General features: G+C 36.5%; 250 protein-coding genes, 10 pseudogenes, 2 riboswitches and 2 other annotated features (1 of these 264 only partly in view). Of the genes and pseudogenes, 159 read left to right on the top strand and 101 right to left on the bottom strand.

What is annotated here, in order from left to right; genetic code table 11:
* The 9 genes and pseudogenes from ACLBWW_RS05825 to ACLBWW_RS05785 form a co-directional block, all read left to right on the top strand.
* Positions 1 to 675: the 3' portion of a response regulator transcription factor gene (locus tag ACLBWW_RS05825; protein ID WP_048541099.1), read on the top strand. Its footprint begins 27 nt before the window's first position; only the last 675 of its 702 coding nucleotides appear in the window; the start codon falls outside the window, past its left edge; the stop codon is at positions 673 to 675.
* A complete protein-coding gene (locus ACLBWW_RS05820) occupies positions 659 to 2,167 on the top strand; it encodes a sensor histidine kinase (RefSeq protein ID WP_048541097.1) in 1,509 nt (502 codons plus the stop codon). The genes ACLBWW_RS05825 and ACLBWW_RS05820 overlap by 17 nt, the downstream gene beginning before the upstream one ends.
* Positions 2,168 to 2,279: 112 nt before the next feature.
* On the top strand, positions 2,280 to 2,645 hold the full coding sequence (locus tag ACLBWW_RS05815; RefSeq protein ID WP_048541174.1) for a YxeA family protein: 366 nt from the start codon (positions 2,280 to 2,282) through the stop codon (positions 2,643 to 2,645).
* A gap of 183 nt (positions 2,646 to 2,828) precedes the next feature.
* Entirely contained in the window at positions 2,829 to 3,590 is a 762-nt protein-coding gene (gene mreC, locus ACLBWW_RS05810) for a rod shape-determining protein MreC (protein ID WP_176374057.1), read from the top strand.
* A gap of 542 nt (positions 3,591 to 4,132) precedes the next feature.
* The gene (locus ACLBWW_RS05805; RefSeq protein WP_255256183.1) at positions 4,133 to 4,255 is read left to right on the top strand and encodes a hypothetical protein; all 123 of its coding nucleotides are present in this window, start codon (positions 4,133 to 4,135) and stop codon (positions 4,253 to 4,255) included.
* Positions 4,230 to 6,092, top strand: coding sequence for an FtsX-like permease family protein (locus tag ACLBWW_RS05800; RefSeq protein ID WP_098047235.1), 1,863 nt, complete (start codon positions 4,230 to 4,232; stop codon positions 6,090 to 6,092). Before ACLBWW_RS05805 ends, ACLBWW_RS05800 begins: the two co-directional genes overlap by 26 nt.
* An 80-nt stretch (positions 6,093 to 6,172) precedes the next feature.
* Positions 6,173 to 6,994, top strand: a complete 822-nt coding sequence (locus ACLBWW_RS05795; protein WP_048541094.1) for a peptidoglycan-N-acetylglucosamine deacetylase — start codon at positions 6,173 to 6,175, stop codon at positions 6,992 to 6,994.
* Positions 6,995 to 7,011: 17 nt separating this feature from the next.
* Positions 7,012 to 7,668, top strand: coding sequence for a YkyA family protein (locus tag ACLBWW_RS05790; protein WP_048541092.1), 657 nt, complete (start codon positions 7,012 to 7,014; stop codon positions 7,666 to 7,668).
* A 145-nt stretch (positions 7,669 to 7,813) separates the two neighbouring features.
* Positions 7,814 to 7,927: pseudogene (locus ACLBWW_RS05785) on the top strand (LPXTG cell wall anchor domain-containing protein); the annotation flags it as partial.
* Between the two features lie 537 nt (positions 7,928 to 8,464).
* On the opposite strand, the gene ACLBWW_RS05780 reads toward ACLBWW_RS05785, so the two are convergent.
* From ACLBWW_RS05780 to ACLBWW_RS05770, 3 genes and pseudogenes are all read right to left on the bottom strand, one after another.
* Entirely contained in the window at positions 8,465 to 8,644 is a 180-nt protein-coding gene (locus ACLBWW_RS05780) for a cold-inducible protein YdjO-related protein (RefSeq protein WP_048541090.1), read from the bottom strand.
* A gap of 229 nt (positions 8,645 to 8,873) precedes the next feature.
* Positions 8,874 to 9,089: pseudogene (locus tag ACLBWW_RS05775) on the bottom strand (Rpn family recombination-promoting nuclease/putative transposase); the annotation flags it as partial.
* Between the two features lie 44 nt (positions 9,090 to 9,133).
* Positions 9,134 to 9,592 carry a helix-turn-helix transcriptional regulator gene (locus ACLBWW_RS05770; RefSeq protein ID WP_048541088.1) on the bottom strand — a complete coding sequence of 153 codons (459 nt, stop codon included), beginning with the start codon at positions 9,590 to 9,592 and terminating at the stop codon, positions 9,134 to 9,136.
* 216 nt (positions 9,593 to 9,808) lie between these two features.
* On the opposite strand from ACLBWW_RS05770, the pseudogene ACLBWW_RS05765 reads away from it, so the two are divergent.
* From ACLBWW_RS05765 to ACLBWW_RS05755, 3 genes and pseudogenes are all read left to right on the top strand, one after another.
* Positions 9,809 to 10,160: pseudogene (locus ACLBWW_RS05765) on the top strand (YxeA family protein).
* Positions 10,161 to 10,234: 74 nt separating this feature from the next.
* Positions 10,235 to 10,414, top strand: coding sequence for a hypothetical protein (locus ACLBWW_RS05760; RefSeq protein ID WP_002096244.1), 180 nt, complete (start codon positions 10,235 to 10,237; stop codon positions 10,412 to 10,414).
* Between the two features lie 43 nt (positions 10,415 to 10,457).
* Positions 10,458 to 10,676 (top strand): hypothetical protein, encoded by a 219-nt coding sequence (locus ACLBWW_RS05755; protein WP_048541171.1) that lies wholly within the window; start codon positions 10,458 to 10,460, stop codon positions 10,674 to 10,676.
* 39 nt (positions 10,677 to 10,715) lie between these two features.
* Here the strand turns inward: ACLBWW_RS05755 and ACLBWW_RS05750 are convergent, their stop codons facing one another.
* Entirely contained in the window at positions 10,716 to 11,699 is a 984-nt protein-coding gene (locus tag ACLBWW_RS05750) for an Rpn family recombination-promoting nuclease/putative transposase (protein ID WP_098203655.1), read from the bottom strand.
* A gap of 151 nt (positions 11,700 to 11,850) precedes the next feature.
* Between ACLBWW_RS05750 and ACLBWW_RS05745 the strand changes: the two are divergent.
* A pseudogene (locus ACLBWW_RS05745) lies at positions 11,851 to 11,970 on the top strand (DUF7003 family protein); the annotation flags it as partial.
* A gap of 69 nt (positions 11,971 to 12,039) precedes the next feature.
* On the opposite strand, the gene ACLBWW_RS05740 reads toward ACLBWW_RS05745, so the two are convergent.
* A complete protein-coding gene (locus ACLBWW_RS05740) occupies positions 12,040 to 12,942 on the bottom strand; it encodes a diacylglycerol/lipid kinase family protein (protein ID WP_048541084.1) in 903 nt (300 codons plus the stop codon).
* A gap of 86 nt (positions 12,943 to 13,028) precedes the next feature.
* A complete protein-coding gene (gene hpt, locus ACLBWW_RS05735; RefSeq protein ID WP_001047287.1) occupies positions 13,029 to 13,556 on the bottom strand; it encodes a hypoxanthine phosphoribosyltransferase in 528 nt (175 codons plus the stop codon).
* A 161-nt stretch (positions 13,557 to 13,717) separates the two neighbouring features.
* Between hpt and ACLBWW_RS05730 the strand changes: the two genes are divergently transcribed.
* The 6 genes from ACLBWW_RS05730 (at position 13,718) to ACLBWW_RS05705 (ending at position 18,397) form a co-directional block, all read left to right on the top strand.
* The gene (locus ACLBWW_RS05730) at positions 13,718 to 13,933 is read left to right on the top strand and encodes a hypothetical protein (RefSeq protein WP_048541082.1); all 216 of its coding nucleotides are present in this window, start codon (positions 13,718 to 13,720) and stop codon (positions 13,931 to 13,933) included.
* A gap of 183 nt (positions 13,934 to 14,116) precedes the next feature.
* On the top strand, positions 14,117 to 14,446 hold the full coding sequence (locus tag ACLBWW_RS05725) for a hypothetical protein (RefSeq protein WP_048541080.1): 330 nt from the start codon (positions 14,117 to 14,119) through the stop codon (positions 14,444 to 14,446).
* Between the two features lie 176 nt (positions 14,447 to 14,622).
* On the top strand, positions 14,623 to 15,111 hold the full coding sequence (locus tag ACLBWW_RS05720; protein ID WP_048541079.1) for an LPXTG cell wall anchor domain-containing protein: 489 nt from the start codon (positions 14,623 to 14,625) through the stop codon (positions 15,109 to 15,111).
* 89 nt (positions 15,112 to 15,200) lie between these two features.
* Positions 15,201 to 15,821 carry a class D sortase gene (locus ACLBWW_RS05715; protein ID WP_048541077.1) on the top strand — a complete coding sequence of 207 codons (621 nt, stop codon included), beginning with the start codon at positions 15,201 to 15,203 and terminating at the stop codon, positions 15,819 to 15,821.
* 39 nt (positions 15,822 to 15,860) lie between these two features.
* On the top strand, positions 15,861 to 16,550 hold the full coding sequence (locus ACLBWW_RS05710; protein ID WP_048541075.1) for a response regulator transcription factor: 690 nt from the start codon (positions 15,861 to 15,863) through the stop codon (positions 16,548 to 16,550).
* Positions 16,547 to 18,397: a sensor histidine kinase gene (locus tag ACLBWW_RS05705; RefSeq protein ID WP_048541073.1), complete on the top strand. Its 1,851-nt coding sequence runs from the start codon at positions 16,547 to 16,549 to the stop codon at positions 18,395 to 18,397. Before ACLBWW_RS05710 ends, ACLBWW_RS05705 begins: the two co-directional genes overlap by 4 nt.
* A gap of 205 nt (positions 18,398 to 18,602) precedes the next feature.
* On the opposite strand, the gene ACLBWW_RS05700 is transcribed toward ACLBWW_RS05705, so the two are convergent.
* Positions 18,603 to 19,277 carry an energy-coupled thiamine transporter ThiT gene (locus tag ACLBWW_RS05700; RefSeq protein WP_048541017.1) on the bottom strand — a complete coding sequence of 225 codons (675 nt, stop codon included), beginning with the start codon at positions 19,275 to 19,277 and terminating at the stop codon, positions 18,603 to 18,605.
* An 85-nt stretch (positions 19,278 to 19,362) separates the two neighbouring features.
* Positions 19,363 to 19,464, bottom strand: a riboswitch (TPP riboswitch).
* A gap of 194 nt (positions 19,465 to 19,658) precedes the next feature.
* On the opposite strand from ACLBWW_RS05700, the gene ACLBWW_RS05695 reads away from it, so the two are divergent.
* From ACLBWW_RS05695 to ACLBWW_RS05685, 3 genes are read left to right on the top strand one after another with little or no spacing between them, the layout of a single operon-like run.
* Positions 19,659 to 19,886 carry a FeoA family protein gene (locus ACLBWW_RS05695; protein WP_000060518.1) on the top strand — a complete coding sequence of 76 codons (228 nt, stop codon included), beginning with the start codon at positions 19,659 to 19,661 and terminating at the stop codon, positions 19,884 to 19,886.
* Positions 19,883 to 21,871, top strand: coding sequence for a ferrous iron transport protein B (gene feoB / locus ACLBWW_RS05690; protein ID WP_048541019.1), 1,989 nt, complete (start codon positions 19,883 to 19,885; stop codon positions 21,869 to 21,871). The genes ACLBWW_RS05695 and feoB overlap by 4 nt, the downstream gene beginning before the upstream one ends.
* Positions 21,872 to 21,887: 16 nt before the next feature.
* Positions 21,888 to 22,055 carry a FeoB-associated Cys-rich membrane protein gene (locus ACLBWW_RS05685; RefSeq protein ID WP_000989599.1) on the top strand — a complete coding sequence of 56 codons (168 nt, stop codon included), beginning with the start codon at positions 21,888 to 21,890 and terminating at the stop codon, positions 22,053 to 22,055.
* Between the two features lie 35 nt (positions 22,056 to 22,090).
* On the opposite strand, the gene ACLBWW_RS05680 is transcribed toward ACLBWW_RS05685, so the two are convergent.
* Positions 22,091 to 22,669, bottom strand: coding sequence for a lipoprotein BA_5634 family protein (locus tag ACLBWW_RS05680; protein WP_048541022.1), 579 nt, complete (start codon positions 22,667 to 22,669; stop codon positions 22,091 to 22,093).
* A 402-nt stretch (positions 22,670 to 23,071) separates the two neighbouring features.
* Between ACLBWW_RS05680 and ACLBWW_RS05675 the strand changes: the two genes are divergently transcribed.
* From ACLBWW_RS05675 to ACLBWW_RS05655, 5 genes are all read left to right on the top strand, one after another.
* Positions 23,072 to 23,737 (top strand): PspA/IM30 family protein, encoded by a 666-nt coding sequence (locus ACLBWW_RS05675; RefSeq protein ID WP_000110287.1) that lies wholly within the window; start codon positions 23,072 to 23,074, stop codon positions 23,735 to 23,737.
* A gap of 79 nt (positions 23,738 to 23,816) precedes the next feature.
* Positions 23,817 to 24,221: a DUF350 domain-containing protein gene (locus tag ACLBWW_RS05670; RefSeq protein ID WP_000220323.1), complete on the top strand. Its 405-nt coding sequence runs from the start codon at positions 23,817 to 23,819 to the stop codon at positions 24,219 to 24,221.
* A 21-nt stretch (positions 24,222 to 24,242) separates the two neighbouring features.
* Positions 24,243 to 24,749, top strand: a complete 507-nt coding sequence (locus tag ACLBWW_RS05665) for a DUF4178 domain-containing protein (RefSeq protein ID WP_000051749.1) — start codon at positions 24,243 to 24,245, stop codon at positions 24,747 to 24,749.
* Positions 24,750 to 24,761: 12 nt separating this feature from the next.
* A complete protein-coding gene (locus tag ACLBWW_RS05660; RefSeq protein ID WP_000071201.1) occupies positions 24,762 to 25,577 on the top strand; it encodes a DUF4247 domain-containing protein in 816 nt (271 codons plus the stop codon).
* Positions 25,578 to 25,675: 98 nt separating this feature from the next.
* Positions 25,676 to 25,894, top strand: coding sequence for a hypothetical protein (locus ACLBWW_RS05655; RefSeq protein ID WP_048541026.1), 219 nt, complete (start codon positions 25,676 to 25,678; stop codon positions 25,892 to 25,894).
* A 109-nt stretch (positions 25,895 to 26,003) separates the two neighbouring features.
* On the opposite strand, the gene ACLBWW_RS05650 is transcribed toward ACLBWW_RS05655, so the two are convergent.
* Together ACLBWW_RS05650 and ACLBWW_RS05645 are read right to left on the bottom strand one after the other, a co-directional pair.
* Positions 26,004 to 26,876 carry a YitT family protein gene (locus ACLBWW_RS05650; protein ID WP_000411242.1) on the bottom strand — a complete coding sequence of 291 codons (873 nt, stop codon included), beginning with the start codon at positions 26,874 to 26,876 and terminating at the stop codon, positions 26,004 to 26,006.
* A 187-nt stretch (positions 26,877 to 27,063) separates the two neighbouring features.
* Positions 27,064 to 28,101 carry a YdcF family protein gene (locus tag ACLBWW_RS05645; RefSeq protein WP_048541028.1) on the bottom strand — a complete coding sequence of 346 codons (1,038 nt, stop codon included), beginning with the start codon at positions 28,099 to 28,101 and terminating at the stop codon, positions 27,064 to 27,066.
* Between the two features lie 676 nt (positions 28,102 to 28,777).
* On the opposite strand from ACLBWW_RS05645, the gene ACLBWW_RS05640 reads away from it, so the two are divergent.
* The gene (locus ACLBWW_RS05640; protein ID WP_002062565.1) at positions 28,778 to 29,011 is read left to right on the top strand and encodes a spore germination protein; all 234 of its coding nucleotides are present in this window, start codon (positions 28,778 to 28,780) and stop codon (positions 29,009 to 29,011) included.
* Between the two features lie 168 nt (positions 29,012 to 29,179).
* Here ACLBWW_RS05640 and cydB read toward each other — a convergent pair whose 3' ends face one another.
* Both cydB and cydA read right to left on the bottom strand, forming a co-directional pair.
* Positions 29,180 to 30,208, bottom strand: coding sequence for a cytochrome d ubiquinol oxidase subunit II (cydB, locus tag ACLBWW_RS05635; RefSeq protein ID WP_098047242.1), 1,029 nt, complete (start codon positions 30,206 to 30,208; stop codon positions 29,180 to 29,182).
* Positions 30,198 to 31,547, bottom strand: coding sequence for a cytochrome ubiquinol oxidase subunit I (cydA, locus tag ACLBWW_RS05630; RefSeq protein WP_048541033.1), 1,350 nt, complete (start codon positions 31,545 to 31,547; stop codon positions 30,198 to 30,200). The genes cydB and cydA overlap by 11 nt, the downstream gene beginning before the upstream one ends.
* 224 nt (positions 31,548 to 31,771) lie before the next feature.
* Between cydA and ACLBWW_RS05625 the strand changes: the two genes are divergently transcribed.
* The gene (locus ACLBWW_RS05625) at positions 31,772 to 32,335 is read left to right on the top strand and encodes a beta-class carbonic anhydrase (RefSeq protein WP_048541035.1); all 564 of its coding nucleotides are present in this window, start codon (positions 31,772 to 31,774) and stop codon (positions 32,333 to 32,335) included.
* Here the strand turns inward: ACLBWW_RS05625 and yidD are convergent.
* Entirely contained in the window at positions 32,332 to 32,568 is a 237-nt protein-coding gene (gene yidD, locus ACLBWW_RS05620; protein WP_000809334.1) for a membrane protein insertion efficiency factor YidD, read from the bottom strand. The genes ACLBWW_RS05625 and yidD overlap by 4 nt on opposite strands.
* A 128-nt stretch (positions 32,569 to 32,696) precedes the next feature.
* On the opposite strand from yidD, the gene luxS reads away from it, so the two are divergent.
* Positions 32,697 to 33,170 carry an S-ribosylhomocysteine lyase LuxS gene (luxS, locus tag ACLBWW_RS05615; RefSeq protein WP_001141371.1) on the top strand — a complete coding sequence of 158 codons (474 nt, stop codon included), beginning with the start codon at positions 32,697 to 32,699 and terminating at the stop codon, positions 33,168 to 33,170.
* A 229-nt stretch (positions 33,171 to 33,399) separates the two neighbouring features.
* On the opposite strand, the gene ACLBWW_RS05610 is transcribed toward luxS, so the two are convergent.
* From ACLBWW_RS05610 to ytzI, 6 genes are read right to left on the bottom strand one after another with little or no spacing between them, the layout of a single operon-like run.
* Positions 33,400 to 33,630 (bottom strand): YczI family protein, encoded by a 231-nt coding sequence (locus ACLBWW_RS05610; protein WP_048541037.1) that lies wholly within the window; start codon positions 33,628 to 33,630, stop codon positions 33,400 to 33,402.
* An 11-nt stretch (positions 33,631 to 33,641) separates the two neighbouring features.
* Complete coding sequence (locus ACLBWW_RS05605) at positions 33,642 to 33,881, bottom strand: hypothetical protein (RefSeq protein WP_000548108.1); 240 nt, start codon at positions 33,879 to 33,881, stop codon at positions 33,642 to 33,644.
* Positions 33,882 to 33,908: 27 nt separating this feature from the next.
* Entirely contained in the window at positions 33,909 to 34,142 is a 234-nt protein-coding gene (locus ACLBWW_RS05600) for a DUF3953 domain-containing protein (RefSeq protein ID WP_048541038.1), read from the bottom strand.
* Positions 34,143 to 34,170: 28 nt separating this feature from the next.
* Positions 34,171 to 34,401 (bottom strand): YczI family protein, encoded by a 231-nt coding sequence (locus ACLBWW_RS05595; protein WP_098131959.1) that lies wholly within the window; start codon positions 34,399 to 34,401, stop codon positions 34,171 to 34,173.
* A gap of 43 nt (positions 34,402 to 34,444) precedes the next feature.
* Positions 34,445 to 34,642, bottom strand: a complete 198-nt coding sequence (locus ACLBWW_RS05590) for a DUF3953 domain-containing protein (RefSeq protein WP_048541071.1) — start codon at positions 34,640 to 34,642, stop codon at positions 34,445 to 34,447.
* Positions 34,635 to 34,784 (bottom strand): YtzI protein, encoded by a 150-nt coding sequence (gene ytzI / locus ACLBWW_RS05585; RefSeq protein ID WP_000472802.1) that lies wholly within the window; start codon positions 34,782 to 34,784, stop codon positions 34,635 to 34,637. The genes ACLBWW_RS05590 and ytzI overlap by 8 nt, the downstream gene beginning before the upstream one ends.
* A gap of 83 nt (positions 34,785 to 34,867) precedes the next feature.
* Between ytzI and ACLBWW_RS05580 the strand changes: the two genes are divergently transcribed.
* The 3 genes from ACLBWW_RS05580 (at position 34,868) to ACLBWW_RS05570 (ending at position 36,400) form a co-directional block, all read left to right on the top strand.
* Positions 34,868 to 35,185 (top strand): hypothetical protein, encoded by a 318-nt coding sequence (locus ACLBWW_RS05580; protein ID WP_000448410.1) that lies wholly within the window; start codon positions 34,868 to 34,870, stop codon positions 35,183 to 35,185.
* Between the two features lie 84 nt (positions 35,186 to 35,269).
* The gene (mutTA, locus tag ACLBWW_RS05575) at positions 35,270 to 35,749 is read left to right on the top strand and encodes an antimutator 8-oxo-(dGTP/GTP)ase (protein WP_000276386.1); all 480 of its coding nucleotides are present in this window, start codon (positions 35,270 to 35,272) and stop codon (positions 35,747 to 35,749) included.
* A gap of 114 nt (positions 35,750 to 35,863) precedes the next feature.
* Complete coding sequence (locus tag ACLBWW_RS05570) at positions 35,864 to 36,400, top strand: DUF3267 domain-containing protein (protein WP_098221191.1); 537 nt, start codon at positions 35,864 to 35,866, stop codon at positions 36,398 to 36,400.
* A gap of 105 nt (positions 36,401 to 36,505) precedes the next feature.
* On the opposite strand, the pseudogene ACLBWW_RS05565 reads toward ACLBWW_RS05570, so the two are convergent.
* Positions 36,506 to 37,176, bottom strand: a pseudogene (locus ACLBWW_RS05565) (HAD family hydrolase).
* Between the two features lie 81 nt (positions 37,177 to 37,257).
* Here ACLBWW_RS05565 and ACLBWW_RS05560 point away from each other — a divergent pair.
* Positions 37,258 to 38,382, top strand: a complete 1,125-nt coding sequence (locus ACLBWW_RS05560) for a recombinase family protein (protein WP_262720657.1) — start codon at positions 37,258 to 37,260, stop codon at positions 38,380 to 38,382.
* 214 nt (positions 38,383 to 38,596) lie between these two features.
* Positions 38,597 to 38,824 carry a hypothetical protein gene (locus ACLBWW_RS05555; protein WP_000849118.1) on the top strand — a complete coding sequence of 76 codons (228 nt, stop codon included), beginning with the start codon at positions 38,597 to 38,599 and terminating at the stop codon, positions 38,822 to 38,824.
* Between the two features lie 33 nt (positions 38,825 to 38,857).
* Here ACLBWW_RS05555 and ACLBWW_RS05550 read toward each other — a convergent pair whose 3' ends face one another.
* Genes ACLBWW_RS05550 through ACLBWW_RS05540 form a run of 3 tightly spaced genes read right to left on the bottom strand, consistent with a single transcriptional unit; the run spans position 38,858 to position 41,440 of the window.
* A complete protein-coding gene (locus tag ACLBWW_RS05550) occupies positions 38,858 to 39,664 on the bottom strand; it encodes an ABC transporter permease (RefSeq protein ID WP_048541051.1) in 807 nt (268 codons plus the stop codon).
* Positions 39,657 to 40,421, bottom strand: coding sequence for an ABC transporter ATP-binding protein (locus ACLBWW_RS05545; RefSeq protein WP_098047246.1), 765 nt, complete (start codon positions 40,419 to 40,421; stop codon positions 39,657 to 39,659). Before ACLBWW_RS05545 ends, ACLBWW_RS05550 begins: the two co-directional genes overlap by 8 nt.
* A gap of 11 nt (positions 40,422 to 40,432) precedes the next feature.
* Positions 40,433 to 41,440 carry an ABC transporter substrate-binding protein gene (locus ACLBWW_RS05540; protein WP_048541055.1) on the bottom strand — a complete coding sequence of 336 codons (1,008 nt, stop codon included), beginning with the start codon at positions 41,438 to 41,440 and terminating at the stop codon, positions 40,433 to 40,435.
* 120 nt (positions 41,441 to 41,560) lie between these two features.
* Between ACLBWW_RS05540 and ACLBWW_RS05535 the strand changes: the two genes are divergently transcribed.
* The 3 genes from ACLBWW_RS05535 (at position 41,561) to ACLBWW_RS05525 (ending at position 44,471) form a co-directional block, all read left to right on the top strand.
* Complete coding sequence (locus ACLBWW_RS05535) at positions 41,561 to 41,857, top strand: DUF3986 family protein (RefSeq protein ID WP_048541057.1); 297 nt, start codon at positions 41,561 to 41,563, stop codon at positions 41,855 to 41,857.
* 11 nt (positions 41,858 to 41,868) lie between these two features.
* Positions 41,869 to 42,099, top strand: a complete 231-nt coding sequence (locus ACLBWW_RS05530) for a hypothetical protein (protein ID WP_048541060.1) — start codon at positions 41,869 to 41,871, stop codon at positions 42,097 to 42,099.
* Between the two features lie 227 nt (positions 42,100 to 42,326).
* Complete coding sequence (locus tag ACLBWW_RS05525; protein ID WP_447613939.1) at positions 42,327 to 44,471, top strand: LTA synthase family protein; 2,145 nt, start codon at positions 42,327 to 42,329, stop codon at positions 44,469 to 44,471.
* A gap of 208 nt (positions 44,472 to 44,679) precedes the next feature.
* On the opposite strand, the gene ACLBWW_RS05520 is transcribed toward ACLBWW_RS05525, so the two are convergent.
* Together ACLBWW_RS05520 and ACLBWW_RS05515 are read right to left on the bottom strand one after the other, a co-directional pair.
* On the bottom strand, positions 44,680 to 45,489 hold the full coding sequence (locus ACLBWW_RS05520) for an alpha/beta fold hydrolase (protein WP_000498291.1): 810 nt from the start codon (positions 45,487 to 45,489) through the stop codon (positions 44,680 to 44,682).
* Positions 45,490 to 45,505: 16 nt separating this feature from the next.
* Positions 45,506 to 47,536, bottom strand: a complete 2,031-nt coding sequence (locus tag ACLBWW_RS05515; protein WP_048541063.1) for a catalase — start codon at positions 47,534 to 47,536, stop codon at positions 45,506 to 45,508.
* A gap of 182 nt (positions 47,537 to 47,718) precedes the next feature.
* On the opposite strand from ACLBWW_RS05515, the gene ACLBWW_RS05510 reads away from it, so the two are divergent.
* Both ACLBWW_RS05510 and ACLBWW_RS05505 read left to right on the top strand, forming a co-directional pair.
* Complete coding sequence (locus tag ACLBWW_RS05510) at positions 47,719 to 48,975, top strand: ATP-binding protein (RefSeq protein ID WP_048541065.1); 1,257 nt, start codon at positions 47,719 to 47,721, stop codon at positions 48,973 to 48,975.
* Complete coding sequence (locus ACLBWW_RS05505; RefSeq protein WP_048541068.1) at positions 48,972 to 50,189, top strand: ATP-binding protein; 1,218 nt, start codon at positions 48,972 to 48,974, stop codon at positions 50,187 to 50,189. Before ACLBWW_RS05510 ends, ACLBWW_RS05505 begins: the two co-directional genes overlap by 4 nt.
* Positions 50,190 to 50,452: 263 nt before the next feature.
* On the opposite strand, the gene ACLBWW_RS05500 is transcribed toward ACLBWW_RS05505, so the two are convergent.
* Together ACLBWW_RS05500 and ACLBWW_RS05495 are read right to left on the bottom strand one after the other, a co-directional pair.
* The gene (locus ACLBWW_RS05500) at positions 50,453 to 51,739 is read right to left on the bottom strand and encodes a collagen-like protein (protein WP_447613929.1); all 1,287 of its coding nucleotides are present in this window, start codon (positions 51,737 to 51,739) and stop codon (positions 50,453 to 50,455) included.
* Between the two features lie 215 nt (positions 51,740 to 51,954).
* Positions 51,955 to 52,119 carry a hypothetical protein gene (locus ACLBWW_RS05495; protein ID WP_048540847.1) on the bottom strand — a complete coding sequence of 55 codons (165 nt, stop codon included), beginning with the start codon at positions 52,117 to 52,119 and terminating at the stop codon, positions 51,955 to 51,957.
* A 123-nt stretch (positions 52,120 to 52,242) separates the two neighbouring features.
* On the opposite strand from ACLBWW_RS05495, the gene ACLBWW_RS05490 reads away from it, so the two are divergent.
* A complete protein-coding gene (locus ACLBWW_RS05490) occupies positions 52,243 to 52,566 on the top strand; it encodes an iron-sulfur cluster biosynthesis family protein (protein WP_048540845.1) in 324 nt (107 codons plus the stop codon).
* A gap of 195 nt (positions 52,567 to 52,761) precedes the next feature.
* Positions 52,762 to 53,667: a DMT family transporter gene (locus tag ACLBWW_RS05485; RefSeq protein ID WP_048540844.1), complete on the top strand. Its 906-nt coding sequence runs from the start codon at positions 52,762 to 52,764 to the stop codon at positions 53,665 to 53,667.
* A 28-nt stretch (positions 53,668 to 53,695) separates the two neighbouring features.
* Here the strand turns inward: ACLBWW_RS05485 and ACLBWW_RS05480 are convergent, their stop codons facing one another.
* Positions 53,696 to 53,917 carry a hypothetical protein gene (locus tag ACLBWW_RS05480; RefSeq protein ID WP_000639043.1) on the bottom strand — a complete coding sequence of 74 codons (222 nt, stop codon included), beginning with the start codon at positions 53,915 to 53,917 and terminating at the stop codon, positions 53,696 to 53,698.
* A gap of 291 nt (positions 53,918 to 54,208) precedes the next feature.
* On the opposite strand from ACLBWW_RS05480, the gene ACLBWW_RS05475 reads away from it, so the two are divergent.
* Positions 54,209 to 54,592: an ATP synthase subunit I gene (locus ACLBWW_RS05475; RefSeq protein ID WP_048540841.1), complete on the top strand. Its 384-nt coding sequence runs from the start codon at positions 54,209 to 54,211 to the stop codon at positions 54,590 to 54,592.
* Positions 54,593 to 54,707: 115 nt separating this feature from the next.
* Here the strand turns inward: ACLBWW_RS05475 and ACLBWW_RS05470 are convergent, their stop codons facing one another.
* Positions 54,708 to 54,905, bottom strand: a complete 198-nt coding sequence (locus ACLBWW_RS05470; protein WP_048540839.1) for a hypothetical protein — start codon at positions 54,903 to 54,905, stop codon at positions 54,708 to 54,710.
* 294 nt (positions 54,906 to 55,199) lie between these two features.
* Positions 55,200 to 56,786: a phosphoenolpyruvate carboxykinase (ATP) gene (gene pckA / locus ACLBWW_RS05465; RefSeq protein WP_048540837.1), complete on the bottom strand. Its 1,587-nt coding sequence runs from the start codon at positions 56,784 to 56,786 to the stop codon at positions 55,200 to 55,202.
* A 228-nt stretch (positions 56,787 to 57,014) separates the two neighbouring features.
* A riboswitch (SAM riboswitch) is annotated at positions 57,015 to 57,136 on the top strand.
* A gap of 169 nt (positions 57,137 to 57,305) precedes the next feature.
* Here pckA and metK point away from each other — a divergent pair.
* The gene (gene metK / locus ACLBWW_RS05460; protein ID WP_000163113.1) at positions 57,306 to 58,505 is read left to right on the top strand and encodes a methionine adenosyltransferase; all 1,200 of its coding nucleotides are present in this window, start codon (positions 57,306 to 57,308) and stop codon (positions 58,503 to 58,505) included.
* A gap of 41 nt (positions 58,506 to 58,546) precedes the next feature.
* On the opposite strand, the gene ACLBWW_RS05455 is transcribed toward metK, so the two are convergent.
* From ACLBWW_RS05455 to ACLBWW_RS05445, 3 genes are read right to left on the bottom strand one after another with little or no spacing between them, the layout of a single operon-like run.
* Positions 58,547 to 58,726: a hypothetical protein gene (locus tag ACLBWW_RS05455; RefSeq protein ID WP_048540834.1), complete on the bottom strand. Its 180-nt coding sequence runs from the start codon at positions 58,724 to 58,726 to the stop codon at positions 58,547 to 58,549.
* Positions 58,727 to 58,732: 6 nt separating this feature from the next.
* Positions 58,733 to 58,912, bottom strand: coding sequence for a hypothetical protein (locus tag ACLBWW_RS05450; RefSeq protein ID WP_048540832.1), 180 nt, complete (start codon positions 58,910 to 58,912; stop codon positions 58,733 to 58,735).
* A gap of 54 nt (positions 58,913 to 58,966) precedes the next feature.
* The gene (locus tag ACLBWW_RS05445) at positions 58,967 to 59,143 is read right to left on the bottom strand and encodes a hypothetical protein (protein WP_176374056.1); all 177 of its coding nucleotides are present in this window, start codon (positions 59,141 to 59,143) and stop codon (positions 58,967 to 58,969) included.
* A gap of 99 nt (positions 59,144 to 59,242) precedes the next feature.
* Between ACLBWW_RS05445 and ACLBWW_RS05440 the strand changes: the two genes are divergently transcribed.
* Both ACLBWW_RS05440 and ACLBWW_RS05435 read left to right on the top strand, forming a co-directional pair.
* Positions 59,243 to 59,752 carry a MogA/MoaB family molybdenum cofactor biosynthesis protein gene (locus ACLBWW_RS05440; protein ID WP_048540830.1) on the top strand — a complete coding sequence of 170 codons (510 nt, stop codon included), beginning with the start codon at positions 59,243 to 59,245 and terminating at the stop codon, positions 59,750 to 59,752.
* Positions 59,749 to 60,351 (top strand): molybdenum cofactor guanylyltransferase, encoded by a 603-nt coding sequence (locus tag ACLBWW_RS05435; RefSeq protein ID WP_048540827.1) that lies wholly within the window; start codon positions 59,749 to 59,751, stop codon positions 60,349 to 60,351. The genes ACLBWW_RS05440 and ACLBWW_RS05435 overlap by 4 nt, the downstream gene beginning before the upstream one ends.
* 285 nt (positions 60,352 to 60,636) lie before the next feature.
* Here ACLBWW_RS05435 and ACLBWW_RS05430 read toward each other — a convergent pair whose 3' ends face one another.
* The 3 genes from ACLBWW_RS05430 to ACLBWW_RS05420 all read right to left on the bottom strand — a co-directional run bounded on the left by ACLBWW_RS05430 (position 60,637) and on the right by ACLBWW_RS05420 (position 63,134).
* The gene (locus ACLBWW_RS05430; RefSeq protein WP_048540825.1) at positions 60,637 to 61,779 is read right to left on the bottom strand and encodes a glycosyltransferase family 4 protein; all 1,143 of its coding nucleotides are present in this window, start codon (positions 61,777 to 61,779) and stop codon (positions 60,637 to 60,639) included.
* Positions 61,780 to 61,791: 12 nt separating this feature from the next.
* The gene (locus tag ACLBWW_RS05425) at positions 61,792 to 62,325 is read right to left on the bottom strand and encodes a phosphatase PAP2 family protein (protein WP_000868583.1); all 534 of its coding nucleotides are present in this window, start codon (positions 62,323 to 62,325) and stop codon (positions 61,792 to 61,794) included.
* Positions 62,326 to 62,621: 296 nt separating this feature from the next.
* Positions 62,622 to 63,134 carry a gamma carbonic anhydrase gene (locus ACLBWW_RS05420; RefSeq protein WP_000640203.1) on the bottom strand — a complete coding sequence of 171 codons (513 nt, stop codon included), beginning with the start codon at positions 63,132 to 63,134 and terminating at the stop codon, positions 62,622 to 62,624.
* Positions 63,135 to 63,208: 74 nt separating this feature from the next.
* Here ACLBWW_RS05420 and ACLBWW_RS05415 point away from each other — a divergent pair, with 74 nt between their 5' ends.
* From ACLBWW_RS05415 to ACLBWW_RS05405, 3 genes are all read left to right on the top strand, one after another.
* Positions 63,209 to 64,012, top strand: coding sequence for an alpha/beta hydrolase (locus tag ACLBWW_RS05415; RefSeq protein ID WP_048540823.1), 804 nt, complete (start codon positions 63,209 to 63,211; stop codon positions 64,010 to 64,012).
* Positions 64,013 to 64,049: 37 nt separating this feature from the next.
* The gene (locus ACLBWW_RS05410; protein ID WP_048540822.1) at positions 64,050 to 65,114 is read left to right on the top strand and encodes a tetraprenyl-beta-curcumene synthase family protein; all 1,065 of its coding nucleotides are present in this window, start codon (positions 64,050 to 64,052) and stop codon (positions 65,112 to 65,114) included.
* A 61-nt stretch (positions 65,115 to 65,175) separates the two neighbouring features.
* Positions 65,176 to 65,391, top strand: coding sequence for a hypothetical protein (locus ACLBWW_RS05405; RefSeq protein WP_048540820.1), 216 nt, complete (start codon positions 65,176 to 65,178; stop codon positions 65,389 to 65,391).
* 38 nt (positions 65,392 to 65,429) lie between these two features.
* On the opposite strand, the gene ACLBWW_RS05400 is transcribed toward ACLBWW_RS05405, so the two are convergent.
* From ACLBWW_RS05400 to ACLBWW_RS05370, 7 genes are all read right to left on the bottom strand, one after another.
* On the bottom strand, positions 65,430 to 66,731 hold the full coding sequence (locus ACLBWW_RS05400; protein WP_048540818.1) for a PepSY-associated TM helix domain-containing protein: 1,302 nt from the start codon (positions 66,729 to 66,731) through the stop codon (positions 65,430 to 65,432).
* A gap of 115 nt (positions 66,732 to 66,846) precedes the next feature.
* Complete coding sequence (locus tag ACLBWW_RS05395) at positions 66,847 to 67,371, bottom strand: hypothetical protein (RefSeq protein ID WP_048540816.1); 525 nt, start codon at positions 67,369 to 67,371, stop codon at positions 66,847 to 66,849.
* Complete coding sequence (locus ACLBWW_RS05390; protein WP_048540814.1) at positions 67,368 to 68,042, bottom strand: aspartate/glutamate racemase family protein; 675 nt, start codon at positions 68,040 to 68,042, stop codon at positions 67,368 to 67,370. The genes ACLBWW_RS05395 and ACLBWW_RS05390 overlap by 4 nt, the downstream gene beginning before the upstream one ends.
* 24 nt (positions 68,043 to 68,066) lie before the next feature.
* Entirely contained in the window at positions 68,067 to 68,747 is a 681-nt protein-coding gene (locus ACLBWW_RS05385; RefSeq protein WP_098047260.1) for an ABC transporter permease, read from the bottom strand.
* 18 nt (positions 68,748 to 68,765) lie between these two features.
* On the bottom strand, positions 68,766 to 69,599 hold the full coding sequence (locus tag ACLBWW_RS05380; RefSeq protein WP_098122816.1) for an ABC transporter ATP-binding protein: 834 nt from the start codon (positions 69,597 to 69,599) through the stop codon (positions 68,766 to 68,768).
* Between the two features lie 197 nt (positions 69,600 to 69,796).
* Positions 69,797 to 70,369 (bottom strand): class I SAM-dependent methyltransferase, encoded by a 573-nt coding sequence (locus tag ACLBWW_RS05375; protein ID WP_087984867.1) that lies wholly within the window; start codon positions 70,367 to 70,369, stop codon positions 69,797 to 69,799.
* Positions 70,366 to 71,325, bottom strand: a complete 960-nt coding sequence (locus ACLBWW_RS05370) for a TIGR01212 family radical SAM protein (RefSeq protein WP_098633404.1) — start codon at positions 71,323 to 71,325, stop codon at positions 70,366 to 70,368. Before ACLBWW_RS05370 ends, ACLBWW_RS05375 begins: the two co-directional genes overlap by 4 nt.
* Before the next feature lie 111 nt (positions 71,326 to 71,436).
* Here ACLBWW_RS05370 and ACLBWW_RS05365 point away from each other — a divergent pair, with 111 nt between their 5' ends.
* The 10 genes from ACLBWW_RS05365 to leuS all read left to right on the top strand — a co-directional run bounded on the left by ACLBWW_RS05365 (position 71,437) and on the right by leuS (position 82,926).
* Positions 71,437 to 71,700, top strand: a complete 264-nt coding sequence (locus ACLBWW_RS05365) for a YtzC family protein (protein WP_000840869.1) — start codon at positions 71,437 to 71,439, stop codon at positions 71,698 to 71,700.
* A gap of 15 nt (positions 71,701 to 71,715) precedes the next feature.
* Positions 71,716 to 71,865, top strand: coding sequence for a hypothetical protein (locus ACLBWW_RS05360; RefSeq protein ID WP_001129345.1), 150 nt, complete (start codon positions 71,716 to 71,718; stop codon positions 71,863 to 71,865).
* 168 nt (positions 71,866 to 72,033) lie between these two features.
* Positions 72,034 to 73,056, top strand: coding sequence for a DUF418 domain-containing protein (locus tag ACLBWW_RS05355; protein ID WP_048540806.1), 1,023 nt, complete (start codon positions 72,034 to 72,036; stop codon positions 73,054 to 73,056).
* Positions 73,057 to 73,287: 231 nt separating this feature from the next.
* On the top strand, positions 73,288 to 74,049 hold the full coding sequence (locus ACLBWW_RS05350) for an ABC transporter ATP-binding protein (protein ID WP_048540804.1): 762 nt from the start codon (positions 73,288 to 73,290) through the stop codon (positions 74,047 to 74,049).
* Between the two features lie 16 nt (positions 74,050 to 74,065).
* Positions 74,066 to 75,925, top strand: a complete 1,860-nt coding sequence (locus ACLBWW_RS05345) for an FtsX-like permease family protein (protein WP_048540802.1) — start codon at positions 74,066 to 74,068, stop codon at positions 75,923 to 75,925.
* Positions 75,926 to 76,268: 343 nt separating this feature from the next.
* Positions 76,269 to 76,835 (top strand): tyrosine-type recombinase/integrase, encoded by a 567-nt coding sequence (locus tag ACLBWW_RS05340; protein ID WP_098047266.1) that lies wholly within the window; start codon positions 76,269 to 76,271, stop codon positions 76,833 to 76,835.
* A 33-nt stretch (positions 76,836 to 76,868) separates the two neighbouring features.
* The gene (locus ACLBWW_RS05335) at positions 76,869 to 77,366 is read left to right on the top strand and encodes a cation:proton antiporter regulatory subunit (RefSeq protein ID WP_001026048.1); all 498 of its coding nucleotides are present in this window, start codon (positions 76,869 to 76,871) and stop codon (positions 77,364 to 77,366) included.
* A gap of 3 nt (positions 77,367 to 77,369) precedes the next feature.
* Entirely contained in the window at positions 77,370 to 78,593 is a 1,224-nt protein-coding gene (locus ACLBWW_RS05330) for a cation:proton antiporter (protein ID WP_431123806.1), read from the top strand.
* Between the two features lie 257 nt (positions 78,594 to 78,850).
* Positions 78,851 to 80,044 (top strand): MDR family MFS transporter, encoded by a 1,194-nt coding sequence (locus ACLBWW_RS05325; protein ID WP_048540795.1) that lies wholly within the window; start codon positions 78,851 to 78,853, stop codon positions 80,042 to 80,044.
* 188 nt (positions 80,045 to 80,232) lie between these two features.
* Positions 80,233 to 80,452, top strand: a binding site (T-box leader).
* A 65-nt stretch (positions 80,453 to 80,517) separates the two neighbouring features.
* Positions 80,518 to 82,926, top strand: a complete 2,409-nt coding sequence (gene leuS, locus ACLBWW_RS05320; protein ID WP_447613928.1) for a leucine--tRNA ligase — start codon at positions 80,518 to 80,520, stop codon at positions 82,924 to 82,926.
* 27 nt (positions 82,927 to 82,953) lie between these two features.
* Here leuS and ACLBWW_RS05315 read toward each other — a convergent pair.
* Positions 82,954 to 83,034, bottom strand: a pseudogene (locus ACLBWW_RS05315) (GNAT family N-acetyltransferase); the annotation flags it as partial.
* A 95-nt stretch (positions 83,035 to 83,129) separates the two neighbouring features.
* Here ACLBWW_RS05315 and ACLBWW_RS05310 point away from each other — a divergent pair.
* The gene (locus ACLBWW_RS05310; protein ID WP_447613927.1) at positions 83,130 to 84,182 is read left to right on the top strand and encodes a hypothetical protein; all 1,053 of its coding nucleotides are present in this window, start codon (positions 83,130 to 83,132) and stop codon (positions 84,180 to 84,182) included.
* A gap of 44 nt (positions 84,183 to 84,226) precedes the next feature.
* On the opposite strand, the gene ACLBWW_RS05305 is transcribed toward ACLBWW_RS05310, so the two are convergent.
* The 5 genes from ACLBWW_RS05305 to ACLBWW_RS05285 form a co-directional block, all read right to left on the bottom strand.
* Positions 84,227 to 84,649: a pyrophosphohydrolase domain-containing protein gene (locus ACLBWW_RS05305; RefSeq protein WP_048540789.1), complete on the bottom strand. Its 423-nt coding sequence runs from the start codon at positions 84,647 to 84,649 to the stop codon at positions 84,227 to 84,229.
* A gap of 188 nt (positions 84,650 to 84,837) precedes the next feature.
* Complete coding sequence (locus ACLBWW_RS05300) at positions 84,838 to 85,023, bottom strand: hypothetical protein (RefSeq protein ID WP_000038782.1); 186 nt, start codon at positions 85,021 to 85,023, stop codon at positions 84,838 to 84,840.
* A gap of 90 nt (positions 85,024 to 85,113) precedes the next feature.
* Positions 85,114 to 86,193 (bottom strand): Ger(x)C family spore germination protein, encoded by a 1,080-nt coding sequence (locus ACLBWW_RS05295; protein WP_048540787.1) that lies wholly within the window; start codon positions 86,191 to 86,193, stop codon positions 85,114 to 85,116.
* Entirely contained in the window at positions 86,169 to 87,263 is a 1,095-nt protein-coding gene (locus ACLBWW_RS05290) for a spore germination protein (RefSeq protein WP_098633401.1), read from the bottom strand. The genes ACLBWW_RS05295 and ACLBWW_RS05290 overlap by 25 nt, the downstream gene beginning before the upstream one ends.
* A 16-nt stretch (positions 87,264 to 87,279) precedes the next feature.
* Positions 87,280 to 89,442 (bottom strand): spore germination protein, encoded by a 2,163-nt coding sequence (locus ACLBWW_RS05285; RefSeq protein ID WP_447613926.1) that lies wholly within the window; start codon positions 89,440 to 89,442, stop codon positions 87,280 to 87,282.
* A 155-nt stretch (positions 89,443 to 89,597) separates the two neighbouring features.
* Between ACLBWW_RS05285 and ACLBWW_RS05280 the strand changes: the two genes are divergently transcribed.
* On the top strand, positions 89,598 to 90,722 hold the full coding sequence (locus ACLBWW_RS05280; RefSeq protein ID WP_048540783.1) for a homoserine O-acetyltransferase family protein: 1,125 nt from the start codon (positions 89,598 to 89,600) through the stop codon (positions 90,720 to 90,722).
* Between the two features lie 49 nt (positions 90,723 to 90,771).
* Here the strand turns inward: ACLBWW_RS05280 and ACLBWW_RS05275 are convergent, their stop codons facing one another.
* The gene (locus tag ACLBWW_RS05275) at positions 90,772 to 90,954 is read right to left on the bottom strand and encodes a hypothetical protein (protein ID WP_000171896.1); all 183 of its coding nucleotides are present in this window, start codon (positions 90,952 to 90,954) and stop codon (positions 90,772 to 90,774) included.
* Positions 90,955 to 91,153: 199 nt separating this feature from the next.
* Between ACLBWW_RS05275 and ACLBWW_RS05270 the strand changes: the two genes are divergently transcribed.
* The 6 genes from ACLBWW_RS05270 (at position 91,154) to ACLBWW_RS05245 (ending at position 98,355) form a co-directional block, all read left to right on the top strand.
* Positions 91,154 to 91,459: a rhodanese-like domain-containing protein gene (locus ACLBWW_RS05270; protein WP_000141210.1), complete on the top strand. Its 306-nt coding sequence runs from the start codon at positions 91,154 to 91,156 to the stop codon at positions 91,457 to 91,459.
* Positions 91,460 to 91,536: 77 nt separating this feature from the next.
* Positions 91,537 to 91,761: a spore germination protein gene (locus ACLBWW_RS05265; protein WP_000512462.1), complete on the top strand. Its 225-nt coding sequence runs from the start codon at positions 91,537 to 91,539 to the stop codon at positions 91,759 to 91,761.
* Between the two features lie 20 nt (positions 91,762 to 91,781).
* Positions 91,782 to 92,105, top strand: a complete 324-nt coding sequence (locus ACLBWW_RS05260) for a hypothetical protein (protein WP_001110863.1) — start codon at positions 91,782 to 91,784, stop codon at positions 92,103 to 92,105.
* Positions 92,106 to 92,226: 121 nt separating this feature from the next.
* Positions 92,227 to 96,138 (top strand): BclA-related collagen-like exosporium protein, encoded by a 3,912-nt coding sequence (locus tag ACLBWW_RS05255; protein WP_447613925.1) that lies wholly within the window; start codon positions 92,227 to 92,229, stop codon positions 96,136 to 96,138.
* Between the two features lie 173 nt (positions 96,139 to 96,311).
* The gene (gene moaA / locus ACLBWW_RS05250) at positions 96,312 to 97,325 is read left to right on the top strand and encodes a GTP 3',8-cyclase MoaA (protein WP_048540778.1); all 1,014 of its coding nucleotides are present in this window, start codon (positions 96,312 to 96,314) and stop codon (positions 97,323 to 97,325) included.
* 16 nt (positions 97,326 to 97,341) lie between these two features.
* Positions 97,342 to 98,355, top strand: a complete 1,014-nt coding sequence (locus tag ACLBWW_RS05245) for a molybdopterin-synthase adenylyltransferase MoeB (RefSeq protein ID WP_048540776.1) — start codon at positions 97,342 to 97,344, stop codon at positions 98,353 to 98,355.
* 37 nt (positions 98,356 to 98,392) lie between these two features.
* On the opposite strand, the gene moaC is transcribed toward ACLBWW_RS05245, so the two are convergent.
* Positions 98,393 to 98,878: a cyclic pyranopterin monophosphate synthase MoaC gene (moaC, locus tag ACLBWW_RS05240; RefSeq protein ID WP_048540774.1), complete on the bottom strand. Its 486-nt coding sequence runs from the start codon at positions 98,876 to 98,878 to the stop codon at positions 98,393 to 98,395.
* A gap of 83 nt (positions 98,879 to 98,961) precedes the next feature.
* On the opposite strand from moaC, the gene moeA reads away from it, so the two are divergent.
* The 7 genes from moeA (at position 98,962) to ACLBWW_RS05205 (ending at position 103,638) form a co-directional block, all read left to right on the top strand.
* The gene (gene moeA, locus ACLBWW_RS05235; protein WP_098221178.1) at positions 98,962 to 100,251 is read left to right on the top strand and encodes a molybdopterin molybdotransferase MoeA; all 1,290 of its coding nucleotides are present in this window, start codon (positions 98,962 to 98,964) and stop codon (positions 100,249 to 100,251) included.
* Positions 100,221 to 100,736: a molybdopterin-guanine dinucleotide biosynthesis protein B gene (gene mobB, locus ACLBWW_RS05230; protein WP_048540769.1), complete on the top strand. Its 516-nt coding sequence runs from the start codon at positions 100,221 to 100,223 to the stop codon at positions 100,734 to 100,736. Before moeA ends, mobB begins: the two co-directional genes overlap by 31 nt.
* Positions 100,733 to 101,197, top strand: coding sequence for a molybdopterin synthase catalytic subunit MoaE (gene moaE, locus ACLBWW_RS05225; RefSeq protein WP_000185929.1), 465 nt, complete (start codon positions 100,733 to 100,735; stop codon positions 101,195 to 101,197). Before mobB ends, moaE begins: the two co-directional genes overlap by 4 nt.
* A gap of 2 nt (positions 101,198 to 101,199) precedes the next feature.
* Positions 101,200 to 101,433, top strand: a complete 234-nt coding sequence (moaD, locus tag ACLBWW_RS05220) for a molybdopterin converting factor subunit 1 (RefSeq protein ID WP_048540766.1) — start codon at positions 101,200 to 101,202, stop codon at positions 101,431 to 101,433.
* Positions 101,434 to 101,525: 92 nt separating this feature from the next.
* On the top strand, positions 101,526 to 101,945 hold the full coding sequence (locus tag ACLBWW_RS05215) for a DUF3888 domain-containing protein (RefSeq protein WP_048540764.1): 420 nt from the start codon (positions 101,526 to 101,528) through the stop codon (positions 101,943 to 101,945).
* Positions 101,946 to 101,981: 36 nt separating this feature from the next.
* Positions 101,982 to 102,839, top strand: coding sequence for a glucose uptake protein GlcU (gene glcU, locus ACLBWW_RS05210; RefSeq protein WP_048540762.1), 858 nt, complete (start codon positions 101,982 to 101,984; stop codon positions 102,837 to 102,839).
* A gap of 13 nt (positions 102,840 to 102,852) precedes the next feature.
* On the top strand, positions 102,853 to 103,638 hold the full coding sequence (locus ACLBWW_RS05205) for a glucose 1-dehydrogenase (protein ID WP_048540760.1): 786 nt from the start codon (positions 102,853 to 102,855) through the stop codon (positions 103,636 to 103,638).
* 72 nt (positions 103,639 to 103,710) lie between these two features.
* Here ACLBWW_RS05205 and ACLBWW_RS05200 read toward each other — a convergent pair whose 3' ends face one another.
* A complete protein-coding gene (locus ACLBWW_RS05200; RefSeq protein ID WP_000451450.1) occupies positions 103,711 to 104,205 on the bottom strand; it encodes a CarD family transcriptional regulator in 495 nt (164 codons plus the stop codon).
* A gap of 253 nt (positions 104,206 to 104,458) precedes the next feature.
* On the opposite strand from ACLBWW_RS05200, the gene ACLBWW_RS05195 reads away from it, so the two are divergent.
* Positions 104,459 to 104,695 carry a DUF2553 family protein gene (locus ACLBWW_RS05195; protein ID WP_000533808.1) on the top strand — a complete coding sequence of 79 codons (237 nt, stop codon included), beginning with the start codon at positions 104,459 to 104,461 and terminating at the stop codon, positions 104,693 to 104,695.
* 1 nt (position 104,696) lies between these two features.
* Complete coding sequence (locus ACLBWW_RS05190) at positions 104,697 to 104,879, top strand: sporulation protein Cse60 (RefSeq protein WP_000621751.1); 183 nt, start codon at positions 104,697 to 104,699, stop codon at positions 104,877 to 104,879.
* Positions 104,880 to 104,913: 34 nt separating this feature from the next.
* Here ACLBWW_RS05190 and ACLBWW_RS05185 read toward each other — a convergent pair whose 3' ends face one another.
* Complete coding sequence (locus ACLBWW_RS05185; protein WP_000498995.1) at positions 104,914 to 105,141, bottom strand: DUF3973 domain-containing protein; 228 nt, start codon at positions 105,139 to 105,141, stop codon at positions 104,914 to 104,916.
* Positions 105,142 to 105,565: 424 nt separating this feature from the next.
* Here ACLBWW_RS05185 and ACLBWW_RS05180 point away from each other — a divergent pair, with 424 nt between their 5' ends.
* Positions 105,566 to 105,997, top strand: coding sequence for an SRPBCC family protein (locus ACLBWW_RS05180; RefSeq protein WP_048540758.1), 432 nt, complete (start codon positions 105,566 to 105,568; stop codon positions 105,995 to 105,997).
* A complete protein-coding gene (locus ACLBWW_RS05175) occupies positions 105,998 to 106,321 on the top strand; it encodes an ArsR/SmtB family transcription factor (protein ID WP_000098837.1) in 324 nt (107 codons plus the stop codon).
* Between the two features lie 32 nt (positions 106,322 to 106,353).
* On the opposite strand, the gene ACLBWW_RS05170 is transcribed toward ACLBWW_RS05175, so the two are convergent.
* Entirely contained in the window at positions 106,354 to 107,793 is a 1,440-nt protein-coding gene (locus ACLBWW_RS05170; RefSeq protein WP_447613924.1) for an MDR family MFS transporter, read from the bottom strand.
* A 202-nt stretch (positions 107,794 to 107,995) separates the two neighbouring features.
* Positions 107,996 to 109,267: a BaiN/RdsA family NAD(P)/FAD-dependent oxidoreductase gene (locus ACLBWW_RS05165; RefSeq protein ID WP_000558876.1), complete on the bottom strand. Its 1,272-nt coding sequence runs from the start codon at positions 109,265 to 109,267 to the stop codon at positions 107,996 to 107,998.
* A gap of 294 nt (positions 109,268 to 109,561) precedes the next feature.
* Between ACLBWW_RS05165 and ACLBWW_RS05160 the strand changes: the two genes are divergently transcribed.
* On the top strand, positions 109,562 to 111,214 hold the full coding sequence (locus tag ACLBWW_RS05160; protein WP_048540754.1) for a putative polysaccharide biosynthesis protein: 1,653 nt from the start codon (positions 109,562 to 109,564) through the stop codon (positions 111,212 to 111,214).
* Positions 111,215 to 111,255: 41 nt separating this feature from the next.
* Positions 111,256 to 111,984 (top strand): pseudouridine synthase, encoded by a 729-nt coding sequence (locus ACLBWW_RS05155; protein ID WP_048540752.1) that lies wholly within the window; start codon positions 111,256 to 111,258, stop codon positions 111,982 to 111,984.
* An 80-nt stretch (positions 111,985 to 112,064) separates the two neighbouring features.
* Here ACLBWW_RS05155 and ACLBWW_RS05150 read toward each other — a convergent pair whose 3' ends face one another.
* Positions 112,065 to 112,286 (bottom strand): DeoR family transcriptional regulator, encoded by a 222-nt coding sequence (locus tag ACLBWW_RS05150; protein ID WP_000805512.1) that lies wholly within the window; start codon positions 112,284 to 112,286, stop codon positions 112,065 to 112,067.
* A gap of 358 nt (positions 112,287 to 112,644) precedes the next feature.
* Here ACLBWW_RS05150 and pepV point away from each other — a divergent pair, with 358 nt between their 5' ends.
* The 4 genes from pepV to ACLBWW_RS05130 all read left to right on the top strand — a co-directional run bounded on the left by pepV (position 112,645) and on the right by ACLBWW_RS05130 (position 118,393).
* On the top strand, positions 112,645 to 114,051 hold the full coding sequence (gene pepV / locus ACLBWW_RS05145; RefSeq protein WP_048540750.1) for a dipeptidase PepV: 1,407 nt from the start codon (positions 112,645 to 112,647) through the stop codon (positions 114,049 to 114,051).
* A 341-nt stretch (positions 114,052 to 114,392) separates the two neighbouring features.
* The gene (gene thpR, locus ACLBWW_RS05140; RefSeq protein WP_048540749.1) at positions 114,393 to 114,938 is read left to right on the top strand and encodes an RNA 2',3'-cyclic phosphodiesterase; all 546 of its coding nucleotides are present in this window, start codon (positions 114,393 to 114,395) and stop codon (positions 114,936 to 114,938) included.
* A 288-nt stretch (positions 114,939 to 115,226) separates the two neighbouring features.
* Positions 115,227 to 117,368, top strand: a complete 2,142-nt coding sequence (gene pulA, locus ACLBWW_RS05135; RefSeq protein WP_048540850.1) for a type I pullulanase — start codon at positions 115,227 to 115,229, stop codon at positions 117,366 to 117,368.
* A gap of 227 nt (positions 117,369 to 117,595) precedes the next feature.
* Positions 117,596 to 118,393, top strand: a complete 798-nt coding sequence (locus ACLBWW_RS05130; RefSeq protein ID WP_002096266.1) for a phosphotransferase family protein — start codon at positions 117,596 to 117,598, stop codon at positions 118,391 to 118,393.
* A 3-nt stretch (positions 118,394 to 118,396) separates the two neighbouring features.
* On the opposite strand, the gene ACLBWW_RS05125 is transcribed toward ACLBWW_RS05130, so the two are convergent.
* Positions 118,397 to 118,675: a YtzH-like family protein gene (locus tag ACLBWW_RS05125; RefSeq protein WP_001122236.1), complete on the bottom strand. Its 279-nt coding sequence runs from the start codon at positions 118,673 to 118,675 to the stop codon at positions 118,397 to 118,399.
* Positions 118,676 to 118,903: 228 nt separating this feature from the next.
* Here ACLBWW_RS05125 and trmB point away from each other — a divergent pair, with 228 nt between their 5' ends.
* Complete coding sequence (gene trmB, locus ACLBWW_RS05120; RefSeq protein ID WP_001239384.1) at positions 118,904 to 119,557, top strand: tRNA (guanosine(46)-N7)-methyltransferase TrmB; 654 nt, start codon at positions 118,904 to 118,906, stop codon at positions 119,555 to 119,557.
* A 70-nt stretch (positions 119,558 to 119,627) separates the two neighbouring features.
* A complete protein-coding gene (locus ACLBWW_RS05115) occupies positions 119,628 to 120,482 on the top strand; it encodes a YtnP family quorum-quenching lactonase (RefSeq protein WP_048540746.1) in 855 nt (284 codons plus the stop codon).
* Positions 120,483 to 120,522: 40 nt separating this feature from the next.
* On the opposite strand, the gene ACLBWW_RS05110 is transcribed toward ACLBWW_RS05115, so the two are convergent.
* Both ACLBWW_RS05110 and ACLBWW_RS05105 read right to left on the bottom strand, forming a co-directional pair.
* A complete protein-coding gene (locus ACLBWW_RS05110) occupies positions 120,523 to 121,032 on the bottom strand; it encodes a GNAT family N-acetyltransferase (RefSeq protein ID WP_048540744.1) in 510 nt (169 codons plus the stop codon).
* 72 nt (positions 121,033 to 121,104) lie between these two features.
* Positions 121,105 to 121,416: a PepSY domain-containing protein gene (locus ACLBWW_RS05105; protein WP_048540743.1), complete on the bottom strand. Its 312-nt coding sequence runs from the start codon at positions 121,414 to 121,416 to the stop codon at positions 121,105 to 121,107.
* 148 nt (positions 121,417 to 121,564) lie between these two features.
* Here ACLBWW_RS05105 and ACLBWW_RS05100 point away from each other — a divergent pair, with 148 nt between their 5' ends.
* The 10 genes from ACLBWW_RS05100 to murC all read left to right on the top strand — a co-directional run bounded on the left by ACLBWW_RS05100 (position 121,565) and on the right by murC (position 133,538).
* The gene (locus ACLBWW_RS05100; protein ID WP_001031515.1) at positions 121,565 to 122,638 is read left to right on the top strand and encodes a M42 family metallopeptidase; all 1,074 of its coding nucleotides are present in this window, start codon (positions 121,565 to 121,567) and stop codon (positions 122,636 to 122,638) included.
* A gap of 292 nt (positions 122,639 to 122,930) precedes the next feature.
* Positions 122,931 to 123,440 (top strand): DUF84 family protein, encoded by a 510-nt coding sequence (locus ACLBWW_RS05095; RefSeq protein WP_098068374.1) that lies wholly within the window; start codon positions 122,931 to 122,933, stop codon positions 123,438 to 123,440.
* A gap of 83 nt (positions 123,441 to 123,523) precedes the next feature.
* Positions 123,524 to 123,838: a thioredoxin family protein gene (locus ACLBWW_RS05090; protein WP_000838193.1), complete on the top strand. Its 315-nt coding sequence runs from the start codon at positions 123,524 to 123,526 to the stop codon at positions 123,836 to 123,838.
* Between the two features lie 78 nt (positions 123,839 to 123,916).
* Positions 123,917 to 124,729 (top strand): DUF1444 domain-containing protein, encoded by an 813-nt coding sequence (locus ACLBWW_RS05085; RefSeq protein WP_000784602.1) that lies wholly within the window; start codon positions 123,917 to 123,919, stop codon positions 124,727 to 124,729.
* Complete coding sequence (gene ytpR, locus ACLBWW_RS05080) at positions 124,726 to 125,340, top strand: YtpR family tRNA-binding protein (RefSeq protein ID WP_447613923.1); 615 nt, start codon at positions 124,726 to 124,728, stop codon at positions 125,338 to 125,340. The genes ACLBWW_RS05085 and ytpR overlap by 4 nt, the downstream gene beginning before the upstream one ends.
* Before the next feature lie 194 nt (positions 125,341 to 125,534).
* Positions 125,535 to 125,879: a hypothetical protein gene (locus tag ACLBWW_RS05075; RefSeq protein WP_048540734.1), complete on the top strand. Its 345-nt coding sequence runs from the start codon at positions 125,535 to 125,537 to the stop codon at positions 125,877 to 125,879.
* 38 nt (positions 125,880 to 125,917) lie between these two features.
* The gene (locus ACLBWW_RS05070) at positions 125,918 to 126,862 is read left to right on the top strand and encodes an N-acetylmuramoyl-L-alanine amidase (protein WP_048540732.1); all 945 of its coding nucleotides are present in this window, start codon (positions 125,918 to 125,920) and stop codon (positions 126,860 to 126,862) included.
* A 155-nt stretch (positions 126,863 to 127,017) separates the two neighbouring features.
* Positions 127,018 to 130,794: a DNA translocase FtsK gene (locus tag ACLBWW_RS05065; RefSeq protein WP_447613921.1), complete on the top strand. Its 3,777-nt coding sequence runs from the start codon at positions 127,018 to 127,020 to the stop codon at positions 130,792 to 130,794.
* A 61-nt stretch (positions 130,795 to 130,855) separates the two neighbouring features.
* Complete coding sequence (locus ACLBWW_RS05060; protein ID WP_000658380.1) at positions 130,856 to 131,974, top strand: nicotinate phosphoribosyltransferase; 1,119 nt, start codon at positions 130,856 to 130,858, stop codon at positions 131,972 to 131,974.
* Positions 131,975 to 132,227: 253 nt separating this feature from the next.
* Positions 132,228 to 133,538, top strand: a complete 1,311-nt coding sequence (gene murC / locus ACLBWW_RS05055) for a UDP-N-acetylmuramate--L-alanine ligase (RefSeq protein WP_046956163.1) — start codon at positions 132,228 to 132,230, stop codon at positions 133,536 to 133,538.
* A 54-nt stretch (positions 133,539 to 133,592) separates the two neighbouring features.
* Here murC and ACLBWW_RS05050 read toward each other — a convergent pair whose 3' ends face one another.
* Positions 133,593 to 134,255, bottom strand: coding sequence for a hypothetical protein (locus ACLBWW_RS05050; protein WP_048544506.1), 663 nt, complete (start codon positions 134,253 to 134,255; stop codon positions 133,593 to 133,595).
* Positions 134,252 to 134,596: a PadR family transcriptional regulator gene (locus ACLBWW_RS05045; protein ID WP_048544504.1), complete on the bottom strand. Its 345-nt coding sequence runs from the start codon at positions 134,594 to 134,596 to the stop codon at positions 134,252 to 134,254. Before ACLBWW_RS05045 ends, ACLBWW_RS05050 begins: the two co-directional genes overlap by 4 nt.
* Positions 134,597 to 134,738: 142 nt before the next feature.
* Here ACLBWW_RS05045 and ACLBWW_RS05040 point away from each other — a divergent pair, with 142 nt between their 5' ends.
* The 5 genes from ACLBWW_RS05040 (at position 134,739) to ACLBWW_RS05020 (ending at position 136,886) form a co-directional block, all read left to right on the top strand.
* Positions 134,739 to 135,287: a GNAT family N-acetyltransferase gene (locus ACLBWW_RS05040; protein ID WP_048544503.1), complete on the top strand. Its 549-nt coding sequence runs from the start codon at positions 134,739 to 134,741 to the stop codon at positions 135,285 to 135,287.
* A complete protein-coding gene (locus ACLBWW_RS05035; RefSeq protein WP_447613920.1) occupies positions 135,284 to 135,775 on the top strand; it encodes a GNAT family N-acetyltransferase in 492 nt (163 codons plus the stop codon). The genes ACLBWW_RS05040 and ACLBWW_RS05035 overlap by 4 nt, the downstream gene beginning before the upstream one ends.
* 77 nt (positions 135,776 to 135,852) lie before the next feature.
* Positions 135,853 to 136,257, top strand: a complete 405-nt coding sequence (locus tag ACLBWW_RS05030; protein WP_048544500.1) for a PH domain-containing protein — start codon at positions 135,853 to 135,855, stop codon at positions 136,255 to 136,257.
* Positions 136,254 to 136,436: a hypothetical protein gene (locus ACLBWW_RS05025; RefSeq protein WP_048544498.1), complete on the top strand. Its 183-nt coding sequence runs from the start codon at positions 136,254 to 136,256 to the stop codon at positions 136,434 to 136,436. The genes ACLBWW_RS05030 and ACLBWW_RS05025 overlap by 4 nt, the downstream gene beginning before the upstream one ends.
* Before the next feature lie 15 nt (positions 136,437 to 136,451).
* Positions 136,452 to 136,886, top strand: coding sequence for a hypothetical protein (locus ACLBWW_RS05020; RefSeq protein ID WP_098221861.1), 435 nt, complete (start codon positions 136,452 to 136,454; stop codon positions 136,884 to 136,886).
* Between the two features lie 36 nt (positions 136,887 to 136,922).
* On the opposite strand, the gene ACLBWW_RS05015 is transcribed toward ACLBWW_RS05020, so the two are convergent.
* Entirely contained in the window at positions 136,923 to 138,038 is a 1,116-nt protein-coding gene (locus ACLBWW_RS05015) for an aminopeptidase (RefSeq protein ID WP_000654737.1), read from the bottom strand.
* Positions 138,039 to 138,225: 187 nt separating this feature from the next.
* Between ACLBWW_RS05015 and ACLBWW_RS05010 the strand changes: the two genes are divergently transcribed.
* The 5 genes and pseudogenes from ACLBWW_RS05010 (at position 138,226) to ccpA (ending at position 141,743) form a co-directional block, all read left to right on the top strand.
* On the top strand, positions 138,226 to 138,738 hold the full coding sequence (locus tag ACLBWW_RS05010) for a DUF948 domain-containing protein (protein ID WP_001197725.1): 513 nt from the start codon (positions 138,226 to 138,228) through the stop codon (positions 138,736 to 138,738).
* Positions 138,738 to 139,064 carry a bacillithiol system redox-active protein YtxJ gene (ytxJ, locus tag ACLBWW_RS05005; protein WP_046956174.1) on the top strand — a complete coding sequence of 109 codons (327 nt, stop codon included), beginning with the start codon at positions 138,738 to 138,740 and terminating at the stop codon, positions 139,062 to 139,064. The genes ACLBWW_RS05010 and ytxJ overlap by 1 nt, the downstream gene beginning before the upstream one ends.
* Positions 139,065 to 139,181: 117 nt before the next feature.
* Positions 139,182 to 140,198, top strand: coding sequence for a CamS family sex pheromone protein (locus tag ACLBWW_RS05000; RefSeq protein ID WP_098048118.1), 1,017 nt, complete (start codon positions 139,182 to 139,184; stop codon positions 140,196 to 140,198).
* 54 nt (positions 140,199 to 140,252) lie between these two features.
* Positions 140,253 to 140,351: pseudogene (locus tag ACLBWW_RS04995) on the top strand (hypothetical protein); the annotation flags it as partial.
* A 393-nt stretch (positions 140,352 to 140,744) separates the two neighbouring features.
* Complete coding sequence (gene ccpA, locus ACLBWW_RS04990) at positions 140,745 to 141,743, top strand: catabolite control protein A (protein WP_001103309.1); 999 nt, start codon at positions 140,745 to 140,747, stop codon at positions 141,741 to 141,743.
* Positions 141,744 to 141,777: 34 nt separating this feature from the next.
* Here the strand turns inward: ccpA and ACLBWW_RS04985 are convergent, their stop codons facing one another.
* From ACLBWW_RS04985 to dhp61, 3 genes are all read right to left on the bottom strand, one after another.
* Entirely contained in the window at positions 141,778 to 142,140 is a 363-nt protein-coding gene (locus ACLBWW_RS04985; protein WP_048544521.1) for a DUF4288 domain-containing protein, read from the bottom strand.
* A 1-nt stretch (position 142,141) separates the two neighbouring features.
* Complete coding sequence (locus tag ACLBWW_RS04980; RefSeq protein WP_098068776.1) at positions 142,142 to 142,378, bottom strand: DUF3949 domain-containing protein; 237 nt, start codon at positions 142,376 to 142,378, stop codon at positions 142,142 to 142,144.
* A gap of 79 nt (positions 142,379 to 142,457) precedes the next feature.
* Positions 142,458 to 142,763, bottom strand: coding sequence for a protein Dhp61 (gene dhp61, locus ACLBWW_RS04975; protein WP_048544485.1), 306 nt, complete (start codon positions 142,761 to 142,763; stop codon positions 142,458 to 142,460).
* 143 nt (positions 142,764 to 142,906) lie between these two features.
* Between dhp61 and ACLBWW_RS04970 the strand changes: the two genes are divergently transcribed.
* A complete protein-coding gene (locus ACLBWW_RS04970) occupies positions 142,907 to 143,179 on the top strand; it encodes a DUF3917 domain-containing protein (protein ID WP_000636592.1) in 273 nt (90 codons plus the stop codon).
* Positions 143,180 to 143,227: 48 nt separating this feature from the next.
* Here ACLBWW_RS04970 and mscL read toward each other — a convergent pair whose 3' ends face one another.
* The 3 genes from mscL to ACLBWW_RS04955 form a co-directional block, all read right to left on the bottom strand.
* The gene (mscL, locus tag ACLBWW_RS04965) at positions 143,228 to 143,626 is read right to left on the bottom strand and encodes a large conductance mechanosensitive channel protein MscL (protein ID WP_048544484.1); all 399 of its coding nucleotides are present in this window, start codon (positions 143,624 to 143,626) and stop codon (positions 143,228 to 143,230) included.
* 128 nt (positions 143,627 to 143,754) lie between these two features.
* Positions 143,755 to 144,681: a Gfo/Idh/MocA family protein gene (locus ACLBWW_RS04960; RefSeq protein ID WP_048544482.1), complete on the bottom strand. Its 927-nt coding sequence runs from the start codon at positions 144,679 to 144,681 to the stop codon at positions 143,755 to 143,757.
* A gap of 135 nt (positions 144,682 to 144,816) precedes the next feature.
* Positions 144,817 to 145,497, bottom strand: a complete 681-nt coding sequence (locus ACLBWW_RS04955) for an ankyrin repeat domain-containing protein (RefSeq protein WP_048544480.1) — start codon at positions 145,495 to 145,497, stop codon at positions 144,817 to 144,819.
* A gap of 294 nt (positions 145,498 to 145,791) precedes the next feature.
* Here ACLBWW_RS04955 and ACLBWW_RS04950 point away from each other — a divergent pair, with 294 nt between their 5' ends.
* The 3 genes from ACLBWW_RS04950 (at position 145,792) to ACLBWW_RS04940 (ending at position 148,330) form a co-directional block, all read left to right on the top strand.
* Positions 145,792 to 147,246 carry a sensor histidine kinase gene (locus ACLBWW_RS04950; protein ID WP_098221858.1) on the top strand — a complete coding sequence of 485 codons (1,455 nt, stop codon included), beginning with the start codon at positions 145,792 to 145,794 and terminating at the stop codon, positions 147,244 to 147,246.
* Position 147,247: 1 nt separating this feature from the next.
* The gene (locus tag ACLBWW_RS04945; RefSeq protein WP_048544476.1) at positions 147,248 to 147,937 is read left to right on the top strand and encodes a response regulator transcription factor; all 690 of its coding nucleotides are present in this window, start codon (positions 147,248 to 147,250) and stop codon (positions 147,935 to 147,937) included.
* 123 nt (positions 147,938 to 148,060) lie between these two features.
* Complete coding sequence (locus ACLBWW_RS04940; protein ID WP_048544474.1) at positions 148,061 to 148,330, top strand: hypothetical protein; 270 nt, start codon at positions 148,061 to 148,063, stop codon at positions 148,328 to 148,330.
* Between the two features lie 65 nt (positions 148,331 to 148,395).
* Here the strand turns inward: ACLBWW_RS04940 and ACLBWW_RS04935 are convergent, their stop codons facing one another.
* The 4 genes from ACLBWW_RS04935 to acuA form a co-directional block, all read right to left on the bottom strand.
* Complete coding sequence (locus tag ACLBWW_RS04935) at positions 148,396 to 149,256, bottom strand: alpha/beta fold hydrolase (RefSeq protein ID WP_095205710.1); 861 nt, start codon at positions 149,254 to 149,256, stop codon at positions 148,396 to 148,398.
* 154 nt (positions 149,257 to 149,410) lie between these two features.
* Complete coding sequence (gene acuC, locus ACLBWW_RS04930) at positions 149,411 to 150,577, bottom strand: acetoin utilization protein AcuC (RefSeq protein WP_098048111.1); 1,167 nt, start codon at positions 150,575 to 150,577, stop codon at positions 149,411 to 149,413.
* Positions 150,574 to 151,218 carry an acetoin utilization AcuB family protein gene (locus tag ACLBWW_RS04925; RefSeq protein ID WP_000634566.1) on the bottom strand — a complete coding sequence of 215 codons (645 nt, stop codon included), beginning with the start codon at positions 151,216 to 151,218 and terminating at the stop codon, positions 150,574 to 150,576. The genes acuC and ACLBWW_RS04925 overlap by 4 nt, the downstream gene beginning before the upstream one ends.
* Before the next feature lie 17 nt (positions 151,219 to 151,235).
* Positions 151,236 to 151,868: an acetoin utilization protein acetyltransferase AcuA gene (gene acuA / locus ACLBWW_RS04920; protein WP_048544470.1), complete on the bottom strand. Its 633-nt coding sequence runs from the start codon at positions 151,866 to 151,868 to the stop codon at positions 151,236 to 151,238.
* A gap of 176 nt (positions 151,869 to 152,044) precedes the next feature.
* Here acuA and acsA point away from each other — a divergent pair, with 176 nt between their 5' ends.
* From acsA to tyrS, 3 genes are all read left to right on the top strand, one after another.
* Positions 152,045 to 153,763, top strand: coding sequence for an acetate--CoA ligase (acsA, locus tag ACLBWW_RS04915; protein ID WP_046956190.1), 1,719 nt, complete (start codon positions 152,045 to 152,047; stop codon positions 153,761 to 153,763).
* 89 nt (positions 153,764 to 153,852) lie between these two features.
* The gene (locus ACLBWW_RS04910) at positions 153,853 to 154,410 is read left to right on the top strand and encodes a maltose acetyltransferase domain-containing protein (RefSeq protein ID WP_048544469.1); all 558 of its coding nucleotides are present in this window, start codon (positions 153,853 to 153,855) and stop codon (positions 154,408 to 154,410) included.
* 175 nt (positions 154,411 to 154,585) lie between these two features.
* Positions 154,586 to 154,814 (top strand) — a binding site (T-box leader).
* A gap of 70 nt (positions 154,815 to 154,884) precedes the next feature.
* Positions 154,885 to 156,141, top strand: coding sequence for a tyrosine--tRNA ligase (gene tyrS / locus ACLBWW_RS04905; RefSeq protein ID WP_000512075.1), 1,257 nt, complete (start codon positions 154,885 to 154,887; stop codon positions 156,139 to 156,141).
* 78 nt (positions 156,142 to 156,219) lie between these two features.
* On the opposite strand, the gene ACLBWW_RS04900 is transcribed toward tyrS, so the two are convergent.
* Positions 156,220 to 156,609, bottom strand: coding sequence for a YjdJ family protein (locus ACLBWW_RS04900; RefSeq protein ID WP_081114006.1), 390 nt, complete (start codon positions 156,607 to 156,609; stop codon positions 156,220 to 156,222).
* Between the two features lie 63 nt (positions 156,610 to 156,672).
* Between ACLBWW_RS04900 and ACLBWW_RS04895 the strand changes: the two genes are divergently transcribed.
* The gene (locus ACLBWW_RS04895) at positions 156,673 to 156,801 is read left to right on the top strand and encodes a hypothetical protein (RefSeq protein WP_000050944.1); all 129 of its coding nucleotides are present in this window, start codon (positions 156,673 to 156,675) and stop codon (positions 156,799 to 156,801) included.
* Between the two features lie 66 nt (positions 156,802 to 156,867).
* Here ACLBWW_RS04895 and ACLBWW_RS04890 read toward each other — a convergent pair whose 3' ends face one another.
* The 10 genes and pseudogenes from ACLBWW_RS04890 to rpsD all read right to left on the bottom strand — a co-directional run bounded on the left by ACLBWW_RS04890 (position 156,868) and on the right by rpsD (position 164,792).
* The gene (locus tag ACLBWW_RS04890) at positions 156,868 to 157,341 is read right to left on the bottom strand and encodes a hypothetical protein (RefSeq protein ID WP_098641762.1); all 474 of its coding nucleotides are present in this window, start codon (positions 157,339 to 157,341) and stop codon (positions 156,868 to 156,870) included.
* Positions 157,342 to 157,412: 71 nt separating this feature from the next.
* Positions 157,413 to 157,877, bottom strand: a complete 465-nt coding sequence (locus tag ACLBWW_RS04885; RefSeq protein WP_098721430.1) for a hypothetical protein — start codon at positions 157,875 to 157,877, stop codon at positions 157,413 to 157,415.
* A 256-nt stretch (positions 157,878 to 158,133) separates the two neighbouring features.
* Positions 158,134 to 158,679, bottom strand: coding sequence for a hypothetical protein (locus tag ACLBWW_RS04880; protein ID WP_098137033.1), 546 nt, complete (start codon positions 158,677 to 158,679; stop codon positions 158,134 to 158,136).
* Between the two features lie 135 nt (positions 158,680 to 158,814).
* Positions 158,815 to 159,030, bottom strand: a pseudogene (locus tag ACLBWW_RS04875) (hypothetical protein); the annotation flags it as partial.
* Between the two features lie 164 nt (positions 159,031 to 159,194).
* On the bottom strand, positions 159,195 to 159,875 hold the full coding sequence (locus tag ACLBWW_RS04870) for a hypothetical protein (RefSeq protein ID WP_098048104.1): 681 nt from the start codon (positions 159,873 to 159,875) through the stop codon (positions 159,195 to 159,197).
* A 15-nt stretch (positions 159,876 to 159,890) separates the two neighbouring features.
* Positions 159,891 to 160,292 carry an HNH/endonuclease VII fold putative polymorphic toxin gene (locus ACLBWW_RS04865; protein ID WP_098830549.1) on the bottom strand — a complete coding sequence of 134 codons (402 nt, stop codon included), beginning with the start codon at positions 160,290 to 160,292 and terminating at the stop codon, positions 159,891 to 159,893.
* Positions 160,293 to 160,304: 12 nt separating this feature from the next.
* A protein-coding gene (locus tag ACLBWW_RS04860) for an IS3 family transposase (protein WP_262720636.1) occupies positions 160,305 to 161,452 on the bottom strand; the annotation gives its coding sequence in 2 pieces (ribosomal slippage) (positions 160,305 to 161,200 and positions 161,200 to 161,452; 1,149 coding nt in all).
* Positions 161,453 to 161,576: 124 nt separating this feature from the next.
* A complete protein-coding gene (locus tag ACLBWW_RS04855) occupies positions 161,577 to 162,107 on the bottom strand; it encodes an SMI1/KNR4 family protein (protein WP_098076523.1) in 531 nt (176 codons plus the stop codon).
* Positions 162,108 to 162,121: 14 nt separating this feature from the next.
* Positions 162,122 to 163,717 (bottom strand): T7SS effector LXG polymorphic toxin, encoded by a 1,596-nt coding sequence (locus ACLBWW_RS04850; RefSeq protein ID WP_262720635.1) that lies wholly within the window; start codon positions 163,715 to 163,717, stop codon positions 162,122 to 162,124.
* 472 nt (positions 163,718 to 164,189) lie between these two features.
* Positions 164,190 to 164,792: a 30S ribosomal protein S4 gene (gene rpsD, locus ACLBWW_RS04845; protein WP_000135322.1), complete on the bottom strand. Its 603-nt coding sequence runs from the start codon at positions 164,790 to 164,792 to the stop codon at positions 164,190 to 164,192.
* A 400-nt stretch (positions 164,793 to 165,192) separates the two neighbouring features.
* Here rpsD and megL point away from each other — a divergent pair, with 400 nt between their 5' ends.
* Positions 165,193 to 166,371, top strand: coding sequence for a methionine gamma-lyase (gene megL / locus ACLBWW_RS04840; RefSeq protein ID WP_048544450.1), 1,179 nt, complete (start codon positions 165,193 to 165,195; stop codon positions 166,369 to 166,371).
* Between the two features lie 62 nt (positions 166,372 to 166,433).
* Here megL and ACLBWW_RS04835 read toward each other — a convergent pair whose 3' ends face one another.
* Positions 166,434 to 166,913: a GAF domain-containing protein gene (locus tag ACLBWW_RS04835; RefSeq protein ID WP_048544449.1), complete on the bottom strand. Its 480-nt coding sequence runs from the start codon at positions 166,911 to 166,913 to the stop codon at positions 166,434 to 166,436.
* A gap of 147 nt (positions 166,914 to 167,060) precedes the next feature.
* On the opposite strand from ACLBWW_RS04835, the gene refZ reads away from it, so the two are divergent.
* Complete coding sequence (refZ, locus tag ACLBWW_RS04830; RefSeq protein ID WP_048544445.1) at positions 167,061 to 167,699, top strand: forespore capture DNA-binding protein RefZ; 639 nt, start codon at positions 167,061 to 167,063, stop codon at positions 167,697 to 167,699.
* Between the two features lie 11 nt (positions 167,700 to 167,710).
* Here refZ and ACLBWW_RS04825 read toward each other — a convergent pair.
* Positions 167,711 to 168,655: pseudogene (locus ACLBWW_RS04825) on the bottom strand (DMT family transporter).
* A gap of 124 nt (positions 168,656 to 168,779) precedes the next feature.
* Here ACLBWW_RS04825 and ACLBWW_RS04820 point away from each other — a divergent pair.
* From ACLBWW_RS04820 to ACLBWW_RS04785, 8 genes are all read left to right on the top strand, one after another.
* The gene (locus ACLBWW_RS04820) at positions 168,780 to 169,622 is read left to right on the top strand and encodes a LysR family transcriptional regulator (RefSeq protein WP_048544441.1); all 843 of its coding nucleotides are present in this window, start codon (positions 168,780 to 168,782) and stop codon (positions 169,620 to 169,622) included.
* Positions 169,623 to 169,829: 207 nt separating this feature from the next.
* Positions 169,830 to 171,542, top strand: a complete 1,713-nt coding sequence (gene ezrA / locus ACLBWW_RS04815) for a septation ring formation regulator EzrA (RefSeq protein ID WP_048544438.1) — start codon at positions 169,830 to 169,832, stop codon at positions 171,540 to 171,542.
* Between the two features lie 228 nt (positions 171,543 to 171,770).
* The gene (locus ACLBWW_RS04810) at positions 171,771 to 172,913 is read left to right on the top strand and encodes a cysteine desulfurase family protein (RefSeq protein WP_098069298.1); all 1,143 of its coding nucleotides are present in this window, start codon (positions 171,771 to 171,773) and stop codon (positions 172,911 to 172,913) included.
* 6 nt (positions 172,914 to 172,919) lie between these two features.
* Entirely contained in the window at positions 172,920 to 174,134 is a 1,215-nt protein-coding gene (gene thiI / locus ACLBWW_RS04805) for a tRNA uracil 4-sulfurtransferase ThiI (RefSeq protein ID WP_048544434.1), read from the top strand.
* A gap of 80 nt (positions 174,135 to 174,214) precedes the next feature.
* On the top strand, positions 174,215 to 174,412 hold the full coding sequence (locus ACLBWW_RS04800; RefSeq protein ID WP_000091640.1) for an alpha/beta-type small acid-soluble spore protein: 198 nt from the start codon (positions 174,215 to 174,217) through the stop codon (positions 174,410 to 174,412).
* A gap of 176 nt (positions 174,413 to 174,588) precedes the next feature.
* Positions 174,589 to 176,175: an acyl-CoA synthetase MbcS gene (gene mbcS / locus ACLBWW_RS04795; RefSeq protein ID WP_048544432.1), complete on the top strand. Its 1,587-nt coding sequence runs from the start codon at positions 174,589 to 174,591 to the stop codon at positions 176,173 to 176,175.
* 103 nt (positions 176,176 to 176,278) lie between these two features.
* Positions 176,279 to 176,710 (top strand): VOC family protein, encoded by a 432-nt coding sequence (locus ACLBWW_RS04790; protein ID WP_048544430.1) that lies wholly within the window; start codon positions 176,279 to 176,281, stop codon positions 176,708 to 176,710.
* 87 nt (positions 176,711 to 176,797) lie between these two features.
* Entirely contained in the window at positions 176,798 to 178,366 is a 1,569-nt protein-coding gene (locus ACLBWW_RS04785; RefSeq protein WP_048544428.1) for an amidohydrolase, read from the top strand.
* 107 nt (positions 178,367 to 178,473) lie between these two features.
* Here the strand turns inward: ACLBWW_RS04785 and ACLBWW_RS04780 are convergent, their stop codons facing one another.
* Positions 178,474 to 179,277, bottom strand: a complete 804-nt coding sequence (locus ACLBWW_RS04780; RefSeq protein ID WP_048544426.1) for an NAD kinase — start codon at positions 179,275 to 179,277, stop codon at positions 178,474 to 178,476.
* Between the two features lie 205 nt (positions 179,278 to 179,482).
* On the opposite strand from ACLBWW_RS04780, the gene ACLBWW_RS04775 reads away from it, so the two are divergent.
* From ACLBWW_RS04775 to ackA, 6 genes are all read left to right on the top strand, one after another.
* Positions 179,483 to 180,121, top strand: coding sequence for a DUF2953 domain-containing protein (locus ACLBWW_RS04775; protein ID WP_048544424.1), 639 nt, complete (start codon positions 179,483 to 179,485; stop codon positions 180,119 to 180,121).
* 12 nt (positions 180,122 to 180,133) lie between these two features.
* Entirely contained in the window at positions 180,134 to 180,529 is a 396-nt protein-coding gene (gene ytfJ, locus ACLBWW_RS04770; protein WP_048544422.1) for a GerW family sporulation protein, read from the top strand.
* Positions 180,530 to 180,665: 136 nt separating this feature from the next.
* Entirely contained in the window at positions 180,666 to 184,778 is a 4,113-nt protein-coding gene (locus ACLBWW_RS04765) for a right-handed parallel beta-helix repeat-containing protein (protein WP_048544420.1), read from the top strand.
* Positions 184,779 to 184,893: 115 nt separating this feature from the next.
* The gene (gene tpx, locus ACLBWW_RS04760; RefSeq protein ID WP_000024522.1) at positions 184,894 to 185,394 is read left to right on the top strand and encodes a thiol peroxidase; all 501 of its coding nucleotides are present in this window, start codon (positions 184,894 to 184,896) and stop codon (positions 185,392 to 185,394) included.
* A 199-nt stretch (positions 185,395 to 185,593) separates the two neighbouring features.
* Positions 185,594 to 186,580 (top strand): class I SAM-dependent methyltransferase, encoded by a 987-nt coding sequence (locus tag ACLBWW_RS04755; RefSeq protein ID WP_000084362.1) that lies wholly within the window; start codon positions 185,594 to 185,596, stop codon positions 186,578 to 186,580.
* A 299-nt stretch (positions 186,581 to 186,879) separates the two neighbouring features.
* Complete coding sequence (gene ackA / locus ACLBWW_RS04750) at positions 186,880 to 188,073, top strand: acetate kinase (RefSeq protein ID WP_000034572.1); 1,194 nt, start codon at positions 186,880 to 186,882, stop codon at positions 188,071 to 188,073.
* 27 nt (positions 188,074 to 188,100) lie between these two features.
* On the opposite strand, the gene ACLBWW_RS04745 is transcribed toward ackA, so the two are convergent.
* Complete coding sequence (locus ACLBWW_RS04745) at positions 188,101 to 188,535, bottom strand: NUDIX hydrolase (protein ID WP_098122642.1); 435 nt, start codon at positions 188,533 to 188,535, stop codon at positions 188,101 to 188,103.
* Positions 188,536 to 188,606: 71 nt separating this feature from the next.
* Positions 188,607 to 189,242, bottom strand: a complete 636-nt coding sequence (locus ACLBWW_RS04740; protein WP_098641767.1) for a DUF1796 family putative cysteine peptidase — start codon at positions 189,240 to 189,242, stop codon at positions 188,607 to 188,609.
* 137 nt (positions 189,243 to 189,379) lie between these two features.
* Between ACLBWW_RS04740 and ACLBWW_RS04735 the strand changes: the two genes are divergently transcribed.
* Entirely contained in the window at positions 189,380 to 190,213 is an 834-nt protein-coding gene (locus tag ACLBWW_RS04735) for an EcsC family protein (protein WP_001256871.1), read from the top strand.
* A 32-nt stretch (positions 190,214 to 190,245) separates the two neighbouring features.
* Here ACLBWW_RS04735 and ACLBWW_RS04730 read toward each other — a convergent pair whose 3' ends face one another.
* Entirely contained in the window at positions 190,246 to 190,908 is a 663-nt protein-coding gene (locus ACLBWW_RS04730; protein WP_048544413.1) for a YitT family protein, read from the bottom strand.
* Between the two features lie 855 nt (positions 190,909 to 191,763).
* Between ACLBWW_RS04730 and ACLBWW_RS04725 the strand changes: the two genes are divergently transcribed.
* Positions 191,764 to 191,958: a hypothetical protein gene (locus tag ACLBWW_RS04725; RefSeq protein ID WP_098200045.1), complete on the top strand. Its 195-nt coding sequence runs from the start codon at positions 191,764 to 191,766 to the stop codon at positions 191,956 to 191,958.
* Between the two features lie 28 nt (positions 191,959 to 191,986).
* On the opposite strand, the gene ACLBWW_RS04720 is transcribed toward ACLBWW_RS04725, so the two are convergent.
* The gene (locus ACLBWW_RS04720; RefSeq protein ID WP_088064564.1) at positions 191,987 to 192,304 is read right to left on the bottom strand and encodes a radical SAM protein; all 318 of its coding nucleotides are present in this window, start codon (positions 192,302 to 192,304) and stop codon (positions 191,987 to 191,989) included.
* 166 nt (positions 192,305 to 192,470) lie between these two features.
* On the opposite strand from ACLBWW_RS04720, the gene ACLBWW_RS04715 reads away from it, so the two are divergent.
* Positions 192,471 to 193,676 (top strand): argininosuccinate synthase, encoded by a 1,206-nt coding sequence (locus ACLBWW_RS04715; protein ID WP_447613919.1) that lies wholly within the window; start codon positions 192,471 to 192,473, stop codon positions 193,674 to 193,676.
* Positions 193,673 to 195,064 (top strand): argininosuccinate lyase, encoded by a 1,392-nt coding sequence (argH, locus tag ACLBWW_RS04710; RefSeq protein WP_048544406.1) that lies wholly within the window; start codon positions 193,673 to 193,675, stop codon positions 195,062 to 195,064. The genes ACLBWW_RS04715 and argH overlap by 4 nt, the downstream gene beginning before the upstream one ends.
* A gap of 54 nt (positions 195,065 to 195,118) precedes the next feature.
* On the opposite strand, the gene ACLBWW_RS04705 is transcribed toward argH, so the two are convergent.
* Together ACLBWW_RS04705 and ACLBWW_RS04700 are read right to left on the bottom strand one after the other, a co-directional pair.
* Entirely contained in the window at positions 195,119 to 195,685 is a 567-nt protein-coding gene (locus ACLBWW_RS04705; RefSeq protein WP_048544405.1) for a DinB family protein, read from the bottom strand.
* Positions 195,686 to 195,777: 92 nt separating this feature from the next.
* Positions 195,778 to 195,957: a hypothetical protein gene (locus tag ACLBWW_RS04700; RefSeq protein WP_000999985.1), complete on the bottom strand. Its 180-nt coding sequence runs from the start codon at positions 195,955 to 195,957 to the stop codon at positions 195,778 to 195,780.
* A gap of 223 nt (positions 195,958 to 196,180) precedes the next feature.
* On the opposite strand from ACLBWW_RS04700, the gene ACLBWW_RS04695 reads away from it, so the two are divergent.
* Positions 196,181 to 196,900, top strand: coding sequence for a hypothetical protein (locus tag ACLBWW_RS04695; protein WP_262753349.1), 720 nt, complete (start codon positions 196,181 to 196,183; stop codon positions 196,898 to 196,900).
* Between the two features lie 41 nt (positions 196,901 to 196,941).
* Here ACLBWW_RS04695 and ACLBWW_RS04690 read toward each other — a convergent pair whose 3' ends face one another.
* Positions 196,942 to 197,400 (bottom strand): universal stress protein, encoded by a 459-nt coding sequence (locus ACLBWW_RS04690; protein WP_001066680.1) that lies wholly within the window; start codon positions 197,398 to 197,400, stop codon positions 196,942 to 196,944.
* 147 nt (positions 197,401 to 197,547) lie between these two features.
* Between ACLBWW_RS04690 and ACLBWW_RS04685 the strand changes: the two genes are divergently transcribed.
* The gene (locus tag ACLBWW_RS04685) at positions 197,548 to 198,339 is read left to right on the top strand and encodes an SDR family oxidoreductase (RefSeq protein ID WP_048544518.1); all 792 of its coding nucleotides are present in this window, start codon (positions 197,548 to 197,550) and stop codon (positions 198,337 to 198,339) included.
* Between the two features lie 213 nt (positions 198,340 to 198,552).
* Positions 198,553 to 199,686, top strand: coding sequence for an alanine dehydrogenase (gene ald, locus ACLBWW_RS04680; protein WP_001219390.1), 1,134 nt, complete (start codon positions 198,553 to 198,555; stop codon positions 199,684 to 199,686).
* A 51-nt stretch (positions 199,687 to 199,737) separates the two neighbouring features.
* Here the strand turns inward: ald and ACLBWW_RS04675 are convergent, their stop codons facing one another.
* The gene (locus ACLBWW_RS04675) at positions 199,738 to 200,163 is read right to left on the bottom strand and encodes a hypothetical protein (RefSeq protein ID WP_098078755.1); all 426 of its coding nucleotides are present in this window, start codon (positions 200,161 to 200,163) and stop codon (positions 199,738 to 199,740) included.
* Positions 200,160 to 200,375 (bottom strand): helix-turn-helix transcriptional regulator, encoded by a 216-nt coding sequence (locus ACLBWW_RS04670; protein ID WP_000594567.1) that lies wholly within the window; start codon positions 200,373 to 200,375, stop codon positions 200,160 to 200,162. The genes ACLBWW_RS04675 and ACLBWW_RS04670 overlap by 4 nt, the downstream gene beginning before the upstream one ends.
* A 178-nt stretch (positions 200,376 to 200,553) precedes the next feature.
* Here ACLBWW_RS04670 and ACLBWW_RS04665 point away from each other — a divergent pair, with 178 nt between their 5' ends.
* From ACLBWW_RS04665 to ACLBWW_RS04625, 9 genes are all read left to right on the top strand, one after another.
* Positions 200,554 to 200,976, top strand: coding sequence for a hypothetical protein (locus ACLBWW_RS04665; protein ID WP_447613918.1), 423 nt, complete (start codon positions 200,554 to 200,556; stop codon positions 200,974 to 200,976).
* A gap of 44 nt (positions 200,977 to 201,020) precedes the next feature.
* On the top strand, positions 201,021 to 201,353 hold the full coding sequence (locus tag ACLBWW_RS04660) for a cupin domain-containing protein (protein ID WP_000450941.1): 333 nt from the start codon (positions 201,021 to 201,023) through the stop codon (positions 201,351 to 201,353).
* Entirely contained in the window at positions 201,350 to 202,138 is a 789-nt protein-coding gene (locus ACLBWW_RS04655; protein ID WP_447613917.1) for a GNAT family N-acetyltransferase, read from the top strand. The genes ACLBWW_RS04660 and ACLBWW_RS04655 overlap by 4 nt, the downstream gene beginning before the upstream one ends.
* A gap of 2 nt (positions 202,139 to 202,140) precedes the next feature.
* On the top strand, positions 202,141 to 202,485 hold the full coding sequence (locus ACLBWW_RS04650) for a DUF6176 family protein (RefSeq protein WP_048544394.1): 345 nt from the start codon (positions 202,141 to 202,143) through the stop codon (positions 202,483 to 202,485).
* Positions 202,486 to 202,607: 122 nt separating this feature from the next.
* On the top strand, positions 202,608 to 203,117 hold the full coding sequence (locus ACLBWW_RS04645) for an RNA polymerase sigma factor (protein WP_048544391.1): 510 nt from the start codon (positions 202,608 to 202,610) through the stop codon (positions 203,115 to 203,117).
* A complete protein-coding gene (locus ACLBWW_RS04640; protein ID WP_048544390.1) occupies positions 203,098 to 204,096 on the top strand; it encodes an anti sigma factor C-terminal domain-containing protein in 999 nt (332 codons plus the stop codon). The genes ACLBWW_RS04645 and ACLBWW_RS04640 overlap by 20 nt, the downstream gene beginning before the upstream one ends.
* Before the next feature lie 104 nt (positions 204,097 to 204,200).
* Positions 204,201 to 204,464: a MerR family transcriptional regulator gene (locus ACLBWW_RS04635; RefSeq protein WP_000816200.1), complete on the top strand. Its 264-nt coding sequence runs from the start codon at positions 204,201 to 204,203 to the stop codon at positions 204,462 to 204,464.
* Positions 204,461 to 205,618: an RNA-guided endonuclease InsQ/TnpB family protein gene (locus tag ACLBWW_RS04630; protein WP_447613916.1), complete on the top strand. Its 1,158-nt coding sequence runs from the start codon at positions 204,461 to 204,463 to the stop codon at positions 205,616 to 205,618. The genes ACLBWW_RS04635 and ACLBWW_RS04630 overlap by 4 nt, the downstream gene beginning before the upstream one ends.
* 155 nt (positions 205,619 to 205,773) lie before the next feature.
* The gene (locus ACLBWW_RS04625; protein WP_048544386.1) at positions 205,774 to 205,980 is read left to right on the top strand and encodes a hypothetical protein; all 207 of its coding nucleotides are present in this window, start codon (positions 205,774 to 205,776) and stop codon (positions 205,978 to 205,980) included.
* Between the two features lie 14 nt (positions 205,981 to 205,994).
* Here ACLBWW_RS04625 and ACLBWW_RS04620 read toward each other — a convergent pair.
* A pseudogene (locus ACLBWW_RS04620) lies at positions 205,995 to 206,820 on the bottom strand (DUF2785 domain-containing protein).
* A 92-nt stretch (positions 206,821 to 206,912) separates the two neighbouring features.
* On the opposite strand from ACLBWW_RS04620, the gene ACLBWW_RS04615 reads away from it, so the two are divergent.
* Together ACLBWW_RS04615 and ACLBWW_RS04610 are read left to right on the top strand one after the other, a co-directional pair.
* Positions 206,913 to 207,287, top strand: coding sequence for a hypothetical protein (locus tag ACLBWW_RS04615; protein ID WP_048544383.1), 375 nt, complete (start codon positions 206,913 to 206,915; stop codon positions 207,285 to 207,287).
* A gap of 20 nt (positions 207,288 to 207,307) precedes the next feature.
* Positions 207,308 to 207,712, top strand: a complete 405-nt coding sequence (locus ACLBWW_RS04610) for a DUF3221 domain-containing protein (RefSeq protein ID WP_447613915.1) — start codon at positions 207,308 to 207,310, stop codon at positions 207,710 to 207,712.
* Here the strand turns inward: ACLBWW_RS04610 and pepQ are convergent.
* On the bottom strand, positions 207,695 to 208,792 hold the full coding sequence (pepQ, locus tag ACLBWW_RS04605; protein WP_000994030.1) for a Xaa-Pro dipeptidase: 1,098 nt from the start codon (positions 208,790 to 208,792) through the stop codon (positions 207,695 to 207,697). The two genes, ACLBWW_RS04610 and pepQ, sit on opposite strands and share 18 nt — an antisense overlap.
* Before the next feature lie 149 nt (positions 208,793 to 208,941).
* On the opposite strand from pepQ, the gene ACLBWW_RS04600 reads away from it, so the two are divergent.
* Positions 208,942 to 209,625: a metal-dependent hydrolase gene (locus tag ACLBWW_RS04600; RefSeq protein WP_048544378.1), complete on the top strand. Its 684-nt coding sequence runs from the start codon at positions 208,942 to 208,944 to the stop codon at positions 209,623 to 209,625.
* Positions 209,626 to 209,665: 40 nt separating this feature from the next.
* On the opposite strand, the gene ACLBWW_RS04595 is transcribed toward ACLBWW_RS04600, so the two are convergent.
* Positions 209,666 to 209,827 carry a hypothetical protein gene (locus ACLBWW_RS04595; protein ID WP_048544377.1) on the bottom strand — a complete coding sequence of 54 codons (162 nt, stop codon included), beginning with the start codon at positions 209,825 to 209,827 and terminating at the stop codon, positions 209,666 to 209,668.
* Between the two features lie 244 nt (positions 209,828 to 210,071).
* Between ACLBWW_RS04595 and ACLBWW_RS04590 the strand changes: the two genes are divergently transcribed.
* From ACLBWW_RS04590 to ACLBWW_RS04580, 3 genes are all read left to right on the top strand, one after another.
* Positions 210,072 to 211,385 carry a CBS domain-containing protein gene (locus ACLBWW_RS04590; RefSeq protein WP_000201566.1) on the top strand — a complete coding sequence of 438 codons (1,314 nt, stop codon included), beginning with the start codon at positions 210,072 to 210,074 and terminating at the stop codon, positions 211,383 to 211,385.
* 147 nt (positions 211,386 to 211,532) lie between these two features.
* Positions 211,533 to 211,856 carry a hypothetical protein gene (locus tag ACLBWW_RS04585; protein WP_048544374.1) on the top strand — a complete coding sequence of 108 codons (324 nt, stop codon included), beginning with the start codon at positions 211,533 to 211,535 and terminating at the stop codon, positions 211,854 to 211,856.
* 121 nt (positions 211,857 to 211,977) lie between these two features.
* Positions 211,978 to 212,241 carry a DUF3949 domain-containing protein gene (locus ACLBWW_RS04580; RefSeq protein WP_048544372.1) on the top strand — a complete coding sequence of 88 codons (264 nt, stop codon included), beginning with the start codon at positions 211,978 to 211,980 and terminating at the stop codon, positions 212,239 to 212,241.
* A 17-nt stretch (positions 212,242 to 212,258) separates the two neighbouring features.
* Here the strand turns inward: ACLBWW_RS04580 and ACLBWW_RS04575 are convergent, their stop codons facing one another.
* A complete protein-coding gene (locus ACLBWW_RS04575; protein ID WP_001144784.1) occupies positions 212,259 to 212,555 on the bottom strand; it encodes a YtpI family protein in 297 nt (98 codons plus the stop codon).
* A gap of 240 nt (positions 212,556 to 212,795) precedes the next feature.
* Here ACLBWW_RS04575 and ACLBWW_RS04570 point away from each other — a divergent pair, with 240 nt between their 5' ends.
* Positions 212,796 to 213,728 (top strand): DHH family phosphoesterase, encoded by a 933-nt coding sequence (locus ACLBWW_RS04570; RefSeq protein WP_217993627.1) that lies wholly within the window; start codon positions 212,796 to 212,798, stop codon positions 213,726 to 213,728.
* A gap of 51 nt (positions 213,729 to 213,779) precedes the next feature.
* Here the strand turns inward: ACLBWW_RS04570 and ytrI are convergent, their stop codons facing one another.
* Both ytrI and ACLBWW_RS04560 read right to left on the bottom strand, forming a co-directional pair.
* Positions 213,780 to 214,283: a sporulation membrane protein YtrI gene (gene ytrI / locus ACLBWW_RS04565; RefSeq protein ID WP_046958744.1), complete on the bottom strand. Its 504-nt coding sequence runs from the start codon at positions 214,281 to 214,283 to the stop codon at positions 213,780 to 213,782.
* Positions 214,280 to 214,693, bottom strand: a complete 414-nt coding sequence (locus ACLBWW_RS04560) for a YtrH family sporulation protein (protein WP_073516695.1) — start codon at positions 214,691 to 214,693, stop codon at positions 214,280 to 214,282. The genes ytrI and ACLBWW_RS04560 overlap by 4 nt, the downstream gene beginning before the upstream one ends.
* A gap of 42 nt (positions 214,694 to 214,735) precedes the next feature.
* Here ACLBWW_RS04560 and dnaE point away from each other — a divergent pair, with 42 nt between their 5' ends.
* From dnaE to pfkA, 6 genes are all read left to right on the top strand, one after another.
* Positions 214,736 to 218,062: a DNA polymerase III subunit alpha gene (gene dnaE / locus ACLBWW_RS04555; RefSeq protein ID WP_048544366.1), complete on the top strand. Its 3,327-nt coding sequence runs from the start codon at positions 214,736 to 214,738 to the stop codon at positions 218,060 to 218,062.
* A gap of 133 nt (positions 218,063 to 218,195) precedes the next feature.
* The gene (locus ACLBWW_RS04550) at positions 218,196 to 219,404 is read left to right on the top strand and encodes an NAD(P)-dependent malic enzyme (protein ID WP_165775580.1); all 1,209 of its coding nucleotides are present in this window, start codon (positions 218,196 to 218,198) and stop codon (positions 219,402 to 219,404) included.
* Between the two features lie 14 nt (positions 219,405 to 219,418).
* On the top strand, positions 219,419 to 220,063 hold the full coding sequence (locus ACLBWW_RS04545) for a FadR/GntR family transcriptional regulator (protein WP_048544362.1): 645 nt from the start codon (positions 219,419 to 219,421) through the stop codon (positions 220,061 to 220,063).
* 185 nt (positions 220,064 to 220,248) lie between these two features.
* On the top strand, positions 220,249 to 221,118 hold the full coding sequence (accD, locus tag ACLBWW_RS04540) for an acetyl-CoA carboxylase, carboxyltransferase subunit beta (protein ID WP_000942865.1): 870 nt from the start codon (positions 220,249 to 220,251) through the stop codon (positions 221,116 to 221,118).
* Positions 221,106 to 222,080, top strand: coding sequence for an acetyl-CoA carboxylase carboxyl transferase subunit alpha (gene accA, locus ACLBWW_RS04535; protein ID WP_000818786.1), 975 nt, complete (start codon positions 221,106 to 221,108; stop codon positions 222,078 to 222,080). The genes accD and accA overlap by 13 nt, the downstream gene beginning before the upstream one ends.
* Positions 222,081 to 222,208: 128 nt before the next feature.
* A complete protein-coding gene (pfkA, locus tag ACLBWW_RS04530) occupies positions 222,209 to 223,168 on the top strand; it encodes a 6-phosphofructokinase (protein WP_000821162.1) in 960 nt (319 codons plus the stop codon).
* Positions 223,169 to 223,220: the final 52 nt, after the last annotated feature.

The raw sequence follows: 223,220 nt of genomic DNA, 5'->3' as shown, positions 1-223,220 counted from the left end.
GACGATGAGAAGGAAATTAGAAAACTTATCACTATCTATTTGAAGAATGAAGGTTACGAAGTATTACAAGCTGGAGATGGTGAAGAGGGTTTAGAAATAGTAAAGAGAAGAGACGTGCATCTAATCGTCCTTGATATTATGATGCCGAAAATAGATGGTATTCATATGTGTATGAAAGTGAGAGAAATAGCGGAAATGCCTATTATTATGCTTTCGGCAAAAACGCAAGATATGGACAAGATTTTAGGATTAACAACTGGCGCAGATGATTACGTAGCCAAACCATTTAATCCACTGGAACTCATTGCTCGTATTAAATCACAACTTCGGAGATATATGAAAATGAGCGGGACAAGTGTACAGGATGAAAATGAAATAGAAATTGGAGATATGAAAATTAATATAGTAACACGGCAGGTCATTATTGCAAATAAAGAGGCGAAATTGACACCGAGAGAGTTTGAGGTATTAGAATTGCTTGCACGAAATCAAGGAATGGTATTAAATGCAGCACAAATTTATGAAAGAGTATGGAAAGAGCAAGCTTTCCAATCCGATAATACTGTGATGGTACATATTCGGAAAATACGTGAAAAGATAGAGGCGATTCCAAGGAAGCCTCGGTACATTAAAACGGTATGGGGAGTTGGCTATAAGATTGAGAAAGATATTTGAACCGATAATATGGATGAATCAAGTTTTTAAAAAAATGATAGGTAAAATAGTGAGTTATTTGGAAAAGAGCATACGGATACAGCTAATGGCTACATTTACTTTTTGTACGTTACTCGGGGTATTAGTAGGATGGTCTTCATCTTCTTTTTTCGAGGATGCGAATAAAATTTCTATCATTGATTATGCATCAGGTATGGAAGCCATTGATGGACAGACACAAAGGCTTGTTGAAAGTATAACCGAGGAAGGTAAGGAAATTAATATACAAGAATTGCTTGATCAATTGAATCACCAAAATCAACTGAAGATTTTAATAATAGATGAGAATGGGAAAGTCGTTTATAAAACAAAGGGAGCGCCGGAAGAACAAATCAATCTTCATGAGACGATGCGTAATGTGATGGATTTTAAAATGGATCAAGTACGATATGTAGAGGCGCAAAGTTTAATTCAAGATGGAACTGAACAAAAGCGTAAGGAGTTTACAACTTTTTATCCGGTTACTGTTAATACGGAAAATATGTATATCATTGCAAGTGGTATACCACAAGGAAATGTGAAGTATATAGTGAATGATAGCAGCCCATTTCCATCTTTACTAGGTTTTATCACTTTTATACTATCTTTCTTTTTTATAACGAAAAGGAAGATGAATCAGATTGAAGCGATGGCAGAAGGAGTAAGGGAGTTTTCGAAAGGTAATTTACAATATAAAATCAAACAGGCAGGTCAAGATGAAATAGGTTTATTAACTTCTAATATTAATCAAATGGCAGAAAAGCTTTTGGCTAATATAGAAAAGGAAAAACAAATAGAGAAGCAAAAAAGTGAATTGATTACAAATGTATCACATGATTTAAGAACACCACTTACTTCTATTATGGGGTATTTACGTTTACTAGGTGATGCGAAATATGAAAATAAAGAACAGCATGATGAGTATATAAAAATTGCCTTTTCAAAATCAGAGCAGTTGAAGATGTTAATAGAAGATTTGTTTGAGTATACAAAACTAACAGATGAAAATATGGCGTTAGATTCGCAAGAAGTGTGTATAAATGAACTACTTGATCAATTAATAGAAGAGCTAGTACCACAAGCGGAGGAGCATAATCTTTCTTTTGTAAAAGAATTTCAGGAAGATCGTATATATGCTGTGGTGGACTCAGAAAAAATGGTACGTGTGTTTGAAAATCTTTTAATAAATGCAATTAAATACAGTATAGATAAAGCAGAAATTCGGGTTTTACTTCAAAAAGAAGAACAGCATATCAAAATTTCTATAGCGAATCATAGTGAAGAATTCACAAAAAAAGAATTAGAGAATTTGTTTGAGCGTTTTTATAAAAAAGATCAATCGAGAAGTAGAGCTGTAGAAGGTTCAGGATTGGGGCTTGCAATTGCAAAAAGCATCGTTGAATTGCACAAAGGAGAAATTCGAGCAGAATATGAAAATGGGGTTATTCAATTTATTATATTATTGCCAGTTTAATTAGAAGAGCATTAGGGAATTTGGTTACATTTTAATACGTAATAGTGCCGTAATTGATTTAGAGGAAGTCCTTTAAGTGGAAGTATCTGAGAAGAGGAGAATAGAAAGTTTCATGAAAAAAATAAGTGCGTTTATCGTATTGATTATAGTTGGAGTTACATTGCTTATAGTGAAGGGGGGGCCGATTGTAGATCAACTCAATCCATTTATTAAAGAAGATATTTATTATGCTGTTGTTGATAATGATGGTAAATATGGAGCTGAAAATAAAGGTTTTGCTAGATGGGAATATAAATTCAAAGGATATAATGAATCTGGTCAAGAGCAAAAGATTGCGATGACTGCTTCGAAACATTTAAGAATAGGAGCATATTTAAAGATTAGATCGAAAGGAAGTTATGGTATGAAATGGGAAGAAGTGCAGGGTGATGAAATACCAGCTAAAGCGAAAGAAAAAGTAACAATAAAACATATTTAGTTATAGAAATGATAAGTTGAACGATCAAGGTTCGAATGCAGTGGCAGTATATGATAGTTTCTAAATTTTTTATAAAGAAAATAAAGTTTATCTGAACTTTATCTAAACTCCATTTCTTCTGTATACAATCACTAGTATTCTATAGTGTGTGGATAAAAAGTGGTAAGGAGTAGCAGGATAATTATGCAAGTTTCTAAGAAGAAAATATTATTATTCCTTTCAATTGTTCTATTTGCTTTATTGATGATGTATGTATGTACGAATAATAGACATGTACAAAATATTATTCACAATATAGAAGACATCTATAAAGTATATAGAGAGAATCAGGTATTGAAAGGGAAAATTGAACATCAAGAATCGTTAAAGAGTAAAGTGCAAATATTAAGTGAGGAGAAAGAAAACCTTACTAAACTTATCAACAAAACGAAAGAATTAAAGGAACAAGGAAAATACAATTTAATTCAAGCTACAGTAGTAACTCGTGTAGCAGAAGAGTGGTATGGAGAAGTCACTATTGATAGAGGAGCACAACATGGTGTAAAGGTTGATATGGCTGTTATTACAGTGGACGGTTTTATCGGAAAGGTAGGGAGTATAGATCAATATACATCTGTTGTGAAATTAATTACGAATGATGAACGAACGAATCGTTTAGCAATCACCCTTCAAAATAATTCATCCATTTTAGGATTTGTTACAGGGTATGATAAGAAAAAACAGGCTCTTCGAATTGATAATATTCCATCAGATAAAGCGAAAGAAATAAAAATAGGTGATAGTATTATTACCTCTGAATTGAGTCAGAAAATACCACCTGGCCTTGAAGTAGCAGAGGTGATAGAGCAAGAACCGGATCAATATGGTCTTGCTTATATTATTTATGCAAAACCAAAGGCGAATTTATATGATTTAGAAGATGTAATTTTAATAGAACCTAAATAATAGTTTTATGTAGTGCCTTTGAGAGGTGAATTAGAAACGAAGAGAAGGAACGTAAAATAAAGAGTAAGAGGGATAAGGAAAAGTAAAACGGTACCAAATTTAATAATATATGGTTATATATTTATAATTTTTTTATTTTATCTTTATCTTATCTTTATCTCGGACAATTATAATGAAGAGGTAAACTGATGATAAGTGCAAAGTTATTAAGTATTACAGTGGGGCTTTTTTTTTGTACATTTTTAATATTAATTATTTATATAACCTCTTAAATAGGCTAGAAAACCTATTTAATATCCTTCGACTTTATATGTGTAAATATATTATTTGAGCGTGAGAATATTGATGTCAAAAGGTATATGAATCGGATTATAAAATGTTTGATTTGCATATTGTAATGTTTTTTCGGGAGTGTACATTACAAAAATGTAAGGATAATGTAAGAGGAATCAATATTGCTGTTTGTAGGGAAAAGATAAAATGATAGTTAGTGGCTATGAAAATAGCATGATCGCAGCACTAGTCAAATGACAGGAGGCAATATGAAAACTTTAATATTTGAAGAGAACGTTGTACAAAGAGGGTATAGTAAAAAGATGAATGTAGTACACCACACTGTAGAGAAGGTGGGTGTAGAGTGTGTTATTAAAACTTTCTATTTCTAGTATGAAAAAAATGATTAAGGATTATATCGTTTTATTAATAGGTCTTGTCATCTCAATTTCTATTTTTTATATGTTTCAAACGCTTGCGTTAAATAAAGAGTTTACAATGAATAACAGTATTATTGGTTCAATCGTATTTGTATTTCAAATAGGATCGATTTTGGTGGCGTTTATTACATTCTTTTATATTTTTTATGCAAACTCGTTTCTTCTCTCACTCCGGCGGAAAGAACTCGGCATGTATCTTGTTTTAGGGGCCAAAAAGAGTAAAATCAGCCAACTTTTATTTTTTGAGACATTGTCTATGGGAATGATTTCACTAGCATTAGGGAGTGTATTCGGAGCTATTCTTTCAAATTTCGTTAGCAAATTTCTAACGAAACAATTGGAAATTTCAGCGGAAGGTTATCAAGCATTTTATGGTCCTGCATTCAAAATAACATTTATATTCTTTAGTGCGTTATTTCTACTTACATCCGTTGTGAATGCCATTCGTATAGCACTTAAAACAGAACTAGATTTAATTCGTACAGAGCAGCAAACGGAGCGCATACGAATAAAAGGACCAGCCACAATATTGTTACTCTTATGTAGTTTGCTAGGACTAGGTGTAGGATATTATTTTGTAATCTTCGTAGGAATAAAAGATGCTGGTGCCATTATGCTTCCATTATTCACGATTACAATTGGAACATACCTTATATTTATTTCACTCTTACCTATGATTGTTAATAGGCTAAAGAAAACGCGCTATTTAAATGAGAAGAAATTAAATGCATTTACATTTGCACAATTGCAGTTCAGGGTAAGTAGTTTGGCGAAAATATTAGGAACGGTAACGATGCTAATTGGACTAGGTGTGGGGGCAATGGCTGGTGGCATGTCTTTACAGAAAAATGTAATCCTTTCAGCAGAAAAAATGTCAGGGTATGATATTACAATTCATGATCCAGAAGCAGCGGATTATAAAGCTATGGAAAAAATGAAAATTGTAGATAAAAAACAATATAAATATAAAGTTGATAATGAGGCTGTTTACTATTTAAAAGAGGAATTATTAGCGAATCCTCCACTGTTGTTCGGAAAGAAAGAGACAACACATATTTTTGAACAACTTCCATCTTCGAGCTATAGGATGTTTAAGGGAGAGGAAGTTGATCCATCTAGTTCTACGTTACCGCTGAATTGGGATAAGAGTATGGATAGTGATTTTAGATCGAATATTTCTGTATATGATCGAAAAACTGTCTATATCGTCGACGAAAACCGGTATGAAGCAATTCAAGGTAATGAGCATATGTTTTTTATTGCTAAAATCGATAATATTTTACGGTATAAGACAGAGTTGAAAGAGATAGATAGTCGTCAAATCGAAAAAATAGCCGCTGCTATTAATAAGCCTAAGGAAGACGTATATTTACCAACAAACTATGGTGATTATGAATCTATGCTCGTCTTCTCAAAAGGAACTTCCTTTATGGGATTCTTTTTAGGTCTTGCTTTTTTAGCTATGATGGCAAGTTGTTTAATGTTTAAGATTCTTTCTGGAGCTACGAAAGATATAGGGCGGTATGAGATGCTCCGGAAAATTGGGGTACGTAAAGAATTACTTATACAATCTATGTATAAAGAATTAGGCATTGTATTTTTATTTCCAGCTATATTGGGTCTTATACACGTTTTGGTAGGAATGAATATATTTACATTTGTTAAGTTTTTTGTAAATCCATATGTGAATATTGGACTTCCGATTTGTATATTTTTAATCATTTACGGTGTCTACTATTTGATCACTGTTCAATTATATAAGAGGATTGTGCTTCCAAAGGAAAAATAGAATGGATGCCGGGGAAAGGGGTAAAAAACTAGAGTAATATTTTTATAAGTAAGTAATGGACGTAGAAAGGAATTAATAGAATGGGGAAACTGTTAAAGGTAAAGAATATAGTTGTAATGATGGTAGCTATAGTTGTAGTGGGAGGGACTTTTTTTGCATTTCAAGCGATAACTTCACCTGCAAAAGCGATAGCAAATCAAGAGAATCCAGTTCAAAATGCAAATGAACAAATAAAAGTGGAGATGAATAAGGTTGCACCAACGCAATTTAATGGTCAAACTAGGAAAATTGCCTATCTTACTTTTGATGACGGACCAGGAAAATATACGGCACAGTTACTAGACATATTAAAGGAAAATGATGCAAAAGCAACATTTTTTCTAATTGGTCAAAATGTAAAATCATACCCTGATTTAGTAAAACGAGAAGAAGCGGAAGGACACTACGTTGGTATGCATAGTATGACGCATAATAATAGAAAATTATATGCCCAAGGTGGCTACGTAGATGAAATGAAAGAGGATCAAGGCTTAATTGCTAGTATTCTCGGACATGCCCCAAAACTAACACGCCCACCATATGGTTCAAAGCCAGGATTACACGAAGAACTTCGTAATAAAGTTGTAGAAAATGGTCTTAGAGTATGGGATTGGACAATTGATTCATTAGATTGGGAATATAATAGTATATCAATTGATACTGCGAAAGCGAAAATTGTTCAAAATGTACTTGCTAGTGCGACAAATCCGAAAGAAGTTATTTTAATGCACGATATTCATCCGCAATCTATCGCTGCAGTACCGGCTATTATTAAAGGTTTAAAAGAAAAAGGGTATGAATTTGAAGCATATCATGAAGATGATCATTTCCCCTTGAACTTTATGCATGATAAACGAATGTAACATAGGAGGAATTGACATTGACTTATAAAGCGTTAACGATTACCGGAATTATATCTATAAGCTTATTGACAGGGTGTTTTGGCGCAAAGCCAGAAGCAGAATTGTACGTCGCATTTGAAAATGCAACGAAGCAAGAAAAGGCGGTTTCTGCAGATGCGAAAAAACTAGAGGGTTTAGAAAAACAAGGTCAAGAGTTATACAATCAAATTATAAATGATGGTAAAGATAGTAACCAAGCAATTATGCCGAAGATAGAGCAAGCTACAAAAAGCATGGACGAACGTGAAAAAGTATGGAACAAAGAAAAAGAAGCTTTTGAAAAAGCACAGGAAGTAATAAAATCAGTTCATAAAACTATAGATAAAATGGAAGATCCTGCTCTTCAAAAACAAGCAAAAAATATACAGGATATTTATAAAAAGCGCTATGCATCTTTTAATAAGATAAATGATTCGTATCAAAAGTTAATGGAATTTGAAAGAGAAGTATATAAAAGCTTAGGCGAAAAAGAAACGAACTTAAAAAAGATTAGTGAAAAAATTAAAGGTGTAAATCAAATGAATGAGAACATTCAACGAGAAAAAGAGAAATTTAATGGATTGACAAAAGAATATAACAAAGAGAAATTAGATTTTTATAAACAAGCGAAAATTAAAATTAAAGATGAGAAGTAAATACTTTATTCTTATATCATTTAATCTTATTTATTAAGTACAAAAGGAAAAAATCAAAAATAAAAGTTTGTTTCTTACTCAAAAATAGAATATAGAATTCAAGGGTCTCAAACTATTATAGTTTGGGGCTTTTTAATAGTCTTAAGGAGAAAAACTACCAAATACAGTATCAAATAGCGTAATAATGATGATGCTAAGTGCATGTCTTGTAGCGTTAGGATCTGTATTTGGATTTACTCGTCGTAAGATTCAAGCATAAAATTTTGTATGAGCCTATAAAAAATTGTCCTTCCGAAAGAGGTGTAGTATGTAATCCTAGATATAAATCTAGTAAAAGGTTATATTAGAGTGTTTTGAAACCATATAGAAATGATTGTAGCGAATTGATCTAATGAATATAGGCGTATAAAATATGATGTAAGATTTTCCGATATTTTACTTTTGTAAGAGAGGATACGTTATGTTATTGATTCTTAGCATCATTTTGATAGGAATTATGACCGGGATGAAAGTAGTAATTTCTTTGATAGTAGAGGTACAGAGAAAAAAGGTTTTTATGTATATTGTCTTAAGGGGAATGAGAGAACTCGAAATGGGAATTCTGCTCCTTTTTATTCAAAATGTAATTTATTTTTTAGTAAAGAATGATAGTTGGAATGAGTTTGAGATATTGAAAAAGCTTTGCGAGGATACGCAAAACTTTTTGTATAGTTTATTTGCTTTCGATGCACATTGTAAATAAGGAGAAAGAGAATCCTCTATGTTTCAGTTTATAGAAGGTGAAGAAGGGAATTTATTATATCTTTTGTAATAAGCGTTCGCTGCTTTCCATATCGCTTTTACATAACGGACATTTCGGTTCTGCTTCTAATGCAAAGTTTTTACGCATCCATCCACGGCAGTTTTCTTCTAGGCATTCCCATACAGCAATTGCTTCTGGTTCTACTACAGGTTTATCATTTTTTCTCCAATACATGTGATCGCTCCCTTAAATTGAAAAGTTTTTCAGAAAAACAAAAAAGGTTGTTAACGATTTTGTTAACAACCTTTTTTATATTAGTTCATTATACTTTATTTTTTGAAAAAATGCGAAGGTTAGTAATTGTTAAAGTATAGCAAAATAAGGATTATATAAGCTGAGGATTATAAATCATCGTTGAAAGCTTTGGTAATCATTCAATTTGATACAGTGTATACCGGCAACCTTCTCGGTGTTTTTCTACATCTTCTTCATGCCATTGTTTTGTTAACTTTGGAATTTCTATGTCATCACTTAGGCGTTTTTGCTGTTGTGTCTTCCATAGTATGCTTGTTGCATGGAAGACTTTTTGTTTTGAAAACATTATGAAGTTTAATAAATTTATCCGGCATAAATGGGTAAGTAGGGATCCCACCTCAAAATTTGGTTGGAGCGAAGAAGTTAGGTGGGAGTCGGGCTGCCCGGAAAAGCCCGATTAGTTGAACTTTATTGAGATGTTTTTGCCATTTCCATAAATCGCTTTTCAATTTCATCCAATTCGAATGAATGGCATATTCTGCGGTCTTCTTTATCTAAAATTCTATAATGTTGAGATAAAATATTTTGTTGTATTTGGTAACCATTTAATTCTTTTATTTGTCGCCACCACATTTTTCCTCCTAACGTCTTCGGGAAGGTCGTATTGTAATGTGTAAAAGCGATTGTTTTTATAATTTCATTCACATCATCCCCAAATGTCATCTGGACTGTATCGCTCTGTTCGAAGAGTGTTACGACGCAAACTGCACCTGACCATGTTAGCGTGCGTCTTCCTTTTTCAATTTCTACTAATGTTTTCTTCGATAAACCAATAACTTCTGACATTTTTTCTTGTGACAAATCGTTCTCAACACGAATGAGTTTTAATTTTGAATTAACGAGTTCAATAAATTCTTGTTTATCCATAATGCAGCTCCTTTTTTCTTGTGGTGTAAAATTACACCATGGATGTGATTTTGTCAATGGTAGTGTGAAAAGTTACTTTTTGCTGTTTGGATCTTTCTAATTAATATTTCACTTTTAGTTTAAGGAGATGTTAAGAAACCGTATGAGTTTTTATTAAGAAATACGCTCTATACTTAGAAACATCTTAAAGAAAACATAATGAAAGGCGGAATATAGATGAAAAGGTTTATTTTTGGAGCATTACTTGTTATCGTCGCAGGAGCGGCATATTTATTAAACGGGAGTGCTGCGATTGATAGAATGAATCCATCCATTCCTTGATTTAGAATATCGTTACGCAATTATTGATACAGATGAAAAAGAGTTAGGTGGAAATAAAGGGTTTGAATATACAGTTACAGCTTATGATGAGAATGGAGATAAGAAAGAAGTAACAATTGATGGAGTAGATAAATTACAAAAAGGCTCATACTGGCATGTCATTACGAGAGGTAAGTTTTTACATGATAAAGTAGAAATAGAGGTAGATAAAATTGCTGATGGCGCGAAGGCGAAGTTAGGATTATAAAGATAAAACCGATTCTCAATAAGGAAATTGGTTTTGTTATTTTATGGTAAAATATAAAGAGGGGAGTGAGGGTTATGCTACTCATCGTTAGCCTTATATTAATTGGGATTATGTGTAGTATGAGAGTCGTATCTTTACAGATGATAGAACGACAAAGGATAGAAGAGCGATATGTATATTGTCCAAAATGTGATGCGAAAATTCGGAGAGGAAATTCTGCTCCTTTTTGTTCGAAATGTAATTTAATATTTTAACTATAGGAAATCCGAAATCATTTTGTATGGTTTCGGATTTTTTATGTTGAAAATAGAAGAAATAAAGAGCGGAAAAAAATTTGAAAAAGGAATTGAGTATACGAATATTATTGAAGGATATCCCATTATTATGAAGTATTTCGTAGAGATAGATCGAGAAGTTTTGAGGGTGTTATTACCTGATGAAAGAGGGATTCTTTCTACTATGCTAGAGTGTAATGAATGTTATAAGACTAAATTGGATGATATCGAGAAAAGTTAATAAAAAAGAGCTTGAAACAACTCAAGCCCTTTTTTATTACTATTTATGTCCTAAGATGTGTTCAACCTCATGCACACTTAATTTACTTGCTTTAGCAATCGTTTCAAGTGGTATACCAAGATCATACATATTTTTAATCATTTGAATTTTCCCCTGTTGGACTCCTTCTTTTCGACCTTTTTCAATGCCCTGTTCAATGCCTTTTTCAATGCCTTTTTCAATGCCTTTTTCAATGCCTTGTTTCATCCCTTGTTCCATTCCTCTTTTTATTCCTTCTGTCTCTGCATGGGCGAATTTTGCTGCTTCATCCATTAAAACTTTCTCCCTTGCATCATAGGCTTGTCGGAAAGAAGAATCTTGACTCATACGTTCCCATTTATTTATCGCTTTTTGTAAAATAGGGTCTTGGTTCATAGCAATATCCTCCAATAGTTTAGTTAAGTGCTCATCCTCATTGGCTGAAAGCAATAAGAGCCAACGAACAAATGGATCTTTCCACGGATTTACTTTTTCTTCATGCCATTGTTCAGTTAACTTTGGAATTTCTATAATGTGGATTTCTATGTCGTCACTCAGGAGTTTTTGTTGTTGTGTATTCCATAATATGCTCGTTGTATGGAAGGCTGGGTGTTCCGAAAACATTACGAAGTTTAGTAAGTTTATGGTGATGGTTTTGTGAAGTGCACTGTAGGGCATCCCTTTTTGTAGTTGAGATGTGTATAGTCTTCCCCAATAATATAAACTGCGTTTAACCATATCGTGATTATTATTGAGTTGTATTTCTACATTGACTTTTGTTCCTGTGTCTAATGTCGCTGAAATGTCTAAAATAGATAACTTATCTTCTTCATATTCCCTGTGTAAATGTGGATCTTCTAGTTGTAGAGAAGCAATGGGCGACTCTAAAGACTCTTGTAACATAGCGTTTAAAAATGCAATTAGAATATCTTCACTACCATTCGTACCAAACAATTGTTTAAATGCAAAATCAATGCGTAAATTAACTAACTGTTGGTTGAACAAAGTTTGTCCTCTCCCTTATATGAAGGTGCTTCTTTCCTTCATTGTATCTAAAAAGAACTAGGGCATGCAAACAGGAAAGTTTGCTATTTTTTTAGCAATATTATTAGAATGTCGCAAACAAATATGTCTATGTTATACTCTACTGAAAATTGAATTCTTCCAATCAGTAGCGGCTGCTATAGAGAAGAAAGATCCAAGTGTTATTGTGAATAAGGATTCTAATACGCACTGGAAAAATTGGGTGGAGTTTGATTACGAAAACTCATATTAAAAATGAAAGAGTAGACTAAAACCTTTCTAAGGAAAAAGACGAGCTAACATATCAGCTCGTCTTTTTGTATTACACAACCGCAGGATTATAAATCATCGTAAAGTGTCCTGGTAATAATTCAATGTGACAAGGTGTATGAAGCGAACTTTCTCCATCTGTATCTACTTCTTTTTCTTCTTCTGTTTCGATATGAATGGATTTCGCTTTTACGTGGAAGATGTCATTTTCATTTGAGTCTTCAAATAGTTTCTTTCCGATGTAATCTTTAAATGCTTGAATACCTGTTGATTTGACTACGAAAATATCAAGTGTTCCGTCATCACATTTTACGTTTGGAATAAAGGACGGGATACCGCCAAGATATTCACCGTTTCCAACTATAACAAGGACGGCTTCGTCTTCATATACTTGTCCATCGTACGTAATTTTTACGGGGAATGTTTCAGCATTTTTGACAGTTCGAATGGTGCTTAAATAGTAACCAATTTTCCCAAGCTTTGCTTTCTCTTCCGCATCGATATTGTTTGATACTTCAGAGACAAGTCCAATGCCCCAGAAGTTTAAGAAGTGTAGGTCATTTGCTTTTGCGACGTCAACTGGTTTTACATGTCCTTGTGTAATAAGTTTTGCTGCTTCTGCAATGTTTTGCGGAACGCCTAGAGTACGAGAGAAGTCATTGCAAGTTCCGCCTGGAATGATTGCAAGTGTAGGTCTAGTTTCAAGAGGTGCTAAGCCATTTGTGCATTCAAATACAGTGCCGTCACCACCAAAGACGATAATTAAATCTACTTTACTAGCAAACTCTTGGCAATATTTTGTTGCATCACCTTGTTTTTTCGTATGAAGGATATGTAGATCAGGAAAAGCTGCGGCAAGAGGTGGTACAATTTTCGTTAAATTTGTATGTAAGTCACCTTGACCAGCTTTCGGATTTACGATGAGGAGTACTTTTTCAAATTTTGTCTTTGTCATTTTTATTCTCTCCCTTTGTCTTTTACGAATCGTGATAGAAAATAAACTTCCACCAGTAATTGATGGTGGAAGTTTATTCTATTATATTATTCCGTTACAACTGAAGCGATAAATGGTAAGTTACGATATTTTTCTGCGCAGTCGATACCGTAGCCAACGATAAATTCGTCTGGAATTTGGAAGCCAACATATTCAGCTTTTAAGTCCACTTTACGACGCTCAGGTTTATCAAGTAACGTACAGAATTTCAATGCTTTCGGTTTATGCATAAAGAAGTGATCTTTTAAGAAATGAAGTGTTAAACCAGAATCGATAATATCTTCTACGACAATTACGTTTTTTCCAGTAATGTTTACATCAATATCTTTTAATAGTTTTACTTTTCCAGTTGTTTCTGTTTGATTTCCGTAGCTAGATGCAGAAATAAAGTCGATTGTTACATCGTTTTTAATGTGACGAATTAAATCGGCAGCGAATACGAAAGATCCTTTTAATACAGCGATTACTACGATTTCTTCTCCTTCAAAGTCACGTTCGATTTGAAGTGCTAGTTCTTTTACTTTTTCTTGTAATTGTTCTTCAGAAATTAAAGTATCTTTTATTTCAAGATTCATTGGAGTCCTCCTACAGTGTAAAACTTGTGAACATTTCGACTGTAAAGGAAAGAAGGGGAAAAGTCAAAGAAGATATAAGTTTTTTACAGAAATCCCCACAAAATAGTCAGATGATATGATATACTGATCATATAAAGAAAACGCTTCCAAAAAGGGTGATTATGATGAGAAAGAAAGAGTATACAAGTGCAACATTTATAAAAGCATTACTTTTAACAATTGTTCTTGGTAGTTTGGCTTACATAATTGATGTACCAGCGATTCGAATTTCACTAATTGGAATGACTTTAGTATTAGGCGCAATTTCCCACGGTATGATGTCACAGCTACAAGAAGCTGGAGTGGATCATATGAAAGATCATATAGATAAGAAATGAGAAACCTTCACGTATAGAGAGTGAAGGTTTTTTGTTTCTTACAAAAATGTAAGGTAGTTGTAAGGCAAATCGATAGTTGCATAGTAGTGTTTTGGATAAACTATAAGTGTAAGGTAAAAGGCAAGCATATTTTAGGTAAATTAAGTTTTAGGCACTCTATATGTGAAAAAGGAGTAGGAGGGCATGGAGAAACGTTGGACGACCTTTTCTTTTTTAGCAACTAGCAACACCGTAATGCTAGCTGGCGAAATGGATTTTTTGCACTTGTTTGATCGAGAAGACGATCATTCTTCTAAATTTACAATGAAATGGAATAAATGGAGCGAAAGTTGTAGGTTGGAAGAAGAGGCCCCTAACGAAGAGCAAAAGATTATTTTGACAAACCCTATTAAAGCGTGGGTTGTTCAACGTCGTAAGTGTAACGTCAAAAATCACTTAAAGAAAACTGAGCCGAGACAATTAGTTATCGCTCCGGCCCGTTCTACTTCTAAATCACGCGAAAGTAACATGTAAATATTGAGACACACACCCGAAAAAACATCGCATATATTGCGATGTTTTTTATTTTTCTACAATGAAATCTTTAAATGAAATATATTTCATCTGCATCTTATATTTATATCTCTTGTTTATTCTAGTGATACATCCGATGCGAGTTGATGTGAATAAAATATAAGGAGAGAATGAAGATGAAAAAGAGACTATTACCAATTTGTGCAATGGCACTTTTAACAGTAGGATATTCTTCAGTAGCGAGTGCGGATACTGGAACAGTAACAAAGGAAGAACAGGCGCAACTGCAGCAAGATAAAGCGAAAAAAGAAGCAGTGATTAAAGAACAGCAAAAAAGTGAAGAAGAGAAAAAGCGAATAGCGCAAGAGCAGTTGAAAAACGATAAGGCGAAAAAAGAAGCATTGATTAAGGAACAACAAAAAAGTGAAGAAGAGAAAAAGAGAATAGCACAAGAACAGTTGAAAAATGATATGGCAAAAAAAGAAGCAGCACAAGTACAACAAAAAAATGGTGCGGTAAAAAAAGAAGTAGCGAAGCCAGCTGTACAAGGTGAAAAATTACCAAACACAGCATCTAATAATGTAGCAATGATGGCACTAAGCGCATGTCTTGTAGGGATAGGGACATTATTTGGCTTGAAACGTCGCAATAAAGTTAAGGCGTAAATAAAATATTGTCCTATAAAGAATGGAATAATTTCATATATTAAAAATGGTAGGTTATTCCTACCATTTTTGGCATGGAGGGATGAAACATGAAGTTACTCAATTATATCGGTATCATATTGATGGCTATAGGACTATTTATGGGATCATATTATGCTATGGAATGGTATAAAGGAAAAAGCTCTGCTCAGCAACTAACGAAGGAAGAAATAAAGAGTCTTAACAATATACAACATGATCAACTTTTACATGAAACCCCCGTAACTTCTCAAGTGCCTTCTTCTCAAACAGAGCATAAAGAAGGAGAAAAGGTAGCACTGTTACATATACCGAAAATAAAGAAGAAGTTTTCTGTATATTGGGGAGCGGATGATGCAACGCTGAAAAAAGGGGTTGGAATGTTCGTTAGTGATGTAACGACAACGCCATCTGGAGGGGGCCATACTGTACTAAGTGGGCACCGGGATACTGTCTTTACAGATTTAGGAGAGTTAAAAGAAAAAGACACTCTTGTTTTAGAGTATGATAATAAAACGTACACATATGAAATTCAAAAGACGTGGATTACCCATGCGGATGATCGCACTGTTATTATAAAAAAAGAAGAATCGATATTAACACTAACGACTTGCTATCCATTTGATTATATAGGGGATGCACCAGATAGATATATTATCGAGGCGAAGTTAACAGCTAGTTATTCAAAATGAAGTGATAGTTTCTGAAAGCGGAAGGGGGATACATAAGTTATGTCAAAAAACATTTTAATTGTGGAAGATGAAGATATTTTGCGTGAAATATTAAAAGATTATTTTCTGAGCGAGCAATATGTGGTGTTTGAAGCAAGAGACGGGAAAGAGGCTTTAGTTGTATTTGAGGAAGAAGAGGTTGATTTAGTTATTTTAGATATTATGTTGCCAGAACTTGATGGATGGTCTGTTTGCCGAAGGATCCGTAAAACATCCGAGGTTCCTATCATTATGCTGACGGCACGTGTCGATGAAGATGATACGTTACTTGGATTTGAACTTGGGGCGGATGACTATGTGACGAAGCCGTATAGCCCACCAATTTTATTAGCAAGAGCGAAAAGGCTGTTAGAAAGTAGAAAAGTAACGAAGCAACTTCTAGAGAATGAAGATGATATATTATCCATCCATGGTATTCACGTCCACTTCCCATCGCGCACTGTTACGGTAGATAGGACAGACATTAATTTAACACATACTGAATTTGAAATATTAGCGTATTTCATGAAAAATCAAGGGATTGTTTTAACGCGAGAGCAACTCATTTCAAGAATTTGGGGATATGAATTTGCTGGTGACGATCGAACGGTTAATAGTCATATTCGTAATTTAAGAAATAAATTAGGAGAGAAAGCAAAGTGCATTACAACTGTAGTACGAACAGGTTATAAATTTGAGGGGAATGTATGAGAAAGGGGATTGTACTAAAATTATTTGCCCTCACAACAGCATTATGTATGTTAATTTTAGCGACGATATTTATTGGACAAACGATATTTTTTAAACAATATTATGCGAATCGAAAAGTAGAAGATATTAAAGTGAATTTAAATTCCTTTGAGAAGAATTATTTGAATTATGCAGGAAGTGCAGAAGGAATTCAGAAGCTGGAGCAAGATTTTTTAAGAGAAAATAATACGTGGATTACAACGTTAGATCAGAATGGGAATTTAAAACATGCGGATGATTTTTATTTTGAAGTAACGATAGATCGTAGGCAACAAAAGAGCTTTGGACAACAAATATTCAAAATTCCTTTATATAATCTCATCAATATAGAGGAGATTGATAACAAATCATCAGAGCATTTTTTAGGACAAGAGATTTATTTTTCTGGAGTGAAAAAAGAAGATAGTTTTATTCCATTCTCTTTCTCATTAGGTAAGCAAAATTTAAGTGGATCTAATAAACCGTTAGAAAAAGCATTTAAGGAGAAAATGAAATTAGATGAGGAGAAAAGGAGAGCTGCTGGGGAGCAACTTGCTAAGGAAAAGAAACCAGCTGTCCAGGAAGAATCTGCTCAAGAATTAGATGCTTACATAAGTGGGCGTGTTACGAAAGTTCAGCTTCCTGATGTAACAGGTCCTATAAATCCAATTTATAAAAATAGTATCTTCTTAGATAACATAAAAGAATTTCAAACTAATTTATTATTAAAAGAGAGCAAGCACATACAATATGCAATACAAACAATGGACTATGAAAAAAATGATATTAAATATAAATTATTAATCAAGCCAACAAAAGAAAAAGATGGATCAGTAACTTATATATATGCGATGGCTTCTTTACAGCCTGTAGATGAAGCTGTACAAATGGTGCAAGATTACTACATTTACATCATTGCATTTGTAGTTGTTCTTATTTTTCTAGCGTCATTCTATTATTCAAAACAAATTGCAAAGCCGTTATTAAAAATAAATGATACGACGAAGAAAATAGCGCATTTAGATTTCACAGAACAAATACCAATTACTTCAAAAGATGAAATTGGTGATTTATCGAAAAATATTAATGTATTATCCAATAAACTCCATTCCCATATTGGACAGCTAGAACAAGATATTGAAAAGGAAAGAAAATTAGAAAAGACGCGGAAAGAATTCATTTCTGGTGTTTCGCATGAACTAAAAACACCGCTGAGTATTATGAAAAGCTGTATTTCTATTTTAAAAGATGGAGTAGCTGAGCATAAAAAGGAGTATTATTTTCAAGCGATGGAACGGGAAGTAGATAAAATGGATACATTAATTTTGGATATGCTGGAGTTAGCTAAATTTGAGTCAGGCACATATAAAATGAAAATGGATTCATTTTATATCGATACAGTAATGGAAGATATATGTGAACACCTTTCTGTAGAAATAGAGAAAAAAGAACTTCGTGTTCATAAAAATATAGGTCCATTTGAAGTAGTCGCAAATCAAGGACGGATTGAACAAGTGATCGTGAACTTCATTACGAATGCCATACGTTATACACCAAATAAAGAAGATATTATCATTTCTACAATAGATGAGAAGGATCGTATAAAAGTGTGTATTGAAAATAAAGGCACTCACATTGAAGAAGAGCAATTAGATAAAATTTGGGATCGTTTTTATCGCGTGGATGCAGCTCGCCAGCGTTCACAAGGTGGAACTGGGCTTGGTCTAGCTATTTCTAAAAATATTTTAGAATTACACGAAGCTGAATATGGGGCAGAAAATACAAAAGATGGTGTATTATTTTACTTCTATTTACCGAAAAAAGCGTAGACAATGTAATCTACGCTTTTTTAATTTATTTTCATATTATCTTTACCTAATCTTTATTTTTAAGCGATATAATCTGGTTAGAAAATGAGGTTATGTAAGGAGTCGATGAACCGTGCATAGCAATTGGCTAAGTATAATGGTATTTATTTTCTTTTGTGTATTTATTGTATTTTTAATTGATATTACGATATGAAAAAAAGAGCGCTCATGAAGCGCTCTTTTTCTTCGAATTCAGTTGATAAGCATTGATGCTTTTGAATAAACGTGGTGAAGTGATAAATAAAAAGATAAGTAAAACGGTACATAGAATATAGGAACCAATCATTGTGCTACCGTTAAATATTAAAGAATATAGAACTGCTGATTGGCCTTTCGGTGCATATTGTCCCCAGAAAATAATACCGGCAATAAAGTGACAGAAGTAGCGAGCAAAGCTACCAACAAATGTGGCAACAATAATGTAACCAATAACTTTCTTTCCTTCGTTTTGTTTTTGTGAAGGTTTGTCTTTACGGCTACTTAAATTGGATTGTTCTAAGCTATTTACATTGGATGTTAAAAGTGCTTTTTGAATTGGTCGATAGAATAAACCAGCAAATCCAATGAATGCGAAAGCAACGAAGTATTCAATTAGTACTTGAATTGGTGTGACGATAATGGCATCGCCTACGACAATTTGTAATAATCCCCAAATTAAGCCTCCTAAGAAAGCCATTTTGAAGCCCCAGCGATATGCGATAATAAAAATAGGAATCATAGCGAATGAGATGGAACCACCTGTTGCTGATATTTTGATTGAAAGTGGTAAAATGTCGATGACCAGGGCGAAGGCTGCAAGAATTGCAGATTCGATCATCGCTTGTAAATTGGTGTTACGCATGTTGTCTCCCCCTAAATCCAAGTTGTACAAAAAAGAATAGATATCATAGGAGGATACGAAATACGTAAATAAAAAGAGGTATGTATTTCGGACGTTTGCACAATCCCTGCGTTAGCATTAACTAACAGGTTCGAAGGGTCGGAACGAAGTGTTCCCTCTCAGCGGCATGGCTCCCCCAGTGATAACGAGATTCTTTATTTGCTATTGTTTATTGTAAGCGAAATGGATGAGAATGGCAAACGAATACAGTATGACAATGATTGAAATAGAATTGTAGCGAAATATTAATAAATGTGAAGCAAAAGGGTATAGTACAAGAGAAATAGAGTGTGCTATAATTTTTTTGAAAATAATTATCATTCTCTTCTGAGGGGGAAGGTTATGAGCTTAGTAGATATTAAAATCGGTGAGAAAGTGTTAGTAAAAAGCGTTCAGTCTTTAGATCATTTACTAAAGAGAAGATTGGCTGCTTTCGGTCTTTCTGAAGGAAGTGAACTTCGCATGAAGCAGAAAGCGATGTTCAAAGGTCCTTGTACATTGGAGTGTCGTGGACAGTTAATTAGTATTCGTCATTGTGACGCGAAAATGATAAAGGTGGAATTAGCGTGAATAAGGTAGCTTTGCTAGGGAATCCGAATACAGGGAAGACATCATTATTTAATGCACTTACTGGTTCTTATGAATACGTAGGAAACTGGAGCGGTGTAACAGTAGAAAAGAAGGTTGGTAAATTAAAAGATAAGCAAGGGACATTAATTGATTTACCAGGTGTTTATGATTTGAATCCAGTTTCGCGTGATGAAGGTGTCGTTACAAATTTTCTACTAACAGACGAATTTCATCATATGTTAAATATAGTGGATTCTTCGCAATTCGAGAGAAATATGCATTTAACGTTGCAATTACTTGAGTTTGGAAAGCCGGTTTCAATCGGATTAAATATGGTCGATGTGGCAAAGCAACGAGGCATTGTAATTAATGTAAAACGATTATCACAGTTATTAGGTGTAACAGTCGTTCCTGTCGTTGCAAGAAGCGGAAAAGGTTGTGAAGAACTACTTGCGACTCTTAAAGAAAATGACAAAAACGAGAAAAAGCCATTCATAATTTCATATGGTGTACAGATGGATGAAGGAATTGGACAGGTAATTTCTCTTTTAGAGAAAGCGAATTACAAGCATCCAAGATGGTTAGCTCTTCAATTTTTAAGCAATAACGAAGTAGTAGAAAAAGAAATGAAAGCATTACCAATTTATAAGGAACTTGCAGCCATTCGATCTCGCTTAGAAGGAAAACTTGATTGTACGTTGGAGGAGCACATTTACAAAACTCGTGAAGCGTATATTGAAAAGTTAAAAACAAATGTTATGCGGCATGAGAAAGAAGGGAAAATTCCTTTTTCGGAAAAAATTGATAGATTAATTACACATAAAATTTTAGGACTTCCAATCTTTTTAGCAGTTATGTTTTTTATTTTTCAGGTTACGTTTACGTGGATTGGTACACCTTTATCCGATATGTTAGATGAGTTTTTTGGTGGCCAGCTTACGGATTGGGTGACGGCTGGACTTACAAGTATTGGAGCTTCTCATTTTATTCAAGCACTCGTTACAGAAGGTATTATTGCCGGTGTTGGTGCTGTATTAGTATTCGTTCCACAAATCTTTGCACTATTCTTTTTCATTTCATTATTAGAAGATTCAGGGTATATGGCGCGAATTGCAGTTGTTATGGATAGAATTATGGAGTTCTTCGGTTTAAACGGAAAAGCGTTCATTCCGATGATTATCGGTTTTGGATGTAATGTTCCAGGTATTATGGCAGCGAGAACGATTGAACAAGAAAAAGAACGTTTACTTACAGTTCTTGTAACACCGTTTATGTCTTGTTCGGCACGTTTACCTGTATATGCATTATTTGCGGGAGTATTCTTCCCTCAAAGTCAGGCAACTGTTGTGTTTTCTTTATATGTTGCAGGTATTGTTCTTGCGTTATTAGTTACAAAAATTATGTCTCTTACCATTTTAAAAGCGGAAAAATCTATTTTCGTTATTGAACTACCTCCTTACCGTGTACCACAAGCGAAAACGTTATGGTTAAGTACGTGGGAGAAAGGGAAAGGATTTGTTCGTAAAGCAGGTACATTTATCTTCGGTGGTTCTGTTGTCATTTGGTTATTAAACTACGCAGGTCCATCAGGATTTGGTGTTGATATGGGAGACAGTTACTTAGCGATGATTGGTGGATTTATCGCACCACTATTTGCACCACTTGGATTTGGAACGTGGCAAGCTGCGGCATCCCTTTTAACAGGATTTTTAGCAAAAGAAGTTGTCGTTTCTACAATGGCAATTATTTATGCGGTGAAAGAAGATGTGCTAGGAAATGTAATGGGAGCGCATTATACGGCGCTATCAGCATATGCATTTATGTTCTTTATTTTATTATATGTTCCGTGTTTAGCGACAGTAGCTGTTATTAAACGTGAAACAGGATCAGCGAAGTGGACGATTTTCTCTGTCGTGTATCCACTCGTTGTTGCTTATGTATTAACGCTTATTATATACCAAGTTGGATCCTTACTCGGATTCTAGAAGGAGATGTATTAGGGTGATGGTCAATATTATAATTGGAGCTATCATTTTTGGTTATGCAGCATATACGTTAGTGAATTTTGTAAAGAGAAGTAAAAAGGGAAAATGCGCAGCATGTTCTTTAAATAAGTCATGTCAGTCGCAAACTTGTAGTCCGGATATGGAGCAAGTTGCTCATAAATAGAAAAAAGCTTTGCGAATTCGCAAAGCTTTTTTGTTTTACTTTTTAATTTTTACAAGTTGAGAAGCTTCTACGCCGTTGTAGCCAGGGAATTCTTTACTTGGGTCTTTATCGAATTTTAATACCCCAACAGATTTTTCATCACCTTTTACATTGCTGTAAGTTGCGTCATCAACAATTGCATACATATCTGTATATGCACGGCCACTTCCGATAATTGTATTGCCTTCGTATTTTAATTTTGCACCATCAAGTGTAGCATTTTCTACTTTTTCTTTAGCAAATAATATACCTTGCTCTGCTGTTACAGCTGGCAATTTATCAAGTGGTTTCGTGTCGTCTTTTTCATCAACTTTGCTAAGTAACTCTTTCTTCACCAGTTCTTCACCAGTTTTCTTATCCATAACAAGAACTTTTTTACCTTCTAATGTAGTCATTTTCATTTTATAGAAGTCTTTTTCTTTCACTTCTTTTTTGTTTTTATCTGTAATTTGTTGAACTTGTTCTTCTGATCCGTACAGTACAAAACCGTTTGCTTTCTCTCCTAATAAAGAACAACCTGATAATGCTCCAAGTGAAATTGCTGCCGCTAATCCGATTCCTACTAATTTTTTCATGATGATTTCTCCTTTTATATGTTTTATAGTCAATACATTTTTGTATTAGTTCCGAAATGATGAGAAGCTTGTTTGTTGCTTCTAGTATTAGTGTATAAGAAATATTGCAACGTAACTATCGAGTTAGCTTACAGTAACATTACACTTATGTAATTTAGTGAAAGTGCACAAAAGTAAGTTAATTTTAAAGAGAAATAATGAGGATATATTAGAAATACAATATTGTATCAAGAATGTCATATTATATTGGCTGTATTTTGGAAATAACATGTAAGGACATATTAGTTTTGTTATAATAAACACATAGGCTGTAAAAATGAATATTCTTTACTGTTAAGGGAGATTTTTCAGTTTTCCAAGTAGTGAATTTGAAATATGAGGTAAGTCATAGGAGGAATTAGAATGTCTGTATTTAAACGATTACGAGATTTAACAATGTCGAATGTATATTCATTAATTGAAAAAGCGGAAGATCCAGTTAAGATGACGGATCAATATTTACGCGATATGCAAGCGGATGTACAAGAAGCTGAGAAAAGTGTAGCGGCTCAAATTGCACTTGAGAAGAAATTCAAAATATTATTTGAAGAGCAAGAAGCACTTGTGAAAAAACGTGAAGAGCAAGCTCATATGGCTGTTCAAGCAAGTAATCTTGACCTTGCGCGTCGTGCTCTTGAAGAAAAACAAAATGCAGAGCAAAAGATGAATGAATATAAAGCAAGCTATGAGCAAAATAAAGCTGCTGCTGATAATCTTCGCCTGAAGCTAGAAGAAATGCGTAAGCAATTAACAGAGCTGAAAAATAAACGTGAAACACTTGTAGCACGTGTAAATGCAGCGAAAGCACAAAAGAATATTAATCAGGCGATGTCTGGATTTGATTCAAACTCAGCAAAAGCTGGCTTAAGCCGTATGGAAGAGAAAGCTCTTCAATTAGAGGCTGAAGCAGAAGCAAGTGGCGAAGTTTATAAAAAAGAAAAGTCATTAGATGATGAATTCGCAAGCTTAAATAAAAATTCTGCTGTTGACGATGAATTAGCTCGTATTATGAAGCAGTATGAGAAATAATATAGAATAGACAAAGAAACCGACATGTCTGAAGAGAATTCATGTCGGTTTTCTATTACTTTTTAGAGGAGGTTTTGCAATGACATGGACAAATGTGTTAGCCATGCTTGTATGGACTGGAGCAAGTGCAGTACTTTTATTTGCAATTATGTGGGTTGATTCAATTTTTACTAAATACAATGATTTAAAAGAAATAAAGAATGGGAATACAGCTGTAACAACTCGTTTCGTTATGAAATTATTCGCGCAAGGGTACATTTTATCTCAATCCATAACGAAAGCAAACGACTTATGGCAAGCACTACTTGCATCAGCAGTTTCTTTCGTTATTTTATTAGTGGTAGAAATGTTTATCGAATTTGTGTTAAAGAAAATGTCCGGTTTAGATTTAGAAGAAGGTACGAAAGAAGGCAGTGTTGCGCATGCGATGTTGGCCGGATCATTACATATCGTTGGTGCACTTATTTTAGGTGCTTGTTTATAAAGAGAGAAGGAGGGGTAAATCATGAGTTTATTTAAACGAATTAAAAATATAATGAAGAGCCCAGAACCGCCGAAACCGGAGAAGAGTTTGTTAACGTTAGCTCCTGGCGATATGATTGAAGTTTCATTAGTCATGTACGAATTAACTGGAAAAACGAGTATGCATTCTCGTAAAGAAATTGTTTTAACACTGCAAGACGGGAAAGATATTCGTTATTTAAAAATTGAAGACCGTGAAAATACGTATTACAAATTATATACACCAATTGATGGTCGTTTAGATTCGATTGATGAAATTCCGACAACAATTGAAATGGATGATACGGAGTACCATATGGAAGAGCAATATAACGGACGTGTTGTTGTGATGGGAAAAACACCATTCTCTGCTTCAGAAGAACAGCACGTATGGGAATTCCAATCAGATAATCGAAAATTATTACGTATTGAATGGCAAAATGGTCGCACAATGATGTATGAGGGAGAAGCAATTATTCCTGCTGATGTACAAATTATAAGAGCAACGTAAGGGGGCGTAATCATGTCAAACCGATTGTTTACCATGATTAAATCGTTCGTAATCCCTATACTTGCTATCGTTCTATTACTTGTTGTTGCTGGATATGCCTTATCAGGTTGTCAAGGCGGACAGACAAAGTCGATTCAAGACCGTTATCCACTAGAATCTGTCGCAAAAGAAGGTAAACAAGAATCTTACGTGTATAGGGCCGCCAATCGGTCAGTTCCTGAAGTCGCAAAGGAACTCATTAATGAAAGAGAACCGAAGCAAGCATCTAAAGAAGACGAAAATCAAATGTTCCTCGTTTATTCTGATAAGATTTATAACCTGCAAAAGGATAAAGAGAAACCTTCTGATACGTTAATTGAAATAAGTAATAAAGAATTTGTCCGTCAAAATTACCAACCATCCTTCCTGCAAGGATATATTATGGGAAGTATTTTAAACGATATATTCGGTTCACGAAAATCATCATACGGTGATTATCGCGGATATAATGACAGACAAAATCATAAACCGGTTATTCCAGAGAGACCGCCTACGAAAGAAGAAAAGAAAACCCCGCCTCCAATTACGAAGGAAGGGAAAGGATCTATCATTAAGCGAGGCGATAATGTAGATTCGAAACCTTCCGTAGGAGATACAGGAAGTATTACGAAAAAAGGAAGTAGTACGCCTCCGCCTTCTACTGGAAGCAAAGGAAAAATTACAAAAACACCAGGTGGCTCGAGCGGATCAGATGTGAAGCCGAAATCATCTATTAAAACGCCGCCAAGGAATACATCTCCTCCGAAAACGAGGGTCGGTGGTTCAGGAAAAATTACGAAGAGAAGATAGTTATAGAGACCGGAAAGTAGCATGTGCTTTTCGGTCTTTTTATTATGGAAATTAATTCCTTGTAGCTGGTACAATTAAGTTATAAGGAGGAGATTAGTATGACTATATATAAAAGGTTTAGTTTGATTATGTTCCTCGTCTTATTCCTCAGTTTGCTTATTAGCACAACGATGAAATTTCACTTTGTAGTAGGTATTCTATGGATACTATGTACATGTACTCTTTTTCTATATGTTCCGCTGCGCTTTCAACATGAAGTGACTGCCTTTCAAAAATATGTAGCATGGATTAAGAGAGGAAGAAGATGGGGAGAGTAAAATTATATCAGCGATTATTGAAATATATCGACTTATCGACAAAGACTGCAACTTAATAATAAGAAGAGGGTGTGCCAAATTGTTGGCACACCCTCTTTATTCATAATGATTAATGAATATCACGTTTCTTAAAGTTACCGCCTTTTACTTCTGCTACGTCATAAACTGTAATAAAGGCATTTGGATCGATTTCATTAATCAAGTCTTTCATTTTACTTTCTTCTAAACGGTTAATTACACAAGAAATTTCTTTGAATTTCTCTCTTGAATAACCACCATAAACTTCATTGTATGTTGCGCTTCGGCCTAAACGATCGCGAATTGTTTCTACCATTAATTCAGGTTCTTTCGTAATGATTTTAAATGTTTTCGAACCACTTAAACCAACTTCAACGATATGAATCACTTTAGAAGCGATAAAGTAAGCAATTGCCGAAAGGATAGCTCCTTGAAGACCGAATACTGTTGATACGAAAATAAATACGAACATGTTTAAGAATAAAATAAGGTCACTTGTTCCAAAAGGTAACTTACGAGAAAGTAATACAGCTAGCATATCGATTCCATCTAATGCGCCGCCGTTACGTAATGCTAGTCCCATACCGAAACCGATAATAATACCACCAACAACTGTAACGAGTAGTGTATCGCCTTCAATAATAGTAGGGATTCCGTGCATAACAACGGTACCTATTGCTAATGAAGCAATCCCGATAATAGAATAAATTGCAAAGCTTTTACCTATTTGTTTATATCCTAACCAAACGAAAGGAATGTTAATAACTGCGATTAGAGCTCCTAATGGCAATCCAAATAATCTTGAACTAACGATACTTAAACCAGTCACACCACCGTCTGATACGTTATTTGGAATTAATACAGCTTCTAATCCGTATGCTGTAATAAATGCCCCAATAATAATCATCAAAGCTTTTGAAGCGATTTTTAGCTTATTGGGCTTGTTTTTGATAATTTTCTCCATGTAATTTCCTCGTTTCAAACTAGTTTCTTATTTGTTACGTAATTCACACCTAAATTTCATTTTAACATTTAATTTGAAAAATTTCTCCTTTAATGGATGTATGCAGGGAATATTATCACCATATTATCTTTAAAATATTTTTGAAATGAGTATAAGAAATCCCATCCTTTCAAAGGATGGGAGGTTATTAAGAAATGATAAAACTAAGCACGGATAGGAATAAAGAAAATCCTAAAATAGCTCCGCAAACTTTCATATGACGTTTACGTCCCATCACAACGATTGCGACATACTCACGAATCATTGCATTAGGCCAGTAATAAAATGCAGTTTTTGATCCGATTCCTTGGCTATTAAGCCCCGCTTGTCTTGCATATATACCAGCGCGGAAAAGATGGAAATTATTCGTTGTAAAAATACTTCTATACTTACCTTCAGGTTTTAAAGAATCCATAATTTCTTTAGAGAACGACATATTTTGATATGTGTTTACAGAGCGATTTTCTTGCACTGTATGTTCAAGCGGAATACCTTTTTCAACAGCATACTTTTGCATCGCTTCTGCTTCAGGAAGACCTTCATCTGGACCCTGTCCACCAGAGAATATAATTGTTGGTGGTGTATTCACAGCGGTCTGTTTCCAGTAAAAGTCGATTGCTTTATGAATACGACTTGCAAGTAAAGGTGGTACTTTATCATTAATTAAGCCACTACCAAGAACGATGATGAAATCTTGATTACGTCTTGGTCTGTTGAATTGGTATAGAAAATAAGCACTTAAAAAGTTAGATAAGTGTATAAAGAAATATACGGTTATAAGGGAAATACCTGCAAAAATAGGCTCTAAATGTGATGAGACCAAACTTGCTGGATTTATGATAGGAAGTAACATAAAGAATAATATCCCTAAAGCAGCAAGGAGTGTTAAACAGTTAGTGAAACGTCGTCCTTCTCGCTTCATTAAAATTCTAGCATTAAGAAATAACCCAAACATTAAGGCAATAATACCGAAAGGAAGCATAATGAGAAGTGCTAAAATAGGTAAAATTATAATATAGCGTAAGACATCACTACTTGAATTCACAGATATAATTACACAAAAAAGAAGGAAAAAACAGATAAAGGTATTAAATAAAAAGCCGTTTATTATTTTTCGTGGATCTTTTAAATAGGAGATAAGAAAAATAATAAACAATATAAGAGGAATAATTCCGAAATACAGCATAAATATAGTACACCTCGACTTGTATAAGAATTTGACATACCTTTTATATTACATGATTTTATAAGTGAAAATGAAAGAAAAAGGATTTTGAATTTTCTCAATAAAATGTATGGATACATATGTTAAAATGTATGTAAGGCGATATATTAAAAGTAAAATGGTTGAAAAGGCACTCTATGGAGTGTCTTTTCTTTTTTTCATGTAATTATGCATATTATATTTATTTTCAAGTGAAGAGGATTAAAATATAAGTGGTAGGCAGACTATATAAAGCAGAATTTCTTACAAACATTTCCCTCTACTTTTTGTATCTAACAATCGTATAATAATAAATAATTCTGTTTTATAGCGTCTGTTTATGAAAGGTGCCCTCTTTGAAGGCACCTTTTTATTGTTTCATGTAGATACTTTTCACTGTTGATATAGTGGAAAGTATCTATACTAAACATTAGCAATCTTCCGTATAAATATTATCAATTTACTATATATTCCAGTGATGTTAACCTACATATGAAAGGCTTTCTTTTTCAAAATATTACCCCTAATAAAATTTTGAAGAAGTCAACTGTCTCCAAACTTGTCTTTATGCTTAAAGAAAAAGCACTCAAATTGAGTGCTTTTTCTTATTGAAACATGCTATTTTTCTAGGCGATTTTCATAAAATAAAAGTAAAGAAATGAAAGTGGGTGACAAAATGCCGGCAGTTGTGGAAGGTGTTATTATTGAAAACTGCAATGGAACAATTAATGTAGGGGATAAATATAACGTACAGCCGATTGAAAAGACGAAAGCTTATAATGGATCGGGATCATCAAATACAGGAATGAAAGTACAAACGTTTAGCGGGATTAGTACGGCGGATGTAAGGGATAATGATGCGTATGATCAAGTTATTCAATCAACGTTATAATTTTAAAATGCAAAATTGCATAAAGTAACATGTTTGTTGTATGTTACACTCTAGCTGTGAGCTGTTAATGATTCTTCTGTATTATAGTTGTTAGATTAGAAATATAACATCTTATCGAAAATCATACGTACAAAAAGAGACACTTCAAACGAAGTGTCTTTTTTTACCTTAGTGATACCCTTTAGCAGAGTCTTTATGAATTTTATTTTTAAAAATACTGTAGCTCCAAAGCTGATATCCAATAACGATTGGTACCATAACCATTGCAACGAAGAACATAATTTTTAAGTTTAATTGACTACCAGCTGCGTTGTATAACGTTGTACTATAAGCATCATTAATACGAGATGGTAACATTCTTGGGAACATACCTGCAAATCCAGTTGTCATAAACATTGCGATTGTTAAGCAAACGAATGTGAATGCGAGACCTATTTTATATTTGTACACCATAATAAGTGCGAGTACACTCATTAACATGGCAAGTACCGGAAGAATAAATAGTACCGGATATTCTGTGAAGTTTTGGAATAAATTTGTACGATTTGCAGTTGCTACATAGAAAATAGCTAAAATGATAGCAGCTGCCATTGAAAATGGTCTTGCGATTTTATAAGCACGATCAGATACTTCACCAGTTGTTTTAATCATAACCCAAAGGGCGCCAGATACGACGAATATAGCAGTGAAGAACAGACCACCTAAAATACCATAATGATTTAGTAAGCTTAGTAAATTTCCTTCATAGCCATTTTTTCCGATTTGTAGTCCGTAATAAAGGTTAGCGAACGTAACACCGAATAAGAAGGCGATTAGGAAACTACCAATTGTAAATGCCCATTTACAAGTTTTTTGCCAAATTGGTGAATCGTCTTTATGCATAAATTCAAGTCCGGCAGCACGAGCAAACAGTGCGAGTAATACTAAAAATAGTGGTGTATATAGGTAACTAAACATATTTGCATATGTGACTGGGAAGGCAGCAAATGTTGCGCCACCAGCTGTAATTAACCATACTTCATTACCACCCCAGAATGGGCCGATTGCTTCTTGTAATTGATTTCGTTCTTGTCGGTCTTTCGCAACGAAAGGAAAAATCATTCCGTTACCAAGTGCATATCCATCAAGAATGAAGTAAACTGTCCAAATCACGCCCCATAAACCAAACCAGATAATTGCAAGCATATCATGAGACATGAGCTGCACCTCCCTCAGTAGCAGGTTCTTCTAATGCTGCTGGTCCTTTTTTCGCGAACTTTAGCATTAAGTATACGTCTGCGATTAAAAGTAATGTGTAGAACAAGATTAAACTAATTAATGAGAACCAAATTTGCGGAACAGATATAGGTGATACAGATTCTGCTGTACGCATTAGTTTATAAACTGTCCATGGTTGACGACCTACTTCGGCAACAATCCAACCAGCGTTAATTGCGATATATGGTAGTAAAACAGACCATATTGTAATTTTTAAATAACGTTTTGAGTTTTCTAGTTTTCCTTTTCGGTTTAAGTAGAAACCGTACCAAGTTAATGCCATAAAGAACATACCAAGTGCAACCATTAAGCGGAAGCTATAGTACACGAGGTTAACATTTGGACGTTCATCTTTCGGGATATCTTTTAAACCAACAATTTCGCCATTAAATGAGTTTGTATAAAAGAAACTCCCTAGTTTCGGAATAGTAAGGAATTCAAAGTTCTTTTCGTTTTTTACATCAGGAATTTGAACAATCGAAAAGCCTTGTCCTTTTCCAGTTTCCCAAACTGCTTCCATCGCAGCTCCTTTAGCTGGTTGATATTTAGCTGCTGATACACCAGACTGATGACCCATAAACGGTGTAACAGTTGCAGCGAATAAACCTAACATTAAACCAAATTTAAATGATTTTTTGAAGAATTCCACTTCATTTTTACGTAATAAATGATAGGCGCTAATTGCCATAACGAAGAAAGCACCAACGATATAACAACCAATTACAGTATGGAAGAACATGTTCCAAGCATATGGATTTGTCACAAGTGCCCAGAAATCATTTAATTCAGCGCGGCCGTTACGTACGACGTAGCCAACAGGATTTTGCATAAAACCGTTTGCTGTAATAATCCAAAGGGCGGAAATATTTGTTCCAAGTGCAACCATCCACATACAGAAGGCACGGAACTTTGGTGAAATTTTGTCTTTACCGAATAACCATATTCCCATGAAAGTAGATTCTAAGAAGAAGGCAACGAGTGCTTCGATTGCGAGAGGTGATCCGAAAATATCTCCCATATATTTGGAGTACTCAGACCAGTTTGTTCCAAATTGGAATTCCATCGTAATCCCAGTTATAATCCCCATTACGAAGTTAATTGTAAATAATTTACCCCAGAAATTTGCCATTTTACGGTATGTTGGATTCAATGTGCGGGCGTATTGAGTTTCCATACATGCTACTAAAATAACAAGTCCGATTGTCAAAGGTACAAATAAAAAGTGATAAAAAATAGTAATTGCAAATTGAAAACGACTCAGTAACAGAACGTCGGACATAATGAATATTCACTCCTTTTTTACATTATCTACAATCAGTTTATAGTGAAAATACGTTTTAAATAGGAGGGACTTGTTACAAAGGTGTGTGTATATTTTGAAAGAATTATGTCGGTTATCTGAAAATATCTTATTTTCACTATAAAGTAATATCCTTTTTGAGGTTTTTAAATTTTGGTACACTATATAAGTAATGTAAATGAGAGAAAAGAGGGTTCTTTACTATGAAGTCATTAGAAGAGATTTTACAATACAATGAAAAATTCGTTGAAGAAAAAAAATACGAAGAGTACGAAACAGGTAAATTTCCAAACAAAAAGATGGTAATTATCTCTTGTATGGATACTCGTCTTGTTGAATTATTACCGAAAGCGATGAATATGCGTAACGGTGATGTGAAAATTATTAAAGTAGCAGGCGCTGTTATTTCACATCCGTTTGGGAGTATTATGCGTAGCATTTTAGTTGCTGTATATGAACTTGGTGCTGATGAAGTTTGTGTAGTTGGTCACCACGATTGTGGTATGGCAAAAATTGAAGCAAGCAGTACAATTGAGAAGATGAAAGAACGCGGTATAACAGAAGAGAAATTAGATACACTTCGTTATTCTGGAATCGATTTAGAAAGATTCCTACAAGGATTCTCTAGTGTAGAAGAAAGTGTAGAACATAGCGTATCAATACTTCGCAACCATCCATTACTTCCTGAAGAAGTACCTGTTCACGGTCTTGTTATAGATCCTGACACAGGAAAATTAGATTTAGTTGTGAATGGTTACGACAATTAAGAATTTACTTTGTCATCCTTTTTATCTGGGACAGGATCAAATCCTCCCGGGTGGAAAGGGTGACATTTTAATATACGCTTACATGTAAGCCAAAATCCTTTCAGAGCACCATGTTTTTGAAATGCTTCTAATCCATAATGAGAGCAAGTTGGGTAAAAGCGGCACGTTGGTGGTGTCATTGGAGAAATGAATTTTTGATAAAACCGTATAATGCCAATAAAAATCTGTTTCATAATGGTCTCCTTTTCAGCATAGTCTTAAAGTATTATAGCACGACTGTACATAATACTTTACTAATGTTGATTTCCGTTATATCATATTGGATATAACGGAATTAAATTAAAAGCGGGAGAGATGTTGTATGCCATCAGTAGAAAGCTTTGAATTAGATCATACGATTGTAAAGGCGCCTTATGTAAGACATTGCGGAGTTCACAACGTAGGTAGTGACGGTATTGTAAATAAATTTGATATTCGTTTTTGCCAACCGAATAAACAAGCAATGAAACCAGATGTTATTCATACGTTAGAACATTTATTAGCATTTAATTTACGTAAATATATTGATCGTTATCCGCATTTTGATATTATCGATATTTCACCAATGGGCTGCCAAACAGGATATTATCTTGTAGTAAGCGGAACACCAACGGTTCGAGAAATTATTGATTTATTAGAACTGACATTAAAAGATGCGGTTCAAATTACAGAAATTCCAGCTGCAAATGAAACGCAATGTGGCCAAGCGAAGCTTCACGACTTAGAAGGAGCACAACGCTTAATGAACTTCTGGTTAAGCCAAGATAAAGATGAACTTGAGAAAGTATTTGGATAAGAAGGGAAAACTGCCTGTGAAAGGGCAGTTTTTTTTTGTAGCACGATAATAAATAAAATTATATCGACGATTTTTCGAATATATCGAACGCAACTTGAAATATATCAACGATTTTTTTAATATATCGACGTTTCGACACTGGATATCAACTTGCCGACAAAAACTGACAATATTATGAATCAAATAAAAAGAAGAGGTCGTCTAACATATGTGTTGGACGACCTCTTTTTTATGAAAGTATACTAGACACCCCAACATATAAAACAAAGGCAGAACCGAGAAAATAAACAAATGCTTTTGCTTTTTGCCGCGCTTTTATTTCATCGATTCCAAAAAGGATAAACATAATACTCAAAAGGATAAAAACGTATGGTAAAAGCATAGAGAGGTTTGCGAAGAAGCTGAATAGGGCGAGAATAAGAGCGATAGTAGCTATTATAATTCGAATGTTTTTAAACATATAATTCTCCTTTAAAAGAACATTATAAATGGAATAACAAAAACAATCGTAAAAAGACTTAAACCGATGCTAATAGTTCCAATTTGTTTTTGCTGTTTTTGAATCGTCTCAATTCCTACTAAAATACCATATAAACTAAAGAGGAACAAAATGATAGGTGAAAAGATTTGAAAGTTCATTGTAAAGGTGCTGTATAAGCATAAGATTAAAGTAATAAAAACAATGATGAGTTGTATTTGTCTAATATGCATTTTAGCCCTCCTTAGTAGAAAGAGAAGTTACCGAGAGAAAATAATAACAATAGCAACGATTAAAGTGAATACGCCAGAAAAGAAGGAGAGTGTACTATGTACTTTCTTTTGTTTCTGTTTTTCTTCTGCGCTCATGATGAAGGTCATAACAGATAAGGCGATGAACATATAAGGCATTGTAACAAGTGCGTTTGTCAACATTCCGGATAAAGCGAGAGCGATGACGATAAGAGCCGATACAATTCGTAATGTTTTTAGCATACAAATCTCCACCTTTTAAATAGATTATTTACCGGAATATTTCTGAGAAGCCAAGCAGTAAAGCACCAGCTCCAACCATGAAAGCAAGTATGCTGCTAGATTGTTTCTGTTTTTTTATTTCCTCTAAACCTATAGTGAAAGCCATAGCCCCTAAGAAAATGAACATGTAAGGCATAATGTCTCTGTTACCGCTAATAAATCCATAGATTGCTATAGATAAGGCGATAAATGCAAAAGTAATTCGAACGCCTTTTAACATAAAAGCCCTCCTTCTAGTTTATGTAGGTAATGATGAGAACAATCTAAATGAAAGCACCTGCAACAATACAAATAAATCTAGTTCCTGAATCCTTTTTCCTTATTTGTTCAATGGTAATAAGAAACAGTAAAACTCCTAATAGAGATTGTGAAAGTGGTAGAAAGTTATGTTGACCTGCCAGTAAACGAATACTGAATATGATGTGGGCTAAAATAAGTAGTATATGAAGCGTATTATGAATTCTTCTTGCTGTTTTTTGTATAAGGGTTATCTTCTGGCTTATCAACAGAATGTTTATAAGCGTAGCCTTTATTAATCGTCATGACGGAGAGTACTAGTATGACTAGGACGATTATAATACCGATAATTAATATTTTGAACATGGAATCCCTCCTTTTCTTTATTTTACATAATTTTGTAATTGATGAAAACAATAGAAATTAAAAGGATGAAAGAAGGGTGTTACATGGAGACGAAAAAAACATATTATATATCAATAGGAAACGGTCAAATTTCACAAGTGAAGACGGCGGATACGTATAATTTTGAGATTTCCGCAAGTGATGAGGAAATTACGGAGTTAAGAGAGTATTTTGATCAAGCATATGTAGAGGATTTAGGTTCATTTGTACGTTCTCACGTTCCATTTGTTGAGTATCATCACGATTCGAATAATGACCGATATGATGAACAACTACAAAAAGCATATAAAATGATTTACGATTTAGGTAATCATGAGACGAAAGAATTAGTCGCGCAAATGGGAATAATCAATGGATTGTAATTGGATAATATTATGCAGAAAAGCGAGAATATGCTACAATTTGTGGTAGGAAAAACTTGTAACCATCAATAGGGGAGTAATGGCATGTACAAATTTAAAGATTATTACCACAATACTGTACAATTATCGTTTGAACGTTATCCATTTTCTCCTGAGCCAAAGCATGTTTGGGTTGTATGCCGGTACGGGGATCAATGGTTATTAACGCATCATTTACGTCGCGGTCTTGAATTTCCAGGTGGTAAAGTAGAATTAGGGGAAACACCGGAAGAAGCGGCAGTTCGAGAGGTTCATGAAGAAACCGGCGGCATAGTTTCTGATTTAACTTACTTAGGACAATATAAAGTATCTGGAAAAGACAAAATAATCATTAAAAACATTTATTTTGCAACAATTAGTGCGGTAGAAGAACATACGCATTACGAAGAAACGAAAGGATCTGTTTTATTAACAGACATTCCTGATAACATTAAAACGGATAGAAAATTTAGCTTTATAATGCGTGACGATGTACTAGCGCGCACGATGAAACATATAGAAGAAATCGGCTGTTTTACGAAGTAAAGTGGCCGGTTTCTTTTTTTTGTGTGTAAGAATAAATGTAAATATATCTTTACATTTTTTTGGGGTATATTATACAATTTTGTAAAGATATATTTACATTTTAGGAGGGGGAAGATGGATAAAAGAAAAGAAACGACTGTTACTGTTTCGATGGGGAAATTAAATTTCTATTCATGTTGTATAGCATTTGCTCTGGCGATTGGAGTTAGTTTTTTACATTCACTTCTTTCAGGTGAGTTTCAAATTGAAATTACGTTACCAACCTTGTTTCTTTTTATTATCGCAATGATTGTTCTTGTTTGTATTCATGAAGCGATACATTTAATAGGGTTTCGCTATATCGGTGGTGTTCCGTGGAGTGAACTGAAATGGGGTGTTAATTGGAAATTAGGTGTTGCATATGCTCATTCTAAACAGGCGATTACAGTAAAGCAAATGAAGAAAGTGTTAATGCTGCCGTTTTTACCAACTGGAATTTTGCCAATTGTAATTGGGTTAATTACGAATGTGCAATCCATCTCATTTTTAGGGATTTTACTAACAGCAGGTTGTATCGGTGACATTGCCCTATATCAAAAAGTTTCAAAGTTTCCAGATGGTGCGCAAGTTAAAGATCATCCGAGTAAACCGCAGTTTACAGTATATGAATAATAAAGGAAGGGGAGGCGTTTTTGAAAAACGGCCTCTTTTTTGTTTGTCAGCTTTTGTCGGTAAGTCGATATATTGTAAAAAATCGCCGATGTAATTTATTTACTATTATTTTGTTTTCATTTCTACCTCTAAAAACGAAAGCACCTCCAACAAATCGTTCACCATGCGTGAATGTTCAAAGTCACCCCAAAACGAATCTCTCTTCCACACACCAAGAATCCCTACTTGTTCAGAACCAAGCACGTCGTTTTCTGGATGATCTCCAACGTAAAGACATTCTGTGGCCTTAACATCTAGCTTTTTTAAAGCCCGTTCGAAAATCTCAGGATGTGGTTTTTTAATTCCTTCCGCTTCTGAAACGAGAATTGTATTTGTATACGTATGTATGTTTAGTGCGCGAAGATTATTCATTTGAAAGGCAGTAAAGCCATTTGTAATAATACCAATTTTAATATTTTGTTCTGTTAAACGCTGAAGTAATTCATGCATATTTTGGAAAGGAATACAATGATGTTGAAAGTTTGTAATGTAGTCGTACAGCAGTTCTTCTGGTGTTAAAGTGGTAATGTTGTATTCGCAAAGGAGAGTAGCATATACTTTATCTTTCCACGTATAGCCATTATTATCGAGTTCAAGAAACCGAGAACAATACCCTGTTTTTTTATACTCATTAAGTGAGAGGCAAAGCGATTATATTGATCATGAATAAATTGTTCTAGAGATTGTCGCCGATCTAATAGTGTTCCATCTAAGTCGAATAAGACTGATCGAATCATGAGAAACCTCCTTACAGTTTGTATAATTAATTATCGTATATTCGTTAAAAAATGATTATGATATTTTTGTAGAATGGAATAATGGAGGATTGTATGAAGAGACTGTGTGGCAAGTTAGTAGGGTTGATCGTCGCAATTGGTTTAATAGCAGGATGCGATAGTTCTATGAAGAGTGTGAAGGAAAAAGAAATTTGTAAAACAGAAGAAGAATGTGTGGAAATAGGAGACAAGAAACTACAAAAAGTATATGAAAAAATAGATGGATTATCTGAACTTGAAGCAGTAGAAGATTATGATATAGAAGAGCATGAAAGTGCGAATATGAAAGAGGCAGAGCAGAAAAAAGAGGATGACGAAAATTATTTCTTTTTAGCCTCTTATTATATTGAAGGTGATGAAATTGTAGATCCTTATTTTGAAAAAATAGAACGGAAACGTTTAAATAAAGTATTCGCTGAAGATAAAGAAGCGAAAGAAGAGGTACTACAACAGCGTCAAGATAGAGGGTATCATGAAGACTTATGGGATATGTACCGTACTCTCATTCCAGCTAAATATCGCGGGAATATAACAGAATTTGATTTAATAACGGACGGTTATGACGGTGTTGTTGCTCACGTTATGCCTAGCATGGAGAATCCGAAAGATTGGATTCTTAGCTTAGATACGCTTGATTCCGCGATAAATATCGATGAAGTGATGAAAACATTAATTCATGAGACGGCTCACGTGTTGACACTCGGGCATAAGCAAATACCAGTAGATGAAAAGTATGTAAAGGATTTTGAAGAAGATAAAGATATTTCAACATACCGAAATGACTGTGAAACTCTTTTCTTACAAGAGGGGTGTGCGAAGGGAAAATCTTATATTAATCAATTTTATAACTCTTTCTGGAAGGACATTGAGCAGGAGTGGACAGAAAAGAAAGTGGAAGAAAGTGAAGAAACTCAAATTGAATTTTTTAAAGAAAAGCATGAGGAGTTTGTATCACAGTATGGAACAACAAACGTAGCGGAAGATATTGCAGATACGTTTACAGCATTTATTTTGCAAGATTCAAAAAAGGTGAAAGAAGGATCGGAGTTAAAGTATAAAAAAATTGCGTTCTTCTATCAGTTCCCTGAGCTTGTAAAAATGAGAGCAGAAGTGTTGTCGGGATTAGATGATATCTCAAAAACGATAGAACAACAAAGCGGACAATAATGAGAGGTATATATTTTAGCCAATAAAACGTAAAGAATTTTAGTTCTTTGCGTTTTTTTATGTTTATAAAATTGAAAATTCTGTCTTTTTTAAAAAAGAAGAAGGAACTGAAGCTTTAAAAGAGAATTAGTATAAAAATGTCACAAATTAGACACAATTATAATGCGCATATTGTAGGGACTATAAGTTTACTCTCAAGGAGGTAATGAAACGTATGAAAACGATTCTTGCGGTTGCTGGTCTCATTTGGGTAATGTCTCACGGTTTTCCGATTTTTGAAGGAGAGCAAATTCGTAGTGCATTAAATAAAAAGTATGATGATTATCATGTAATAGATCGAAAAGAAAATGTCGTTACAGTACGTGTGAAAGATTGTTTCCATACAGTTACGGTTGCGGATGGAAACGTTACAAATGAAACAAAGATGTGCGATAAAAGGTAAAGAAAGAAGCTGACTATAGTCTATCGCTCTAAGTCAGCTTCTTTTTCGTTTTCCAATTAAAAGTTTTTCAAATGCCTCAACAAACACATACATAAGTGTTGCGAGGACGCAGGTGAGTAGTACGCTCAGTAAGACGAGCGTGAAATTAAATACTTGGAATCCGTAGCTAATTAAGTAGCCAAGACCTTGTTTAGAGACGAGAAGTTCGCCGAATATAACACCGACCCATGATAAACCAACGTTCACTTTTAACGTTGAAATAATTGCTGGGAAGGATGCAGGGAGAACGACTTGCTTATAACATTGCCATTTATTTGCGCCAAATGTGTCCATCACTTTTATATAGTTAGAATCGACTTCTTGAAATGCGCTGTAAATAACGAGAATGGTAATGATGATGGAAATGATTACCCCCATTGCAATCGACGAAGAAATATTTGGACCGAAGATTACGATGATAATAGGTCCAAGTGCCACTTTTGGCATGGCGTTTAGGACGACGAGATAGGGGTCGAGCACGCGAGCGAGAAGTGGAATCCACCAAAGGAAAGTAGCGATAATTGCGCCGAGCACTGTTCCAAGAATGAAGCCTACTCCTGTTTCAAGTAATGTCGTCCATATGTGAAGCAAAAGTGAACCGTCAATCCATTTACTAAGGAAGAGATCCCAAATGCTTGAAGGAGAGCTAAAGAGTAAAGGATCAATCCACTCTTTTTTGCTAGCTATTTCCCATAGTGAAAAGAAAAGAATGAGCAGTAAAAGCTGCAGTGAGCGTGCTAACCATGCGCGCTTGCGTTCTTTTTTCTGAAACTGTTCATGTAGTTGTTTTATATTATCCAATTCGCTCCAGCTCCTTCCATATATCTTGGAAGAGGGATGGGAAGTCGTGGTGATGGCGTGATTCTAACGGTGATAAGGAACGGATGCTTTCAGGGACGATAAATGTTTTTGCAATTTTCCCGGGATTCGCTTGTAGTAAATAAATACGATCACTCATCGCAATGGCTTCTTCAATATCATGTGTTACGAGTAGTGACGTTTTCTTATATTTGCGTAGTAAGTTGAAAACGAGATCTTCTAGTTTCAATTTCGTTTGATAATCGAGCGCTGAGAATGGTTCATCTAGCAATAAAATTTTAGGATCGGTCGCTAACGTTCGAACGAGAGCGGCACGTTGACGCATACCGCCGGACAGTTCACGAGGGTATTGCTCTTCTACATCATGTAGGCCGACTTGTTTTAAAAGCTGTAAAGTATGTTCTTTCGTCTGTTCATTGTAAATTTTTCGGGTGTGAAGTCCGAGCATAATATTTTCTTCAATTGTTTTCCAAGGGAACAAGTAATCTTGCTGCAACATGTACCCCATAGATGAAGTTTTCGTTGTAATGGGCTCACCATCTAAAAAGACGATGCCTTCAATTGGATCAAGCAGCCCAGCAATAATGGAGAGGAGTGTTGTTTTGCCGCAACCACTTGGACCGAGTATAGAAATAAATTCGCCTTCTGCCACTTGTAAACTCATGTCTTCAAGAATCAATTTAGCATTCTCTTTTTCGAAAAAGCAGTGAGAAACGTTACGTATTTGTAAAAAACTCATACACTTCGCCTCTATTTCTTAATAATGCTTTCGGCAATTTTTGTATTGACGAGCGCTTCATGTGGAACTTCTTTTTGTAATTCGCCAGCTTCTTTCATAATCGTTTGGAGCTGTTTCCATTCTTCAGCATCTAATAGCGGATTTGTTGCATAAGAATGTTGCTTTTTATAACGTTCAATTACTTTTACTGTAATGTCCTTTGAAGTGTCTTTAAATAACGGAGAAACGGTGTCAGCAATCTCTTCTGGACTATGTGTATCAACCCATTGTTGTGCTTTATAGAGAGCACGTGTGAATTTTTCAGCAGCAGCTTTATCTTTCTTTAAGAAACTTTCTTTTGCCATGAACGTTGTATACGGAACAGTACCAGATTCATTTCCGAATGAAGCGACAATATATCCTTTACCTTCTTTTTCAAATATACTTGCAGTCGGTTCAAAGAGCTGTACAAATTCCCCAGTACCAGATGCAAAGGCACTTGCAATGTTAGCAAATTCGATGTTTTGAATTAAGTTTGTATCTTTGTGGGGATCAATGCCATTTTTCTTTAAAACGTATTCTCCAACCATTTGCGGCATGCCGCCTTTACGTTGTCCTAAAAACGTAACACCTTTTACGTCATTCCAATTAAAAGAGTCTAATTTTTTACGCGAAACTAAAAATGTTCCGTCTGTTTGTGTAAGTTGTGCGAAGTTAATGATAGGGTCTTTTGCACCTTGTTGATGAACGTAAATAGACGTTTCAGAACCGACGAGAGCGATATCAATTCCGCCAGATAATAGGGCGGTCATCGTTTTATCTCCGCCAGCTGTTGTTTGGAGGTCAATATTTAATCCTTCCTCTTTAAAAAATCCTTTTTCAATCCCGACATATAACGGGGCGTAGAAGAGAGAATGGGTAACTTCGCCGATGCGAATGTTTTGCGTGTGTTCTTTCGTACCTTCCTTTTTACTACTGCAAGCAGCAAATGTGAAAACAGCTAGTAACATGATGCAAAAAACAGCTATTAATTTTTTCACTATATGACACCTCCTAGAAGTCACTCTACAAGCATGATATGTAGGTAAGTGCCCATATGTGAGTGTAGATAGCAGGAATTTTTTTGGTGATAAAGAAGTACAAATATAAGGGGTGATAAAATGGATTACGAATATGATGATAGCGTACATTTACATCTTGATTATTTCGGAACAGAATATGATATGGAATCGATTGCTTATAAGCGTAAGAATGAAGACGTGTGGGATGTGTATTTTAATTTTGGGGCATATGGTCTTCAGAAAGATGAGCTTGAGACAGGTAGATTTATGGACGAATATGCTGGTCATTACATTTTTTCTGTACATGCGCGTGATCTTAGCTGGGAATTTGGAAGTGCTCAATTTGAAGAGTGGGTTTTGAGAAATCAAATAGTAGAAAAATCGCTGCAAAAATAGGGAGGAATTTTGTGGTCGATTTTCTTATTTTTTTGTTCATTTTCGTAGTCGGATTTTTTATTATGCAAGTACTCGTTTATCGATTTGCAAAGAAAAACATTCAAAAATATACAAAAATAAAATGGATTCATATGTGGCTAGAGATGAATATGAAAAAAGGACCGAGATTAGATCTTTTTGATTTTGTAGTTATCGTACTTGTATGTATTATATGGAAAGTATGGATGTATTCTCTTGTGTAATAAATATGCCTATATTTGTTAAAATGAAGGAGAATCTGTCATTGTTGATAGGTTCTTTTCTTATGTTAATCATTTTGAACAGCATCATTCATTTATGCTGTTAGAATATAGAGATGAAGAAGCTATATTTTTAAGAAGAAATTAAGGATACGCATGTATAATACAAACACATAGGGAGACTAACTGCATACAAATATGTTATTTTGTATAGGACAACATGTTCGTTGATGCGAGACGAAGGGGTAAAGGAAAGAGGGAATAAATTGCGTTTTAATGTTTTTACACAGCGACGAAGAAGAGATGAATTTCATTTTAGTTTCTCGGCTCAGCAACCGAGAAAGAATCTATTAATTTCTATCATTCTTAGTGGAATGTGGGCGATCTGTTTAGAAACGCTATTCTTTGTTATGTTAAGGTCTTTCGAATTTCAGAGAACTAAAGATTTTTTTAATGGGGAAATACCGCTAAGTATACTCATTATTGTTTTGTGGAGTGTACTACTATACATCATTCATTTGAATAAAGGCATTAGTCATAAGCTTAGGCCGACGATTCAAGCTTACATCTTATTATTTTTAATTGCTCATACAATAAATTGGATATATATTATGATGCAGGAGAATATGAGTCTTGTATCAGTGAATAACTGGGTTTATGAGCGATATGGACAGTATATATTAAGTTTATTATTTATTTATATGGTATATGTTTTTGTGTATAGTTTACTTGGACGAATCTTTTTGAGCGTCACGATAATAAGTTTGGTGCTAATTGTTTTTGGGATTGTGAACCATTTTAAACTCATTTTTAGAGGAGATCCATTCTATCCATCTGATTTCACACAGATTACTCAAATGCAGTCTGTTATACCAATGGTTATGGACTATTTTAGTTGGTGGAATATATTTTTGGGAATATTCGGGATTACCCTGCTTGTATATTTAGTTATGTATATACGAAAGCATACTCCAGTTATAAAGCCTAATATAATTACGAGAATTATTTTCATATGTGCTTCTACGTTTATGGTGTATGCATATAGTAATTATCCTAATACATTTATGAGTAATGTATTGCAAAAATATGGGGTAACCTTTGTGGCTTGGAATCAAAATATAAACTATGCTGATAATGGTTTTGTTTTAGGATTTGTCAGTAACTTAGACACGACTGTCATTGAGAAGCCAGAAGAATATTCAAAAGAAACTATGCTACAAATTTCAAATAATATAAAGAAACAATATGGAAGCAATGTAGGGAAAAAAGAAAAGACCGAGAAGCCAAATATTATATTTTTCATGAGTGAAGCTTTTTGGGATCCAACAAAGCTAATGAATCTTTCATTTAGCGAGGATCCGGTGCCGAATTTACATCACTATATTGAGAATTTTCCGGGTGGACAAACAGTATCTCCTGTATTCGGGGGAAACACAGCGAATACAGAATTTGAAGCGTTAACGAGCTATTCAATGAGCTTTTTAAAGCAAGGTTCTATACCATATCAACAAGCGGTGACAGGGCAGAGAGAAATTCCGTCTATCGCAAGTGAATTGAAAAAACATGGATATTACACGAATGCAATTCATGCTTATGGAAGATCATTTTATAAGCGGGATGATGTATATAATGTTTTAGGAATTGATAATTTCAATGCAGAAGATACAATGAACAACGTAGAGGTAGATGGGGATTATATTAGCGATGTATCTATTAGCAAAGAAATAATAGAGGAATTGAATAAGAGAAAGCAACCTACGTTTATTCATGCAGTTACGATGCAAAATCATTTTCCATTCAATCCAGGAAGATTTGAAGAAAAGCAAATAGAAATTAGCGGATTAACAGATGAGGGATCGAAGGCAGAATTAGAAACATATACTGAGGGTGTACGTCGTTCTGATGAGGCTCTAAAATATTTAGTAGAACAAATTCAAGAGCTGGAAAGACCTACTATATTGGTTTTCTTTGGAGATCACTTACCAATATTAGGGGTAAATAAAGCTATCTATGAAGAAGCTGGATATATAGAGAATGAAGAAACTATAAATGAAAGGTTAGCTATGTCAGAAACACCATTGTTAATGTACGCAAATTTCGATTTGCCAAATGACAATTTAGGTTTAGTAAGTCCGATTTATTTTTCTAATCTTGTTTTGGATTATGCAGGGATCAATAAATCACCGTTTTATCAATTTTTATCGGAAATGCATAAAGAAATACCAGTCCTTAAAGATGAGTTAAAGGTTAATAAAGATGGGGAAGAGATAACAGATTTAACAAAGAAACAAAAAGAAATGTTAGAGCAATATAAAATGATCCAATATGATTTACTTGCTGGAAAGCAGTATAGTAAAGATATACTTTTTAAATAGAACAAACAAAAAGAACTTGTATAACGATACAAGTTCTTTTTTTTATAGTATTTAACGGGGTAACCAGACAAGCTGGGTTTAGGGAGTATTACCTGTACATTTAGTATAAATGAAAATGTAATCGTTTTATTTATTGATTTGTGAGAAATATGTGAATTTTAATCTTTTCAAAAAATGCGTTCCAATTGAAGCGATTTGGTATAGATTTTTATGAATGCAAAAACTTTATAAGTTCTTCGTTTAATTCATCCGCTTGATCGATCGGGGAGCCGTGACCGCTATTTGTAAGAGGATGTAACTGAGAATTTTTAATCCGCTTTTGCGTAAGTTCAGCGCTTTTGTAAGGGATAAGTTGATCGTGAACACCGTGGAATATTTTTGTTGGGACGTTAATTTTACTTAAATCTTTCGTTACATCTTCATTTGCGGCTGCTTGCAATATTTTGATGAGAGCGTAGGAAGCAGACTGCATGCCGAGATAAGAAAACCATTCTAACGTAGCAGATCCTAAGTTTCTATTGAAAAATGATAAAGATACATCATTTAAAAATTTTGGCATATTGGCATACATTTGATTAATGAGGGTATCTGCTTGTTCTTTTGGGACACCATAGGGAGATTCTTGATTTTTAACGAAAGAGGGAGAAACAGCATCGATTAATACAAGTTTAGAAATACGACGGCCATTGTAGCGGGACATGTACCGAATAGAAAGAGCGCCACCTACTGAAAAACCGACTAATGTAGCATTTTCTACTTGAAGTGCTTCGAGAACAATGGCGATATCGTCTGCTAAACGATCGTATGTGTAACCAGTCCATGGTTTATCAGATTGCCCGTTTCCGCGTATATCCATAGCGATACAGCGGAAACCATGCTGTGGTAAAACATTGAGTTGATATTGGTACATTTGATGATTTAAAGGCCAGCCATGAACGAAAAACACGGTTTTACTACCGGGCCCAGGATTAACGTCTTGCACAAAAATATGCACATCTTTCTCGACGGTAACAAACATAAATTATCCCCCTAACCTATTCATATGCTCTATCCCAAAAGCGTTGTTTCGTCATAGCTTTAATAAATTCATTCGCCAGGAGTGTAGGGTTCTGTTCTATTAAGACACCAGGCTTTCCTTTAATATTTAAAGATTGAATAACAGTAGATCCATTTTGGAGGGCACCGATTGGTTTAAAGTGATTATATGATTCTACGACAAATGAACTCGCTTTGTTAAGAAACTGTTCATCGAGGTTTCCTCCAATAAGAAGTAGACCATCATAAAGAAGTGAGGATCCTGTTAAAAAAGTATCATTCACGTCCCAACGTACATTTTGCGTTCCTTGTACAATACCTAATCGTTCGGAAACAATCACTGGCTGCAACCCAACTTGTTTGAATTGATTTAGTATATATTGCGCGTTTTGTCCGTCATATCCATTTGCAACAATGACACCTACTCGTAATGTATTAGGGCTAAATGTCGTATTTGCCATACTGAGTGCTGGCGATGATTTCGTAACGCCCGATTCTTGAATATTTGGGACTTTTGCTCCGATCGCTTCAGCGACTAACGTAGCTAGTTCACTACTAATATGTCCAATCATATTTACGACTTGTTGACGGACTGATTTACTTTTTACTTTTCCTAATTCAAAGGAGAAGGCTTGCATAATATGAACCTTTTCGACGTTACTCATACTATTCCAAAATAAACGTGCTTGAGAGAAATGATCTTTGAAACTGGCGGCTGTTTCTCTCGTTTTATGCCCTGATACAGTGGAAGGATATGTAACGAACCCACCCTTTGTACCAGGTACAGTGTAAGGGGTGTTATTTGCTAAGGAATTATTATGGTAAGCGATTTTTCCTTTATCAATTATATATTTAGAGGCACCATCTCTTTGATTGTTATGAAATGGGCATACTGGACGGTTAATCGGTAATTCTTGATAATTTGTACCGACGCGTGCCAATTGAGTGTCTGTATAAGAAAAGAGCCTACCTTGTAAGAGCGGATCATTGGTGAAATCAATACCACGGACGATACTTCCAGGATGAAGTGCGACTTGTTCCGTTTCAGCGAATACATTATCGACGTTGCAATTTAATGTCATTTTTCCGATGATTTTAACAGGGAAATCTTCTTCAGGCCAAATTTTCGTCGCATCTAATATATCGAAATCGTATTTAAATTCATCCTCTTCTTCTAAAATTTGAATGCCAAGTTCGTACTCAGGATAGTTTCCAGCATTAATATTTTCCCATAAATCACGGCGATGGTAATCTGGATCAGCACCACCTAATTTTTGCGCTTCATCCCAAATTAATGAGTGAATGCCAAGCTTCGGTTTCCAGTGGAATTTTACGAATCGTGACTTTCCATTTTTATTCACTAAGCGAAATGTATGAACGCCAAACCCTTGCATCATTCGAAAACTTCTTGGAATGGCACGATCAGACATAATCCACATCATCATCGCAGCCGATTCTTGGTTATTGGCGATGAAGTCCCAAAATGTATCATGTGCTGTTTGTCCCTGTGGAATCTCATTATGCGGTTCAGGTTTAAGGGCGTGAATAAGATCAGGGAATTTAATGCCATCTTGAATGAAAAAAATAGGAATATTGTTTCCGACTAAATCAAAATTTCCTTCTTCTGTATAAAATTTAACGGCGAACCCTCGTACATCTCGATTTGTTTCATTCGCGCCTTTTGATCCAGCCACTTCAGAGAAGCGAACGAAAAGGGGTGTTTTTTTTGAAGGGTCTTGTAAAAAGTGGGCCATTGTTAGTTCTTCTAAAGATTCATATAGCTCGAAAACACCATGCGCACCGTATCCACGTGCGTGAACGACTCTTTCAGGAATTCGTTCACGGTCAAAATGAGCAAGCTTTTCTCGCATTAGGAAATCCTCTAGAAGGGTAGGACCACGATCACCAGCGGTTAAAGTATTTTCATCATTTGAAATGGTAACACCTGTATTTGTCGTCATTTTCTTTCCTTCATTCTCACGCGTGAAGGATTCCAGTTGTTCTGTTTTTTTATTTTTTTTGCCGTCCACATAAAACACCTCCCATAATATACGTATTATTGTTTATAGCTTTTATGCTTATATAGCCTGAAGATACTCTGCTTTATTGGGATGATTTTCCTCAAATGTTCGATTTATCTTTGTTTGTCTATGAAAATCATTTATTATAATAAATGGTATTCTTCGAGATATTATTTTGAAGGGGTGTTGAAGTGAAAGGAAGTTTTCTATCATATAAAGAAGAAGAAAGGAATGCAAAAATTTTTTTATGTGTGCTATATGTCATTGTTGTTTCATACCAAATTTTCTATGCAATCGTATTAGAAAATAAATCATTAACGGATAGGGGACATAGCATAATATGGCAAGTTATTTGCGGAACTGCAATACTCGGTGTGAATGTATATTTAATAAAAAAAGAGAAAGCGAACCTTGTTAAATATGCATGTGTATTTGCATACATAGGAATAGAAATCGTTAATATACTTTCGTATATGCTTTATAATGAGGCGGCATTTGATGGAGTAAATATAATAGAAATTATTTTCATCTTCTTTGTACCTATATTTTTAAATAAAAAATATTTTGTGTTTGTACTTTCGACAATTGTAGGGAAATATGTTATTTATTTATTTGTATTAAAGGAAGTAAAAGGATTTATGTTCCTCATTATGTATACACTCGTATTAATAGCGGCATACATCATTTTAAATCGATTTATACAATACCTTTCAGCGGTCAAGGAAAGTATTAAGATTGCTAGTGAATCACAAAAATTAGCAGTAATCGGAAAAATGGCAGCGACAGTGGGACATGAAATTAAAAATCCACTTGCTTCATTAAAAGGGTTTACGCAATTACAACGAGAGAAGCATGAGGAGGACCCTATTTACGAACAGATGATATTTGAAATAGAAAATATGAATAATATGATAAGCGAGTTAATGGAAGTTGCTACATGTAAACCTTCTGTTTATAAGAAACATAATATAGGTGAAATTGCATTACAAGCAGTAAAAATTGTTCGCGAAAAAATGAATGAATCTAGCGTCCAGTTTATTTCTAATGTGGAAGAAAAGACGATAGAAGTTGAATGTGATGAGCGGAAAATAAGAGGAGTCTTTCTATATGTCATAAAAAATGCTTTGGAGGCAATGGAGCAAGGTGGCACATTAGAGTTACGGTTAGAAAACAAAGGACAAGATTATGTAATGCTAAGTGTAATTGATAATGGTTACGGTATTAAGAAAGAAAATTTAGCTCGTGTTAAAGAGGCCTTTTATACAACGAAACAAGATAAAATTGGCCTAGGACTTACTGTAGCGAATCGGCTTGTTACTGAGCAGCATCTTGGTGAATTACATATTTCAAGTGAAAGAGATATTGGAACTAGAATAGATATTATGCTCCCGAAGCAACGTGGAAATAATGAAATTCAAGAGGGAGAAAAGCTAGGAGTTACGATATGAATAAAGACGATATATTTAAAAATGAAGAAATGAAGGCACTGAAAATATTTTTAATTTTATTTTTCATTATATTTTTTGTATACGATCTTGCCTACGAATTTATTGTACCTTTAATAGGAGGAGAGCAAGAAGGAGTAGGACAATTTGAAGATGGTTTAGGTTTATGGCTTTATTTTCTAATGGTGATTTTGTTTTGTATTGGAGTATACTTCATGAAATGGAAGAATCCATTTGCAGTGAAATATATTATTCTAATTGGATATAACCTATTAGATTTTATCCATAATTTTATGATTTACTACGGTAGTGATGCTGAGTTTGATGGTGGGAATATAGTAGAAGGATTTTTTATTTTATTTGCCCCACTCTTTGTGAACAAAAGGTATTTTTGGTTAGTTACTGGTATACTTGTTGGGAAATACGCTCTTATAGGAATCATTATTCACTCGTCACTCGTTTTAATCCCGATGGCATTATATAGCGTATTTACTATCATATGCTGGATTATGTTTTTAAGGTTTCAATCTTACGTTCGTACGCTTGAGATGATGGATAAAGAAATACAACAAACAGAAAAGCTAGCAACTGTTGGGAAAATGGCTACAGTTATTGGTTACAAAATTAGAAGACCTCTAGCTAATTTAGATAAATTTGTTAATAAGCAAGCAAATAAATATCCTGAGGATAAAATATATAGTGATATTATGAAACAAGAAGTAGAACGAATTCATACAATCGCTACAGAACTTAGTGGATTTGAGAAATCTAAATCACTAGAATCAGAAGTTCATAATATAGAAGAAATTATCGCTTATGTTATTCGAGTTATGGGAAAGCCTGCTTTAAAGCAAGGAGTGCACATACAAGGTATTTATAGTAAAGACATACCATTGATTACATGCGATGAAAAACGATTAAAGCAAGTATTTTTTAATTTAATTAAAAATGCGATTGAAGCAATGTCAGTTGGCGGAACGATTACGATTAAAGTGACTGTAGAAGATGCAATCATTGTTCAAGTTAAGGATGAAGGTTGCGGTATTCCAAAAGACAAAATTCCGAAGCTAAATGAAGCTTTTTACACAACGAAAGAAACGGGAACAGGTTTAGGTTTAGTAGTTACAGAAAAAATTATTAAAGACCACAACGGTAAAATGAGTTTTGAAAGTGAAGTTGGGGTTGGAACGACTGTGAAGATTGTATTGCCAATGTAATGAAAAAAATTTTAAAAGGGAGATTACTTATTTGAGAGTGATCTCCCTTTTTTATTGTGGATGAGAGTAAGGCATTCTGATAAAGGTAGGCGAGTTAATTATATTAACATAGTGTATATAATTCGAAATCCAATATATGGATAAATTTACAATGATAGTATATACTAAACTTGTCTGTTATTTGTTTTAATTCATTGGTATTTCTATTTGCTGACCCGAATCTCGGGTCTTTTTTTGTTAAATAAATTATTTTTTAGTAAGGGCTATATATCAGTGATTAAAAAAATAGAATATACAGCACTCGCAGTAATTCCAGGGGTAATATAAAGGGATATAGCATCTCCTCTCGAAACTGAGTTTCCAGTTGTAATGCTAGTCCAAGTTACAGTAGCGGGACCTACTGCTGGATTAGGATTAAACACTTGAATTTGTCCTGATCCAGTATCCGTTGGTTTAATTGAAAATACTATAGTTCCTGTAATTTTGTCAGTGGTAGTTAAAGTAAGAGTAGATAGGATGTAACTAGAGGTAGGGGCAGTGAGGTTTGTTGGAACATTCCTGCAAATATTAATCGTATAAACAGCAGCAGGTAAGTTATTTACATTTATAGATGCAGCGAAGCCAACTATACTACCGGCTCCAGCAGTGACATATGGAATAACATTGGAGTCAATTCCAGGAGAACCCGCTATACGTTGAAAACCAGCATTTGTTCCTTGAAAAACAATACTTTTCGATGAGGCACTACCGGTGATGCCAGTAGGCCCGGTGATGCCAGTAGGCCCGGTAATGCCAGTAGACCCAGTAAATCCAGTAGGCCCGGTACTACCAGTAAATCCAGTAATGTCAGTGGGTCCGGTACTACCAGTAGAACCAGTAGACCCAGTAAATCCAGTAGGCCCGGTAAATCCAGTGGGTCCGGTACTACCAGTAGACCCAGTAAATCCAGTAGGTCCAGTAATGCCAGTAGGCCCGGTAAATCCAGTAGGCCCGGTGATGCCAGTAGGTCCGGTACTACCAGTAGACCCAGTAAATCCAGTAGACCCAGTAAATCCAGTAGGCCCGGTAATGCCAGTAGGTCCGGTACTACCAGTAGACCCAGTAAATCCAGTAGGTCCGGTACTACCAGTAGACCCAGTAAATCCAGTAGGTCCGGTACTACCAGTAGACCCAGTAAATCCAGTAGGCCCGGTGATGCCAGTAGGCCCGCTTTCTACTAATACGATATAATCTGGAGATACATTCGGAAATCCTTGAGGTGCATCTTTTTTTACAACATAGCCGCTGCTCGTATACGTGACAACTTGTCCTTTTTTATAGGTGGGAGCGGCTGCTAGACTAAAGGCGGTAGTACTTTGGAAACCAGCTCCGGAAGGCCCGACAGAGCCAGTAGGTCCAGTACTACCAGTGGGTCCGGTATTCCCGGAAGGTCCAGTGATGCCGGCAGAGCCAGTGTTTCCAGTAGGTCCGGTGCTACCAGTGGGCCCGGTGTTTCCGTTAGAACTACTATTGCGTCTGCCGTCGCAACTAAAACAATTACGTGGGTACATGTATGTTCTCCTTTCTATATTTTGAAAAACTAGTTTTAAAAATAGAACCACTATATACATATTATGAATTCTATATTTTTGTGTGTTCAATCGTATTGTGTATAGATTTTAAAATAGAGAGGAGAGTTGAATCGTTATAGAGCCAACGTTTCTCTTGTGGGCCGAAAGTAACACCTAAGTCAAAATTAAGCTGCAAATAAATCTTAAAGTCCTTCTTATTTTTTCATAGCAAAATAAGAAGCGGTTAGGAAAAAAATAAAGCCTACAATCCAACCAATAGAAGGAGAATAAGGAAGTATATGTTGTAATAGCATTCCGCTAGAAATAAAAAAGCTACCGAGTAGGCTTAAGAAGATGGGGTATCGCAGTAATTTGAACATGAGTGATACAACCTCCTTTATTACATATATTGTATATTAGTCTTAATTTTCTGTATATAAATTTAAGAGAAAATGGTGGTACAATGTATGAAGGATATGAGAAGAGAGGATGAAGATTAACATATGTACGTTACTGTAACAGAAGCAGCATATAAAAAGATTATGGATACGATTCCAAATGAAGCGAAATATATAAAGTTATTTTACGATAATGAAGGTTGCGGTTGTGTAATGAGCGGAATTATCGATTTAGTAGCTGTAGCAGAAAAAGATGAGCGCGATGTGGATATCGAATCTAGCGCAATGAATTTTATCGCAGATCGCACAAAGCTTGTATTTATGGATGATAAATTAACAGTTGATTGGCATGAAGTTGGAGGAACTTTTCAGCTGAAGAGCCCAAGCCAATTTTATAATCCAAATATGAAGTTACACGTTCGAGTGTAAGAAAGAAAAGATGGTCCAAAATATTTTTGGACCATCTTTTTTTATTGTCTAAGTCGCTATATTTAAAAAATCGCTGATATATTTTCATGTACTAAACAAAGAAAACCTCTCCATACAATACAAAGGTTTTTTCACATAATGAAATGTACATATGATTGAATTTTCTGTATAATCTTATTTGCGGAGGGGATATGCATGAGAAGATGGGGGATTGAGTTATTAATTTTAGCAGTCGTTATTATTTGGGGGATTAATTTTACGATTGCTAAATATGGACTTTTAGAATTTACAGCAATTGAGTTTACTGCACTTCGGATGATATCGGCGGCACCGCTTATGTTACTCCTTACATTTTTTATTGAAAAGTCGGTTTATATGGAACGAAAGGATATACCTAGATTAATCATCGTTAGTGTTGTAGGTATTGTACTGTATCAAACGTTATTTATGGAAACTGTCAAATATACGTCCGCTACAAATGCCTCTTTACTCATTTCTATTTCACCTATTTTTACAACTGTATTTGCTATTTTTTTGAAACAAGAAAAGTTTTCTTCTCGAAAGCTCATCGGTTCTATAATTGCCTTTGGTGGTGCTGCATTAGTTTTAGTAGCAGGGCATTCGCTTGCTAGTTCTTTTTATGGTAACGGAATTGGACTTATTACATCAATATGCTGGGGGCTTTATCCTGTTTTAGCAGGTCCATTAATTAAAAAATATTCAGCACTACGTGTTACCGCATGGTCAGCATTAGTTGGCGCGATTCCGCTTTTATTGTTAAGTGGACCACATGTATTTATAATGCCATTTCACATTACACATGGAATGACACTATTCGCTTTACTATATTCCATTTTCTTTGTAACAGTATTTGGTTTAGTGATGTGGTATGTTGGTATTCAAAAAATTGGCGCGTCACATACGATGGTATATATGTATATAACGCCACTTGTAGCTGTTTTATTTGCAGCTATATGGGCAAATGAATATGTATCATTTCAACAAATAATCGGTGGAATTATTATTTTCTTCGGTCTATGGTTTGTGAAATCGGAGAAAGTGAAAATTCATTCTACTGCGGGGGAACCTATATCAAAATAGGAAAACAGATCACCTATGATCTGCTTTCCTATTTTTTTATTTTTGGTAAGAAGACGAGAAATAAGATAGCAGTAATAAGTGGAATTAAGTTTAAAAATGGAATACGGAAGAGTGTGATAAGAATAATACCTGGAAGAAGAACACCGAGGACAGCGTAGAAAATACTATGATTTTTCGTGTACCAATACAATGAAAGTCCAATAAGTGCAGGGATAATGAGGTGAATGAGAGCCATTAAAAAATAAATCATTAGACGCCCCCTTTATTTGTGTACTTATTACATCATATCCGTATGTTCATAGATTGATATCACTTTTTTCATAAATGGACGAAAAATGTTTGGAAAAACGTCATAAATTATGAGGATATGATGTTTGAAATCTTGTATAATATTATTTCCTGAAAACATTCAAACAACATAAACATAATGTTTATGTTGTTTTTAATTTGAGTGAAATGAATTTTAAGTAGTATGAACTCGAAAGAAATGAGTTATACAGCTTTTGTTGGATAGATAAAAATTACTGAAGAGGAGAACAGCATGATTAGTATGTCATTAAGATCATTTAAAATTCAATCGTATTATTTACTAGGTTTTCTTTTGTTAGGATGGATGTTAACACCGTTTTCAGCTCATTTTCTAGGTGCTGGAATTGGACTTATCGTAAGTATGTATTGTGTTTGGCTTTTAGGGAGACGAATTGAGAAGCTTGGAGATAGTATCGTAAAGAAAACGAAAGCACCGACGCTCGGTATGTTTAATCGTTTTGCGGCTGCTATTTTGGGCGCTATTATTATGTACGAAATTGAGCACCATATGGTTATGTGGGCATTTGCAGTAGGGATTCTGGGTGGTTATTTCTTAATCGTTGTGAATTTAGGCTACTATAGTATGAAAGATGAGGAAGAATTAACAAAAGGCTAAAAAGATAAAAAGCCTCTTTTTAGATGGAATAGAGGATCCGGCGAGGGGGAGTTACAATAGGAAGCATAATTTTGCATAAAATACAGGTTTAGGCTTCCTATAAGCTAACATGAAATCACGTATTAGTATGACTCTTATGTTCTTTAAAAAAGGTGGATATAATACAACAAATTATTCCGGTAATTAGAATAATATATTTTATCGTTTCATTTGTATGCTCAAATAAATTAACGTTAAGCATCACAAGTCCCCAAAACATTTGGATCGCTCCATAACTGAATAAAATTTTTCCTGTACGAGAAAAATTTTTCATAGCCCTCATCCTTTCCTGTATATGTAAATTGTATCATAAAAAACTCAAAACGAATGATTATAAAATGAATTTTCAGTAAAATCAGGATGTTGGTATGTAATTTTATGAACTAAGTCATAGATGGAGAGATAAGATATAGAAAGAAGCTTACGTTAAAAACGTAAGCTTCTTTTTTATGTAAGTGTGTATAACCGTTAAGCCGCATTGGGTTTTGTCGGTGAGTACACGGAACTTTACGGTTACACGACACTTATTCATATGAGTAAAAGGGGTATTCCAACAGAAAGTTTGTACTTAAGCGATTGGACCGCCTAAGTTAATAATATCTTCAGAAACGCTGTCGAACTTTTTGAAGTTCTCTTTGAATTCGCTCGCAAGCTCGATTGCTTTCTCTTTATAAGCAGCTTTATCAGCCCAAGTTTGTTCAGGCATTAACACTTCGTCAGGTACACCTGGTACGTGAAGTGGAACTTCAAGACCGAAGATGTCATGTTTAGCTGTTTCAGTTTTCGCAAGTTCGCCGCTTAATGCTGCTTGAATCATTGCACGAGTGTAACCTAAGTTCATACGTTTACCAATGCCGTATTCGCCACCAGTCCAGCCAGTGTTTACTAAGAATACTTTCGCATCGTGTTTCTCGATTTTTTCACCAAGCATTTCAGCATAGCGAGATGCATCAAGTGGTAAGAATGGTGAACCGAAGCAAGTTGAGAATGTTGCTTGCGGAGATGTAACGCCGCGCTCTGTTCCTGCTAGTTTACTAGTGTAGCCACTTAAGAAATGGTACATAGCTTGTTCTTTTGATAACTTACTGATTGGAGGCAATACGCCAGATGCATCAGCCGTTAAGAAAATGATTGTATTTGGGTGTCCAGCAACACTTGGCAGTACGATATTGTCAATCGCATGCATAGGGTATGCAGCACGAGTATTTTCTGTTAAAGTAGTATCGTTATAGTCTGCGATACGCGTTTGGTTATTAATGATAACGTTTTCTAAAACAGATCCAAATTTGATTGCATCGAAAATTTGTGGTTCTTTCTCATGAGAAAGGTTTACACATTTTGCGTAGCAACCGCCTTCAATATTGAATACACCGTTATCAGACCAACCATGCTCATCATCACCGATTAATTTACGGTGTGGATCAGCAGATAATGTTGTTTTACCTGTTCCAGATAAACCGAAGAATAGTGCTACGTCGCCTTCTTCACCTACGTTTGCAGAGCAGTGCATAGAAAGAATATCTTGTTCAGGTAGTAAGAAGTTCATAATAGAGAAGATTGATTTTTTCATTTCTCCAGCGTATTCTGTACCACCAATTAGTACGATACGTTTTTCGAATGAAACCATAATGAATGCTTCAGAGTTTGTACCGTCAACAGCTGGATCAGCTTTGAAATTCGGTGCAGAAACAATTGTGAACTCTGATTCATGAGTTGTTAATTCTTCTTCAGTTGGACGAATGAATAATTGATGTACAAATAAATTGTGCCATGCATATTCGTTAATAACTTGAATTGGTAGGCGGTAATTGCGGTCAGCGCCTGCAAATCCATTGAAGATGAATAACTCTTCTTTTTCTTTTAAGTATTCTAAAACTTTAGTGTATAATTTATTAAAATGTTCTTCAGAAATCGGTTGATTCACTGCTCCCCAAGCAATTTTGTCAGCAACCGATGCTTCTTTCACAATAAATTTATCTTTAGGAGAACGTCCTGTATATTTTCCTGTTGAAGCAGAAACGGCACCAGTAGAAGTTAATTTCCCTTCATTTCGCATTAATACTTTTTCCACTAATTGCGGAACACTTAGTTGAATCTGTGCATTGCTTCCGTTCAATAATTCGTGTAAACCAATTTGGACATTCACAGTACTCATATTTATATACCATCCTTTTCATTTAATGAAATATTTCTCGTAATCCCCAACAAGAGTATAACACAATTATATAAATAATGTATACTATTTATTTCTTTTTGTTTGTGTGAATGTATTATTTCCTTATTAATATTTCATTCCAGGCGTATTGAGAAAAACTTTCAGGAAAATGTGAATATTAATTGACAAATGAATATCATTTCTTTAGTATAGGTTGGGACGGATACTCTCTTATCCCGAGCTGGCGGAGGGACAGGCCCGATGAAGCCCAGCAACCTCACTTGTAGTGGTAAATACAGGTGAATAGGTGCTAAAACCTGTGCGAGGCTAACGGTCTCGAACGATAAGAGCAAAGGGCAAAAAGCAGTATGCAAGTAGCAAATTAAACCTTTCCTCTATGCAAAGTAGGAAAGGTTTTTCTGTATGCTTGTGTGGGAGAATAAATGTATGTCGCAGTTTGTGGCAAATTAAGGATGAGTTCCGTACAATATATACAATTACTGTAGGGAGGTTTACCACATGACAAAAAAACGTCATCTGTTCACATCTGAGTCTGTAACTGAAGGACATCCAGATAAAATTTGTGACCAAATTTCTGATTCAATTTTAGATGCGATCTTATCAAAGGACGCAAATGCACGTGTAGCTTGTGAAACAACTGTAACAACTGGTTTAGTATTGGTAGCGGGGGAAATTACGACTTCTACTTACGTAGATATTCCAAAAATCGTTCGTGAAACAATTCAAGGCATTGGTTACACACGCGCAAAATACGGATTCGATGCAGAAACTTGTGCAGTTTTAACATCTATCGATGAGCAATCTGCTGACATCGCTATGGGTGTTGACCAAGCGCTAGAAGCACGCGAAGGTCTAATGACTGACGCTGAGATTGAGGCAATTGGTGCGGGAGACCAAGGTTTGATGTTTGGCTTCGCATGTAATGAAACACAAGAATTAATGCCACTTCCAATCTCGCTTGCTCACAAATTAGCTCGCCGTTTAACTGAAGTACGTAAAGATGACACATTATCATACTTACGTCCAGATGGAAAAACGCAAGTTACAGTTGAGTATGATGAAAATGGTAAACCTGTACGTGTAGATACAATCGTAATTTCTACACAGCATCATCCAGATGTTACATGGGAAGAAATCGATCGCGATTTAAAAGAGCATGTAATTAAAGCTGTAGTTCCAGCAGAATTAATGGATGGAGAAACGAAATTCTTCATTAACCCAACTGGCCGCTTCGTAATTGGTGGACCACAAGGTGATGCTGGTTTAACAGGACGTAAAATCATCGTTGATACTTACGGTGGATACGCTCGCCACGGTGGCGGTGCATTCTCTGGTAAAGATGCAACGAAAGTTGACCGTTCTGCAGCATATGCAGCTCGTTATGTTGCGAAAAACATCGTAGCAGCTGGTCTTGCTGACAAAGCAGAAGTACAACTTGCATACGCAATTGGTGTAGCACAACCAGTATCAATTTCAGTTGATACATTCGGGACTGGTAAAGTATCTGAAGACGTACTAGTAGAACTAGTTCGTAACAACTTCGATCTTCGCCCAGCTGGTATTATTAAAATGCTAGACTTACGTCGCCCAATTTATAAACAAACAGCAGCTTACGGCCACTTCGGACGTACTGATGTAGACCTAACATGGGAACGTACAGACAAAGCTGCAGCTTTAAAAGAGCAAGCTGGTCTATAATATATGAAAAAAAGCTTTGCGCCGTGAGCGCAAAGCTTTTTTTATTTTGTTTTACTTACAATTTTAATGCATGAGTTACAATACACTTCGCCGTCTAGCTCAATATACTTTTTCATATTCGTCATGCCACTTGCCGGAAAAGGCATATGAATCCATGCCTTTTCATACGTTTGTATTTCTTTCCTGCAGGATTTACAAAGGATTGGTTTCTTCTGGAACATATGTAATCAACCTTTCATGTGGCGTGCTTTACCTGCGCAAAAGGCACTGCTTAGTAAAAATAGTGTTGCGAATATAATGCTTACTAATGTAGCGTATGGAATTGCGCCTTTTAGAGAAAATCCGACAGTAATGGAAGCGATGAATAAGAGGATGAATGTTGTTGTTAATTTTTTATAAAGTTCCATAGTAAGTAGACCTCCTTATTTAAAGGTAGAACGTTTAAAAATAAAATCTACTATCTAGGCAAGTGCAAGAGGAATTAATGTGCTAGTCAAATAGTAACGAATACCACCATCAGGCATAAGCACATACAATTTTAAAAAGTTAATATCGAACCCGTAAGCGATACATTGAAAAAGGGATAATATAATTAGGAATGGTATAATGGGTACGGATCGTTTCATATTTTGAATCATGTAAAGCTCCTTTATATGGATAAACATACTTATATTGTATCATGTTGAATTCTTCGCTTCATACATAATTTTACAATAAAATGAAAGGAAAGATGAAAAATGAGTGTTAATGAACATAAAAAACAAGCACCAAAAGAAGTGCGTTGTAAGATTGTGACGATTTCCGATACACGTACAAAAGAGACAGATAAGAGCGGACAACTATTACATGAATTGTTAAAAGAGGCAGGGCATACTGTAACTGCTTATGAAATTGTAAAAGATGATAAAGAAAGTATTCAGCAAGCAGTGTTAGCTGGTTATCATAGAGAAGATGTTGATGTCGTGTTAACAAATGGCGGAACTGGTATTACGAAGCGTGATGTGACGATTGAAGCAGTATCAGCGTTATTACATAAAGAAATTGTCGGGTTTGGTGAGTTGTTCCGCATGATTAGCTATTTAGAAGATATCGGAAGCAGCGCAATGTTAAGTAGAGCGATTGGTGGTACAATTGGGCGCAAAGTAGTTTTCTCGATGCCAGGATCGAGCGGAGCAGTTCGCCTTGCGATGAATAAATTGATTTTACCGGAATTAGGTCATATTACATTTGAGCTGCATCGCCAATGAGTAAGTATGCTGGAATTGTATTAGCAGGCGGTATATCGAGTCGATTCGGTGAGCCGAAAGCGTTAGCAATTTGGAAGGGAACTACTTTTGTTGAGCATATTGTGAAAGTGATGGGAAATACTTTGCAAGACATTGTAGTAATTAGCCATACTGATATAAAAGAGCGAGTAGAGCAACTCGTACAAGTTCCTGTTATAGAAGATATTCCGCATTATAAAGGAAATGGACCACTTGCCGGCATTGTATCAGGTATGGAATATATAGAAGCAGATTGGTACGCTATTATGCCTTGCGATGCGCCAAATGTTTCGCGCGAATGGTTTACCATTTTGCTAGAGCAAACGAGTAATGAATATGATGCGGTTGTACCTATTATTAATGGAAGAAAACAACCGTTACTTGCAGCGTATCATAACCGTATGAAAGAAAAGATTTATGCTTTGCTTCAGGAAGAAAAAAGAAGTGTGGGCCAGCTTTTATTACAATGTAATGTAAAGTATGTTGCTGGAGAAGATGTACAAGCGAATGCGGATTGGTTTATAAATGTGAATACGAAAGAAGAATATGTGCAGGCTCAAAAAAACCTTTCAAATGAATGAAAGGTTTTTTGATATACAGAAATTGGGGAACAATTACTGTATAAAGGTATGTGAGTAAGTTGATTTTAAGGGGAATTCTTAAAATCAATATACAGTTAGTTAAAACACTGTATAACCATATATTAATTTTTATGGGTTTTTATTACAAGTCTGTTTAGTTATGTTTATTTTTGATATAATGAATATAGAAATAAAACAATATTTAACCTTATGTATCATTTATGAAACTAAAATTTATAATTGTGTAATAAACTCCCTTCGTCTAGTTGAAGGGAGTTCTTCTGTTTAAGCGAGTAATTCGGATGCGGTGTTCTGAAGGACGGTTTCGTATTGGGCAAGTAACCCACGGAAAATCTCATCCCAGCTTTTTGTTTTAGCATAAGATGAAGCCGCTATGCTCATTTGCATAAGTTGCTCTTCATTTCGCAATAAAGAATGGATGGATGATAGAAATGAATCCGCATGTTTGGGCGGGCAAAGAACTCCTGTCTGTCCATCCGTAATAATATTTTTAACCCCGCCACTATTTGCACCGATGACAGGTGTACCGCATGCAAGTGATTCGAGTACGACATTTCCGAACGTTTCAGTAGCGGATGGAAATACCATGATGTTAGAACAAGCATATGCTTCAGCTAAATCCTTACCTTGTAAATATCCAGTAAAAGTGACATTTGTATTCGGAACAGCTTCACGTAAATTTATTGCTAGAGGACCGTCTCCTATAATGAGCCAATGAATATCGTTTCGAGTATGCGCTGTTTTCGCGATAAGGTGTTGTAACGTATCAATATCTTTTTCAGGGGCAAGCCGTCCAACATAGGAAAGGACATACTTCGCTGTAATATTATATTTTTTTCGGAATAGGTCTGTATTGTAAGATGGATGAAAGAGTGTGCAATCTACACCGCGTCCCCATATGGAGAGGGCCTGAAAGCCTTTGTTTTTTAGGTGGTGTAACGTTTCAAAGGAAGGAACGAAATTTTTTTGCATATGACTATGAAACCATTTTAAATAGTTCCAAAGCATATTAGAGAGAAATTCGATTTTGTAATAGCGTAAATAAGCATCGAAATCAGTATGATAAGAACCGACAACTGGGATGTTTAACTTTTTTGCATAATACAATCCACAAAGTCCCATGTTGAAAGGTGTGGCAATGTGAATAATGTCAGGCTTAAAGGAAAGAAGTTCTCGTTTAATGCGCGGAGTAGGAAAAGAAAAGCGACATTCTGGATATAATATTGTTAACGGGATACTTCTCATCTTGTTCACATTAGCCACGAAATTATCTTCAGCTGTATGCTGAGGAGCGAAAACAGAATAGGCGATCTTTTCTTTCTGAAAATAACGTGTTAATCGTTCTAATGTTTTCGCAACTCCGTTAACTTGTGGCGTAAAAGTATCGGTAAAAATGGCGACTCTCATCATATCACTCCTTTATGTGAAAAGTGGGATGAATTGATAAAAAGAGATGATGCCAGAGCAAGTGCCGAGGCACATACCGACGAATACATCAGACGGATAGTGAAGCCCTAAATAAATGCGAGAAATACCAACGCATAATGCTAACGGTAATAGAAAAGCAAATATGCTTGGATTATAGCAAATAAATGGAATAAGGACAGAGAAAACGGCTGTTGTATGACCAGACGGGAAAGAGTGGTCTTTTAATGGATGGACTGGATATTTCGCATCCTGAATTGTTAAATAAGGGCGTTTTCGCGGATACCATCTTTTTAATATTTGTACAGGAATATGGCTAATTGCTAAAGAAATAGCAGTTGCGATTGCAGCTTGATGCAAAGTCCCTTTTGCAAAAATTAAAAAGAAAAGTGTGAGTGCGATTGAGAAAGTAGCACCACCGATATGAGTAATATTGCTGAAAAAGATATTTAATGTTTTTTGATCAAAGTATCGGTTAATTCCTTTGAAAATGTAACATTCTATTTTATACAGTCCACTGACCTTCATGAAAATTCTCCTCCCTCGTTTACATATATATGGAGATATTAGCTTTTATTTTAATAAGATTTTATTGAGGGAGTAATAATGTTTTGTAAAGAAAAAGTTAGTTTTTATCCCGCTTTAATGGGCAGTAAGACCCCCACCGCAAAATTCAGCGAAAGCAAAGAAGTTAGGTGGGGGTCGGGCTGCCCATAAAAGTCCGATTGGTGAGGGCTGATAATCAGTGGGAGATGAAGAAAACCCCCACTGATTAAAGTTTCACTTTATATAAAAAGCTGCCACTTTAATGGCAGCTGGAAAAGTTACTTCTGTAATGATTTATAATACTGGCCTTTTTCAACATATTGTGTGCGAATTCGCTCCATGTCTTTACGGTCTTCCTCTGTTAACTCACGAACGACTTTCGCTGGGCGACCGAACGCTAACGTGTTTGGCGGGATTTTCTTTCCTTGAGAAACGAGGCTTCCAGCACCGATAAAGGCTCCTTCACCAATTTCAGCACCATCTAATATAATAGATCCCATTCCAATTAAAGCATCTTTTTTAATATGACAGCTATGTAAAATAACTTGATGCCCAACTGTAACATCGTTTTCTAAAATAAGAGGGTACTGCGGGCTTTGATGAAGTGTACATTGGTCTTGTACATTTACTCGGTCTCCAATGATTGTTGGTGACACATCGCCGCGTATGACTGTATTAAACCAAATACTTGATTCCTCACCAATGGAAACATCGCCTGTAATGGTAACATAGTCAGCGATAAAAGCACTACTCGCAATTTTCGGATTTTTTTCTTTGTAAGGGTATATCATGTAAAGCCTTCCTTTCCTAGAGACTAGTTTTAGTGTATCAAATTATGAGAAAGAGTGAAATGGAGGAGAGCCGTATGTGGAATTATGAAGCAGAGGAAGCGAAAGCTGTCGTTGTTATCGTGCACGGCGCAATGGAATATCACGGACGTTACGAAGCCATTGCGGAAATGTGGAATCATATCGGCTACCACGTCGTAATGGGGGACCTTCCGTCACACGGAACGACTTCAAGAAATAGAGGACATATTGATTCATTTGATGAATACATAGAGGAAGTTAAATTATGGGTGAAAGAGGCAAGAAAGTATAGGTTACCTATTTTTATATTTGGTCATAGTATGGGTGGTCTTATTGTCATTCGTATGATGCAAGAAACGAAGAGAGAAGATGTAGACGGCATTATTTTAAGTTCGCCATGTTTAGGCTTAGTAGCTGGACCTTCAGCACCACTTCAAGCTGCCTCAAAAATATTAAATATTATTGCTCCAAAATTGCAATTTGCAACGAATCTTACAGTGGAAATGTCCACTCGTAATCATGAAGTTAGGGACGCGATGGAGAATGATTCATTGTTCTTGCGCAAAGTATCAGTACGTTGGTATAGTGAATTGATTAAGTCTATCGAAATTGCTCATAAAAAAATAGATGATTTTCCAGATGTTCCGCTCTTGCTAATGCAGGCGTGTGAGGATAAACTTGTAGATAAAACACGTGTCCGCATGTGGTTTGATAATGTTAAAATGAGTGATAAGGCTTTTAAAGAATGGCCGAATTGTTATCACGAGTTATTAAATGAGTATGAGCGTGATGAAATTTTGAATTATATTCAGTCATTTACTGAAATACGCATCAATAACATAATAGAAACAAATAAGTAAATTATTTGTACATTGAATAGAGGAGATGAAGGAAGAAGTGAACGTACCGAGTAATCCCATAACGCTCATGGCGAAAGTATACCGTGATGTGTTTCCGGTAGTACACCATGAGCTAGCGGTGTGGAAAGAGCGTGCCTACCATATTCCGAATGATGAGCTTCATAGTCAGGCAATCGCAAGTATTGAGAATAAAACGTTTCATTGCGAAGGCGGTGGTATTTTAGCACTGCTAGCAAATGAGCACCGAGAGGAATGCATTCGTTTTATCGTAGCGTATCAAACAATCAGCGATTATTTAGATAATTTATGTGACCGCAGTACATCACTTGATCCGAATGATTTTGCCGCACTGCATGAATCTATGTTAATGGCATTATCACCTGAAGTAGAAGGTGGCGGTAATTATTATCGCTATCGTGATGACCAAGACGATGGTGGTTATTTAGATGAACTCGTTGAAACATGCCAAGATGTTTTAAAGAAAACGAAGCACTATGACAAAATTGCTCCTGTTCTTCATGAACTTGCTTGTTATTATTGTGATTTGCAAATTCATAAACACGTGAAGTTAGAAGAAAGAGAACCACGCTTACAAAAATGGTTTGAAGCACATAAAGAAAATTTACCTGAAATGAGCTGGTTTGAATTTTCAGCATGTGCCGGTTCTACACTTGGAATCTTCTGTCTTGTCGCATATGCATTTCATGATGAATTACATGATGAAGATATTGCGAAAATTAGACAAGGATACTTCCCATACGTACAAGGACTTCACATTTTACTTGATTATTTCATCGATCAAGAAGAAGACCGTATAGGCGGGGATTTGAATTTCTGTAGTTATTATGAAAATGAGCAAGCGATATTAGATCGTATGAAACATTTTGTAGAAGAAGCAGAGAAGAGCATTGGTGATTTACCTCATGCGAAGTTTCATCGTCTCATAAGCCGAGGGTTACTTGGTATTTATTTATCAGATCAAAAAGTATCAGCACAAAAGAATATGCACAAAATGGCACGGCGCATTGTAAAATACGGAGGGCTTACTTCACGATTCTTCTATTGGAACGGGAAGATGTACCGAAAGAAAATGGCGCAGTGATGAATAAAACCACTCATATAGAGTGGTTTTTGTTATAATATGGTAAAGGTTGGTGGTAGAAATGAAGCGATTGTTTCAAAAGCTATATGAAAATATTGAAGTAACGTTACTCATGCTACTTTCCATTTCATTTGTAACTGGAATGTATATGATGATGAATAGGCCAAGTGGTCCTACTATGATGGATTATGTGTCGCAAGTAATAATTGGCACAATTATTATTGTAGATATCGTGTTCTTAATGAATAGTAGAAAAAAACAAACGAATAGTAAATAAAAAAGCATTTGTACACGAGAGTACAAATGCTTTTTTATTTATGATCGTATTTTTGCAAATACATATATAAGAAGTTCAATCGCAAAAATAACTAAAACAGATAGTCCAAATAAAGGCATGACAGCGCCTAGTATAACCATCATGATAAAGAAAACGAGTACGCTTTTCTTATCTCTTTGCTTTGGCGGTGCTGCTAATTTTCCTTTCGGCTTTCTTGCAAACCACATTTTTGCTCCGTAATAAATAAGAAGTAATAAAGATAATGTCGTTAGTAAGCATAATATTTTATTTGGCCATCCGAATAAATGTCCTTCGTGAAGCGGGATACCGTAAGTGAACCATTGTGCAAATAATCCATAATCACGATAGTCCGTTTTTGAAATGAGTTTTCCGCTATATTGATCAAAGTAAGCTGTTATTTCTTCATTTGGTGCCACATCCATGCCCGTAATACCAGAACCGCTCGATTTCGAAACGGTGAATACACCTTTCGGATCAGTTGGTAGTGAGATAACGTATGGCTTCTTTATTTCAATTCCTTTTTGTAATTCATCGACAGAAATTGTTTTTAGCTCATTTGAATTCGATTCAGGAGGAGCTTCTTTTCTTGTTGCCCACGGCAATTCTTTTACCTTTGATTCAGGCGGTGCCATATACAACTTTGGATATCCAATCGATTCATTCGACGATGCGATTTTATAAATTTGGTTACCCATAAATCCTGACCATGGCAATCCAGATGCGACTAACAAAACGAGTGGAATTGTAAATATAATACCGATAATAGAATGACGTCGTTTTGCTTTTTCTCGCTTAGTGGATGCCGGTGTGTTTTTGAATTGGCGTATACTCATATACAATCCAGTCACAATTAAAAAGATTGTCCAGCATGCCGCAAGCTCTACAGTATAGTTGACGACAGTGCCACCAACTAAAAGAGAACTATGTAATTCCCGCATTATATTGGCAAACGTTTCACTTGCATTTTGATCTCCAATAATTTGATTATTGCTATCTAAATACACATATTTTTGTTGCCCCGTATATTCATTTGCAATAGTAAGCCTCGTATTATAATCCCCATTAAACTCACTAATTTTCGCCACACTATAATGTGGATATTTTTTCTCTGTTAAGGAAATAGAATCAGACATCGAAATAGATTCCGTTTGGGCGCTCTTCCCAAAATATAAATCTTTATAGATGAAATCTTCAACTTCTTCCCGAAATAAATACCCAATTCCGCTCAGTGACAACGTAATAAGAAGCGGTGTAATAAAAAGCCCAGCATAAAAATGCCAACGCCAAAAAATGTAATGAAGCGAACGATTTACTTTCATACTTTCAGTTCCCCTAACCTTTCCTATATGAATAACTACTTATTTAATATAGCGAGATTAAGTGTGATTACTTTGAAAGAATTGTGAAGAAAGTTAAAAGTTTTTAGAGCAGATTTTATCGGCAAGACATACAATACGCAATGCAAAGCTTAGTTGAATGAATTAGCTCTTCATTTCCTTTTTGTAGTCTGATTTGAAGTGCCTTTTGAAAATAAGATAAGGCAGTATGGAAGTCACCTTCATCTAATTTGCTTTTTCCATAATGTTGGTAGAAGAAGTCTTCATAGGCGGGTAAGTCTGGTAGTGTTTGTAGAAGTTCGGTAAAGAGTGCATTTGCAGCAGGAAATTTTCTTTCCCAATGATATGTATGTGCAAGACGAAGTTTGTTAATAAAAAGCCCTTGGATGCTGTCCGTTTGTGTGTAATATTCAATTGCCTCCTGTAAGTAATATTTACTTTCAGAAAGGTTGCCAGCGATTCGTTCATAAACGCCGATTAATCCGCAGCTCTTTCCATATAACGAATCTTCATGTAAATGTTCTTTCAAAAATGCAATCCCTTGCTTCATTTCAGCAAGGGATATAGGTTTTTCTCTAAGGTTTTCGTCAAATGTGTATCCCATTTCAAAAGGTATATTCATTTGGACCCCCTTATATTTTTTGCATACATCTCAACAACACCCTCAGCAAGACATTGAGCAGAATCCACAAAATCCTCACTCGCCACAACATTCAAATCAGTACATGCGATGATAGCAGTATCTATTTCATCTTTTAATTGTAAAACGAGCGCGCTCCATAATTTGCGGGCTTCTTCAATTTCTCCGCCTTTAATACAAGTAATAATTTGATTAATGCTTTCCTGCCATTGTTCGTTATGAATGTACTCTATATTACGCTTTGCAATCCCGTCTTGATAAATACCAGCTTGGATTGTCGCTTCTGTTGCGAGAAGCGTGACTCTTTTTATATTTTCAGGAATTGTTTGTAACGTCTCATCGACGATATTTAAAATCGGAATGGAAAGAGAATGTTGTAATTCCTCAAAATAAAGATGCGCCGTATTGCACGGCATAGCAATAAATTCTACGCCAGTACTTTCAAGTTTTTGTGCTCCTTCAATAATCGCTTTTTTCATCGCTTCGTGATCAATAGGGCGATCCATGTAAAACGGTGTTGGGCACGAATAGATCATCATATGAGGAAAGTCCATATCATGTTTTGCTCCGTATATTGTTTGACACTTTGCTACAACTGTATCAACGAATGGCCCAGTTGATTTTGGTCCCATTCCTGCTAGTATTCCGATCATTGGTTTGTCTCCTTTAATATGTAATTAAAAACGTTTTTTACGAACGACAAAAAGAAATAAAGTAAGTAATAAAAATGAATATACGATAGCCCAAGCTGTGAGCCATAGCGTGTGAGTAAGTATATTAAATTTGTATTGTCCAAGCATTAGAAAGCTTTCGACAGGTGGTAAAAACCATAGTAACTCTTTTTTAAACCGGATTGAGGCGATCGTTATAAGTAATATGAATGTAAGGCTAAGCCAAGCGGTGCTTGTTTTTTGAATCATATTTCTAGTAAATAAAGTTGCAATTGAAATTCCTATTATAGAGAAAGACATATGAGCGAGAAATCCGACTAGAAATAACGAAACTGTCATTTCTTCATTAAACATTTGCAAAATAATTGGATAGATTACAGATATAAAAGATAACACAGTACAAATGAGAAGAGAGGTAATATATTTACCGACGTACAATGCTGAAATATTATTTGTATGAGAAATCGTAATTTGTTCTTGTACAGGGTCTTCAGTATGAAAAATTGTGATCGTAATCCAAGCAGATAATAGATAAAGTGCGAGTGCTGTTTCTAAGTATGTCGGTACAATAGGAGTCGGTTTATATGTATATACAAAAAGTAAGCTCACAAAGTACATCGCAATAGGAGGGACGTACTTATACGATTTTGTATAGTCGAGAAAGTGATAACGAATAAGCGCAAACATAATAAACCTTCTTTCGATTTAAAAGTTAGTTTGTAGCAGTGTGATAGATGCTTTTTTATGTAATAAAAACTGAAGCATTTCGTTTGTATATTCTTTTTCGATTTGTAATTGAATAAGGTTTTGATTTGCATTGTGTGCAACGTGTATAAAGCCTAATTGTTTCCGTAGTTCTATCGCTGAAAATGTTTCATGAACGATTGCTTCAATATAGACTTGTTCTGCTCCTTTTTGCACAGAGATATCTTCCGTGATTGTATGATTTGCTAACGTCACAATTCTATCGGCGAAGTTTTCTAGTAGTTGTTTTTCGTGACATGTGAAGAGTATAGATATGCCGTGTTGTTTTAATGAGAGTAGAATATGTTCTAGTTCTTGCTGAGAGGTAGGATCAAGTCCAGAAAGAGGTTCATCTAAAATTAATAAATGGACATCTGTAAGCAATGCTTGCATAATGCCAGTTTTTTGTTTCATACCTTTTGAAAAGTTTCGTACAACGGAATGCCTTGCATGATGTAAATGAAAAGATTCAAGAAGCATCGGAATTTTATCTTTTAAATATTTTGTTGATAAGCCGTGGATGTGGCCGAGATGATATAAATAATCCTCTAATGTAAAACGAATCCCTTCAGGAAAATGTTCAGGTACATAGCCGATTTGTATATGTTCTTTTTTTTGAAGTGTCCCTGCTGTAGGTGAAATAAAACCTGCAATTATTTTGAGTAAAGTACTTTTTCCAGTCCCGTTCCCGCCAATAATAGCGAGTGCCTCTCCTTCTGGAATGGATAAATCGATGTTGTCTAGTATAAGTGATTTGCCATACTTCTTTTGAATTCCCCTTAGTTCTACTAGCAAAGTTCTATCCTTCTTTCTTCAAATAGTGTATATATCCATTATATAGCAGAATAACAAAAAGACGTGCAGTGAGTGCACGTCTTTTTTTGTTATCTTTTGTCGATAAGTCGATATATTGTGTCGAATCGTTGATATATCGAAAAAATCGCTGATATATTCGGAGTTACGATAGATATAATTGAAAAATCGTCGATATATTATCGCTTCTCAATCGCCACAATAAATGGCGGGTTATTTTGCTGGTTAATGAAGCCGTATCGTAGTACGTGAGCTTGTTTTTGGTCGAGTTCTTCTGCAAATTTGAGAACAGCGTCGCGTTCTACTTGTCCTTCTGGGTGTCCGTGGTAAATGACAAGGACGATAATTCCTTCAGGTGCCATTACTTCTAGTAATTGTTCAATTGCCGAGAGTGTTGAGTTCGGTTTTGTAACGATATGCTTGTCACCACCAGGAAGGTAACCTAAGTTGAAGATAGCGCCTGTTACTTTTCCTTTTGCATCTTCTGGTAGTACGGATAGAAGCGTATCGTGACTATTGTGAACTAAAACAGTACGTTCAAAAAGCTCTTTTTCTTTTAGACGGATAGTAGAGCTTTCAATTGCTTCTTTTTGAATATCAAATCCAAATACTTTTCCGTTATCTCCAACGATTTCAGCTAGGAAGCATGTGTCATGTCCATTGCCGAGCGTTGCATCTACAGCGTAATCGCCTTCTTTTACTGCCGTTTGCAGTAGTGTGCGAGCAAACGGTAATACACGTTCTAATTTCATTGTTGTTTCTCCTCATTTGCATATTTTCCTTGCCAGCTTCCGCGGCGTACAAATTCTGCATCGATGGAATTTAATACTTCCCATTTATTTAAGCTCCACATTGGACCAATCATTAAGTCAGGCGGACCGTCACCTGTGATACGGTGCACAATTACGTCTTCTGGAATCATTTCAAGTTGGTCAACAACGAGACTTACGTAATCCTCAAGAGAAAGGAATTCTAGTTGTCCTTTTTCATATTGCTTCACCATTGGCGTTCCTTTTAATAAATGAAGTAAATGAATTTTAATTCCTTGTACATCAAGCTTCGCTACTTCACAAGCTGTTTCCATCATCATGTCGTAATCTTCAAGTGGAAGACCGTTAATAATATGAGAGCAAACTCTAATACCATGTTTGCGTAATTTATTTACGCCTTCCACGTAAGAAGGATAATCGTGAGCGCGATTAATAAGGTTTGCAGTTCGTTCGTGAACAGTTTGTAAACCGAGTTCAACCCAAAGGTATGTGCGTTTATTTAAGTCCGCTAAATATTCAACAACATCATCTGGTAAGCAATCTGGACGAGTTGCAATAGAAAGACCGACAACGTCTTTTTCTGCTAGAAGCGGTTCGAATTTTTCTTTTAAAATTTCAAGTGGTGCATGTGTATTTGTGTACGCTTGGAAATAAGCGATACATTTTCCGTCTTTCCACTTCGAGCGCATTTTTTCTTTCATTTCATGATATTGCGTTATAACATCATCGCGGCGATCACCAGCGAAGTCACCAGATCCGGCAGCACTGCAAAATGTACAACCGCCGTAAGCAACTGTACCGTCACGGTTCGGGCAATCGAAGCCAGCATCTAATGAAACTTTAAAGATTTTTTCACCAAATTCATTTCGTAAATGGTAATTCCATGTATGATAACGTTTATTGTCGTTTGTATATGGAAAAGGGTTTTGAACCTTCATTACTTTCCCTCCTAAGCCGAGTCAAAATGAAACAAAATCCATTATAACATACTCATAAGGTAGAGATGGAAGGGACACACTAAAGGGGAATTGAAGCAAGGAGGGACAATTATGGCAGAGCGTCAATCACTTGAATCGTATATTACACAAGCAGAACAAGCGGTGGAATACGCGAAAGAACAATTAGACCAAGGCATGAGACAAGAGCATTACAATACGATGGAGTATTCAGATGCGCAGTTACAATTAGAACAAGCATATAACGATTTACAAACGATGCAACAACATGCGAATGATGAGCAACGTGAGCAATTAAATAGAGCACGTATGGCAATTCGCCAACTGCAACATCAAATGATTATTACACCGCACTAATAAGGAGTGAATGTAATGGCGAAACGTTCAGATCAAAATAATCCAGAGCAAAAAACACAAAATGGACATAACGCTGAGTTTTCGAATGAACTTGATCCAGTTGTTCAAGTGAAACAGCGCAACAGTAAAAAAGGACAGCCTCAAAGATCGAAGCAATCAGAGTAAACCAGGTCGCAATATGACCTGGTTTTATTTTGTATCGCAAAAGTCTGATTAAAGCTTCATTTTACTATATGACAATAATGTAAGATTCCTGTAAGGTTTGTCGATAGTTGTAAGATAACATGTCCAGTAGAGTAAGGGAGGATTAAATTTTGGACAAGGAGTTGCTTTATGGGGAACAACATTACAAACAAACGAATTGATGAGTTAGATTACATTCGTGGCTTCGCATTACTGGGGATTATTTTAGTGAATATTCTTGCACTACTTAATATTAAAATTCCAGATCCTAATACAGTAGATGCTAGCTATCAAAGGTTTCTATACTTATTTGTAGAAGGTCGTTTTTTCTCGATTTTCTCATTCTTATTTGGAGTAGGATTCTACATCTTCATTACAAGAGCAATTGCGAAAGGGAAGAATGGATACGTTCTATTTCTACGCCGCGTAGTTGCACTATTTATTTTTGGTTTAATTCATCAAATGTTTCAGCCTGGAGAAGCACTAGCGTTATACGCAATTTGTGGATTAGTCGTTTTACCGTTTTATAAAGCGAAAAAAGAAGTGAATGTAGTAATCGGTCTTATTCTTACGATAGCTTTTAGTATTATGGCAACTAAGGAATTATTACCATTAGGTTTAATTTTATTAGGTCTTGCTGCGGGGCAGTATAAAGTGTTTGAAAATCTTTCAGCAAAAATCAAACAAGTCGCTATTTTTACAGGTGTCATGTTTGTTTTAAGTGTTGTAGCGTTATGGTATCAATATGGGCACGTTCCTGCTGAGCCATTCGTAAATATGATGCTCATGAATGAGGATGGAACAATGGACGCTGCAGGTCAATTCTTAAAAATTGGCGTTACAGTTGGATCAATTATTTCAGCTTTCTATGTAGGAGCATTAATTTTATTACTTCAGTTAAAACCAGTTCAAACATTGTTAGCACCACTGAAATACTACGGTCGTATGGCTTTAACAAATTATATCGGACAAACTGCAATGATTTTAATTGCTGGTAGCGTATTTAACTTTGCAGGAAACTTAACGTACATACAGACGTTATATGTATGTATTGCAATTTACGCTATTCAAATTGTGTTTAGTGTGATTTGGATGAAAATCTTTAAAATGGGTCCACTAGAATGGATTTGGCGTGTTATTACGTATTGGACGGTAACACCTTTAAAGAAATAAAGAGAGAAGTGGGCTGTTCCTTTTGTGGAACAGCTCATTTTTATTGTTATCTTTTGTCGGTAAGTCGATATATTTTGAGAATCGCTGATAAAATTTCATTTACGAACGAACCTTACACGTGCATCTTTTTTATATTACAAAAGTGTAAGGTAATTGTAATGTTAACAAATAGCAGTTCCTTTCCAAAAGGCGCAAAATAGGTAATGGAAAAACAAGCGTAGGAGGATATATATGACGAAACCAGTTGTAGACGTGAAAAACGTTCAAAAAGTGTACGGTAAAAAGGGTGAGAATCAATCACAAGCGTTAAAAGGTGTTTCATTCTCAATTCAAGAGGGTGAGTTTGTTGGGATTATGGGACCATCTGGTTCTGGTAAAACGACATTGTTAAATGTAATTTCAACGCTTGATAAAGCAACGGGCGGCGTTGTTGAAATTGCGGGTACGGATATTACGAAAATGAAGCAAGGTGAGCTTTCTGATTTCCGTTCACAAAAGTTAGGATTCATTTTCCAAGACTTTAACTTATTAGAGAACTTATCTATTTATGAAAACATTGCACTTCCGCTTTCTCTTCAAGGTGTTCCATCACGTAATATTGGACCGAAAGTAGAAAAAGTAGCGGATATGTTAGGGATTACAGAAATTCTTCAAAAGTATCCATCTGAAGTATCTGGTGGACAGAAACAACGTTCAGCAGCAGCGCGCGCGCTTGTGCATGAGCCGGCAATTATTTTAGGGGACGAGCCAACAGGAGCTCTTGATTCTAAAAATGCAGCGAGTTTACTTGATGCGATGACAAACTTAAATGAAGAACAAGGCGTATCTATTATGATGGTTACACATGATCCGTATAGTGCAAGTTATTGTCAGCGAATTTTATTCATTCAAGATGGTGAGCTATATAAAGAAATTCATCGTGGTGGTACGCGTGAAGAGTTCTACAAAGAGATTTTAGATGTACTTGCAGATTTAGGTACACAAAAAGCGTAAGAAAGGAGGTTCCAGTATGTTATTTAAACTTTCCATGTCGGGGCTGAAAAGTAAGCTGAAAGATTATATCGTCTTACTTGTCGGTCTTGTCATGTCGATTTCAATTTTTTACATGTTCCAAACGTTAGCGCTGAATAAAGCGTTTATCGAATCTAACTCAGTTATTCAATCAATTGGATTCGTATTCCAAGCAGGTTCATTTTTACTAGCTATTATAACGTTCTTCTATATTTTATATGCGAACTCTTTCTTATTATCTCTTCGTCAAAAAGAGTTCGGTATGTATATGATGTTAGGAGCAAAAAAGCATAAAGTTACATTACTTATGTTTATTGAAACGATCGTATTAGGCGCTGCGTCTCTTGCGATTGGTATTACAGTTGGTGTAGGACTTGCAGAAGGTATCGGACAGTTATTAATGAAACAGCTTGAATTTGCTGGTGAAGGATATAAAGCATTTTACCTTCCATCTATGACTGTTACTTGCATCTTCTTCTTTGCACTATTTGTATTATCAGCAATTATGAACAGTATTAAATTATCACGTATTTCTGTACTGCAACTTGTACATGCGGATGCACAAACAGAGCGTGTTGCGGTAAAAGGAAAAATGACAGGTGTCGTTGCAATCCTTGCTGTTATTTTATTAGGAATTGGCTATGCATCAATGATTTACATGGAAAAACTAAGAGAAATGGGAATCCTTATTGCATTAATTACAACAACAGCTGGTACTTACATGCTATTTGGATCACTTCTTCCAGTTATTATTAAAAAGTTAAAAAGTAATAAAAAGCGTAGTGAAAAAGGGCTTAACGCTTTTACATTTGCTCAATTAAATTTCCGCATTAATAGTTTAACGAAAGTACTTGCGACAGTAGCGATGTTAGTAGCGCTTGGAGCTGGTGCGATTTCAGGTGGCATGGCGTTTAAAAATAACGTTATAAAAATGGTTGATGGTTTAGTAATATATGATTCAGTAGTTCATAATCCAACAGCTGAAGAAAAGAAAATTTTAGATGGTATTACATTTAAAGAGAAAAATGAATATCGTTACAAAGTTGATGATAAGTATGTTTATTACGTAAAAGAAGATTTAGAGAAAAATCGTCCTTTAATAAAAGATATGGCGAATATGAAGTCAATGAAAGATTTAGTGAATACAAAGAACGTTTCAGCGGAACTACCAGTAGGTGCAGTTTCTAGAGAAATGAATGAAAAAGATGCGAATACTAAAGAGCTTTCAGTAGAATGGGTAGATGCTTTTAGTTCAATTCATCCCTATTATATAAGCGAAGATCATGCAATTAAAATTGTAGATCAAAAAATGTACGATGGGATAAATGGTAAAGAAGGTATAGCATTTATCGGAAAAACAGAAGACTTTTTAACATATAAAAAAGAATGGAAAAAACTTGACGAGTTGCAGCTAGATAAATATAAAAATGTAACAGCTGAAAGAATGAGCAGTAAATATCAAACTTACGATATGTTCTATGGGATTGCGAGTGGAACAGTATTTATGGGGTTCTTCCTTGGAATTGCATTCTTAGCAATGATGGCAAGTTGTTTAATGTTTAAAATTCTTTCTGGTGCATCAAAAGATATTACGCGTTATCAAATGCTTCGTAAAATCGGTGTGCGCCGTGAGTTATTAACGAAATCGATTTATAAAGAGTTATTTTTAGTATTCTTATTCCCGGCAATTGTGGGTATCACTCACGTATTAGTTGGTATGAATATTTTCGGATTTATTTTAGTTGATCCGTACTTCCGTATTTGGGTGCCAATCGTAATTTTCGTAGTTATTTATGCGATCTATTACTTCATTACAGTTCAATTGTATAAAGGTATTGTTCTTCCGAAAGAAGATTAATACGTAAAAAGCCGAGTGAAAGCACTCGGCTTTTTGTATTTTCAGAAAAAATACTTTAATGTTACTGAAATATATAATATAATGTAAATAAGTAACATAATATATGAGTATCAGCAACCGAAAAGTGAAAGGAGGAATCCGATCTATAGGAAGAAGCTGAATTTGTACCCCCTATTTTTTCTACCCACACCGTATTTGTACAATCATAAATTTCCAAATGAAAAATTGTCGTAAGAGTATATTGTGAAAATAATGGATAATACATGGAAATCTCATAGCATGATAAGGTAAAATGGACAGGATAATGAGAAAATTACCGTTCATAAGATGAGGAGATACATGTATGGAAGTTGTAGAGGCATTAAAAGATATAAGCCAAATTGAGGATATGAAAAAGTATTTAAAAGAGCATTCGCAGCGAGATTATCTTTTATTTGTTATTGGGATCAACACCGGATTAAAGATTACTGAGCTACTTAGTATGAAATTTGAAGAGGTATTAAATGAAGATGGAACTGTTAAAGAGTTTTATTCTCTTCCTGTAAAAGATGAAAAATTTAAACAAGATATTTATTTAAATACAAAAGTAAAAGAAGCGCTTTTAGAGTACGTACAATCTATTAATGCTCAAAGAGAAAACTACGTATTTCAATCTAATAAAACGACAAATTCAATTACGCGCCAACAAGCGTATCGTGTAATTCATAATGCTGCTGAAGCAGTTGGGATTGTTGGTAAAATCGGAACAAACTCAATGAGAAAAACGTTTGGATTTCATGCATACAAAAGAGGAATAGCGATTGCGCTATTGCAAAAACATTTTCATCACGCGACACCTTCAGAGACATTAAAGTATTTGGGAATCTCAAAAGATGAAGAATTTAAAACAGAGATTGATGTCGATTTGTAAAAGCCGTAACTAAAAATTTTAGGAGGCGGGAATATGAATATTAGAGAGAGTGAATTACCGGGCATTGGATGTAAATTTGAAGTGATAACAAAAGGTAATGAAAAGATGGTTATCGTTATTCATGATGATGGCCGAAGAGAAATGTATCATTTTGATGCGGATCATGATGAGAGTATTTCAAGCATTTCTCTGCGTGATTCTGAAGCGAGACAAATTGCAGCTATATTGGGCGGAATGGTATATAGACCACAAGCGTTAGATACAATTGAAATGGCTTTTGAAGGATTATCAATTGAATGGTTTAAGGTGGAAAATAATGCACCAGTAGTACAACAAACAATTGGTAGCTTACATGTCAGAAAAACATATAACGTAACGATTATTGCTATTTTGAAAAAGAATATGAAGAAATTCTTTAATCCAGGTCCAGACTCTATTATTGAAGCTGGCGATATGCTCGTATTGTCGGGCGAAAGACATGAAGTGAAAAGAATTATTAATGAATTGCTTTCAGCAGGAGGTGATTCCTAATCGATGGATACTTTAATCTTTGAAGTTGGAACTGCGTTAGTATTAGTAGCTTTTGCAGCTATCCTCGCTGCGAAGTTAAAGTTCTCGATTATTCCGTTTCTCATTATACTCGGTATGTTAGTGGGGCCTCATGCCCCAGATTTAGGACTTATCGATTTAAGGTTTATTGAAAGCGGAGAAGTTATTTCCTTCCTCGGCCGTGTTGGCGTCATATTCCTCTTATTCTACTTAGGTTTAGAATTCTCAATAAAAAAATTAATTAAATCAGGAAAGTCGATTGCTTTTGGGGGTAGTGTTCATATATCGCTTAATTTCATATTAGGTTTACTTTATGGATATGTTATGGGCTTCCCTTTATTAGAAACGTTAATTATTGCTGGAATCATTACAATTTCATCGAGTGCAATTGTTGCGAAAGTAATTGTTGATTTAAGAAGATCTGGTAATAAAGAGACTGAATTAATATTAGGAATCATTATGTTTGATGATATCTTTTTAGCTGTATATTTATCAGTCGTTTCAGGGTTAGTACTCGGTGGTGCAACATCATTTGTAGGTGCTCTTACATCGGTGTTAATCGCGGTAGGGTATATGCTACTATTCTTTGTAATCGCTAGAAAAGCTACGCCGTTTCTAAATAAAGTATTAGATATTTCGTCAAATGAAATTTTTATTATCTTAATATTCGCTATTTTATTCTTTGTAGCAGGATTTTCAGAAACGATTCATGTTGCTGAGGCAATTGGAGCATTATTGTTAGGACTCGTCTTTTCTGAAACAGAGCATAGTGATCGGATTGAGCATCTCGTCGTTCCATTTCGTGACTTCTTTGGAGCCATATTCTTTTTCAGTTTCGGTTTAAGTATAGATCCGTTTTCACTTGGAGGAGCAGTGTGGTTGGCATTAGGAGCAGTTTTCATTACGCTCATCGGTAATTTTACAGCTGGAATGATGGCGGGACGTAAAGCCGGGTTATCGCATAAGGCTTCTACGAATATCGGTTTAACCCTCGTATCACGCGGAGAGTTCTCCATTATTGTAGCCAATATCGGCATTGCGGGTGGTTTAATGGCAACGATTAAACCGTTCTCTGCACTGTACGTTTTAATATTAGCATCGTTAGGACCGTTATTAACGAAGGAGTCTGGGAGAATATACTCTCTACTAGATAAAATATTTAAATGGAGTGCGAAAGAACGTGCGAAGCGAGAAAAAGAAGTTGGATAGTATAAATAAGGGGGAGACTGCATGAACTTTATGCAGTCTTCCTTTTTTATATATTGTTGTTGATGTCGTTTTTTGTCGGTAAGTCGATAGATTCCCAAAATCACTGATATATTTTTAAGTGACAATTTATATAATTTCATTTACCGAAAAACCATTATCTGAATTTCATCAACTATTAATCAGTTGCCTTCCTATTTAAAAACGACTACAATTTTACTGTTATAGATGAACGAAAAAATAGAATAGGAGGGGAGACTATGCCAAGGAAAGTATGGCTATTAGTAGCTGGGATGATTATTAATGTCACGGGTGCTTCTTTTTTATGGCCTTTTAATACAATTTATTTGCATGATCACCTAGGGAAATCTTTATCTGTGGCCGGAATGGTATTAATGATCAACTCGCTTACTGGTGTAATCGGAAACTTGCTCGGCGGTGTTTTATTTGATAAATGGGGCGGTTATAAATCAATTTTATTAGGGATTATTATTACACTCGTATCGATTTTAGGTCTTGTGTTCTTCCACGGTTGGCCGTTATATGTTGTGTGGCTAGCATTAATCGGCTTTGGTTCTGGAATGGTCTTCCCATCGATGTATGCGATGGTCGGTACGGTTTGGCCAGAGGGCGGAAGACGAGCATTTAATGCGATGTATGTTGGACAAAACGTTGGTATTGCGATCGGAACAGCGTGCGGTGGTTTAGTTGCATCTTACCGTTTTGATTATATTTTCTTAGCTAATTTTATTTTATACTTTGTTTTCTTCTTAATTGCTTTTATTGGATTCCGTGGTATGGAAGACAAGAAAGAGCCAGGAGTGCAAAAAGAAATCGAAACGAAAAAAGGTTGGTCGCTTACACCTGGATTCAAAGCACTTCTTATCGTATGTGTAGCATATGCTTTATGCTGGGTTACATATGTACAGTGGCAAGGGGCGATTGCAACGCATATGCAAGAATTAAACATTAGTCTTCGTCACTATAGTTTATTGTGGACGATAAACGGAGCGATGATTGTTTGTGCGCAGCCGCTAGTTAGTATGTTAATTCGCTGGATGAAGCGTTCTTTAAAACAACAAATTATGATTGGAATCATCATTTTTGCGGCGTCATTCATTGTATTAAGTCAAGCGCAGCAATTTACGATGTTCCTCGTTGCGATGGTAACATTAACAATTGGTGAATTATTCGTATGGCCAGCAGTTCCGACCATTGCAAATATACTTGCGCCAAAAGATAAGTTAGGGTTTTATCAAGGGGTTGTAAATAGCGCGGCGACTGTAGGGAAAATGTTCGGACCGGTCGTTGGCGGAGCGATTGTTGATTTATACAATATGGAAGTATTGTTTATAGCAATCATGGTAATGCTTGTAGTAGCGATTATTGCAACGAGCATGTATGATAAACGAGTAAAAGTAGAAGAAACAGTAGAAGAAAAAATTGCAGTTTAGTTTGACGGAACATGTAACATGTTTTAGAATATATTTAAATAAAACAACCTTTGGAACAAGGGAGATAGCTCGGCTGTCCTAAGACAAATTCGTTAGTTAGTAAGAGTAACGATTAACCGAGAAGCCTTAGCTTCAAGTAAGCTCTTTAGAGATACGAAGTGGTGGGTAGTTCACATTAACTCATATTTGTAATAACAGTGAGAAGGAGTAGTAGTAATAGAAGCTGGTTTAGAGAGTTGACGGTCGGTGCAAGTCAATCCACGTTTCGTTATGAACTCGCCTTTGAGTTGCAGTTGTGAAACTAGTAGTAGCAATTGCCGTTAATCCACGTTACGGATCTAAGCGAATGTATATTTGTACATTAATTTAGGGTGGTACCGCGGGAATCTATAACCTCTCGTCCCTTTCTAGGGATGAGAGGTTTTTTGTATTTTAGGCGGTGAAAATAAATAGAATTTCAAGGAGGGTATCTCATGAGCTTTAATCATCAAGACATTGAGAAGAAGTGGCAAGGGTACTGGGAAGAGAATAAAACATTCCGTACGCCAGATGAGACAGAAAAACCAAAATTTTATGCACTAGATATGTTCCCATATCCATCAGGTGCAGGCCTACACGTAGGACATCCAGAAGGTTATACAGCGACAGATATTTTATCTCGTATGAAGCGTATGCAAGGATATAACGTTCTTCATCCAATGGGATGGGATGCATTCGGTCTTCCAGCAGAGCAATATGCACTTGATACTGGAAACAGCCCAGCTGAATTTACAGAGCTTAATATTAATACGTTCCGTAATCAAATTAAAGCATTAGGCTTCTCTTACGATTGGGATCGTGAAGTAAATACAACAGATCCAAACTACTACAAGTGGACACAATGGATTTTCCTAAAACTATTTGAAAAAGGTTTAGCTTACGTTGATGAAGTACCTGTAAACTGGTGCCCAGCACTTGGTACAGTACTTGCAAATGAAGAAATCATTGACGGTAAGAGTGAGCGCGGTGGACATCCAGTTGAGCGTCGTCCGATGAGACAGTGGATGTTAAAAATTACAGCTTACGGAGATCGTCTATTAGAAGATCTAGATGAGCTTGATTGGCCAGAAAGCTTAAAAGATATGCAACGTAACTGGATCGGTCGTTCTGAAGGTGCAGAAGTACACTTCAACATCGATGGTACAGACGAGAAATTCACAGTTTTCACAACGCGTCCTGATACACTATTTGGTGCGAGCTACTGTGTACTTGCCCCAGAGCATGCGCTTGTTGCTGACATTACAACAGCAGAGCAAAAAGAAGCTGTAGAAGCTTACATTAACTCTGTTAAAATGAAGAGTGACCTAGAGCGTACAGAACTTGCGAAAGAAAAAACTGGTGTATTCACTGGTGCTTACGCAGTTAGCCCAGTAAATGGTGAGAAATTACCAATCTGGATCGCTGACTATGTTCTTGCAACTTACGGAACAGGTGCTGTAATGGCAGTTCCCGCTCATGATGAGCGTGACTATGAATTCGCATCAACGTTCAATCTTCCAATGAAGGAAGTTGTAAAAGGCGGAGACATTACGAAAGAAGCATACACAGGTGATGGTGCGCACGTAAACTCAGCATTCCTTGATGGTTTAAATAAAGAAGAAGCAATCGTAAAAATGATTGAATGGCTTGAAGTAACGAGCGCAGGAAATCAAAAAGTAACGTACCGTCTACGTGACTGGTTATTCAGCCGTCAACGTTACTGGGGTGAGCCAATTCCAGTAATCCACTGGGAAGATGGCACAATGACAGCTGTGAAAGAAGAAGAATTACCATTAGTTCTTCCTAAAACAGAAAACATCCGTCCTTCAGGTACAGGTGAATCACCACTTGCTAACATTGACGAGTGGGTAAACGTTGTTGATCCTGAAACTGGTAAAAAAGGTCGTCGTGAAACGAACACAATGCCACAATGGGCTGGTAGCTGCTGGTATTACCTACGTTACATCGATCCAAACAATAGCGAAGCGCTTGTAGATCCTGAAAAAGTAAAACAATGGCTTCCAGTTGATATTTATATCGGCGGAGCGGAGCACGCTGTACTTCATTTACTATATGCTCGTTTCTGGCACAAAGTATTATACGATATCGGTGTAGTTCCAACGAAAGAGCCGTTCCAACAATTATTCAACCAAGGTATGATTCTAGGTGAAAACAACGAGAAAATGAGTAAATCAAAAGGTAACGTTGTAAACCCTGATGATATCGTAGCAAGCCATGGTGCAGATACACTTCGTCTATACGAAATGTTCATGGGACCATTAGATGCTTCGATTGCTTGGTCTGAAAATGGTCTTGACGGAGCTCGTCGTTTCCTAGATCGCGTATGGCGTCTATTCATTCAAGATAATGGTGAATTAAGTGAGAAAATTACTGATGCACCAAATAAAGAGCTTGAAAAAGCTTACCACCAAACAGTGAAGAAAGTAACAGAAGACTATGCAGAGCTTCGCTTCAACACAGCGATTTCTCAAATGATGGTATTCATCAACGATGCATATAAAGCTGAAACACTTCCGAAAGAATATGTAGAAGGTTTCGTAAAAATGATTGCACCAGTTGCACCTCACATCGGGGAAGAACTATGGAGCAAACTTGGATACAATGAAACAATCACATATGCAAGCTGGCCAACATTTGATGAGTCTAAACTTGTAGAAGATGAAGTTGAAATCGTTGTTCAAATTATGGGCAAAGTTCGCGCGAAACTAACAATGAGTAAAGACGCATCAAAAGAAGAAATGGAACAACTTGCACTTGAAGCAATTCAAGACCAAATCGAAGGAAAAACAGTTCGTAAAGTAATTGTAGTTCCTGGAAAACTTGTTAACGTTGTTGCAAACTAATTCATTCTAAATAAAAGCTCAGAGTATTTATACTCTGAGCTTTTTTGTGTAGAAAATAATTTCTGGATCACCTTCATCCAAGTTTTCAACTATTCCACTACGTACAAATAAAAGAGCGGAATTCCAATACAGACAAACACCTATTTTTCTATAGGAAATATGATAAAAAAGGTAGGCTAAATTGAGAAGAAGAGGTGAAAGGAATGAAAGGGATGGACAATAATGCACCACATGGCTTCTTCGGAGGCGAATCGGACAGTTATACACAAATGATGTTAATGGGAGGAGCTGGCCAACAAGGGTACGGTGGAATTCCGAGCTGGATGGGTGGAGGAGCAGGAGGATTTCCAACATCGGTAGCGGGCATGCAAACTGGAATGCCTACATTAATGGGAGGGTTTTCGACATCAGGGGCTGGAATGCCTACAGTAACAGGAGGATTTCCGACATCAGTAGCTGGCGTACAGACAGGAATTCCAGTAGGAGTACCAACTACATTTCCTTCTTTCGTTGGAGGAGTGCAGACAGGATTTCCGGTACCGGGAGTAGGTGTTGTAGCAGGTGGAGTAGGTGGTTATCCACAAGGTGTTCACGGACACCATGTACATCACCATCACCAAGGCCAACAAGGTCATCATGTACATCACCATCACCAAGGCCAACACGGTCATCATGGACATCACCACCATCAAGGCCAACAAGGTCATCATGGACATCATCACCATCAAGGCCAACACGGTCATCATGGACATCACCACCATCAAGGTCAACATAGTCATCATGGACACCATCATCACCAAGGCCAACAAGGTCAGCACGGTCATCATCATCACCAAGGTCAATACGGCCATCAACAACAAGTACATCACCACGGACACCATCATATATATCCACAGGCTGTTCTTTATCAAACGCATCAAGGCCAGCACGGTCATCAAGGTCACCACGGTCATCAAGGTCACCACGGTCATCAAGGTCACCACGGTCATCAAGGTCACCACGGTCATCAAGGTCATCAAGGTCATCAAGGTCAACAAGGTCACCACGGTCAACAAGGTCAACAAGGTCATCAAGGTCACCACGGTCACCAAGGCCAACATGGTCAACAGCACCAACAGCACCAACAATATCAACAATATCAACAGCAACAATCTTCTCCTTGGACAGGTGGAATTGGAGCAGGAGGAGCAGGAGCAGCAGCAGGAGCGGCTAGCATTAGTGGAGCAGCAGGGCACGCTGGACACGTGGGTCATTAATGAATTGCAGAAAAAAAGACATAATAAAAAACTGCTAGGAAATCCTAGCAGTTTTTTTCAGCTTCTTGGCGCTGGCGTTCGATTTCAGCACGAAGTTGTGGTTCTGGTGCTTGCCAGCCTTCTGGTTTTAGAATTTTGCCGTCCCCTTCACGGAATCGAGGTTTTCCGTCAGGGAATAGTTTTGCCATGTTTGCGTTATTTACAATTTCGAATCCTTTATCAGGACGTACGCCCATTTCGGCAAACGTTCCGAATGCAAAGTAAATAAGGTCAATTAGTGCATCATATTGATCTTCAACAGTCGTTGCTTCTAGAAATTCTTCTAGCTCTTCTTGCATAAAGCTAGCACGAATTTTTGCACGTTCTTCTGTTAATTTCGTTGGAGTATTTGTCACAGGGTGTCCGAACTCTTCATGCATTTTTGCAACAAGTTCGTATCCTTTATCTAAACCTTTTTCGTTTATCATGTTGTTTCATCCTTTCTCGCTTTGTGCCGAATCTCATTGTAACATAAGGTGATTATGAAATGAAAAAGGACTGTTCAAAAGTTTCATCTTTTAGTTAAGATAGGGAAAGATTATATCGACTAAACGACAAAACATAACCCATTATAAAAGAAAGCCATCCCGGAATACTTTTGGGACGGCCTTGCTCGTTATTTTTCTTCTTTTATTAAAATGGATAAAATAAGATCGATGCCAAACATACCAACGAGCAACATTGGAATAACGACAAGTAAATAACGTGTGAAGGAAACATTTTTTAAGTATGTATGAGCAAATAAAAAGACGCCGAGAAATAAAATACCATTTAAAATAGGCTTTACTAATTTTTTAGACATAAGCTCCCCCGTAAATATCTTCTCTCTCTATCTAAAATAAAAACTCCTCTATCCGTTGTATCATGCTGGAGAGAGGAGTTCAATCATTTCTCATTCGATTACACCAGAATTTGTAATATTAACGGTGTATTTTACTTTAATTGGTACATCTTTGTACATTTTTCGCCACTCTTCTAATTTAAATGGACGATAATGTTGTCTATATTTTGCTCCAAGTCCAAGAGGGTCAACATTTAAGGATTTAAACTGTTTAATTAGTTTTGTAGCTTTTGCATCTAACTGTTTCTCAACCGCTTTCGCTATTTTTTGCGTGTTCTTTTTATTTTCTAAGTTGAATTTTCGAGATAATTCTTGAATACGAGCTTCCATTTTTACATGAATATAGAAAGAAGGTTTTCCATTTTTTATAGTTACTTCGTATGTAGGAATGGAATGGATGTTATTAATCATTGCATAGCCAGGATTGGTTTTAAATTCATGTGAATCTAGGCGGTGCTTTTCTAGCAGTCCTTTGAAAACGAACATATCGTGATACTTAATTGTTCCGACCAACTTATCCTTTTTCAAGAGACCGATACCAGTAATCTTTATTTTATCTCCATGTTTTTTTAGGATAGGCATATAGGAATCTTGTCCTTCACGGTAGTACCTGAAGGCGCCTAAATACAAATTGTCAGTTGGCAAAGGCCCAGTGTCCATATTATGTTCTAACATTTTTTTTATATAAATCGCAACATTGTAAGAGGTACTATATTTTCCTTTAAATAGTTCAGTACCACTGCCTTCTAATAGTCCAACATACAGTGAGTTACCAATATTCACATCACGAATCAATGTATCAAAGGAAGTTGATAATCCTTTTTTAGCAATCTTTGTTGTGAATAAGGCAACACGCATTTGACCGCTTGCGAACGGTTGCGAAGATTCTAAAGATGTATCTGCCTTTACTTGTTTTACTGCGTTTCCTGTTCCTTCATAGACTTGAACTTTATTTCCCTTTTTTTGTACGGGGCAAACGAATGTAACTTTTACTTTATTATCTTTTGCTGTATCGAAGGCAGTGCCTTGAATGAGCTGAACGTCATCAATAATATTTTTTTGTAAGCAACCAGTTAGACTGAAGATACTGATGCAAGTAAGAATTATTAATTTTCTTTTGGTTTTTTCCATTTTTTTTTCACCCACACAATAATAAATAGAATTGGGATGTATACATATATAAGCCAAAAACTAACTTTAGATACATTGCTAATAAAATCATTAATATCATGCCTGTTCGTTAAAAGTTGTGAAACAACTAAAGTGATAAGCATAAATGCGATCAAAATACCTCGTTGCTTCACACGAAAGATTTCATGAGTTCCTCTAGTTGCAGCCCATAAAGGTAGAATAAAGCTGGTAATAATAACGAGAGCATAACCGGAAATAGCGATATACTCAAGTCGCTCTATAAAAGGAAGCTTAATAACTTGTGTCATGGACAGCTGAGACCAAATAGTTTTGAGTAATTGTTTTTCGCTAAAGAATGTAAAAGCGAGAATGGTACTAAATAAATATAAAATATTGGAAAATAATGCCCCATATTGCGCAAATTTATGGGATTTCTCTGGCTCTTTAACAAATGGATAAATCATAAGGAAAATTTCAAATCCTGTCATACTATAAATAGATAGTTGAGCTGCTTTCAAAATATCTGTAAAAGAATGTGAAAATATTGGAAGTAAGTTATCCCAATGTGAGAATTTCAAAATGAAAAGACTTAGAAAAAGATAACCTAATGTTCCACCAACAGAAATAACACAAATTCCTGCAATGACACGGAAGCCTGATGAAATAATGTAATAACTTATTAAACATAAAAAGAATGTGAGCATCCAGGTGGATGCACTAGGAAACATCCATACTTGAATAATTTCGACATATGTTCTAACAACAGAAATGCTTACAATGAAAAAATAAGCCATAAAAATGATATTAATACCATTTCCGATCCATTTTCCAAAAAGTTGTTTATGTAAATCAATTAAGTTTCCTTCTACAGTTTTTAATGAATAATACATCATCCAGATGATAATATGAATAATGATCCCTGTGAGGAGAACCCCTATCCAGCCGTCGTATCCAGCAGCTTTTGCAATAATTCGAGCGAAGCCAAGAACGCCAGCTCCAAACTGTGCACCGTGAATTAAGAAGAAGACAAAGACAGGAGATATTTGATATTTTTCTTGAACTTTACTCATCGATGCACCTCATTCCTTAATCATCAAAATCCGATCTATGTTTTGTTGAAATTCCTTTTGCTGATTTTTTTACATGTTGTGGCCTCGCTTGTACATCCCTTGTATCAATCATCGTTAAAGGAAAACGAATCCAAGAGTCCTTAACCGACTGTTGTCTCGTTGGATAAAACAAAGCGTAAGGCTTACGTAAGGAAGTAAGCCTGAATAGATGAGTAAATAAGAAGATAAATCCAAGGGAAATCCCGAACAATCCGCCTATTTCTGCAAACATAAGAAATGGAAAGCGTAGTAATCGAACTGCATTACCCATTTTATAAATAGGTGTAATAAAGGAAGCGAGTGCTGATAAGGCAACGATAATTAATAAAATATTACTCGTTAAGCCAGCTTGTACAGATGCTTGCCCAATTACGATACCGCCTACAATCCCGAGTGTTTGACCAACTTTCATCGGTAACCTCGCGCCAGCTTCTCTCAATAAGTCGATTGCAAGTTCTAAAAAGAGTGCTTCAATTAAAGGTGGAAACGGTACTTGTGCCCTTGATAAAATCAAAGTTTCAAGTAAATCACTTGGAATAAGTTCATAATGATAATTTAAAACTGCAACATATAGTGGTGTAGCACAGATTGAAAATAGAACAGCGATAAGGCGTAAAATGCGTGAAAATGTAGCGTATAGCCAAGAAACGTTATAGTCTTCTGGTGAAATGAAAAAATCGAAATAGGATACTGGCGTAAGTAGAACACTTGGAGAACCATCCACAAAAATAGCAATTTTCCCATCAATGAGTGCTTTTGTAACTCTATCAGTACGTTCTGTATTGATATAGAGAGGGAAAATCGACTTTTCACCCATTAGTTCTTGTATATAAGCACTATCATTGATTTGATCATATTCAAGAGCACGTAATGACTCCTCGAGAAAATCTACATTTTCTTTTTCAGCGAGGTTGTCTAAATACATCATGACAACTTTTGTTTTGGAAAACTCGCCAACAATCATTTCTTTTGTTTGTAAATCTAAAACAGGAAGGCGTTTTCGTACTAAATTAATATTCGTATCAATAGCTTCTACAAAGCCTTCTTGTGGACCGATAACTGTTGATTCATTTAATGGAGGGCTTGGTGCCCGATACGTATCAATTGCAATGTTTGCAAGCATACACTTTTGATCTTGCTGATTCAATTGAATAATCGCATGCCCCTTTAAAACCATGTCCTCAATTTTTTGTAAGTCGTTCGTAATTGTAATACCACTCATCGGAATATGTTCTTTTAGCTCTTCTAATGAAGTACAAGGTCGTTCTAACAGAATAGGCATTAAATATTTTTGTAATTTCTCTCCATCAAGTGAAGGACGATAGTAAGAAATCCAATAAGGCATCGTTTCATCATCAGATGTATGATAATTAACAAAATCGCTAGACTTTTTGAGTTTCTCTATTAAATCTTGTAGAGAATGAATACGGTCTTTTTCTGGTTTCGTAAAATCATAAATACTATTATTTCCAGAGTTTTGCTGCTGATCTTGACCCGAGTTACCTTGTTTAGAATGTTGTTGATTCTCATTCGAGTTGTCTTGTTTAGAATGTTGTTGCTGATTTTGATTCGAGCCGTTTTGTTTAGAGTTTTGTTGTTGATTCTGATTCGAGTCGTTTTGTTTAGAGTTTTGTTGTTGATTCTGATTCGAGTCGTTTTGTTTAGAGTTTTGTTGCTGATTTTGATTCGAGCCGTTTTGTTTAGAATTTCGTTGTTGATTCTGATTCGAGTCGTTTTGTTTAGAGTTTTGTTGTTGATTCTGATTCGAGTCGTTTTGTTTAGAGTTTTGTTGTTGATTCTCATTCGAGTTGTCTTGTTTAGAATGTTGTTGCTGACTTTGATTCGAGCCGTTTTGTTTAGAGTTTTGTTGTTGATTTTGATTCGAGCCGTTTTGTTTAGAGTTTTGTTGTTGATTCTGATTCGAGTTGTCTTGTTTAGCATGTTGTTGCTGCTGATCCTGAGAAGGCTCTTTGTGTTCCTCTTTTTTTTGCTCGCTATTGCTATCTTTATTATGTTTCATACTTCTAGTCTGTTCTTTGTTATCATTCTCTTGGTTGTTAGGCTGTTGCTCCGAGTTATCTGTTTCGTTTTTCTCTGTCGTATTTGATTTTTTTTTCTTACGTAGCCAATTCCAAATCATATGTATGCCCTCTTTGATTGTGTAATATAATGCTATTTTGTGGCTAATTTTGTATATTATTCATTTATTTATGAAAAGAAGGAGGAGATTAGTTTGCATAGAAAAAATCCTTTAGTAAGCAGCAGTTCATACTATGACGGGAAGAGGGCGAGTCTGTGCAATTTGTAAAAAAGGAAAAGTTTGTTTTAAGAGAGTTTACGTTTGAAAATGGTAGGGGAATTCCTGTTCAAATGGGGTATGAGACGTATGGTACTTTAAATAGAGAAAGGTCAAATGCGATTTTGGTATGCCATTATTTTAGTGCAACGAGTCACGCGGCAGGGAAATATACAGCGCATGATGAGGAGTCTGGCTGGTGGGATGGTTTAATTGGACCGGGAAAAGCAATTGATACAAATAAATATTTTGTTATATGTACTGATAATCTTTGTAATGTGCAGGTTAAGAACCCTTATGTGTTTACAACGGGACCGAAATCGATTCATCCGAAAACTGGAGATGAATATGCGATGGATTTTCCGGTTTTTACATTTCTTGATGTAGCTCGTGTGCAATATGAGTTAATAAAAGATATGGGAATCTCAAGGTTACATGCTGTAATGGGACCGTCAGCTGGTGGGATGATTGCGCAGCAATGGGCTGTTCATTATCCTCATATGGTAGAGCGGATGATTGGTGTTATTACGAACCCGCAAAATCCAATTATTACGTCGGTAAATGTAGCGCAAAATGCAATTGAGGCTATTCAACTGGATTCAAGTTGGAAGGGCGGGAAATATGGAGAAGAGCAGCCAATGAAGGGACTTCATTTAGCAAATAGAATGATGTTTATGAACGCATTTGATGAGCATTTTTATGAAACGACATTCCCTCGTAATAGTGTAGAGAAAGAACCTTATGAAACATTTGCTGCATTAACATCATTTGAGAAAGAAATAAATAAAGTGACATATAGAAGTATAGAGTTAGTAGATGCAAATTCGTGGATATACACTGCGAAAGCAGTTTTATTACATGATATTGCGCATGGATTTTTGTCTTTAGAAGAGGCGCTTTCTAACATAGAAGCAAATGTACTTATGATTCCGTGCAAACAAGATTTGCTTCAGCCGTCACGTTATAATTATAAAATGGTAGACATTTTGCAAAAACAAGGGAAGTATGCGGAAGTGTATGAGATAGAAAGTATAAATGGGCATATGGCAGGAGCGTTTGATATTCATTTATTTGAAAAGAAAGTTTATGAATTTTTAAATCGGAGAGTATCTAGTTTGGTGTAGAAAATAAATGGTGTGAAAAAGGTGCGATATATGTAGTAGGCACCTTTTTTTACATGATTTGTAGACGGAAAATATATGTGGCAATTGCTATACCGAAGAATGCGATACTAAGCAATAGAAATAAGAATGACATTTCTTGTGGTGATTTTATCTTTTTATTATTCTTCATACTAAGTGCAATAATTGCGGCGATTAAGAAAATGATGCCCGTAATGAAAAGAAAAAGTGTCATTTTCATTGGCTCCTTTCATAAAACAAGTATATTGAGGATACAATGCACGAGTTATGTTTGTAAAGAATAAGTTTTGCGAGAAAATTGAGAAATAAAATTTCCATTCTTTGCGTTCTTTCTTTCGCATGCTAAAATTGACTAGATATGCTTGTTTAAGGAAGAGACTAAAGGTTTTATTGTATATAAGGAGGAACGACATATGACAGAAGTTAAAACAATTACTACAGAAGAAGTGCAAGAGCGTTTAGAAAATGGAGAAACGTTATTTTTAGTAGACGTAAGGGAAGATGAAGAAGTAGCGGCAGGGAAAATTCCAGAAGCTGTACATATTAAAATGGGTGATATCCCAAATAAAGTAGATTTCTTTGATAAAGAGAATGAATATATCTTTATTTGTCGCTCGGGAATGCGCAGTGAAAATGTATGTCATTATTTAAATGAGCAAGGATTTAAAACAATGAACATGGTTGGCGGTATGCTTCAATATGAAGGTGAAACGAAATAAGTAGCTAAAAAAACTTGAAACGTGTTTGTTTCAAGTTTTTTTCTTTTGCATACAGTGTACAAAAGGGGGATAGGTAAATGGGGATTAACTTGCGGAAAGTAAAAATTATTAATAATACAGGGGCTGTTAATGTCGGTGACTGTTATGATATCTCACCTTTAGCTGTAGCAAAAATATATGCAGGTGCTGGAGGATCGAGTGCGGCTGTTTTTTTAAATGGGAAAAGGCAGCCAGAAGCGGTGATTCGAACATCAGTATTTCTTCCGCCATTAGCAACGAGTACACGTACATTAGGTTCGTAGAGGAAAGGTAGAGTGTAATTATGCCTGCTCATATAAAAGAGTTTGTTATTGTGAATAACACTGGGAATATATTTACTGGTGATAATTTGAGTGATACGTCATTTACTGCTACGAAATCGTATAGTGGCTCAATGGGGTGCACTTGGATCGACGTTGTTACAGTAATAGGGACGGAGACGAAGCTTTGTTTACAGCCGGGTGATTCGGTGACGACAACATATACAAGAGGTACTCCTGCCGGTACTGTAACAGGAACAAATATGGGGCAAAGTGTAAATGCATCGAGTATAGCACAAGCTGTCCCTAATACAGATAATATGGATTCAATTGCTGGACTCCCTTAAGGATTTAAGGGAGTTTTTATTATTTCAAATAAAAATAGTCTTTGAGTTTGTTTTTGTAAATACATATTAAGAAGAAGAGGTTTGTTTAATGTAAAAAAGATGGTGTGCAGGTGGTGAAAGTGTGAGAGAGCGCGATAAAAAACATTCATTAAACTCTAATTTCAGAATTTCACCAAATCTTATTGGTCCTACCTTTCCACCCGTTCCAACGGGATTTACTGGCATTGGGATTACTGGCCCAACCGGTCCACAAGGTCCGACTGGCCCTCAAGGACCAAGAGGATTACAAGGTCCAATGGGGGAGATGGGCCCTACAGGACCTCAAGGTGTGCAAGGGATACAAGGACCAGTTGGACCAATAGGTGCAACAGGACCAGAAGGACAGCAGGGGCCGCAAGGATTGAGGGGAGCACAAGGAGCAACTGGAGCGACAGGACCAGAAGGAGTGCAAGGGTTACAAGGTCCGATTGGTCCAACCGGAGCGACTGGGGCACAAGGTATACAAGGGATACAGGGGTTACAAGGTCCGATTGGAGCGACTGGACCTGAGGGACCTCAAGGAATTCAAGGTGTGCAAGGGGTACCAGGTGCAACAGGTCCACAAGGAATACAAGGGGCACAAGGGATACAAGGACCACAAGGACCAAGTGGAAATACAGGAGCAACGGGAGCGACTGGTCAGGGGATAACAGGTCCGACGGGAGTAACCGGTCCAACAGGGATCACTGGCCCATCAGGAGGACCTCCTGGTCCGACCGGGCCGACTGGTGCGACAGGTCCGGGTGGTGGACCGAGTGGAAGTACAGGAGCAACCGGAGCAACGGGAAATACTGGGGCTACAGGAAGTACAGGGGTAACAGGAGCAACGGGAAGTACAGGTCCGACTGGAAGCACGGGAGCACAGGGCTTGCAAGGAATACAAGGGGTTCAAGGGCCAATTGGACCAACAGGTCCAGAAGGTCCGCAGGGTATTCAAGGTATTCCTGGTCCGACGGGAGTAACTGGTGAACAAGGAATCCAAGGAGTTCAGGGTATTCAAGGGGCAACGGGAGCAACAGGGGATCAAGGTCCACAAGGTATACAGGGAGCTATAGGGCCTCAAGGTGTAACAGGGGCGACAGGAGATCAAGGTCCACAAGGTATACAAGGAGTACCGGGTCCAACAGGAGAAACGGGACCACAAGGAGTTCAAGGGATCCAAGGTCCGATGGGTGATATAGGACCAACAGGTCCAGAAGGCCCAGAGGGACTTCAGGGCCCGCAAGGAATACAAGGTGTGCCAGGGCCAGTTGGAGCAACGGGTCCAGAGGGTCCCCAGGGGATACAAGGTATTCAAGGACCGGTAGGAACAACAGGCCCACAAGGTCCACAAGGAATTCAGGGAATACAAGGTGTGCAAGGGATAACGGGAGCAACTGGAGTACAAGGAGCAACTGGGATTCAAGGGATACAAGGGGAAATAGGAGCAACGGGTCCAGAGGGGCCTCAAGGAGTGCAAGGTGCTCAAGGGGCGATAGGTCCAACAGGTCCAATGGGAGCACAGGGAGTACAAGGAGTTCAAGGAATTCAAGGGCCGACGGGAGCGCAAGGAGTGCAGGGGCCGCAGGGAATTCAAGGAATCCAAGGTCCGACGGGGGCAACAGGAGAAACGGGAGCAACTGGGGCGACAGGAGAAGGCACTACAGGCCCAACAGGGGTAACCGGTCCAACAGGGGTAACAGGCCCATCTGGAGGACCAGCAGGACCGACCGGCCCAACGGGGCCATCAGGTCCGGCGGGAGTAACAGGTCCATCTGGTGGACCACCTGGCCCGACAGGAGCAACCGGGGCGACAGGAGTAACAGGAGATACTGGGGCGACAGGCTCAACTGGAGTGACAGGAGCGACAGGAGAAACGGGAGCAACCGGAGTGACGGGTTTACAAGGTCCGCAAGGAATCCAAGGAGTGCAAGGAGAGATAGGTCCGACGGGTCCCCAAGGTGTTCAAGGTCCGCAAGGAATTCAAGGAGTAACGGGGTCCACTGGAGATCAAGGTCCGCAAGGGATTCAAGGCCCACAAGGCGACATAGGTCCAACCGGCCCACAAGGAATTCAAGGCCCACAAGGTTCTCAAGGAATCCAAGGAGCGACAGGGGGAACAGGAGCACAAGGCCCACAGGGAATCCAAGGTCCGCAAGGTGACATAGGTCCGACTGGGCCACAAGGAGCAACTGGAATCCAAGGGATACAAGGAGAGATAGGTCCAACCGGTCCAGAAGGCCCAGAGGGACTTCAGGGCCCGCAAGGAATACAAGGTGTTCAAGGGCCAGTTGGAGCAACGGGTCCAGAGGGGCCTCAGGGGATACAAGGCATTCAAGGACCGGTAGGAGCAACAGGCCCACAAGGTCCACAAGGAATTCAGGGAATACAAGGTGTGCAAGGGATAACGGGAGCAACTGGAGCACAAGGAGCAACTGGAATTCAAGGGATACAAGGGGAAATAGGAGCAACAGGTCCAGAGGGGCCCCAAGGAATGCAAGGTGTACAAGGAGAGATAGGTCCAACAGGTCCGATGGGGCCACAAGGAGTGCAAGGAGTACAAGGAATTCAAGGAGCGACGGGCGCACAAGGAGTGCAAGGTCCACAAGGAATTCAAGGAATCCAAGGTCCGACGGGGGCAACAGGAGATACGGGAGCAACAGGTGCGACAGGGGAAGGGACTACAGGCCCAACAGGAGTAACCGGTCCAACAGGGGTAACAGGCCCATCTGGAGGACCAGCAGGACCGACCGGCCCAACGGGGCCATCAGGTCCGGCGGGAGTAACAGGTCCATCTGGTGGACCACCTGGCCCGACAGGAGCAACAGGTGCGACAGGAGTAACAGGAGATACCGGGGCGACAGGCTCAACTGGATTGACAGGAGCGACAGGAGAAACGGGAGCAACCGGAGTGACGGGTTTACAGGGTCCGCAAGGAATCCAAGGTGTTCAAGGAGAGATAGGTCCAACCGGTCCACAGGGTATTCAAGGTCCCCAAGGAATCCAAGGAGTAACGGGGACAACAGGAGCACAAGGTCCCCAAGGAATTCAAGGCCCACAAGGCGACATAGGTCCAACCGGCCCACAAGGAATTCAAGGTCCACAAGGTCCTCAAGGAATCCAAGGAGCGACGGGGGTAACAGGAGCACAAGGCCCACAGGGAATCCAAGGTCCGCAAGGTGACATAGGTCCGACCGGCCCACAAGGCCCAACTGGAATCCAAGGAATTCAAGGCCCGCAAGGAATTCAAGGTCCAACGGGAGCTACAGGAGCAACCGGAGCGACAGGTCCCCAAGGAATTCAAGGCCCCCAAGGAATTCAAGGCCCGCAAGGAATTCAAGGTCCAACGGGAGCTACAGGAGCAACCGGAGCGACAGGTCCCCAAGGAATTCAAGGCCCACAAGGAATTCAAGGCCCGCAAGGAATTCAAGGTTCAACGGGAGCTACAGGAGCAACCGGAGCGACAGGTCCCCAAGGAATTCAAGGCCCGCAAGGAATCCAAGGTCCAACGGGGGCAACAGGAGCAACCGGTTCACAAGGTCCAACTGGAGATACAGGTCCCACCGGAGCTGGAGCCACTGGGGCGACCGGGGCGACTGGAGTTAGTACAACTGCAACGTATGCATTTGCGAATAATACATCAGGAACCGCTATTTCCGTTTTATTAGGTGGTACAAATGTACCATTACCGAACAATCAAAATATTGGACCAGGAATTACCGTTAGCGGAGGAAATACCGTATTTACGGTTGCGAATGCGGGGAATTACTATATAGCTTATACAATAAATTTAACAGCCTCTTTACTTGTAAGTTCTCGTATAACTGTAAATGGCAGTCCGCTTGCAGGAACAATAAATTCACCAGCAATAGCTACAGGTTCATTTAATGCGACAATCATTGCTAATTTGCCTGCTGGAGCTGCTGTTAGTCTGCAGTTATTTGGATTAGTTGCAATAGCTACATTATCTACGACAACGCCAGGAGCTACGCTAACTATTATTAGGTTAAGTTAATAGGGAGAAAACCTTGGGGCTTTTATGCTTCAAGGTTTTTTATCCCGTTATAAGTAGGTAGTCTAATTGGTTAGGAAAGTTTCACTTTATTCACTTGAGCAAAAACATCGCAGTTCGAAAATATATTATAATAGAATGAAAAGAGAGAAATTTGACAGAAAGGGAGGGTGGCGATGCAGGAGATGGTTACAGATTTTTTTGGACGCCCACTTCAAGATTTACGCATATCTGTCATTGATCGTTGCAATTTTAGATGTACATATTGTATGCCAGCGGAAGTTTTTGGGCCAGATTATGCTTTTTTGAAAGATGAGTTTTTACTGACGTTTGATGAAATTGAGCGTTTGGCAAAACTATTTGTTAGCATCGGTGTACGAAAAATTAGACTTACTGGTGGCGAGCCACTACTGCGTAAAGATTTAACAAAACTTATTGCTCGTCTCGTGAAAATTGAAGGGTTAGTAGATATAGGGTTAACGACAAATGCAATTCATTTAACGAAACAAGCAAAAGCATTAAAAGAAGCTGGATTACATAGAGTAAATGTTAGTTTGGATGCAATAGATGACGATGTATTTAAGGACATTAATGGCCGGAATATCAATACAAAACCTGTTATAAAGGGAATTATGGCTGCAAAAGAGTCCGGGCTTGATGTAAAGGTAAATATGGTTGTGAAAAAAGGGATGAATGAACATCAAGTACTTCCGATGGCTGCTTATTTTAAAGAGCAAGGAATCACACTTAGGTTTATTGAGTTTATGGATGTTGGTAGTACAAATGGATGGAACTTTGATCAAGTCGTTACAAAGCAAGAATTAATTGAAATGATTCATAGTGTGTATCCACTTGAGCCAGCTGAAGCGCATTATTTCGGTGAAGTTGCGAAGCGATATCGTTACGTTGGAACAAATATCGAAGTCGGTTTTATTACTTCTGTTTCAGAGTCATTTTGTTCCTCTTGTACGAGAGCAAGAATTTCGGCAGATGGAAAGTTTTATACTTGCTTATTTGCGACAGAAGGATTGGATGTAAGGGAACTTCTTAGAGGAAATCTTTCGGATGATGAGTTAGTAAGCGTTATACAAGATGTATGGATGAATAGAAAAGACAGGTATTCGGATGAACGGACAGAAGAAAGTGCAAAGAATCGTCCGAAAATTGAAATGTCTTATATAGGAGGATAAGAAAGGGGGCTATCGTATGCAGGAGCGATATTCAAGACAAATATTATTTTCTGGTGTTGGAGAAGAAGGTCAGAGAAAAATTAGAGAGAAGCATGTGCTTATTATCGGCGCTGGTGCTCTCGGGGCAGCGAATGCAGAAGCAATTGTTAGAGCAGGTGTTGGCAAAATAACAATTGCGGATCGTGATTATGTAGAATGGAGTAATTTACAAAGGCAACAATTATATACAGAAGAAGATGCAAAGCAATATAAACCAAAGGCGGTAGCAGCAGCAGAGCATTTACAAGCGATTAATTCTGAGGTGAAAATAAATCCGGTTGTGACTGATGTAACGGTGCAAGAAATGGAAGAGCTAGTGAATGATGTAGATTTAATATTAGATGCGACAGATAATTTTGAAACGCGTCTTCTTATTAATGATATTTCACAAAAGTATAATATTCCGTGGATATATGGTGGTTGTGTCGGAAGCTACGGAGTAACGTATACAATTTTACCAGGAAAAACACCGTGTTTCCGCTGTTTAATGGAACATCCAGCGAGCGGGGCAACATGTGATACGGCTGGTATTATACAGCCAGCCGTGCAATTAGTAGTTGCGCATCAAATAACGGAAGCGCTGAAAATATTAGTAGAAGACTATGGGGCACTTCGCGAAACGATGTTATCGTTTGATCTTTGGAATAATCAACAGATGGCATTTAAAGTGAATAGGCAGAAAAAAGACACATGTTTATCTTGCGGAAGATTACGTACATATCCGAGTTTAACATTTGAAGCACAAACGAAAACAGAAGTGTTATGTGGCCGAAATACAGTACAAATCCGTCCAGGTGTGCGGAATGAATTTAATTTAGAAGAAATTAAAAAGCGCTTACAAAGAAGTGTGGATGTAAAAGCTACTCCGTATTTATTATCATTTCCGGTGGAGGAATTTCGTTTTGTTTTATTTACAGATGGCAGGGCGTTCATTCATGGAACGAATGATATAAATATAGCAAAACGCTTATATGCAAGATATATAGGTTGAACCTAAAGGGAGCCCTTTAGGTTCAACGGAGAGAAGATTAAGACTTTCTCGTATAATCTCCACTTTTTCCACCTGTTTTTTCAAATAAGTACGTTTCGCCAATAATCATACCTTTATCAACAGCTTTGCACATATCGTACACAGTAAGAGCTGTAGCGGAAGCGGCTGTTAAAGCTTCCATTTCAACACCGGTGCTACCTTCTGTTTTAACTTTTACTTCAATAAGTAATCGATATTGTTCTTCGAATTGTTTCCAATCGAAAGAAACGTCAACACCTTTTAATAATAAAGGATGGCACATTGGGATAATATCAGAAGTGCGTTTCGCAGCCATAATACCTGCGATTTGTGCAACTGCTAATACGTCACCTTTCCCAATTTCATTGTGAGAGATTTTATCGTAAATTTCTTTTGTAACGACAATGCTAGAGCACGCAATTGCTGTTCGGACGGTTGCTTTTTTGTCACTTATATCAACCATCTTCGCGCGTCCTTGGTCATTAAAGTGTGTGAATGAAGACATGGAATTCCTCCTTGAAGTAATTTCTATTTAATATATAAAGTTTAATCGAGATAAAAAAAATTGCAAATATGAGGTGAGAAACGATGCTAGAAAAACGAATTCCAATTCAAGTTGCTGAGGCAGTAGAGAGAGTAATGGAATATGCGAAAAATGGTGAAGTAGAAGAGGTTTCTATTACGGAAAGTTACGGGAGAATTCTTGGCGAGGATGTTATCTCTGATCATGACGTTCCTCATTTCGATCGTTCTCCTTACGATGGTTTCGCGATTCGAGCAAAAGATACGAAAGAAGCAAATCAAGAGAATGCGATTGAGTTTGAAGTAATAGGAGAAATTGGGGCAGGATCTGTTTTTACAGAAGAAGTAGGACCTTTTCAGGCGGTTCGTATTATGACAGGAGCAGCTATTCCAGAGGGTTGTAATGCAGTCGTAATGCTAGAGCTGACGGAAGGTTTTGAGAAGAATGGAAAAACATATATGAAGGTAAAGCGTCCTTTTAATAGTGGTGACAATGTGTCGTTTAAAGGGGAAGATATAAAACGAAATCAAGTTCTCGTTAAGAAAGGTGTTGCAATCAATCCAGGTATTGCCGCCTTATTAGCGACGTTTGGATATAGTACTGTGAAAGTTGTAAAACAGCCTATTGTTGGTATCCTGACGACAGGAAGCGAATTGTTAGAAGTACACGAGTCGTTACAACCGGGGAAAATTAGAAATAGTAACTCGTATATGATTGCAGCTCAAATTATGAAAGCCGGAGGGAAAGTGCGTTATTATGGCCAACTTGCTGACGAGTTAGATGCATGTTTTGCAGCTGTTCGATCGGCGATGGATGAGGTTGATATTTTAATTACGACAGGCGGTGTGTCGGTAGGAGATTATGACTACTTGCCAGCTATTTATGAAAGATTACAGGCGAATGTACTCTTTAATAAAATAGCGATGAGACCAGGAAGTGTAACGACAGTAGCTGAAGTTGATGGAAAGTTACTTTTCGGTTTATCAGGAAATCCGTCAGCTTGCTACGTAGGCTTTGAGCTATTTGTGCATCCGGTTATAAAAACATATTTGTATGCGAAAGAACCCCACGTATATAGAGCGGATGCTATTTTACAAAAAGATTTTCCGAAGCCAAATCCGTTTACTCGTTTTGTAAGAGCAAACGTGACAATCGTAGACGGGGCATTACAAGCGATGCCGGTCGGTTTAGATAAATCGAGTGCGGTCTCTTCACTCGCCGATGCGAATGCTTTTATTGTGTTGCCTGGAGGAACGAGAGGATTTGAAGCAGGGATGAAAGTATCTGTATTATTGTTAGAGCACGACGAGGGATGTGATTGGCCATGGGCAAAGCCCCTTCAATCTTACAAATAGTAGGATATCAAAATAGCGGAAAAACAACGCTTATTGAAAAAATTGTATATGCATTAGCTGAACGAAACATGAAAGTTTCTACAATTAAACATCACGGGCACGGAGGTTTTCCAGAAGTAGCGCAAAAAGATAGTGAAAGGCACCGAAAAGCTGGTGCTGTTGTCAGTAGTGTAGAAGGCGATGGATTACTTTCACTGTCGTCATTAAGAGAGGAATGGTCCTTGCAAGAAATTATTCGCTTATATGAGTTTTTTGAAGTGGATACAATTTTAATAGAGGGCTATAAAAAAGAGAGCTATCCGAAAGTAGTATTACTTCGTTCTGCGGAAGACGTTGAACTTTTACATAAAGTAGAAAATATAGTAGCGGTTATTACGTGGCATGATGCACCTGCAAACTTACGAGAAGAATATAAAGTATTTCATATAACAGAAGAAGAGTTGTATATAGACTGGTTTATACAAACGGTAAGGAGTACGAAATGACAAATACGTATTATGAAGTAATTGATACAGAAATCTCGATTGAAGAGGTAGCGAAGAAGGTTATTCGCCGCGAATGTGGTGCTGTTACAACATTTATTGGAACGGTTAGGGAGTTTACGAAAGGGCGTCGTACATTATACTTAGAATATGTCGCTTATAAAACGATGGCAGAAAAGATGCTAGAGAAAATTGGCTCAGAAGTGAAAGAGAAGTGGCCAGGTACACACGTTGCGATTACACATCGCATCGGTACACTGCAAATTTCTGATATCGCGGTTGTTGTTGCTGTTTCAACACCGCATCGTAAAGCGGCCTATGAGGCGAATGAATACATTATGGAACGCATAAAACAAATTGTTCCGATTTGGAAAAAGGAGTTTTGGGAAGATGGAGACTCATGGATTGGTGATCAATTAGAAAAAACACCATATCCGGCGGGAGAGCCTGGGAAGGAGCTATAAGTATGATTCGAGTATTATTATTTGCGCACTTGCAAGAAGAAGCAGGAACAAGTGAATTACAAATAGAGAAAGAAAATATTACGGTTGCAGAGTTAAAAGATGTTGTTGCTAAAGAATATAATGTACCAGTGACAGCATCAACTATGGTTGCGATTAATGAAGAATACGCAAATGAAGATGATACGATCCGAGGTGGTGATGTTGTTGCACTAATCCCACCAGTGAGCGGTGGTTAATATTGGATTCATTAAAACGACTTTCCTACATAGGGAAGTCGTTTTTTTATGGAAGTTTTGCGAACACTAACTTATAGAACAAGGAGGGTGTTATGAAAAAAATATGTGTAGTTATTACAATGCTATGTGCAATCTTTTTCTCTTCTCCAAGTGATTCTTTTGCGAAAGAATCGAGGGAGCAGCTGTTAGAGAGTGCATTATCAAATAGGTACTATTCAGTTATTAGACAAGTGACAGAAGATCAGTATGAATGTGCTTCCGTTATAAATATAAAACGTCTCGGTAAGAACGGTGAGTTCGTTCCTAGATTTGAAATTACGCTACAATTTCTTACGTTCCAAGGTGCACATAATCCGCCGAATGATAAAGTTACACTTATTTTGGAAGATTATTTAGATCACGTAAAAATAAAGAAGGTGGAGCGAGAAAAGAATGTTTCTGGTGCTATTGCAGAAAAAGTTTGTGAACGGGAAAAAGAAAAAATAAAAGCTCACTCTAATGATTCAGAGTGATAACTTATGACATTTAGTAAAGAAAGGTAATGAGCGATGGACATACTTTTAGCGATTTTACCGGCTATATTTTGGGGAAGTATTGTGCTATTTAACGTGAAACTGGGCGGGGGACCGTATAGTCAAACGCTCGGTACAACGTTTGGGGCACTTATTTTCTCGATTGTTGTTTATATTTTTATGAAGCCAGTATTAACTCCTACTGTTATTGGAGTTGGAATTGTGTCAGGTTTATTTTGGGCACTTGGTCAGGCGAATCAATTAAAAAGTATTGATTTAATGGGTGTTTCGAGAACGATGCCCATTTCAACAGGACTGCAATTAGTTGCGACGACTTTATTTGGAGTCATCGTATTTCATGAGTGGTCCACGACTATATCGGTCGTCCTTGGCGTTTTGGCTCTTGTTTGTATTATTATCGGTGTTATTTTAACATCACTTCAAAGTGAAGAAGAAAAGAGTGCAGAGCAGGCGGGGAATTTTAAAAGGGGCATTATCATTTTATTGATTTCAACAGTCGGTTATTTAGTTTACGTAGTAGTGATTAGGCTATTTAACGTAGATGGTTGGTCAGCTTTATTGCCACAAGCAGTTGGTATGGTGTTAGGGGGCGTTTTGCTTACGTTTAAACATCATCCATTTAATAAATATGCACTACGAAATATTATCCCAGGATTAATTTGGGCAGCTGGAAATATGTTTTTATTCATTTCGCAGCCGCGTGTTGGAGTGGCAACAAGTTTTTCGCTATCGCAAATGGGAATTATTATTTCAACGCTTGGCGGGATTCTTATATTAGGTGAAAGAAAAACGAAACGCCAATTAACGGGGATTGTTGTAGGTATCGTTTTTATTATCGCAGCCGGAATAATGTTAGGTGTTGCAAAAAGTTAAAGGGGGTATTGAAATGTATAGTGATTTAGAAGGAAAAGTTGTCGTTATTACAGGATCAGCAACTGGTCTTGGAAGAGCGATGGGAGTACGGTTTGCTCAGGAGAAAGCAAAAGTAGTAATTAACTATCGCTCACGAGAGTCAGAAGCGCATGATGTATTAGAAGAAATTAAAAAAGTAGGCGGAGAAGCGATTGCTGTAAAAGGTGATGTGACAGTTGAATCTGATGTCGTGAACCTCATTCAATCTGCTGTGAAAGAGTTTGGTACGCTTGACGTTATGATTAATAATGCAGGGATAGAAAACGCGGTCCCGTCGCATGAAATGCCGTTAGAGGATTGGAATAAAGTAATCAATACAAATTTAACAGGTGCTTTTTTAGGAAGCCGTGAAGCGATTAAATATTTTGTAGAACATGATATTAAAGGTTCTGTTATTAATATGTCGAGTGTTCATGAGAAAATTCCGTGGCCACTATTCGTGCACTATGCGGCGAGTAAGGGTGGTATTAAACTGATGACAGAAACGTTAGCGTTAGAATATGCACCAAAAGGTATTCGAGTAAATAATATTGGGCCAGGTGCAATAAATACGCCAATTAATGCAGAAAAGTTTGCTGATCCTAAAAAACGTGCTGACGTAGAAAGTATGATACCGATGGGCTACATTGGAAAGCCGGAAGAAATTGCAGCAGTCGCAACGTGGCTCGCTTCATCAGAAGCGAGTTACGTAACTGGAATTACGTTATTTGCAGATGGTGGAATGACTTTATACCCGTCGTTTCAAGCAGGTCGCGGGTAATATAAAAGGACAAAGAGGTTTATCTCTTTGTCCTTTTTTCTGAAAAAAAAATAGCGGTCGGCTATTTTAAATTTAATGATTAATTGTATCTTGAAGAAATTCTGTTGCTTGATGTTCAGAAACATTTTGCACAAGTGCAACTTCGCTAATCATCATTTTGCGTGCATTATCTAGCATTTGTTTTTCGCTCGCATTTAATGCTCTCTCTTTATTACGGCGAAGTAAATCGCGAACAACTTCTGCGCTATCTTGCAGATTGCCGTTTTTCATTTTTTCCATATTCATTGTATATCTCTGTTTCCAGGAAAGTGATGTGTCTGATTCCCCGTTTTGAAATTCAAGAAGTATAACATCTAACGTACCTTTATCTACGATATAACGAATACCTGATTTTTGTAATTGATCCATAGGAAGCATTATTTGCATGTCTTTACTAATGATACGTATCACACAATATTGACGTGTTGTTCCTAATATTTCTTTCTCTTCAATGGCTTCGATGACTCCTGCGCCGTTCATTGGATAAACGATTTTATCGCCAATTTGAAACAAATCATCCACCTCCATATGTGGTAACCACTTTTAATGATAGCACAAGTAAACAAAAATGTCAAATTTTATATAATACCATAATGTTAATATTATAGTCAATAAGTAAAAACTCTTTTTTATATATATTTTTTGCTTTTACTTATTGATGATTTTTTTGAAAAATAGTACAGGCGAAGAAAGAAGGCATATCCACTTATTTTTAAGCATAAAATGTAAAATCGCTAATACAATATACCTAAATCCGTTCTTTGCAAGGGAGGGAGAGAAGGTGGGGCGCACAATAAGAATTGATATTACAAATAAAGTTGTAGCTAAATTTAGACCGGATTATTTGGAATTATATACGAGTAAATTTATGATAGGTAAGTTTTATGTCTATACTGAAGGTAAACAATATGTGTTAGAAGACGGATATATATATGAAGACGGAAAATTTTATCGCATCATAGATACGCACCGTGGCAATAATCAAGCGGCGGAGGGCTGCGATCTAGGATGGTGTTAACATGATTCGTGTAAAAGTGTTTGATGAAAGTCACGAAAAAGACTTAGAAGACGCTGTAAATGTTTTTTTGAAAAAGATTGATGATAGTAATTTTGTAGATATTAAGTACCAAGTCGGTGTTTCTATTAATGATGACGAAAACCAAATTTATTGTTTTTCAGCAATGATCGTTTATAAAGCATAAAAAAGAGCTGGGTGAGCCAGCTCTTTTTTATGCTTTATGTTGGGACAACATGTGTCGGTAATACGTTCATAATAGATTGAGTTGTGCCTAATTTCTTTTTCGCTAAAAGAGGCTCCCCTGTTTCATGGTTTTGGGCATCTGTACACATACCAAGGTGATAACGATCACCTAAAAATGGATCGATATAAAAACCGTTTTTGAATACTTTATCATTCGGATGTTTTTCATGATGAATATCAGAGCAGTTAATGCAATAGAACATAGCTTTCATCCCCTTTTTATTTTTGTTTGAAAAAAGTGAGTCGGTAGTCATTTAGCTCCTAAGGAAATGTTGAGGAGAAGAGAAATAACTACCTACTCAAATGGTGGGCATATTCCTTCTGATTTTTCATATCTCGCGTAGTGTCCCTGAGGGAAGGAGGAGAGACGAAATACGCATGATATACGTAAGGCACTTCTTTCAAGATGAATGATGGAGTTTCATGTTGAGAGAAGTTTTTATTTTTTGTTGCCTTTGTGAGTATATTATGAGGGAATGCTCAGAGGGTGTTTGTCCTGTTGAAAAAATGTTGAGAATTTCTCAACAATAAAAAATAACTAGCGTTGACATGAAACTAAAAGGTGTTATATTATCAAAATATAACCAAAAGGTGTTATATTTAATTGCCGAATAAAGGAGAATGAAAATGGAACAACAAAATACATTAACTGATATTAAACAAACGATCGTTTTTAACGCGTCTATTCAAAAAGTATGGAATGTAGTATCAACTGCAGAAGGGATTGCGTCATGGTTTATGCCGAATGATTTTGTATTAGAGGTAGGACATGAATTTCGTGTGCAATCACCATTTGGCCCATCACCATGTAAAGTGTTAGAAATTGATGAACCAAACCATCTATCTTTCTCATGGGATACAGATGGCTGGGTCGTTTCATTTCATCTGAAAGACCTAGGAGATAATAAAACAGAATTTACGTTAATTCACGGCGGCTGGAAACATCCTGATGAAATTCTTCCGAAAGCGAATGCGAAGAGCTCTATTATTCGCGATAGAATGAGTGGCGGCTGGGTAGCGATTGTAAATGAAAAACTGAAAAAGGTTGTTGAAGGCTAAGTGTCTTCATCAGCAGCGAAATATGATGTATTTCAAGCAATTGCTGATCCAACCCGCCGAGAAGTAATACGGTTATTAAGTGATAAAGAGTTACCGATTTCCAAAATAACGGATCATTTTCCGATGAGTCGTACTGCGGTTGTAAAGCACCTTCATATTCTTTCGGAAGCGAATTTAGTAAGCGGAAGAAAAAGCGGAAGAGAGAAGATATATCGTTTGCATCCAGAACCATTAGAGGAATTACAACAGTGGCTCTCATATTATGAACGTTTTTGGGATAATAAATTATCTATGCTGAAACATATTGTGGAGAATGAAGAGTAAAAAGAGGATGACCAAAATGGTCATCCTCTTTATTATTGCTCATTTGTTTGAGTAGCTGGTTTTAATAAAATCCAAGCGATAATTAGTGTAAATACTGCTAATACGAAAGTACTCATGTAAATGACGTGTACACTTGATGCTAATGCGGATTGCGATTCGGTTACTACGTTTGCTGTAGTTCCTCCGTGTCCGCCGCCAGATACAAGATCAAGGTTTTGAATACCGCGTGCATGAATCATCGTATTAAAGATTGTGCCAAAGATTGCAGCACCTAACGTTTGACTAAATGTATTAATAAATGTGTTTAAACCAACGGCTGTTCCGCGTGTATGAGCTGGTACGGCTGCTTGAATTGTTACCATATAAATAGGTGTCACAAGCCCCATTCCTAATCCGAATAATCCGACTGCTACATAAATAAGGAACGATGGTGAATTTGTTGATAATGTAAATAATAAGAACGTAGCGACTGATAAAATGCTAGCTCCAAGTAAAATGATTTGTTTCGTTTTTAATTTGCCTACTAAGTTACCAGAGAAAATAGCGCCAAATGTCCACATAACAGGGATTGGCATTAAAATAAGTCCGGCTTCTGTCGCATTTTTTCCTAATACACCTTGGCTCCAAATTGGAAGGTACATTGTAATACTAATGATCATTGCGCCAGCAATGAGCGTTAATATGTTTATTGTAGATAATGTACGGTTAGAGAAAAGTGCTAGCGGAATTAATGGTTCCGGAGATTTTTTCTCAATGAATAAGAAAATAATGAATGAAACGACGGCAAAGATTAATAGGCCGATAATTGTTATGTCGCCCCAGTTTTGCTTACTGCTACCTGTTAATAATGCATATAGTAGAGCGATCATACTTAATGAGAAGACTGTTGCACCAAGATAGTCGATATGGTGTTTAGCGGGCTTAATAGATTCTTTGTAGTAAATGGCGATCATTAAGCAAGCGATAATTCCAAATGGGACGTTTAAGAAGAAAATATAACGCCAAGATAGAGAATCAACTAAAAATCCACCGACTAACGGTCCGATAACACCCGATACACCCCAAACGGCACTCATCCAACCTTGTGCTTTCGCGCGGTCTCTCGCTTCGCTATATAAGTCTCCAATAATCGTCATTGTGATCGGCATAACAGCACCAGCACCTATACCTTGAAGAGCACGGAAGAAGATTAATTGTTCCATTGATGTAACGACTCCGCAAAGCGCAGAACCGATTAAGAAGATTGTAGCTCCGATGAGTAAAACTTTTTTACGGCCGAATAAATCAGCTAACTTTCCGTATATTGGAGTCGAAACAGCTGTTGCAAGCATATAAATTGCATATACCCAACTAACAAGTTCGACGCCTGACAAATCACTCGTTATACGAGGGATCGCTGTACTAACAATCGTTCCTTCTACCGCAGAAAGAAACGTCATTAGCATTAAAGACATCATGACTTTTTTTCTCATATTTTTTCCCCTTACCCTTTTTTAAATATTCAACAATATAAAATATAAAGGTACTAAGGTATATAAAGCAACAAAAAAGCAATGGGAAGTCAGGAGGAGCGTATATTTATCGTTCCTTGTCGGTAAGTCGATATATTTAAGAAAACGCCGATATAATTTCATATACCTATAAAAAAAGAAACAGGAAGCCCTGTTTCTTTTTTTAATATTGCATTTTTGCGTTTTCTCCAGCTGTTGTTCCGGCAATTCTACCAGTAACGAGAGCAGATGTAATATTATAGCCGCCAGTATAACCGTGAATATCAAGAACTTCTCCGCAGAAATATACGCCGTTCGTGAATTTAGAAGACATTTCTTTCGGGTTAATTTCTTTAACGGATACACCGCCGCCAGTAACGAATGCTTTTTCAATTGACTGCGTACCATTTACATTCACAGTAAACTCTTTAAAGTCTTTCACAAGTGCACGAATCTTCTCGTGAGAAACTTGTCCAGCTTGTTCGCTGCCATCAATTTCATTCTTTTCTAATAAGAATAGGAAGTAACGTTCAGGAACATAACCTTTTAATACATTTTTAATTCCTTTTTTCGGATCTTCTTTCATTTGTTTCAGCATGCGCTGGAATAGTTGTTCACTATTTTCTTCTGGCAATGCATCGATACTCATTTGAATCGTATTCGTTTTAAACTTTTTCAGTGCTTTCACGACGAATTGGCTACAACGAAGAGCGGCAGGACCAGATAGGCCGAAATGAGTGAAGAGCATGTCCATTTTGTGAGAAATGATAGCTTTTCCTTTCGGGTTTAATACGCTTAAGTTAACATCGCGTAAAGCAAGACCTTGTAAGGAGCGATCACGAATAAATGGTTCGTTTGAAAGGATGGGTACTTCTGTTGGGAATAGCTCTGTAATTGTATGCCCAGCTTTTTCAGCCCAAGCGTATCCGTCTCCAGTAGAGCCAGTTTGAGGAACGGATTTTCCGCCAACAGCGATAACGACATGATTCGTTTCTAACACTTCGCCAGTTTGCAGTACGACTGCTTTCGTTTGACCGTTCTCATATTCAATTGTTTCAACGGGTGTATTCGTACGGATTTTTACACCTAAGTCTTTTAATCGTGTTAAAAGTGCGTCTACTACTGATTGTGCTTTATTTGATACAGGGAACATGCGACCATGATCTTCTTCTTTTAGTTGCACGCCAAGCTTTTCGAAGAATGTAATAATATCTTCATTATTGAAAATAGAAAAAGCGCTGTATAAGAAGCGACCGTTTCCTGGTATATGTTTAACGATCTCATCAAGTGGTAGACGGTTCGTTACGTTACAACGACCACCACCAGAAATCGCAAGTTTACGCCCTAGTTTATTTCCTTTATCAAGAAGTAAGACACTTGCGCCTTCTTCTGCAGCACCGATTGCAGCCATTAGCCCAGAAGGCCCGCCACCGATGACAATAACATCATAATGCATAATATATCGACCTCATTTTCTACATTTCCTGCCTAAAAGAATAGCATGTTTTCCCTTAAAAGAAAAATAGAGTGAAGTACTGCTTAAGGAGAGAATTGTGGTACAATACAAAAGTTAGAGTTCAGCACTATCCTGCTATTTGTGGGTAAGAAGACTAAAACCTTAAGATGTAAGAGAAATAAAAAGGGAGTTTGGTAGCCCGTAAATGCTTGAATAGTTCAACTAATAATCAGTGGGGAAGAACACTCACACTGATTAAAGTTTCACTTTATGTAGATGTAGGAGGATTTTTGTATGTCCGATTCGAAATTTCTGCGCGGAACGCTTATTGTTACGTTAGGGACATTTTTAGTAAAGTTCTTAGGCATGATTTACGTCTTTCCGTTTCATGCATTAGTAGGTACAGAAGGCGGAACGCTCTATACATATGGATACATTCCATATACGATCTTTTTAAGTATTGCAACGGCAGGGGTGCCGCTTGCTGTTTCCAAATTTGTTTCCAAATATAATGCGCTTGGCGATTATAAAACGAGCCGGAGAATGTTCCGCTCGGGAATGGTTATGATGATAGTAACAGGAGTTCTTTCGTTCCTAGTTCTATACATGACAGCGCCACTGTTTGCAGAAGCAATGCTTGGTAAACAAAGTGTACACAGTAATGTAGAAGAAGTTACGACGATTATTCGTCTTGTAAGTTTTGCGCTTATTGTTGTACCAGCAGCGAGTTTAATTCGTGGTTATTTCCAAGGTCACCAATCGATGGGACCGACTACTGTTTCGCAAATTATTGAACAAATTATTCGTATCGTCTTTTTATTAGCGGGTAGTTTTATCGTTATTAAAGTACTTGGCGGTACAGTTGCAACAGCAGTTGGGGTAGCGACATTTGCTGCGTTCGTTTCAGCAGTTGGAGCGCTCGGTGTACTCATTTGGTACTGGTTAAAACGTAAAAAACATTTGGATCAATATTTAATTGAACAAACTGTACCAGAATCGACAGTGAGTACGGTTCAATTATTTAAAGAATTATTTGCATATGCGATTCCTTACGTTGTAATTGGGTTAACAATTCCTTTATATCAACAAATTGATACATTGACATTTAACTCAATTATGCAAGCGATTGGCCAAGGGGATATCGCAGAGCGAGCGCTTGGTATTTTCACAATGTGGACGCATAAATTAATTATGATTCCTGTATCGCTTGCAACAGCGTTTAGTTTAACGCTTGTACCAGCGATTACAAAATCATTTACTGAAAAACAATACCGTTATTTAAAGTTACAAATTACACAAACATTCCAGGCAAATATGTTCTTAACATTGCCAGCAGTTGTCGGTATTTCAACACTTGCATATCCAATCTATACTGCGTTCTATGACTCAGATCCACTAGGTGGACAAGTATTAATGTGGTATGCACCGGTTGCGTTGTTATTCGCTTTATTTACAGTAACAGCAGCAATTCTGCAAGGAATCAATCAACAAAAACATGCGATTGTCGCGCTTATTATGGGTGTTATTTTGAAATTCGTATGTAACGTAATCTTTATTCGTTATTTCGGTACAGTTGGAGCGATTTTAGCAACTGCAGTCGGATTCTTAGCTTCCGTATGGTATACGAATCGACAAATCAAAAAACATGTACACTATTCATTTGGTGTTGTATATAAGAGAACTTTCCAAATTGCAGTATTAACACTTGTAATGGTCATTGCTGTAAAGTTATCACAATGGACTCTGTCCTTCATGATCTCACCTGATGGCCGAATGGGTGCTCTTATTACAGTTGTGGTTTGTGCAGGTATTGGTGGTCTTGTGTATGGATTGTTAGCAATTCGCACAGGAGTACTTGAACGAGTATTTGGCGGAGAAGCGTTAGAGAAAATCCAACGTAAACTTGGCAATAGATTCAAAATAAAGTTGAAATCAAAAGGGGCGTAATTACGTCCCCTTTTCTATGATAAACAAAGAAGGTGAAAAACGTGAGATTAGATAAATTATTAGCAAATATGGGATATGGAAGTAGAAAAGAAGTAAAGAAATTATTGAAAGACGGCGTTGTAAAAATTGATGGAACGCCAGTGAAAGATGCGAAGGTTCATGTAAATGTAGAAGAGCAAGAAGTTATGATTCACGGAGAAGTTGTGGAATATAAAGAGTTTGTTTATTTAATGTTGCATAAACCACAAGGCGTTATTTCAGCGACAGAAGATGATAATCATGAAACGGTAATAGATTTATTAGAGTTAGAAGATGCAATCTTTGATCCGTTCCCAGTTGGACGACTTGATATAGATACGGAAGGTTTCTTATTGATAACAAATGACGGGAAGTTATCACATCAATTGTTATCTCCGAAAAAGCATGTGCCGAAAAAATATTATGCACACATTGCAGGAGTAGTAACAGAAGAGGATGTAAAAGAGTTTGCTAAAGGTGTTATTTTAGATGATGGCTATGAAACAAAGCCAGGTGCACTTACAATATTAAAAAGCGATGAGATTTCTGAAATCGAGCTTGTAATTACAGAAGGAAAGTTCCATCAAGTGAAGCGTATGTTTGAAGCGGTAGGGAAAAAAGTAGTCTACCTAAAGAGAACAGAGATGGGACCATTAGTATTAGATGAAGAGCTAGAACTTGGACAATACCGAGAGCTATCAGATGAAGAAGTAGAAATGTTAAAAACATATCAAGTAGATACTGAGAAATAGTGCTGTTTTTGGCGCAGAAAAGACCCCTTTCTAATGAGTTAGAAAGGGGTATGTATTTATTTACATACAATTATTTTTCGTTATGAGGTCATTCTCACTTTCTTTCCTGTTGTTGTCCACTTACCGCGGCAAGGGCTATACACGAGTTCATTAAACTGCAACACATTTAGATCACGTTGTATCGTTCGCGGTGTGATCCCGAACTCATCTACAAGGTCTTTCGTCGTTACCGTTCCGTTTTCATTGATGTACATATAAATTGATTTAATGCGTGTTAGCATACGAGTAGTTGTAGGTTTCAAGAGAAAACCACTCCTCTACTAGTTTTTTTGACCCCATTCAGGAAAGAAGGTCGTTACTACCATTGTACTCTACATGATAAAATTCATGCTTTAATCTACTTAAATTTTACAGAAATTTAACAAATATTCATATAGAAAAATATTGGTAGTTGACATTGTATATATGGTCAGTCAACTAACACATAAAATTCTACGTAAAACGCCAAATTCCTGCAAATTTTTTTTAGAAAAATAAAAGAAAAACTAATAAGAAATATCTGAAATATTACAATTGTTAGGTATTTGAGTTTCGTATATGGCATAAGAGATTTCGGTTTGTTATGATGAAAGAAACAATATAGTGAAGGATGGATGCGTGATGTCAGCGATTAATTGGACAGAAGAAGTTGCAAAACGAAAAGATGATTTAATTCGTGATACACAACAATTTTTACAAATTAAAAGTGTATGGGAAGAAGAATCAGCGAAAGAGGGCGCACCATTCGGTGAAGGTGTAGAAAAAGCTTTATCTTTCATGTTACATAAAGGAGAAACGGAAGGTTTTGCTTCTAAAAATTTAGAAGGGTATGCAGGTCATCTTGAAATGGGACAAGGAGAAGAGTTAGTAGGTATTCTTTGTCACGTTGATGTTGTACCAGAAGGAGATGGCTGGACGACTCCCGCATATAGTGCAGATATTCGCGATGGAAAGATTTTTGCACGTGGTGCAATTGACGATAAAGGCCCAACGATGGCAGCTTATTATGCGATGAAAATTGTGAAAGAATTAGGTTTGCCTCTTTCAAAACGCGTTCGCATGATTTTAGGAACAGATGAGGAAAGCAATTGGAAATGTGTAGATCACTACTTTAAAAACGAAGAAATGCCAACAATCGGTTTTGCGCCAGACGCGGATTTTCCAATTATTAATGCAGAAAAAGGAATTTCTGATATACAAGTTGTGCAAAGTGGTAGTGAAGAAAAGAAAGGTACATATGAACTTGTTTCATTTGAATCAGGTCGCCGTTTAAATATGGTTCCTGATTTTGCAGAAGCGATTATTACAGGAGAAGATGTAAATGCACTTACAGTAGCATATGAAGAGTATTTACAAACTGCTAAAAAAATAGGCGAAGCAATTGTAGAAGGTAATACGGTGACGTTGCAAATTAAAGGGATTTCAGCTCACGGATCTACTCCAGAGAAGGGTGAGAATGCAGGTTTATTACTGGCAAACTTCTTAACTACAGTTGCTCTTGATGGAAAAGGGTCTTCATTTGCATCGTTTGTAACAGAAACATTTACAGGAGATATTTTAGGAGAGAAAGCAGGTATTTCTTATAAAGACGATATTAGCGGACCGTTAACTGTGAATGTTGGTCGCCTTTCTTATACGAAAGAGAATGGTGGTAATTTAGGATTAAATGTACGTTACCCAGTTACGACTAACTTTGACGAAATGATTGCAAAGTTAAAAGAATACGTTGGTAATCATGGATTTAAAGTGGCGGATTATTCAAACTCTCGCCCGCATCATGTTGATAAAGACCACGTGTTAATTCGTACGTTGCAGCGCGTATATGAAGAACAAACAGGAGAAAAAGCAGAACTATTAGCAATCGGCGGTGGTACTTACGCTCGTTCATTGAAAGCTGGCGTTGCGTTTGGTCCGTTGTTCCCTGGAAAAGAAGAACTTGCGCATCAAAAAGACGAATACATTGAAATTGAAGACTTATTAAAAGCAACAGCAATTTACGCGCAAGCAATTCATGAATTAGCGAAGTAATGGATATATAAATAAGAAGAGGCCGTCCCGATACATATTTTGGGACGGTTTTCTGTTACGTATAGGTTGCTTTTCTTATCGTATTTAGTTGTTAAGTCGATATCCTTTGTGGAGATTTCGATATAATTTCATTTATCCCGCATTAACGGACAGTAAGACCCCCACCTTAAAATTTAGCGAAAGCGAAGAAGTTAGGTGGGGATCAACTGCCCGTAAAAGCCCGATTAGTTGAACTTTATTAACGCGACCCTAACTTGGTTAGACTTGTAGGGAAGTTTGATTCTTATTAATTGAATGAGATAAGAAAGAAAAGCAACAATAGAAAGAAGGAGAAGATGTACATGGAGCCGCATTATTTTGTCGCGATTACGTTACCGAATCATATAAAAGAAGTGCTGTCTAACTATAAAGAGGAAATGCAGGAGGAATTACCATTTCGTTCATGGGTACATAAAGAAGACTACCATATTACCCTTTCATTTTTAGGTAGTGCAACAGAGGAACAATTAGAAGGAATAAAGAATGGATTACAAACAATTACAGAAATGAAAGAACTATCGTTCACATTACAAGGATTTTCTACGTTCGGTATGGAAGATAGGCCGCGTATTTTTTGGTCGAAGGTAAGCGAGAATTACGATTTGCTTCAATTACAAAAGCAAGTGCACGCTATGTGTGAAGGGAATGGATTTTCTTTAGAAGCGCGCCCGTATCATCCGCATATTACTGTTGCTCGTAAATGGGTAGGAGAAGAGAAGTTCGATTTAGAACATATAAAGGAAGTGCCTGAAATATCATTTCAAGCGGATACGATTACTTTATACGAATCTCACGTGAAGGAGACACCGAAGTATAAAGCGATTGCTGAAATAAAATTACAAAAATAGAATGTATGAAAACGTTTTTTATACAGGTGAATATACTATAGAGAATAATGAGTTACTGTATAGGGCTTCGATGATAAGAAAAGTCTTATCATTTGCAGCTCGTTTCATCCCTCTATTTGCGGGCAGTAAGACTCCTACCTCAAAATTAGGATCAAGCAAAGAAGTTAGGTGGGATATCAACTGCCCATAAAGGCCCAATTGGTGAAGGCTAATAATCAGTGGGGGAAAGCTTTCCCGCTGATTAAAGTTTCACTTTATTTTAACTTTAAGAATGATGGTGATTTTTTTATGTTGAAAGTAAAACGTCCATTTGATGCCTATTTAGATGAAATGAATAAAATTACAATTTTGCTCCCACATGCGTATGGAACAAGCCGGACATTTCGTTTGCAAGAAGGAAGTAACGTGAAAGATTTACCGATTGCTCATACAATTGCGCTTCCGGATGCAACGAAGTATGAGTGCTTTATAGAAGAGCCGCTAGATGTGGGGAAGTATTATACAGTACGAGATGAACGGAATGAAGAAACAGATTTACAAATAGGTGCTGTCATAAGAACAGCGATTTTCGATGAAAAGTATTATTACGAGGGTACAGATTTAGGGGCTGTTTATCAAAAAGAAGCAACGACATTTAAAGTATGGGCTCCAACTGCGAGGCTTGCGAAAGTAAGGATTTATAAAAGTGATAAAGAATATACCGATCATGAAATGTATAGAGGAGAAAGTGGGGTTTGGACTCATACATTACAAGGTAATTTAGCTGGAGAAAAGTATACATTTCTTGTTTGTATTAATTTAATATGGAATGAAGCAGTGGATCCTTACGCAAAGTCAGTGACTGTAAATGGGAAGTACGGCGTTGTTATCGATTTGGAAAAGACAAATGTAACAAGACGAGAGCAATTACCACCATTACACGCAATGACAGATGCCATACTGTATGAACTGCATATTCGTGATGCCACTATTCATCAGGGCAGTGGAGTGAGTAAAAAAGGAACATATAAAGGGCTAATGGAAGAAGGGACAACAGGGCGAAATGGGACGTTAACAGGCTTGTCTCATATAAAAGATTTGGGTGTTACACATGTTGAATTATTGCCTTTATATTGTTTCGGTGGTGTAGATGAGGCGAATCCTTCTTCTGCATATAATTGGGGTTACAATCCATTATATTACAATGCGCCAACGGGATATTATGCTACAAATCCCTCTGACCCGTATAACAGGATAATAGAGTGTAAACAGTTAATTGAAACATTTCATGAGCACGGCATTAGGGTGATTATAGATGTTGTATACAATCATGTGTATGAAAGAGAGCTATCATCATTTGAAAAGCTTGTCCCAGGATATTATTTTCGTCATGGTGAAGATGGTATGCCTTCTAATGGGACGGGAGTCGGGAATGATATAGCATCTGAACGGAAAATGATGAGGAAATTTATTGTAGAGTCTATTTTATATTGGCTTACTGAATACAATGTTGATGGATTCCGATTCGACTTAATGGGAATTTTAGATGTTGATACAATGAATATAATAGAAAAAGAAGTACGAAACATAAAGCGAGATGCATTGTTATTAGGAGAAGGGTGGGAGCTACAAACACCACTTCCTCTAGAGGAAAAAGCAACGTTAAATAACGCAAAGAAAATGCCGCATATTGCGCAATTTAATGATCAATTTCGTGATGGGATAAAAGGGAGTACCTTTCATATAAATAAGCGTGGTTTTGCATTTGGTGGGCATGTAGACTGTAATCATTTGCAGTATATAGCATCGGGAAGCCTTTTGAGTATGAAAGAAACAGGTCTGTTTCTAGAGCCTGTGCAAAGCATTAACTATGTAGAATGTCATGATAATATGACGATGTGGGATAAACTAATGCGGAGTAATGAAGAACCAGAAGAGATTTTGAAAAAACGTCACCTTCTAGCGAGCGCAATGGTGATTCTTTCGCAAGGCATTCCTTTCTTACATGCTGGGCAAGAGTTTTATCGTACGAAGCAAGGAAATGAAAATAGTTATAATGCAAATGATGAAATTAATCAATTAGATTGGGATCAAAAAGAGGAAGAGATAGAGACTGTTAACTATATAAAAGGTTTAATTGCGATTCGCAAAGAGCATAGAGCATTCCGATTACAAAACGCAGACCTTATAAAAAAGCACATGACTTTTTTGCAAACATCTCCAGAAGTACTTGCATATCACCTAGAGCATGCAGAATCATTTGGACCGTGGAAAGAGATTATAGTTTTATTTAATAGCGGTTTAGAAGCTAAAACGGTGCAACTTCCGAAAGAAGAAACGTGGCATGTGTTAGTAAACGAAAAGCAAGCGAAAATAGAGCCAATTTCTTCATTTAGAGGAAAGGAACTTAGGCTCGCTCCGATTAGCACGTATATATTGACGATAATGTGACAAATCGCTACTTGACGATGAGAATGTAATAAATGTAGAATTGACAAAGGTGACGATTTTGATAAGTTGTCATTCTATGGCAGGTTTTGTAAAATAAAATAGAGAGTTTTTGGCTTATGCCAAGTTTTCTTTTCATTTACAGTAAAATATATGAATCCACAACATATGTAGAAATGTTGCGGTTTTTCTTTTCATAACTATAAAAGATAAGGATTTGTTAACGGGTAATGAATATGGAATGGTTGGAACAATTATTAGGAAAAGAGTGGAGTCTTGTACCGGCTGGTGGAGTAACGGGCGATGCGTATATTGCGCAAAACGGACAACAGAAGTTATTTTTAAAGCGGAATACATCGCCCTTTTTAGCGGTATTGTCAGCAGAAGGAATTGTTCCAAAATTACTTTGGACAAGAAGGGTAACGAACGGTGATGTAATTTCTGCTCAAAAATGGCTTCCGGGACAGAAGCTAGAGCCAGAGGATATGAAACTAGAACGTGTTGCGAAACTTTTGAAGAAAATACACTCTTCTAAAGCGCTTGTACAGATGATTCAAAGACTTGGGAAGCAGCCGCTCCACGCACAAGAGTTATTACAACAACTGCAACTGGTTTTAAGAGGAGATATAAGGGATGATGAAACAATTCAGCAAGGCCTTCAATATTTAATGGATTCATTAAAAGATATTGAATACAATGAATTCGTTGTATGCCATTGTGATGTGAACCATAACAACTGGCTATTGTCGGATGAAGATGAGTTGTTTTTAATTGATTGGGATGGAGCTGTAATTGCTGACCCAGCTCTAGACCTCGGTATGTTATTATATTGGTACATTCCGCGCCACGAATGGAGCGAGTGGCTCGAATATTATGATATTGAAATGGATGAATCGCTGCTTAGGCGCATGAGATGGTATGTAATAGCACAAACGATTTTGTCTATGCAATGGCACACAACAAAAAAACAGCAAGCAGAAGCTGAATATTGGCATCAATATTTACAGCAACTACTTGCTTCAGAGTAATACTTAAGAAAAATTGTCCATTCCAGCAATCCACTGAGTAAGTTGTTCTTGATTATTGGAAATGTGGTTGTCCAAATTAGAGGAAGATTTACCCGATTGACTATAAGAATATACATCGTTTAGCATTGCTTTAGCGTCACTACTTATACTATCGTTTGCGAGTAACGATTGAATGAGACGCTCTAATTGCTCGCATTCAGAAACTGTCCCGCAACAATCACTTTGGTGATTGACTAAAATATCTTTCAGCACTTCTAACTGATGTTGTTGATTAATTGGCATGAACGGATCATCCTTTCGATTGTTTTTCTCTTCAAATGTACGAGAAAAAGCTGTTTCGTCATGGAATGTTTAATGCTGTATGTAGTTTTTATCAAAATGGTACATCTTATACTTGAAAGAAACGGACCGAGTGCTCGTACGTACTTGGTTTTTTGTTTGGGAGATTGATTAAAACAGAGAGAAGGAATTATTCCTTTAAAATAGCTATGTAAAGAGAGGGAGACATCTATGCGTTTAAGACATAAACCATATGCAATGGATCGAATTAATGAGTATTCACATATCGTAATTGGAAATCCAGAGGAGCGCGCTGGTAACTGGAAAGAAGTATTTGGAAATGAGCAACCAATTCATATTGAAGTAGGTACAGGTCGTGGCCGCTTTATGTACGATATGGCAAAAGCAAACCCACATATTAATTATATTGGAATTGAAAAATTCACAAGTGTTGTTGTAGATGCACTTGATAAATTAATTGAAGAAGAAGTGCCGAACTTAAAGTTAATTAATAAAGATGCTGAAGATTTAACAGTTTTCTTTGCAAAAGGTGAGATTGACCGCGTTTATTTAAACTTCTCAGATCCATGGCCGAAGAATCGTCACACGAAGCGTCGTTTAACGTATAAAACATTTTTACGCAATTATGAAGAAGTGTTAGTAGAAGGCGGAGAAATTCATTTCAAAACAGATAACCAAGGTTTATTTGAATACTCTCTAATGAGTATGGCTGAGTATGGTATGTTATTAACTTACCTGAGCCTAGATCTTCATAATAGTGATTATGAAGGAAACATTATGACGGAATACGAAGAGAAATTCTCAAGTAAAGGTCATCGTATTTACCGAGTTGAAGCAAAATATCGCACAGAACCTATGCAGTAATGCATAGGTTTTTTTGTAACTAAAATAATCGGAATTTTATGTTAATATTGAAAGGAAAGGGGGATGAAAAATGGAACAGTTACAAATTGGAGATATAAAAGTGACGTGGCTAAAAGGCGGGAACACACATTTAGACGGGGGAGCAATGTTTGGTGTTGTACCGAAAGTGCTTTGGTCACGTAAATATAAACATAATGATACAAATCATATTTATTTACGAACAGATCCGTTACTTTTGCAAACGAAAGACGGTAATATGCTCATTGATTCCGGAATAGGAAACGGTAAATTGAATGAGAAGATGAAGCGAAATCAAGGTGTAACAGAAGAGTCATCGGTTTATAAATCATTAGAAAAACTAGATTTAAAACCTGAAGATATTCAGTACGTCTTAATGACACACCTGCATTTTGATCATGCATCTGGTTTAACGAAATGGGAAGGTGATCACCTTGTACCATCGTTTCCGAATGCGAAAGTTTACGTAAGCGAAACAGAATGGAATGAAATGAGGAACCCAAATCTCAGGTCGCGTAATACATATTGGAAGGAAAATTGGGAGCCGATTGTAGATCAAGTTGTTACATTCCAGCAAGAAATAGAAATTACGGATGAAATAAAAATGGCGCATACAGGTGGTCATAGTGATGGACATGCAGTCATTGCTTTAGAAAGCAAAGGTGAAACGATGATTCATTTAGCAGACCTATTGCCGACGCACGCACATCAAAATGTACTATGGGTGATGGCCTACGATGATTATCCAATGACATCAATTGAAAATAAGAAAAAGTGGATGGAATACGGCGCTGAAAACGATGCTTGGTTTACGTTTTATCATGACGCGTATTACCGTGCAGTAAAGTGGAATAAGGAAGGACATATTGTAGAAAAGATAGAGCGGAAAACGAGTGTAGAAGCATAAAAATAGGAGGTTGTTCCAGAATATTTGCTGGAGCAGCCTCCTATTTAGATATGCTATATAAATAATGAAGCATATCTCCATTATAATATTCAGTCATGAATTCTTTTTCTTTAATCATACCAAGCTTCTTAGCAACTTTTTGTGAAGCAATATTGTCATGTTTAATAATTGAATAGACTTTTGACAGTCCTAATTCATTAAAAGCATATTCTTTAATGCTTTTAGTAATTTCACTTGCGTAACCTTTATGCCAAAATTCTTTTTTTAGCAAATAGCCAATTTCTATGACCTGTTCAACATCAGTATACTGCATACTTAAACCGGCATTTCCTATAAATTCATCAGTTTCTTTTAGATATATCCCCCATAAGCCAAAGCCAAAATCTTTATATCGTTTTATATTTCTATCTAACCAGGATTGGACATCAGCATCAGAAAAATTGTGATCATAAGCATACATTACATCTGGATCTTGCAACATCATTTTTAAATCATCAAAATCATCTTGTCGCATTTCCTTTAGGCATAAGTATTCGGTTTCTAATATCATCTAACATCGATACTCCTTTTATTTCTTTCACAATTAAAAAATAAGAGGTTCACCTAATGGGAACCCTCCTTTTTATGCTGCTATAACCTCTAAAACAGTACCTGTTTTAGCATCAACTAAAAATTCAAATCGTTCTTGTATATCATCTAACATTGTTGTAAGACCGCCACGATAAACTTCGTATGCGACATCATATTTTTCAAATGCCTCTGGAACCATATGTACCCAAGAGCCAGTAATTTCACCTTTATGACTTAATGCTTGTTTCACCATTTTCAATGCTTTTTCTGAAGAAATATGGGATTGTTCTTGTACTTTGTTTGCAACAAGATAACCAGCTGCGAACCCAACGCCAAGACCTGCTACTAAACCTTTCCAGCTCATATATTCACCTCAATTCTATAAAATAAAAATAGTGTACCAATAATAATTATAAAGCAAATACAGTTAAAAAAGAAGAAACTAGAAACATTTCGAAAATTTCGTTACAATAAAAGAGGTATTCTACTAAGGTTTGAAAGAAGGGGACTTCGTGAATAAAGAGACATTACAATTATTTCGTACGTTAACAGAATTACAAGGTGCATCAGGTTTCGAACATGATGTACGCCGTTTTATGAAGCAAGAATTAAGCAAATATGCGGATGAAATTGTGCAAGACGGTTTAGGTAGCGTATTTGGTCTGAAAAAAGGGGACGAAACTGGCCCACGTGTTCTTGTAGCAGGTCATATGGATGAAGTAGGTTTCATGGTTACGCAAATTACGAAAAATGGGATGCTTCGTTTTCAAACGTTAGGCGGCTGGTGGAGTCAAGTGTTATTAGCGCAACGTGTACAAGTTATGACGAAGAATGGTCCTGTTATTGGGGTTGTTGGTTCTATTCCTCCTCATTTATTAAGTGACGCGCAACGTGCAAAACCGATGGATATAAAAAATATGTTAATTGATATAGGTGCAGATAGCTACGAAGATGCGATTGAGATTGGTGTAAAACCAGGGCAACAAATCGTGCCAATCTGTCCGTTTACGCCGATGGCAAATGAAAAGAAAATTATGGCGAAAGCTTGGGACAACCGTTACGGATGTGGCCTTGCAATCGAATTACTAAAAGAATTAAAAGACGAAACATTACCAAACACATTATACTCTGGTGCGACTGTACAAGAAGAAGTTGGTCTTCGCGGTGCACAAACTGCTGCAAATATGATTCAACCAGACATTTTCTATGCGCTTGATGCAAGTCCAGCAAACGATGCATCTGGTGACAAAACACAGTTCGGTCAATTAGGAAAAGGTGCTCTTCTTCGTATTTATGATCGTACGATGGTAACGCATAGAGGAATGCGCGAATTCATTTTAGATACAGCAGAAACACACAACATTCCGTACCAATACTTTATTTCACAAGGTGGTACAGATGCGGGCCGTGTACATACAAGTAACTCAGGTATCCCATCAGCTGTAATTGGTGTTTGCGCACGTTACATTCATACACATGCTTCTATTTTACATGTTGATGATTATGCGGCAGCAAAAGAACTCATTACGAAGCTTGTAAGAGCAACGGATAAAACGACGTTAGAGACAATTAAGAATAACGCGTAGGAGAAGAAGGGCGAAAAACCCTTCTTTTTTTAGGTTGAATAGATGACCCAGCGGTGTGTGGTGGCGGTTAGTGCTTAATAGGTGCTCGAATGGTGTATTAAGACCGCAGATAGGAAGAAAGAAGAAGCCTGTTTTTTTGTTTAGGACCAATAATAATAATATTGCGGAAAGCCATCTTCTGTTATAGGTAGAAGGGATTCCACTGTGGTGTGTGATAGTGGTTGGTACTTAATTTGTGCCGAAGCTGATATTGGATGGAACAAAATGATAAATTTTTATAGAGGTGAACGAAATGAAAGTAGTAGTTGGATCGAAGAATAAAACGAAAGTTGGTGCTGTGGAGAAGGTTTGGAAAGATGGTATAATTACATCTCTTTCTGTTCCTTCAGGGGTAGCAAATCAGCCGTTTACAGATGAAGAGACGATGCAAGGAGCGGTTAATAGAGCGAAGCGAGCGCTACAAGAAGGAGAAGCTCAAATTGGTATTGGATTAGAAGGTGGCGTAATGAAAACGGAGCACGGTTTATTTATGTGTAACTGGGGCGCGCTAGCAACAAGTGACGGTAAAACATTCGTTGCAGGCGGGGCGCGTATTAAGTTACCAGACGATTTTTTAGCACCTCTTGAAGATGGCAAGGAGTTAAGTGAAGTGATGGAAGAGTTTGTACAGAGAAAAGATATTCGTAGTCACGAAGGTGCTATCGGTATTTTTACAGATGATTATGTCGACCGCACAGAATTATTTGTACACGTTGTTAAGTTACTTGTTGGGCAATATAAGTATGACGAAAAGCAAGCATAAACCTTGCACCATGCGCGATGTATGGTAGTATAAAAGAAAGATTATAACATGAAAAAATGCACTCGTTAGAGGAGGAAATATAGATGAAATCATTAGAAAGCATGGAGCAATTCCAACAATTGAAAAATGAAGAGAATGTAGTCTTTATGTTCTCAGCAGAATGGTGCCCAGACTGCCGTTTTGTAGACCCGTTTATGCCAGAAGTAGAAGAGAAATATAGTGATTTCTCATTTTACTATGTAGATCGTGATGAGTTTATTGATCTATGCGTAAAATTAGACGTATTTGGCATTCCAAGCTTTGTAGCGTACAATAAGGGTGAAGAAACAGGTCGCTATGTAAACAAAGATCGTAAAACACAAGAGCAAATCGAAGAGTTCATTGAAGGTTTAAAATAAGGCAATTTGCCAATTGAATTGTAAAACAACCTCTACCTTCGCGGGGGAGGTTATTTTTTTGGAAGGGAGGAAAAAGAGATGAAGATGACAAGTAAAAAGATGAAAGACGAGTTAATGAAGAAATTATCTCGCCCAGAATGGGACTTTCAGTATGATAGCGAGAAAGAAGTTCTACGTATAGAACAGAAAGACTCGAAAAAAGGTATTAACGTATCGCTTCCAGGAGTTGTGGCAAAATGGGAAGTGAATAAAGAAAAAGCAATTGAAGAGGTTGCTTATTACGTACAAGAAGCGTTAATTGCGATGCATAAAGAAGAAAATAGCGCAGCGAAAATTTTACCTGTTATTCGCTCTACTTCTTTCCCGAAACAAGCAGAAGAAGGAAATCCGTTTATTATGACGGATCATACGGCGGAAACACGTATTTACTACGCGTTAGATTCGAATAAAACGTATCGACTCATTGATGAGCGTCTATTACAAAAATTAGAACTTACAGAGCAACAAGTGCGTGAGATGGCATTATTCAACGCTCGCTCATTAGGATATGAATTTAAACAAGAAACAGTAGCAGGGAATACATTCTACTTTTTAAACACAAATGATGGGTATGATGCGACGCGTATTTTAAACGAATCGTTACTACAATCGATGCGTGAAAAGATTTCTGGTGACATGGTTGTTGCTGTTCCTCACCAAGATGTATTAATTATTGCTGATATCGTCAACGAAATCGGTTATGATATTATTGCACAAATGACAATGAAATTTTTTGCCGAAGGGCATGTTCCGATTACATCACTTTCATTCGTATATGAAGATGGAGACTTCGAGCCAATCTTTATTTTAGCGAAGAATCGGAAGAAGACAGATGGAAAAGAGAAAGGATGAACGAAGTGAACGTTTTTTACAACCTTGAAGGAATTGGTGACACTCTAATTGTTGCCTTACAAGATATTACTTTAGAGAACCGTACTTTTGATCGCAAAGGAGATGTTGCACGCGTATACGATCGTGAAAGCAATGTAACAGCAGGATTCAACATCTTTAATGCGTCTTCTTACTTAGAAGTAAAAGAAACAGGTAACCTAACATTAACGAAAGAATTTGTAGAAAAAATCAACGGGATTTTAGCGAAGAACGGCTTTGAAGAAAAAGTAGAAGCAGATCTTTCTCCAAAATTTGTTGTAGGCTATGTAGCTGAAAAAGAGAAGCATCCAAATGCTGATAAGCTAAACATTTGTAAAGTAGAAATCGGTACAGAAACATTACAAATCGTATGTGGCGCACTGAACGTTGATGCAGGACAAAAAGTTGTCGTTGCAAAAATCGGTGCTGTAATGCCAAGCGGTATGTTAATTAAACCAGCTGAACTTCGCGGTGTTCCTTCTTCTGGAATGATTTGCTCAGCGCGTGAATTAGAGCTTCCAGATGCTCCACAAGAAAAAGGTATTCTTGTATTAGAAGATAGCTTTGAAGTTGGACAAGAGTTCAAATTTTAATTGATGTAAGAAAAGAGAGGTTGTCCTTTTGGACAGCCTCTCTTTTCTGTTGAATCATTCATATATTGCGAGTTGTGACAGATATATTCAAAAAATCGTTCATATGATAAGGATGTCACCTTTTTTCTCAAAAACTATATTGTATTTTATAAACAAACTAGTTAAAATTTAGAAAAATAGAAGGGGATAGACGTATGAAACAACAACTAAAAATTGCAGAACTTCTGAAACGAATTGAAACTTCAAAACAGCAAGATATCGAACTAGGTTCCTATGAAATATATTTGTTTAGCGAAAATGAATTAGAAAAAGGGCAAATCGGTTATCGATATGATAAACATAAAATTTCATTAATAAGTGAAGAACATGGAAAATGGAAAGAAGAATGGATTGTTATCGGATACGAAACAGATATGGGGGATCCGATTTTCGTAAATGTGGCTGATGGTGCGTATTTAGTTTATACGGCAGAGCGTGGTACAGAAACATGGCAACCCGTTCATATTGGAAATATGGATGAGATTATAAAACAATTATAAAAAACTTTGAGACCGGTGCAAAGTGATGGGAGAAACACATGAAGTATATAAAAATAATGAGCATGATTGTATTCATTGGAATATATATGGGAGGTTGTTCGCAAGAAGAGCCGAAAAAAGAAGTAACATCTTCTATGCAGGAAAAAAAACAAGATAACAAGGAAGACGCACCGGTAGAAAAGCAGCAAGAAGAACAAGAAAAGAAAGAAGTTCAAACGAATGAGCAAGTGGAGCAGAAGCAGGAGGAAGTGCCGGCCGAGGAAAAGAAAGAGGAAGCTACGCCAGCGCAGCCAACAGAGCAACCGCTGCAAAATAATGAACAAAAAGTAGAGAGTAATGAAAAACAAGGAAAGTTTCTTGTTGTTATTGATCCGGGGCATCAACAAAAAGCAAATTTAAATTTGGAGCCGATCGGGCCAGGAGCAACGACGCAAAAATATAAAGTGACAGATGGTACAACTGGTGTTGTGACGAAAAAAAGAGAGGCTGTTCTTGTATTAGAAATGGCTTCCGTATTAAAAGAAAAGTTAGAAGCAAAGGGAATACAAGTATTAATGACGAGAACGTCACAAGATGTGGATATAAGTAATAAAGAACGCGCGACATTTGCGAATGATCATAAGGCGAATTTATTTTTACGTCTTCATGCAGATGGCTCTGAAAATCCGAATCAAAGTGGATTTGCTGTATTAACGCCGGCAGAAGGAAGTCCGTACACGAAAGAGATTTATGCTGAAAGTCTTCAAATCTCTCAAACGATTGTAAATAAAATGAGAGAGAATCATCAAGTGAAAGTAAATGGAATTAAATTCAGGGATGACCTTTCTGGATTTAATTGGGCAAAGGTTCCTGGCGTACTATTAGAACTTGGATTTATGTCAAATTCTGAAGAAGATAAAAAATTATCTGACCCACAGTATGTAAATTCTTTATTGCAAAGTGTAACGGATAGTGTAGATGAGTATCGGAAGAGTAAAGCTTAAACGCAGTCTTACATGGAAGGCTGCGTTTTTCCATATGAAAACACTCGTAAATTAGAATGTTATGGATAAATATGACATGCTTAATTTTACCTGCACTTTTTGCCGAATGCTGATACAATAAAGGATGTTACTATTTAGTAGAAAGAGTGGTAAGCATGTTAGATTGGATGAAAAAGCTGTTTAACAAAGAGGAAGAACAAACAGCGATAAATAAAGAAGTACCAAAGCAAATCGAAAGTCAGCCGAAGATCCCTCGTGTAAACCACTACACTGAAGCAAGAGAAGCACAAATGGCAAGTCGGAATGCAGGTAAATGCCGTTTTCCATTAGTACCGGATAATGGGTTCGATGAAGAGGATGTTATAGCAACAGGGCATTTTGAAGAACAACCTGTTCAAGTTGTAACATATGAAAATCAGCCTACTCAAAGAGGGGTCAAAGTGGAAAGAAGTAGACGACAGTATGTGGAAAAGGTAGTTTCTACATATGAAGAGCCGGAAATGCAATATGAACCGGAGAGAGAGCCTGTCGTAAAGAAAGCATCTGCACCTTCGCAAGAAAGTAACCGTAGACCATTTCGTCCAACAGAAATGATCTCGCCAATTTACGGATATAATCGTCCTTCTGTAGAGAAAAAGGTAGAAAAGCAGGAGAAAAAAAAGGAAAGAGAAGATCTTGAAATATCTGTAGAGGGCAAATCAGTCGTTGATGCATGGTTAGAGAAAAAAGGATATACATTATCTGATTTCTCAGAAGGACAAGCAACGAATTCTTCCAGTCATGAAGGTGTTGATCAGCGAGATCAACAAAGTAAAAAGGAAGAAAAATCAGTTGTCGATCAATGGCTAGAGAAAAACGGTTATGAAATTGAACGCCAAGAGCCTATAGTAGAAGAAAAAGAAGTGGTTCAAGAAATTAGTGCACAGCAGGCAGTTCCAGCGGGGGAAGTACCTCATCAAACAATTGCTGAGCGTATGGAAGATGCTAAGCAAGAAAGTGATGTAGTGGTCAAAAACATTCTACAAACAGAATTAGTAGATTCTAAAGTAGAGCACGAGGATACAATATTATCAGAAGAAACTAAACGTAATACAGAAATAGAACAACCTACTATTGAAGTAGAAAAGCAAGCTCCAGAAGAATCAGTGATTGTCAAAGCAGAAGAAAAACTTGAAGAAACAATCATCGTGGAAATACTAGAAGAAGTGGAAGTAATTGCAGAAGCAGAAGAGCTAGAAGAAGTGGAAGTAATTGCAGAAGCGGAAGAGCTAGAAGAAGTGGAAGGAATTGCAGAAACAGAAGAGCTAGAAGAAGTGGAAGTAATTGCAGAAGCAGAAGAGCTAGAAGAAGTGGAAGTAATTGCGGAAGCAGAAGAGCCAGAAGAAGTGGAACCTATAGCACTTGAGGAAACACAGCAAGAAATGGTTTTAAATGAAGCAATTGAACTAAAGAATGGATTCATACATGTTACTGAGGTTGATGAACAAACGAAAAAAGATGTTCAAAGCTTTGCGGATGTTTTAATTGCAGAAGAACAACGAGTTGTAGAAGAAGCACCGATTGCAGAAGGACAACAAGTTGTAGAAGAAGCACCGATTGCAGAAGGACAACAAGTTGTAGAAGAAGCACCAGTTGCAGAAGAACAACGAGTTGTAGAAGAAGCACCGATTGCAGAAGGACAACAAGTTGTAGAAGAAGCACCAGTTGCAGAAGGACAACAAGTTGTAGAAGAAGCACCGATTGCGGAAGAACAACAAGTTGTAGAAGAAGCACCGATTGCGGAAGAGCAGTCAGTTGTAGAAGAAGCGCGGATTGCGGAAGAGCAGTCAGTTGTAGAAGAAGCACCGATTGCGGAAGAGCAGTCAGTTGTAGAAGAAGCGCGGATTGCGGAAGAGCAGTCAGTTGTAGAAGAAGCGCGGATTGCGGAAGAGCAGTCAGTTGTAGAAGAAGCGCCGATTGCGGAAGAACAACGAGTTGTAGAAGAAGCACGGATTGCAGAAGAACGACAAGTTGTAGAGGAAACACCGGTCTTAGAAGAGCAACCAATTGTACAAAAAGAAGAACCAAAACGTCAGAAAAAGCGCCATGTCCCATTTAATGTTGTTATGTTGAAACAAGACAGAACGCGATTAATGGAAAGACATGCGGCTAGAGTAAATGCAATGCAACCTTCTATGAGTGAACGAGTAGAGAATAAGCCTGTCCAACAAGTGGAAGAAAAGCCAATGCAGCAAGTAGTAGTGGAACCACAAGTGGAAGAACGCCCAGTGCAACAAGTGGCAGTAGAACCACAAGTGGAAGAGAAACCAATGCAGCAAGTAGTAGAACCACAAGTGGAAGAGAAACCAATGCAGCAAGTAGTGGTGGAATCACAAGTGGAAGAGCGCCCAGTGCAACAAGTGGTGGTAGAGCAAGTACAAAAGCCAACTTCAAGTACGGAAGTACAAGAGAAAGCATATGTTGTAAATCAAAGAGAGAACGATATGCGAAATGTATTGCAAACACCACCGACATATGCAATTCCGCCATTAACATTGTTGTCAATTCCGCAGCAGGCAGCGTTAGATAATACGGAATGGTTGGATGAACAGAAAGAATTATTAGATACAACATTTAATAATTTCCACGTTGGTGCACATGTTATTAACGTATCGCAAGGTCCAGCGGTAACTCGTTTTGAAGTACAGCCAGATCCAGGTGTGAAAGTAAATAAAATTACAAACTTAAGTGATGATATTAAACTGAGTTTAGCAGCGAAAGATATTCGTATTGAAGCACCGATTCCAGGGAAGAGTGCGATTGGAATCGAAGTTCCAAATAAAGAAAGTAAGCCAGTATTCCTTCGTGAAATTTTAAGAAGTCCTGTGTTTACAAAGAGCGAATCACCGCTTACAGTTGCGCTAGGACTTGATATTTCAGGCGATCCAATTGTAACGGATATTCGAAAAATGCCACATGGACTTATTGCGGGTGCAACGGGTTCTGGTAAAAGTGTGTGCATTAACGCAATTTTAACGAGCATTTTATATAAAGCGAAACCGCATGAAGTGAAGTTAATGTTAATCGATCCGAAGATGGTTGAGCTTGCACCATACAATTCTGTTCCGCATCTTGTAGCACCTGTTATTACGGATGTAAAAGCAGCGACAGCTGCATTAAAGTGGGCGGTTGAAGAAATGGAGCGTCGTTATGAATTGTTTGCGCACGCTGGTGCTCGTGATTTAACTCGTTATAATACGATTGTAAGTGGGCGAGAAATTCCAGGAGAGACATTACCTTATATCGTTATTGTCATTGACGAGTTAGCCGATTTAATGATGGTAGCACCTGGTGATGTTGAGGAAGCGATTTGTCGTATTGCGCAAAAAGCACGTGCTTGTGGTATTCATTTATTAGTAGCAACGCAGCGTCCGTCTGTAGATGTTATTACAGGTTTAATTAAGTCAAACATTCCAACGCGTATTGCGTTTACTGTATCATCTCAAGTTGATTCGCGTACGATTATTGATATTGGGGGCGCGGAGAAATTACTTGGCCGTGGTGATATGCTATTTTTAGGAAACGGTACGTCTAAACCAGTTCGTGTACAAGGTGTATATGTATCGGATGATGAGATTGAGAAAACAGTTGATCATGTGAGAAAGCAAATGAAGCCGAATTACTTATTTAAGCAAGAGGATTTATTAGCGAAAACAGAACAAGCTGAATCGGAAGACGAATTGTTCTTTGATGCATGTCAATTTGTTGTAGAACAAGGGGGAGCGTCCACATCTTCTGTACAGCGAAAATTCCGCATCGGTTATAATCGCGCGGCACGTCTCATTGAAGAGATGGAATCGCAAGGGATTATTTCTGAAGGAAGAGGAACGAAACCGAGAGATGTCCTTATTTCTGAGGATGAATTCGCTGCTATGCAGGAAACAAATGTATAGTAAACGGTTTTGCTGTATACTAATAGAAAATGTTGGATAGTAAAGTAGGGAGTAAAGCGACATGAAAGAAATTGAATTAAAATTAAAAGGTGAAATAAATAGACTAACAAATAGAACATTTAAATTTGACGAACGTGTTGGAGAAGGTTGGTTCTCTGCCGTTTACTTTTTAAAGACTAGAGAAATCATTGAAGAATTTCGCCCGAAAAGTGTTGTGACGATGCAATTTTTCCAAAAGGAAAATGCAGTTCTTTGCGGAACAGATGAAGTGATTGCGTTGCTACAAACATTCGCCAAAAATCCTGAGGAACTTGAAATTAACTCTTTAAAAGATGGCGATAATATTAGTCCGTTTGAAACAGTGTTAACAATTCATGGTCCTTATGAAAATTTCGGATTTTTAGAAGGTGTCATTGATGGGATTTTAGCTCGTCGTACATCAGTTGCGACAAACGTATATAACGTTGTCCAAGCTGCGCGTAGCGTAGATAAAGAAAAACCAGTTATTTTCATGGGAGATCGTGACGATCATTATACGCAACAAGCTGGTGACGGTTATGCAGCATACATCGGAGGTATGAGCGCACAAGCGACGCATGCGATGAATGAATGGTGGGGTAGAAGTGGTATGGGGACAATGCCTCACGCATTAATTCAAATGTTTAATGGTGATGTTGTGGAAGCGGCAAAAGCATATCATAAGAAATTCCCAGAAGATGAATTAGTTGTATTAATTGATTACAATAATGATGTCATTACAGATGCACTTCGCGTAGCGCGTGAATTTGGATCAACATTAAAAGGTGTACGTGTAGATACGTCGCGCACGATGATTGATCAATACTTCATTCGCCACCCAGAAGTACTTGGAACATTCGATCCACGTGGTGTAAACCCATCGCTTGTATTCGCACTTCGTAAAGCACTTGATGAAGAAGGATTCCAGCATGTAGACATCGTTGTAACTGGTGGATTTGATGAGAAGCGTATTCGTGAATTTGAAGCTCAAAACGTACCTGTTGATATATACGGAGTAGGAAGTAGCTTATTAAAAATGAATATTGGCTTTACTGGTGATAACGTAGAATTAAATGGAAAACCAGAAGCGAAAGCTGGTCGTAAATATCGTCCAAACCCACGTCTAGAGCGTGTTCAATTAGAAAAAAGAGAAGATATGTAAAAGAGAGAAAAACTGATAGGTGATTGACCCTATCAGTTTTTCTGTTATCATAGTATAGCGGCTTCTTTTTTGCTATAATGGATTTGTTATGGACATAAAAAAGAAGTACGTACGAGTTTATCCTGATAAGTGAAGGGAAAGAATAACTTCACTACATCAAAAATGTATGATGATTACCAAAATAAGAAAAGATTCATATACTGTCTTATAGATAGGCCGTTGTATTAGTTCGAAATGTTGGAGGTTCTTTAAGATGACAGTTTACCATTTTGTAGGAATTAAAGGAACAGGAATGAGTTCATTAGCTCAAATTCTTCATGACATGAAGCATACTGTTCAAGGGTCTGATTATGAAAAGCGTTTCTTTACACAAACAGCGTTGGAAAAGCGTAATATCTCGATCCTTCCTTTTGATAAAAATAATGTAAAAGAAGGACAAGTGATTATTGCAGGAAATGCATTTCCTGATACGCATGAAGAAATCGTAGTAGCAAAAGAATTAAACATCCCAGTACATCGTTACCATCACTTCTTAGGTGATCTTATGAACCAATACACAAGTGTTGCTGTAACTGGTGCACATGGAAAAACATCAACAACTGGTTTGTTAGCCCATGTAATGCAAGGTGCACACCCTACATCTTACCTAATTGGAGATGGAACGGGGCATGGGGTAGAAAATAGTAAGTATTTTGTATTTGAAGCTTGTGAGTATCGTCGTCATTTCTTGTCTTACAATCCAGACTATGCAATTATGACAAACATTGATTTTGATCATCCAGATTATTTCTCAGATATCAATGATGTATTCAATGCATTCCAAGAGATGGCATTGCAAGTGAAAAAAGGTATTATTGCATGTGGAGATGATGAAGAACTTCAAAAAATTCAAGCGAAAGTACCTGTTATTTTCTATGGATTTGGAGAAGATAATGATTTCCAAGCACGTAACATTCAAAAGAGAACAGATGGTACTATTTTCGATGTATTCGTTCGTAATACGTACTATGACACGTTCAAAATTACAGGATACGGCAACCACAGCGTATTAAATGCATTAGCAGTAATCGCGCTTTGCCATTATGAAAACGTTGATGTAGAAGCAGTTAAGCATCAGTTAACAACTTTTGAAGGCGTAAAACGTCGCTTTAATGAAAAGCCAATGGGAGAGCAAGTTATTATCGATGACTACGCACACCATCCGACAGAAATTAATGCAACGATTGAAGCAGCTCGTCAAAAACATCCAGAGCGTGAAGTTGTCGCTGTATTCCAGCCGCATACATTCTCACGTACAGAAAAGTTCTTAGATGAGTTCGCTGAAAGCTTAAGCAAAGCTGACCAAGTATACTTATGTGATATTTTCGGATCAGCGCGCGAAAACAAAGGTGAATTAACAATCGAAGATCTGCAAAAGCGTATTGACGGTGCAGAACTAATTACAGATACAACAACGGATGTATTAAAGAAACATAAAAACGGCGTTCTCATTTTCATGGGCGCAGGAGACATCCAAAAATTCGAAGCAGCTTACGTAAAAGAAGTTCAAGTTGCAGAGAAGTAATAGAAAAGACGCATAGCTGTGGCTGTGCGTCTTTTTTGTTGTGTTCAATATATTTTAAAAAGCGTTGATATGTTGGTATTGTTTATTCTTTTTGTATAGTTGTTTTAATAAGAAGATATATAGTGAACTAAAAAGTACATATCCAATTAAATAATAGAATGAAAACATATCGAATTGTTTTGTTATCATAATTCGAATCGCGAAAAATGCAAATGGAAGTGCAATCAAAGCGCTAGTACTAAAGGAAATCACTGTGTTTAAAAATTTTAATTGCTTTGTATTCCAATGATTTTCTCTACAAATGAACCAAATGTTGCTGGCGATAAAGGCTAATAAAAATGGTAAACTAGCTGAAATATTGATAAAACCTAGTGCGATAGGCATTGATAAAGCACCGAGTGGAGCAACTGAGAACCCAGTAAAGTATTTAATAAATGTATTTGTAGATTGCTGTGCATCTTGAATAACATCTGTATATTCTCCTGCAATTTCCTTTGCTAATTCTTTTGGAGGAAGAAATTCTTCAATCACTTGTGAAGGAATGCTCGCTAATGGTATCCCTCCACTTTCTTTACATAATGCATTTTCATATAAATCCGATTTGATCTCTAGCACATGTTGTTCTCTTGCTGATATAGGTAAGTTCATTAAACCTTTGTTGAAATCCTGTAAGAAAGAAGTAATGAGTTCATTTGAAAAGAATTGTTCTTTGTTCATTTTTTATCCTCTCCTTTAGCTAGTAACATTAGAGCATGATACACTGCATCATAATCATGTAAGCGACTATGTAAAATTTCTCTCCCTTCATCTGTAATGCGATAGTATTTTCTTTTTGGACCATCACCGGACTCTTCCCAATAGGAAATAGCCCAATTGTTTTTCGTGATTCGATTTAATATAGGGTAAATCGAACCGTTCGGGATATGAAACACAGGGATATCTTGTAATGCACTTGTAATTTCGTATCCGTACATAGGTTGTTTACTTATTAAAGACAAAATAGCGAGATCAAAAACACCTTTACGTAATTGAATTATAAAATTATCATTTTTTTCCATACTTTAACTATATATGATTCATATCTAGATATCAATCATATATAGTTGTTGTTCTTATATCAAACCGAAAAAAGTGTGAATATTTAACATTTTTCATCTATAAGTGTTAGAATAATAAGAAAACTAAAAGGGGCTAAAAAACATGTTCACACTTCGAGTAGATGACGAAATCGAATTACAGTTATTAGAGAAGCATCATAAAGAGGAACTATATCAATTAATAGACCAAAACCGTAATCATTTACGAAGATGGCTTCCTTGGGTAGATGGGACGAAATCTGCTGGTGCGTATGATGAGATTTGTCCGATGTGGTTAAAGAAGTTTGCAGAGGGAGACGGTTTTGAAAGTGGTATACGTTATAAAGGAAAGCTCGTTGGGATGGTAGGTATTCATCCAGTAAGTTGGGGGAAGAAAGCGGCAAGTCTCGGATATTATCTGGCAGAGGATGCTGGTGGGAAAGGTATTATGACGCGTAGCGTGAAAGCTGTACTTCACTATGCATTTGAGGATTTAAAATTAAATAAAATGGAAATTAGATGCGGTGTTGAAAATGTGAAAAGCCGCGCTATTCCAGAGCGTTTAGGTTTTAAGTTAGATGGTATTTTAAGAGATGATGAATGGCTATATGATCATTTTCACGATATCGCTGTATATAGTTTACTAGCTTCAGAGTGGAAGGAGATTCGATGAACGAGAAGATACGTATTATTCCGTATGAAAGTACGTTTCAAGATGAAGTAGTAGATCTTATCGTGCATATTCAGCAAAAAGAGTACAATGTCCCCATTACGAAAGAAGAGCAGCCAGACCTACTTGAAATAGAAACATTTTATCAAAGGAATTATGGAAACTTTTGGGTTGCAACTTATGATGGGAAAGTAGTTGGAACAGTAGCTTTATTAGATATTGGGAACGATCAAGTAGCGCTAAGAAAAATGTTCGTAAAAAAAGAATTTCGCGGAAAAGAATGGGGCGCATCACATAAGTTGCTCCAAACAGCAATTTCGTGGGCTGAGAATAAAAAGCTGAAAGATATTTACTTAGGAACGACAGTGAAATTTTTAGCAGCGTATCGTTTTTATGAAAAGAATAATTTCAAAAGTGTGAGTATAGACGAGTTGCCAAAAAGTTTTCCGGTGTTGCAGGTGGATAAGAAATTTTATAGATATATTGTTTAGGAAGGTCATGTAAAAATGGCCTTTTTTTATGAACTAAAATGGAAAAAGTGGTATAATTTAGGTTAGGGGGTGCGTGTATGAACATTCCGATTCAAAGAAGTAAGTCGGTAGTAATTTTCGTTTGTCTCACGTTAGTTTTTATGTTCGTATATCCACTTGTCATGCTTTTCGCAAATAAAGAGCAGTGGATGTCAGCGTTAATTGGAATGGGTTTATGCTTCCTTGTAAATGTGCCACTCGTTTGGGAAGTATTTATTAAAAAGCATAAAGTAGAAAATGGTGTATTGAAGTACGGCATTTTAAATGATGATGTTGTATTAAAAGATATTAGAGTTGTTCGTCAAGTTGGAAAGTATCTTGAAATTACGACGAACGCATACAAAGTACATATGGTTGCGATGCCGCAACATATGAATGAATTCTTGGCGCTTATCGAGAAAGAAAATCCACATGTGAAAATAGAAATGGTAGGTAAGAAATGAAATATGTAAAACCTTTGTTTTGTTTGGAAATTTTGCTGGTGCTTGCTATTTGTACTAGAGTATATATGAAATGGGATCTGCCCTTATATGAACCGATATTAATAGGTACTATCGCAGTGGCGCTGTTATATTATTTTCATTTTCAGCAAACAAAAAACGAAAAAAGTAGCTCTATGTAGTTAGGAGGATTAGAAATGAAAAAAGTCCTTACGTTATTTTTACTTCTGCTAACCGCATCCGTTCTTTTAATAGGGTGTAGTGCGAAGAAGGAAAAGGCTGATATGAACTTTGAAAAGGCACAAAAGGTTGAGATTGAATCGCTTACAGATTCAAATGATAAAAAAGTAATTACCGATAAGAAAGAAATTGAAAAGCTGTTTGAAGTCATGAAAATGGATAAGTGGGAAATGCAATCGGCTTCTTTAGATACTCCGCAAGGGAAAACATTTAAAATGTATCAAGAAGATACACCAAAATTATCAGAGTCGAGTAAAGATAAAAAAGAGTTACATGAAATTGGTACAATGACAGTATATAAAGATGTCCCTTATGTCGAAGTTGAAATGAAAAATAAGAAGATGAGTTTTAAAGTGCCAGAAGATGTGGCGAAAGACTTATTAAAGTATTAAAAAAACGCTCGGAGAAAATTCCGAGCGTTTTTATTATTATTTTAAGTTCTCTGGGTTTAAAGCTTCTAGTTCAGATACAACGAAGCGTCCGTCTTTACGGATTAGTACGTCGTCGAAGTAAATTTCGCCGCCGCCGTATTCAGGGCGCTGGATGCATACTAAATCCCAGTGAATATTCGAGTTGTTGCCGTTCCATGCATCGTCGTAAGCTTGTCCAGGAGTGAAGTGGAAGCTACCATCGATTTTTTCATCGAATAGGATATCTCCCATTGGATGTAAGATGTATGGGTTTACGCCGATTGCGAACTCACCAACGAAACGCGCGCCTTCGTCTGTATCGAAGATTTTGTTAATGCGCTCTGTATCGTTTGCAGTTGCTTCAACGATTTGACCGTTCTCAAATTTAAGTTGTACATTTTCAAATGTATAACCGTTGTAAGGAGATGGTGTGTTGTAAGAAACTGTACCGTTAACAGAATCGCGAACTGGTGCAGAGTATACTTCACCGTCTGGAATGTTTAAATGACCAGAGCATTTAATAGCTGGAATGTCTTTAATAGAGAATGTTAAGTCAGTTCCAGGACCAGTTAGGCGAACTTTATCTGTTTTATTCATTAATGTAACAAGGCTATCCATCGCCTTATCCATTTTACCGTAGTCTAAGTTACAAACTTCGAAGTAGAAGTCTTCGAAAGCTTCTGTGCTCATTTTAGCAAGCTGCGCCATAGAAGCATTTGGGTAGCGAAGAACAACCCAGCGCGTTTTCGGAACGCGGATGTCTCTATGAACTTTCTTACCAACTGTTTGACCGTGAATTTGCATTCTTTCACTTGGCACGTCAGCTTGTTCGTTAATGTTATCGCCAGAGCGAAGACCGATATAAGCGTCCATATCTTTCATTACGCTTGCTTCATATGCAGCGATTTGTTCAAAATGTTCTTCAGTAGCACCCATTAATAAAGAGCGATCTACTTGATGATCTTTTAAAGAAACGAATGGGAAACCACCAGCTGCATATGCTTCTTTTACAAGTGCAGTTACAAGTTCTTTTTGTAAGCCAAAGTTTTCAATTAATACTTTTTCGCCTTTTTGTAAGCGAATAGAGTAGTTAATTAAATTGTATGCTAACTTTTCAATGCGTGGATCTTTCATATGTAAAGCCTCCCTACTAATTATGTATCCTCTCCTATTGTAACCTACTTAGTGGAATTTGTTGAATCATTTATGTTAAAGTTAACGAATAAGTATGAAAATTCTAATGAAAAGATAGGGATTAGAACGAAACGGAAAATGATTGTATAATAGGAGAAAGTATGAAAAAGATAAAGGAAGTGATGAAATGCAAGTTCTTTTATATGTAAGTGCGGCTATTATCGCGGTTGCTTTCGCTGTATTAGTAGTATATGTATGCAGAACGTTGTTATCGGTTCAAAAGACGTTAGAAAACGTTGCAAGCACGTTAGAAGGTTTAGAAAAGCAAATGCAAGGGATTAGCGTAGAGACGGAGCAATTATTACATAAAACAAATGCGTTAGCTGATGACATTCAACAGAAGTCACAATCATTAAATAAAGTAGTATCGGGTGTAGATGGAATTGGAACGACAATCCATTCTTTAAATACGAAACTTCGTAATGTATCAGATTCTGTTACGGACGAAATTGAAAATAATGCCGATAAAGTAGCGCAAGTTGTACAGTGGAGTAGCGCAGCAATTGAAGTATACAATCATTATCGTGCGACAAGACAAGAGAAAAAGGTTGAAAAAGAAGAGCGTAAATTAGAAAGACTTGAGAAAAAAGCTGAAAAGAAAGAGAAACGCTCTAGACTTCGTATGAGAGGTGAATCGTGATGAATATGACAAAAATTGAAGCAATTGAAGAACTTGAAGTATTAGTAGAAAAAAACGAGCCTTATGTTCTTTTTAAACATAGTACGACATGCCCGATTAGTCACGGTGCATATACAGAATTTCAAGCGTATTGTAGTGAAGAAAGAGCAGTACCAGCGTATTACTTATACGTACAAGATGCGAGAGATGTTTCGAATCGTGTTGCAGAACAGTACAGCATTAAACATGAATCTCCGCAAGTGTTATACATAAAAGATGGGATGGTAGTATGGAATACGTCTCATTGGAACATTAAAAAAGACGCTTTAGAAGAGAATATTAAGTAAAAAGAAGCAAGCTAAAGGTGCTTGCTTCTTTTTTTTGTTTTTGTTGAAATATATTTAATGGTACACTGTTAATAGTTCAAATTAAATAACTAGATTGTTGAAAGTAGGTTTTAAGTAATGAAGAAAATGGCATTATCCTTCGCGGTCGTAAGTTTATTACTAGGAGCTTGTAGTAATGATACGATTAGTAAGAAGGATGAAGTTATACAAAAGGATACGAAAGAAAAAAGCATGATTCCGAGAACTGCTGTTTCTAAAGATTATTATAGAACTGTAATTCCTTTAAAAGAACAAAAGGTTATAAATACAGCTAATATAAAAACAAATTCTAAATTAGATTTAGCAGAGTATGAAAATGGTTTAATGAATATTGCAAAAGAGCAATTTGATACAGAAAGTCATGTACTGCAATTAAATCAATATATTCCAGAGAAGTTAGTTGATGAATTAGTCGCAAAAGTAGAAGCGCCAGTTTTGACGAATATTATAGAACAAGACTATTTCGGGAAGCAGAATTCAAATGAATTAAGTTTATCTGGTGTAGTGATTGGGCTAGCAATGTCTTCAAGTGTATCGAATGAAGAAGCAATGTCTAAAGGTGCTGAAGTTGCCAAGCAACTTATTGAAGCGATTAATAAAAATGACAAATATAATAAATCTCCAATTACGTTTGCTATCTTTAAGCAAGAAAGTACAAGTTCTTTAAAAAATGGTACGTATATTGCTAGTGCTACCGTTCAAAAGAATGATACGAACCTTGGAAATTGGAGTACGATCGATGAACAAGCGTATTCATACCCTTCTGATGAATTTAAACAAGCACATGGAGAAGATAATACAAAAATAACTGACTTTGCTGATGCGATGAAAGGTTTTTCTACTGGAGACTTTATCCCAGTAAATGCTAAGGTTTCTTATAAGAAAAATCAAATGGATACATTAAATATGAATATTGTTATTAAATATAACGGTAAAACAGAATTAATGGCTCTTACCCAGCTGGCTGCTCAAAGTATGTTAGAAAAATTACCTAAAGATGCGAAAGTACAATTGCAGATAAAGTCTGAGAGTAAAATCGAGGCAATTATTATAAAAGAGAAAAACAGCGAAAAACCGTTTGTTTCCTTCTTATAAAAAAAGACAGTGTTTAAACTGTCTTTTTTTATTGTAAGTGAAAATGTACGAGGGGAAAGAGCGACGCGTAATACGCTTCATGTTTCTGCTGTGCCGATTTTAAAGAAAGAAGCATATTTACCTGTCGTTGTCGATATAACGCATTCTACAGGGTGATGTGACCTTCTATTGCCAGCCCAGATCCAGCGCGTATCAAATGAATATCATTGTCGGTTTCTGTCGGTAAGTCGATATATATAAATCGCCGATATAAATTTCATTTACTAACGTACGGCTTAATATACAGTTTGTACTCATGGGATATCTATTTTTTTACAAAAAATGCCCTTTTTTTCATGAAAAATACGAAAATACGAGAAAAGAAGCGAATTTTTTCGAAACTTTTGCGGGAAAATATTGTATGAGCCTGCGTTTTTATCGTATCATTAGTAAAAGGAAGAACTCGGGACGATTGGTGGCATCTGCAAATAGAGTTGATGTCTTTTTTTCATTCAAGTAACCGATACATAAAAATAGATAACAAAAATAGAAGGAGTGTGCGATGAGATGAACGTAACAATTTATGATGTAGCGCGTGAAGCAAACGTTTCAATGGCTACCGTATCACGCGTTGTGAACGGTAATCCAAATGTAAAGCCTACAACAAGAAAGAAAGTATTAGAAGCAATTGATCGTTTAGGGTACCGCCCAAATGCGGTAGCACGTGGACTAGCAAGTAAGAAGACAACTACAGTAGGTGTTATTATTCCTGATATCTCAAATACGTTTTATGCAGAACTTGCTCGTGGAATTGAAGATATCGCAACAATGTACAAATATAACATCATTTTAAGTAACTCTGACCAAAACAAAGAGAAAGAGTTCCATTTATTAAATACGATGCTTGGAAAACAAGTGGACGGAATTGTTTTCATGGGTGAAGATATTACAGACATTCACATTGAAGAATTCAAAAAGTCTCCAGTACCGATCGTATTAGCAGCGTCATTTGATGAGCAAAATGAAACGCCATCAGTAAATATTGATTATACGCAAGCAGCTTACGACGCAATGAAGCACTTTATTGAGCAAGGGCATACGCGTATCGGTTTCGTCTCTGGTCCTTTCATTAATAAAGCGGGAAGCGCGAAGAAGTTACAAGGTTATAAAAAAGCTTTAGAAGAAGCAGGTATTTCATATGATGAAAATCTTATAATCGATGGAGATTACACATATGATTCAGGTATCGAAGCATTCGAAAAGCTTTGGAGCAGTGATGAAAAGCCAACAGCAATCTTCGTATCTTCTGACGAAATGGCACTAGGTGTAATCCATGCAGCACAAGACGCTGGATTAAACGTACCAACTGATGTAGAAGTACTTGGTTTCGATAATACACGCCTTGCATTAATGGTTCGTCCGCAACTTTCAACAGTTGTACAACCAATGTATGATATCGGTGCAGTAGCAATGCGTCTATTAACAAAGTATATGAACAAAGAAAAAGTGGAAGATCACACTGTTATCTTACCTCACCGCATCCAATTTAGAGATTCAACGAAGTAAGTATAAAAAAGCTCACAGCATTCGCTGTGAGCTTTTATTCGTATTCGGGATAGTATTTTTGTACGACTGTATCTACCGTTTCATTTTTCTTAACGTGTAAAAATCTTGCGTATAATTCTTTTCCAGTTTCAAATGGTGTATCGTCTAATTCAAACACATGCAACACTTTTCGAAATGTCCATTTCACTTGCTCATCATACATGTTATCGTACGTATCCTCAGATTGCATAGCGATTTTTCCACCTAGATTGTGTGCTTCTTCTAAACTGTTTGCTTTAACAAGAATAATACTTTCTTCAAAAAGTGTATCGTGATTTCCTTCATAATGCTCATCAATTTTCGTAGGATGAGGCTCACCAGAATGAACAGATTCAAACAATAATTTTACAGCGTACATATTATGCCGCATGTTTCACATTATAAATAATACTTGCGACAAGCGAAGCAGGTATTGTAAATACGTTGCTTTGATAATGATAGTGTATTTGGGATTCTTCATAAGACATGTTGTCATATAGTTCGTTTTGTGACACGTTCATTTTTTTCTGTTTTTTCTTTAATATCTTAATATAGTTATACTGTATTGGAACGAGAATGATGAAATAGGCTAATACGATTAGTGAAATCCAAATCATATGAACACTCCCTTATAAAGGATATTTGTATATGATAATTATATCAATTAATAGAAAAAATAACCATTTTTAATTGGGGCTAATTTTCTTCTAGAAATGCGAACAGTTCCTCTTGGTTGCTCAAATTGCAATCAATACATGTTTGTGCAATACATTTTAACCCTTGTAATAATGCTTCTATGTGCAAAGTATCGTACTGAATTGTATTTCCCTCTATCATCGTTTCGCCTTTTTCTAAGTTAATTGATATTTTTAGTAAAGCTTTATTGCTTTGTAGATTTACAACTTCGATATAAAAAAACTGTTTGTCTAAGTCAATCGTAACATAATCGAATCGTTCGACTAATTCTAAATCCCCTACAGTAGTATATTCTAAATGAACCACTCCTCATTGTGTAAGTGTATGTTGTAATGCTTTCGCTACAGTTGGGGTTACTCCTTGTTATATGTCACATAAGTGCAAATTTAACTATTATAGGGCAATGTCATGTATAATAGAAAGAAAAGGCTTGTGAGGGGGGAGAAGAGATGATCGTTCTTTGGATAATTACGCTTTGTATGACTGCTATTTTTGCATATATGACGCTAAAACAAAATGGCTTAAAGCGATTTGTTCCAGGAAGTATTCTTGCAGGAATTGCCCTTATCACGTATGTAATTTCTATTTTTATTGAAAGTGTATCAGTGGACATGAGCACAAGTTTAATGTTCATGGGTATTACACTATTTGCAGGTAGTATTATGGTACTTATGGTTGCAGGTATTATTTTATTTATTCATATGAATTCGGAAACGTTATAGCATATAGAAAAGGCATGTCCCGAGGGGCATGCCTTTTTATCCGTTCAATTATGCTCTATCTTTAGAAGAATTTTGTTGTTTTAATAAGTCGCGAATTTCGCTAAGAAGTTCTTCTTCTTTTGTTGGTTCTGGAAGTTCTTCTTTCTTTTCAGCTTCTCTTCTTAAAGTCATTTTGTTAAAGACTTTAACGAAAATGAAGATTGCAAATGCAACGATTAGGAAGTCAAATATCGTTTGGATAAAGTTACCGTATTTAACAGAGGCCTCGCCTACTGTAAACTTTAATCCTGTGAAGTTGATTCCTCCCATTAATAAACCGATTAATGGTGTAATAATATCTTTTACTAAAGAACTAACGATTTTACCGAATGCAGCACCGATTACAACCCCGACAGCTAGATCAATGACGTTTCCCTTTAAAGCGAACTTTTTAAACTCGTTCCACATGTGTTAATCCCATCCTTTCCACGATTCAATATGAAATTTATAATTCCTATCAACATATTCTATAGAAATTTGTGAGAGAAATAAAGGGGAAATGGGAATGAAAGTAAATTCTGAAAAATGTATCCGTTTTAATTTTTGTTTACATTCTCCAATAGAGATTGCAGCAGTTGCTGCGTTTTTAATCCTTCTAATCCATCTACAACAGGCTTTGTATCTCCTTGTACACATTCAATAAAATGATGAACAGCATCTTCAAAACCACGTTGTTTTAACGTCGTATCCCATGATGGTGAACCAATCTGAGAAACTGCATTTTCCTGCTCAACTTCAAATGTGTTCATATTTTTTACGCGAATGATTTTACCTGTCGTTACAAGTTCAATTTTTTCTAAATTTGTACCGGCGTGGCGATGCATTGCGGTAGAAAGTAACAGTCCACTTGGGGTTGTATATGTGTGATGTCCGTAAAGAAGTTCATTCTTTTCATTTATTTGCATCATATTATGAACGACGTTAAGATCATCATTAGCTAACCAGCGAGCAGTATCTACAATATGTAAGTAATCATCTAACATAGTAAAGTCATACGTATATGGCCCCACTTTATTTGTGCGGTGTTTTTCAATTCGAACCCATGACATATTATGAGCTTGCTCTTTTGCAGCAACATACATAGGAACGAATCGGCGATTAAATCCGACCATTAACTTTCTGTTATGCTTTTCGCTCAACTCGACTAGTTGCTCAGCTTGTTCCACTGTAGCTGCTAGCGGCTTATCAACATAAACGTCAATTCCTTTTTTCAGAAGTTCAGAAACGATTTCATAATGTGTAGCAGTTGAACTATGGACGAAGATTGCATCACATTCTGAAGCTAACGTTTCAATAGAATGAAAGTCTTGAATGCGGTATTGTTGGCAAACTTGTTTCCTTTTCTCCGCGTTAGGTGTAAACGCTCCCACAAAAGTCCAATCAGTTTCCTTTGTCAGTGTTGGAAGGTAAGCCTTTTGTGCAATGCTACCTAATCCAATCATTCCAATACGAGGTTTGCTCATGTTTTTTCCCACCCTATTATAAATATATAAGTTGTCTAGCTGTATAGCTATGTGACGAAATAACTGTAGCATAGACTGGGGAGAATGGCAAAAAATAGATTTGAAAATGATACGTTTTTTATAGGAAATGAGCTTTTATTTATTTGTCGCTAACAAAATCTTCTCTATCTCTTCAAAGTTATGAGCGCGAGCATGTTCTAACGGGGTAACACCATCGTTGTCTGGAATATTTACATCTGCACCGTGCTCAATAAGAAGCTGAATGACTTGTTGCTGTGTTTCGTTTCCGTTACTTAGTACGATGGCTTCCATTAAAGTGGTCCACCCAAGATTATTTACATGGTTAACATCAATAGTTGTTCGCGTAAGGAGTTCTTTAATAACATCAATATAGCCGTGTTCTGATGCGGGAATAAGAGCTGTTCCGCCGTAACGATTCGTAAGCGATGGATCCGCCCCAGCATCGATCGTTAGTTTTAAAATATCGAAGTAACCTTCTGCACCGGCGTATAGAAAGGGATTATTTTTCATATCATCTTGGATATTTACGTCAGCCCCAGCTTCAATAAGCGCTTTTGCGGTTTTTACATCATTTTTGTATGTAGCAATCATAAGAGGGGTACGTCCTTTACTGTCCGTTATATTTATGTCAGCCCCTTTTTTGAGTAATGATATAACAGTATTCGTTTCTTGTTTTTCAGTAGCTGCTAGTAGCGCTGTCTCCATGTTTGTCATCTCCTTTTTTACTTCTTGTTCTTGCGAGCATCCTTGTAAAAAAATTACGCAACAGATCATGCTTACTGTTTTTTTGAACATGGAATTTCAACCTCCTCATTTCAACTGTAAAAGAAGAACATTAAATTTTTATAAACTGACGCTAAAATTACTATAAAATTGCTTGAGTATTTAAACATATATTTTTATGCTTATGAGTAATAAGGTTTGGTAAAGTGAAACTTTAATCAGTGGGGGGGCCTCCCCACTGATTATTAGTTGAACCAATCGGGCTTTTATGGGCAGTTGATCCCGACCTAACTTCTTTGCTTTCTCTGGATTTTGAGGTGGGGGTCTTACTGCCCGTTAATGCGGGGTAAAGTGAGGATGTAACATATGTCTATTAAAACAAGATTTTTATTCTCTTATATTGCTGTTATTCTCGTTTCCATCATGCTCATATTAGTCGCGGGATTTTTAATTGTTTTTTCCATAACAGGAGACTTGGAATCAGTGAAAAATTTCTATAAAAGTTCATATATTCAAAAGCCGCTTACGCCAGAAGAAGAGAATACGTATATTGAATTGAAATTAGCGGCAAAGAAAAATCAATCTCAACTATTAGATGAATCGTTCGTTTCATCACTTGAAAAAGAAGGTGTGAAAATAGTTGTAAGAAAGGGAGAAACCATTTCTTATGCTACAAAAGTATTTGAAAGTGTATCTTTAAAAGAAGCCCTTCCGAAATTTGAATCAGCAAATATTAATAGTCGTGGTACAACGGAACTAGGCGATACATTTTATCGATATGTAAAATTTGATTTTTATTTTCCTGGGGATGAAGAAGGGAGTATATTTGTACTAAAAAGGCAAAGTTCATTTGTCGATCTTACACAAAAATTATTTCCAATTTTATTCGTAGCACTTTTACTGTTAGCCATTTTACTCATAGGGCTATTAAGTTATTTCGTCTCAAGAAGTGTGATAAAACCAATTTTTGTACTGAAAGATGCGACCGGGAGAATTAAAGAAGGGGATTTAGATTTTCAAATTCCAGTTACATCCCATGATGAGATTGGGCAACTAAATCAAGGATTTGAGGAAATGAGGAAGAGGTTAAAAGAGTCGATAGAGATGCAAACGCAGTATGAAGAAAATCGAAAAGAGCTCATTTCAAACATATCTCATGATTTAAAAACACCGATTACATCTATTATTGGATATGTAGAAGGCATAAAAGACGGAGTCGCAAATACGCCAGAAAAAATGGATAAGTATTTAACGACCATTCATACGAAGGCAAAGCATATGGATACACTCATTGATGAGCTCTTTTTGTTTTCGAAGCTTGATTTGAATCGAGTTCCTTTTCAGTTTGAAACGATAGAGTTAAATGTGTTTATGCAAGAATTATTAGAAGAGATGCAGATGGATTTAAGTGAGGAAGGTATAGAAGTTTATTTACAATTACATTCATCACCACTATATGTAACGGCCGATTGCGAAAAGATAAATAGAGTGATATCAAATTTGATTCATAATAGTGTGAAATACATGGATAAAGAAGAGAAGAAAATTACTGTAACGGTATTGAGTGATAACAATACAGTTATTGTGAAAGTGATGGACAATGGATCAGGTATAGAAGCTGATACGCTGCCGTATATATTTGAGCGGTTTTATCGTGCAGAGCAATCGCGAAATTCTAGCACAGGTGGAAGTGGACTTGGCTTAGCGATAGCGAAGCAAATTGTTGAAGAACATGGCGGAGAAATTTGGGCGGAAAGTAAGCTTGGGGAAGGTACAAGTATTTTCTTCTCATTGAAAAAAATACAGGAATGTGGTGAGTAGAATGAAGAGAATTTTACTAGTAGAAGATGAAATAAGTATTGCAGAATTACAGCGAGATTATTTAGAAATTAGTGATTTTCAAGTTGATGTAGAGCATTCAGGTGAAATAGGTTTACAAATGGCTCTTCAGGAAGATTATGATTTAATTATTTTAGATATTATGCTTCCGAAAATGAATGGTTTTGAAATTTGTAAACAAATACGTGCTATAAAAGACATTCCAATTTTACTTGTTTCAGCAAAGAAGGAAGATATAGATAAAATTCGCGGACTCGGTTTAGGAGCGGATGATTATATAACGAAACCGTTTAGCCCGAGTGAATTAGTAGCAAGAGTAAAGGCGCATATTTCTCGTTATGAAAGATTATCAGGAAATGTGAGTAAGCAATGCGATACGTTGTATATTCATGGGATTTCTATCGATCAGCGAGCGAGAAAAGTTTTTATAAACAATGAAGAAATCGCGTTTACAACGAAGGAATTTGATTTATTAACATTCTTTGTAACGCATCCAAACCAAGTATTAAATAAAGAACAGTTATTTGAACGTATTTGGGGACTAGACTCAGCTGGCGATTTAGCCACTGTCGTTGTTCACATTAGAAAGCTACGTGAAAAAATTGAAAGAGATCCTGCTCACCCGCAATATATTGAAACAGTGTGGGGAGCTGGTTATCGCTTTAACGTGTAATGTACCTGCCGAGTAATTGGCAGGTTTTTTATGTTATTTGAGCGAAAAGGGAATAATAGGTAATTTATGTTAAAATATAAAGAGAGATAAAACATAGGAGAGCATGAGAGGGCGTGCTACATTTTGAGAGATACATTAAAAGATAATAAATCAAACAAGGCTTTAAAGATTGGAACTAATATCATACTTATCTTATTAATTATCGGTGCAATACAAATGTTTTATGATGAAGATTCTACGAATGATCATTTCGGTTGGTTATTTATGATGGTCTTTTTTGGAATTAAAATAATTTCTAGTTTTATTATAAGTTTAAAAGAAGGAGATAAAAAGGCAGTATTACTTGATGTAGGTTTAATCATTTTTTTGTTCTTCTTGTTGTTCCTAGTGTGAAATATTTCTTTTGAAAAAGCTCATAGTCTTATAGAGACTGTGAGCTTTCCTTAATAATAGCGGTACTAGTGTAACGATTTATAAAATGTTTGAGTAGTAGAAGTAAACTGAGCAGCTTCTTCTAAAAAAGGATAATGGTTACTCTCCTCAAATATCACAAAGATAGAATTACGTATGCCATCATGCATCTCAATAGAATACTGAATTGGGCACTGTACATCATGTCTTCCGCATATAATAAGTGTCTTTGTTTGGATGGAAGGTAAATGCTCTCTTAAATCAAATGAAGGATATTCATTGGCGAAAGCATTCATCCGGCTAGCGGACATTGTTTTTTGGATTGATTTACTAAAATAAGAGTTATAGTTTTCGGGTTTATACAATGATAATTTTGTCCTATTAGTAGATAGTTCTTTTCTTTCTGCATTTGTAAGGTGAGGGGTTTTTAAGTTTTCGATGAGCTTTTGCATATAATGAAACTGTGAATGTGTCGGGTGATAAATACAAAATGATGTTTCGGTATAGTTACTTGCTGCAGCTCCGGCCAAGGCTAATGATTGTAAGGAATTTGGATATGTAATTGCATATAAAAGTCCAAGCATACCGCCTGTTGAATGACCGGCGAAATGCCATATTGGAAGGTGCAATGCTTCTCGTATTGCTTCTAAGTCGTGAACGGTTTCAATCATACTTAATTCTTTTTCTGAATTGGCTTTTGCTGAGTTACCAGCGTTTCGTAAATTAATGAGCAATACACGATGCGTAGCAGTGAAAACATTCGCAAAGTAATCACCAGTTTCATTAAATTGTGAATAGTGATGTGTAATGCAAAGCGGTTCGCCATTTCCTTTTGTAAAGATTTCAAATGTGCCACGTTTCGTGTTGATTATTTGTTGTGTCCACATAATATCACGACCTTTTCTCATAAAAGTTGGATCACTTAATTATGAAATAAAATATATCGGCGGTTATTAAAATATATCAGCGATTATCAAAATATATCGACTTACCGACAGAAACCGACAATAATAGCAAGCTATAAATAAAAGGAGGCTATTCAAAAACGAGCCTCCTTTTTCTTTAGTACAAAGATTTTGTCATATTATTCCGAATAATTTCAAGAGATTTCGTTACAGTTAATGCGTTCTTTTCTTCAATTTCTGGTTTACGGGGGATCGGTTTATACATGTTGTCTGGATCTTCCCATGTGAGAGGAAGTTCTGTTTCAGCTTGTCCTTTCCAAGCGTCAATCCATTCTGGAGGGAGATAACCTGAGATGTTTTGGATGTTGTTCATTTCGAGCCAAATGAGTGCCCAAGCTCTTGGGACGACGCGCCAGTGGTCATAGCCACCACCGCCGACAGCGATCCAGCGACCTTCGCAATATTCATTAGCGATTTCGCGAGCGAGCTTCGGTATTTCACGGTAAATATTCATCGTGGCGCAAAGGTGTGTAAGTGGGTCATAATAATGTGCGTCAGCGCCATTTTGCGTTAAAATAATATCCGGTTTAAAGTATGCGGCAACTTCTTTTACTACAGTTCGATATGAATTTAAAAACGATTCGTCTTCTGTAAAGGCATCGAGTGGAACGTTAAAAGAATAACTATAGCCATTACCTTGTCCGCGTTCATTTACAGCACCAGTTCCAGGGAATAAATAACGCCCAGTTTCATGTAGTGAAATGGTGCATACGTTAGGATCGTCGTAAAAAGACCACTGTACACCATCACCGTGATGAGCATCTGTATCAATATATAAAACACGTAAACCGTATTTTTTCTGTATATATTTCATTGCGATGGAACTATCGTTATAAATACAAAAGCCAGATGCCTTGCCGCGGAAGCCATGATGTAAGCCACCGCCTAAATTAAGCGCGTGTTTTACTTTCCCGGAAAGAACAGCGTCGACAGCAGTTAACGTACCGCCAACGAGTAATGCGCTTGCTTCGTGCATATTTGGAAACATCGGTGTATCTTCTGTTCCGAGTCCATATGTCATCGCAATTGATTTTTCTAACTTACCTTCTCCAGCACGTTTTACCGCATTTATGTACTCCTCTGTATGAACGTAGGCGATCTCTTCATCTGTAGCCATCCGTGGTGAGATGACTTGGGAGGGAGAGATAAAACCGCCCTTTTGTAATAAATCATACGTGAGTGTGACGCGCAGTTGGTTAAAAGGATGATCAGGGCTAAACGAATAGCCCCGAAAGTCATCCGAATAAATAAATGCGCTACTCATGCTTGCATCCCCATAATATTCGGCCATAATACGCGGTAGCCTTCTGCTTCAAGTGCATCAATCACTTTTAGCGGATTCATCGTTTGAATGCGGAAAACGAGTACTTTATCATTCTCATCTTTTGCTGGATAGACGAGAACGCTCACGATATTTATTTGCAAATCACTAAAAATAGCAACGACTTTTCCAAGAATACCAGGTTCGTTTTTTACTTGAATTTCAATTTGTGAACTCGGTTGATGTGCTCCTGTTAATTTCACTAACGTGTGCAGTACAGTAGATTCAGAAATGATTCCAACTAGCTTGCCAGCCTTTGTAACAGGGAGACAGCCAATTTTATTTTCAAAAAATAAAGTAGCAATTTCTTCAACGAAATCGAGAGGATGGCAAGTCATAACAGGATGTTTCATAATAAGTTCAAGTGGTTGCTTCAGCATATCGAGTGAAACTTGTTCATCTAAAATAGACGGACTTGCATCCCTTACATCCCGATCAGAAATAATGCCTACGACATGATTATTTTGATCGACAATTGGAATGTGCCGAATGCCTTTCGTGCGTATCGTTCGGATTGCTGTTTCGATTGTATCGTTTGGATGTAGTGTCACTACATCTTGATTCATAATTTCTTCTACAATCATTCCAGTTGCCCCCTTTATTAATACATAAAACGATTGTGAAAACGTAGACGATCAAATGCTTGAATAGAATCCGTATCAACGCGTTTCCCGATGCGGACCATTAAACAGTTAGCAGGATGTGAACAAATTTCAGGATCATCTGTAGCCATCCATTGTAAGCCACCGGCATTCATCATCTTTTCCATTACTTTTCGGTACTCCCAAACATTTAAGCCTGTTTGTTTTAAATCCCAGTGCCAATAATATTCAGTCGTCAATATAATGTAATCTTCCATATGATCGTCCATCATTGAAACTTCTAATAAGTTCTTTCCGACAGCGCAACCGCGGAAGGCGGGGACAACTTCAATCGCCCCGAGTTCAATTAAGTTTTCCATTTTTCCTTCTGACCATCGTTCGAGTGGATCAGGATACAAGTATGTAACATATCCAACAATCGTTTGGTCATGTCTTGCAATAATGAGACGAGCTTCTGGTAATTTAGAAATTTCGACAATTGCTTTATATTGCTGCTCGGCAGGACGAAACGCAACTAAATCTGGATGAAATTCATACATTTCTAAGTTATGTGTAGAGACAGGACCTTCAATAATTAAAGTGCCTTTCGCTGTTTTTAAGTTTCTAGCATTATATATTTTTTTATGAATCAATGTATTGCTCACCACCTTGAGGGTTTGTGAATCTATTAATATCGTACTTTATAATATATGCGATGTGAATCGAAATTTGTCATTAAAAATTTGTCTAAAAATCAACAAATATACTGAAAATTTTAAATAATATCATTATAATAGATAATAGAATACATAGGAGGGGGATGTAAAGTATGAAAGTAGAAACGCTTCCTGTCATTAAAGGAGAAAATAATTTGCCGAATTATGATGAGGCATACGCGAATTTTAACTGGGAAGAGGTTAATAAAAACTTTACTTGGAATGAAACAGGCCGAGTAAATATGGCGTATGAGGCAATTGATAAGCATGCGAAATCCGATCGTAAAAATAAAGTAGCCCTTTATTATCAAGATGGATCGCGAAAAGAGAAATATACATTTAAGGAAATGAAGGATTTTTCTAATAAAGCAGGAAACGTCCTGAAAAATTATGGCGATGTAGAAAAAGGCGATCGCGTTTTTATTTTTATGCCGCGTTCTCCAGAATTATATTTCGCACTTCTTGGTGCAGTGAAATTAGGGGCAATCGTAGGTCCGCTATTTGAAGCGTTTATGGAAGGCGCAGTTCGCGATCGTTTAGAAGATAGCGAAGCAAAGGTGTTAATTACAACTCCTGAATTGTTAGAGCGCGTACCATTAAATGATTTACCTGCTTTAAAAACAGTCTTCCTTGTTGGAGATAATGTAGAAGAAGGCGGTAAAACGGTAGCGTTCAATCCTTTATTTGAACAAGCTTCAAAAGAATTACATATCGAATGGTTAGGCCGTGAAGACGGTTTGATTCTACATTACACATCTGGTTCTACTGGTAAACCAAAAGGTGTGCTTCATGCGCAAAATGCAATGGTTCAGCACTATCAAACGGCGAAATGGGTATTAGATTTAAAAGAAGATGATGTATATTGGTGTACAGCTGACCCAGGCTGGGTAACTGGAACGGCTTACGGTATTTTCGCACCGTGGTTAGTTGGAGCATCCAATGTTATTTTAGGTGGACGCTTTAGCCCAGAAGCGTGGTATGAAGCACTGCAAGATTACGGTGTAACAGTTTGGTACAGTGCGCCAACAGCGTTCCGTATGTTAATGGGAGCTGGACAAGACGCAATTAAAAAATATGATTTATCACAAGTTCGTCACGTATTAAGCGTTGGTGAACCGTTAAATCCAGAAGTAATTCGCTGGGGTATGAACGCGTTTGGACTTCGTATTCATGATACGTGGTGGATGACAGAGACAGGTGGACAAGTTATTTGTAACTACCCTTGTATGGAAATCCGTCCAGGTTCAATGGGTAAACCAATTCCAGGTGTGAAAGCAGCGATTGTTGATAATGAAGGAAATGAAGTTCCTCCATACACAATGGGTAACTTAGCAATTGGTAAAGGTTGGCCAGCGATGATGCGTGGAATCTGGAATAACCAGCAAAAGTATGAATCTTACTTTATGCCGGGAGATTGGTACGTATCAGGTGACTCTGCTTATATGGATGAAGATGGATACTTCTGGTTCCAAGGGCGTATTGATGATGTAATTATGACGTCAGGTGAGCGAGTTGGTCCGTTTGAAGTAGAAAGCAAATTAATCGAGCATGCTGCTGTTGCAGAGGCTGGTGTAATTGGTATTCCTGATCCAGTGCGCGGAGAAATCATTAAAGCATTTATCGCGCTTCGAGCAGGATACGAACCATCTGATGAATTAAAAGAAGAGATTCGTCAATTTGTAAAGAAAGGCCTAGCAGCTCATGCAGCGCCAAGACAAATTGAATTTAGAGATAAATTACCGAAAACGAGAAGTGGTAAAATTATGCGCCGCGTATTAAAAGCGTGGGAATTAAACTTACCAACAGGTGACTTATCAACGATGGAAGATTAAGAGAGGAAGGTCTGAACGAAATAACGTTCAGGCCTTTCTTTTTTTATGGTATCATAAACTTATATATATGAGTTAAAGGGGAGAAGAAAATGAAAACAGAAAAAGAAAAGATGATACTTGGGGAAATGTACATACCAGCTGATCCTGTTTTGATTCAAGAGAGGGAGCAAGCTCGTATATTAACGAGAAAATTAAATGAAACACCAGAAGTGCATTTAAAAGAGCGTAGCGAAATCGTAAAAGAATTATTCGGAACGACTGGAGATAACATTCATCTTGAATCTTCTTTCAGATGTGATTATGGCTATAACATTCACGTTGGTGAAAATTTTTACGCGAACTTTGACTGTACAATTTTAGACGTATGCCCGGTGACAATCGGAGTGAACTGTATGTTAGCTCCAGGAGTTCACATTTATACAGCAACACACCCGCTTGATCCAGTAGAGCGTATAAGTGGATCAGAATACGGAAAACCAGTTACAATTGGCGATAACGTATGGATTGGCGGAAGAGCAATTATTAATCCAGGTGTAACAATTGGAGACAATGCGGTGATCGCATCGGGTGCTGTTGTAACGAAAGATGTGCCGGACAATGTAGTAGTTGGCGGAAATCCTGCAAAGATTATTAAAAAAATAAAATAATATTTGAACGAAGCGCCTTCCTCGTCTGTATACATTTATGAAAGAATAGATGAGGGAGGCTTTTTATGTCTAATAAATTACTCTTTGCGACGTTGTAAAGGATTGGAGAGAAGCGAAATTCCACCTCTATTTGACACGCCTATATAAATGATGGTATAAAGAAAAGTATATGAATAATTGAGCGTGGAAAGGGAGAAGTAGTGATCATTTCCCTGTTTTAGAGAGCTGATGGCCGGTGAAAATCAGCACATAGATGATCGTGAATTACGCCCCTAGAGCATCTTTTTTCGATTGAATTGTATTCAAAAGGGAAAAGACGGTGCTAAGCCGTTATGTAAATAAGGTGGTAGGCTTTTTTGGCCTGCAACTAGGGTGGTAACGCGATAATCAAAATCGTCCCTTATTTGAAGGGGCGATTTTTTTATGTTTTCAACTTTCACGCCAGTAATGAACTTAAAGGAGAGTATGTAGGATATGGGTATTTTACAAGATCTTGAATTTCGCGGTCTAATTAATCAGCAAACAGACGCTGAGGGACTTGAGCAATTATTAGAAAAAGAAAGCGTTAAATTATACTGTGGTTTCGATCCGACAGCGGATAGCTTACACATCGGTCATATGTTACCAGTATTAATGTTACGTCGCTTCCAATTAGCTGGTCACCAACCAATCGCACTTGTTGGCGGTGGTACTGGTATGATCGGTGACCCAAGTGGTAAAAAAGCAGAGCGTACATTAAATACGAAAGATACAGTTGCTTACTATACAGAAAGCATTAAAAACCAACTTTCAAACTTCTTAGAGTTCGAAAACGTGGACAACCCAGCAACAATGGCTAATAACTATGATTGGCTTGGTAACTTAGATGTAATTTCATTCTTACGCGATATCGGTAAAAACTTCGGTTTAAACTATATGTTAGCAAAAGATACAGTAGCATCTCGTTTAGATACTGGTATTTCATTCACTGAGTTTAGTTACATGATTTTACAATCATACGACTTCTTAAACTTATACCAAAACCATAATTGCCGCTTGCAAATCGGTGGTAGTGACCAATGGGGTAACATTACAGCTGGTCTTGAATTAATCCGTAAATCAGAAGAAGATGCGAAAGCGTTCGGTTTAACAATTCCACTAGTTACAAAATCTGACGGTACGAAGTTTGGTAAAACAGAAGGCGGCGCAATTTGGTTAGACCCAGAGAAAACAACTCCTTACGAGTTCTACCAATTCTGGATTAACACAGATGATCGCGACGTTGTTAAATACTTAAAATACTTCACATTCTTATCTCATGAAGAAATTCTTGAGCTTGAAAAGCAAGTAGCTGAAGCACCAGAAAAACGTGCAGCACAAAAAGCATTAGGTTCTGAAATGACTAAACTTGTTCACGGCGAAGAAGCATTAGAGCAAGCGATTAAAATTTCAGCTGCATTATTCAGCGGTTCTGTAGCAGAACTGACTGCAAGCGAAATCGAACAAGGATTCAAAGACGTACCATCTGTAGAACGTACTGCAGAAGATACAGTATTAATCGACTTACTTGTAGAAAGCAAAATCTCTCCATCAAAACGTCAAGCACGTGAAGATGTAACGAACGGCGCAATCTACGTAAACGGTGAGCGTACACAAGCATTAGACTACGTTGTAACAGAAAACGACCGCATTGAAGGTAAATTCACAATCATTCGCCGCGGTAAAAAGAAATATTTCTTAATTCGTTACTAATCAGAAACGAATATAAAACAAATAGTACCCCGAATTGTAGGCTGAAAAGTCTATGATTCGGGGTTTTTATGTATGAATTTAGATTGCCTGATCTTTTCTTGTAAATAAAATATGAAGAATTAATATGAGCATATAAAGTAAGCTAATGAGCATAACAACAAATGCTGTTGGATAAAATTTTGCCGCATATATAAAGAAATCGATTTGATAAATATCTTGGTAATTTGAAACGGTACCTTTAAAGTAATTTGTAAACTTAGCGCTATATTTCCATTCATCAGGATAATCTATTAGATTACTCCCTTGATACCAACTTATAAGTGCTGAAGTAATAAACAACATAAATGAACTTCCGAGTTGAACCATTTGGTTTATTGTCAAAAAGAATCCACCTCCTATTTTATGGTTATTATAGCGTGCATTCGTATGCCTGTAACCTTTTTGTTGTAATCTCCTTTTCGAGTTCATACGGAAATCACATGTAAGCGGTATGATAAATGTATAACAACTAGAAAGGAGTGGTAAAACAAAATGTCACTAGAAGCGCTCATTATTTTTTCTTTGCTAAACGCGGGTCAGCTTGCAGAGAATTCGAAGGTGGATGTACATAAAGAGCAGAAAGATGCTTATGTATATGTTCAAAAAGAGGAAAATAAATAACTTTAATATATATAAATAAAAGCTACTCGAAGTAACTGTTTTAGTTGTCTTCGGTAGCTTTTTACATTATGAATAGATAGGGATTAATTCTTGTTTAAAATCTTCATACATACCTAAAGTAATTTTTAAAATTTTTTCTAAGCTGTCATAATCGCTAAATAGTACGGGCTTAATTCTAGTGTCTGGAGAAATTAAAAGTCTTGAATATAGACTCCATGGACTACCTAATCTTAGTTCATCATTATGATAAACTACCCAAGTAAAATCCAGAACGTTTACTTTAATACCAATATTAAAATAAAATAAATTTTCTTTTTTATCACCTAGTTCTCCAACTTTTAAAAACTTTTCTTTTTTATCATAAACTGATTTATAACCTAGCTTTTCAAGTATTTGTTGAATTTCTTCAATATTGGGATTAGGAATGATTTCTTCGGCATCATAATTTTCTCTCGAAAAAGAAGAAAGTTCTGTGTATCTATTAACAAAGTCAATTTTTTTTAGTGCTGTTTCTATTTCAGGTTTTAATTTTAAGTTCATAATTAATTCTCCTAAAACCTTAAGTCTGTCCTTGTTTTTTAGTCATTACTTCATGTATTTTTAAGGTGAAATTATGAATAAATAGGAATTAATTCTCGCTTGAAATCTTCGTACATTTCAAAGGCAATTTTCATGATTTCTTTGAGTTCATCGTAACTGTGGAAATATAGCACGGGTACTTTTTCCGTGTCATTTGATAACAATCTTATAAATATGTCCCAAGGGTCTCCAGCTCTAACTTCACCATTATGCCATGCTTCCCAAATCAATTCAGCAACACCATATTTTAAGCTGATATTGAATCTGAAAGTATAGAAATCCTTGTTCTTTACTTCACCAACAATAAAAAAGTTTTCTTTTTTCATAAAACGAGCTTTATAGCCAAGAGACTCGAATACTGCAATTACTTTTTCGTTTTCATAGTTTTCAAATGTATTTGTTCTATCGGGAAATTTTTCTGATAAGGATTTATATCTTTCTACAAAATCAATTTTCTCAAGTACCTCTTTTATTTCAAGTTCTAAATCATATGCCATCAATTATTCCTCCCTAAACCTAATCTCAATAGCATATTTACCTTTCATTTCTTTCAAATACGTCTCAAAATTTTTCCTGAATTTGTTTCTTTTTTCGTACGTGAAATTGAAGTCTTTGCAAATGTATAATCCGCTTGATACAGTTCATTTTGAAGTATCTTAGTTATAATATTTTCACCAGTAAAATCAAATATGCCTTTTCCATGATATTTGATTTGAAACAAAGGAAGAGCTAACGTAAACGTTAGTTTAAATATCAATCAGGTGTTACATCGAGTACATCCCTAAATAGAATGTCATCAACAGTTACATCGGGACCAAATAGTGCGACATCGTCTGCAAATTTTATTCCTTCTATTTTTCGGCTACTATCTGTGTAACCAATTCTTTCATATCCGCTTGCTTTTAGAGTTGTTTCAATAACTGATATTAATTGAGATTGCAATCTAGTATATTCTTGCTCTGAATCTCCAGTTAAAGTGGGCATCATGCCATTGACATCTTTATTTACAATTTTAAAGGAATTAAGGATAGAATATACATTAGCTAGTTTAGAAATGATAAGATATGTAGTATATTCAACTTCAAACTCGCCTTTTACATAACTTGGTAAAGTAATATACCAATCATTTGAAGGGAATACTATATCGCTATCTCCTTTAATTTTAATATTATTTTTATTACAAAAATCAATTATTTGTTTAGGGAGAGTTAGTTTGATAGAAGACTTTTGTAAATATTCTTCTATATTTTTTTCAACGTAGTATTTTCTTTTTACTTCTTCAATTTTTTTATTTAACATTTATGTCCTGCCCTCCTGATTTATCTGGTCCTTTAGCTCCTTTCAAATCAAAATCAACTTCGCCTAAATATTTACCTCTTTTATTGAGTTCTTCAAATCTTACATGTTGAGTATATACTGAATAATATTTTCTTTTTTATCACCTAGTTCTCCAACTTTTAAAAAGTTTTCTTTTTTCATAAAACGAGCTTTATAGCCAAGAGACTCGAATACTGCAATTACTTTTTCGTTTTCATAGTTTTCAAATGTATTTTCTCTATCTGGAAATTGTTTTGATAATGCTTTATATCTCTTAATAAAATCAATTTTTGTAAGGCAGGCTTGTATTTCAGGTTGTAATGAATACGCCAATAATTACTCCTCCCTAATTTTTAATATTAGATCAACTAAAACAGTATACATGTTAGATACATGAAGAAATCCGCCTTTTGTGAGTCGGATTTTTCTTAGTTTAATTCTATTAAAATAATATAATTGTTAATTGAAATGTAGTTATTTTTAGCAAGGTTTTGCAGTTAGCTATTTAAAAGTGTAAGTATATTTCCCTTAAATATAGCAGCTATTTCCGCTTCCTCTAATGAATCTCCCCATCTAAAAACTATATCGTCTTTTGGGCAGAGATGAATGGAAAGGTTAAAATAATCTATTTCATCTTTCCATTTGTTATATTCATTAAATGCTTTTTTGAAAATTTTTCTAACATTTTCTTCCGCAATTATATCACTATTTTTACTTGCAATGATTGTAAATCTTTTAGGGTTACTAGAAACTATTTCAATGGCAGCTGGAAGTTTCTCGAGACAAAACTCTGCAATACTTGAGTAGAAAGTTGTTCCTCCAGCTTCCATTTCAACTTCTGGACCCTTATTAAATCCCTCGAGTTTCCATTTGGTTTGAAGAGCTTTCCATACCTTTCGGTATTTTTCAATTTTAGAGTTTTTGTCTTTGATTTCAATAGCTGCAAGTAAGTAAAATTTGTAGACATTAGTTAAATCATGTTTCATAAATACTTGCTTGATTTCAGTGCCACATACTTCTTTGAATTGATTTTTTTCATCTGAGCTAAATAACATGGAGCCATTAACACTGAATAAACTTAAATTTGGTAAATTACCGACTCTTTTGATTGCTTCATCCTTACTAAACCATTTGTAGTATGAGAATGCATCTTCTTCTACTTCATTCCAACACTTCATTTTACCACCTCAATTTTAATAGTCATAATGATTCCCATGTACATCATTGAAATGTGATCCTCTATTTTGGGGTGGATCATCTGGATAAGTATGACCGCCTGAATGTTCTCTTATAATCTTACCATCTTTGAAATGATAGTCTCTTCCAGGTATAGGATTCCCTCTTTTATCTACAGCTGGTGTAACCTTAGTTGGCTGTTCATTAACAGGAATACCGCTTGCTCTCTTAGCTTCGTTGAAAGCTCCGCCTCTCTTAGCTCCTGTAGGAGTAAAATTTGGCGGTCTTTGTCCTTTTTCTGCTTTTACATAGTCTTTGTAGTTAGGTTTCCCTGTCTGCGTAACTCTTTCGCCAGACTTACCAAAAGAAGACTGAAACCTTTGCAAAGTATCATGAAGTGAACCCCGAAAACGGGACACCAATCAAAACACTTAAACCACTTGTTCCCTAAATTCTTTAGGGGATAGGTGGTTTAATTTTTCTTGAATTCGCACACAATTGTAGTAATGAATGTATTCTAGCACAATCTTTCGCACAGTTGTGTTGGATACTTTTGTTATCTTTTGTGAATAGAAAGCTTCACTTTTTAAATGACCAAAGAAAACGGCATTATCATGGCAATTTCCTCTCCGGGACATGCTGGTGATAATGCCGTTTTCTTTGGCATACGCTTGAAATTCTTTTGCTGTATAAATACTTCCTTGATCTGAGTGAAGAAGGACATCTTTTACTTTTCGCCCTCTCATTGCTTGTTTTAATGTCTTCATCGCTAATGTCAGTGTTTGTGATTCGCTGATGACACAACTAATAATTTCACGATTAAAGGCATCCATAATCGTTGATAAATACAAGGTACGCTCTCCAAATAAGAGATACGTCACATCCGTAAACCACTTTTCATTTGGTCTGGATGCATCGAATTGGCGCTCCAATCGATGAGGGGCTACCATTGGTTCCGCACCATTGATATATTTCTTTTTCTTTCGACGCACTTTTGAAAGAATGTGATTTTGTCTCATGATTCGTAATACTTTTTTATGATTGACACACAGTCCCATTTTTCGAAGAGTAGCGGTCACTCTTCGATATCCATACCGAAATTTATGCCTAAGACAAACGTCCTTTACTTTCTCTTCTATACCATCTTTCAAATCTTCCGTTTGTTGTACCCAACGATAAAATGTGGAACGAGGTAATTCTAATACGTTACACAATTCTTTTACCGTTATTCTTGTTTTTACATTTTCCCATAAAGTAACTACAGTTTCTGGTTTCAGCCCCTTTCGATTTCCAGATACTTTCCCCATACAAGTAATTTTGTTTTTAGATGTTTATTTTCTAAACGTAGCTGTTCTAATTCAATGAGCTCTTTTGGTCCTTTTCCATAAGAATATTGTTTTCCTACAGGTTGTTGAAAACGATACGTTTGATCTGTACGATACCATTTCATCCATGTCTTAATTTGGGAAACATTTTTAATTCCGAGTTTCTCCATAATTGTACGATTTGAATAACCATCTTTCTTCATTTCAATTACTTTCCACTTTGTTTCTTCTAGGTAATGAACTCTTGTCGTCATACGAAAAAACACCTCCATTGAATTTGCATACTTAGTATGCGAATTCAGGAGGTGTTTTTTTCATGTACCACTATTCGGGTTCACTTCACATTAAATTCTTGTGGCTTTACTTTTACTATTCATGTTAAAAGTCTAAATCTTTTTCATTACCATCATAATCTACTAGTAATGATCCTTCGTCTAAGGTATCCATTAACCATTCCACCAAACCATTCCATGATCTAGAAACGCTGTGAGTCTCCCTATCCCATTGTATTACCGTTGCATCGTATCCATTGCTTGATTCTAAGTCTATACATATCGAGTCACCATAGTTTAAATCTGCGATGATTAAATACGTGTCTGGCATCTTTGTCGGTCTTCGTTCTTTTTTAAACGAATCATTTAGATAGGAGCCACCACGCTGTTTTGGGCCCCGAGCAGCTGTATGAATTTCTGACAGGACTGTTCCAGGTATAAATAATTCTCCACCATTACACACTTGGAGAAAATCTTTATATATATCAGGAATTTGAATGTTAAGTTCATTTTGAAGGCTTGTTATATCTTCTAAGCTGATTCCATTATTTAGGTTGTGAATACCATCTACATATTTATTAACTTCCTCAAAAAATGGTTGTAAATGATTGTTTTTTGAATAATATTTTCTTAGCATAAAACCATCTCCCTCTATTCATGTTTCCAAGGCGCAACGTCTCCAAAGTCAGTCATACTATCATTCTTAGGAGTATAGTAGCCATTTGTAGGATTGTGATAATTCCCACGATGGGCGTCAAGATGTTCGTTTACATCCATATTCCTTCCCTTTAAAAATTGAATGTTATCTGGTTCACCAGCAAAATCAGGATATTCATTAGCAGATTTCATATGCTGTCCCTCGTAGCCTTTCACTTTTCCTGTTTGTAATAACTCTAGTTTTTCTGCAGGGGTCCAATCTCTCGTTCCTTTTCCAGTTTTTTTAATCAATTCTTTCTCTTGTCTCCATGCGTGGCGAACAGCTTTCTGGCGAAGAGCTGAAAATTGTTTATCTGTTAACCATTTTCCGTTTACATTATATTGTTTTTTTCCATCAACAATCCGTATTTTTTCTGTATTCTTAACACTATTACCAACCTCGCTAGAAGACTGGGATTTTTGAAGGTTGTTAGCATCGGCTTTCTCCTTTATTCTACCACTAGTCCCATTAGAAGAAGAGTGGAACTTTTGAAGAGTATCCTTACCATTTTGAATTGCATTACGCCCAACAAATACACCATGTCCAACAAGACTAACTCCAGCCGTTGTAGCAGCTGCATCAAACGTAATAGCAATTGGTGATGCTAATCCACCAGTTCCTACTGTTGCGACTAGAGTTAAAAAATTAGAGCCGCCTATGACGGTAAGGCCTTCTAGAATTTCTATAATGGAAGCCGCTCCTGCTATAACATTTCCCGTGAACCTTCCCGCTTGATAAGTTAACTTGCTTTCTAATTCATCATTATCAGGTGATTCTAGTCCAATAACGCTTTCGAAAGCCGCGCTGCCAGCGCCTTGAAAAAATTCTTTCATAAATTCCCAAGTACTGATAGCTGTTTTTTCATACCATGGTCTATTGGCTTCTTGTTCTCGTAAAGCAATTGCTTTTTCAATTTGTGCTTTACGAGCTTTACTTTCTGTAATTGCTTGAATAGGACCCGTCCACTCCATATTCAACCCTTGCGTACTAAATGTACCACTTGCAGGACTAAAACCTTTTCCACTTTGAACTTCCGCTAAACCTGTCGCAATGCTAGCGGCTAGTTGGAGTGCAGTATCATAATTATTACTAGAAGTATAATTAAATTCATATAGATGTTCTAATTTTTCTTGCAGTTTTTGCCTCATGACAGTAAAAAGATTTACCATAGCGTCCATACCTGGGATCGGCATAGTTTGGTTGAGCGCTTCTGTACTTGCTATCATTCGGTCAATTTCCCGAATTTGTTCTAATATCTCTTGTTCAATTACATCTGTAGAAGCGACTTGTGATTGAAATTGATTTGGAAAAGCATCATTCTGACGAATTAATTCTTCACACAAATAAATGATTCCTTGTGCCAAAGGTCGAAAGGTTTGTACAAAAAATGATTTTGCACTGCTATATGTTTGTCCTTGTAGAACAGTATCCAATGCAAAAGCGTCAATAGAATGAATAATTTGTTCCATACCTTGAATAGTAGCGGTACAGAAAGCGTTCATACTTTCTGTTTGAGCTTGTACTTCACCGAGATACATATTTAAAGACATGAACTTTCCCTCCCTTTACAAGAAAATAATACCAATTTAAGGAAGTTATTGTAAATTGAATATTCTAACAATTAGACGGTTAAAGAGATACTTGTTCATTAAGTTTTTTTAATCTTATTCAGATGCTCGGGTGATGAAGAGGTTTTTAAGTTGAGTGTAAATAGAAAAAGGGAAGGTATAGATTATGTACAAATAAATACGTTGTAAAAATAATGTTAACAAAAGGAGAGTATAGCAAAGAAAAATGAGTTATGGGGTAGAATGTAGTGTTTTTAAGTGTTAGAAGAAGGGGGTAGGTTTTTATTAATGTGGATAAAAAATGGATGAAATTTTAGAGAGAGGGTTAAGTTTTATTTTGTTACATTGTTCCGTTTCTATACATATAGCGGCTATATTCAATAAAAAAAGCCCAGGCCCCTTGATAAACAAGGTTCCTAAGGCTTTTAATAATACTCTTTTCAGAGTACCGAGATTAACGAGAGTAGAACTCTACGATTAATGCTTCGTTGATTTCAGCTGCTAACTCAGAACGCTCAGCGTGACGAGTGTAAGTAGCTTCTAATTTATCAGCATCGAAAGTTAAGTATTCTGGTACGAAGTTGTTAACTTCGATCGCTTCTTTAACAACAACAAGGCTGTTAGATTTTTCGCGAACGCTGATTGTTTGACCAGGTTTTACACGGTAAGATGGGATATCTACGCGAGATCCATCAACTGTGATGTGGCCGTGGTTTACTAATTGGCGAGCTGCACGACGAGTGCGAGCTAAGCCCATACGGTAAACTAGGTTGTCAAGACGAGCTTCAAGAAGGATCATGAAGTTTTCGCCGTGCTTACCAGGCATTTTACCTGCTTGGTCAAATGTGCGACGGAATTGACGCTCAGTCATGCCGTACATGTGACGAAGTTTTTGTTTCTCTTGTAATTGTAAACCGTATTCTGAAAGTTTCTTACGTTGGTTAGGACCGTGAGGACCTGGTGCGTAAGGGCGTTTTTCTAATTCTTTTCCTGTGCCGCTTAGAGAGATTCCAAGACGACGAGACAGTTTCCAAGCTGGACCTGTATAACGAGCCATAGTTGACTCCTCCTTTAAAAATGTTTTTATTTACGTAAAATAAAAACAGACGTAATCGATATTTACGGGCATTTTGTTTTCATGTACCTTCGCTCCAGCAGCAGGGAGTTACGAGATACACCTCCGTAGAGGAACAAAATACAAACGATAAACTCACATTACAAGGCTGCCTTTTTATTTTACACAAACGCTATTATATCTTTTACCTAGAGTTTCGTCAAGCGAGTACGTTTTTGTTTTATGCATATAAATTTTGGAAATTAATATAAGAAGGAATTTAAAACAATATAAAAGAAGAGATAGAAACACAAATAAAACGCTTACATAAAATGTAGTAAAAACGTTCATCAGTTTTTACTGGTGAATATGCGGCAATAAAAACATAAAAGGGGATGTTTTTATGAAAAAGAAGCATATGGAGACAGCGTTAATTCATCACGGTTATACACCTGAGGAACATAAAGGAAGTTTAACACCACCTTTATTTCAAACGTCTACATTTACATTTGAGACTGCGCAGCAAGGAGAGGCGAGTTTTGCGGGAGTGGATCCATCTTATATTTACTCAAGACTTGGAAATCCAACTGTAAAATTATTTGAAGAACGTATGGCGGTGTTAGAAGGAGGAGAAGAAGCACTTGCTTTCGGATCAGGAATGGCAGCTATTTCAGCAACGTTAATTGGCTTTTTAAAAGCTGGAGATCATATTATTTGTTCAAATGGATTATACGGGTGCACGTACGGTTTTTTAGAAGTGTTAGAAGAGAAATTTATGATTACGCATTCGTTTTGTGATATGGAGACAGAGGATGATGTCGAAAATAAAATCTGTCCAAATACAAAGGTTATTTTCGTTGAAACACCGATTAATCCAACGATGAAATTAATCGATTTAAAACAAGTTATTCGGGTTGCGAAGCGAAATGGCTTACTTGTCGTTGTTGATAATACGTTTTGTTCACCGTATTTACAAAGACCGCTTGAGCTTGGTTGTGATGTGGTTGTTCATAGTGCGACAAAATATATTGGTGGTCATGGCGATGTTGTGGCAGGTGTAACGATTTGTAAAACGAAAGCGTTAGCTGAAAAAATTCGCCCGATGCGAAAAGATATCGGCGGTATTATGGCGCCGTTTGATGCTTGGTTATTGTTACGCGGATTAAAGACGTTAGCGGTAAGAATGGACCGCCATTGTGATAATGCAGAAAAAATTGTATCGTTTCTGAAAAATCATGATGCGGTAGAAGGTGTTTGGTATCCAGAAGGGGAGTTAGCATCTCGCCAAATGAAACGGGGCGGTGGTGTGATTTCTTTTTCAATTAAAGGCGGAAAAGAAGAGACGCAAGCGTTTATCAATGACCTTCACTTTATTACAATTGCCGTAAGTTTAGGGGATACAGAAACGTTAATTCAGCATCCGGCAACGATGACGCACGCTGCGATTCCAGCTGAGCTAAGACAAGAAATGGGTATTTACGATAATTTAATACGTTTATCTGTCGGTTTAGAATCATGGGAGGATATCGTTTCTGATTTAGAACAGGCACTAAAGAAAATATCTACTGTTAGTAATCAATAAAAAAGAGTGAGCTATCGGTTTCGTACGTGATGTACGCAATCGATAACTCACTCTTTTCTTTTTTAAATATGTTTTAGGAGTGTTTCCACAAACTTTTCTAAATAGCGCTGATCTACTTCATCAAAACGATTTTTTTCAGGGCTATCAATATCAAGTACACCGATGATAGTTCCTTCTTTCACGATTGGTACGACGATTTCTGAATTAGAAGCACTGTCGCAAGCGATATGTCCTGGAAATTGGTGAACGTCTGCTACAAGCTGCGTTGTTTTTGTTTCAGCTGCAACGCCGCAAACGCCTCGTCCAAATGGAATGCGCACGCAAGCAGGCATTCCTTGGAAAGGTCCAAGAACAAGCTGATTTCCGTCTGTTACATAAAAGCCAACCCAATTCACACGATCTAAAAATTGATTTAATAATGCGGACGCATTTGATAAGTTTGCGACTACGTTCGGTTCGCCAGTTAATAATGCATCCAGTTGTTTAATTACTGTCTCGTATTGTTCTTCACGAGAACCTGCATAACTTTCTTTAGTAAACATGGAAACAACTCCCTTTTTATCGAGATGTGTAAAATATTAGCAAAATACGATGTATTTCACATGACTTTGTCGATAGAAAATTAAAGGAATTTGTCTTAAAAGTCAAGAAATTTAAACTATAGCTGTTCAGTGAGAGGAAGTGAGCGCATGAAACAGACGAAACAAAAAGTAATTGATGCGGCAATATCGTTGTTTAACACGAAAGGTTATGATGGAACGTCGGTGCGAGAAATTGCAAAGCGAGCGGATGTGAATGTAGCGAATATTTCATATTATTTTGCTGGAAAGCAAGGTTTATTAGAACAGCTTATTACTGACTTTTTAGAAGGATATATTCATGTGATTGAAATGTCGTTCGAACAGAGAGAATATTTGTCGGCTAAAGATGTGATGGTGCAAATGGTGCGCGAGATTTTACGATATCAATTTGAAAATAGGGAACTGACACGTTTCTTCTACCGAGAGCTTTCACTTGATACGACATTAATTCGCGAAGTGATGACCATTTACTTTTCTAAAGAAAGATATTATATAGAGCAAATGATTAGACAGGGACAAATAAAGCAAGAGTTTAAAAAGGTATCTTTTACAATGTTTATGACGCAATTAAAAGGCATGATGAATATGCCGTTTTTATATCCGCAATATATATCAGAAGTGCTGCATTCTTTTCCGTCTGAGACATTTTTCATAGAAATGTACACGAAAGAAATTGAGCAATGGATGGAACACACATTATGTATAACGAATATGTACTATGAATTGCCAAGAGCTGTTCATATGTGAAGAATCCCCACCTAACGAACTGAGGTGGGGATTTTTGTGCTTTCTTTCCTTTGCCATACATTGTTGCATAAGAGCGCGATAATTGTTAATGAGGCTCCGGCAATTTCAATTTTGTCGACTGTATAACCTCGAAAGATGGAACCGATAAGTGCAAGTACAGGAACTAAATTCATAAATAATATGCCGTTAATAGATGAAATATGGCGATTTCCTGTGTTCCAGCAAAATACAGCGATAACACCTGCAACAATCGACATATACAAGAGTTCAAAACGAACGCTCATAATGGTACGAAGTGACGGCATAGTAACGATGTTTGTGTAAGTGAAGAAAGTGACGATAACGATGAGTGAAACTGAGCCGAATAAACAAGTTAACGTCGTATACCTGAGTGGTGACCAAGATTGAAAACGAGCACCACCGTTCGTATAAATGACCTAGCAAGTAACGCCGCATAGCATAAGTATATTTGTTGAGAGGTGACTGGCAGCTCCAAATAATAAGTGAATATTTCCTTTTGAAATGACAAGCATAACACCGATCAATGCAACGAACATACAAAGGAATGTGTAGTTTTGTGGGCGTTTGTTTTTTGTTATCCACTGCAATAATAAAGCGATGAGCGGCATAAGAGATTGAATCATCGCAGCATGGATGGCCCCAGAAGGCCCGGCAAGTTGTTGGCCGTAAAAAATGAGAAAACCATATCCAGCGAAACCGACTGTTCCGTAAAAGAATAACGAAAGTGTTCTTTTTTCTAAGTGGAGTGAAGTTTTTCCTTCAGTAATGAATAGCAAAATAAGAAAAATAATAGCTGCTGATCCGTACCGGATAGTTGTGAAGAAGAACGGATCGATAAACTGCAGAGCATTTGCCATAACAGGAAACATAAATCCCCAAGCCGTTACGGCAAGTAAGCATAGGAGGGATCCGAGTAGCATTTGTTTTTTGTCCAAGAGTATCTTTCCCCTTTACATTTCGTTATAGTAAGTTGATGAAATAAGTATAAAGAGTAATTGTTTATAGAAGGAAATATCGATTTTTTATGACAGTTATAACTTTTTGTTAGAGGTGTGTACGATGGATTTGGAGGCAGTACGATCGTTTCTTGAAGTGAAGAATACGCGAAGTTTATCGAAGGCGAGTAAGCTTTTACATATTTCTCAACCCGCGCTTAGTAAGCAAATTCAAAGGTTAGAAGCGGATTTAAAGGTTACTTTACTGAAGCGTTCCGCACAAGGAGTGGAATTAACAGAGGCTGGAGAGTTATTTATAACAAGGATGTTACCGATTTTGGAACACATACATGAAGTGAAAGCCGAAATGAAGAATTTTCAAGAGAAGCGGAAAATTTCTATAGGCATATTGCCAAGTTTAGCAGCGTATTATATATCAAAATATAAAGATGTATTAGGTGACGGATTCGAAGTAGAATGGAAAATTGAGCATACGAAAGTATTAATGGGACTCTTTAAAGAGCGGAAGATTGAAGCGATGTTCGTCGATTCAGTAGTAGAAGACGCTACGTGTATAAAAGAAATGCGAGAAGAACAAATTGTTTGTCTAGTTTCAAGTGATCATCTTTATAAAGAGAAAATAGTAATCCGAATGGAAGATTTGCAAAATGAAAAGTTAATCGTATATCCAGAAATTTGTGATGTAAGGAAAATGATTACGAATATGTTTCAAGGGATAGGGGCGAAACCAATCATTGCATTTGAAACTTCTTATGCAGAACCGATGCTTGCAATGGTCGGAGCTGGACTTGGTATTACGTTACTTCCAGAAATGGCAGTAGAGCAAGCTGTAAAGCAAGGGAATGTGTATGCGATTTCTATTGAACCACCACTTGTGCGCAAAATTTATTTCGCATCTCATATGAAAGAGAACCTGTTATTACAATCATTTGATGATGGGAGATAATCGAAACAGAAGATTGAGAAAGATTACAATTGCATTGAAAGAAACATGAAATTTTAAAAAAAACTAGGTCAAAAACACGCCATTACATGGTATGATTAGTACATTGTTAGTTGTTAAATATAGGGGGATTCCCTTTTTATACATAATGCCTTCCATTTCATAAACGGAACGGACAAAAAAAGAGATATAACTAGGAGGCTTTTTTGCATGGATTCTATCCTGACGATCGTTATCATTGTAGTAAGCTCTATTCTAGTGCTGCTCATGATAGAGCTTGTGATAAGAAATCGTTCATATAAAGATATTGAAGCACTGGAGCAGTGGAAACAAGAGATAAAAGATAAACCTGTGGCAGATGAACTAAAACGGGTGAAAGATTTAAACATGACGGGTCAAACAGAAGAACTGTTCGGTAAATGGCGTGAAGAATGGGATGAGATTGTATCAACAACCCTTCCGAAAGCAGACAAAGATTTAGCGCAAGCGCGAAAATTCGCCTCGCAATTCTCCTTCCGAAAAGCAAAGCATGCGATGAATGAATCCATAAGTGGTTTAGATGACGCTGATAATCGTATTACAGATATTTTAAATGAATTACAGCAATTGTTAGAAAGCCATGAAAAAAATAGCTCGGAAATTGAAGAGTTACGTGATACATATCGTAGTATGAAGAAGAGTGTTCTTGCTCATAGACATATGTATGGAGCAGCAGAGCAGAAAATCGAAGAGATGCTAGATATTGAATCTAATAAGTTTAAAAGCTTTGAAGAGGCAACAGATAATGGTGACTATTTAAAAGCGAGAGAAATTGTTATTAGTTTAGAAGAAGGTTTGGCAAGCTTAGAAATCATTATTCATCAAATTCCGGATTTATTGGTAGAGTGTCAAGCGACGTTACCAGTTCAGCTGGAAGATTTATTACAAGGACATAATGATATGGTAAGACAAGGTTATGTATTAGAGTATTTGGAAGTCCCTAAAGAAGTTCGTGATATGACGACACAACTACACACATGTTTAATGGATATACAGGAGCTTCATATAACCGAAGCAGCTGAAAAAGTAGAAAACTTAAAAACGCGTTTAGATGGCTTCTATGATCAACTGGAACAAGAAGTACATGCGAGACATTATGTGGAGCAAAAAACACTTTCTGTTTATGAAGACTTAGAAGAAATTCGCATTGAAACGATTGAAACAAAAGCAGAAACACAACTTGTGAAACAAAGTTATCAGTTACAAGATAAGGATATTGAGTCTCAAAAGGTAATTGAAAAGCAAATGCACATTTTAATGAAACGTTTTGAAATGCTGCAATTACGCGTTGCTGAACAAGATATTGCCTTTTCTATTATTCGTGAGGAACTAGAAGAGGTTTATGAGCAATGTGAAACGTTAAAAGTACTTCATGCAGAATATAAAGAAATGCTGCAAACGATGCGTAAAGAAGAATTTGAAGCACGTGAGAAGTTACAAGAAATGCGAAATATCATTTTTGAAACGAAACGTTTTATGCAAAAGTCGAATTTGCCAGGTCTTCCAGAAAGCATTATGGAAGATTTACAAAGAGGACAAATGGCAATGCAAGCTGTATATGAACAGTTAGAAGTAAAACCGTTAAATATGAACGCTGTAAATAGCAGTTTAGAAGAAGCGTACACAACTGTTAATGGTGTAGCTGAAATGACAGAAGAGTTAATTGGACAAGCGTATTTAGTTGAAAAATTAATTCAATACGGTAATCGTTACCGCAGTCATGATGAGAACCTTGCAGAGAGCTTAGATTATGCGGAGAAATTATTCCGTGAATATCAATACGATGCAGCTTTAGAACAAGCGGCTTCTGTACTAGAGCAACTTGAGCCTGGCGTTGTTCAAAAAATAGCTGAATATGTAGACAATGAACAAACCCTTTCATAAGGGTTTGTTTTTTTGTGTAATTTTGGGGACGATGTTGCTATAATGAATAGCGGAATACAGTAAGGTTATTCGTTTTAAAATATAGTGAAACTGTAGTCAGTAGGGTCATCCTCACTAATTATCGGCCTTCACAATCGGGATAAAATGGAACCTTTGAGTAGTCTTAGCGTAATTACACGTATTTGTGATATGATTATATGATGTGATAGCGCTGAAAGGGGAAGAACGATGATCTATTTTGATAATAGTGCGACGACGAAGCCATATCCAGAAGCCCTTCAATCGTACGTAACGGTTGCTGGAAAATATTTTGGAAACCCTTCTTCTATTCATTCGCTTGGGGGAGAGGCAGAGCGTCTATTAACACAATCAAGAACGATTGCAGCGCAGCTTCTTCACGTTAAACCTTCTGAGATTATTTTCACATCAGGTGGAACGGAAGGGAATAACCTTGCGATTAAAGGAATAGCGATGAGGAATCGTTCGCGCGGTAAACATATTATTACAACAAATATTGAACACGCGTCTGTGTTTGAAGCATATAAACAATTAGAAGATCTCGGTTTTGATGTAACATATTTGCCGGTTAATGAGCATGGTGTTGTATCGGTAGAGGATGTAAAACGAGCACTTCGTGAAGATACGATTCTTGTGTCAATTATTCACGTGAACAACGAGACTGGAGCAATTCAGCCTGTTGCTGAAATTGGAACGTTATTATCGAACTATCCGAAAATAAGATTCCATGTGGACCATGTACAAGGGATAGGAAAAGTACCGCTTGATTTATATGCTTCTCATATTGATCTTTGCTCAATATCTGGACATAAATTCCACAGTGTAAAAGGAACGGGTCTTCTTTATGTACGTGATGGCGTAAGGTTAGATCCAATTTTATCAGGTGGTCAACAAGAGCTTAAGTATCGCTCTGGTACAGAAAACTTACCTGGCATTGTAGCGATGGTGAAAGCACTTCGCATGACAATGGAACAAATGAAAGAAAAGATAGCTCATTTGCACAATTTACAAACAGAGCTTGTCCGTTTCTTGAAAGAGATGGAAGATGTAACGATTAATACGTCGCTTGCATATGCAGCACCGCACATTTTAAATGTGTCATTTGTTGGTTTAAAACCAGAAGTGGTCGTTCATGCTTTAGAAGAGCACGGTGTATATGTATCGACGAAGTCTGCTTGTTCTTCAAAAGCAAATGAAGTGAGCAGAGTGTTAGTGTCAATGGGAGTACCCCATGCCGCTGCTGCAAGTGCTATTCGTATTAGTTTGGCACCAGAAAACACGATGGAAGAAGTAAAACAATTTCAAGGTATTGTGAAAGAGACGATGCCAAAATTATATGAAGTGATGAGGTAAAGGAATATGATGACATATGAATATATTTTAGTTCGTTATGGAGAGATGACGACTAAAGGTAAGAACCGCTCTAAATTTGTAAGCACATTGAAAGATAACGTAAAGTTCAAGCTGAAAAAGTTCCCAAATATTAAAATCGATGCAACGCATGACCGTATGTACATTCAATTAAATGGCGAAGACCATGAAGCAATTTCTGAAAGATTGAAAGATGTATTCGGTATTCATAAGTTTAACTTAGCGATGAAAGTACCATCAGAATTAGAAGATATTAAAAAGGGTGCATTAGCAGCTTTCTTACAAGTAAAAGATGATGTGAAAACATTTAAAATTACAGTGCACCGTTCTGATAAGCGCTTCCCAATGAAGACGATGGAGTTACTTCCAGAAATCGGTGGACACATTTTAGAAAATACAGAGGATATCACAGTAGATGTTCATAATCCAGATGTGAATGTACGTATAGAAATTCGCAGTGGTTACAGCTATATTATGTGTGGTGAGCATATGGGAGCTGGTGGTTTACCAGTTGGTGTTGGCGGAAAAGTAATGGTACTTCTTTCTGGTGGTATCGATAGCCCAGTAGCAACGTACTTAACGATGAAACGCGGAGTGTCTGTGGAAGCAGTTCATTTCCATAGCCCACCTTTCACAAGCGAGCGTGCAAAACAAAAAGTAATCGATTTAGCACAAGAGTTAACGAAGTACTGTAAACGTGTAACGCTTCACCTTGTTCCATTTACAGAAGTGCAAAAAACGATTAATAAAGAAATTCCATCTAGCTATTCAATGACAGTTATGCGCCGTATGATGATGCGTATTACAGAGCGTATCGCAGAGGAGCGTAATGCACTTGCAATTACGACTGGTGAAAGTCTTGGACAAGTAGCAAGCCAAACATTAGATAGTATGCATACAATCAACGAAGTAACAAACTATCCGGTTATTCGTCCACTTATTACGATGGATAAATTAGAAATTATTAAAATCGCTGAAGAAATCGGCACATATGATATTTCAATTCGTCCGTACGAAGATTGCTGTACAGTATTCACACCAGCAAGCCCAGCGACGAAGCCGAAGCGTGAAAAAGCGAATCGTTTTGAAGCGAAATACGATTTCACACCATTAATCGATGAAGCTGTAGCGAACAAAGAAACAATGGTATTACAAACGGTAGAAGTAGTAGCGGAAGAAGACAAATTCGAAGAACTTTTCTAAAACCATAAATTACCATATCTAAAACGTGTATGAAGTCATGTTATTTATCACACTCTATACTCACAAGGAGGTGATATAACATGTCACGTAGCACAAATAAATTAGCGGTTCCTGGTGCTGAATCAGCATTAGACCAAATGAAATACGAAATCGCTCAAGAGTTTGGTGTTCAACTTGGAGCAGATGCAACTGCTCGCGCTAACGGTTCTGTTGGTGGTGAAATCACTAAACGTCTAGTTTCACTAGCTGAGCAACAATTAGGCGGTTACCAAAAATAATCCCATATAAGATGGCTTAGAAAGAGCGGGTTTTCCCGCTCTTTCTTTTTGTTGTTTGCACCGTTATACATTCATTTCGACATAGACATAAAAAATTTGTCAAAAGAAGAGGGTTCAAAATTAACTGAAAATTCTTTATTATATAAGGGAGGCATAGAAATGGAGGAGGATATTGTATGAAGAGAGAGGAATTGTTGGCGCCACCGTCTTATAATTTAGTTTCTGAAATAGAGAAATATACAGGTGATAAAGATAAGCTTGCTTTAATTTGGCAAGATGATAAAGGGAATAGACGAGAAGTTACATACGCTGAGCTTATGAAAGGTGCGAATAAAATTGGAAACGCTTTTATAAAGAGTGGTCTGCAAAAAGGGGACAAGCTCCTCATTATGATGCCGCGCTTAATTGAAGCGTACATGACGTATATCGCTGCGATTAAAGCAGGATTTGTCGTAATTCCGAGTTCGGAAATGTTGCGCAAAAAGGATATAGAATATCGCATTGGGCACGGGGAAGTAAAAGCAATCGTAAGTTATGAGCCGTACATTGGGCAGTTTGATGATATAGAAGCGATGGAATCTCTTCAAAAATTCGTTCTGAGCGAGCAGTCAGTAGATGGATGGATTAATTTAAAAACAGCGTTAGAAACAGAAAGTGACATGTTAGAAATGGCGAAGACTGATAAAGAAGATATGGTCTTTTTATCTTACACGTCAGGAACGACAGGAAACCCAAAAGGTGTTGTTCATACGCATGCGTGGGCATACGCTCATTTGCGCACGAGCGCTCCAAATTGGCTCGGAATTGAAGAGGATGATGTTGTATGGGCGACGGCTAGTCCAGGTTGGCAAAAGTGGATTTGGAGCCCGTTTTTAGCAACACTCGGATCAGGAGCGACAGGATTTGTATACAACGGTAAATTTGAACCAAAAACGTATTTAAACTTATTAGGTGATAATAAGGTGAATGTGCTTTGTTGTACGCCGACTGAGTATAGATTAATGGCAAAAGTAGAAGACTTAAGTGAGTACAATTTAGAAGCGTTACATAGCGCTGTATCCGCAGGTGAGCCATTAAATAGAGAAGTCATTGAAACGTTCCAAAAGCACTTTAATATTACAGTAAGAGACGGCTACGGGCAAACGGAAAATACATTGCTTGTTGGTGTAATGAAAGGGATGGATATTAGACCGGGATCAATGGGAAAACCAACGCCAGGCAACCACGTTGATATTGTAGATGAAGAAGGTATTCCGGTACAGGTAGGAGAAGTTGGTGATATCGCAGTTCACATTGAAACGCCAGCCCTCTTTAAACAATATTATAAAGACGATGAGCGCACAGTGATGCAATTCCGCGGTGATTATTATATTACCGGTGATAAAGCGAAGAAAGATGAAGACGGCTATTTCTGGTTTGAAGGGCGCGGTGATGATATTATTATTAGCTCTGGTTATACAATTGGGCCGTTTGAAGTAGAAGATGCGCTCGTAAAACATCCTTATGTAAGAGAGTGTGCGGTTGTCGCAAGCCCTGATGAAATTCGCGGAAGTGTCGTGAAGGCATTTATCGTATTAAGAGAGAATATAGACAAGAATGAAGAAACATTAATTCCAGTACTCCAACAACACGTCAAAGAACTCACTGCACCATATAAATACCCTCGCAAAATTGAATTTGTAGATGAACTACCAAAAACGATTTCCGGAAAAATTCGCCGTATTGAGCTTAGAAAACAAGAGATGGAGATTCCGTCAAAATAATTTTGAAAACAGTGAAGGAAATAGTTGAATGAAATGCCAAACAATGATAATATAAAAACGAACACAAGTTCGATATTTATAAACTTAAAAAAGAGGTGTCCGTATGATTTTAGGTATTAATCCGTACTTAGTTTTAGATGGTAGTGGGCAAGAGGCTGTACAGTTTTATAAAGAGGCGTTAGACGCAAAAGTAGAAATCATGCAAACTTTTGGTGACATGCCTGAAAATCCAGAATACCCGATTCCAGCTGAAGCAAAAGAGCGCGTTTTACATGCTACTTTAAAAGTTGGTAATACGGACCTTATGATTTCTGATACATTCCCAGGTCAAGGGCATGCAATCGGATCTCAAGTAACAATTGCAATTCAAATTAGTAATGCAGAAAAAGCGAAAGAAGTATTCGAAAAGTTACAAGAGGGTGGAGAAGTGATTATGCCACTTCAAGAAACGTTCTGGAGCCCAGCATACGGACAACTTAAAGATAAATTTAGCATTGAATGGCAAATCACAACGAACCCTACTGAACAAAAGTAATTTTTAGAAAAGCACCATTTTTAATCGAAATGGTGCTTTTTTATACGCTCTAATTTCGTAGACTAAAGGGAAAAGGGGGATGAGCATATGGGAGAAATTTGGTATGGCGGCACCATTTACACGATGCGAGAAGAGAATGAAAAAGTAGAAGCTATTTATGTTGAAAAGGGCATGATTGTTGATGCTGGGAGTAAGGAAGAGCTAGAAAGTCGATATTCAGACGTGAAGTTGTATGACTTAAAAGGCAAAACGATGATCCCAGGTCTCGTTGATAGTCATATGCATCTTATTGGGCACGGGGAGAGGTTACTCCGTCTAGACTTATCAAATTGTACATCTTATAGCGAAGTGTTGACTCTTGTTCAGAAGCGAGTAGAAGAAGCGCCAAAAGGTTCTTGGGTTATTGGAGAAGGCTGGAATGAAAATAATTTTACAGATACAAAACAAGTTCATGTACGTGATTTAGATGAAATCTCTAAAGAACACCCTATTTTATTAAAGCGCGTTTGTCGCCACGTTACATGGGTGAATTCATACATATTGCAAGAAGCGCACATAACAGAAACGACGCAAGACCCGAAAGGAGGAAAAGTCGGCCGGGACGCATTGAATAATTTAACAGGGCTTTTATATGAACAAGGACAAGAACTAATAAAACATGTGCAGCCTGAAATTGATGAAGCCTACTTACAAAGAGCTCTGCAAACAGCGATTAAAGATTGCTGGCAATACGGACTTGTTGGCGGGCATACGGAAGATTTAAATTATTACGGTGGTTTTAGAAAAACGCATAATGCGTTTTCTCATGTTATAAAAGAAATGCCCTTTAAAGCGCATTTGCTCGTTCATCATGAAGTGGCACATGAACGAAAAGAATATGAAAATGAGAATTATATTGAATTTGGAGCGATGAAAATTTTTTCTGATGGCTCTTTTGGCGGAAGAACAGCTTTATTAAGTGAACCGTATGAAGATGCGCAGGAAACAAATGGAGTTGCAATCTTCTCACGTGAAGAGCTTGCGGAGTTAGTGAAAAAAGCACGGGATTTACATATGCCAGTTGCGATTCATACAATAGGTGATTTATCACTTGAATATGTCATTGATGCACTTGAATTATATCCACCAGCAGAAGGTTTTCGCGATCGTATTATTCATTGTCAGTTAGCTCGTGAAGAATTGATTGAGAGAATGCAACACTTGCCGGCTATTATTGATATTCAGCCCGTCTTTGTGTCATCGGACTTCCCATCAGTCATTGAAAAACTAGGCGAGCATCGTCTTGGATATGCATATGCTTGGAAGACGTTACTAGAAGCGGGATTACACTGCAACGGTGGGTCTGACGCGCCAATTGAACAAGTGAATCCGTTTTTAGGCATATATAGTGCTGTTACACGTAGAAGTTTTATTGACGGCGTATGCTATATGCCAGAGGAAAGATTAACGGTATATGAAGCTATCTCTTTATTTACAACAGGAAGTGCCTATGCAATCGGAAAAGAAGCGAAGCGAGGGAAAATCGCAAAGGGATATGAAGCGGACTTTACGATAGTAGATCGAAATATATTTGAGGTAGAGGCAGAAGAAATAAAAGAAGTACAAGCAGAAATGACCGTAATTGATGGGAAGATTGTGTATAGGAAAGACGTGTGAAAATATATCGAATTACCGATAAAAAATGACAAGAATAGTGGTCGGTAGCGAGAGAAATAAATAACCGCCGAATTATAGGATCCCATAATTCGGCGGTTATTTTCATGCTATAAAAATGTTCTTTGTACTTTTTCCCAGAAGGAATTGTTTTTTAATTTTACTGTTTTAATTTGTTTATCGCTTAAGCGTACAACAGCTTTTTCCACTTGTTTAATGCTAAGCGCTTCATTATCCATACCGATAACTGGATAATCGTTACCGTCTGGTCGTAGTTTTAAAGTTAGTGTACGCTCGTGATTTAAAATGAATGGTGAACCGAGCGTACGGTATGTGTTGTTATTTAAAGATGCTAATTCGCTTACTTGGAAGCATGGGATAAGCGGATCAACAACCGCACCATGTAATGATTTATTGTAAGCTGTACTTCCTGTTGGGGTAGAAACAACTAAACCGTCCCCTCTAAATGTTTCGAAATATAGATCATCAACGTGAACATCTACAACGAATGTTTTAATAATGCTAGAGCGTAATGAGAACTCATTTAAACAATGGAAAGATGTACCGTGATCTACATCTACCTGAATTGTTGGATATTTTCGCACTTCAATTTCATTTTTTGTAATTTCTTGAAGGGCTGTATCAACGTGATCAATATGGAAATCGCAGTAGAAAGAAGTTTCATCTTTCGTAGAAATCCCTGCGTATAAACAATCTTCTCTAAAACCAGTTTGACGAACGGCTTGTAAGAAAGTTGCATCATCTCCAACACTGACGATAGCGTTTGCATTTTTTGAATGATCTAATATGGTAAAACCATTCTCTTCTAAAATACGATAGATTGGTTTCATTTTTTCAACGAGCGTTGCTTTGTCATCACCATAAAAGAAAAATAAATTGCGACGATCTGCCATTATGTATCCCTCCACTGCAGTTAAATTTTCTGTTCTTCGTGCTACATATCATCCAAATATGTTCCCCGACGATATGTTCAAATAATATATTTCGATATAAAATGTCAAAATCCCTTTTTATTTTTAGAAAAATTTTTATATTCAATTTTAAAGGTTCCTGTTTAATGATGAATAAACTTGTCGATAATGGGTACGGAGTGAAAGGATGATACGTATGAAGTGGCTCGTGATTGGAATAATAATTCTTCTCCTTTTTATTTTGCTTATACTATTGTCGAAAATAAAGCTTAAAGTGACATTTTTATATTCAGAAATGGAAAAGCAATGTTTGTTTCAAGTGAAAATATGGATGATTCGATATACGTTTGATGTATTGGAAAGAATTGAAAAACAACAGAAAAAGACAGGGCAGAAAATCGAAAAAGCTGAAGAAGACGGCGGAATTGATAATAAAATTATGGCACAACTTGATAGTATAGGGGAACTGATAAAAAAGCTGCAAGAAGTTCATACTATCGTTAAAGATTTTCTTAAACGAGTAAAAATCAATGGTTGGAAATGGCACACCCAAATTGGAGCAGGTGATGCAGCTAGTACTGGAATTGTCACTGGATATGCATGGGGGACAAAAGGAATGGCTGCTGGAGTTGTAGGACAATATATGCATATTGTTGACGTACCAGAATTTGAAATCACCCCTGTTTTTCAAGGGAAAGGATTTGCATCAAGATGTGAGTTAACAGCATCTTTTCGTATATTTCGTGCTATAAAAACGGGTATCAAATTACTCACGTTTATGAGAAGACAAAGATCTGGTACGAATGAAAAATCAGTTCAAGCATAGGGGGGATATAAAGTGGAACATCCAATTCAAGGTTTAATGACAACCGCAATGCAGCATTTAAAACAAATGACTGATGTAAATACAATTGTTGGTGATCCGATTAAAGCGGCAGATGGAAGTGTAATTCTTACCGTTTCAAAAGTTAGTTTCGGATTCGCTGCTGGTGGAAGTGAATTTGGTAAAGTAGAACATTCAGGCCGTCATCCATTTGGCGGGGGAAGTGGTGGAGGAGTTTCTATTAATCCTGTTGCTTTTCTTGTAATAAATGGAGAAGGTGTAAAAGTATTGCATTTAGATAAGCAAACACACGTCATCGATAAAATAATTGAATTAGCACCACAAGCTGTTGATAAAGTGAAAGAAATGATGGATAAACGAAAAGAAGACGATCCTGAATTTCAAATTTAAAAGATAAAATAACAAAAAGAAGGGAGAAATAGATGCCCTTCTTTTTGTTATTTTATATGGAAAAATATTCCCTGTTTCACAGTAGGTTTATGTATAATGAAAAATATGAAACATTGCAGAGGAGTGGGGCTGAAATATGAAAGAAATTGTTGTATCGAAAGCATTGTTTTCTAGATATAAAACGATTTCAGATGCTGTGAAAGGTGCTTCGTCAGGGACTACAATCGTAGTAAAGCCTGGTGTGTATCGGGAGAATATATATATTGATAAAGATATTAACATTATTAGTGAGGGAGATAAACAAAGTACTGTCATTGAAGCGTTTAAAACAGCAATTTATATTGATAGTGGCAGTAAGGTTTTTATAAAAGGTATTCAAATTAAGCAATTCGGATCAGAAGATGATGCTTTAATCTATTGTAAATTTGGGGTTCTGCAAATACAGGAGTGTGATATTTATCCTGGGAAGGGTTCTGGGGTAGTGGTACAAAACCACGGGATCTTGTACATGCAATCTTGTCAAGTAACGGGTGGATATGCAAATGGAATCAATTTTAATGAAGGAAGCCAAGGAACGATAGAGAATTGTGAGATTCATGGAATGAAGGGAGAAGAGTACCCTTCTATATTTATAGGTAAAAGTAGCCCGAATATAAAAAACTGTCGTATTCATAGCGGTCCGAGTAATGCAATCTATATGAAAAATGGAGGAAAGCCGAATATAGAGAATTGTGACTTATCTCATATGCAAGGTCCCGTTATATATATTTCGAATAGCGCTCCTGCAATAAAAAAATGTAATATACATGATGGAGAAAGCAATGGGATTTATATGGAGGAAAGCCAACCTATAATCGAAAATTGTGAGATATTTAACTTTGAAATTGGAATGGTGTTTATACATAGAAGTAAGCCGACGATAAGGCAGTGTAGAGTGTTTGATGGCAAGACGAATGCGATAACATTCAAAGGGCAGAGTGCAGGACTAGTTGAGGAATGTGAAATATTTAATTTATCAGGTGAAACATATCCAGCTATTTGGATTGAGGATAGTCAACCTGTATGGAAAAAATGTAAAGTTAGTTATACTGCAGATAGTGCTTATAATATAAACAATAATAGCAATCCAACCATTGAAAATTGTGAAATATATAAAGCAGGAAACAATGTTTTTCAAATTGTAGGAGCAACGGCTCATATTCAACGTTGTAAAATATATGATGGGCAAACATCAGCTTTTTCTATACAAGAAGCAAGCCAACCGCTAGTTGAGGAATGTGAAATTTTTAATTTTAAACGTCAACTTGTAGCGGTATATGCTAGTAATCCTACATTTAGAAATTGTAAATTATATGATGGACAAATGAATGCAGTATCATTTGAGGGAAATGGTGGCGGCTTGTTTGAAGAATGTGAATTATATCAGTTCTTTAATGAAACATACCCTATTATATTTGTGAATCAAGGCCAACTAATAGTAAGGAAATGTAAAATGCATAATGGTGCTAGTAACGCCATTTATTTAAAGAATGATAGCAAAGTGATATTGGAAGAATGTGAAATATCTCAATTTCAAAATGAAAGTAATCCAGTTATTTTGGGTGAGCAAAGTTATTTAAAATCAACAAACTGTAAAATACATGAAGGTAATAATAATGCTGTTTATGTAAAAAACAATAGTGAGTGTATACTAGATAACTGCGAAATTGGTCACTTCCATAATGATGATTCGATGGTTTGGGCGGATGAAAGTAGGATAACATTGACACAATGTGATTTACATAATGGAAAAAGTGGAGCTGTAGTGGTCAATAAAAATAGCTTTGCTTTAATTGAGGATTGTAAGTTAACAGAATTTAATAAAGAATGTGTAAAAGTTTCTGGAGAAAGTGAAGCGCTGTTACAACGAAATAACATGTATAACGCTTTACATGGGATTGGAATTGTAAGCGATAGTCAATCGGAAGTCATAGAGTGTGAAATATATGATTGCCGTGGTACCGCTTTATGGCTCGATAAAGGACAGGCTAAAATTGATAAAATTTATATTCGAAATTGTAAAGGAAATGCACTTAATCTGAAAAACAACAGTGGTATCGTTTTTTATAACGGTAGTATTTCTCAATTTGAATATCCAATGATTTATAGTGAAGAGAGTCAATTTGATGTTAGGAGAAGTAACTTTAATCATGGTAAAAGTCAAATATTTTTAGTTGTAAAAGATAGTGAATTTTGTATAGATCAATGTGAAATATCTCAAGTGAAAGAATTTCCAGCAATTGACATCTATTCTGATGTAAAAGGGACGATTCAAAAGTGTAATATTTCTGAAGCTCTTATAGGTATTAGAGTTGCTTCTGAAAGTAAGATTAACCTCACAGATATAAAGTGTTTTGATATAGACGAAGCGGCTTATCAAATTGATGATAACAGTTCAACTGTATTAGAAAATTGTAAAGCATATATAGAGGTTAGCCAGCAAAGAATAAAATCCAATGGAGAGGACAAACAAGAGGTAGAAGATGTAGAGAAAGTGAAAGTGCAGGAAGAAGATATCGACATAGAAGCTATTATGATGGAGTTAAATCGTTTTGTTGGAATGGACAGTGTTAAGGAGCAAATCGAACAGTTAATAAATTATGTAGAAATTAGTCGTTATCGTAAAGCTGCCGGACTTGATTCAGGAGATGAAATAAAGCCGAAACATACTGTTTTTTATGGAAATCCTGGTACAGGAAAAACTACGATTGCTCGTTTACTTGGCAAAGTGTATAAAGCGCTCGGATTGCTTGAAAAAGGGCATATTGTAGAAGTGAAGCGTGAAGATTTAGTTGGTTCGTATATTGGACATTCTGAAGAGAAGACAAAGGGATATATTGATGAAGCAATGGGTGGTGTTTTATTTATTGATGAAGCCTATTCGTTGAGTGTAGAAGATAGTAGCCGTGACTTTGGTAACCAAGTTATTGATGTTTTATTAGCAGCCCTTGAGAATCATCGTGGAGAATTCTTATGTGTAGTTGCTGGTTACGAAAAAGAGATGGAGCGCTTTATTGCTTCAAATCCAGGGTTGAAAAGTCGCTTTGTATCTTATATGAAATTCGAGGATTATACGCCAGATGAATTAATGGAAATTGGAAATAGGTTGTTAGAAGATAAACAGTACGAGTTAACACCAGAAGCACAAAAATATGTGTATGAACAGTTTGTAGAGTTGTATAGAAAACGCAATGAACATTTTGGGAATGCACGGATGGTTCGAGAACAGGTGGATAAATGGAAAGTGTTACATTCTGATCGAATTAGAGCGTTACCGAGAAGTGAGTGGAGGAAGAGAGAAGTACTAACGACCATTCATTTAGAAGATGTTGAAAAAGTGTTCCAACAAAAAGGGGAGAAAAAAGTAGCCGTTCCAATTAATGAGAAGTTATTACAAGAACAAATGGATCGTCTAAATGATTTGATTGGTTTAACGAAGGTAAAAGAAGAAATCCAAAGATTAATCCAGCTTGTTTCTTATTATCAGGAAGAGGGTAAGGATATAAGTGAACTTTCAATGCACATTTCATTAATTGGTAATCCAGGGACAGGGAAGACTGAGGTTGCTCGAATTATTGCGAAGGTATATGAAGCGCTTGGAATTTTAGAACGCGGTGATTGTATTGAAGTGGACCGTAAAGAGTTAGTTGATAAATTTCAAGGTGGTACAGAAGAGAAAACAGCGAATGTATTACAACAGGCAATGGGCGGTACGCTGTTTATTGATGAAGCATATACGTTGACGAATAAAGGGAGCAATGATGTAGGACATATAGCGGTGGAATTATTGTTAAAACAAATGGAAGATAGACGCGGTGAATTTATTGTGTTAGTTGCAGGGTATGAAGATGAGATGGAAGAATTTCTTGATAGCAATAAAGGGCTGCGCCGTCGTTTTGATTATCGCCTTGTATTTGAAGACTATACACCAGAAGAAATGATACGAATTTCGGGTTATTATATGACGAAAAAGCAGTATCATATGTCAGCTGAGGCGAGAAATATGCTTGTTGACTATTTTACTTATCTATATGAAAATCGTGATAAAACGTATGGAAATGCAGGTTTAGCTCGTAAAATTATTGAACAAGCAATGAAAAATCTTGATTACCGTATTGCGACTTTACCAGTAGAGCATCGTATGGAAAAACAAAAATATATGATTGATGTGGAAGATATACAAGCACTTTTACAGCAGCAAGAGCAATAGGAAAGAGTAATTAAAAAAAATATATAAATTGAGTTGGTTTTATTTGTGTTTTAGGAGCATTATGACTATCATTAACACTATACATACTTTGTTTTATTAAAAGGAGGATTTTCAAGTGGCAAACGTAACTTTTAAAGGTAACCCAATGACTTTAGTTGGAACAGAAGTTAAAGTTGGCGATCAAGCGCCAAAATTCCAAGTATTAGCAAATGACTTATCTCCAGTAAGTTTAGAAACATACAAAGGCGAAGTAAAATTAATTAGTGTTGTACCTTCAATCGACACAGGTGTGTGTGATGCACAAACACGTCGTTTTAACCAAGATGCAGCAGGTATTGAAAACGCGAAAGTATTAACAATTAGCGCTGACCTACCATTCGCTCAAAAACGTTGGTGTGCAGCAAACGGTTTAGAAAATGTTGTAACACTTTCTGACCACCGTGACCTTTCATTCGGTGAAGCTTACGGCTTAGTAATGAAAGAGCTTCGTTTACTTGCTCGTGCAGTATTCGTAGTAGATAGCAACGACAAAGTAGTTTACGCAGAATACGTAAGCGAAGGTACAAGCCATCCAAACTATGAAGCAGCATTAGAAGCAGCTAAAGCGGCAAAATAATGTGAAAGAAATGACCTCTTATAAAGAGGTCGTTTTTTCTCATATATTGCTGCGTAATGGTACCAATATATGAGAAAAAACGTTATATCATATATAACTTAAAGGGGAGCTCTTTGTAGGAGGTCGCTTTTTCTTTTTGGAAAAAAACACTTTGTGGTATGATATAAGTTATGTGTAAAAGAGAGAAGGAGGAATGTACGTGAGTCAGACAGTAGAAACATTATTTTCTATTTTTGATTCTTCTGCGGTAGTTTTACGTAAAGAATTAGATGTAACATATTTAGAGGCGCTTGTAGAAACAGGTGATAACTTGTTTGAAGGAGCAATTTTACAAGAGGAATTATCCGAATCAGCAATTGAAAGGCTGAATCGTGAATATAGTACGTTTAATGAAGAAACATATAAAGGGGAAGAAATTCGTAAAGCATTTCAGTTAGCCATCTTAAAAGGAATGAAAGAAGGCGTGCAAGCGAATCACGAAATGACGCCTGATGCAGTTGGAATGTTCATGAGCTACTTATTCCATAAATTTATGCAAGGGCAAAACGAAATTACTGTTTTAGATCCTGCAATTGGAACAGGTAACTTAATGACTACAGTATTTAATAGCGCCAAAGAAGGACTAGCAATGAGTGGATTTGGTGTAGAAGTGGATGAAGTACTAATTAAACTTGCTTTAGTAAATGCGAATTTACAAAAGCATGCAATCGAATTCTTCCATCAAGATGGACTAGCGCCACTTTATATCGATCCGGTTGATGCAGTCGTTTCAGACTTACCGATTGGTTACTATCCAAATGAAATCGGTGCAAGCGAATATAAGTTAAAAGCAGATGAAGGAATGTCGTATGCCCATCACCTATTTATTGAACAAAGTGTGAAACATACGAAAGAAGGCGGGTACTTATTCTTCCTAGTACCAAACTTCATTTTTGAAAGTGATCAAGCACCAAAATTACATGCATTTATTAAAGAAACATGTTTTATTCAAGGGCTATTACAGCTACCTGTTTCCATGTTTAAAAACGAGAAAAATGCAAAAAGTATATTTGTTCTCCAAAAGAAAGGTCCTAGTGTAACAATGCCAAAACAGGCGTTATTAGTGGAGTTACCTAAATTCTCCAACATGAAGGCGATGGAGAACATTATGGATCAATTAAATACTTGGTTTGCAACCCACAAATAAGGCGAGGTATATGTAACAGGGTTAGTAATTCATGTAGTACAGTTTTATATGATATGTCATATTTTTAAATATATACTAGATTAAACTGAATTTTTTTGAAATCTGTAATATATATTTTTTCTTGGTGTTACAATTTTTTCACTTGAAATATATGTCGGACGATGTTTAAATTAAAATCGTGAGTATAAAATTCACTAATGATGAAACGTTTTCATATTTAGTGAATTTGATCAGATAAAATCGAGCGGTTTGTGGACATATCCACACAACTACCAAGAGAAAAAGGGGCGAAAGACTAGATGTCAAAAATCATCGCGATTAACGCAGGAAGCTCTTCCTTAAAATTCCAATTATTTGAAATGCCAAGTGAAACAGTATTAACAAAAGGTTTAGTAGAACGTATCGGTTTAGAAGATAGTATCTTCACTATTACTGTAGATGGCGAAAAACAAAAAGAAATTACAAATATTCCAGATCATGCAGTAGCAGTAAATATGCTTCTTAAAAAATTAACTGAAAACGGAATCGTTAAGTCTCTAGATGAGATTGGCGGTATCGGTCACCGTGTTGTTCACGGCGGCGAAAAATTTGCTGACTCTGTTTTAATTACTGATGAAGTATTAGCTGATATCGAAGAGTTAAGCGATTTAGCGCCACTTCATAACCCAGCAAACCTTGTTGGTATTAAAGCATTCCAAGAAGTATTACCAAATGTACCAGCAGTAGCAGTATTCGATACAGCATTCCACCAAACAATGCCGGAATCTGCATTCTTATACAGCCTACCATATGAGTACTATGAAAAATTCGGTATCCGTAAATACGGTTTCCACGGAACTTCTCATAAATACGTAACTGAGCGTGCGGCTGAATTATTAGGTCGTCCACTTGAAAGCTTAAGCTTACTTTCTTGTCACTTAGGTAACGGTGCAAGTATCGCAGCAGTAGAAGGCGGTAAATCTATCGATACTTCTATGGGCTTCACTCCACTTGCTGGTGTAACAATGGGTACACGTTCTGGTAACCTTGACCCTGCGTTAATTCCATACATCATGGAAAAAACAGGCCAAACAGTAGAAGAAGTAGTTAACGTATTAAACAAGAAGAGTGGTATGTTAGGTCTTACTGGTTACTCTAGTGACCTACGTGACATCATTGCGAAAGAAGAAGAAGGCGACCACCGTGCGAAAGTAGCACTTGATGTATTCGTAAGCCGTATCCACAAATACATCGGTTCTTACACAGCTCGTATGAAAGGTGTTGACGCTATCATCTTTACAGCTGGTGTAGGTGAAAACAGTGCGATTATTCGTGAGCGTGTATTAGAAGGCCTTGAGTACATGGGCGTATACTTCGACGTAAAACGTAATAACGTATTTGGTGAAGAAGCATTCATCAGCTTCCCACACTCTCCAGTAAAAATTATCGTAATTCCAACTGACGAAGAAGTTATGATCGCTCGTGACGTACTACGTCTTGGAGATATTGGTTAATATACTATATGAAAAAAAGACGAGATCCTATAGGGTTTCGTCTTTTTTCTGTTGGATATATTTCAAGATTCCATCTGGATATAGTGCTTTCTCTTTTTGAATGAATGCAGTGAGGGAAATCCATTTTGCGTATGACAGTGTTTGTTCATCTTGTATATTCAGTATTTCCATTTCATATAGTGACATGTCTAATAAGCGTAAAGAATATAGCTGAATGATTTCATGACCAATTTCTCCATCTAGATGAAAGATGTTTTCTAAGCAGCCTAAATAATTGATGATTTCCACTTCTGTGTGAAGCTCTTCTTGAAATTCGCGAATAACGGTATGTGCTGATTTTTCACCAAGTTCAATTGAACCGCCAAGAGGTCGGTAATATGTTTCATCGCCAGTATGATATTCTTGTACGAGAAGTCTACCGTGATGTATAGCAATGCCAAAAGCTTTTGCACGTGGATACATATATAATCACTCCTTATTTCTTTTGTATAAGGATGATTATAATGTGTTTTGTAATAAAAAGTATCGTGTATTTAGGACTGCGTTCTAATCGTGAGTCCATCAAATAGGTCACTCCAAAATGCTTCATTGTACTGGTATACATCCATAATAGGGCATTTTATAACGCAAATATTTTGTAATCCCCAATCTTCTTGGGCAACAGTTGGTACATCTGCAGGAAGTAGTAATAGGACAGAGAATTTATGTTTAACTATTTGAGATAAAATGTGTTCCAAGGAATGCGCTTCTTCGTATGTTCCTCCAGTTCGAATAAACAATATGGATTCTGCCGTTTCAATTGTAGTTAGAAAACGATGAATTCGATGCTCATAGTTTAACTTAACTTCTGTATAAGAAGGCCAAGAAGTTGGTGTGTTTACATCTGTTTTAAAGTCGTGGCAGGAGTCGATTTCATATAGGTTGTCACGGAGTCTTAATTTCGCACCATCATCCCAAAATGAGATGAAAGATAAGTTTTCGAACTGTAGAAAACGGTCAAATCGATTTTGTAATAATACATTCACTTTTTCTAATGAAGGGCTTAGCATAAAATCGATAACACCAAAAAAGGGTGATAATTCGAATTGATATAACGCCCAAGCAGGCCAGCAGTTTTGTCCTAAGCTGAATACTGCATTATATTCTTTTTTTATATTGGATAGATTCATGTGATTTATCTCATCCTTTTTGCTAATATTTTATGTCACTAAAAAATGGAATGTGAATGAAGATAGACAAGCATAGTTGCAAAGAATAAGCAGAAATATGTTACAATAGAAAAAAATCGAACGAGGTGGTTGTTACGATGCGATCGAAGCGAGAACAAGCCATTTTAGACAATATAAAAGAATGGGAATCGCAATTAGTTGAGCAAGAAGCGACTGATTTTCAAAAAATGTTTGATAAATGGGTACATACGACAATTGCGAAATTACCTGAGAAAAAACGAAAAGATTTCTTTACGAAAGCAGATGGATGGCTCTTTCATTTGCATGCATTGATTCAAAGTTCACAATCACAGTTAGACGCGCGTAATCGTATTTTAGGAACGTCTAGATTATTTGATGAATCAATTGAGCAACTAGAAGATTTGAAAGCATTATCTATTGATCAGTTAACATACATAGCAGAGCAGCAAACAGCGCGACATCGCCTATATTCATTCGTACAAGGCGGAGCAACGGGTGCTGGAGGTTTATTATTATTAACGGCTGATTTTCCGGTTATGATTGCATTAAATGTGAAGGCTGTCCAACTTATTGCAACATCATTTGGACATGATGTGAACAAGCCTTATGAAATGATGCTTGCGTTAAAGGTGTTTCATGCGTCATTACTACCAGGAAGGCTTCAGCAATACGCATGGTACAATTTACTGCAAGAGCTAGAGCAAGAAGATTCGTTCTTCTATGAAGGAGACGAAGCGGTATTACAACCAGCTTCTACTGAGGTTGTGTTAAAACAAATTTTGAAAACATTTTCGATTTATGCTCTTCGTCGTAAATTATTCCAAGGTATTCCGGTAATCGGAATGGCAATCGGGTCTACAGTGAACTATCGTTTAACAAGAAATGTTACTGAATTTGCAAATAGATTTTATCAAGTGCGCCACATAGTCGAGAAGGAAAAAAGAGCGTAAAAAAAGCGAGAGGCCGAAGCCTTTCGCTTTTTTTAATTTGTTGCATGCTTTTTGGACATTGGAATAGATACTGGTTGCTTTTCTGCTTTTTTCTCTGCTTTTGGATAATAAATTAAATCCAATGTTTTTGCCTGTACAGCAATTGAAAGAATAGTAAAAGCAATTTCTGTCCAATTTAAATAATATAATGAAAGCGCAAGAACAATCGCGTCAAAGACGAAGAAAATTTGCCCAATTGTAAAACGAGTTCGTTTACTTAATACAATTGTTAAAATGTCGTCTCCGCCGGTTGCACCGCCAAATCGCAATATAAAACCGAGTCCAATACCAGCTAACGCACCGCCAACTACTGCAGCTATAAATAAATTATTTGATAAATCGACCGTAAATGGAGAATAATTTTCCATAAGAGAATAAAATACTCCGAATGAAATCGAACCTAGGAATGAATAACCAACCATTTTTTTACCTAAAAATGAAGCACATAGTAAAATAATTGGGATATCCATAATTACAGTTGAAATAGATGGTGAAATATCATAAAAATTTTGGATAAATAGTGCAATTCCTACAAATCCACCTTCTGTTAAGTGGTTTTGGAAGTGAATGTGATATAGCGCTGCTGCTAAAATAAATGAACCGATTAAAACCATAAAAATTTCTTTAATAATTTGTCGACTTTGGATGTTCCTCATCGTTATTCCTTCTTTCCGTAGTTAGTAGTCCTTTTTGTGTTGTAAACTAACTACGAGCTCACATGTAGCTTCAGTTAGTTTACGAAAAAAACTAACTACGCTATATGTCGCTGAAGAAATAACGAATAATCCTCTCGTCCATCAATTCTCCCTACCTTCGTTTTAGTTTAAGTCTTAAAACGACTAAACAAAACGTGGAGTAGGATTCTTCATTTAGCAATCCTGCTCTTCTTTGTTTTGTTTAGCTAGTAACAATTAAGTCCTAAACAAAACGCTACGTGTAAGAAGAGTCTTTTTTTTGCCAAATTATCCTTCGGGCAATCATAATTTCCCCACTCTCGTATTTTTTTCGCTAGACTAAAGTATCTGAGCTGAAAAATACGCTACGTGTATGATTCGTCAATACGATGCCACATGCTCCTTCGAGCGATCATGATATCAAAATCCCTTCCTTCAAGATTTATATTATTATATCATACTTTCAAAAAATGTATGCGGATGGAAACCGACAATAAGCGGAGGAAATCTACAAAAATTGTTATGTTTAAATATTTTTGTAGAAAAGCCTAAGTTATTTTGCAGAATTGGACAGTGTTTTAATGTTTGTCCAATAAGTAAGAAAGAGATGGCGTTTATTCAGTTGTATCTTTCTGGTCACCTTTATCTTTAAAAAACGCATCCCAGCTAATCACACTTAAAAAAGTTAAAGCGATAATAATGAAAGCTCGCATAAAATTGAGACCTCCTTTTGTACATAGTATATGAATAATTTGCTTCAGAATGTGTCATTTTTTTACAAGTCTTAATTGTTATGAGATTATATCAATATAGATAGATGAAAGGGAGAGAGAAGATATGCTAAAAGACATGTTCAAAAGAAAAGAATTAGTATGCGTTTCATGTCAGAAAAAGATTCAATATGAAGAAGAGCTCGTTGCTTTTGTAAAGTTGCCAAAGGAAAGAAGTATATTAGTTGGACCGTTCGATTTGTGTTTAGCGAAAACAGCACAAGAAATATATTGTAAATCGTGTTACGACAAAAAAGCATGACCCAAAGTAATTGAGGGACATGCTTTTTTCATTGGTGTGCTTTTCCCTCAGATACATTTTGAGTGAGTCGATACCAAAGCCAAAGGTCATTAATGATGGAAGCGAGATCGGCAATTTCTGAATTAAGTTTGCAAGAAATTTCAAAGTTTTCTTCGTTATTTAAATGATGCTGTTTTGCATTAATAGAGTGCTCGAGTTCTTTTATACGATCAGGAATCTTTCCGCGAACTTGTTCCCATTTTAATAAAATAGCATGCTGTATTTTTTCGGGGATATCTTCCCAATCTTCTTGTAAATACGGAATTTCAATTCCTAGATGATCATCGTATAAGAAATACTTTTCCATAAGTTCACCCCCGTTTTCCTGCTTATATTGTACATGAAAACAGAAAGAAGCTCGACGAAATTGTTTGAAAAAATTTGAAAATGACTCTTGATACATTTTGTGAAAGGTGTTAAAGTGTGTATTATTATAAAAGAAAATGAATATTTATTCTTTAGGGGGATGCAAAATGGAGAAGAAAAAAGTGGTATTAGCATATTCTGGAGGTCTTGATACTTCCGTTGCAATTAAATGGTTACAAGAGAAGAATTATGATATTATCGCGCTTTGTTTAGACTTAGGGGAAGGTAAAGACTTAGCATTCGTAAAAGAAAAGGCACTTTCAGTAGGTGCAATTAAATCATATATGATTGATGTTCAAGAGGAATTTGCAAATGAATATGCATTGATGGCGATGCAAGCGCACACGTTATACGAAGGGAAATACCCTCTCGTTTCTGCATTATCTCGTCCACTTATCGCTAAGAAATTAGTAGAAATTGCAGAACAAGAAGGGGCGACTGCAGTTGCACACGGATGTACAGGGAAAGGGAATGATCAAGTTCGTTTTGAAGTTTCTATTCAAGCGTTAAATCCTTACTTAGAAGTGATTGCGCCTGTACGTGAATGGAAATGGTCACGTGAAGAAGAAATTGCATATGCAAAAGAAAACGATGTACCCATTCCGATTAATTTAGACAGCCCGTTTTCAATCGATCAAAACTTATGGGGACGCAGTAACGAATGTGGTATTTTAGAAGATCCATGGGCAGCGCCGCCAGAAGATGCGTATGAGATGACATTGGCATTAGAAGATACACTGAATAAACCAGAGTTTGTAGAAATCGGCTTTGAAGCAGGTGTACCGACTACTTTAAATGGCACTGCATATTCACTTTCAGAATTAATTAAAACGTTAAATGCGCTTGCTGGAAAACATGGCGTTGGACGTATCGATCACGTAGAAAATCGCCTCGTTGGTATTAAATCGCGTGAAGTATACGAATGTCCAGCGGCAATGACGTTAATCACAGCACATAAAGAGCTAGAAGATTTAACGCACGTAAAAGAAGTAGCACATTTTAAACCGGTGATTGAGCAGAAAATAACAGAACTTATTTATAACGGTTTATGGTTCTCTCCTTTAAAACAAGCGCTTCATGCTTTCTTACAAGAAACGCAAAAAAATGTAACAGGTACAGTGCGTGTGAAATTATTTAAAGGCCATGCGATTGTAGAAGGACGTAAATCTGAGTACTCTTTATATGACGAAAAATTAGCAACATATACTGCTCAGGACGAATTTAATCATGATGCAGCAGTTGGATTCATTTCATTATTCGGTTTACCGACGAAAGTATACAGCCAAGTGAATCAAAAGAAGGTGGAAGCGTGAGCAAACTTTGGGGCGGACGTTTTACAGAAGAAGCGGAAGCGTGGGTTGAAGAGTTTGGAGCATCCATCTCCTTCGATCAACAATTAGTAAATCAAGATATAAAGGGAAGTATTGCGCACGTAACGATGCTAGCAAAGCAAGGTATCGTTACGAAAGAAGAAGCAGAGAAAATAAAGGTAGGGCTTCAGTATTTATTAAAAGAAGCAAAAGAGAATAAGCTTCAATTCTCGGTAGAAGCAGAAGATATTCATTTAAACATTGAAAAAATGTTAATTGAACAAATCGGTGAAGTAGGAGGGAAACTTCATACAGGACGAAGCCGTAATGATCAAGTAGCGACTGATATGCATTTATATTTGAAAGAAAAAGTAGAACATATTATAAAAGCTACAAAACAATTGCAAACTGTTCTTGTTCATCAAGCAGAAAATAATATTGAAACCATTATGCCTGGTTATACGCATTTGCAGCGTGCGCAGCCAATTTCATTTGCACATCATATTCTCGCTTACTTTTGGATGTTAGAGCGTGATGTGAATCGTTATGAAGATTCATTAAAGCGCATTAACATTTCACCATTAGGAGCAGGAGCATTAGCAGGGACAACATTCCCGATTGACCGAGAATATAGTGCGGAGCTTCTTGGATTTAATGGAATCTATGAAAATAGTTTAGATGCAGTAAGCGATCGTGATTTCATACTGGAGTTCCTAAGTAACTCATCTATGCTCATGATGCACTTATCACGCTTTTGCGAAGAACTTATTTTATGGAGTAGCCAAGAGTTTCAATTTATTGAAATGAGCGATCAATACGCAACGGGAAGCAGCATTATGCCGCAAAAGAAAAATCCAGATATGGCGGAACTAATCCGCGGTAAAACAGGCAGAGTATACGGTAATTTATTTAGTTTATTTACAGTCATGAAAGGATTACCGCTCGCTTACAATAAAGACTTGCAAGAAGATAAAGAAGGAATGTTTGATACAGTAAAAACAGTAGAAGGCTGCCTTCATATTATGGCAGGCATGCTAGAGACGATGACTGTAAACAAAGAAAAAATGGGGCAAGCTGTGACGCAAGATTTCTCTAACGCAACAGAAATTGCTGACTACTTAGCAAACAAAGGACTACCATTCCGTCAAGCTCATGAAATTGTTGGGAAGCTAGTGCTACACTGCACACAAAAAGGAATTTATTTAGTAGATGTACCACTTGCAACATATAAAGAAATGAGTCCGTTATTTGAAGAAGATTTGTATGAAGTTCTTTCACCATATGCAGCTGTAAAGCGTCGTAACAGTGCTGGCGGGACAGGATTTGAGCAAATTGAAAAAGCTTTGGAGAAGGCGAAGGAATTAACGGTAGAGTTTGTAGGTATTAAATGATGCATAATATAGAAGGTAAGGTACTTTTTTAGAAAGTACCTTACCTTTTTGTATTTAGATTTTTAGGGGAGTATCTATCATTTCATAGTTATGTTTCATAATCATAAAATGATGTTTTTCATGTATCGCTAATAGTTGAATAGATTGAATCAGGTTAGGATAGTGAGCAATTGGATCTAAAAATACGATATGTCCTGCAATATTTTCTTCTATATTTTGAACGAGCTTTTTTATTTCATCTGTTTCACGTGTAAGTAATTGTTCTAATTCAGTTATATTCATAGAGTGATAGACTTTTTTTGAGGGGATTAAAATCCAAGGAGCTCTCATTCCCTTGCCATGCTTTTCTTTATATTCGGCATAAATGTCATGTATGTCAGTTGCAAATGGGGCATTTCTTCTTAGTTTTGCATAAGGGATAAGAGTGAAAGAGAATTTAATCGCTACTTTGAGCATCTTTGCAATTAAATATAAGTGATAAAAGTGTTCACCAGTAGACCATTTTTTGTCCTCTGTTCTATACCATAGTTCTTCTTGGGATAGTGAATGGAGCTGAGGAAGGAACTCGTTCCTTTGTACATGTAATGTATGAAAATGTTTTGAGATATTTTCAGATTTCATATTTTCGTATCCTCCACACTTTTTCCTAATTATAACATTTTCCGTGTGGATGTAAGTAAGCCTAGAGCAATGTGCTCCAGGCTTATAATGTATCAATCATACTTATGTCGATCTTCCGTAATTCGAATATACTCAATATCCATCAAATCTCTAAGTAATGCACCATTACTTAGTTCCACACCATGTTTTTCTTTAAAATGTGTACGGAGTGTATCTAACATTTCGAGCTCTTTCCCGTTCACATCTAAAATAATACGTTCAGAATCATTCATATAGCATCCTCCTTTTTTAACATATATATTTTGTCCGTCTATTTCTAAAAAATGTATGTTAACCTAAAGTTAGGAAATAAGAAAGGAATGGAAAATGAGACGTATTTATCCCGCATTAACGGGCAGTAAGACCCCCACCTCAAAATTTAGCGAAAGCAAAGAAGTTAGGTGGGGATCAACTGCCCATAAAAGCCCGATTGGTTCAACTAATAATCAGTGGGGGATGAACAAAACCCCCCCACTGATTAAAGTTTCACTTTATTTTATAGGGATAATTTTGTACACGCTAATTGTATTACATGTTGCATTCCCAAATATCTTTTCATTTGAGGATGTAGAAACAGTACACGTTGGGATATTTATCTTTATTCTATTTGTAGTAGATTGCTGTATTTCAATATGGCTTTCAAAAAGAAAACATGTACAAAATAAAAAAGAAATGGAACGGAAAAAGAGAAAACGTTCCTTTTGGATGACAACGTATTGTTTTTCTTTAGTGATTGCTGCTGCATTTTTTAGTGAGCATATTCCACTAGAAAGATTGGATATTGAATTTTGGGCAATCGTATTTGCATGTTATTTTTTTATGCATTTTCTTCCTTATATGAAAGAAAAGCGAGGAGAAGAGGAAGATCCGCTTGGAGAAGAAGCGAGAGAACGAGAGCATAAGAGAATAGAAGAAGATATAAAGAAACTCGGAGAACAAAAATGGTATTTGAAATCAAAAATCATATATGTTCTTTGCTTTATGACGCCGCCAATTGGTTATTTGTATGTATTCTTGCTTCGTAAAAAAATGACAGAAGATGCAAAGCAAACGTACTTAACGGTTGCGACGATCATGATGGCATTATGGTCTTTGAAGTTCCTACCTCCTTATATATTGGCAATTACCGTTGTTGCTATGGCTTGTCTTGTATTTCTAATAAAATATGTGAAATGAAAAACACCAAGCCCATCTGGACTTGGTGTTTTATTTATAAATTAAAGATCACCTTGCTCCTCATCACCACGAACAACAAGGACATCGCATTTCGCATAGCGAATAATATGTTCAGAGACGCTACCAATTAGGAAACGCTCAACAGCATTTAAACCAGTTGCACCACACATAATTAAATCTACTTTATGGTTTGGAGCGATTTCTTTTGAAATTTTAGATTTAGGATTACCAAATTCTAATACAGTTTCAATTTTTTCAAGGCCAGCTTCAAGCGCAGTTTTTTTGTAGTCTTCTAATAAGTCTTCTGCAAATAGATTTGCACGTTCAGCAATTGCGCGGCTATAAGCTTCTACTGCTGAGTATGCTTTTACATCAACGATATGAGCAATTGTTAATGTTGCATTGTTGCGTTTTGCGACTTGAATTGCTTTTTTAAAAGCTCTTTCTGCTTCTTTAGAACCATCCACCGCGATTAAAATATTTGTATATGTATTATTCATAGTAAATTCCTCCCAATCATTTTTATTACCGTTTACAACTTTATTATAAAACAAATTTTGGTAATGTGCTTGCCGGAAACGTTACAGAATTTTGAAAACTTTGCTTTAATTCATTTTAGTTGTAATTGAGGCGAGAACTTGTTACATATGAAGTATAGCAATTTAAAAGGAGGCATGTTTGTGAGACACGCGCTCATTACAGCCGGTACGAAAGGTTTAGGAAAGCAAGTAACAGAAAAGTTATTGGCTAAAGGGTATTCAGTAACAGTAACATATCATAGCGATATAACTGCTATGGAAACGATGAAAGAAACATATAAAAATATGGAAGAGCGTCTACAATTCGTGCAAGCGGATGTCACGAAAAAGGAAGATTTACATAAAATAGTAGAAGAAGCGATAAGCCGTTTTGGTAAAATTGACTTTTTAATTAATAATGCTGGTCCATATGTATTTGAACGAAAAAAGTTAGTCGATTATGAAGAAGACGAATGGAATGAAATGATTCAGGGCAATTTAACAGCGGTGTTTCATTTGTTGAAACTTGTCGTTCCGGTTATGAGAAAACAGAACTTTGGCCGTATTATTAATTACGGATTCCAAGGGGCAGATAGCGCACCGGGATGGATTTATCGTTCAGCTTTTGCAGCAGCGAAAGTAGGACTTGTTTCATTAACGAAAACAATTGCTTACGAAGAAGCAGAAAATGGTATTACTGCAAATATGGTATGTCCTGGTGATATTATTGGTGAAATGAAAGAAGCGACAATTCAAGAAGCACGTCAGTTGAAAGAACATAACACACCAATTGGTAGATCTGGAACAGGTGAAGATATCGCAAGAACGATTTCGTTTTTATGTGAAGACGATTCCGATATGATTACCGGTACAATTATTGAAGTAACTGGTGCAGTAGATGTTATTCATAGACATCGATAGAGCGAAATAAGGTGAAGTTTTGAATAATTGGACAGTTTATCCTTTACGCTGAGAGGTGTGGATAATACTGTCCTTTAATGTAAGATTAAATCTATCGGAAAACTTGTATTATTTTTTGTCAAATATTGAGATATTATGTTAAAATATAAGAGCGTAGAAAGCGCTTTAAAAAATGATTCAGGGGTCATTTCATAACTCAAGGGGGAACTAATAATGCGTATCGGTATTCCAACAGAAATTAAAAACAATGAAAACCGCGTGGCGATGACGCCAGCGGGAGCTGTACATTTAGTACAAAATGGTCATGAAGTTTTTGTTCAAAAAGGAGCAGGTATAGGATCAGGCTTTACAGATGAAGAATACGTACAAGCTGGTGCGAAACTTGTCGAAACTGCTGAAGAAGCATGGAATCAAGATATGGTTATGAAGGTAAAAGAGCCAGTTGCAAGTGAATACGGCTATTTCCGCGAAGGTTTAATTTTATTCACATACTTACACTTAGCTCCAGAACCAGAATTAACGAAAGCATTAATTGATAACAAAGTTGTATCAATTGCATACGAAACAGTGCAATTAGACAATCGTTCTTTACCATTACTTGCACCTATGAGTGAAGTAGCTGGTCGTATGTCTGCACAAATCGGTGCACAATTCCTTGAGAAAAACAAAGGCGGTAAAGGTATTTTACTTGCAGGCGTTCCAGGGGTAAAACGCGGCAAAGTAACAATTATCGGCGGTGGTCAAGCTGGTACAAACGCAGCTAAGATTGCAGTAGGTTTAGGTGCAGATGTAACAATCATCGACTTAAGTGCAGAGCGTCTTCGTCAACTAGATGACATTTTCGGTAACCAAGTAAAAACGTTAATGTCTAATCCATACAACATTGCAGAAGCTGTAAAAGAATCTGACCTTGTTATTGGAGCAGTATTAATTCCAGGTGCAAAAGCGCCAAAACTTGTAACAGAAGAAATGATTCAATCAATGGAACCAGGTTCTGTCGTTGTAGATATCGCGATTGACCAAGGTGGTATTTTCGAAACAACTGACCGTATTACAACTCACGACAACCCAACTTACGAAAAACATGGTGTTGTTCATTATGCAGTTGCTAATATGCCAGGAGCAGTTCCACGTACATCAACTCTTGCATTAACAAACGTAACAGTACCATATGCAGTACAAATTGCGAACAAAGGCTACAAAGATGCTTGCTTAGGTAACACTGCATTACTAAAAGGTATTAACACATTAGATGGATATGTAACATTCGAAGCAGTTGCAGAAGCTCACGGTTTACAATACGCTGATGCGAAAGAGCTTCTTGAAAAAGCTCCTGCTTTATCATAATAGAAATACATGTAAGCCCCTCCTTTTGTAAGGAGGGGCTTTTTATTTAGGCTAATTGTCTAGTTTCTTTACAATTTTCAATCCGAACATCATTGTAAAGAAAAGAATGCCGAATAAGTAATACAAGGCATACTCAACTCGTATCATCGAATTTTTGTCAGTGATATATAAAATAAATAGTATTGCAGAACCGATTAAATGAGAGAGACCGAAAATTTGCGCCATAAGTTTTAAACTCATCTTCTCAATTCTTTCATCCATTTCAGGTAATGGATACTTCTCGGAATCGCTCTTTTTTTTCTTAAAGAATATTTGTTTTACTACGAATAGTATCGAGTCTAAGAGTATAAATACGCCAGCGAATAGAAGGACAGAAGTAATTTTTTCTTCATCATTACTAGTGAAATAAAGAAAAGTTGAACCTAACAATAAAAAGGTAAGATGCGAAATGAACTTTTGATTAAAAAAGTTTTTCATTCTTTTTCCTCCCCAGTTTTATCTAATTGAAATAAATCTTCTACTTTACAGTTGAAAAACTCACATAATTTCAATGCTAATTCTAAACTCGGGTTGTATTTATTCTTCTCGATAGCGATGAGGGATTGTCTAGTGATTTGAACAGAGGAAGCTAATTGTTCTTGGGTGATGTCTCTAACGACGCGGAATTGTTTCACCTTATTTTTAATCAAATATACAAAGTCTCCTTTTTGTAAATTTGTTACATTTATTATATCCATTTTTAGGTAATAAGTAAATAAAACTTTACAAAAAGTAAACAAAACTTTACGTGAAATATAGCTTGTTATAATGTTATTTTTTGTGATAATTTGGAATTAAATGAAAAAAGAAGTCAAAAGAGGAGATTTAATGGGGAGTAAAAAGAGGAAGAAAAGGCAAGTTAAAAGACAAAAATATATGAAGAAAAAACAGGAACAGAACATACCTCTTTCAAAAAAAGTAGTTATTATGATAGAAAAAACATTTCGGTATATTTGTATGTTCTTGTATGTGATTTTTTGCGTGTTTTTATGTGGGATGGTTAACAATTTGGGGATAACCCCTAATGTTATTGAAGGTATTTTTGGCGTTATACTTGTTATGGTAGAAGGATTCTTATTCTTTATATTATTTGATAAAGTGTGGCCTAGTCATGAAAGTAAAAAAGATAGAAAAAGAAGAAAAAAATCTTCATACGCTTCAAGCTCATCAAGTGGATTCGGTGACTACAGTAGCAACGATTGTAGCAGCTCAAGTGATGGTGGAGGAGATTGCGGAGGTGGTGGAGACTAAATTAGTTTTTCAAAAGAACGACTAATGAAAGGGTGGGACGAAAGATGGAAACTGTGAATTTAATAGAATTAACGAAGGACATTCAAGATCAACATAAAAACTTCGTCGTTTCAAATGTAAATAGTCATTGCTTACGAATCGCTGTATTTACTGGTGAATATGATTGGCACTATCATTCTAACTCGGATGAATTATTTATTGTGTTAGAGGGAGAATTACTTATCGATTTTGAAGATGGAGAAACGGCGGTTTTAAAGCCAAATGATTCGATCTTAATTCCGGCATGTACGATTCATAGAACGAGAGCATTAAAGAGAACAGTAAATCTTTGTTTTGAAAATATAGAGGCTGATACGATTAAAGTGGAGCAATTATGAAAAAATTATCTGTAGCCGAGTATAGAAAAATCCTTCCGATTTTAGAAAGTCTTACAAAAACGACGACGTTTGCTTATGCGGTATGTGACCAAATGATAGATGGTGAGATTTTTGCCAACGAGAAGTTAACAGCAGGATTAATTCGTACAACTAACGGTATCTATTATTTATTTGGTGATACGGATGATCACAAATATAACGAAGATTTATTTGTGTATTTAAAAATGGCTATTGAAAAAACAGAGAAGAGATTTACATTGTTCACTTCGAGTGAAGAGTGGGAAATGATGATAGAAGAACATTTTAGTAATGTACTTCGGAACATTCCACGAATGAAATTTCAAAGCATAACCTTTGAAGAGAAAAAACAAGATTGTAACAAAAATACATATGGAGTGAAGCGTATTGATAGAAAAGATATAGCACAAAGTAATGAGTTTACAGAGGGATATTATAAAGAATATTGGGGATCAAAAGAAACGTTTTTGAACAGTGGGTTCGGATTTTGTATAGAACAAGATGGGATGATTATAGCTGAATGCGTCTCAATATTTAGAGGGAATAGTTTTGCTGAAATCGATATTGCTACGCATAAAGCATATCATGGGAAAGGATTAGCTCAAGCTGTTGCAACGCGGTTCATTGAACATTGCATGCAAAATGATATTACACCGTGCTGGGATTGTTATGTAGATAATATTCCTTCGCAAAAATTAGCTCGTAAATTAAGTTTTTATAATCCAATAGAATATAGATTGTTTGTACGTAAGAGAACGGGGGAATAAAAATGAATGTGGAGTTAACGAGATTTAAAGTGAAACAAGGTAAAAGTCACCGTGTAGATGAATGGATGCAGCTTCTTAATGGAAATATGAAAGAAGTGCTTTTGACATTAAACGACGAAAAGATGTATGTAGAGACAATTTTCCGGGAAATAAGAGATGGAGAAGAGTACTTATATTGGTATTCTGTGCAAGGAGAAGGCGGGACTCCTGTCGAAAATTCTCATCATGAAATTGATAAAAAGCATGTAGCGTTTTGGTATGAATGTATTGATGAAGAAGCACCGTCTGTTGATATGAAAACAGAAGTTGTTATGATTCAAGATGTTGTGAAGGAAGCGATGAAATAATAGAATAGTATGTTGGAGATAAGCACATCAAAATAGGTGTGCTTTTTATGTTGAAAAAAATTATAGAAAAGCTGTATACATTTTACGCTCTCAAACGTTGAGTATATAGAAAGGAGAGCAGAATGAGTCATGATACGTTTGAATCGTTATTAATAGAGAAGTCAAAAGCTGTGTTTGGATACTTAATTAAGATTGGAGCAGATAGAAAAGAAGCGGAAGATATTGTGCAAGATACGTTGTATAAAGCTTTATTGCTTATGGAGGAAATACCGTTAGAGCATTTAACACCGTGGCTATTTAGAGTTGCAATTAATCAGCACCGAGATTTACACCGGAAAGAAAAAAGACTAAATCCCATTGCGATTGAATCTGTCGTGCTTATTGGTCAAAAGTCATTAGATGAGTTGCTTTTAACAAGTGAACTACAAGGCGAGGTACAAGAAATATTGGAGACGATGACGGAGGATTATCGTCATATTTTACTGTTGAAATATGAATATGAACTATCTTATAAGGAAATTGCCATTTTATTAAGTATGAAAGAAGAAACAGTGAAAACAAGTTTGTACCGTGCAAGAAATCAATTTAAAAAATTGTATAGGAGGAGAAACGATGAGTCGGAAGGACTTTGATTTGAATATGGATGATAAGCAGATGAAAGTTTTGATGAAGAGAGCGAAGCGGAAGCAGTTTTTTAGAAATTTTGTCATCTCAATCTTTGCATCTACTTTAGTGATTATTGGATCTTTCACTTTAATAGTATATTTAAAACAAAAAAACTTTAATGAGATGGAAAGAAGAGTATTTGCAGAGCAAACTGTAAAGGGGCCTAACATAAAATTTTATTCTCACAGAAAATTAAATATGGGTTTAATGAGCGATTCTATTATGTATAGTTCATATAAAAATATTTCGGGTCAACCAGTTAAGTGGATAGATGAAATATATGAATATGATGTGTGGGGATATATGGAAAGAAGTCATAATGGAAATACACAATTAGATGAAGGGCCACCAGAAGGATCTGGCACGAGGATAGACTATAATATACAAACAATGCAACGTGAAATGCGATTTTATTTACCGTTTATGAAATATGAAAATTATGTTAACGATTTAAAGGGAATTGGGGATTTGAAAAACAAAGTCGCAGAAGTGGGTCTATCGTTTGATAAAGCGTATACGATGGATGAAATTATGAGAATACTACCAAAAAATGTACAGCCAGTTTGGTTTTGGGTTGATACATATGATGAAAAGAAAGCTGATAAATATGTTGGCTTAATAGACTCAACAGGTGCTGTTCTAAATGCTGAAAAGTCTACTCTCGTTTATGGATTCACAGGAAGTTATGCGAAAAAAGAAGAAGATATGAGAATGGATTTTGATAGGAATTCAAAAGGATTTATAGGAGCAATGAAAACATTAGCAGAAGATGAACGACATATGGATGATGCGAAAGATTCGTATAATGAAATAAAAAATTTGAAACCAAAAGACCTACCAATATACGGTGTAGTCGTAACAGGCAAAACAGAGGATTTACAAAGTTTACAAGGAGCACCATATATTAAGGCTGCTGTTAGAGGTGTAACAGTTGAGAAATATTAATTACAGTCTATTAATGTGAATAATCAGAAAATTTATGTTATACTATATGAAAAGGAGAAAGAAACAGTAAACAAAAACATAGACATATATAGTAAAAATTAATTATGAAACAATATAAACCAAAAGAATTTTCAGAAATGCTTAATGTCTCTGTTAAGACATTGCAAAGGTGGGACAATCAAGGTGTTTTACCTGCTTACCGAAACCCAAAAGGAAGAAGATACTATACAGAAGAACAGTATAAGGAATATATGGGTATTCAAGAAGAACTTGTTCAGGATTTAATATCTATCATTCATGTATTTAGCTGTAGAATATATGGATTGAGAAAATACAAAAAGAAAATGTCGGAGGATGGAGACTTATGAAAAGAGCATATTTAATAGAAATCAAACCGACAACTGAACAAGTTAGTAAAATCCGTCAAACTATTGGGGTGTGTCGATATGTATATAACCTGTATATCTCTAAAAATAAAGAGGCATATGAGTCGGAGGGGAAATTTCTTAGTGGCTATGACTTTTCCAAATGGCTGAACAATATTCATACAAAAGAGTGTGACCGGTGGATTAAAGAAGTGTCGAGCAAAGCGGTAAAACAAGCGATTATGAATGGAGATAAAGCTTTTAAGCGGTTTTTTAAAGGTTTATCTAAGTTTCCACGATATAAAAAAAAGAAAAAGCAAGATGTGAAGTGTTATTTCCCTAAAAACAATAAAACAGATTGGACAGTAGAAAGACATAGAGTAAAAATCCCCACAATTGGTTGGACAAGGTTAAAAGAATATGGGTATATCCCTAAAAATGCAACTGTAAAAAGTGGCACAGTATATCAAAGAGCAGGAAGATATTTTGTATCTGTACTTTGCGAATTGGAAGAAATGGCAACAAAGTTAGCACTCAATAAAATAGGTCTAGGGATTGATTTAGGAGTGAAGGATTTTGCTACACGTAGCGATGGTATCGTTCATGAAAACATCAACAAAACAATAAAAGTAAAAAAGATAGAAAAACGGTTAAAACGTGAACAACGCTCTTTAGCACGTAAATTTGAAAATCTAAAAAAGAGAGGTGAAAAATCTGTTACTAATAAAAGAGTGAATATAGATAAAATTGTTCTTAGAGTGCAAAAGCTGCATGCTCGATTAGCGAATATTCGAATAGAGTATGTAAAGTCTATTGTAACAAATGTGGTGAAAACCAAGCCAACGTTTATTACAGTAGAAGATTTGAATGTGAAAGGTATGATGAAGAACAAACATCTATCTAAAGCTGTAGCGCAACAATGTTTTTATGCTTTTAAAACATGGTTATTAACTAAATGTAGGGAATATGGAATTGAACTACGGCAAGTGGACAGATTCTATCCATCTTCTAAAATATGTTCATGTTGCGGTCAAAAAAAGTCGGATTTAAAGCTGTCTGACCGAGTATATACATGTGATTGTGGAAATGTAATGGATAGAGATTTAAATGCATCTATCAACCTTTTACAAGCAAAAAAATGTACAATACTAACGTAAATAGATTGTATATATGTACGATGGGCTACATCGGAATTTACGCCTGTGGAGTGTCACAGCAAACTGTAGTAGCAAGTGATTAGCGAGGCAGGGCACGTAGAAGCAGGAATACTCTAAGAATATACATTTGTTTATATTTTTAGTAGCAGGTTCATATGAGGCAAATACATGGAGCAATTTATATTTACATAACAATATTTTTCGTGGCGATATCCTATGGATTAGGGCACGTGTATTCGCATCCTATACTAACTTTTTTAAGCGGAGCATGTATGGCGTTTGCGCTTCTTGTCCACCTTTTCTCAGTTTGGATCGTGAAATTTCAATTAAATATTAGTGAAATAGAAGAAGGCACTTTTTAAGTGGCCTTCTTTTTTTAATAATATTTTGGAAGCTCTCGTAGCAATTTTTCAATTTCGCATTCGGTTTCTTCACATATAGAAAGTGTACGTAGTCTGAAAAATAAGCTGCGTAAGAAAGATTTTATATTTCCGTATAGGTACTCGTACGATTTAATGTGTAATGTTTGTTTTTGGACTGGTAATTGAGCTACTAAGTCATGAAGGGCTAATATGAGTACGTCTTCCTTTAGACTATTTTGTAGCATTGAGACAATCGGATAAACGAGACGCTCATCTTCTTCATATTTGTAATAGATGGAATGGACACAAACTTTGTTTAATAAAGTTTTTAATATCTCTTCGTAATGTAAAGTTTCTAGTTTAGGACTACGAACAAGTGCTTCAAATGTATCGGAAGCATGAGCTATACTATGTGCCCAGCCGTGGTCTTGCACATATCCGCGGAAATCATGCTCGTTGTTCATATATAGAACTAATTGATCTTTTGCATATAAAAGATCAGCCTGTGATAAGAAATTATGATTTGTATCGGCATCAATAATGAGTGCAATTAATAATGTTGTAAATGCGCGGGTAAATACCGCATCTTCGTCATCCGAATGAATCTTATACAATAAATATTTGTCACTGACACTTTCTAATAATAGTTTTTGTAAGTGTGTGTGAAATATAATCCTTCTTGATGAGGTGATAAAAAGTAGAGTAGATAAGTTTATCCCTTAAATAGCTATCAGTATCCCCGATATGCTCCAGCATACTGGAACTTAAAGAATCGATATTGAGGACATTATTGATTACGTAATTATTATTACGAATTTCTTCTAACTGTTGTTGTAACATATAAACCTCCTATTTTAGAAAATTCTGTATTTTAATAGTATAATAAGAGGAAGAAATAGACAATAAATAAATGTTTTTGAATGGAGGGCATGATGAAGAGAGCATTAGTCTTTTTTATTAGTATTTTCTTTTTAGGAAGCTGTTCACTTTCGTATTTTACTTTTTCTAGCGAGAGCAAAAATTGGACGGGGCAATATAAAGGGCATATTAAGGATGACAGTGAAGATGGAATGTTTACGTTTCAGTATAAGGGCGGAGATGGGAATACAGAATTTAAGAATTTAGAGATTGCTATTAATGGAGCCTTTAGCACAATGACACAAACGTCAGAAGTTCATAAGGGAGCAAAGATTGAAATGAAGTCTTCTTGTGTCAGTTGTGCGCCCCTATCCAAAGATGAACCGATAGAGGTTGTCATTAAATGGGATGATAAGTATGAGGAGAAGATGGTGTTAAATTTGAAATAGCCTAGAGTAAGGAGTTAAAAATGAATAGGCATATGAAAAAATTAATGTTTTTAAGTGTATTTCTAATCATATTATCAGCGTGCACTACAAAACAAGTAGAGGTGAAAAAAGTACCTGAAGAAGGGTATGTCATAGTAAGAAATGACACGGTATTTTTCGTCAGTGATGAAACGTTTGAAACAAAAATAGAGTTGCAAAATTATATAGAACAACAAATGAATAAAGAGTATCCATCACATATAGTTTTGAGCTTTAAAGATAAAGGTGCATATAAACAGTTAAAAACAGGGGATAAAATAAAAGTATGGACTTCTCAAACGCTTGAAAGATATCCAGCAAAAATGATTGTAGAGAAGTTTGAAATATTAGAGAAACAGAAAAAGGCAGCAATCACGCTGCCTTTTTTCTTATTTCACAAATTGTAATTCTTTCGGGAATTTCGTTAAAATTTCTGACCCGTCTTTTGTGATATAAATATCATCTTCAATACGAACGCCACCTACGTTTGGTACGTAAATACCTGGCTCGATTGTGAAGACCATACCTTCTTTTAATGGAGACTCGTTACCAGCTTTTACATCTGGATATTCGTGTACGCTAATTCCAAGTCCGTGACCAAGGCGGTGTGGGAAGAAGTCCCCGTAACCTGCATCTGCGATAACAGAACGAGCAGCGTTGTCGATTGCGCCAAGTGTAACACCTGGTTTACATGCTTCAACTGCTTGTAGTTGTCCAGCAAGTACAGTGTTATAAATGCGAGTTTGTTCTTCAGAAATTTCGCCGAATGCTACTGTACGTGTAATGTCAGAGCAATAACCTTCAATGATTACGCCTAAATCAAATAGTACGAAATCGCCGCGTTTCATTTTATTTGCACCTGGAATACCGTGTGGAAGAGCAGAGTTTGCACCTGCTAATACCATCGTATCAAATGACATTTTATGTATGCCTTTTGTTTTTAATTCGTGTTCAATAATTGCTAATACTTCTAGCTCACTACGATCTTCTTTAATTGCATTTACACCAACTTCAACAGCGTAGTCTGCCATTTTAGCTGCTTCGCGTAAAATAGAAAGTTCTTTTTCATCTTTAATTAAACGAAGTTCACGAACTTTTTCCTCAGCTGATTTGAAAGCTGCATTTGGGAATAGTTTTGTTAATTCTTCGTAACGTTCTACGTTTAAATGTTCTTTTTCAATTGCAACTGCATTTGCATTGATGCCGCGGTCTTTAATTGCTTTTGCAATCATATCCCATGGTCTGTCAGTATCAGTAAATCCGATAATTTCATGTGCCCAGCCAGCGTTACGCGCTTGACCTTCTTCCATTTTAGGGCAAATTAAAATAGGTTCTTTTTCTTGGAATACAAACATACCAAGAAGTCTTTCGTGTGGTTCGCAGTGGAAGTTTGTCATGTAGAAAACGTTTGGTGTAGAAGTTAAGAACGCAGCTTCTACGTTTTTTTCTTTTAGCCATTGCATTAAATTTTCTAATCTAGCATTCATCGATTGGCACCCCCGAGATATTTAATTACAAATATAACTTTACATCGGAAGAAAGCGTTATGACAAGTAAATAGATGTTAGAAAAGACAGGGAATTGAAAAATCATGTAGAATAAAAAATGAGAATGTGAATAGGGGAGGAATGTAGTAATGAAAGTATCTTATCACGGGCATTCAGTTGTAAAGATTGAAACGAATGGAAAAGTGATTTTAATTGACCCGTTTTTAACTGGAAATCCGATAACGGATTTAAAGGCTGAAGATGTCAAAGTAGATGCAATTCTTTTATCGCATGGACATGGTGATCATGTTGGAGATACAGTAGAGCTTGCGAAGAAAAATAATGCAGTTGTTGTGGCACCATTTGAACTAGCGACATTTTTAAGTTGGCAAGGTGTAAATACACATCCGATGCATATTGGTGGTTCGCATGAATTTGACTTCGGAAAAGTGAAGTTTACACAAGCATTCCACGGTTCTAGTTATATTGATGAAGAAAATAAGACGATTACATATACAGGTATGCCAGCAGGTATTTTATTTACAGCAGAAGAGAAAACTGTGTACCATGCAGGAGATACCGCTCTATTCTCTGATATGAAATTAATTGGGGAACTGAATAACATTGATATAGCATTTTTACCAATTGGCGATAATTTCACAATGGGGCCAGAAGATGCTGTTTTAGCAGCAAAATGGGTTCAGGCGAAAACTGTTGTGCCGATGCATTACAATACGTTCCCAGTAATTGAACAAGACCCATATCAATTTGTAGAAAAGCTACAAAATTGTACAGGAAAAGTATTAGAAGCTGGAGAAAGTATTACACTATAGAAAAGAAACCCTTCATTTGAAAAGACAAGTGAAGGGTTTTTTACGTGTGTAGGACAGCTTTTAAAGGTTGTACTTGTTTTGATGATTTTTTTCTTTTTGGAAGTGGTTGTTCAGGTGCTTCATTCAATTCCATTGCAACTTTTTTTCCATCTACGAAAGCTAAAAATACAGCACCTACAACTTCTAATAATTTTTTCATCATATATTCGCTCCTTTGTTTCATTTCTTGTCTTTATTGTATATTGAAGCGGCTGGACAAACTATCGAACGAGATGACAATACCATTACATTGTTGTAATAGAAGAAGTAGTGTAATGTAAGGCGTATTTTGTTATAAAAAAAATAGTACAGATATATAAAGAGAGAGTGTAACAGTTTTGAAAATATAGTATACTGAAAATACAACACATGAAGAATTTAGGGAAAAGAAAGTATGGTGAAACCATTTGGCTACCAAGCATAACCAAATTTTAGAACATATTAATGGCCTGCCAGTAGGGCATAAAATTTCTGTAAGGCAAATTGCGAAAGATTTGAGTGTAAGTGAAGGGACAGCTTACCGTGCAATTAAAGATGCAGAAAATAAAGGATATGTTAGTACGATTGAACGTGTCGGAACAATTCGAATTGAACAAAAGAAGAAAGAGAATATTGAAAAGCTGACATATGCAGAAGTCGTTAACATTGTCGATGGTCAAGTACTTGGGGGCAGAGAGGGCCTACATAAAACGTTAAATAAATTCGTAATCGGGGCAATGAAATTAGAAGCGATGATGCGCTATACAGAAGCTGGAAACTTACTTATTATCGGTAACCGTACGAACGCACATCAATTAGCGTTAGAAGCCGGGGCTGCGGTATTAATTACGGGCGGATTTGATACGGAAGATCATGTGAAGAAATTAGCAGACGAATTAAAACTGCCGATTATTTCAAGTAGTTACGATACATTTACAGTTGCGACGTTAATTAACCGTGCAATTTACGATCAGCTTATTAAGAAAGAAATTGTCCTCGTTGAAGATATTTTAACGCCAATTGAAGAGACGTTATATTTAAAGCCGAATGATACAGTGCAGCAATGGCATGCGTACAATGAAGAAACGATGCATGGACGTTATCCAATTGTTGATGAAAATAAAAAGGTGTTAGGTATTGTAACTTCAAAAGATATGATTGGTGTCGTGAAAGAAACACCAATTGATAAAGTCATGACAAAGCATCCGATTACGGTAAACGGTAAAATGTCTGTCGCAGCTGCAGCACGTATGATGGTGTGGGAAGGTATTGAGTTACTTCCAGTTGTTGATGAAGGAAATAAACTGCAAGGAATTATTAGTCGTCAAGATGTACTTCAGGCGCTGCAAATGATTCAGCGTCAACCACAAGTCGGCGAAACAATCGATGATATTGTAACGAATCAATTTATGACGCCGAAAGAAGCGAAAAATGAACATTTATATCAATTTTCAGTGACGCCGCAAATGACGAATTCAATCGGAACGTTATCTTACGGTGTATTCACAACAATTGTGACGGAAGCAACGAATCGCGTTATTCGTGCGCAAAAGAAGAGTGATTTAATTGTTGAGAACTTAACAATTTATTTCGTAAAACCAGTTCAAATTGACAATGTTGTATCGGTTCATCCGAAAGTATTAGAAATTGGACGTAAATTTGGTAAGGTTGATGTAGAAGTGCATCATGAAGGTAATGTTGTCGGGAAAGCATTACTTATGGTGCAGTTGATCGATAAATAAAAAGATGGAGCAGACCGCTTTGGTTTGTTCCATTTTTTTATTTAAAAGGATAGAAACAAAAATAAATAGCGTATCATTTCATATGTATAATAAAAATACTGAAAAATTAGAAGATACGGAAATGGCATAGTGATAAGGAGGAAGTGAATGGGCGGAATCATTTTCTTTTTAGTGGTCGTATGTTTCATCATTATTCATGTTTTAACGCATAGAAGAATGAATGCTATTAAAAAGAGGTTGTATTTTGTAAGTTTGACTCTTGCTAGTATAGGTGCCTTGATTCCTATATCAGGAAAAAATGAGCCGGATTTTCTTTACTTTGGTGTACCAGCTGAAACGTTTGTTTATTATGGTGGGTGGGAATGTTGGTTTAATCCATTAGGTTTTTTCTTTAACTTTATTTTGTTTTATTGGATTTTGAAGCTGTTGCTAAAGATGAGGGAGGATTTTAGGGGGAAAGCAAAGGAGTAGCAGGATATATATGTGGAGAGGTAATTGTACATTTAAAAAACAGAATATTAATTTAATTAGAGTTTATACTATGTTACAATTGAATTGTAAGGAAATGGATTTTAGGAAGGTGGTATGCAATATGTCATCAGAAGTGCTCTTCTTTGGTGGAATCGCACTATTTTACTTTCTTGTGATGATACCGTTTCAATATTTATACTTACAAGGTTTACATGAAAAAAAGAAACGAACAGGATTATCTCAGCGAGAACTATATGAAAAAATGTCTTTTGAAGAAGAACAATTACATTTTCATGTACAAGGCAACCCCTTTAATATACCTTCTGCTTTTGTTGCGTATATGATTTTAAAAGTTAAGGGACGTAAAAAAGCATCACAATATTGATGCTTTTTTATGTTGCTTCAGACAGATTCAGCTTCTTCAACTGCTAATGGTAAGAAATGTTTATATTGGCGAAATCCATTAAATACACTTGCACTACCAAATAGAACAAATAAAACACCAACGATAATACGAGCGGTTGAAAGTTCTAAAAAGAATTGGTTTATCCCGAAGAATAAGACGAATGAACCGAGTGCCATTGCAGATTTTCCAGAGAGCCAACCTTTCTCCATTGGGCGGCTTGTACGAAAGTATTTTGTTTTGTAGAAGAGGTACAACATAAATGAGACGATAATACAGAAGACTAATACTGGCATAATACACACTCCTATCGCTTTGTGAAAAATAATAGTGGAGAAAAAAGAAATATCTAAACTTTCTAACTTTTATTATAAAGCAATTGTTCGCATGTATGAAATACTTTCCGTTATAATGAAGGATAAAGTGAAACTTTAATTAGTGCGGGGATGTTTCTGCGCGCTAATGATTAGCCTGCACCGGTTGGGCTTTTACTGCACGTTAAAGTGGAGAAGTTGAGTAAAAAGGAGATTATACATATGCATGAGCAAATTTTAAGAGCAATTAAAGAGTTTGATACAATTATTATTCACCGTCATGTGCGTCCAGATCCAGATGCGTTAGGTTCACAAGGCGGTCTTAGTACAATTCTACAAGAATCGTTTCCAGAGAAAAATATTTATACGGTTGGGTACAATGAACCGTCACTAGAATATTTACGAGTAATGGATGATATTGAAGATAGTGTATATGAAAATGCACTTGTTATCGTATGTGATACTGCGAACCAAGAACGTGTTGACGATCAACGCTATGCAAAAGGGAAGATGTTAATTAAAATTGATCATCATCCGAATGAAGATCCGTATGGAGATATTACGTGGGTAGATACGACAGCAAGTTCTACAAGTGAAATGATTTATGAGTTTTACAGTTATGGAAAAGATAAAGGATTACAGATAACGAAAGAAGCAGCTCGTCTTATTTTAGCGGGTATTGTTGGGGATACAGGTCGTTTCTTATTCCCGAATACAACAGCGAAAACACTTCGTTATGTAAGTGAGCTTGTTGATATGGATGTGAAGTTCACAGATTTATATAATGAAATGTATAAGACGAAAGAAAAGATTGCTCGTTTAAACGGCTATATTTTACAAAACTTTACGATGGTAGAAGAAGGAGCAGCTTACATTAAATTAACGAAAGAAGTGTTAGACAAGTTTGATGTACTTCCTTCTGAGGCATCCGGTGTTGTTGGAGCACTTGGTAATATTGATGGATTAAAGTCGTGGGTTCTATTTTTAGAGGAAGACGATGTGATTCGTGTTCGTCTTCGTTCAAAAGGACCAGTGATAAATAAATTAGCAATGCAATATAATGGCGGAGGGCATCCGATGGCTTCTGGTGCAAAAGCATCTTCTTGGGAAGAAGCGGATCGTCTTTTTGCTGATTTACGTGAGTTGTGTAGATAAGAGATTATATATGAGAACGAAAAGAAGGAGCGGCGCTAAAGCCCTCCTTCTTTATTTTTCTTTCTCTATCGTAATGCTAATTTCAAGCACTGTATCAAAAGATATCGTATCGACTTTGAAACGGTATAGCCGATCGTAATGTTTGTACGTTTTGTTTTCGATTACCTTTTTGAGTAGGTCTTTATTTTTTGCTATACTTTGAATGTTTTTCGTTAAAAGATGTTGGAGGTCATTATGGATAGACGTAGTCATATTTTCGAGTGTAAGGTTGTCTAAATCGTATTTTTCTCGATTTATAAGTTTTATTTTAATCTCTTGAATAGTTAAGAGCCGTTTATTTTCTGTATTCAATTTTTCTTGATCTTCGAGAAGGACGTGGAGCTTTGCTTCTTGTTTTTCTATAATTTCTCGTTGCTCTGCTATTTTACTAGCTTGTTCTTCTTGAAAAACACCGTATATGTACAAAAAAACAAACCAGCTCAACACGCCTCCAACAGCAGCACCAGCTAAAACTAAATACCATTTTTTGGCTGTATTGGCACTTGGTACTCTCATACATGTTCCTGCGTTAGCCATTTAATAATGGTAAGACCTGTTTGCATACCACCCGTTGCGAAAAAAATAAGGAGAATTTGTTTTACAATATCTTTCATATCTCCGCCAAAGAAACTTCTTTCAAAGCTATAAAAAGTATCAAATGTTCCGCCAATTGCTGCAACGAGTGCCCAAATTCTTAAATTTTGGGCGAATTGATTAATGTAAGTTAGAGTTGGTTTTCCGATAAGAAATGCACCAAATCCACCAATTAATGAACCACCAAGTATAACCCCAAAGGCAATAAAATAACTAATAATAAGCAGAGAGAAAAAAGTATGTTCTCTTACATCCATCGTCATTCCCCTTTCTTCTTCATATATATGGACAAAGTATAAGAAGTATGTTTTGATTTCCGCTTTCCTCATCACCTATAATAAAAGTAGTCAGATTGGTAAAGAGAGGGTACAACAGTGAAGTTTGTGCATTTACAATGTCAAACCGTTTTTAGTTTATTAAAAAGTGCTTGTAAAATTGATGAGCTTGTAGTCAGGGCGAAAGAACTTGGTTTCTCGTCACTCGCTATTACGGACGAAAATGTTATGTATGGCGTTATTCCGTTTTATAAAGCATGTAAGAAACATGGTATACAGCCTATTATCGGCTTAACAGCTTCTATTTTTAGTGAAGAAGAGGAAAAATCTTATCCGCTTGTTTTACTTGCTGAAAATGAAATGGGCTATCAAAATTTATTAAAGATTTCTAGTAGCATTATGACGAAGTCAAAAGAAGGTATTCCGAAAAAGTGGCTTGCCCATTATGCGAAAGGATTAATTGCTATTTCACCAGGTAAAGATGGGGAAATTGAACAATTATTATTAGAAGACAAAGAGAGTCAAGCTGAAGAAGTAGCTCGCATGTATCAAAGTATGTTCGACAATTTTTATATGAGTTTGCAGCATCATGCGATGCAAGATGAACTGCTCCTGCAAGAGAAATTACCTGCATTTATGAGTAGGATAAATGTTCCAGTCGTTGCAACAAACGATGTACGCTACATCAATCAAAGTGACGCACTTGTTCATGAGTGCTTATTATCTGTTGAAAGTGGAACGAAAATGACTGATCCAGATAGACCAAGGTTGAAAACTGATCAATATTATTTAAAATCATCAGATGAAATGGAAGCATTATTTTCTCACGTAGAAGAAGCGATTTATAACACAGTAGAAATTGCAGAACGTTGCAGAGTAGAAATACCGTTTCATATAAATCAATTACCGAAATTTCCTGTTCCAGCTAACGAGACGAATGATATGTATTTACGCCGCGTTTGTGAAGAAGGCTTGCAGAAACGTTATGGTACGCCGAAAGAAGTACATATAAAGCGTTTGAATCATGAATTAAACGTTATTTCTAGTATGGGGTTTAGTGATTATTTTCTAATCGTCTGGGATTTTATGAAATATGCGCATGAAAATCATATTTTAACAGGACCAGGCCGTGGGTCCGCGGCTGGCTCACTCGTTTCTTACGTATTAGAAATTACAGATATTGATCCAATTGAATACGATCTATTATTTGAAAGATTTTTAAATCCTGAACGTGTGACGCTTCCAGATATTGATATTGATTTTCCGGATATAAGACGCGATGAGATGATTCGATATGTAAAAGATAAATATGGTCAGCTTCGTGTTGCTCAAATTGTAACGTTCGGAACATTGGCAGCTAAAGCAGCAATTAGAGATATTGCGCGTGTAATGGGGCTTCCGCCGCGAGACATTGACATATTCTCAAAACTTATCCCATCAAAGCTCGGTATAACGTTAAAAGATGCATATGAGGAATCGCAATCACTCCGTGAGTTTATACAAGGAAACCTTCTGCATGAGCGTGTGTTTGAAATTGCAAAGCGTGTAGAAGGCTTACCGCGTCATACGTCTATTCATGCAGCTGGCGTTATTATGAGCCAAGAGCCGTTAACAGGAAGTGTTGCGATTCAAGAAGGGCATAACGATGTGTATGTTACGCAATATCCAGCTGATGCATTAGAAGAACTTGGTTTGTTAAAGATGGATTTTTTAGGATTACGTAATTTAACGTTACTTGAAAATATTATAAAGTTTATCGTGAAAAAGACGGGGACACAAATTGATTTAAGAAATTTACCACTTCAAGATGAAAAGACGTTCCAATTGTTAGGTAGAGGGGATACAACAGGTGTATTCCAGCTTGAATCAGGTGGTATGCGAAATGTACTTCGCGGGTTAAAACCGAATGAATTTGAAGATATTGTCGCTGTTAACTCGTTATATAGACCAGGACCAATGGAACAAATTCCAACCTTTATTGAATCAAAGCACGGAAAAAGAAAAATTGAATATTTACATCCGGATTTAAAGCCGATTTTAGAAAGAACATACGGTGTAATTGTATACCAAGAACAAATTATGCAAATTGCGTCGAAGTTGGCGGGATTCTCGCTCGGAGAAGCAGATTTATTACGCCGTGCAGTGAGTAAAAAAAATCGTGATATTTTAGATCAAGAACGTAAGCATTTTGTACAAGGTTGTTTACAAAATGGTTATGACGAGACATCCGCAGAGAAAATTTACGATTTAATTGTAAGATTTGCGAATTACGGTTTTAACCGAAGTCACGCTGTAGCCTACAGTATGATTGGGTACCAGCTTGCTTACTTAAAAGCGAATTATACGCTGGAATTTATGACAGCATTATTATCAAGTGCAATTGGAAATGAAGATAAGATTGTGCAGTATATACGAGAAACGAAGCGGAAAGGTTTTCACGTTTTGCCGCCTTCTCTTCAGAGAAGTGGTTACAATTTCCAAATAGAAGGTAATGCGATACGTTACAGCTTACTTTCAATTCGAAACATCGGAATGGCTACAGTGACAGCATTACTCGAAGAACGAGAGAAAAAAGTATTTGAAGATTTATTTGAATTTTGTCTTCGCATGCCATCAAAGTTTGTAACAGAGCGAAATTTAGAGGCGTTCGTCTGGTCTGGGTGTTTTGACGATTTTGGTGTTTCGAGAACAAATTTATGGAAAAGCCTTAAAGGAGCGTTAGAGTACGCAAATCTTGCACGTGATTTAGGAGATGCTGTTCCAAAATCAAAATACGTGCAAGGAGAAGAGCTCTCTTTTATTGAACAGTTAAATAAAGAGAAGGAAGCACTAGGTTTTTATTTATCAAGCTATCCGACAGCGCAGTATGTGAAGTTAGCGAAAGAATTAGAAATTCCATCTCTTGCTCAGGCAATGCGACATAAGAAAAAAGTACAAAGGGCTATCGTGTATATAACAAGCGTGAGAGTGATTCGTACGAAAAAGTTGCAAAAGATGGCGTTTATTACATTTTGTGATCAAAACGATGAAATGGAAGCAGTTCTTTTCCCTGAAACATATATACATTTCTCAGATAAGTTACAAGAAGGAGCAATTGTTTTAGTTGACGGCATGATTGAGCTTAGAAATCATAAGTTGCAATGGATTGTAAATGGACTATATCCGTTAGAAGAAATGGATGTGTATGAAGAAAAGAAAGATGCATCTGTTTACGTGAAATTGTCGTCTCAGTATGAGAAAAAGCTTTTAAATCAGGTTACTAAAATATTGTTTGACTATTCAGGTTTTGCGAAAGTACTAATTTATTATGAAAAGGAACATAAAATGGTACAATTGTCTCGAAGTTTATCGATTCATCCAAGTGAAGAATGTTTAGGAGCACTTCGTGAAATTGTCGGGGAAGAAAATGTAGTTGTGAAAATATAATGGACAATTTCCCTACACTTCGATTATTATAGTAGTAGTGTTCGTGGTCAGACCACTTGGAGAAATTGATATCAGCAAGAATAATTTGAGGAGAGTGGATAGTTTGTCAACACTTCGTGAAGAAGCACTTCACATGCATAAAGTGCATCAAGGAAAATTAGAAACTGTATCAAAAGTAAAAGTAGAAAATGCAAAAGATTTAAGTCTTGCATATTCTCCAGGGGTTGCAGAGCCTTGTAAGGAAATTTATGACGATAAAAGTAAGGTATATGAATATACGATGAAGGGAAATATGGTAGCAGTTGTGACTGATGGAACGGCTGTACTTGGTCTTGGTAACATCGGACCTGAAGCATCTCTTCCAGTAATGGAAGGTAAAGCTGTATTATTCAAGAGCTTTGCTGGTGTAGATGCATTCCCAATTGCCTTAAATACAAACGATGTAGATAAAATTGTTGAAACTGTAAAATTAATGGAGCCAACTTTTGGCGGCGTTAACTTAGAGGATATCGCAGCACCAAACTGCTTCATTATTGAAGAACGTTTGAAAAAAGAAACAAATATTCCTATCTTCCATGATGATCAACACGGAACAGCTATCGTAACAGTAGCGGGTCTTGTGAACGCGCTAAAACTAGTTGGAAAGAAAATGTCTGACATTAAAGTTGTCGCAAATGGCGCAGGTGCAGCAGGTATTGCAATTATTAAACTTTTATATCGCTATGGCGTACGCGACATTATTATGTGTGACCGTAAAGGGGCAATCTATGAAGGTCGTCCTACAGGTATGAATCCGGTGAAGGATGAAGTTGCAAAATATACAAATAAGAATCGTATCGAAGGTTCTTTAGGTGATGTTGTACAAGGTGCGGACGTATTCATTGGTGTATCTGCAGAAGGTGCATTAACAGAAGAAATGGTTCGTACAATGAATGACGATGCAATTATTTTTGCAATGGCGAATCCAGTTCCAGAAATTATGCCAGAATTGGCAAAAGCAGCGGGCGCAGCTGTTGTTGGAACGGGTCGTTCTGACTTCGCAAACCAAGTAAATAATGTACTAGCGTTCCCTGGTATTTTCCGCGGTGCACTTGACGTACATGCGACACAAATTAATGAAGAAATGAAGATGGCAGCTGTACAGGCTATTGCTGAGCTTGTAGCAGAAGATGAGTTAAATGCAGACTATATCATTCCAGCACCGTTTGACGCGCGTGTAGCGCCTCAAGTAGCAGCTTACGTTGCGAAAGCTGCAATGGAGACAGGAGTAGCTCGCCGTCAAGTAGATCCAAATGAAGTTGCTGAGAAAACAAAACAATTAGCGCTGATTGGTAAAGAATAAGCGAGGAATTTCCATTGACATCATCAAATACAAAAGTATATCTCGAAATTGTAAAAAAAATCCGTTCCATTATGGAAGAGGATGGATTGGTAGCAGGGGATCGTTTGCCGTCTGAGCGTGAGTTAAGTTCACGTTTAAATGTAGGGCGTTCCTCTGTAAGAGAAGCGTTGCGTGCTTTAGAACTTGTAGGATTAATTGAAACGAGACGTGGTGAAGGGACATTTATTCGAAACTTTTACGATAACGGTCTTGTACAATTGATTGCGCCGTTCTTGCTGCAAGATGAGAAAACAATTCGTGATTTATTACAAACAAAACGATTGCTTGAGAAAGATATGATTCGAATTGTATGTAATTTACCGAAAGAAACGTTTTCTAAAGTGCTAAGTAAATTACATCAAGTGCTTGAAGGAAATGAAAACTCAATTCCAATGCTTCATCAAACGTTCTTTAAAACACTTATTGAACAAGTCGATAATTATTTACTCTATCGCATTTGGATGATCGTAAATGATTACGTATCAACTCTTTCTTGTGAAGTTTCAGGAGATTCTATCGATATGTATAGAAAGCTTTATGCTACTTTGGAAGAAAAACAAGAAAATGATGCACTAAAAATTTACGATGAATTAGTAGAGAATATACAGTTTCACTCGTAATGTATAAAATTTGTCGAAATGACCATGACACGTTATGACAAACATTCTATCGCGTAGCGGTTAAAGTTAAACGTAAAGAGTGAGGTTATTAGACAGATTGAGAAGATAAGGCTAACATCAAACTTTGGTGTTAGCCCAATTTTCTTCTTGCGCTAACCTTAGCTCTCAACGAAGGGGGTCAAATTGTGCTAAGAGATTTATTCGTGAAAAAGAAAAAGTACGCTGCAATACCTTCAGAACAAGTACGAAAAGATGTACCAGATGGCGTTATGACAAAATGTCCGAAATGTAAAAAAATCATGTATACGAAAGAGCTTCTAAAAAATTTAAAAGTATGTGTGAATTGTGGATATCATCATCCTATGAATGCATGGGAACGTCTTGATAGTATATTGGACGAAGGGTCATTCCGTGAGTATGACAAAGAAATGGTTTCATTAAATCCACTCGAGTTTCCAGGATATGAAGAGAAACTAGAGAGCGATCGTAAGAAGACTGAATTGAACGAAGCGGTTGTAACTGGTGAAGGAACAATTGATGACATGCTTGTTGTTGTTGCAGTAATGGATTCTCGTTTTCGAATGGGGAGCATGGGCTCTGTTGTAGGAGAAAAAATTGCCCGTGCGGTTGAAAAGGCGTACGACTTACAAGTTCCATTTATTATCTTTACTGCTTCGGGTGGTGCCCGTATGCAAGAAGGGATATTAAGTTTAATGCAAATGGCAAAAACAAGCGTAGCTTTGAAAAAGCATAGTAATGCAGGAGGATTATTTATTTCTGTTATGACTCACCCAACGACGGGCGGGGTTTCAGCGAGTTTCGCTTCACTTGGTGATTATAATCTTGCAGAACCAGGGGCACTGATCGGATTTGCTGGTAGACGTGTAATTGAACAAACCGTGCGTGAGAAACTACCCGAAGATTTCCAAACGGCAGAATTCTTACTAGAACATGGTCAATTGGATGCGGTGGTACACCGTGATGATATGAGAGAATCGCTTCGCAAGATTTTAGAAGTTCATCAAGGAGGGGAAATGGCTGTATGGCAGAGCTAGAATTTGAGAAACCAGTTGTTGAGCTAAGAAATAAGATTCGTGAACTGAAAGACTATACGAAAAACAGCCAGATGGACTTCAGTGAGGAGATTCGTATTTTGGAAGACAAGCTAGAAAAATTAGAGGAAGATATATACGGCAATATGAAAGTATGGGACCGTGTTCAAATTGCTCGTCATGCAGAACGACCGACAACGCTCGATTATATTGAGCACTTATTTACTAATTTTTTTGAATGTCATGGAGATCGCCTATTTGGCGACGATGCAGCGATTGTCGGCGGCATTGCGAAATATAAGGGGATGCCTGTAACTGTAATTGGGCACCAACGCGGAAAAGATACGAAAGAAAATATTCGTCGTAATTTTGGGATGCCTCATCCAGAAGGATATCGAAAAGCGCTGCGTCTAATGAAACAAGCGGAAAAGTTTAATCGTCCTATTATTTGTTTCATTGATACGAAGGGAGCTTATCCTGGTAAAGCAGCTGAAGAACGTGGACAAAGTGAGGCGATTGCCCGTAATTTATTTGAAATGGCGGGTTTAACGGTACCTGTTATTTGTATTGTTATCGGTGAAGGTGGTAGTGGTGGTGCGTTAGGTCTTGGAGTAGGAGATTACATTCATATGCTGGAAAATTCCACGTATTCTGTTATTACACCAGAGGGTGCGGCGGCAATTCTTTGGAAAGACGCTGGTAAAGCAAAAGAAGCTGCAGAAGCGATGAAAATTACAGCATTAGATTTGAAAGAATTAGGTGTAATTGACGAAATTATTCCAGAGGCAAAAGGTGGAGCGCATCGTAATATTTTAAAACAATCAGAAAATATAGATTTAATGCTTAAGAAAACTTTTGAACAATTAAGCGGAATTTCGAAAGATGAATTAATCGAAAAACGTTATGAAAAATATATGAAAATTGGGCAAGTTTCGTTTTCAAACGCTTCCATTGGGATAAAATAATAAAAGCGTGCGTTCCTCTTCGCGAATGCACGTTTTTATTATGAAAAGACACATCTTCTCCATTGTGTTTTTATATTTTTTCGTGTTATTTTATTATAAGGCAAATAATCTTTATGAGGTGAGTACAAATGAAACGTATTGGTGTATTAACAAGTGGTGGAGATTCACCTGGTATGAATGCTGCCATTCGTGCAGTTGTTCGTAAAGCGATTTTCCATGATATTGAAGTATATGGTATTTACCATGGATACGCGGGTTTAATTTCTGGTCATATTGAAAAATTAGAACTTGGTTCTGTTGGCGATATTATCCACCGTGGTGGTACGAAATTATATACAGCAAGATGTCCTGAGTTTAAAGATCCAGAAGTACGACTAAAAGGTATCGAGCAATTAAAGAAACACGGTATTGAAGGACTTGTTGTTATTGGTGGAGATGGCTCTTATCAAGGTGCTAAAAAATTAACTGAACAAGGATTCCCATGTGTTGGTGTACCAGGTACAATCGACAATGATATTCCTGGAACAGACTTCACAATTGGTTTCGATACAGCTTTAAATACTGTTATTGATGCAATTGATAAAATTCGTGACACAGCTACATCTCATGAACGTACATATGTTATCGAAGTAATGGGACGTCATGCTGGAGATATCGCATTATGGGCTGGTTTAGCTGATGGTGCCGAAACAATCTTAATTCCAGAAGAAGAGTATGACATGGAAGATGTTATTGCTCGTCTGAAGCGTGGTAGTGAACGTGGTAAAAAACACAGTATTATCATTGTGGCTGAAGGTGTTGGAAGTGCAATTGACATCGGTAAGCACATTGAAGAAGCAACAAACTTTGATACTCGTGTAACTGTATTAGGTCACGTACAACGTGGTGGATCACCAAGTGCACAAGACCGTGTATTAGCAAGTCGTCTTGGCGCAAGAGCGGTTGAATTATTAATTGCTGGTAGAGGTGGACGTTGTGTAGGTATTCAAGATAATAAACTTGTTGATCATGATATTATCGAAGCGTTAGCTCAAAAGCATACAATCGATAAAGATATGTATCAATTATCTAAAGAATTATCCATCTAATCGGCTTAATGTCGGATATTTGGGAACGGTTTCATAATTTTCGGAGGTGCAA

This window comes from Bacillus sp. M5A3_1b (assembly GCF_053345335.1).
This window is presented reverse-complemented; position numbering and strand designations above follow the sequence as displayed.

What these genes read in the sequence shown, in the direction of transcription:
- ACLBWW_RS05090 (WP_000838193.1), top strand. Translation starts at nt 123,524, where the DNA reads ATGAAATCATTAGAAAGCATGGAGCAATTCCAACAATTGAAAAATGAA.
- ACLBWW_RS05170 (WP_447613924.1), bottom strand. Translation starts at nt 107,793, where the DNA reads ATGAGAAAAAAAGTCATGATGTCTTTAATGCTAATGACGTTTCTTTCT.
- moaC (WP_048540774.1), bottom strand. Translation starts at nt 98,878, where the DNA reads ATGTCTTCATTCACACACTTTAATGACCAAGGACGCGCGAAGATGGTT.
- ACLBWW_RS04745 (WP_098122642.1), bottom strand. Translation starts at nt 188,535, where the DNA reads ATGTATCCACGTGCAAAAGCTTTTGGCATTGCTATACATCACGGTAGA.
- pepQ (WP_000994030.1), bottom strand. Translation starts at nt 208,792, where the DNA reads ATGAATGCTAGATTAGAAAATTTAATGCAATGGCTAAAAGAAAAAAAC.
- ACLBWW_RS05650 (WP_000411242.1), bottom strand. Translation starts at nt 26,876, where the DNA reads ATGGAGAAAATTATCAAAAACAAGCCCAATAAGCTAAAAATCGCTTCA.
- moaA (WP_048540778.1), top strand. Translation starts at nt 96,312, where the DNA reads ATGCAGGAGATGGTTACAGATTTTTTTGGACGCCCACTTCAAGATTTA.
- ACLBWW_RS05695 (WP_000060518.1), top strand. Translation starts at nt 19,659, where the DNA reads ATGAGCTTAGTAGATATTAAAATCGGTGAGAAAGTGTTAGTAAAAAGC.
- ytxJ (WP_046956174.1), top strand. Translation starts at nt 138,738, where the DNA reads ATGAATATGACAAAAATTGAAGCAATTGAAGAACTTGAAGTATTAGTA.
- ACLBWW_RS04855 (WP_098076523.1), bottom strand. Translation starts at nt 162,107, where the DNA reads ATGCTAAGAAAATATTATTCAAAAAACAATCATTTACAACCATTTTTT.
- ACLBWW_RS05295 (WP_048540787.1), bottom strand. Translation starts at nt 86,193, where the DNA reads ATGGAAAAAACCAAAAGAAAATTAATAATTCTTACTTGCATCAGTATC.
- ACLBWW_RS05720 (WP_048541079.1), top strand. Translation starts at nt 14,623, where the DNA reads ATGAAAAAGAGACTATTACCAATTTGTGCAATGGCACTTTTAACAGTA.
- ACLBWW_RS04880 (WP_098137033.1), bottom strand. Translation starts at nt 158,679, where the DNA reads ATGTTAAATAAAAAAATTGAAGAAGTAAAAAGAAAATACTACGTTGAA.
- ACLBWW_RS05205 (WP_048540760.1), top strand. Translation starts at nt 102,853, where the DNA reads ATGTATAGTGATTTAGAAGGAAAAGTTGTCGTTATTACAGGATCAGCA.
- ACLBWW_RS05125 (WP_001122236.1), bottom strand. Translation starts at nt 118,675, where the DNA reads ATGCCAATTAATCAACAACATCAGTTAGAAGTGCTGAAAGATATTTTA.
- rpsD (WP_000135322.1), bottom strand. Translation starts at nt 164,792, where the DNA reads ATGGCTCGTTATACAGGTCCAGCTTGGAAACTGTCTCGTCGTCTTGGA.
- ACLBWW_RS04685 (WP_048544518.1), top strand. Translation starts at nt 197,548, where the DNA reads ATGAAGTATAGCAATTTAAAAGGAGGCATGTTTGTGAGACACGCGCTC.
- ACLBWW_RS05725 (WP_048541080.1), top strand. Translation starts at nt 14,117, where the DNA reads ATGGAGAAACGTTGGACGACCTTTTCTTTTTTAGCAACTAGCAACACC.
- ACLBWW_RS05780 (WP_048541090.1), bottom strand. Translation starts at nt 8,644, where the DNA reads ATGTATTGGAGAAAAAATGATAAACCTGTAGTAGAACCAGAAGCAATT.
- moaE (WP_000185929.1), top strand. Translation starts at nt 100,733, where the DNA reads ATGACAAATACGTATTATGAAGTAATTGATACAGAAATCTCGATTGAA.
- ACLBWW_RS05180 (WP_048540758.1), top strand. Translation starts at nt 105,566, where the DNA reads ATGGAACAACAAAATACATTAACTGATATTAAACAAACGATCGTTTTT.
- ACLBWW_RS05110 (WP_048540744.1), bottom strand. Translation starts at nt 121,032, where the DNA reads ATGATATTAGAAACCGAATACTTATGCCTAAAGGAAATGCGACAAGAT.
- ACLBWW_RS05485 (WP_048540844.1), top strand. Translation starts at nt 52,762, where the DNA reads ATGAGAAGATGGGGGATTGAGTTATTAATTTTAGCAGTCGTTATTATT.
- ACLBWW_RS04810 (WP_098069298.1), top strand. Translation starts at nt 171,771, where the DNA reads ATGATCTATTTTGATAATAGTGCGACGACGAAGCCATATCCAGAAGCC.
- ezrA (WP_048544438.1), top strand. Translation starts at nt 169,830, where the DNA reads ATGGATTCTATCCTGACGATCGTTATCATTGTAGTAAGCTCTATTCTA.
- mobB (WP_048540769.1), top strand. Translation starts at nt 100,221, where the DNA reads ATGGGCAAAGCCCCTTCAATCTTACAAATAGTAGGATATCAAAATAGC.
- acsA (WP_046956190.1), top strand. Translation starts at nt 152,045, where the DNA reads ATGAAAGTAGAAACGCTTCCTGTCATTAAAGGAGAAAATAATTTGCCG.
- ACLBWW_RS04570 (WP_217993627.1), top strand. Translation starts at nt 212,796, where the DNA reads ATGCATGAGCAAATTTTAAGAGCAATTAAAGAGTTTGATACAATTATT.
- ACLBWW_RS05605 (WP_000548108.1), bottom strand. Translation starts at nt 33,881, where the DNA reads ATGCATATTAGACAAATACAACTCATCATTGTTTTTATTACTTTAATC.
- ACLBWW_RS05160 (WP_048540754.1), top strand. Translation starts at nt 109,562, where the DNA reads ATGTCCGATTCGAAATTTCTGCGCGGAACGCTTATTGTTACGTTAGGG.
- ACLBWW_RS05340 (WP_098047266.1), top strand. Translation starts at nt 76,269, where the DNA reads ATGGAAGTTGTAGAGGCATTAAAAGATATAAGCCAAATTGAGGATATG.
- ACLBWW_RS05480 (WP_000639043.1), bottom strand. Translation starts at nt 53,917, where the DNA reads ATGATTTATTTTTTAATGGCTCTCATTCACCTCATTATCCCTGCACTT.
- ACLBWW_RS04985 (WP_048544521.1), bottom strand. Translation starts at nt 142,140, where the DNA reads ATGTACGCTGTAAAATTATTGTTTGAATCTGTTCATTCTGGTGAGCCT.
- ACLBWW_RS05200 (WP_000451450.1), bottom strand. Translation starts at nt 104,205, where the DNA reads ATGGAGGTGGATGATTTGTTTCAAATTGGCGATAAAATCGTTTATCCA.
- ACLBWW_RS04945 (WP_048544476.1), top strand. Translation starts at nt 147,248, where the DNA reads ATGAAGAGAATTTTACTAGTAGAAGATGAAATAAGTATTGCAGAATTA.
- ACLBWW_RS04885 (WP_098721430.1), bottom strand. Translation starts at nt 157,877, where the DNA reads ATGGCATATGATTTAGAACTTGAAATAAAAGAGGTACTTGAGAAAATT.
- ACLBWW_RS05390 (WP_048540814.1), bottom strand. Translation starts at nt 68,042, where the DNA reads ATGATCGGAATACTAGCAGGAATGGGACCAAAATCAACTGGGCCATTC.
- ACLBWW_RS05490 (WP_048540845.1), top strand. Translation starts at nt 52,243, where the DNA reads ATGTACGTTACTGTAACAGAAGCAGCATATAAAAAGATTATGGATACG.
- ACLBWW_RS05215 (WP_048540764.1), top strand. Translation starts at nt 101,526, where the DNA reads ATGAAAAAAATATGTGTAGTTATTACAATGCTATGTGCAATCTTTTTC.
- ACLBWW_RS05570 (WP_098221191.1), top strand. Translation starts at nt 35,864, where the DNA reads ATGGATAAAAGAAAAGAAACGACTGTTACTGTTTCGATGGGGAAATTA.
- ACLBWW_RS05405 (WP_048540820.1), top strand. Translation starts at nt 65,176, where the DNA reads ATGAAGCGATTGTTTCAAAAGCTATATGAAAATATTGAAGTAACGTTA.
- ACLBWW_RS04730 (WP_048544413.1), bottom strand. Translation starts at nt 190,908, where the DNA reads ATGAGGAACATCCAAAGTCGACAAATTATTAAAGAAATTTTTATGGTT.
- luxS (WP_001141371.1), top strand. Translation starts at nt 32,697, where the DNA reads ATGCCATCAGTAGAAAGCTTTGAATTAGATCATACGATTGTAAAGGCG.
- ACLBWW_RS05500 (WP_447613929.1), bottom strand. Translation starts at nt 51,739, where the DNA reads ATGTACCCACGTAATTGTTTTAGTTGCGACGGCAGACGCAATAGTAGT.
- ACLBWW_RS05020 (WP_098221861.1), top strand. Translation starts at nt 136,452, where the DNA reads ATGAAAAAAGTCCTTACGTTATTTTTACTTCTGCTAACCGCATCCGTT.
- pfkA (WP_000821162.1), top strand. Translation starts at nt 222,209, where the DNA reads ATGAAACGTATTGGTGTATTAACAAGTGGTGGAGATTCACCTGGTATG.
- ACLBWW_RS05270 (WP_000141210.1), top strand. Translation starts at nt 91,154, where the DNA reads ATGACAGAAGTTAAAACAATTACTACAGAAGAAGTGCAAGAGCGTTTA.
- ACLBWW_RS05455 (WP_048540834.1), bottom strand. Translation starts at nt 58,726, where the DNA reads ATGTTCCAGAAGAAACCAATCCTTTGTAAATCCTGCAGGAAAGAAATA.
- ACLBWW_RS05525 (WP_447613939.1), top strand. Translation starts at nt 42,327, where the DNA reads ATGCGAGACGAAGGGGTAAAGGAAAGAGGGAATAAATTGCGTTTTAAT.
- ACLBWW_RS05375 (WP_087984867.1), bottom strand. Translation starts at nt 70,369, where the DNA reads ATGAAATTAGAACGTGTATTACCGTTTGCTCGCACACTACTGCAAACG.
- ACLBWW_RS05095 (WP_098068374.1), top strand. Translation starts at nt 122,931, where the DNA reads ATGAAAGTAGTAGTTGGATCGAAGAATAAAACGAAAGTTGGTGCTGTG.
- ACLBWW_RS05165 (WP_000558876.1), bottom strand. Translation starts at nt 109,267, where the DNA reads ATGCATTATGATGTTATTGTCATCGGTGGCGGGCCTTCTGGGCTAATG.
- megL (WP_048544450.1), top strand. Translation starts at nt 165,193, where the DNA reads ATGAAAAAGAAGCATATGGAGACAGCGTTAATTCATCACGGTTATACA.
- ACLBWW_RS05715 (WP_048541077.1), top strand. Translation starts at nt 15,201, where the DNA reads ATGAAGTTACTCAATTATATCGGTATCATATTGATGGCTATAGGACTA.
- ACLBWW_RS05670 (WP_000220323.1), top strand. Translation starts at nt 23,817, where the DNA reads ATGACATGGACAAATGTGTTAGCCATGCTTGTATGGACTGGAGCAAGT.
- refZ (WP_048544445.1), top strand. Translation starts at nt 167,061, where the DNA reads ATGAAACAGACGAAACAAAAAGTAATTGATGCGGCAATATCGTTGTTT.
- ACLBWW_RS04585 (WP_048544374.1), top strand. Translation starts at nt 211,533, where the DNA reads ATGGGCGGAATCATTTTCTTTTTAGTGGTCGTATGTTTCATCATTATT.
- ACLBWW_RS05555 (WP_000849118.1), top strand. Translation starts at nt 38,597, where the DNA reads ATGAAAACGATTCTTGCGGTTGCTGGTCTCATTTGGGTAATGTCTCAC.
- ACLBWW_RS05425 (WP_000868583.1), bottom strand. Translation starts at nt 62,325, where the DNA reads ATGAAGGTCAGTGGACTGTATAAAATAGAATGTTACATTTTCAAAGGA.
- ACLBWW_RS04660 (WP_000450941.1), top strand. Translation starts at nt 201,021, where the DNA reads ATGGAAACTGTGAATTTAATAGAATTAACGAAGGACATTCAAGATCAA.
- cydB (WP_098047242.1), bottom strand. Translation starts at nt 30,208, where the DNA reads ATGTCTCATGATATGCTTGCAATTATCTGGTTTGGTTTATGGGGCGTG.
- ACLBWW_RS04675 (WP_098078755.1), bottom strand. Translation starts at nt 200,163, where the DNA reads ATGAAAAACTTTTTTAATCAAAAGTTCATTTCGCATCTTACCTTTTTA.
- ACLBWW_RS05770 (WP_048541088.1), bottom strand. Translation starts at nt 9,592, where the DNA reads ATGGATAAACAAGAATTTATTGAACTCGTTAATTCAAAATTAAAACTC.
- ACLBWW_RS04780 (WP_048544426.1), bottom strand. Translation starts at nt 179,277, where the DNA reads ATGGCAGATCGTCGCAATTTATTTTTCTTTTATGGTGATGACAAAGCA.
- ACLBWW_RS05610 (WP_048541037.1), bottom strand. Translation starts at nt 33,630, where the DNA reads ATGTTTAAAAACATTCGAATTATAATAGCTACTATCGCTCTTATTCTC.
- yidD (WP_000809334.1), bottom strand. Translation starts at nt 32,568, where the DNA reads ATGAAACAGATTTTTATTGGCATTATACGGTTTTATCAAAAATTCATT.
- ACLBWW_RS04625 (WP_048544386.1), top strand. Translation starts at nt 205,774, where the DNA reads ATGAGGCAAATACATGGAGCAATTTATATTTACATAACAATATTTTTC.
- pckA (WP_048540837.1), bottom strand. Translation starts at nt 56,786, where the DNA reads ATGAGTACTGTGAATGTCCAAATTGGTTTACACGAATTATTGAACGGA.
- ACLBWW_RS04615 (WP_048544383.1), top strand. Translation starts at nt 206,913, where the DNA reads ATGAAGAGAGCATTAGTCTTTTTTATTAGTATTTTCTTTTTAGGAAGC.
- ald (WP_001219390.1), top strand. Translation starts at nt 198,553, where the DNA reads ATGCGTATCGGTATTCCAACAGAAATTAAAAACAATGAAAACCGCGTG.
- ACLBWW_RS05040 (WP_048544503.1), top strand. Translation starts at nt 134,739, where the DNA reads ATGTTCACACTTCGAGTAGATGACGAAATCGAATTACAGTTATTAGAG.
- ACLBWW_RS04980 (WP_098068776.1), bottom strand. Translation starts at nt 142,378, where the DNA reads ATGATTTGGATTTCACTAATCGTATTAGCCTATTTCATCATTCTCGTT.
- ACLBWW_RS04775 (WP_048544424.1), top strand. Translation starts at nt 179,483, where the DNA reads ATGATACGTATGAAGTGGCTCGTGATTGGAATAATAATTCTTCTCCTT.
- ACLBWW_RS04705 (WP_048544405.1), bottom strand. Translation starts at nt 195,685, where the DNA reads ATGAAATCTGAAAATATCTCAAAACATTTTCATACATTACATGTACAA.
- ACLBWW_RS05655 (WP_048541026.1), top strand. Translation starts at nt 25,676, where the DNA reads ATGACTATATATAAAAGGTTTAGTTTGATTATGTTCCTCGTCTTATTC.
- mutTA (WP_000276386.1), top strand. Translation starts at nt 35,270, where the DNA reads ATGTACAAATTTAAAGATTATTACCACAATACTGTACAATTATCGTTT.
- glcU (WP_048540762.1), top strand. Translation starts at nt 101,982, where the DNA reads ATGGACATACTTTTAGCGATTTTACCGGCTATATTTTGGGGAAGTATT.
- ACLBWW_RS04600 (WP_048544378.1), top strand. Translation starts at nt 208,942, where the DNA reads ATGAAAGTATCTTATCACGGGCATTCAGTTGTAAAGATTGAAACGAAT.
- ACLBWW_RS04960 (WP_048544482.1), bottom strand. Translation starts at nt 144,681, where the DNA reads ATGAGCAAACCTCGTATTGGAATGATTGGATTAGGTAGCATTGCACAA.
- ACLBWW_RS05645 (WP_048541028.1), bottom strand. Translation starts at nt 28,101, where the DNA reads ATGCTGTATTTCGGAATTATTCCTCTTATATTGTTTATTATTTTTCTT.
- ACLBWW_RS05415 (WP_048540823.1), top strand. Translation starts at nt 63,209, where the DNA reads ATGTGGAATTATGAAGCAGAGGAAGCGAAAGCTGTCGTTGTTATCGTG.
- ACLBWW_RS04695 (WP_262753349.1), top strand. Translation starts at nt 196,181, where the DNA reads ATGAACAAAACCCCCCCACTGATTAAAGTTTCACTTTATTTTATAGGG.
- ACLBWW_RS05325 (WP_048540795.1), top strand. Translation starts at nt 78,851, where the DNA reads ATGCCAAGGAAAGTATGGCTATTAGTAGCTGGGATGATTATTAATGTC.
- ccpA (WP_001103309.1), top strand. Translation starts at nt 140,745, where the DNA reads ATGAACGTAACAATTTATGATGTAGCGCGTGAAGCAAACGTTTCAATG.
- ACLBWW_RS05625 (WP_048541035.1), top strand. Translation starts at nt 31,772, where the DNA reads ATGAAGTCATTAGAAGAGATTTTACAATACAATGAAAAATTCGTTGAA.
- ACLBWW_RS04630 (WP_447613916.1), top strand. Translation starts at nt 204,461, where the DNA reads ATGAAAAGAGCATATTTAATAGAAATCAAACCGACAACTGAACAAGTT.
- ACLBWW_RS04735 (WP_001256871.1), top strand. Translation starts at nt 189,380, where the DNA reads ATGCGATCGAAGCGAGAACAAGCCATTTTAGACAATATAAAAGAATGG.
- ACLBWW_RS05360 (WP_001129345.1), top strand. Translation starts at nt 71,716, where the DNA reads ATGGCGAAACGTTCAGATCAAAATAATCCAGAGCAAAAAACACAAAAT.
- ACLBWW_RS05710 (WP_048541075.1), top strand. Translation starts at nt 15,861, where the DNA reads ATGTCAAAAAACATTTTAATTGTGGAAGATGAAGATATTTTGCGTGAA.
- accA (WP_000818786.1), top strand. Translation starts at nt 221,106, where the DNA reads ATGGCAGAGCTAGAATTTGAGAAACCAGTTGTTGAGCTAAGAAATAAG.
- ACLBWW_RS05305 (WP_048540789.1), bottom strand. Translation starts at nt 84,649, where the DNA reads ATGATAAACGAAAAAGGTTTAGATAAAGGATACGAACTTGTTGCAAAA.
- ACLBWW_RS04725 (WP_098200045.1), top strand. Translation starts at nt 191,764, where the DNA reads ATGCTAAAAGACATGTTCAAAAGAAAAGAATTAGTATGCGTTTCATGT.
- ACLBWW_RS04635 (WP_000816200.1), top strand. Translation starts at nt 204,201, where the DNA reads ATGAAACAATATAAACCAAAAGAATTTTCAGAAATGCTTAATGTCTCT.
- ACLBWW_RS05085 (WP_000784602.1), top strand. Translation starts at nt 123,917, where the DNA reads ATGAAGATGACAAGTAAAAAGATGAAAGACGAGTTAATGAAGAAATTA.
- ACLBWW_RS04890 (WP_098641762.1), bottom strand. Translation starts at nt 157,341, where the DNA reads ATGAACTTAAAATTAAAACCTGAAATAGAAACAGCACTAAAAAAAATT.
- tyrS (WP_000512075.1), top strand. Translation starts at nt 154,885, where the DNA reads ATGGGTATTTTACAAGATCTTGAATTTCGCGGTCTAATTAATCAGCAA.
- ACLBWW_RS05600 (WP_048541038.1), bottom strand. Translation starts at nt 34,142, where the DNA reads ATGCTAAAAACATTACGAATTGTATCGGCTCTTATCGTCATCGCTCTC.
- ACLBWW_RS05580 (WP_000448410.1), top strand. Translation starts at nt 34,868, where the DNA reads ATGGAGACGAAAAAAACATATTATATATCAATAGGAAACGGTCAAATT.
- ACLBWW_RS05545 (WP_098047246.1), bottom strand. Translation starts at nt 40,421, where the DNA reads ATGAGTTTTTTACAAATACGTAACGTTTCTCACTGCTTTTTCGAAAAA.
- ytrI (WP_046958744.1), bottom strand. Translation starts at nt 214,283, where the DNA reads ATGAGAGTACCAAGTGCCAATACAGCCAAAAAATGGTATTTAGTTTTA.
- ACLBWW_RS05015 (WP_000654737.1), bottom strand. Translation starts at nt 138,038, where the DNA reads ATGAAAGATCCACGCATTGAAAAGTTAGCATACAATTTAATTAACTAC.
- ACLBWW_RS05035 (WP_447613920.1), top strand. Translation starts at nt 135,284, where the DNA reads ATGAACGAGAAGATACGTATTATTCCGTATGAAAGTACGTTTCAAGAT.
- acuC (WP_098048111.1), bottom strand. Translation starts at nt 150,577, where the DNA reads ATGAGTAGCGCATTTATTTATTCGGATGACTTTCGGGGCTATTCGTTT.
- ACLBWW_RS05560 (WP_262720657.1), top strand. Translation starts at nt 37,258, where the DNA reads ATGGAGGATTGTATGAAGAGACTGTGTGGCAAGTTAGTAGGGTTGATC.
- ACLBWW_RS05075 (WP_048540734.1), top strand. Translation starts at nt 125,535, where the DNA reads ATGAAACAACAACTAAAAATTGCAGAACTTCTGAAACGAATTGAAACT.
- pulA (WP_048540850.1), top strand. Translation starts at nt 115,227, where the DNA reads ATGTTGAAAGTAAAACGTCCATTTGATGCCTATTTAGATGAAATGAAT.
- ACLBWW_RS04575 (WP_001144784.1), bottom strand. Translation starts at nt 212,555, where the DNA reads ATGCCAGTATTAGTCTTCTGTATTATCGTCTCATTTATGTTGTACCTC.
- thpR (WP_048540749.1), top strand. Translation starts at nt 114,393, where the DNA reads ATGGAGCCGCATTATTTTGTCGCGATTACGTTACCGAATCATATAAAA.
- ACLBWW_RS05000 (WP_098048118.1), top strand. Translation starts at nt 139,182, where the DNA reads ATGAAGAAAATGGCATTATCCTTCGCGGTCGTAAGTTTATTACTAGGA.
- ACLBWW_RS04785 (WP_048544428.1), top strand. Translation starts at nt 176,798, where the DNA reads ATGGGAGAAATTTGGTATGGCGGCACCATTTACACGATGCGAGAAGAG.
- ACLBWW_RS04800 (WP_000091640.1), top strand. Translation starts at nt 174,215, where the DNA reads ATGTCACGTAGCACAAATAAATTAGCGGTTCCTGGTGCTGAATCAGCA.
- ACLBWW_RS04790 (WP_048544430.1), top strand. Translation starts at nt 176,279, where the DNA reads ATGATTTTAGGTATTAATCCGTACTTAGTTTTAGATGGTAGTGGGCAA.
- ACLBWW_RS04820 (WP_048544441.1), top strand. Translation starts at nt 168,780, where the DNA reads ATGGATTTGGAGGCAGTACGATCGTTTCTTGAAGTGAAGAATACGCGA.
- ACLBWW_RS04650 (WP_048544394.1), top strand. Translation starts at nt 202,141, where the DNA reads ATGAATGTGGAGTTAACGAGATTTAAAGTGAAACAAGGTAAAAGTCAC.
- ACLBWW_RS05045 (WP_048544504.1), bottom strand. Translation starts at nt 134,596, where the DNA reads ATGGAAAAAAATGATAATTTTATAATTCAATTACGTAAAGGTGTTTTT.
- pepV (WP_048540750.1), top strand. Translation starts at nt 112,645, where the DNA reads ATGTCAGCGATTAATTGGACAGAAGAAGTTGCAAAACGAAAAGATGAT.
- ACLBWW_RS05595 (WP_098131959.1), bottom strand. Translation starts at nt 34,401, where the DNA reads ATGTTAAAAGGCGTTCGAATTACTTTTGCATTTATCGCCTTATCTATA.
- ACLBWW_RS04925 (WP_000634566.1), bottom strand. Translation starts at nt 151,218, where the DNA reads ATGATTGTAGAAGAAATTATGAATCAAGATGTAGTGACACTACATCCA.
- ACLBWW_RS05060 (WP_000658380.1), top strand. Translation starts at nt 130,856, where the DNA reads ATGAAAGAAATTGAATTAAAATTAAAAGGTGAAATAAATAGACTAACA.
- ACLBWW_RS05130 (WP_002096266.1), top strand. Translation starts at nt 117,596, where the DNA reads ATGAATATGGAATGGTTGGAACAATTATTAGGAAAAGAGTGGAGTCTT.
- ACLBWW_RS04765 (WP_048544420.1), top strand. Translation starts at nt 180,666, where the DNA reads ATGAAAGAAATTGTTGTATCGAAAGCATTGTTTTCTAGATATAAAACG.
- ACLBWW_RS04645 (WP_048544391.1), top strand. Translation starts at nt 202,608, where the DNA reads ATGAGTCATGATACGTTTGAATCGTTATTAATAGAGAAGTCAAAAGCT.
- ACLBWW_RS04580 (WP_048544372.1), top strand. Translation starts at nt 211,978, where the DNA reads ATGTCATCAGAAGTGCTCTTCTTTGGTGGAATCGCACTATTTTACTTT.
- ACLBWW_RS04970 (WP_000636592.1), top strand. Translation starts at nt 142,907, where the DNA reads ATGATCGTTCTTTGGATAATTACGCTTTGTATGACTGCTATTTTTGCA.
- ACLBWW_RS04715 (WP_447613919.1), top strand. Translation starts at nt 192,471, where the DNA reads ATGGAGAAGAAAAAAGTGGTATTAGCATATTCTGGAGGTCTTGATACT.
- ACLBWW_RS05700 (WP_048541017.1), bottom strand. Translation starts at nt 19,277, where the DNA reads ATGCGTAACACCAATTTACAAGCGATGATCGAATCTGCAATTCTTGCA.
- ACLBWW_RS05430 (WP_048540825.1), bottom strand. Translation starts at nt 61,779, where the DNA reads ATGAGAGTCGCCATTTTTACCGATACTTTTACGCCACAAGTTAACGGA.
- ACLBWW_RS04550 (WP_165775580.1), top strand. Translation starts at nt 218,196, where the DNA reads ATGCATAAAGTGCATCAAGGAAAATTAGAAACTGTATCAAAAGTAAAA.
- ytzI (WP_000472802.1), bottom strand. Translation starts at nt 34,784, where the DNA reads ATGTTCAAAATATTAATTATCGGTATTATAATCGTCCTAGTCATACTA.
- ytpR (WP_447613923.1), top strand. Translation starts at nt 124,726, where the DNA reads ATGAACGAAGTGAACGTTTTTTACAACCTTGAAGGAATTGGTGACACT.
- hpt (WP_001047287.1), bottom strand. Translation starts at nt 13,556, where the DNA reads ATGAATCTTGAAATAAAAGATACTTTAATTTCTGAAGAACAATTACAA.
- ACLBWW_RS05495 (WP_048540847.1), bottom strand. Translation starts at nt 52,119, where the DNA reads ATGTTCAAATTACTGCGATACCCCATCTTCTTAAGCCTACTCGGTAGC.
- ACLBWW_RS05355 (WP_048540806.1), top strand. Translation starts at nt 72,034, where the DNA reads ATGGGGAACAACATTACAAACAAACGAATTGATGAGTTAGATTACATT.
- ACLBWW_RS05675 (WP_000110287.1), top strand. Translation starts at nt 23,072, where the DNA reads ATGTCTGTATTTAAACGATTACGAGATTTAACAATGTCGAATGTATAT.
- mscL (WP_048544484.1), bottom strand. Translation starts at nt 143,626, where the DNA reads ATGTGGAACGAGTTTAAAAAGTTCGCTTTAAAGGGAAACGTCATTGAT.
- ACLBWW_RS05520 (WP_000498291.1), bottom strand. Translation starts at nt 45,489, where the DNA reads ATGTTTGTTACCGTCGAGAAAGATGTGCATATTTTTGTGCAAGACGTT.
- ACLBWW_RS05290 (WP_098633401.1), bottom strand. Translation starts at nt 87,263, where the DNA reads ATGAGTAAAGTTCAAGAAAAATATCAAATATCTCCTGTCTTTGTCTTC.
- ACLBWW_RS05275 (WP_000171896.1), bottom strand. Translation starts at nt 90,954, where the DNA reads ATGACACTTTTTCTTTTCATTACGGGCATCATTTTCTTAATCGCCGCA.
- ACLBWW_RS05445 (WP_176374056.1), bottom strand. Translation starts at nt 59,143, where the DNA reads ATGATTCAAAATATGAAACGATCCGTACCCATTATACCATTCCTAATT.
- ACLBWW_RS04700 (WP_000999985.1), bottom strand. Translation starts at nt 195,957, where the DNA reads ATGAATGATTCTGAACGTATTATTTTAGATGTGAACGGGAAAGAGCTC.
- ACLBWW_RS05435 (WP_048540827.1), top strand. Translation starts at nt 59,749, where the DNA reads ATGAGTAAGTATGCTGGAATTGTATTAGCAGGCGGTATATCGAGTCGA.
- ACLBWW_RS05450 (WP_048540832.1), bottom strand. Translation starts at nt 58,912, where the DNA reads ATGGAACTTTATAAAAAATTAACAACAACATTCATCCTCTTATTCATC.
- ACLBWW_RS05310 (WP_447613927.1), top strand. Translation starts at nt 83,130, where the DNA reads ATGAAAGGGATGGACAATAATGCACCACATGGCTTCTTCGGAGGCGAA.
- moaD (WP_048540766.1), top strand. Translation starts at nt 101,200, where the DNA reads ATGATTCGAGTATTATTATTTGCGCACTTGCAAGAAGAAGCAGGAACA.
- murC (WP_046956163.1), top strand. Translation starts at nt 132,228, where the DNA reads ATGACAGTTTACCATTTTGTAGGAATTAAAGGAACAGGAATGAGTTCA.
- ACLBWW_RS05730 (WP_048541082.1), top strand. Translation starts at nt 13,718, where the DNA reads ATGATGAGAAAGAAAGAGTATACAAGTGCAACATTTATAAAAGCATTA.
- ACLBWW_RS05795 (WP_048541094.1), top strand. Translation starts at nt 6,173, where the DNA reads ATGGGGAAACTGTTAAAGGTAAAGAATATAGTTGTAATGATGGTAGCT.
- ACLBWW_RS05505 (WP_048541068.1), top strand. Translation starts at nt 48,972, where the DNA reads ATGAATAAAGACGATATATTTAAAAATGAAGAAATGAAGGCACTGAAA.
- ACLBWW_RS04850 (WP_262720635.1), bottom strand. Translation starts at nt 163,717, where the DNA reads ATGTCTTTAAATATGTATCTCGGTGAAGTACAAGCTCAAACAGAAAGT.
- leuS (WP_447613928.1), top strand. Translation starts at nt 80,518, where the DNA reads ATGAGCTTTAATCATCAAGACATTGAGAAGAAGTGGCAAGGGTACTGG.
- ACLBWW_RS05350 (WP_048540804.1), top strand. Translation starts at nt 73,288, where the DNA reads ATGACGAAACCAGTTGTAGACGTGAAAAACGTTCAAAAAGTGTACGGT.
- ACLBWW_RS05185 (WP_000498995.1), bottom strand. Translation starts at nt 105,141, where the DNA reads ATGTTCTATTGCATTAACTGCTCTGATATTCATCATGAAAAACATCCG.
- ACLBWW_RS04595 (WP_048544377.1), bottom strand. Translation starts at nt 209,827, where the DNA reads ATGATGAAAAAATTATTAGAAGTTGTAGGTGCTGTATTTTTAGCTTTC.
- ACLBWW_RS04895 (WP_000050944.1), top strand. Translation starts at nt 156,673, where the DNA reads ATGTCACTAGAAGCGCTCATTATTTTTTCTTTGCTAAACGCGGGTCAG.
- ACLBWW_RS05070 (WP_048540732.1), top strand. Translation starts at nt 125,918, where the DNA reads ATGAAGTATATAAAAATAATGAGCATGATTGTATTCATTGGAATATAT.
- ACLBWW_RS04935 (WP_095205710.1), bottom strand. Translation starts at nt 149,256, where the DNA reads ATGAGAAAAGGTCGTGATATTATGTGGACACAACAAATAATCAACACG.
- ACLBWW_RS05030 (WP_048544500.1), top strand. Translation starts at nt 135,853, where the DNA reads ATGAACATTCCGATTCAAAGAAGTAAGTCGGTAGTAATTTTCGTTTGT.
- trmB (WP_001239384.1), top strand. Translation starts at nt 118,904, where the DNA reads ATGCGTTTAAGACATAAACCATATGCAATGGATCGAATTAATGAGTAT.
- ACLBWW_RS05050 (WP_048544506.1), bottom strand. Translation starts at nt 134,255, where the DNA reads ATGAACAAAGAACAATTCTTTTCAAATGAACTCATTACTTCTTTCTTA.
- ACLBWW_RS05065 (WP_447613921.1), top strand. Translation starts at nt 127,018, where the DNA reads ATGTTAGATTGGATGAAAAAGCTGTTTAACAAAGAGGAAGAACAAACA.
- ACLBWW_RS05105 (WP_048540743.1), bottom strand. Translation starts at nt 121,416, where the DNA reads ATGAGCTGGAAAGGTTTAGTAGCAGGTCTTGGCGTTGGGTTCGCAGCT.
- ACLBWW_RS05755 (WP_048541171.1), top strand. Translation starts at nt 10,458, where the DNA reads ATGTTGAAAATAGAAGAAATAAAGAGCGGAAAAAAATTTGAAAAAGGA.
- ACLBWW_RS05025 (WP_048544498.1), top strand. Translation starts at nt 136,254, where the DNA reads ATGAAATATGTAAAACCTTTGTTTTGTTTGGAAATTTTGCTGGTGCTT.
- ACLBWW_RS05640 (WP_002062565.1), top strand. Translation starts at nt 28,778, where the DNA reads ATGAAAGTGGGTGACAAAATGCCGGCAGTTGTGGAAGGTGTTATTATT.
- ACLBWW_RS04740 (WP_098641767.1), bottom strand. Translation starts at nt 189,242, where the DNA reads ATGAATCTATCCAATATAAAAAAAGAATATAATGCAGTATTCAGCTTA.
- ACLBWW_RS05815 (WP_048541174.1), top strand. Translation starts at nt 2,280, where the DNA reads ATGAAAAAAATAAGTGCGTTTATCGTATTGATTATAGTTGGAGTTACA.
- ACLBWW_RS05345 (WP_048540802.1), top strand. Translation starts at nt 74,066, where the DNA reads ATGTTATTTAAACTTTCCATGTCGGGGCTGAAAAGTAAGCTGAAAGAT.
- ACLBWW_RS05470 (WP_048540839.1), bottom strand. Translation starts at nt 54,905, where the DNA reads ATGAAAAATTTTTCTCGTACAGGAAAAATTTTATTCAGTTATGGAGCG.
- ackA (WP_000034572.1), top strand. Translation starts at nt 186,880, where the DNA reads ATGTCAAAAATCATCGCGATTAACGCAGGAAGCTCTTCCTTAAAATTC.
- ACLBWW_RS05285 (WP_447613926.1), bottom strand. Translation starts at nt 89,442, where the DNA reads ATGATTTGGAATTGGCTACGTAAGAAAAAAAAATCAAATACGACAGAG.
- ACLBWW_RS04900 (WP_081114006.1), bottom strand. Translation starts at nt 156,609, where the DNA reads ATGAACTCGAAAAGGAGATTACAACAAAAAGGTTACAGGCATACGAAT.
- ACLBWW_RS05420 (WP_000640203.1), bottom strand. Translation starts at nt 63,134, where the DNA reads ATGATATACCCTTACAAAGAAAAAAATCCGAAAATTGCGAGTAGTGCT.
- ACLBWW_RS05330 (WP_431123806.1), top strand. Translation starts at nt 77,370, where the DNA reads ATGGATACTTTAATCTTTGAAGTTGGAACTGCGTTAGTATTAGTAGCT.
- ACLBWW_RS04955 (WP_048544480.1), bottom strand. Translation starts at nt 145,497, where the DNA reads ATGTTCAAAAAAACAGTAAGCATGATCTGTTGCGTAATTTTTTTACAA.
- ACLBWW_RS04655 (WP_447613917.1), top strand. Translation starts at nt 201,350, where the DNA reads ATGAAAAAATTATCTGTAGCCGAGTATAGAAAAATCCTTCCGATTTTA.
- ACLBWW_RS05680 (WP_048541022.1), bottom strand. Translation starts at nt 22,669, where the DNA reads ATGAAAAAATTAGTAGGAATCGGATTAGCGGCAGCAATTTCACTTGGA.
- ACLBWW_RS05400 (WP_048540818.1), bottom strand. Translation starts at nt 66,731, where the DNA reads ATGAAAGTAAATCGTTCGCTTCATTACATTTTTTGGCGTTGGCATTTT.
- ACLBWW_RS04690 (WP_001066680.1), bottom strand. Translation starts at nt 197,400, where the DNA reads ATGAATAATACATATACAAATATTTTAATCGCGGTGGATGGTTCTAAA.
- cydA (WP_048541033.1), bottom strand. Translation starts at nt 31,547, where the DNA reads ATGTCCGACGTTCTGTTACTGAGTCGTTTTCAATTTGCAATTACTATT.
- ACLBWW_RS05010 (WP_001197725.1), top strand. Translation starts at nt 138,226, where the DNA reads ATGCAAGTTCTTTTATATGTAAGTGCGGCTATTATCGCGGTTGCTTTC.
- metK (WP_000163113.1), top strand. Translation starts at nt 57,306, where the DNA reads ATGACAAAAAAACGTCATCTGTTCACATCTGAGTCTGTAACTGAAGGA.
- ACLBWW_RS05535 (WP_048541057.1), top strand. Translation starts at nt 41,561, where the DNA reads ATGGATTACGAATATGATGATAGCGTACATTTACATCTTGATTATTTC.
- ACLBWW_RS04835 (WP_048544449.1), bottom strand. Translation starts at nt 166,913, where the DNA reads ATGTTTACTAAAGAAAGTTATGCAGGTTCTCGTGAAGAACAATACGAG.
- thiI (WP_048544434.1), top strand. Translation starts at nt 172,920, where the DNA reads ATGATGACATATGAATATATTTTAGTTCGTTATGGAGAGATGACGACT.
- ACLBWW_RS05760 (WP_002096244.1), top strand. Translation starts at nt 10,235, where the DNA reads ATGCTACTCATCGTTAGCCTTATATTAATTGGGATTATGTGTAGTATG.
- ACLBWW_RS05660 (WP_000071201.1), top strand. Translation starts at nt 24,762, where the DNA reads ATGTCAAACCGATTGTTTACCATGATTAAATCGTTCGTAATCCCTATA.
- ACLBWW_RS05115 (WP_048540746.1), top strand. Translation starts at nt 119,628, where the DNA reads ATGGAACAGTTACAAATTGGAGATATAAAAGTGACGTGGCTAAAAGGC.
- ACLBWW_RS05365 (WP_000840869.1), top strand. Translation starts at nt 71,437, where the DNA reads ATGGCAGAGCGTCAATCACTTGAATCGTATATTACACAAGCAGAACAA.
- mreC (WP_176374057.1), top strand. Translation starts at nt 2,829, where the DNA reads ATGCAAGTTTCTAAGAAGAAAATATTATTATTCCTTTCAATTGTTCTA.
- ACLBWW_RS04640 (WP_048544390.1), top strand. Translation starts at nt 203,098, where the DNA reads ATGAGTCGGAAGGACTTTGATTTGAATATGGATGATAAGCAGATGAAA.
- ACLBWW_RS05440 (WP_048540830.1), top strand. Translation starts at nt 59,243, where the DNA reads ATGAGTGTTAATGAACATAAAAAACAAGCACCAAAAGAAGTGCGTTGT.
- ACLBWW_RS05245 (WP_048540776.1), top strand. Translation starts at nt 97,342, where the DNA reads ATGCAGGAGCGATATTCAAGACAAATATTATTTTCTGGTGTTGGAGAA.
- ACLBWW_RS05300 (WP_000038782.1), bottom strand. Translation starts at nt 85,023, where the DNA reads ATGTCTAAAAAATTAGTAAAGCCTATTTTAAATGGTATTTTATTTCTC.
- ACLBWW_RS05370 (WP_098633404.1), bottom strand. Translation starts at nt 71,325, where the DNA reads ATGAAGGTTCAAAACCCTTTTCCATATACAAACGACAATAAACGTTAT.
- ACLBWW_RS05665 (WP_000051749.1), top strand. Translation starts at nt 24,243, where the DNA reads ATGAGTTTATTTAAACGAATTAAAAATATAATGAAGAGCCCAGAACCG.
- ACLBWW_RS05260 (WP_001110863.1), top strand. Translation starts at nt 91,782, where the DNA reads ATGCCTGCTCATATAAAAGAGTTTGTTATTGTGAATAACACTGGGAAT.
- ACLBWW_RS04910 (WP_048544469.1), top strand. Translation starts at nt 153,853, where the DNA reads ATGAAAACAGAAAAAGAAAAGATGATACTTGGGGAAATGTACATACCA.
- ACLBWW_RS05395 (WP_048540816.1), bottom strand. Translation starts at nt 67,371, where the DNA reads ATGAATATACCTTTTGAAATGGGATACACATTTGACGAAAACCTTAGA.
- ACLBWW_RS04610 (WP_447613915.1), top strand. Translation starts at nt 207,308, where the DNA reads ATGAATAGGCATATGAAAAAATTAATGTTTTTAAGTGTATTTCTAATC.
- mbcS (WP_048544432.1), top strand. Translation starts at nt 174,589, where the DNA reads ATGAAGAGAGAGGAATTGTTGGCGCCACCGTCTTATAATTTAGTTTCT.
- ACLBWW_RS05740 (WP_048541084.1), bottom strand. Translation starts at nt 12,942, where the DNA reads ATGACAAAGACAAAATTTGAAAAAGTACTCCTCATCGTAAATCCGAAA.
- ACLBWW_RS04870 (WP_098048104.1), bottom strand. Translation starts at nt 159,875, where the DNA reads ATGAAGTGTTGGAATGAAGTAGAAGAAGATGCATTCTCATACTACAAA.
- ACLBWW_RS05385 (WP_098047260.1), bottom strand. Translation starts at nt 68,747, where the DNA reads ATGTTTGCGCTTATTCGTTATCACTTTCTCGACTATACAAAATCGTAT.
- ACLBWW_RS05265 (WP_000512462.1), top strand. Translation starts at nt 91,537, where the DNA reads ATGGGGATTAACTTGCGGAAAGTAAAAATTATTAATAATACAGGGGCT.
- ACLBWW_RS04950 (WP_098221858.1), top strand. Translation starts at nt 145,792, where the DNA reads ATGTCTATTAAAACAAGATTTTTATTCTCTTATATTGCTGTTATTCTC.
- ACLBWW_RS05475 (WP_048540841.1), top strand. Translation starts at nt 54,209, where the DNA reads ATGATTAGTATGTCATTAAGATCATTTAAAATTCAATCGTATTATTTA.
- ACLBWW_RS05805 (WP_255256183.1), top strand. Translation starts at nt 4,133, where the DNA reads ATGAAAACTTTAATATTTGAAGAGAACGTTGTACAAAGAGGGTATAGT.
- ACLBWW_RS05335 (WP_001026048.1), top strand. Translation starts at nt 76,869, where the DNA reads ATGAATATTAGAGAGAGTGAATTACCGGGCATTGGATGTAAATTTGAA.
- ACLBWW_RS05705 (WP_048541073.1), top strand. Translation starts at nt 16,547, where the DNA reads ATGAGAAAGGGGATTGTACTAAAATTATTTGCCCTCACAACAGCATTA.
- ACLBWW_RS04665 (WP_447613918.1), top strand. Translation starts at nt 200,554, where the DNA reads ATGGGGAGTAAAAAGAGGAAGAAAAGGCAAGTTAAAAGACAAAAATAT.
- moeA (WP_098221178.1), top strand. Translation starts at nt 98,962, where the DNA reads ATGCTAGAAAAACGAATTCCAATTCAAGTTGCTGAGGCAGTAGAGAGA.
- ACLBWW_RS04720 (WP_088064564.1), bottom strand. Translation starts at nt 192,304, where the DNA reads ATGGAAAAGTATTTCTTATACGATGATCATCTAGGAATTGAAATTCCG.
- ACLBWW_RS05190 (WP_000621751.1), top strand. Translation starts at nt 104,697, where the DNA reads ATGATTCGTGTAAAAGTGTTTGATGAAAGTCACGAAAAAGACTTAGAA.